The 225801-nt window shown below is 68.2% G+C and carries 213 protein-coding genes, 1 tRNA gene and 3 pseudogenes (1 of these 217 only partly in view); 119 read left to right on the top strand and 98 right to left on the bottom strand.

Annotated elements, in window-relative coordinates:
* From ACIA12_RS16910 to ACIA12_RS16885, 6 genes are all read left to right on the top strand, one after another.
* Window positions 1-997 carry the final stretch of an alpha-galactosidase gene (locus ACIA12_RS16910; protein WP_396367902.1) on the top strand. It extends 1130 nt beyond the left edge of the window, so the window shows 997 of its 2127 coding nt (coding positions 1131-2127); its start codon lies off the left edge, out of view; the stop codon is at window positions 995-997.
* A gap of 229 nt (window positions 998-1226) precedes the next feature.
* A complete protein-coding gene (locus tag ACIA12_RS16905) occupies window positions 1227-1745 on the top strand; it encodes a DUF1707 domain-containing protein (RefSeq protein WP_396367901.1) in 519 nt (172 codons plus the stop codon).
* On the top strand, window positions 1742-2152 hold the full coding sequence (locus ACIA12_RS16900) for a hypothetical protein (protein WP_396367900.1): 411 nt from the start codon (window positions 1742-1744) through the stop codon (window positions 2150-2152). Before ACIA12_RS16905 ends, ACIA12_RS16900 begins: the two co-directional genes overlap by 4 nt.
* Complete coding sequence (locus ACIA12_RS16895; protein ID WP_396367899.1) at window positions 2145-3572, top strand: multicopper oxidase family protein; 1428 nt, start codon at window positions 2145-2147, stop codon at window positions 3570-3572. Before ACIA12_RS16900 ends, ACIA12_RS16895 begins: the two co-directional genes overlap by 8 nt.
* Window positions 3573-3614: 42 nt before the next feature.
* The gene (locus ACIA12_RS16890; protein ID WP_396367898.1) at window positions 3615-4181 is read left to right on the top strand and encodes a GNAT family N-acetyltransferase; all 567 of its coding nucleotides are present in this window, start codon (window positions 3615-3617) and stop codon (window positions 4179-4181) included.
* Window positions 4182-4218: 37 nt separating this feature from the next.
* Window positions 4219-4989, top strand: coding sequence for a DUF3592 domain-containing protein (locus ACIA12_RS16885; RefSeq protein WP_396367897.1), 771 nt, complete (start codon window positions 4219-4221; stop codon window positions 4987-4989).
* A 5-nt stretch (window positions 4990-4994) separates the two neighbouring features.
* On the opposite strand, the gene ACIA12_RS16880 is transcribed toward ACIA12_RS16885, so the two are convergent.
* The 9 genes from ACIA12_RS16880 to ACIA12_RS16840 form a co-directional block, all read right to left on the bottom strand.
* Complete coding sequence (locus ACIA12_RS16880) at window positions 4995-5234, bottom strand: hypothetical protein (protein ID WP_396367896.1); 240 nt, start codon at window positions 5232-5234, stop codon at window positions 4995-4997.
* 104 nt (window positions 5235-5338) lie between these two features.
* Window positions 5339-6433, bottom strand: a complete 1095-nt coding sequence (locus ACIA12_RS16875; RefSeq protein WP_396367895.1) for a sulfite oxidase — start codon at window positions 6431-6433, stop codon at window positions 5339-5341.
* Window positions 6434-6470: 37 nt separating this feature from the next.
* Window positions 6471-7079: a response regulator transcription factor gene (locus ACIA12_RS16870; protein ID WP_396367894.1), complete on the bottom strand. Its 609-nt coding sequence runs from the start codon at window positions 7077-7079 to the stop codon at window positions 6471-6473.
* Window positions 7076-8230 carry a sensor histidine kinase gene (locus ACIA12_RS16865; protein WP_396367893.1) on the bottom strand — a complete coding sequence of 385 codons (1155 nt, stop codon included), beginning with the start codon at window positions 8228-8230 and terminating at the stop codon, window positions 7076-7078. The genes ACIA12_RS16870 and ACIA12_RS16865 overlap by 4 nt, the downstream gene beginning before the upstream one ends.
* Window positions 8231-8254: 24 nt before the next feature.
* Window positions 8255-8989 (bottom strand): ABC transporter permease, encoded by a 735-nt coding sequence (locus tag ACIA12_RS16860; RefSeq protein WP_396367892.1) that lies wholly within the window; start codon window positions 8987-8989, stop codon window positions 8255-8257.
* Window positions 8986-9885, bottom strand: coding sequence for an ABC transporter ATP-binding protein (locus tag ACIA12_RS16855; protein ID WP_396367891.1), 900 nt, complete (start codon window positions 9883-9885; stop codon window positions 8986-8988). The genes ACIA12_RS16860 and ACIA12_RS16855 overlap by 4 nt, the downstream gene beginning before the upstream one ends.
* 152 nt (window positions 9886-10037) lie before the next feature.
* A complete protein-coding gene (locus ACIA12_RS16850) occupies window positions 10038-11435 on the bottom strand; it encodes a glycosyl hydrolase family 18 protein (protein WP_396367890.1) in 1398 nt (465 codons plus the stop codon).
* Between the two features lie 268 nt (window positions 11436-11703).
* Window positions 11704-12558: an EamA family transporter gene (locus ACIA12_RS16845; protein ID WP_396367889.1), complete on the bottom strand. Its 855-nt coding sequence runs from the start codon at window positions 12556-12558 to the stop codon at window positions 11704-11706.
* Between the two features lie 185 nt (window positions 12559-12743).
* On the bottom strand, window positions 12744-13457 hold the full coding sequence (locus tag ACIA12_RS16840) for a TetR/AcrR family transcriptional regulator (protein ID WP_396367888.1): 714 nt from the start codon (window positions 13455-13457) through the stop codon (window positions 12744-12746).
* Window positions 13458-13530: 73 nt separating this feature from the next.
* Here ACIA12_RS16840 and ACIA12_RS16835 point away from each other — a divergent pair, with 73 nt between their 5' ends.
* Window positions 13531-14982 carry a flavin-containing monooxygenase gene (locus ACIA12_RS16835; RefSeq protein WP_396367887.1) on the top strand — a complete coding sequence of 484 codons (1452 nt, stop codon included), beginning with the start codon at window positions 13531-13533 and terminating at the stop codon, window positions 14980-14982.
* A 154-nt stretch (window positions 14983-15136) separates the two neighbouring features.
* Here ACIA12_RS16835 and ACIA12_RS16830 read toward each other — a convergent pair whose 3' ends face one another.
* Window positions 15137-15430 carry a hypothetical protein gene (locus ACIA12_RS16830; RefSeq protein WP_396367886.1) on the bottom strand — a complete coding sequence of 98 codons (294 nt, stop codon included), beginning with the start codon at window positions 15428-15430 and terminating at the stop codon, window positions 15137-15139.
* 450 nt (window positions 15431-15880) lie between these two features.
* Between ACIA12_RS16830 and ACIA12_RS16825 the strand changes: the two genes are divergently transcribed.
* Window positions 15881-16471, top strand: a complete 591-nt coding sequence (locus tag ACIA12_RS16825) for a hypothetical protein (protein ID WP_396367885.1) — start codon at window positions 15881-15883, stop codon at window positions 16469-16471.
* Window positions 16468-16707 (top strand): hypothetical protein, encoded by a 240-nt coding sequence (locus tag ACIA12_RS16820; RefSeq protein WP_396367884.1) that lies wholly within the window; start codon window positions 16468-16470, stop codon window positions 16705-16707. The genes ACIA12_RS16825 and ACIA12_RS16820 overlap by 4 nt, the downstream gene beginning before the upstream one ends.
* Here ACIA12_RS16820 and ACIA12_RS16815 read toward each other — a convergent pair.
* From ACIA12_RS16815 to ACIA12_RS16805, 3 genes are all read right to left on the bottom strand, one after another.
* On the bottom strand, window positions 16670-18199 hold the full coding sequence (locus ACIA12_RS16815; protein ID WP_396367883.1) for a fibronectin type III domain-containing protein: 1530 nt from the start codon (window positions 18197-18199) through the stop codon (window positions 16670-16672). The genes ACIA12_RS16820 and ACIA12_RS16815 overlap by 38 nt on opposite strands.
* Before the next feature lie 104 nt (window positions 18200-18303).
* Window positions 18304-18864, bottom strand: coding sequence for a GNAT family N-acetyltransferase (locus ACIA12_RS16810; RefSeq protein WP_396367882.1), 561 nt, complete (start codon window positions 18862-18864; stop codon window positions 18304-18306).
* A gap of 89 nt (window positions 18865-18953) precedes the next feature.
* Complete coding sequence (locus ACIA12_RS16805; protein ID WP_396367881.1) at window positions 18954-19712, bottom strand: MerR family transcriptional regulator; 759 nt, start codon at window positions 19710-19712, stop codon at window positions 18954-18956.
* Window positions 19713-19797: 85 nt separating this feature from the next.
* On the opposite strand from ACIA12_RS16805, the gene ACIA12_RS16800 reads away from it, so the two are divergent.
* Window positions 19798-21609, top strand: a complete 1812-nt coding sequence (locus ACIA12_RS16800) for a hypothetical protein (protein WP_396367880.1) — start codon at window positions 19798-19800, stop codon at window positions 21607-21609.
* An 82-nt stretch (window positions 21610-21691) separates the two neighbouring features.
* Complete coding sequence (locus tag ACIA12_RS16795; RefSeq protein WP_396367879.1) at window positions 21692-22639, top strand: alpha/beta fold hydrolase; 948 nt, start codon at window positions 21692-21694, stop codon at window positions 22637-22639.
* Window positions 22640-22661: 22 nt separating this feature from the next.
* Here ACIA12_RS16795 and ACIA12_RS16790 read toward each other — a convergent pair whose 3' ends face one another.
* Window positions 22662-23060: a DUF6855 family protein gene (locus tag ACIA12_RS16790; protein WP_363831401.1), complete on the bottom strand. Its 399-nt coding sequence runs from the start codon at window positions 23058-23060 to the stop codon at window positions 22662-22664.
* A gap of 44 nt (window positions 23061-23104) precedes the next feature.
* Between ACIA12_RS16790 and ACIA12_RS16785 the strand changes: the two genes are divergently transcribed.
* From ACIA12_RS16785 to ACIA12_RS16770, 4 genes are all read left to right on the top strand, one after another.
* Window positions 23105-24250, top strand: a complete 1146-nt coding sequence (locus ACIA12_RS16785; protein WP_396367878.1) for a CaiB/BaiF CoA transferase family protein — start codon at window positions 23105-23107, stop codon at window positions 24248-24250.
* A 219-nt stretch (window positions 24251-24469) separates the two neighbouring features.
* A complete protein-coding gene (locus ACIA12_RS16780; protein WP_396367877.1) occupies window positions 24470-26005 on the top strand; it encodes a sugar ABC transporter ATP-binding protein in 1536 nt (511 codons plus the stop codon).
* Window positions 26002-27036: an ABC transporter permease gene (locus ACIA12_RS16775; protein ID WP_396367876.1), complete on the top strand. Its 1035-nt coding sequence runs from the start codon at window positions 26002-26004 to the stop codon at window positions 27034-27036. Before ACIA12_RS16780 ends, ACIA12_RS16775 begins: the two co-directional genes overlap by 4 nt.
* Window positions 27037-27051: 15 nt before the next feature.
* On the top strand, window positions 27052-28059 hold the full coding sequence (locus ACIA12_RS16770; protein ID WP_396367875.1) for a substrate-binding domain-containing protein: 1008 nt from the start codon (window positions 27052-27054) through the stop codon (window positions 28057-28059).
* A gap of 18 nt (window positions 28060-28077) precedes the next feature.
* Here ACIA12_RS16770 and ACIA12_RS16765 read toward each other — a convergent pair whose 3' ends face one another.
* Window positions 28078-29073 carry a LacI family DNA-binding transcriptional regulator gene (locus tag ACIA12_RS16765; protein ID WP_396367874.1) on the bottom strand — a complete coding sequence of 332 codons (996 nt, stop codon included), beginning with the start codon at window positions 29071-29073 and terminating at the stop codon, window positions 28078-28080.
* 129 nt (window positions 29074-29202) lie between these two features.
* Between ACIA12_RS16765 and ACIA12_RS16760 the strand changes: the two genes are divergently transcribed.
* From ACIA12_RS16760 to ACIA12_RS16750, 3 genes are read left to right on the top strand one after another with little or no spacing between them, the layout of a single operon-like run.
* A complete protein-coding gene (locus ACIA12_RS16760) occupies window positions 29203-30639 on the top strand; it encodes an NAD-dependent malic enzyme (protein WP_396367872.1) in 1437 nt (478 codons plus the stop codon).
* A 10-nt stretch (window positions 30640-30649) separates the two neighbouring features.
* A complete protein-coding gene (locus tag ACIA12_RS16755; RefSeq protein WP_396367870.1) occupies window positions 30650-31048 on the top strand; it encodes a VanZ family protein in 399 nt (132 codons plus the stop codon).
* A gap of 7 nt (window positions 31049-31055) precedes the next feature.
* Entirely contained in the window at window positions 31056-31613 is a 558-nt protein-coding gene (locus ACIA12_RS16750; protein ID WP_396367869.1) for a YqgE/AlgH family protein, read from the top strand.
* A gap of 31 nt (window positions 31614-31644) precedes the next feature.
* Here the strand turns inward: ACIA12_RS16750 and ACIA12_RS16745 are convergent, their stop codons facing one another.
* Window positions 31645-31905, bottom strand: a complete 261-nt coding sequence (locus tag ACIA12_RS16745) for a DUF3039 domain-containing protein (protein WP_396367868.1) — start codon at window positions 31903-31905, stop codon at window positions 31645-31647.
* 155 nt (window positions 31906-32060) lie between these two features.
* Between ACIA12_RS16745 and ACIA12_RS16740 the strand changes: the two genes are divergently transcribed.
* Window positions 32061-33854 carry a DEAD/DEAH box helicase gene (locus ACIA12_RS16740; protein ID WP_396367866.1) on the top strand — a complete coding sequence of 598 codons (1794 nt, stop codon included), beginning with the start codon at window positions 32061-32063 and terminating at the stop codon, window positions 33852-33854.
* 66 nt (window positions 33855-33920) lie between these two features.
* On the top strand, window positions 33921-35156 hold the full coding sequence (locus tag ACIA12_RS16735) for an MFS transporter (RefSeq protein ID WP_396367864.1): 1236 nt from the start codon (window positions 33921-33923) through the stop codon (window positions 35154-35156).
* Between the two features lie 59 nt (window positions 35157-35215).
* Here ACIA12_RS16735 and ACIA12_RS16730 read toward each other — a convergent pair whose 3' ends face one another.
* On the bottom strand, window positions 35216-35944 hold the full coding sequence (locus ACIA12_RS16730) for a hypothetical protein (RefSeq protein ID WP_396367863.1): 729 nt from the start codon (window positions 35942-35944) through the stop codon (window positions 35216-35218).
* A 55-nt stretch (window positions 35945-35999) separates the two neighbouring features.
* On the opposite strand from ACIA12_RS16730, the gene ACIA12_RS16725 reads away from it, so the two are divergent.
* Complete coding sequence (locus ACIA12_RS16725; RefSeq protein WP_396367862.1) at window positions 36000-36644, top strand: IclR family transcriptional regulator; 645 nt, start codon at window positions 36000-36002, stop codon at window positions 36642-36644.
* A gap of 1129 nt (window positions 36645-37773) precedes the next feature.
* Here the strand turns inward: ACIA12_RS16725 and ACIA12_RS16720 are convergent.
* Window positions 37774-38247: an Lrp/AsnC family transcriptional regulator gene (locus tag ACIA12_RS16720; RefSeq protein WP_396367861.1), complete on the bottom strand. Its 474-nt coding sequence runs from the start codon at window positions 38245-38247 to the stop codon at window positions 37774-37776.
* A 165-nt stretch (window positions 38248-38412) separates the two neighbouring features.
* Between ACIA12_RS16720 and hppD the strand changes: the two genes are divergently transcribed.
* The 7 genes from hppD to ACIA12_RS16685 all read left to right on the top strand — a co-directional run bounded on the left by hppD (window position 38413) and on the right by ACIA12_RS16685 (window position 44865).
* A complete protein-coding gene (gene hppD, locus ACIA12_RS16715; RefSeq protein WP_396367860.1) occupies window positions 38413-39615 on the top strand; it encodes a 4-hydroxyphenylpyruvate dioxygenase in 1203 nt (400 codons plus the stop codon).
* Window positions 39616-39768: 153 nt separating this feature from the next.
* Window positions 39769-40239, top strand: coding sequence for a hypothetical protein (locus ACIA12_RS16710; RefSeq protein WP_396367859.1), 471 nt, complete (start codon window positions 39769-39771; stop codon window positions 40237-40239).
* 40 nt (window positions 40240-40279) lie between these two features.
* Window positions 40280-41653 (top strand): FAD-binding oxidoreductase, encoded by a 1374-nt coding sequence (locus ACIA12_RS16705; RefSeq protein WP_396367858.1) that lies wholly within the window; start codon window positions 40280-40282, stop codon window positions 41651-41653.
* Between the two features lie 150 nt (window positions 41654-41803).
* Window positions 41804-42412 carry a hypothetical protein gene (locus tag ACIA12_RS16700; protein WP_396367857.1) on the top strand — a complete coding sequence of 203 codons (609 nt, stop codon included), beginning with the start codon at window positions 41804-41806 and terminating at the stop codon, window positions 42410-42412.
* A 6-nt stretch (window positions 42413-42418) separates the two neighbouring features.
* Window positions 42419-43117, top strand: a complete 699-nt coding sequence (gene cseB, locus ACIA12_RS16695; RefSeq protein ID WP_396367856.1) for a two-component system response regulator CseB — start codon at window positions 42419-42421, stop codon at window positions 43115-43117.
* Window positions 43117-44361 (top strand): HAMP domain-containing sensor histidine kinase, encoded by a 1245-nt coding sequence (locus ACIA12_RS16690; RefSeq protein ID WP_343980354.1) that lies wholly within the window; start codon window positions 43117-43119, stop codon window positions 44359-44361. The genes cseB and ACIA12_RS16690 overlap by 1 nt, the downstream gene beginning before the upstream one ends.
* A gap of 81 nt (window positions 44362-44442) precedes the next feature.
* Entirely contained in the window at window positions 44443-44865 is a 423-nt protein-coding gene (locus tag ACIA12_RS16685; RefSeq protein ID WP_396367855.1) for a hypothetical protein, read from the top strand.
* Window positions 44866-44918: 53 nt separating this feature from the next.
* On the opposite strand, the gene ACIA12_RS16680 is transcribed toward ACIA12_RS16685, so the two are convergent.
* The 4 genes and pseudogenes from ACIA12_RS16680 to ACIA12_RS16665 form a co-directional block, all read right to left on the bottom strand.
* Window positions 44919-48278 carry an endo-alpha-N-acetylgalactosaminidase family protein gene (locus ACIA12_RS16680; protein WP_396367854.1) on the bottom strand — a complete coding sequence of 1120 codons (3360 nt, stop codon included), beginning with the start codon at window positions 48276-48278 and terminating at the stop codon, window positions 44919-44921.
* 118 nt (window positions 48279-48396) lie between these two features.
* Window positions 48397-48693 (bottom strand): annotated as a pseudogene (locus tag ACIA12_RS16675) (hypothetical protein); the annotation flags it as partial.
* Window positions 48694-48839: 146 nt separating this feature from the next.
* Complete coding sequence (gene fahA, locus ACIA12_RS16670) at window positions 48840-50042, bottom strand: fumarylacetoacetase (protein ID WP_396367853.1); 1203 nt, start codon at window positions 50040-50042, stop codon at window positions 48840-48842.
* Window positions 50039-50890 (bottom strand): hypothetical protein, encoded by an 852-nt coding sequence (locus tag ACIA12_RS16665; protein WP_396367852.1) that lies wholly within the window; start codon window positions 50888-50890, stop codon window positions 50039-50041. The genes fahA and ACIA12_RS16665 overlap by 4 nt, the downstream gene beginning before the upstream one ends.
* A 69-nt stretch (window positions 50891-50959) precedes the next feature.
* On the opposite strand from ACIA12_RS16665, the gene ACIA12_RS16660 reads away from it, so the two are divergent.
* Complete coding sequence (locus tag ACIA12_RS16660; protein WP_396367851.1) at window positions 50960-52150, top strand: homogentisate 1,2-dioxygenase; 1191 nt, start codon at window positions 50960-50962, stop codon at window positions 52148-52150.
* A gap of 29 nt (window positions 52151-52179) precedes the next feature.
* On the opposite strand, the gene ACIA12_RS16655 is transcribed toward ACIA12_RS16660, so the two are convergent.
* The 3 genes from ACIA12_RS16655 to ACIA12_RS16645 all read right to left on the bottom strand — a co-directional run bounded on the left by ACIA12_RS16655 (window position 52180) and on the right by ACIA12_RS16645 (window position 54775).
* Window positions 52180-53124: an LLM class F420-dependent oxidoreductase gene (locus ACIA12_RS16655; RefSeq protein WP_396367850.1), complete on the bottom strand. Its 945-nt coding sequence runs from the start codon at window positions 53122-53124 to the stop codon at window positions 52180-52182.
* 89 nt (window positions 53125-53213) lie between these two features.
* On the bottom strand, window positions 53214-54200 hold the full coding sequence (locus ACIA12_RS16650) for a sigma-70 family RNA polymerase sigma factor (RefSeq protein WP_396367849.1): 987 nt from the start codon (window positions 54198-54200) through the stop codon (window positions 53214-53216).
* Entirely contained in the window at window positions 54197-54775 is a 579-nt protein-coding gene (locus ACIA12_RS16645; RefSeq protein WP_396367848.1) for a dihydrofolate reductase family protein, read from the bottom strand. The genes ACIA12_RS16650 and ACIA12_RS16645 overlap by 4 nt, the downstream gene beginning before the upstream one ends.
* A gap of 144 nt (window positions 54776-54919) precedes the next feature.
* Here ACIA12_RS16645 and ACIA12_RS16640 point away from each other — a divergent pair.
* Window positions 54920-55126, top strand: a pseudogene (locus ACIA12_RS16640) (hypothetical protein); the annotation flags it as partial.
* Window positions 55127-55397: 271 nt separating this feature from the next.
* Window positions 55398-55964, top strand: a complete 567-nt coding sequence (locus tag ACIA12_RS16635) for a dihydrofolate reductase family protein (RefSeq protein WP_396367847.1) — start codon at window positions 55398-55400, stop codon at window positions 55962-55964.
* A 29-nt stretch (window positions 55965-55993) separates the two neighbouring features.
* Here the strand turns inward: ACIA12_RS16635 and ACIA12_RS16630 are convergent, their stop codons facing one another.
* Complete coding sequence (locus tag ACIA12_RS16630) at window positions 55994-56395, bottom strand: VOC family protein (protein WP_396367846.1); 402 nt, start codon at window positions 56393-56395, stop codon at window positions 55994-55996.
* 346 nt (window positions 56396-56741) lie between these two features.
* Here ACIA12_RS16630 and ACIA12_RS16625 point away from each other — a divergent pair, with 346 nt between their 5' ends.
* A complete protein-coding gene (locus ACIA12_RS16625) occupies window positions 56742-57368 on the top strand; it encodes a hypothetical protein (RefSeq protein WP_396367845.1) in 627 nt (208 codons plus the stop codon).
* On the opposite strand, the gene ACIA12_RS16620 is transcribed toward ACIA12_RS16625, so the two are convergent.
* The gene (locus ACIA12_RS16620; RefSeq protein WP_396367844.1) at window positions 57365-58153 is read right to left on the bottom strand and encodes a polysaccharide deacetylase family protein; all 789 of its coding nucleotides are present in this window, start codon (window positions 58151-58153) and stop codon (window positions 57365-57367) included. The two genes, ACIA12_RS16625 and ACIA12_RS16620, sit on opposite strands and share 4 nt — an antisense overlap.
* A 105-nt stretch (window positions 58154-58258) precedes the next feature.
* Here ACIA12_RS16620 and ACIA12_RS16615 point away from each other — a divergent pair, with 105 nt between their 5' ends.
* Complete coding sequence (locus ACIA12_RS16615; protein ID WP_396367843.1) at window positions 58259-60160, top strand: bifunctional metallophosphatase/5'-nucleotidase; 1902 nt, start codon at window positions 58259-58261, stop codon at window positions 60158-60160.
* A 6-nt stretch (window positions 60161-60166) separates the two neighbouring features.
* On the opposite strand, the gene ACIA12_RS16610 is transcribed toward ACIA12_RS16615, so the two are convergent.
* Together ACIA12_RS16610 and ACIA12_RS16605 are read right to left on the bottom strand one after the other, a co-directional pair.
* Window positions 60167-60445 carry a PLD nuclease N-terminal domain-containing protein gene (locus ACIA12_RS16610; RefSeq protein WP_396367842.1) on the bottom strand — a complete coding sequence of 93 codons (279 nt, stop codon included), beginning with the start codon at window positions 60443-60445 and terminating at the stop codon, window positions 60167-60169.
* Window positions 60445-61911, bottom strand: a complete 1467-nt coding sequence (locus tag ACIA12_RS16605) for a M1 family metallopeptidase (protein WP_396367841.1) — start codon at window positions 61909-61911, stop codon at window positions 60445-60447. The genes ACIA12_RS16610 and ACIA12_RS16605 overlap by 1 nt, the downstream gene beginning before the upstream one ends.
* Before the next feature lie 373 nt (window positions 61912-62284).
* Between ACIA12_RS16605 and ACIA12_RS16600 the strand changes: the two genes are divergently transcribed.
* The 6 genes from ACIA12_RS16600 (at window position 62285) to ACIA12_RS16575 (ending at window position 68200) form a co-directional block, all read left to right on the top strand.
* Window positions 62285-63415 (top strand): sensor histidine kinase, encoded by a 1131-nt coding sequence (locus ACIA12_RS16600; RefSeq protein ID WP_396367840.1) that lies wholly within the window; start codon window positions 62285-62287, stop codon window positions 63413-63415.
* Entirely contained in the window at window positions 63415-64080 is a 666-nt protein-coding gene (locus tag ACIA12_RS16595; RefSeq protein ID WP_396367839.1) for a response regulator, read from the top strand. The genes ACIA12_RS16600 and ACIA12_RS16595 overlap by 1 nt, the downstream gene beginning before the upstream one ends.
* A gap of 40 nt (window positions 64081-64120) precedes the next feature.
* A complete protein-coding gene (locus tag ACIA12_RS16590) occupies window positions 64121-64852 on the top strand; it encodes a FadR/GntR family transcriptional regulator (protein WP_396367838.1) in 732 nt (243 codons plus the stop codon).
* Entirely contained in the window at window positions 64849-65607 is a 759-nt protein-coding gene (locus ACIA12_RS16585) for a creatininase family protein (protein WP_396367837.1), read from the top strand. The genes ACIA12_RS16590 and ACIA12_RS16585 overlap by 4 nt, the downstream gene beginning before the upstream one ends.
* Window positions 65608-65733: 126 nt before the next feature.
* Window positions 65734-66660, top strand: a complete 927-nt coding sequence (locus tag ACIA12_RS16580; protein WP_396367836.1) for an alpha/beta hydrolase family esterase — start codon at window positions 65734-65736, stop codon at window positions 66658-66660.
* A 1-nt stretch (window position 66661) separates the two neighbouring features.
* Window positions 66662-68200, top strand: a complete 1539-nt coding sequence (locus ACIA12_RS16575) for an AbgT family transporter (RefSeq protein WP_396367834.1) — start codon at window positions 66662-66664, stop codon at window positions 68198-68200.
* On the opposite strand, the gene ACIA12_RS16570 is transcribed toward ACIA12_RS16575, so the two are convergent.
* Together ACIA12_RS16570 and ACIA12_RS16565 are read right to left on the bottom strand one after the other, a co-directional pair.
* Window positions 68193-68771 carry a nicotinamidase gene (locus tag ACIA12_RS16570; RefSeq protein ID WP_396367833.1) on the bottom strand — a complete coding sequence of 193 codons (579 nt, stop codon included), beginning with the start codon at window positions 68769-68771 and terminating at the stop codon, window positions 68193-68195. The two genes, ACIA12_RS16575 and ACIA12_RS16570, sit on opposite strands and share 8 nt — an antisense overlap.
* 105 nt (window positions 68772-68876) lie before the next feature.
* Complete coding sequence (locus ACIA12_RS16565; protein WP_396367832.1) at window positions 68877-70406, bottom strand: hypothetical protein; 1530 nt, start codon at window positions 70404-70406, stop codon at window positions 68877-68879.
* 135 nt (window positions 70407-70541) lie between these two features.
* Here ACIA12_RS16565 and ACIA12_RS16560 point away from each other — a divergent pair, with 135 nt between their 5' ends.
* Window positions 70542-71054: a hypothetical protein gene (locus ACIA12_RS16560; protein ID WP_396367831.1), complete on the top strand. Its 513-nt coding sequence runs from the start codon at window positions 70542-70544 to the stop codon at window positions 71052-71054.
* A gap of 76 nt (window positions 71055-71130) precedes the next feature.
* The gene (locus tag ACIA12_RS16555) at window positions 71131-71751 is read left to right on the top strand and encodes an AIM24 family protein (protein WP_396367830.1); all 621 of its coding nucleotides are present in this window, start codon (window positions 71131-71133) and stop codon (window positions 71749-71751) included.
* Window positions 71752-71806: 55 nt separating this feature from the next.
* Here the strand turns inward: ACIA12_RS16555 and ACIA12_RS16550 are convergent, their stop codons facing one another.
* Window positions 71807-72928, bottom strand: a complete 1122-nt coding sequence (locus ACIA12_RS16550) for a hypothetical protein (RefSeq protein WP_396367829.1) — start codon at window positions 72926-72928, stop codon at window positions 71807-71809.
* A gap of 370 nt (window positions 72929-73298) precedes the next feature.
* On the opposite strand from ACIA12_RS16550, the gene ACIA12_RS16545 reads away from it, so the two are divergent.
* The 5 genes from ACIA12_RS16545 (at window position 73299) to ACIA12_RS16525 (ending at window position 77376) form a co-directional block, all read left to right on the top strand.
* A complete protein-coding gene (locus tag ACIA12_RS16545; RefSeq protein ID WP_343980427.1) occupies window positions 73299-73430 on the top strand; it encodes a hypothetical protein in 132 nt (43 codons plus the stop codon).
* 196 nt (window positions 73431-73626) lie between these two features.
* The gene (locus ACIA12_RS16540) at window positions 73627-74724 is read left to right on the top strand and encodes a HesA/MoeB/ThiF family protein (RefSeq protein WP_396367828.1); all 1098 of its coding nucleotides are present in this window, start codon (window positions 73627-73629) and stop codon (window positions 74722-74724) included.
* The gene (locus ACIA12_RS16535) at window positions 74721-75986 is read left to right on the top strand and encodes a PqqD family protein (RefSeq protein WP_396367827.1); all 1266 of its coding nucleotides are present in this window, start codon (window positions 74721-74723) and stop codon (window positions 75984-75986) included. The genes ACIA12_RS16540 and ACIA12_RS16535 overlap by 4 nt, the downstream gene beginning before the upstream one ends.
* Entirely contained in the window at window positions 75983-76576 is a 594-nt protein-coding gene (locus ACIA12_RS16530) for a DUF3105 domain-containing protein (protein WP_396367826.1), read from the top strand. The genes ACIA12_RS16535 and ACIA12_RS16530 overlap by 4 nt, the downstream gene beginning before the upstream one ends.
* A gap of 56 nt (window positions 76577-76632) precedes the next feature.
* Entirely contained in the window at window positions 76633-77376 is a 744-nt protein-coding gene (locus ACIA12_RS16525; RefSeq protein WP_396367825.1) for a helix-turn-helix transcriptional regulator, read from the top strand.
* Window positions 77377-77664: 288 nt separating this feature from the next.
* On the opposite strand, the gene ACIA12_RS16520 is transcribed toward ACIA12_RS16525, so the two are convergent.
* Genes ACIA12_RS16520 through ACIA12_RS16510 form a run of 3 tightly spaced genes read right to left on the bottom strand, consistent with a single transcriptional unit; the run spans window position 77665 to window position 81532 of the window.
* The gene (locus ACIA12_RS16520; RefSeq protein ID WP_396367824.1) at window positions 77665-79068 is read right to left on the bottom strand and encodes a carboxyl transferase domain-containing protein; all 1404 of its coding nucleotides are present in this window, start codon (window positions 79066-79068) and stop codon (window positions 77665-77667) included.
* Window positions 79065-80207, bottom strand: a complete 1143-nt coding sequence (locus ACIA12_RS16515) for a CaiB/BaiF CoA transferase family protein (protein ID WP_396367823.1) — start codon at window positions 80205-80207, stop codon at window positions 79065-79067. The genes ACIA12_RS16520 and ACIA12_RS16515 overlap by 4 nt, the downstream gene beginning before the upstream one ends.
* Before the next feature lie 5 nt (window positions 80208-80212).
* A complete protein-coding gene (locus ACIA12_RS16510) occupies window positions 80213-81532 on the bottom strand; it encodes an SLC13 family permease (protein ID WP_396367821.1) in 1320 nt (439 codons plus the stop codon).
* A gap of 103 nt (window positions 81533-81635) precedes the next feature.
* Here ACIA12_RS16510 and ACIA12_RS16505 point away from each other — a divergent pair, with 103 nt between their 5' ends.
* Both ACIA12_RS16505 and ACIA12_RS16500 read left to right on the top strand, forming a co-directional pair.
* A complete protein-coding gene (locus ACIA12_RS16505) occupies window positions 81636-82460 on the top strand; it encodes a FadR/GntR family transcriptional regulator (protein ID WP_396367819.1) in 825 nt (274 codons plus the stop codon).
* A complete protein-coding gene (locus tag ACIA12_RS16500; RefSeq protein ID WP_396367818.1) occupies window positions 82457-83215 on the top strand; it encodes a sulfite exporter TauE/SafE family protein in 759 nt (252 codons plus the stop codon). The genes ACIA12_RS16505 and ACIA12_RS16500 overlap by 4 nt, the downstream gene beginning before the upstream one ends.
* 4 nt (window positions 83216-83219) lie before the next feature.
* Here ACIA12_RS16500 and ACIA12_RS16495 read toward each other — a convergent pair whose 3' ends face one another.
* From ACIA12_RS16495 to ACIA12_RS16485, 3 genes are all read right to left on the bottom strand, one after another.
* Window positions 83220-84221 (bottom strand): YdcF family protein, encoded by a 1002-nt coding sequence (locus tag ACIA12_RS16495; protein ID WP_396367817.1) that lies wholly within the window; start codon window positions 84219-84221, stop codon window positions 83220-83222.
* Window positions 84222-84312: 91 nt separating this feature from the next.
* Window positions 84313-85290, bottom strand: coding sequence for a hypothetical protein (locus ACIA12_RS16490; protein WP_396367816.1), 978 nt, complete (start codon window positions 85288-85290; stop codon window positions 84313-84315).
* Window positions 85291-85307: 17 nt separating this feature from the next.
* Window positions 85308-86114: an inositol monophosphatase family protein gene (locus ACIA12_RS16485; RefSeq protein ID WP_396367815.1), complete on the bottom strand. Its 807-nt coding sequence runs from the start codon at window positions 86112-86114 to the stop codon at window positions 85308-85310.
* Between the two features lie 65 nt (window positions 86115-86179).
* Here ACIA12_RS16485 and ACIA12_RS16480 point away from each other — a divergent pair, with 65 nt between their 5' ends.
* The 6 genes from ACIA12_RS16480 to yicI all read left to right on the top strand — a co-directional run bounded on the left by ACIA12_RS16480 (window position 86180) and on the right by yicI (window position 93918).
* Entirely contained in the window at window positions 86180-87409 is a 1230-nt protein-coding gene (locus ACIA12_RS16480; protein WP_396367813.1) for a D-arabinono-1,4-lactone oxidase, read from the top strand.
* A gap of 88 nt (window positions 87410-87497) precedes the next feature.
* Complete coding sequence (locus tag ACIA12_RS16475) at window positions 87498-88529, top strand: LacI family DNA-binding transcriptional regulator (protein ID WP_396367811.1); 1032 nt, start codon at window positions 87498-87500, stop codon at window positions 88527-88529.
* A 79-nt stretch (window positions 88530-88608) separates the two neighbouring features.
* Window positions 88609-89934, top strand: a complete 1326-nt coding sequence (locus tag ACIA12_RS16470) for an ABC transporter substrate-binding protein (protein WP_396367810.1) — start codon at window positions 88609-88611, stop codon at window positions 89932-89934.
* Window positions 89931-90806 (top strand): carbohydrate ABC transporter permease, encoded by an 876-nt coding sequence (locus tag ACIA12_RS16465; RefSeq protein ID WP_396367809.1) that lies wholly within the window; start codon window positions 89931-89933, stop codon window positions 90804-90806. Before ACIA12_RS16470 ends, ACIA12_RS16465 begins: the two co-directional genes overlap by 4 nt.
* Window positions 90803-91681 (top strand): carbohydrate ABC transporter permease, encoded by an 879-nt coding sequence (locus ACIA12_RS16460; RefSeq protein WP_396367808.1) that lies wholly within the window; start codon window positions 90803-90805, stop codon window positions 91679-91681. The genes ACIA12_RS16465 and ACIA12_RS16460 overlap by 4 nt, the downstream gene beginning before the upstream one ends.
* 11 nt (window positions 91682-91692) lie before the next feature.
* Entirely contained in the window at window positions 91693-93918 is a 2226-nt protein-coding gene (gene yicI, locus ACIA12_RS16455) for an alpha-xylosidase (RefSeq protein ID WP_396367807.1), read from the top strand.
* On the opposite strand, the gene ACIA12_RS16450 is transcribed toward yicI, so the two are convergent.
* Both ACIA12_RS16450 and ACIA12_RS16445 read right to left on the bottom strand, forming a co-directional pair.
* A complete protein-coding gene (locus ACIA12_RS16450) occupies window positions 93902-96736 on the bottom strand; it encodes a glycoside hydrolase family 3 C-terminal domain-containing protein (RefSeq protein ID WP_396367806.1) in 2835 nt (944 codons plus the stop codon). The two genes, yicI and ACIA12_RS16450, sit on opposite strands and share 17 nt — an antisense overlap.
* A gap of 250 nt (window positions 96737-96986) precedes the next feature.
* Window positions 96987-98192, bottom strand: coding sequence for an ROK family protein (locus tag ACIA12_RS16445; RefSeq protein WP_396367805.1), 1206 nt, complete (start codon window positions 98190-98192; stop codon window positions 96987-96989).
* Between the two features lie 153 nt (window positions 98193-98345).
* Here ACIA12_RS16445 and ACIA12_RS16440 point away from each other — a divergent pair, with 153 nt between their 5' ends.
* Genes ACIA12_RS16440 through ACIA12_RS16420 form a run of 5 tightly spaced genes read left to right on the top strand, consistent with a single transcriptional unit; the run spans window position 98346 to window position 106082 of the window.
* A complete protein-coding gene (locus ACIA12_RS16440; protein ID WP_396367804.1) occupies window positions 98346-100013 on the top strand; it encodes an ABC transporter substrate-binding protein in 1668 nt (555 codons plus the stop codon).
* Complete coding sequence (locus ACIA12_RS16435) at window positions 99997-100968, top strand: ABC transporter permease (RefSeq protein WP_396367803.1); 972 nt, start codon at window positions 99997-99999, stop codon at window positions 100966-100968. The genes ACIA12_RS16440 and ACIA12_RS16435 overlap by 17 nt, the downstream gene beginning before the upstream one ends.
* Complete coding sequence (locus ACIA12_RS16430; RefSeq protein ID WP_396367802.1) at window positions 100965-101927, top strand: carbohydrate ABC transporter permease; 963 nt, start codon at window positions 100965-100967, stop codon at window positions 101925-101927. The genes ACIA12_RS16435 and ACIA12_RS16430 overlap by 4 nt, the downstream gene beginning before the upstream one ends.
* Window positions 101928-101949: 22 nt before the next feature.
* The gene (locus ACIA12_RS16425) at window positions 101950-104139 is read left to right on the top strand and encodes a carbohydrate-binding protein (protein WP_396367801.1); all 2190 of its coding nucleotides are present in this window, start codon (window positions 101950-101952) and stop codon (window positions 104137-104139) included.
* Window positions 104136-106082, top strand: coding sequence for a beta-galactosidase (locus ACIA12_RS16420; RefSeq protein WP_396367800.1), 1947 nt, complete (start codon window positions 104136-104138; stop codon window positions 106080-106082). Before ACIA12_RS16425 ends, ACIA12_RS16420 begins: the two co-directional genes overlap by 4 nt.
* Here the strand turns inward: ACIA12_RS16420 and ACIA12_RS16415 are convergent.
* Entirely contained in the window at window positions 106061-107200 is a 1140-nt protein-coding gene (locus ACIA12_RS16415; RefSeq protein ID WP_396367799.1) for a LacI family DNA-binding transcriptional regulator, read from the bottom strand. The genes ACIA12_RS16420 and ACIA12_RS16415 overlap by 22 nt on opposite strands.
* Before the next feature lie 138 nt (window positions 107201-107338).
* Between ACIA12_RS16415 and ACIA12_RS16410 the strand changes: the two genes are divergently transcribed.
* Window positions 107339-108022 carry a hypothetical protein gene (locus ACIA12_RS16410; RefSeq protein ID WP_396367798.1) on the top strand — a complete coding sequence of 228 codons (684 nt, stop codon included), beginning with the start codon at window positions 107339-107341 and terminating at the stop codon, window positions 108020-108022.
* A 98-nt stretch (window positions 108023-108120) separates the two neighbouring features.
* On the opposite strand, the gene ACIA12_RS16405 is transcribed toward ACIA12_RS16410, so the two are convergent.
* A complete protein-coding gene (locus tag ACIA12_RS16405) occupies window positions 108121-109410 on the bottom strand; it encodes a nicotinate phosphoribosyltransferase (protein ID WP_396368297.1) in 1290 nt (429 codons plus the stop codon).
* 94 nt (window positions 109411-109504) lie between these two features.
* On the opposite strand from ACIA12_RS16405, the gene clpS reads away from it, so the two are divergent.
* The 4 genes from clpS to ACIA12_RS16385 all read left to right on the top strand — a co-directional run bounded on the left by clpS (window position 109505) and on the right by ACIA12_RS16385 (window position 114654).
* On the top strand, window positions 109505-109792 hold the full coding sequence (clpS, locus tag ACIA12_RS16400) for an ATP-dependent Clp protease adapter ClpS (RefSeq protein WP_396367797.1): 288 nt from the start codon (window positions 109505-109507) through the stop codon (window positions 109790-109792).
* Entirely contained in the window at window positions 109789-110340 is a 552-nt protein-coding gene (locus ACIA12_RS16395; protein ID WP_396367796.1) for a DUF2017 domain-containing protein, read from the top strand. The genes clpS and ACIA12_RS16395 overlap by 4 nt, the downstream gene beginning before the upstream one ends.
* Before the next feature lie 64 nt (window positions 110341-110404).
* A complete protein-coding gene (ileS, locus tag ACIA12_RS16390) occupies window positions 110405-113527 on the top strand; it encodes an isoleucine--tRNA ligase (protein ID WP_396367795.1) in 3123 nt (1040 codons plus the stop codon).
* A gap of 149 nt (window positions 113528-113676) precedes the next feature.
* Window positions 113677-114654 carry an aldo/keto reductase gene (locus ACIA12_RS16385; protein WP_396367794.1) on the top strand — a complete coding sequence of 326 codons (978 nt, stop codon included), beginning with the start codon at window positions 113677-113679 and terminating at the stop codon, window positions 114652-114654.
* A gap of 110 nt (window positions 114655-114764) precedes the next feature.
* Here the strand turns inward: ACIA12_RS16385 and ACIA12_RS16380 are convergent, their stop codons facing one another.
* Window positions 114765-115145 (bottom strand): hypothetical protein, encoded by a 381-nt coding sequence (locus ACIA12_RS16380; RefSeq protein WP_396367793.1) that lies wholly within the window; start codon window positions 115143-115145, stop codon window positions 114765-114767.
* 103 nt (window positions 115146-115248) lie between these two features.
* Between ACIA12_RS16380 and ACIA12_RS16375 the strand changes: the two genes are divergently transcribed.
* The 6 genes from ACIA12_RS16375 (at window position 115249) to ACIA12_RS16350 (ending at window position 120431) form a co-directional block, all read left to right on the top strand.
* Window positions 115249-115701 (top strand): Mov34/MPN/PAD-1 family protein, encoded by a 453-nt coding sequence (locus tag ACIA12_RS16375; protein ID WP_396367792.1) that lies wholly within the window; start codon window positions 115249-115251, stop codon window positions 115699-115701.
* A 1-nt stretch (window position 115702) separates the two neighbouring features.
* Window positions 115703-115981, top strand: a complete 279-nt coding sequence (locus ACIA12_RS16370; RefSeq protein WP_343980549.1) for a MoaD/ThiS family protein — start codon at window positions 115703-115705, stop codon at window positions 115979-115981.
* Window positions 115981-116931 (top strand): PLP-dependent cysteine synthase family protein, encoded by a 951-nt coding sequence (locus ACIA12_RS16365; RefSeq protein WP_396368296.1) that lies wholly within the window; start codon window positions 115981-115983, stop codon window positions 116929-116931. Before ACIA12_RS16370 ends, ACIA12_RS16365 begins: the two co-directional genes overlap by 1 nt.
* Window positions 116932-117034: 103 nt before the next feature.
* Window positions 117035-117739 carry a hypothetical protein gene (locus tag ACIA12_RS16360; protein WP_396367791.1) on the top strand — a complete coding sequence of 235 codons (705 nt, stop codon included), beginning with the start codon at window positions 117035-117037 and terminating at the stop codon, window positions 117737-117739.
* A 26-nt stretch (window positions 117740-117765) separates the two neighbouring features.
* Window positions 117766-119751 carry a histidine kinase gene (locus tag ACIA12_RS16355; RefSeq protein ID WP_396367790.1) on the top strand — a complete coding sequence of 662 codons (1986 nt, stop codon included), beginning with the start codon at window positions 117766-117768 and terminating at the stop codon, window positions 119749-119751.
* Entirely contained in the window at window positions 119748-120431 is a 684-nt protein-coding gene (locus ACIA12_RS16350) for a response regulator (RefSeq protein ID WP_396367789.1), read from the top strand. The genes ACIA12_RS16355 and ACIA12_RS16350 overlap by 4 nt, the downstream gene beginning before the upstream one ends.
* A gap of 73 nt (window positions 120432-120504) precedes the next feature.
* Here ACIA12_RS16350 and ACIA12_RS16345 read toward each other — a convergent pair whose 3' ends face one another.
* On the bottom strand, window positions 120505-120879 hold the full coding sequence (locus ACIA12_RS16345; protein ID WP_396367788.1) for a hypothetical protein: 375 nt from the start codon (window positions 120877-120879) through the stop codon (window positions 120505-120507).
* Window positions 120880-121059: 180 nt separating this feature from the next.
* Between ACIA12_RS16345 and murI the strand changes: the two genes are divergently transcribed.
* The 3 genes from murI to ACIA12_RS16330 all read left to right on the top strand — a co-directional run bounded on the left by murI (window position 121060) and on the right by ACIA12_RS16330 (window position 123518).
* Window positions 121060-121863, top strand: a complete 804-nt coding sequence (murI, locus tag ACIA12_RS16340; RefSeq protein ID WP_396367787.1) for a glutamate racemase — start codon at window positions 121060-121062, stop codon at window positions 121861-121863.
* Window positions 121864-121944: 81 nt separating this feature from the next.
* Window positions 121945-122691 (top strand): MBL fold metallo-hydrolase, encoded by a 747-nt coding sequence (locus ACIA12_RS16335; protein ID WP_396367786.1) that lies wholly within the window; start codon window positions 121945-121947, stop codon window positions 122689-122691.
* Between the two features lie 2 nt (window positions 122692-122693).
* Complete coding sequence (locus tag ACIA12_RS16330; protein WP_396367785.1) at window positions 122694-123518, top strand: alpha/beta fold hydrolase; 825 nt, start codon at window positions 122694-122696, stop codon at window positions 123516-123518.
* Here ACIA12_RS16330 and ACIA12_RS16325 read toward each other — a convergent pair.
* Window positions 123515-124693: a Gfo/Idh/MocA family protein gene (locus ACIA12_RS16325; protein WP_396367784.1), complete on the bottom strand. Its 1179-nt coding sequence runs from the start codon at window positions 124691-124693 to the stop codon at window positions 123515-123517. The genes ACIA12_RS16330 and ACIA12_RS16325 overlap by 4 nt on opposite strands.
* Before the next feature lie 145 nt (window positions 124694-124838).
* Between ACIA12_RS16325 and ACIA12_RS16320 the strand changes: the two genes are divergently transcribed.
* The 5 genes from ACIA12_RS16320 to ACIA12_RS16300 all read left to right on the top strand — a co-directional run bounded on the left by ACIA12_RS16320 (window position 124839) and on the right by ACIA12_RS16300 (window position 128190).
* On the top strand, window positions 124839-125681 hold the full coding sequence (locus ACIA12_RS16320) for an SGNH/GDSL hydrolase family protein (protein ID WP_396367783.1): 843 nt from the start codon (window positions 124839-124841) through the stop codon (window positions 125679-125681).
* Window positions 125653-126408, top strand: coding sequence for a ribonuclease PH (gene rph / locus ACIA12_RS16315; RefSeq protein ID WP_396367782.1), 756 nt, complete (start codon window positions 125653-125655; stop codon window positions 126406-126408). The genes ACIA12_RS16320 and rph overlap by 29 nt, the downstream gene beginning before the upstream one ends.
* Window positions 126405-127010 carry an RdgB/HAM1 family non-canonical purine NTP pyrophosphatase gene (rdgB, locus tag ACIA12_RS16310; protein ID WP_396367781.1) on the top strand — a complete coding sequence of 202 codons (606 nt, stop codon included), beginning with the start codon at window positions 126405-126407 and terminating at the stop codon, window positions 127008-127010. Before rph ends, rdgB begins: the two co-directional genes overlap by 4 nt.
* A gap of 1 nt (window position 127011) precedes the next feature.
* A complete protein-coding gene (locus tag ACIA12_RS16305; protein ID WP_396367780.1) occupies window positions 127012-127596 on the top strand; it encodes a hypothetical protein in 585 nt (194 codons plus the stop codon).
* Between the two features lie 72 nt (window positions 127597-127668).
* Window positions 127669-128190, top strand: a complete 522-nt coding sequence (locus ACIA12_RS16300; RefSeq protein WP_396367779.1) for a DUF2231 domain-containing protein — start codon at window positions 127669-127671, stop codon at window positions 128188-128190.
* Window positions 128191-128250: 60 nt separating this feature from the next.
* On the opposite strand, the gene ACIA12_RS16295 is transcribed toward ACIA12_RS16300, so the two are convergent.
* Entirely contained in the window at window positions 128251-129066 is an 816-nt protein-coding gene (locus ACIA12_RS16295) for a helix-turn-helix domain-containing protein (protein WP_396367778.1), read from the bottom strand.
* A gap of 70 nt (window positions 129067-129136) precedes the next feature.
* Window positions 129137-130027 carry an AraC family transcriptional regulator N-terminal domain-containing protein gene (locus ACIA12_RS16290; protein WP_396367777.1) on the bottom strand — a complete coding sequence of 297 codons (891 nt, stop codon included), beginning with the start codon at window positions 130025-130027 and terminating at the stop codon, window positions 129137-129139.
* A gap of 319 nt (window positions 130028-130346) precedes the next feature.
* On the opposite strand from ACIA12_RS16290, the gene ACIA12_RS16285 reads away from it, so the two are divergent.
* A complete protein-coding gene (locus tag ACIA12_RS16285; protein ID WP_396367776.1) occupies window positions 130347-132026 on the top strand; it encodes a CocE/NonD family hydrolase in 1680 nt (559 codons plus the stop codon).
* Here ACIA12_RS16285 and ACIA12_RS16280 read toward each other — a convergent pair.
* Window positions 132006-132584: a TetR/AcrR family transcriptional regulator gene (locus tag ACIA12_RS16280; RefSeq protein ID WP_396367775.1), complete on the bottom strand. Its 579-nt coding sequence runs from the start codon at window positions 132582-132584 to the stop codon at window positions 132006-132008. The two genes, ACIA12_RS16285 and ACIA12_RS16280, sit on opposite strands and share 21 nt — an antisense overlap.
* A gap of 35 nt (window positions 132585-132619) precedes the next feature.
* Window positions 132620-133324, bottom strand: coding sequence for an SDR family oxidoreductase (locus ACIA12_RS16275; protein WP_396367774.1), 705 nt, complete (start codon window positions 133322-133324; stop codon window positions 132620-132622).
* Between the two features lie 97 nt (window positions 133325-133421).
* On the opposite strand from ACIA12_RS16275, the gene ACIA12_RS16270 reads away from it, so the two are divergent.
* The gene (locus ACIA12_RS16270; RefSeq protein ID WP_396367773.1) at window positions 133422-134015 is read left to right on the top strand and encodes a CGNR zinc finger domain-containing protein; all 594 of its coding nucleotides are present in this window, start codon (window positions 133422-133424) and stop codon (window positions 134013-134015) included.
* A gap of 20 nt (window positions 134016-134035) precedes the next feature.
* Here the strand turns inward: ACIA12_RS16270 and ACIA12_RS16265 are convergent, their stop codons facing one another.
* The 4 genes from ACIA12_RS16265 to ACIA12_RS16250 form a co-directional block, all read right to left on the bottom strand.
* The gene (locus ACIA12_RS16265) at window positions 134036-134953 is read right to left on the bottom strand and encodes an alpha/beta hydrolase (protein ID WP_396367772.1); all 918 of its coding nucleotides are present in this window, start codon (window positions 134951-134953) and stop codon (window positions 134036-134038) included.
* Window positions 134954-134958: 5 nt separating this feature from the next.
* Entirely contained in the window at window positions 134959-135612 is a 654-nt protein-coding gene (locus tag ACIA12_RS16260) for an alpha/beta hydrolase (protein WP_396367771.1), read from the bottom strand.
* Window positions 135613-135710: 98 nt separating this feature from the next.
* Window positions 135711-137144, bottom strand: a complete 1434-nt coding sequence (locus tag ACIA12_RS16255; protein ID WP_396367770.1) for an amidase family protein — start codon at window positions 137142-137144, stop codon at window positions 135711-135713.
* Entirely contained in the window at window positions 137141-137680 is a 540-nt protein-coding gene (locus ACIA12_RS16250) for a DUF302 domain-containing protein (RefSeq protein WP_396367769.1), read from the bottom strand. Before ACIA12_RS16250 ends, ACIA12_RS16255 begins: the two co-directional genes overlap by 4 nt.
* An 88-nt stretch (window positions 137681-137768) precedes the next feature.
* On the opposite strand from ACIA12_RS16250, the gene ACIA12_RS16245 reads away from it, so the two are divergent.
* Window positions 137769-138374, top strand: coding sequence for a TetR/AcrR family transcriptional regulator (locus tag ACIA12_RS16245; protein WP_396367768.1), 606 nt, complete (start codon window positions 137769-137771; stop codon window positions 138372-138374).
* Window positions 138375-138379: 5 nt separating this feature from the next.
* Here the strand turns inward: ACIA12_RS16245 and ACIA12_RS16240 are convergent, their stop codons facing one another.
* From ACIA12_RS16240 to ACIA12_RS16230, 3 genes are all read right to left on the bottom strand, one after another.
* Entirely contained in the window at window positions 138380-138889 is a 510-nt protein-coding gene (locus ACIA12_RS16240; protein WP_396367767.1) for a MarR family winged helix-turn-helix transcriptional regulator, read from the bottom strand.
* A 62-nt stretch (window positions 138890-138951) separates the two neighbouring features.
* Complete coding sequence (locus ACIA12_RS16235; protein WP_396367766.1) at window positions 138952-139383, bottom strand: hypothetical protein; 432 nt, start codon at window positions 139381-139383, stop codon at window positions 138952-138954.
* Window positions 139380-140456, bottom strand: coding sequence for an MBL fold metallo-hydrolase (locus ACIA12_RS16230; RefSeq protein ID WP_396367765.1), 1077 nt, complete (start codon window positions 140454-140456; stop codon window positions 139380-139382). The genes ACIA12_RS16235 and ACIA12_RS16230 overlap by 4 nt, the downstream gene beginning before the upstream one ends.
* Window positions 140457-140541: 85 nt before the next feature.
* On the opposite strand from ACIA12_RS16230, the gene ACIA12_RS16225 reads away from it, so the two are divergent.
* Entirely contained in the window at window positions 140542-141339 is a 798-nt protein-coding gene (locus ACIA12_RS16225; RefSeq protein WP_396367764.1) for an alpha/beta hydrolase, read from the top strand.
* 64 nt (window positions 141340-141403) lie between these two features.
* On the top strand, window positions 141404-142240 hold the full coding sequence (locus ACIA12_RS16220; RefSeq protein WP_396367763.1) for an alpha/beta fold hydrolase: 837 nt from the start codon (window positions 141404-141406) through the stop codon (window positions 142238-142240).
* Window positions 142241-142324: 84 nt separating this feature from the next.
* Here ACIA12_RS16220 and ACIA12_RS16215 read toward each other — a convergent pair whose 3' ends face one another.
* Complete coding sequence (locus tag ACIA12_RS16215) at window positions 142325-143371, bottom strand: MBL fold metallo-hydrolase (RefSeq protein ID WP_396367762.1); 1047 nt, start codon at window positions 143369-143371, stop codon at window positions 142325-142327.
* A gap of 111 nt (window positions 143372-143482) precedes the next feature.
* Window positions 143483-143875: a cupin domain-containing protein gene (locus tag ACIA12_RS16210; RefSeq protein ID WP_396367761.1), complete on the bottom strand. Its 393-nt coding sequence runs from the start codon at window positions 143873-143875 to the stop codon at window positions 143483-143485.
* Between the two features lie 210 nt (window positions 143876-144085).
* Here ACIA12_RS16210 and ACIA12_RS16205 point away from each other — a divergent pair, with 210 nt between their 5' ends.
* Genes ACIA12_RS16205 through ACIA12_RS16195 form a run of 3 tightly spaced genes read left to right on the top strand, consistent with a single transcriptional unit; the run spans window position 144086 to window position 145674 of the window.
* Window positions 144086-144694, top strand: coding sequence for a sulfite oxidase-like oxidoreductase (locus ACIA12_RS16205; protein ID WP_396367760.1), 609 nt, complete (start codon window positions 144086-144088; stop codon window positions 144692-144694).
* The gene (locus tag ACIA12_RS16200) at window positions 144664-145413 is read left to right on the top strand and encodes a ferredoxin reductase (RefSeq protein WP_396367759.1); all 750 of its coding nucleotides are present in this window, start codon (window positions 144664-144666) and stop codon (window positions 145411-145413) included. Before ACIA12_RS16205 ends, ACIA12_RS16200 begins: the two co-directional genes overlap by 31 nt.
* A gap of 3 nt (window positions 145414-145416) precedes the next feature.
* A complete protein-coding gene (locus ACIA12_RS16195; RefSeq protein WP_396367758.1) occupies window positions 145417-145674 on the top strand; it encodes a DUF6510 family protein in 258 nt (85 codons plus the stop codon).
* On the opposite strand, the gene ACIA12_RS16190 is transcribed toward ACIA12_RS16195, so the two are convergent.
* On the bottom strand, window positions 145664-148453 hold the full coding sequence (locus ACIA12_RS16190; protein ID WP_396367757.1) for an AAA family ATPase: 2790 nt from the start codon (window positions 148451-148453) through the stop codon (window positions 145664-145666). The genes ACIA12_RS16195 and ACIA12_RS16190 overlap by 11 nt on opposite strands.
* 136 nt (window positions 148454-148589) lie before the next feature.
* Between ACIA12_RS16190 and ACIA12_RS16185 the strand changes: the two genes are divergently transcribed.
* The 7 genes from ACIA12_RS16185 to ACIA12_RS16155 all read left to right on the top strand — a co-directional run bounded on the left by ACIA12_RS16185 (window position 148590) and on the right by ACIA12_RS16155 (window position 157572).
* Window positions 148590-151331 carry an AAA family ATPase gene (locus ACIA12_RS16185; RefSeq protein WP_396367756.1) on the top strand — a complete coding sequence of 914 codons (2742 nt, stop codon included), beginning with the start codon at window positions 148590-148592 and terminating at the stop codon, window positions 151329-151331.
* A 146-nt stretch (window positions 151332-151477) separates the two neighbouring features.
* The gene (locus tag ACIA12_RS16180; RefSeq protein WP_396367755.1) at window positions 151478-152605 is read left to right on the top strand and encodes a lactonase family protein; all 1128 of its coding nucleotides are present in this window, start codon (window positions 151478-151480) and stop codon (window positions 152603-152605) included.
* A gap of 215 nt (window positions 152606-152820) precedes the next feature.
* Window positions 152821-154314 (top strand): CocE/NonD family hydrolase, encoded by a 1494-nt coding sequence (locus ACIA12_RS16175; RefSeq protein ID WP_396367754.1) that lies wholly within the window; start codon window positions 152821-152823, stop codon window positions 154312-154314.
* Between the two features lie 32 nt (window positions 154315-154346).
* Window positions 154347-155066, top strand: coding sequence for an SDR family NAD(P)-dependent oxidoreductase (locus ACIA12_RS16170; protein ID WP_396367753.1), 720 nt, complete (start codon window positions 154347-154349; stop codon window positions 155064-155066).
* Window positions 155067-155091: 25 nt separating this feature from the next.
* Window positions 155092-155892 (top strand): SDR family NAD(P)-dependent oxidoreductase, encoded by an 801-nt coding sequence (locus ACIA12_RS16165; protein ID WP_396367752.1) that lies wholly within the window; start codon window positions 155092-155094, stop codon window positions 155890-155892.
* A 17-nt stretch (window positions 155893-155909) separates the two neighbouring features.
* Window positions 155910-157250: an acyclic terpene utilization AtuA family protein gene (locus tag ACIA12_RS16160; protein WP_396367751.1), complete on the top strand. Its 1341-nt coding sequence runs from the start codon at window positions 155910-155912 to the stop codon at window positions 157248-157250.
* Window positions 157237-157572, top strand: coding sequence for a hypothetical protein (locus tag ACIA12_RS16155; protein ID WP_396367750.1), 336 nt, complete (start codon window positions 157237-157239; stop codon window positions 157570-157572). The genes ACIA12_RS16160 and ACIA12_RS16155 overlap by 14 nt, the downstream gene beginning before the upstream one ends.
* On the opposite strand, the gene ACIA12_RS16150 is transcribed toward ACIA12_RS16155, so the two are convergent.
* From ACIA12_RS16150 to ACIA12_RS16115, 8 genes are all read right to left on the bottom strand, one after another.
* Window positions 157547-159307, bottom strand: coding sequence for a CocE/NonD family hydrolase (locus ACIA12_RS16150; RefSeq protein WP_396367749.1), 1761 nt, complete (start codon window positions 159305-159307; stop codon window positions 157547-157549). The two genes, ACIA12_RS16155 and ACIA12_RS16150, sit on opposite strands and share 26 nt — an antisense overlap.
* Window positions 159307-160740, bottom strand: a complete 1434-nt coding sequence (locus tag ACIA12_RS16145) for an MFS transporter (protein WP_396367748.1) — start codon at window positions 160738-160740, stop codon at window positions 159307-159309. The genes ACIA12_RS16150 and ACIA12_RS16145 overlap by 1 nt, the downstream gene beginning before the upstream one ends.
* Before the next feature lie 158 nt (window positions 160741-160898).
* Entirely contained in the window at window positions 160899-161912 is a 1014-nt protein-coding gene (locus ACIA12_RS16140) for an Lrp/AsnC family transcriptional regulator (RefSeq protein WP_396367747.1), read from the bottom strand.
* 44 nt (window positions 161913-161956) lie between these two features.
* Window positions 161957-163399: an aldehyde dehydrogenase gene (locus tag ACIA12_RS16135; protein WP_396367746.1), complete on the bottom strand. Its 1443-nt coding sequence runs from the start codon at window positions 163397-163399 to the stop codon at window positions 161957-161959.
* A gap of 52 nt (window positions 163400-163451) precedes the next feature.
* Window positions 163452-164762, bottom strand: a complete 1311-nt coding sequence (locus ACIA12_RS16130) for an IclR family transcriptional regulator (protein ID WP_396367745.1) — start codon at window positions 164760-164762, stop codon at window positions 163452-163454.
* 46 nt (window positions 164763-164808) lie between these two features.
* Window positions 164809-165144 (bottom strand): indolepyruvate ferredoxin oxidoreductase subunit alpha, encoded by a 336-nt coding sequence (locus ACIA12_RS16125; RefSeq protein ID WP_396367744.1) that lies wholly within the window; start codon window positions 165142-165144, stop codon window positions 164809-164811.
* A 28-nt stretch (window positions 165145-165172) separates the two neighbouring features.
* Window positions 165173-166180 (bottom strand): NAD(P)/FAD-dependent oxidoreductase, encoded by a 1008-nt coding sequence (locus ACIA12_RS16120; RefSeq protein ID WP_396367743.1) that lies wholly within the window; start codon window positions 166178-166180, stop codon window positions 165173-165175.
* Window positions 166177-167253 carry an extradiol ring-cleavage dioxygenase gene (locus ACIA12_RS16115; RefSeq protein WP_396367742.1) on the bottom strand — a complete coding sequence of 359 codons (1077 nt, stop codon included), beginning with the start codon at window positions 167251-167253 and terminating at the stop codon, window positions 166177-166179. Before ACIA12_RS16115 ends, ACIA12_RS16120 begins: the two co-directional genes overlap by 4 nt.
* A 178-nt stretch (window positions 167254-167431) precedes the next feature.
* Between ACIA12_RS16115 and ACIA12_RS16110 the strand changes: the two genes are divergently transcribed.
* On the top strand, window positions 167432-168232 hold the full coding sequence (locus tag ACIA12_RS16110) for a 2-keto-4-pentenoate hydratase (RefSeq protein WP_396367741.1): 801 nt from the start codon (window positions 167432-167434) through the stop codon (window positions 168230-168232).
* A 19-nt stretch (window positions 168233-168251) separates the two neighbouring features.
* Here ACIA12_RS16110 and ACIA12_RS16105 read toward each other — a convergent pair whose 3' ends face one another.
* Genes ACIA12_RS16105 through ACIA12_RS16070 form a run of 8 tightly spaced genes read right to left on the bottom strand, consistent with a single transcriptional unit; the run spans window position 168252 to window position 174594 of the window.
* Entirely contained in the window at window positions 168252-169046 is a 795-nt protein-coding gene (locus ACIA12_RS16105; RefSeq protein WP_396367740.1) for an IclR family transcriptional regulator, read from the bottom strand.
* A gap of 9 nt (window positions 169047-169055) precedes the next feature.
* On the bottom strand, window positions 169056-170351 hold the full coding sequence (locus ACIA12_RS16100; RefSeq protein WP_396367739.1) for an aromatic ring-hydroxylating dioxygenase subunit alpha: 1296 nt from the start codon (window positions 170349-170351) through the stop codon (window positions 169056-169058).
* Window positions 170348-171394 carry an amidohydrolase family protein gene (locus ACIA12_RS16095; RefSeq protein WP_396367738.1) on the bottom strand — a complete coding sequence of 349 codons (1047 nt, stop codon included), beginning with the start codon at window positions 171392-171394 and terminating at the stop codon, window positions 170348-170350. Before ACIA12_RS16095 ends, ACIA12_RS16100 begins: the two co-directional genes overlap by 4 nt.
* A gap of 13 nt (window positions 171395-171407) precedes the next feature.
* The gene (locus ACIA12_RS16090) at window positions 171408-171953 is read right to left on the bottom strand and encodes an aromatic-ring-hydroxylating dioxygenase subunit beta (protein ID WP_396367737.1); all 546 of its coding nucleotides are present in this window, start codon (window positions 171951-171953) and stop codon (window positions 171408-171410) included.
* On the bottom strand, window positions 171950-172717 hold the full coding sequence (locus tag ACIA12_RS16085; RefSeq protein WP_396367736.1) for an alpha/beta fold hydrolase: 768 nt from the start codon (window positions 172715-172717) through the stop codon (window positions 171950-171952). The genes ACIA12_RS16090 and ACIA12_RS16085 overlap by 4 nt, the downstream gene beginning before the upstream one ends.
* Window positions 172714-172932 carry a 4-oxalocrotonate tautomerase family protein gene (locus ACIA12_RS16080; RefSeq protein WP_396367735.1) on the bottom strand — a complete coding sequence of 73 codons (219 nt, stop codon included), beginning with the start codon at window positions 172930-172932 and terminating at the stop codon, window positions 172714-172716. The genes ACIA12_RS16085 and ACIA12_RS16080 overlap by 4 nt, the downstream gene beginning before the upstream one ends.
* Window positions 172933-172957: 25 nt before the next feature.
* Entirely contained in the window at window positions 172958-173737 is a 780-nt protein-coding gene (locus ACIA12_RS16075; RefSeq protein ID WP_396367734.1) for a 2-keto-4-pentenoate hydratase, read from the bottom strand.
* Window positions 173734-174594: a 2-keto-4-pentenoate hydratase gene (locus ACIA12_RS16070; RefSeq protein ID WP_396367733.1), complete on the bottom strand. Its 861-nt coding sequence runs from the start codon at window positions 174592-174594 to the stop codon at window positions 173734-173736. Before ACIA12_RS16070 ends, ACIA12_RS16075 begins: the two co-directional genes overlap by 4 nt.
* On the opposite strand from ACIA12_RS16070, the gene ACIA12_RS16065 reads away from it, so the two are divergent.
* Window positions 174593-176110 carry an aldehyde dehydrogenase family protein gene (locus ACIA12_RS16065; protein WP_396367732.1) on the top strand — a complete coding sequence of 506 codons (1518 nt, stop codon included), beginning with the start codon at window positions 174593-174595 and terminating at the stop codon, window positions 176108-176110. The genes ACIA12_RS16070 and ACIA12_RS16065 overlap by 2 nt on opposite strands.
* A gap of 3 nt (window positions 176111-176113) precedes the next feature.
* Here the strand turns inward: ACIA12_RS16065 and ACIA12_RS16060 are convergent, their stop codons facing one another.
* The 6 genes from ACIA12_RS16060 to bcp form a co-directional block, all read right to left on the bottom strand.
* A complete protein-coding gene (locus ACIA12_RS16060) occupies window positions 176114-177628 on the bottom strand; it encodes a GMC family oxidoreductase (RefSeq protein WP_396367731.1) in 1515 nt (504 codons plus the stop codon).
* Window positions 177629-177857: 229 nt separating this feature from the next.
* Window positions 177858-179627 (bottom strand): hypothetical protein, encoded by a 1770-nt coding sequence (locus ACIA12_RS16055; RefSeq protein WP_396367730.1) that lies wholly within the window; start codon window positions 179625-179627, stop codon window positions 177858-177860.
* Between the two features lie 112 nt (window positions 179628-179739).
* Entirely contained in the window at window positions 179740-180744 is a 1005-nt protein-coding gene (locus tag ACIA12_RS16050; protein ID WP_396367729.1) for a LacI family DNA-binding transcriptional regulator, read from the bottom strand.
* Window positions 180745-180940: 196 nt separating this feature from the next.
* Window positions 180941-181021, bottom strand: a tRNA-Leu gene (locus tag ACIA12_RS16045).
* A gap of 47 nt (window positions 181022-181068) precedes the next feature.
* Entirely contained in the window at window positions 181069-182700 is a 1632-nt protein-coding gene (locus tag ACIA12_RS16040; RefSeq protein WP_396367728.1) for a substrate-binding domain-containing protein, read from the bottom strand.
* 326 nt (window positions 182701-183026) lie between these two features.
* Window positions 183027-183497: a thioredoxin-dependent thiol peroxidase gene (gene bcp, locus ACIA12_RS16035; protein WP_396367727.1), complete on the bottom strand. Its 471-nt coding sequence runs from the start codon at window positions 183495-183497 to the stop codon at window positions 183027-183029.
* Between the two features lie 273 nt (window positions 183498-183770).
* Between bcp and ACIA12_RS16030 the strand changes: the two genes are divergently transcribed.
* Genes ACIA12_RS16030 through ACIA12_RS16005 form a run of 6 tightly spaced genes read left to right on the top strand, consistent with a single transcriptional unit; the run spans window position 183771 to window position 188811 of the window.
* Window positions 183771-185276: a circularly permuted type 2 ATP-grasp protein gene (locus tag ACIA12_RS16030; protein ID WP_396368295.1), complete on the top strand. Its 1506-nt coding sequence runs from the start codon at window positions 183771-183773 to the stop codon at window positions 185274-185276.
* Window positions 185277-185292: 16 nt separating this feature from the next.
* Window positions 185293-186240, top strand: coding sequence for an alpha-E domain-containing protein (locus tag ACIA12_RS16025; protein ID WP_396367726.1), 948 nt, complete (start codon window positions 185293-185295; stop codon window positions 186238-186240).
* Window positions 186237-187079 carry a transglutaminase domain-containing protein gene (locus tag ACIA12_RS16020; protein ID WP_396367725.1) on the top strand — a complete coding sequence of 281 codons (843 nt, stop codon included), beginning with the start codon at window positions 186237-186239 and terminating at the stop codon, window positions 187077-187079. The genes ACIA12_RS16025 and ACIA12_RS16020 overlap by 4 nt, the downstream gene beginning before the upstream one ends.
* Before the next feature lie 36 nt (window positions 187080-187115).
* On the top strand, window positions 187116-188159 hold the full coding sequence (locus tag ACIA12_RS16015) for a glucose 1-dehydrogenase (RefSeq protein ID WP_396367724.1): 1044 nt from the start codon (window positions 187116-187118) through the stop codon (window positions 188157-188159).
* A 53-nt stretch (window positions 188160-188212) separates the two neighbouring features.
* Window positions 188213-188476, top strand: coding sequence for a DUF3618 domain-containing protein (locus ACIA12_RS16010; protein ID WP_343980600.1), 264 nt, complete (start codon window positions 188213-188215; stop codon window positions 188474-188476).
* Window positions 188477-188517: 41 nt separating this feature from the next.
* Window positions 188518-188811 (top strand): GroES family chaperonin, encoded by a 294-nt coding sequence (locus ACIA12_RS16005; protein ID WP_396368294.1) that lies wholly within the window; start codon window positions 188518-188520, stop codon window positions 188809-188811.
* A gap of 50 nt (window positions 188812-188861) precedes the next feature.
* Here the strand turns inward: ACIA12_RS16005 and ACIA12_RS16000 are convergent, their stop codons facing one another.
* Entirely contained in the window at window positions 188862-189239 is a 378-nt protein-coding gene (locus tag ACIA12_RS16000; RefSeq protein WP_396367723.1) for a DoxX family protein, read from the bottom strand.
* An 89-nt stretch (window positions 189240-189328) separates the two neighbouring features.
* Between ACIA12_RS16000 and ACIA12_RS15995 the strand changes: the two genes are divergently transcribed.
* The 9 genes from ACIA12_RS15995 to ACIA12_RS15955 all read left to right on the top strand — a co-directional run bounded on the left by ACIA12_RS15995 (window position 189329) and on the right by ACIA12_RS15955 (window position 198001).
* Complete coding sequence (locus ACIA12_RS15995) at window positions 189329-189805, top strand: MarR family winged helix-turn-helix transcriptional regulator (RefSeq protein WP_396367722.1); 477 nt, start codon at window positions 189329-189331, stop codon at window positions 189803-189805.
* A gap of 42 nt (window positions 189806-189847) precedes the next feature.
* Window positions 189848-190444: a TetR/AcrR family transcriptional regulator gene (locus ACIA12_RS15990; RefSeq protein WP_396367721.1), complete on the top strand. Its 597-nt coding sequence runs from the start codon at window positions 189848-189850 to the stop codon at window positions 190442-190444.
* A 22-nt stretch (window positions 190445-190466) separates the two neighbouring features.
* A complete protein-coding gene (locus ACIA12_RS15985; protein ID WP_396367720.1) occupies window positions 190467-191402 on the top strand; it encodes an alpha/beta fold hydrolase in 936 nt (311 codons plus the stop codon).
* Window positions 191399-192505: a succinyldiaminopimelate transaminase gene (dapC, locus tag ACIA12_RS15980; protein WP_396367719.1), complete on the top strand. Its 1107-nt coding sequence runs from the start codon at window positions 191399-191401 to the stop codon at window positions 192503-192505. The genes ACIA12_RS15985 and dapC overlap by 4 nt, the downstream gene beginning before the upstream one ends.
* Before the next feature lie 102 nt (window positions 192506-192607).
* Window positions 192608-193960 (top strand): M15 family metallopeptidase, encoded by a 1353-nt coding sequence (locus ACIA12_RS15975; RefSeq protein WP_396367718.1) that lies wholly within the window; start codon window positions 192608-192610, stop codon window positions 193958-193960.
* Between the two features lie 107 nt (window positions 193961-194067).
* The gene (locus tag ACIA12_RS15970; RefSeq protein WP_396367717.1) at window positions 194068-194718 is read left to right on the top strand and encodes a hypothetical protein; all 651 of its coding nucleotides are present in this window, start codon (window positions 194068-194070) and stop codon (window positions 194716-194718) included.
* A gap of 43 nt (window positions 194719-194761) precedes the next feature.
* On the top strand, window positions 194762-195916 hold the full coding sequence (locus ACIA12_RS15965; RefSeq protein ID WP_396367716.1) for an amino acid deaminase/aldolase: 1155 nt from the start codon (window positions 194762-194764) through the stop codon (window positions 195914-195916).
* Complete coding sequence (locus tag ACIA12_RS15960; RefSeq protein ID WP_396367715.1) at window positions 195913-197217, top strand: D-arabinono-1,4-lactone oxidase; 1305 nt, start codon at window positions 195913-195915, stop codon at window positions 197215-197217. The genes ACIA12_RS15965 and ACIA12_RS15960 overlap by 4 nt, the downstream gene beginning before the upstream one ends.
* A gap of 61 nt (window positions 197218-197278) precedes the next feature.
* On the top strand, window positions 197279-198001 hold the full coding sequence (locus tag ACIA12_RS15955) for a PIG-L deacetylase family protein (protein ID WP_396367714.1): 723 nt from the start codon (window positions 197279-197281) through the stop codon (window positions 197999-198001).
* A 357-nt stretch (window positions 198002-198358) separates the two neighbouring features.
* Here ACIA12_RS15955 and ACIA12_RS15950 read toward each other — a convergent pair whose 3' ends face one another.
* Complete coding sequence (locus ACIA12_RS15950; RefSeq protein WP_396367713.1) at window positions 198359-198772, bottom strand: hypothetical protein; 414 nt, start codon at window positions 198770-198772, stop codon at window positions 198359-198361.
* 93 nt (window positions 198773-198865) lie between these two features.
* Here ACIA12_RS15950 and ACIA12_RS15945 point away from each other — a divergent pair, with 93 nt between their 5' ends.
* A complete protein-coding gene (locus ACIA12_RS15945; protein WP_396367712.1) occupies window positions 198866-199516 on the top strand; it encodes a hypothetical protein in 651 nt (216 codons plus the stop codon).
* A 216-nt stretch (window positions 199517-199732) separates the two neighbouring features.
* Here ACIA12_RS15945 and ACIA12_RS15940 read toward each other — a convergent pair whose 3' ends face one another.
* The 3 genes from ACIA12_RS15940 to gndA all read right to left on the bottom strand — a co-directional run bounded on the left by ACIA12_RS15940 (window position 199733) and on the right by gndA (window position 202887).
* On the bottom strand, window positions 199733-200269 hold the full coding sequence (locus ACIA12_RS15940) for a DUF6817 domain-containing protein (RefSeq protein WP_396367711.1): 537 nt from the start codon (window positions 200267-200269) through the stop codon (window positions 199733-199735).
* A gap of 495 nt (window positions 200270-200764) precedes the next feature.
* Entirely contained in the window at window positions 200765-201274 is a 510-nt protein-coding gene (locus tag ACIA12_RS15935; RefSeq protein ID WP_396367710.1) for a DUF6319 family protein, read from the bottom strand.
* Between the two features lie 173 nt (window positions 201275-201447).
* Window positions 201448-202887, bottom strand: a complete 1440-nt coding sequence (gene gndA, locus ACIA12_RS15930; protein ID WP_396367709.1) for an NADP-dependent phosphogluconate dehydrogenase — start codon at window positions 202885-202887, stop codon at window positions 201448-201450.
* A 188-nt stretch (window positions 202888-203075) separates the two neighbouring features.
* On the opposite strand from gndA, the gene ACIA12_RS15925 reads away from it, so the two are divergent.
* Entirely contained in the window at window positions 203076-207878 is a 4803-nt protein-coding gene (locus ACIA12_RS15925) for a DUF2961 domain-containing protein (protein WP_396367708.1), read from the top strand.
* A gap of 11 nt (window positions 207879-207889) precedes the next feature.
* Entirely contained in the window at window positions 207890-208417 is a 528-nt protein-coding gene (locus tag ACIA12_RS15920) for an isochorismatase family protein (protein ID WP_396367707.1), read from the top strand.
* 43 nt (window positions 208418-208460) lie between these two features.
* Here the strand turns inward: ACIA12_RS15920 and ACIA12_RS15915 are convergent, their stop codons facing one another.
* Window positions 208461-209210: an SDR family NAD(P)-dependent oxidoreductase gene (locus tag ACIA12_RS15915; protein WP_396367706.1), complete on the bottom strand. Its 750-nt coding sequence runs from the start codon at window positions 209208-209210 to the stop codon at window positions 208461-208463.
* Between the two features lie 90 nt (window positions 209211-209300).
* On the opposite strand from ACIA12_RS15915, the gene ACIA12_RS15910 reads away from it, so the two are divergent.
* On the top strand, window positions 209301-209897 hold the full coding sequence (locus ACIA12_RS15910; protein ID WP_396367705.1) for a TetR/AcrR family transcriptional regulator: 597 nt from the start codon (window positions 209301-209303) through the stop codon (window positions 209895-209897).
* Window positions 209898-209900: 3 nt separating this feature from the next.
* On the opposite strand, the gene ACIA12_RS15905 is transcribed toward ACIA12_RS15910, so the two are convergent.
* From ACIA12_RS15905 to tyrS, 4 genes are all read right to left on the bottom strand, one after another.
* Window positions 209901-210728, bottom strand: a complete 828-nt coding sequence (locus ACIA12_RS15905; protein WP_396367704.1) for an NAD(P)H-binding protein — start codon at window positions 210726-210728, stop codon at window positions 209901-209903.
* Window positions 210725-211435 carry a 3-keto-5-aminohexanoate cleavage protein gene (locus ACIA12_RS15900; protein WP_396367703.1) on the bottom strand — a complete coding sequence of 237 codons (711 nt, stop codon included), beginning with the start codon at window positions 211433-211435 and terminating at the stop codon, window positions 210725-210727. Before ACIA12_RS15900 ends, ACIA12_RS15905 begins: the two co-directional genes overlap by 4 nt.
* A 564-nt stretch (window positions 211436-211999) precedes the next feature.
* Entirely contained in the window at window positions 212000-213277 is a 1278-nt protein-coding gene (locus tag ACIA12_RS15895) for an aminoglycoside phosphotransferase family protein (RefSeq protein WP_396367702.1), read from the bottom strand.
* A complete protein-coding gene (gene tyrS / locus ACIA12_RS15890; RefSeq protein WP_396367701.1) occupies window positions 213195-214400 on the bottom strand; it encodes a tyrosine--tRNA ligase in 1206 nt (401 codons plus the stop codon). Before tyrS ends, ACIA12_RS15895 begins: the two co-directional genes overlap by 83 nt.
* Before the next feature lie 235 nt (window positions 214401-214635).
* Here tyrS and idi point away from each other — a divergent pair, with 235 nt between their 5' ends.
* The gene (idi, locus tag ACIA12_RS15885) at window positions 214636-215196 is read left to right on the top strand and encodes an isopentenyl-diphosphate Delta-isomerase (protein ID WP_396368293.1); all 561 of its coding nucleotides are present in this window, start codon (window positions 214636-214638) and stop codon (window positions 215194-215196) included.
* A 1-nt stretch (window position 215197) separates the two neighbouring features.
* Here the strand turns inward: idi and ACIA12_RS15880 are convergent, their stop codons facing one another.
* Window positions 215198-216193, bottom strand: a complete 996-nt coding sequence (locus tag ACIA12_RS15880) for a 2-dehydropantoate 2-reductase (RefSeq protein ID WP_396367700.1) — start codon at window positions 216191-216193, stop codon at window positions 215198-215200.
* A gap of 37 nt (window positions 216194-216230) precedes the next feature.
* Window positions 216231-216890: a TetR/AcrR family transcriptional regulator gene (locus ACIA12_RS15875; RefSeq protein ID WP_396367698.1), complete on the bottom strand. Its 660-nt coding sequence runs from the start codon at window positions 216888-216890 to the stop codon at window positions 216231-216233.
* 81 nt (window positions 216891-216971) lie between these two features.
* Between ACIA12_RS15875 and ACIA12_RS15870 the strand changes: the two genes are divergently transcribed.
* Both ACIA12_RS15870 and ACIA12_RS15865 read left to right on the top strand, forming a co-directional pair.
* Window positions 216972-217412, top strand: a complete 441-nt coding sequence (locus ACIA12_RS15870) for a VOC family protein (protein WP_396367696.1) — start codon at window positions 216972-216974, stop codon at window positions 217410-217412.
* Between the two features lie 14 nt (window positions 217413-217426).
* A pseudogene (locus ACIA12_RS15865) lies at window positions 217427-217546 on the top strand (hypothetical protein); the annotation flags it as partial.
* Between the two features lie 98 nt (window positions 217547-217644).
* Here the strand turns inward: ACIA12_RS15865 and ACIA12_RS15860 are convergent.
* The 5 genes from ACIA12_RS15860 to ACIA12_RS15840 are packed head-to-tail and all read right to left on the bottom strand — an operon-like array spanning window position 217645 to window position 223366.
* A complete protein-coding gene (locus ACIA12_RS15860) occupies window positions 217645-218604 on the bottom strand; it encodes an ABC transporter permease (RefSeq protein ID WP_396367695.1) in 960 nt (319 codons plus the stop codon).
* A 12-nt stretch (window positions 218605-218616) separates the two neighbouring features.
* Window positions 218617-219540 carry an ABC transporter permease gene (locus ACIA12_RS15855; RefSeq protein WP_396367694.1) on the bottom strand — a complete coding sequence of 308 codons (924 nt, stop codon included), beginning with the start codon at window positions 219538-219540 and terminating at the stop codon, window positions 218617-218619.
* Window positions 219537-220574 (bottom strand): ABC transporter ATP-binding protein, encoded by a 1038-nt coding sequence (locus tag ACIA12_RS15850; RefSeq protein ID WP_396368292.1) that lies wholly within the window; start codon window positions 220572-220574, stop codon window positions 219537-219539. Before ACIA12_RS15850 ends, ACIA12_RS15855 begins: the two co-directional genes overlap by 4 nt.
* Window positions 220571-221560: an ABC transporter ATP-binding protein gene (locus ACIA12_RS15845; RefSeq protein WP_396367693.1), complete on the bottom strand. Its 990-nt coding sequence runs from the start codon at window positions 221558-221560 to the stop codon at window positions 220571-220573. The genes ACIA12_RS15850 and ACIA12_RS15845 overlap by 4 nt, the downstream gene beginning before the upstream one ends.
* 3 nt (window positions 221561-221563) lie before the next feature.
* Complete coding sequence (locus tag ACIA12_RS15840; RefSeq protein WP_396367692.1) at window positions 221564-223366, bottom strand: ABC transporter substrate-binding protein; 1803 nt, start codon at window positions 223364-223366, stop codon at window positions 221564-221566.
* A gap of 195 nt (window positions 223367-223561) precedes the next feature.
* Between ACIA12_RS15840 and ACIA12_RS15835 the strand changes: the two genes are divergently transcribed.
* Together ACIA12_RS15835 and ACIA12_RS15830 are read left to right on the top strand one after the other, a co-directional pair.
* Window positions 223562-224245, top strand: coding sequence for a response regulator (locus ACIA12_RS15835; RefSeq protein WP_396367691.1), 684 nt, complete (start codon window positions 223562-223564; stop codon window positions 224243-224245).
* 2 nt (window positions 224246-224247) lie between these two features.
* The gene (locus ACIA12_RS15830; RefSeq protein ID WP_396367690.1) at window positions 224248-225678 is read left to right on the top strand and encodes an ATP-binding protein; all 1431 of its coding nucleotides are present in this window, start codon (window positions 224248-224250) and stop codon (window positions 225676-225678) included.
* Window positions 225679-225801: the final 123 nt, after the last annotated feature.

Below are 225801 nucleotides of genomic sequence, written 5' to 3'. Positions count from 1 at the left end.
CTGGGTTGAGCCTGAGATGGTCAACCCGGACTCCGACCTGGCCCGCGAGCACCCGGACTGGATCCTTGCCACCGGCAACCGGATGCCACCGACCGCGCGGCACCAGCAAGGGCTCAACCTCGGCATCCCCGCGGCATACGAGTACCTGCTGGAGCGGCTCGACAGCATCCTGAACGAGTACGACATCAGCTACCTCAAGTGGGATCACAACCGCGACTTCGTCGACGCGGGCAACCAGCAGACCGGTACTGCGGGAATCCACGAGCAGACCCTTGGCGTGTACCGCCTGCTGGACGAGCTCAAGCGCCGTCACCCGGGACTGGAGATCGAATCCTGCTCGTCCGGTGGCGCCCGGGTCGACCTCGCCATCCTCGAGCGGACCGACCGCGTCTGGGGCAGCGACAGCAACGACGCCCTGGAGCGCCAGAAGATCCAGCGCTACACCCAACTGCTGCTGCCGCCGGAGCTGATCGGCTGCCACGTCGGCCCGCCGAAGGCGCACACCACCGGCCGCACCCAGAGCCTCGCGTTCCGGGCGTCGACGGCTCTCTTCGGCCACTTCGGCATCGAATGGGACATCAGCCTGGCGTCGCCGGAAGAGCGCGAAGAGCTGGCCGGCTGGGTCGCCCTGCACAAGGCGCTCCGCCCGCTGCTCCACACCGGCCGGGTAGTCCGCGCCGACCGCGGCTCGGACGACTTCCTCCTCCACGGAGTAGTCGCCCAGGACGGGTCACGCGGGGTCTTCTCCGCAGTACAGGTGGCGCAGTCGATCACCTCCGACCTCGGCCGCGTCCGCCTCCCGGGCCTCGACAAGGACCGCACTTACCGAGTCAGCAGGATCGCCACGCCCGGCCCAGAGCCCCGCCACTCGGCCCCCTGGTGGCGAGACGGCGGCACGGTCCAGCTGAACGGCGCAGCACTCGCCGCTGTCGGCGTACAGGTCCCCGCGCAGTGGCCCGAGACAGCAGTGCTGCTTGAGGTCCAGGCGGTCGACTGATCCGCATGACTTGAGCTGCCCCGGGGTGCGACCCCGGGGCAGCTTGTTTTTGCGGTGGGGGTTGTCCCTGGTCGGACGTACCTCAGGGGGAGTACGTCGTGGTGCGTCTGATGGGGTAGGTGCCTCCTGGGGAGTAGGTGAGGTGTCGCCGCGGAGGCGACGCGCGGACGGGTGGTTGGGCGACACGATCGGTGCAGTCGGGATTACTGCGAATACACCGAGGAGTGTCATGAACGAGGAGAAGCCGATTCGGATCGGCGATCGGGAGCGGGAGGAGGCTGTCTCTCGGCTGGCCGCGCACTACGAGGCCGGGCGGCTGAGTGCTGAGGAGCACCAGGAGCGGGTTGGGGAGGCGTTGCAGGTCAAGACGCAGGTGGAGCTGGCGGCGTTGTTCGCGGATCTGCCGGGGGAGTCGACGGCCGGACCGCAGCAGGCAAGTGAAGGTGAGCAGTGGGCTGGGCCGTGGGGATGGTCGCGACCGCCGTGGACGGCGCCGCAGGACCAGGGCGCTGGAGCTCGGCGGCAGGGGGTTTGGAGTGGGCGGCAGTACGGGCCGCCGTGGGCTTGGGGTGGGCGGGGACCGCTGGGGCGGGTTCCGTTGCCGTTGCTGATGGTGCTGGCGGTGGTCGGGGTGTTGGCGTCGATCGGGTGTGTGGTGTTCGGTGGGCATCCGCCGGTTCTGCCGTTGGTGTTGCTGGTGGTCGGAGTGGTGATCGCCAAGAAGCGTCGGCAGGAGCGGCGGGCATGAGAGCGGCGTACCGGGTGCTGGCGTCGTTGATCGCGCTGGCGGTGATGTTGCAGGTGGCGTCGATCGCGCTGGCCGGGTTCACGATCGCCAGTGACGCCGAGGACGGGGCGACGATCGGGGCCGACTACAGCAACTTCGGGCAGAGCTATCACAGCATCGCCGGTACTGCGATCGCCGTGCTCGCGCTCGTCTTCCTGATCGTGTCGTTCCTGACCGACGTACCGCGCGGTCGTGCCCTGGCCGGGATCGTGCTCGGGTTGGTGGTGCTGCAGTTCGTGCTGGCCGTCGTCTCCTTCGGACTCCCGGCGCTCGGCATCCTGCACGGCATCAACGGACTCGCGGTCGCCGCCGTCGCCGGGATGGCGTCGCGCCGGGCAGCGGTAGCAACCCAGCCGACCAGTGCGTAAGTGGAGGGGACGGCTGATCGCCCTGGGGGTGACGCTCGCGGTACTCGTGCCGCTGGCGTACCTCTGGGCGACCAGCCTCGTCCCGAACAATTACTCCGCCATGGACATGGGGTACGCCGACTACGGCGGCGGGCCCTCAATGGGCCACATGCATCACGGCGAGAAGAGCGTGGCCGACCTGACCGGACCGCGACAGGGCAAGGCCGATGTCGCCGTCACCCTGATCGCGCGCAAGCAGAAGTTCACCCTCGCGAGTGGTGAAGAGATCGACGGCTTCACCCTCAACGGTTCGTCGCCCGGCCCGCTGATCCAAGCCAGGCAAGGCGATCTCGTCGAGGTCACCCTGGTCAACGAGTCGGTCCGCGACGGTGCGACCCTGCACTGGCACGGGATCGACGTGCCGAACGCCGAGGACGGTGTCGCAGGTGTCACCCAGGACGCGGTACCGGTTGGTGGCAAGCACGTCTATCGCTTCAAGGCCGAGGATCGAGGGACGTACTGGTACCACTCGCATCAGGTATCGAGCGAGGAGGTCCGCGACGGCCTGTTCGGCACGATCGTCATCGGCGGCGCGCAGGACGACGTGGTCGCGGCGATCCACACGTACGACGGCAAACGCACGATCAACGGCCGGACCGGTGAGCAGCGGCTGGCCGTTGCTGCAGGCAAGAAAGTCAGAGTCCGGGTCGTCAACACCGACAACACGCTGGTACGCACCGGACTCACCGGTGCGGAGTACAAGGTGGTCGCCGTCGACGGCCGGGAGGTGCACGAGCCGACGCCGACGACAGCCGCATTTCCGTTGGCCGCCGGTGCAAGAGTCGACCTCGAAGCCGTCGTGCCGGCAGCAGGAGCGTTGAAGCTCGAGGCCGGAACGGTCTCGCTGATCCTCGGCGCGGGTGATGACCCCGGATCGTTGCCGAGTGCAACCGTCGATCTGCTGACCTACGGTACGCCGGCGCCGCTCGGTCTCGATCCGGCGAAGGCGGACCGGCGGTTCGAGTACAGAATCGGGCGCAGCGCAGGCTTTCTCGACGGGGTGCCCGGTCTGTGGTGGACGATCAACGGGCACAAGTTCGCCGACGTGCCGATGTTCATGGTCGCCGAGGGGGATGTCGTGGTGATGACGGTCAGCAACTCCAGCGGCCAGGCGCATCCGATGCACCTGCACGGCCACCACGCGGTCGTGCTGTCCAGGAACGGCGTCGCGGCGAGCGGATCACCGTGGTGGATCGACACTCTGGAGGTGGGCGACAAGGAGACGTACGAGATCGCCTTCGCCGCCGACAATCCAGGCATCTGGATGGACCACTGCCACAACCTGCCGCACGCCTCGGAAGGCCTGATGACCCATCTGGCCTACGAGGGCGTCAGCACGCCGTACCGGGTAGGCGGCCCCACCCACAACCAGCCTGAATGACCTGTTGATCGACGGAAATGGATCGTTCTATAGTCCCGGATCATGGCTGAGTTGACCAGCAAGCCGCTCGACCCGAGCACCTGGCCCGACTTCGCCCGGCTCGTCGAGGACCACCGGGGAGTCTGGGGCGGGTGCTGGTGCATGGGCTTCCATCCCGACGGACTCAAGGGCAAGACCGCCGAGCAGAACCGCGCGGACAAGCATGAGCGGGTGATGGCCGGGCAGACACATGCGGCGCTGGTCTTCGACGGGGACGACTGCGTGGGGTGGTGCCAGTACGGGCCGACCGCCGAGCTGACCCGGATCAAGCACCGCAAGGAGTACGAGAAGGAGCTGACCGTGCTGCCGGACTGGCGCATCACCTGCTTCTTCGTCGCCAACAAACGCCGGCGTCAGGGCATCGCCGCCGCAGCCCTGGCCGGCGCCCTCCGACAGATCGAGCAAGCCGGCGGCGGCACGGTCGAGAGCTACCCGGAAGACACCACCTACCGCAAGACCTCCGGCTCGTTCCTCCACAACGGCACCCTCACCATGTTCGAACGCGAGGGCTTCACCCGATCCCGCCAGATCGGCAAACACGCCTGGGTGGTCACCAGAACGCTGTCCTGAGGAACCCGCGACCAGCTGGTGCCGTCTAGTGGAGGAGATGAGCGACGACGACGGCACCGATGACCTGTACGGGAGGCAGCTCGTACTACTGCTGCTGTTCTTCGGAGGTGTCGCCGGACTGCTGTTGCTGATCGCCTGGGCCGCGCGACCGAACTGGATGTGGGACGGGCCGCTGGCGGCCTTCGCGATCGCCGGTGGCGCCTGCTACCCGGCACGGTTCCTGGTCGAGCGGTTCACTTGGTGGAAGCGGCTCGAACAGCCGACGCGGTGGACGGTCGCCCGGCGGGAGCGCGCCGCGGAGCGCGAACGCAAGTTGCAGCGGGAGTACCGGCAGCAGGAGCGCGACGGACAAGCGCGGGAGGGGCAGGGCCGGCACGCCGGTCGGCGGCGATTCCGGCTCGGCAATCTCCTGATGAGACTTCTCGGCCTGGTGCTGGTGCTGGGGTCGCTGGCGATCGCCCCGCTCGGCGTGCGGTCGGGTCGCACCGACGAGCACCTCGCGGAATCGGCGCCGTTGCAACAGGCCGTGGTGGTCTCGGTCGAGGAGGACAAGTGGTCGAAGAGCGGCGACCTCACGATCAAGATCGCCCGCCCTGCCGACGGTGGGACCGTCGAGATCTTCGGAGCCGACGAGGTCGATCCGCGTCCGGCAGTCGGCGACAAGATCGGTGTGTACGTCGACCCGGACGACCCGGAGAACGTGCTCGCGGCCGACGCGGACTGGGTCATGCACTGGTACTGGTATGCGGTCTGGATCGCCATCAGCCTCGTCGCCTTGTGGTTCAGCAGCATGCTGTTGCTGTGGTGATGCGGTCAGGCGGAGGTAGTTGCCCGTAACAACAATTGTTGGCTGAGGCGTTGGCAGCGGGCGCGGTTGAGGGCGGCGATGCGTTCGCAGGCCGCGTCGATCGCGGCTCGCTGGGAGGTGTAGTAGCCGTACCAGTAGGGATCGTCCGGCTGGGGGTCGGTGTGGTCGTCGATATCGGCGTACCAGTCACAGCCGGCGCGGAAGACACGCGCGTGCAGGTGGATCTCCGTACCAAGGTCGTTCATCGCTCGCATCCCGGTGAGGTCGAGAAACAGTCAACGAAACCTGTCTCCATCATGAAACGGGCGAGCCGGAATCCCGGCCCGACACGCGGGCCGGGGGCGAGGAGTCAGATGACCAGGACGGTGATCCGCTGGGCCGAGTTGTTGGCGAAGCCGCCGCGGTTCCAGGGCGCCTCGATCGGCTGGACCCGGCCGCTGGCGTCGTGGGCACGGACGGTGAGAACGTGCTCGCCGGGAACGGCGTCCCAGTCGAAGGAGAAGCCGCGCCACGACAGATCGTTGCTGGCAGCATCGAGTTTTGCGTCCTGCCAGCTGACACCGGCGTCGACGCTGACCTCGACCCGCTCGATCGGCGCCCAGCCGGACCAGGCGCGGCCCTGCAGGACGACCGGTCCGGCGGGGACGAAGCGGTGCCGGCTCATGAAGTCCGGATGACCCGGCGGGATCAGCAGGGCGCGCGGCTCGATCCGGGTGATCCCGACGCCGACCTCGTCCGGCTGCTGCCTGATCCGGTACGCGACCGCGTTCTGGTACCCGGTGAACTCATGGTCGATCAGCTCGATCGAGCGCAACCACTTCACGCTCGCCATCCCGTACCAGCCGGGCATGACCAGCCGCAGCGGGTACCCGTGCTGCGGCGGCAGCGGCGCGCCGTTCATCTCCCAGGCGACGATCGCGCCGGAGTCGAGTGCCTCGGTGACGGTCAGCCCGCGCTGGTAGTCCTGCTCGACACCGCGCTCGAACCCGTGGTCCGCGCCGGTGAACACCACGTCGATCGCATCCCGGCGGATCCCGGCTGCCCGGATCAGATCCGCCAGCGGTACGCCGGTCCACTCCGCGGTGCCGACCGCTTCGACCAGCCATGGCTGGCTGATCGGCCGCGGCTGCAACCCGGCCCTGCCGTTGCCCGCGCACTCCAGCGTCACCCGGACGGTCTGCCGCCCCATCGCCCGCAACTCGGTCATCCCGAACGACAGCGGTTGCTCGACGCAACCATCAACGGTCAGCCGCCAGTTCGCCGCGCTGGCCGCCGGAATGTCGTAGTGCACCAGCACGTAGTGCAGCCCGGCCGGCGTCAGCTCGTACCGCAACGCCTCCAACGGCATCCCGTGGTTACGAGCCGCCAACTGCAGCTCGTCCCCGGTGATCCCCTCCCCGGTATCAGCCAACCGCCCTTTGCCACTGAACTGCTCGATCGACATATCAGCCCCCTGATGCCACTTTAAATCAAAGGTGTGGTCAGAGCCATCCGTTGTCGATGGCGATCCGGGCGGCTTCGGCGCGGGTGCGGGCGCCGGTTTTGCCGATGGCGGCGGAGAGGTGGTTGCGGACGGTGCCTTCGGACAGGTGCAGGCCGCGGGCGATGTCGGCGACGGTGCCGCCTTCGCGGGCGGCGCGGAGTACGTCGGATTCGCGGGCGGTCAGTGGGCTGGTGCCGGCCACCAGGGTCTCGGCGGCCAGTGATGGGTCGACGACGCGGAGGCCTTGGTGGACCCGGCGTACGGCGTCGGCGAGCTGGGCGGCGGGGGTGTCCTTGACGACGAAACCGGCAGCCCCGGCCTCCATCGCGCGACGCAGGTACCCCGGCCGGCCGAACGTCGTCACCATCAGCACCCGGACCTCCGGTACCGCGCGGCGCAACGCCGCCGCGGCCTCGATCCCGTCCAGCCCGGGCATCTCGACGTCGAGCAGCGCCACGTCGGGCTTGGTCGACTGCACTGCCTCGACCACCTCGTCGCCGCGGCCGACCTCGGAGACCACCTCGAGATCGGGTTCGAGATCCAGCAGCGCGGCCAGCGCTCCCCGGACCAGCGCCTGGTCGTCAGCGATCAGCAGCCGTATCGTCACGGGCCAACTCTGACAGCCAGCCGGAAGCCGCCGCCCGGCGCGGTCCCGATCTCCAGGCTCGCCCCGGCTTCGTCGGCCCGTTCGCGCAGTCCGACCAGCCCGTGCCCGGAGGCACCGCCACCAGGCGACGGCCCCTTGCCGTCGTCCAGTACCTCGACCTGCTGCGCGGCCAGCTTGATCGTGCACTTCTTCGCCCCGGAGTGCCGGACCACGTTCGTCACACCTTCCCGGATCACCCACGCGAACAGCTCGCGATTCGCCTCCGGCACCTCGTCCACCACGGTCGGCAGCTCGGCCTTGATCTCCGCCGCCTGCAATGCCGATCGAGCCGACACCAACTCACCGGCCAAACTCAGCTCCCGGTACCCGGCAACGGCAGCCCGTACGTCGGCCAGCGCCGCCCGCGCCAGCCTCTCGACATCCGCGACCTCAGTGGCCGCACGGTCCGGATGCCCCTCGATCAGCCGGCCGGCCAGCTCGGCCTTCACCGTGATGACCGTCAGCGAGTGCCCGAGGATGTCGTGCAGATCCCGGGCGAACCGGCCGCGCTCCTCCTGCACCGCGAGCTCCGCGAACTCCCGACGCGCCGCGGCCAGCTCGACACTGCGCAGCATCGCCCGACGCATGGCGAAGACCGCGAGCCCACCCAGGACGATGGCCAGGCTGTAGCTGCCGTCGTCCTTCCACCCCGGAACCGTTCGCAGCACCAGCTCGGCGAGCGCCAGCAGACCCACCCCGAGCCCCACGCCGACCCGCAGTGGCAGCACCATCATGCCCATCGCCTCGACGAACACCAGCGTGGTCAGCGCGCTCTCGCCAGCCGCCGGCAGCATCAGGGCGCCGAGCCCGAGCAGGACCACGACAAAGCCGATCTGGAGCCCGATCGGCGCCTTCACCCGGGCCATGTTCCGGGCGCGGGCGTACCAGAAGAACCCCATGTAGGCGATGACGAACAAGATCACCGCCGCCAGCCCGAGGACCCGCTCAGCCATGTTGTCGTGCTTCAAGATGCTCTCGAACGGCTTGTTCAGGAAGAACAGCCAGACTCCCGCCAGCAGCCAGCCGAAGCCGGGCCGCCGGCGGATGCTCTCGATGCCGTCGCCGATGGCCTCGTAGGAGTCCACTGGTCGCGGTGGCTGGGGAGTGCTCACGGCTTCACGCTAACCGTTCGGTGCTCAGGCGCGGGCCGTGTCGGCACGGTACCGGCGCAATGCGATGAAACCGAGCACGACCGTCCAGGCCAGCACCACCAGCACCGCGTTCATGTCCAGCCCGTTCTGCGACAGGGCGCTGCGGGAGCTCTGCCCGGTCCAGTACGCCGGGGTGAGCTGGGCGATGTGCTTCATCAGCGACGGCATCGATTCGACCGGCAGCCACAGTCCGCCGAAGGCCGCGATCAGCATCGTGCTCAGACCGGTGATCGGCTGCACGCTGTCCGGCTTCGCGACGTACCCGATGACCAGGCCGATCGCCGCGAACGGCAGCGCGCCGAGCCAGGAGACCAGCGCCACGGAGATCCACTGCGAGGCGCTCAGGTGCACGTGGCCGACCGTCATCCCGAAGAGGAAGACGACCACCAGCGGCGGGATCGCCAGCAGCAGCGACAGGATCACCTTGGAGATGACATAGGCCTGCGGCTTCAGCGGGGTGAGCCGCAGGGTGCGGTTCCAGCCGCCGTCGCGTTCGGCGGCGATGATGCCGCCGCTGCTCATCGCGGCCGACATCGAACCGAAGATCGCCATGCTCACCATCACGTAGGCGATCGCCGAGATGCCGCTCTCGCTGGCGTCCTTGGGGATGGTCAGGCCGAAGATGGCGAACAGGATCACCGGCATCAGGATCGCGAAGATCACCACCCGGCGGTTGCGCAGCGTGCGCCTGATGTCGAACTTCAGATAGTCGAGGTTCATGCCACTGCCTCCTGGTCGGCGCTCAGCGCCAGTACGGCGTCCTCGAGATCGGCCGAGGTCACCTCGATGTCATGGGCGGGGGTGTTGTTGAGCAGATAGCGCAGCGTGCCGTCGGAGTCGCCACACTGCAGCAGCACGACGTCGCCGCGGGTCTCCACGTTCCGTACTCCGGGCAGCGACGCCAGCGTGGCGAGGTCGGCACCCGGTACGGTCGCGCGGATCGTCCGGCCGGACACACTCGCCTTGATCTGCGCGGCGGTGCCGTCGGCGACGACCCGGCCGCTGCGCATCAGCACCACGCGGTCGGCGTACGCGTCGGCCTCTTCCAGATAGTGGGTGGCGAACAGTACCGTCCGCCCGCGAGCCGTCTCGGCGTGCATCGAGGCCCAGAAGTCACGCCGGGACTCGACGTCCATCCCCGTGGTCGGTTCGTCGAGCACGATCAGGTCGGGCTGCGGGATGATCGCCATCGCGAACCGGACCCGCTGCTTCTGCCCACCGGACAGGCCTTTCAGCTTCCGGCCGTACAGGTCCGCGATGCCGGCCTGCTTGAGCGCCTTGGCGACGGGCATCGGGTCCTTGTGCAGCCCGGCGACCAGATTCAGCAGCTCGCCGACCTTCGCGTCCTCGATGATGCCGCCGCTCTGCAGCATCACCCCGATCCGGCCGGCGGCGATCGCCTCGGCCGGCGAGGTGCCGTAGACCTGGACGCTGCCCTGGTCGGGCCGGACCAGGCCGAGCAGCATCTCGATCGTGGTCGACTTGCCGGCGCCGTTCGGGCCCAGCATCGCCACCACCTCGCCGCTGCGGATGGTCAGATCCACCCCCGCGACAGCCTGTACGTTGCCGTACCTCTTGGTCACACCGCTCAGGGTGACCGCAGTCGTTGTCGTCATACCCAGAAGCCTGCCGCCCGGCGCGACTCCGGCCCTGGATCGGCCGTCATGAGGTATCCATGACATTCGTCAGCGCCCGCTCAGGGTCGGCAGTCAGGGTTGCCGGAACGAGAACAGCTCCCCGCTGGGAGCGGGGAGCTGTTCGAGGTGGATCAGGCGGGGAGGGTCCAGAGTTGGTTGGCGCTGGTTGCGCAGGTCCAGATCTGGAGGCGGGTGCCGTCGGCCGAGCTCTGGCCGGTGGCGTCCAGGCACTTACCTGACGACGGGTTGAGCAGGTTGCCGTTCGACTGGGCCTGCCAGCCCTGGGCACCGGTGCCGTTGCAGTCGTAGAGCTGGACGAGTGAGCCGTTCGCAGTACCGGCGGCATTGACGTCCAGGCACTTGCCCAGGGCCCGGATCGTGCCGTCGGTACCGACCGTCCAGGTCTGCGCGGTGCTGCTGTTGCAGGTCCAGAGCTGAACCGCCGTGCCGTTCGCGCTGCTGCCGCCGGCGACGTCGACGCACTTGCCGGCGATGCCCTTGATCGGGCCGGTCTTGCCGCCGGTCGGCGGAGTACCGGTACCACCCGCCGCGTCGAAGATCGCGCTGACCAGCGAGGTGCTGCCGGTGGTGTCCTGGGACAGCTCCCAGTTCATGATGCCGCCGGCGTTGGCCACCGCCCACTGGGTCTTGCGCTTGATCGTCGGGATGCCGTTGTAGCACTGCTGGGCGCCGTTGGCCTGGATGCAGTCGACGTTCGCGTTGTTCGGGTTCATCGCGACGATCTGCGAGTACGTCAGGTAGCCCGGCCGGCTGTAGAACGGCACGCCGAGCACGGTCTTGGCCTTCGGCAGACCGCGGTTCTTCCAGAAGTTGGCCGAGGCGATCGACCAGTCGTAGTTGGCGTGCGGGCTGCCGCCGTCGTACGCCATGATGTTCAGCCAGTCGACGTAGCCGAAGACGGCCGGCTGGACGCCGTTGGCGGTACCACCCTCGGAGACGACCGCGGCGGTGAGCAGCTTGCCCTGACCGTGCAGCGTGTTGCTCAACTGCTGCATCAGCAGGGTGTAGTGGTCGCCGGAGGCACCCGGGTCCGGGTACTCCCAGTCGATGTCGACGCCGTCCAGGTTGTACTGGTTGATCAGACCCATCACCGCGTTGGTGAAGGTGGTGCGGCCGCCGGAGCTGGCCGCGAACGATTCGAACGCGGAGTCGTTGCCGTCGTTCCAGCCGCCGATGGACAGCGAGACCTTGACCCCGTTGGCGTGCGCGGTGCTCACCAGCGAGGACAGCTTGCCGCTGTCGGGGACGCCTTGCAGGGAGCCGTTGGAGTTCGGCAGGACGAACGCGTAGTTGATGTGGGTGAGCTTGCTGTACTGGACGGCGCTGACGCTGCCGGCCCACGACGGCAGGTACCCGATGCTCTTGAACCCGGCGGGCAATGCCGTGGCGGCAGTGACCGCGGTGGAGGCGGCGTCGGCCTTCGGGGCGGGGGCGAAGGTGGCTATCAGACCGGCGGTGCCGGTGGCGAGGGCGAGGGCCGCGACGGCCACTCGACTTCGGAACTTCATCCTTGACGACTTCATGGGGGCGGTGTCCTTTCGGATGGGCCTTCGCGCCGCACCCGATCGGCTCACACAGATCGACGACAGCCGCTCGGTCGCGGGCAGCGGCGATCGAGCGGTGGCATCTTCTCAAGCACCTTCCGGGGGCGGCTGTTGCGAAGGTGAATATAGAAGAGATCTGACCGAAGTCATCGCTAGTTTGCTCGGATGTCTGACCGCCGTCAAGACGTCATAGCAGTTCAGAATGCGCATTCTCGCGGTTGAGATCCCATGTTTAGATGTCCGGCGCCTCGGAGCGGGAGGTACGGGTGATGCTGATCGAGGCGGCGACGACGCAGGCCATGCCGGCCAGTTGGATGACCGCCAGGCGCTGGCCGAGGATCAGGAAGCCGGCGGTGGCGCCGACGGCCGGCTCGATGCTCATCAGGATGCCGAAGACGACCGGCTTCATCCGGCGGAGCGCGAGCGTCTCGAGTGAGTAGGGGAGTACCGACGAGAGCACGGCGATCGCCAGGCCGATCGCGAGCGAGTGCCAGTGCAGGAGTTCGCCGCCTGCAGTGATCAGGCCGATGGGTGCGGTGATGAGGGTGCTGATGATCATCGACAGGGCCAGGCCGTCGAGCTGGGCGAAACGCCTTCCGGTCTCCGCGCTGAGCAGGATGTAGCCCGCCCAGAACGCGCCGGCCAGCCCCGCGAAGCCGACGCCGAGCCAGTCGACCTTGCCCAGCTCATGCCCGTTCACCAGTACTACGCCGAGCGCGGCGCCCGCGACGGCGAAGAGGTCCCGGCGCTTGCGCGACATCGCGGCGGCCAGGCCGAGCGGGCCGATGAACTCGATGGTGACGGCGACACCGAGGGGCAACCGCTCCAGTGACAGGTAGAACGACAGGTTCATCAGCCCGAGGACGATGCCGAAGGCAACAACTGCCAGGAGATCTCGCGTGGTGCGGTTGCGCAGGCTCGGCCGGGCGATCAGCAAGAGGATCGGCACTGCCAGCGCCAGCCGCAGCGAGACGGTGCCGGCGGCCCCCAGTTGCTGGATCAGCTTGGCGGCCAGCGCCCCACCGAACTGCACGGACACCACACCACCCAGCACCATCGCCGTCGGCGGCACCCTGAATGTACGCACAAACGAATGAGATCACGCGCGACCGCCAGGGCATCGGCTGGGGAGGTGGGGCGGGGGCGGACCGCCAGGCCATCAATCCGGACGAAGACGAAGCCCGCCAGGCGGCGGGCCGGGGCGGGCCGAGGCGAGGGGTGGGGGTTGATGGGGTGGCGGTCCGGGGCGATCGCTGGTGGGGGCGGCCGGGCCTAGCCGCGCAGGGAGTCGAGGCCTTGCCAGAGGAGGTGGTGGAGGGTGGTGGCGAGCTTTTCCGGGGTGGGGGTGCCGCCGTTGCGGGTGCGCCAGATGGCTAGGCGTTCGGTGGCGCCGGAGACGGACTGGGCGACGATCTGGATCTCTTCTTCGTCGTGCGGGTGGTCCGCGGGGAGGTTGAGCCGGACCATGGTGGCGATCAGGCCGACGAACTCGGCGCGGACCTCGTCGGCGGCCTGGGCGGCGGGACCGGCGGCCAGCATGCCTTCGTCGACCATCACCGACCAGGCCCGCGGGTGCTCGTCGAGGAACGTGAACCAGGCGACGAAGCCGGCGTACATGGCCTGTTCGGGGTCGGCGGCGGCGAGGACCGCGTCGGAGACGGTGTCCAGGAGTTGGGCGCGCAGGCGGGACAGGCAGGCGAGGAAGAGGCCGTCCTTCGAGCCGTAGTACTGGTAAACGAGCGGTTTGGAGACGCCGACCGCGGCGGCGATGTCGTCCATCGAAGTGCCCTGGTAGCCACGCTCGCCGAAGATCCGCTCGGCCGCGTCGAGGATTTCCCTCTCCCGAGCCGCCCGATCCCGCCGCCGCTTGAACGGTACCGAACCTCCACCAGTTGGTACCGCGCCGCCGGCAGCCGGTACCGCGCCGCCGGCAGCCGGTACCGCGCTGCTGCTCGCCGGTACTGGGCTGTCCGTGGTCGAGGTCACCTTGCACACTCTAACTGACTCGGAGTAACTTACTGCGAGTAAGTTCCAGTCAGTCGGCCTCCGGAGGGTTCTCATGACCGCTCAGCAGCACCGGATCGTGGTGATCGGCACCGGGTTCGCCGGGATCGGGATGGCCGTCAGGCTCAAGCAGGCCGGCTATCACGACTTCGTCGTACTGGAGCGGGCCGACGATGTCGGTGGGACCTGGCGGGACAACACCTATCCGGGCTGCCGCTGCGACGTCCCCTCGCACCTGTACTCCTTCTCGTTCGCGCCCAATCCGGACTGGTCGAGCACGTTCTCGCCGCAGCCCGAGATCGAGGCGTACCTGCGGAAGGTGACCGACGGCTTCCGGGTCCGCCCGCACATCCGCTTCGGCCACGCCGTCGAGTCGGCGCACTGGCAGGGCGACCACTGGCTGATCCACACGAATCAGGGCGATTTCACCGCCGACGTACTGCTGTCAGGGATGGGCCCACTGGCCGAGCCGTCGATCCCGAAGCTGCCGGGGATCGAGCAGTTCGAGGGTGAGGTCTTCCATTCGGCCCAGTGGAACCACGACCTCGACCTGAGCGGTCGCAAGGTGGCCGTGATCGGCACGGGCGCGTCGGCGATCCAGTTCGTACCGGCGATCCAGCCCGACGTCGAGGAGCTGCATCTCTTCCAGCGGACGCCGCCGTGGGTGATGCCGCGGCCGGACCGGAAGATCAGCGCCGCCGAGAAGCGGATCTACCGCGCGTTTCCCCTGGTGCAGAAGGCTGTTCGGGCCGGCATCTACTGGAGTCGTGAGTCGCTCGTGCTCGGCTTCGCCAAGCTTCCCGCCATGATGAAGCAAGGCCAGAAGATCGCCGAACGCCATCTCGCCCAGCAGATCCGCGACCCCGAGTTGCGCGCGAAGCTGACGCCCGACTTCACCCTCGGCTGCAAGCGCGTGCTGATCTCCGACGACTATTACCCGGCCGTCGCCCAGCCGAACGTCGACGTCGTCACCGACGCGATCACCGAGGTCACCCCGACCGGGATCGTCACCGACGACGGCGTGAAACACGAGGTCGACACGATCATCTACGGCACCGGGTTCCGGGTCACCGACCTGCCGGTGATGGACATGCTGCACGGCCGCGACGGCAAGACCTTGCGCGAAGCATGGGCCGACGGGATGGAAGCGCACCTCGGTACCGCGATCGCCGGCTTCCCCAACTTCTTCCTGCTGATCGGGCCCAACACCGGCCTCGGGCACAGCTCGATGGTGTTCATGATCGAGTCGCAGATCGCCTACATCCTGGACGCGCTGCGCACGATGGATGCCGCCGGGCTGCGCGAGGTCGAGGTCCGGCCGGAGATCCAGCGGGAGTTTGTCGACGGGGTCCGGTCGTCGATGCGCAACACGATCTGGACCCGCGGCGGCTGCACGAGTTGGTACCTGGACTCCGAGGGGCGCAACACCACCCTCTGGCCGTCCTTCACCTTCCGCTTCCGGCAACTGACCCGGCACTTCGACGCCTCGGAGTACAGCACCCGCTGATCGATCCGCTGCCGAGCTGTCGCTATGTGACATCGATCGTGTTACATTCGATCAGTCAGATAGCGAGTCGATCGGAGGGCGCCGTGACGCTGCTGCTCCCGCTGCACGGCATCGGCGGCCGGGGCGACCTGCCGGTACCGCTCTGGCTCGCCATCTACTCGGCCGCCGCCGCGGTAGCTGTCTCGTTCTTCGCACTGGCCGCCTTCTGGTCAAAACCCCACTTCGAACCCACCGCCGACAGGGGAGCGGTGGGTGTGCGTGCCGGTACGCCGGTGCGCGGGCCGGCCGGGGTCGTCGGTACGCCGGTGCGAGGGCCGGCCGGGATCGTCGACGCGCCGCTTGCCGGGTTGACCCGGGTGATCGACAGTCGGACGGCGCGTTGGTTGCTCAGGGCAATCGGTCTGGCTGCGCTCGGGCTGTTGCTCGGAGCGGCGTGGTTCGGGAGCAACTCGCCAAGTCTCAATCCGGCGCCGACTTGGCTCTATGTCTGGATCTGGGTCGGGATCATTCCGGTCTCGCTGCTCTTCGGGCCGGTATGGCGACTCGCGAATCCGCTGCGCACGATCGCCGGGCTGGTGCCGCGTACGGCGTACCGGGAACTGCCTGCGGGGATCGCGTACTGGCCGGCGGTCGCGGGGTTGTTCGGGTTTCTGTGGCTCGAACTCGTCTTCCCCGATGGCTCGGAGCCGCTCGTCGTCGCAGTCTTCGTGACCGGCTACGCGATGGTGAATGTTGCCGCAGGCATCGTTTATGGGCCGCGCTGGTTCGCGATCGGCGACAGCTTCGAGGTGTACGCCGAGGTACTGGCCAAGCTCAGCCCATTGGGCCGCGACTCCGGACGGCGGCTCGTGCTGCGCAATCGCTCGCCGGGCTTGCCACGCTTCCGCAGGAGCGGGGGATGGTCGGCCTGCTGTGCTTGCTGCTCGGGTCGACGGCGTTCGACGGCATCAGCCGATGGTCGGCTTGGACCAACCAGACCGGTGAGCTTGGCCGGGGCGGACATCTGCTCGTCTACACGCTGGGTCTGCTGGCCGCGGTCGCCGTCGTTTCGACGCTCTTCCTCCTTGCGGCGCGGGCGACGGGTGCCGCTCGGATCAGACCTGGTGGGCTGGGCATTGCGGGTCTGCCCGGGGCGTTCGTGCACTCGCTGGTGCCGATCGCGATCGGGTACGCCGTCGCGCACTACTTCTCTTTCGCGATGTTCCAGGGCCAGGAAGGGTTGCTGCTGGCAACGGATCCGTTCGGGCGCGGCTGGGATCTGCTCGGGGTCGGGAGCAGGCGGATCGACTACGCGTTCCTGGGGACCGGGCTGATCGCGGCGGTCCAGATCGGCGCGATCGTGCTCGGACACGTGCTCGGGGTGGTGTCCGCGCACGATCGCGCGACCCATTTGTTCCGGCGGCGGCAGTTGCGGCGGGCGCAGTACCCGATGCTGGCGGCGATGGTCGCCTTCACCGCGGGCGGGATCGCGCTGGTGACGGCCTCATGATCGCCGAGTTGATCGCCCAGCTGATCGCACTGCACATGGGCGGTGTGCCCGAGGCGGCGATGTTCCTCGGGCCGATCCTGCTGATCATCGCGTTCGTCCGGATCGCCCGCCGCAACGACGCGAACGCGGTCGACGACGAGGACGACTGGGACGCCGACCTCGGCGACCTGCGCGACGTGGCCGAGCCGGACGAGGAACCTAGCGGATCTTCACCGCGGCCGCCCGGCCGTTCCTGAGGTTGCGGCCGTCGCTGACCTGGACGTGGTAGCTGAAGGTCTTGCCGCTCTTCACCTTCGTGTCGGTGAAGGTCGTCACGACCGGCTTGGTCCAGGAGTACGAGTTGCGCTTCCAGCTCGCGACCTTGGTGGTGCCGCGGAACAGCGAGTAGATCAGCGAGATGTTGTCCGCGTCGACCACGGTCGGGAAGCTGACCGTCGCCTTGCCTTTGACCGTGCTGGACACCTTCGGCGCGGCCGGGAGTCCCGGCCGTGAGCCACCAGCGGCATTGGTGAAGCGCGCGAGCCCCTGCTGGATGGTCCCGTTCACCTTGGTGAAGTCGCCGCCGACCCACAGATCGTTGCCGCCGGAGGCGAAGGCGAGCGGGCCGACGTCCGTAGTGCCGCCCGCGTCGGTGTTCGGGTACCACGGGCCGAGTTTGCCGTTGATCGTGCTCTCGACCAGCAGGTGGTGGATGCCGGTACCGTCCTTGAAGCCGCCGTCACGGCTGCAGTCGTGCGCGTGGGAACCCTTGTAGAGCCAGTTCCCGATCGCCTTGATCGCCTCGGTGGCGCCCAGGCAGTTGCTCTGCCAGAGCAGCTTGCCGGTGGCGGCGTCGGCGGCCAGTACGCCGTCGTAGCAGCCCAGCCCGCTGCCGGCGTTGGAGACGAACACCTTGCTGCCGAGGGTGTCGATGTCCTTGACCCGGCTCTGGCAGTCCGGAGACGGCTCCGGGATCGCCGCCGCGGCGGGCATCCGCATGGGGGCGCCCGTCGTCGGACTCACCATCGCCAGCGCGTAGTGGTCCTCGCCCTGGATCTCGCTGAAGCCGCCGCCGATGAAGACCCGCCGGCCGCTGTCGGACAGGTCGATCGCGTAGACGTCGTCGTCGGCGTCCGGATCCCAGGGCAGCAGCGCGCCGGTCGACAGGGTGACCGCGGCGACGTTGTTGCGCTCGGTGTTGTTCACCCGCCCGAACGAGCCGCCGAAGTACACGCTGTTGCCGCCGATCGCGAGCGCGGAGACCCGGTAGGCGACGGCCGGATGCCAGCCGGCGACGAGCTTGCCGGTGGCGACGCTGAACATCGCGAGATGCTTGCGGGCCAGCCCGTTGACCATGGTGAAGTCGCCGCCGATCACGACCCAGCGCCCGTTCGGGCTGGTCGCGATCGACCACACGGCGCCGTTGAGCTTCGGCGCGAAGGCCAGCGGCTTGCCGGTGGTCCGGTTGAAGGCGGCCAGGTACGTCCGGATCGCCTCGCCCCTGCCGGCCGGCTGGCCTGGCTGCCGGATCCGGGTGAACAGCCCACCGGCGTACACGGTGTTGCCCGCGACGGCGAGCGTGTTGACGCTCGCGTTCGTCTGCCACGCCAACTGCTTCACCGCCGAGAGCGCCGAGCCGAAGCCGGGGCCGGGGGCGGACGTCGCGGCCACGACGGGCCGTCCCGAGGGAATCAGCGCCGCGGCGATCACGGCCACGGCGGTGACCAGAACCAGAACTGCCTTTTTCATCAACGTCCTCAGGACCGAGCCGGCAATCGTGACATAGTGCAACCAAACGATAACTATCGGCTCGCCCTGAGGTTACGCGGCTTGAGGAACTGGCCTCCTGGTTGTTACCGGTCGCGCCATTCCTGGGCGCGGATGGCCCAGAGCAGGTCGTCGCACCATTCGCCTTTGAAATAGAGGCTCTCGACCAGGTGGCCCTCCTGGCGCATGCCGAGGCGGGCGAGGAGTTTGGTGGAGGCGGTGTTGCCGTTGATGACGCTGGCCTGGATGCGGTGCAGGCCGAGGTCCTCGAAGCCAACGCGGAGCATCGCCCGGGCGGCTTCGGCGGCCAGGCCGCGGCCGTGGTAGCCGGTGTGCAGGGCGTAGCCGAGCTCGCCTTGGCGGTTGATCTCGCTGGCCCACTTGAGCAGGACCTCGCCGATGACTGTCTGCGTCTCGCGGAGCTCGATCGCCAGGACCAGCCATTGGCCGGGCTCGGTCAGGGCGTCCTGGGTGAGCTTGACCTCGAGGGCGGCGCGGACCTGTTCGCGGTCACGGACCGGCCAGGGGACGTACCGGACCACCTCCGGGTCGGAGTGGAAGGCGAGCAGGTCGTCGAGATCCTCCCGCCGATGCGGGCGCAGATCGAGGCGCTCGGTCTTGATCGGGTACGTCGGGCGGAAGGTCACCGTGGGCTCCTGAGGGCAGGCCGATCGACATGCAGGCCGGTCGACATGCAGGCCGGTCGAGTGGATCGGCTGGTCGGGGACTGCGTGGGTCAGCCGGTGGAGGGCAGGGCGTCGGGGGCGAGGCCCAGTTCTTCGTAGGCGACGGCCTCGATCTCGCGGCCCATCGCCTCGCGGAAGGAGGCGACCAGGGCCTGGCCGGCCAGCGGGATGATGTTCTCCAGCGTGCGCTGGATCTCGGGCCAGCCCTCGGCCGGCAGTCCGGCGTCGGCGAACTGGCGCCAGACGGTACCGCGGAACAGCTCGACGTAGACCTTCGCGACCGCGTCGGCGTGCTCGAACAGCTTCGGCAGCATCTCGAAGATCGCCTCCAGCGGTACGCCGAGCTTGATCACCTCGAGGCCGGTACGCAGGAGATCCGGGTTCGGGATCCGGAGCCGGCCGTCGTCCTGCCGCTCGGCGATGCCCAGCTCGACCAGCTTGGCGATGGTGTCCGGGTTGTGCGGGATGCCCGCGCGATCGGCCAGCTGCTGCTCAGTGATCACCTCGGGCTCGGTCGGCGTCCACGGGCTGACCAACGTCTCGAACACGCCCAGCGCCAGCGCGCCGTCGGGGAGCTCGCTCATCATCCGCTCGACCGCCGCCAGCGTGTAGCCCTTGTCGAGCAACTCGCGCACCAGGGTCAGCCGGGCGACGTGATCCGCGCCGTAGTACCCCGTGCGGCCGACCAGGCGAGGGGGCGGGATCAGGCCGCGGCCGGCGTACGCCCGCACGTTCCGGACCGTCATGCCCACTTTGGCCGCGAGCTGGTCGACCGTGAACTCTTCTCCGGGGCCTGACTCGGCCGGCATCTGTCCTCCCACCTTGACAGTCTTCCAGATTACACGTTACATAGCTGATGTAACATTGCCTCTGGCGCATGTCGAAGGAGCTCCCATGCCGGTCCCCTTGGCGGCCACCACCGGAACCGCGTCTTTCGGCCAGATCGCGATCGTCACCGGGCTGGTCTCGCTGATGTACCTCGCACTCGCCGTGCTGCTGTGGCGGGAACGCACTGGGCGGGTGACGCTGGTAGGGCGCCTCGCGGACACCATCGGGAGACTGGACGGAGTCCCCCGATGGGCTGCGCTCACCCCGTACCTGCATGCCGTCTCGCTGCTCGCCTGCGCCTTCGGCGTCTGGTGGGACATCGCGGTACACATCGATCGCGGCCGCGACACCGGCCCGTTCGGTACGCCGGCGCACTACCCGATCTTCTTCGGCATCCTCGGCGTGATCGTCTCCGGCGTCCTGCCGATCGCGCTCGCCCGCAAGCCGCTGCCGGCCCGGACGATCAAGCTGACCAAGGGCTGGCGGATCCCGTGCAGCGCGGCGCTGGTGACGGTGTGCGGCACGTTCGCCCTGGTCGGCTTCCCGCTCGACGATGTCTGGCACCGGCTGTTCGGTGAGGATGTCACGCTCTGGGGGCCGACCCACCTGCTGATGATCGGCGGCGTCGTCTTCTCGATCTTCGCCCGCCTGCTCGCATCCGCTGAGGTCGAGCAACTGGTGGGCCTCAACTGGCGTCGCCGGGCGCAGGAGATCATCGCGGTCGGCGCGTTGCTGATCGCGTGGGATCTGTTCAGCACCGAGTTCAACTACGGCGTACCGCAGTTCCCCCTGATCCTGCAGCCGATCCTGATCGTCTTCGGGTCGACGCTCGCCTTCACTTTGCTGCGGGCGCGACGCGGACCTTTCGCGACGTTCGGCGCGCTCGCGACGTACCTGGTGATCCGCGGCGGCATCGCCTGGGCGGTCGACCAGCCGCTCGGCGAGATCCTCGGTCACTTCCCGCTGCTGATCGCCGAGGCGGTACTGGTCGAGCTCGCGGCTCTTGCCCTGGGCAACCAGAATCGCTTCCGGCTGGGGCTCGTCTCGGGTGCGCTGATCGGCACGGTCGGCGTGGTCGCGGAGTACGGCTGGTCGCAGGTGTGGATGCCGATCCACTGGCCGGCTGCGATGCTTCCGGCGGCGCTCGGGTTCGGCGTTGTCACGGGTCTTGGCGCGGGTCTTCTCGGGGCATGGCTGGCTACTCGGTACGCCGAGGTGGCGGGCGAAGTGCGGATGAGTCCTCCGGTGCGCTTGACGCATCAGCTCGGCGCGGTCGGGCTGGTCGCAGTACTGGCTGCGCTCTTCTTCTGTGTACCTCGGTCGGCCGACCCTGGGGTGAGTGCGACGGTGTCGCTGGAGCCGGCGTCGACCGGGTCCGAGCCGACGGCGTACGTGACGGTGACGTTGCAGCCCGTCGATGCGGCTGATGGTGCCCGGTGGTTCGAGGCGCTGGCCTGGCAGGGTGGCGGTTCGATGACGCATGCGATGGAGAAGGTTGCTGATGGCACCTATCGGTCGACCGAGCCGCTGCCGATGTACGGCAAGTGGAAGTCGATGATCCGGCTGCATCGAGGGGCGCGGGACATGGTCGCGATGTGGGTCTACGCGCCGGAGGATCTGAAGATCGAGAAGCCGGCGGTGCAGGTGTCGAACGGGCAGACGGTCGAGTTCATCGGGGAGCAGCAGACGCTGCGGCGCGAGGAGCGGACGGATGTACCGCGCTGGATGTGGAACGGCGGATATGCATTGCTCGCCGTCGTCGGGTCGCTGGAGATCGCCGGGATCGCTTGGCTGGTCGGGCGTGGCGCTCGCGGCGGGCGGCTGCGGGCAGCTCACCTCGAGGCCCAGGGGTCGCGGCGCGAGCGGGAGTCGGCGTGACCGGCCCGCTGGGCGAGTGGACAGACAGACTGGGGAAGATATGACGATGCGGGCAGAGCGATCAGAAGAAGTCTCCACAGAGGTGGTTACTCCCGATGGGGTTCGGCTGCATGTTGAGGCGACGGGGTCGGCCGCGGCGCCGGTGACGGTGGTGCTGGCGCATGGGTGGACATGCTCGACGCGGAGTTGGCATCACCAGTTGGGTGGGCTGCCTCGGGTGCTGGGCGCTGACGGCGTACGGGTGGTTGCCTATGACCATCGCGGGCATGGAGCGTCGGACGTTGCTCCGGCCGGTACCACGCGGATCGAGCAGTTGGCGGATGACCTGGCGTTCGTGCTCGACGAGGTGGTCGGGGACGGGCCGGTGGTTTATGCCGGTCATTCGATGGGTGGGATGACGTTGATGGCGCTGGCCGAGAAGCGGCCGGAGTTGTTCGGCTCTCGCATTGCCGCGGCTGCGTTGATCGCGACCTCTTCGGGGCAGCTGACCTCGCGGGCGTTCGGGTTGCCGGCGCGCTTCGATGCTCCCGCCGCGGTGCTGGCGCCACGGGCGATGAACCTCGCGGGAAGGCGGATCGAGCGGCGCGCGGCGAGCGCAGTACAGGTGCAAGCGCCCCGGCCAGAAGGCGCGTCGCGGCGGAGCGCTTGGTGGCAGGGGGCATCGGCTGCCGCGCGTCGGCCGGCGCTGCGGCAGTTGGCGTTCGGGAAGAACGTGGATCGGGCCGAGGTGGACATCCTGCTGGCGGATGTGGCCCGGCTGCCCGGCCCGTCGCTGGGCGGGTTCTTCGAGGAGATCGTCCGGCACGATCGGGGCCATGCGCTGCAGGGGCTCAGCCAGATCCCGGTGGAACTCATGCATGGAACGCGCGACCGCCTGATCGCACCGCGGCACGCCAACCGGATGGCGCAGTTGCTGCCGTCCGCGCGGTTGTGGATGTACCCGGGCGCCGGCCACATGCTCATGCAGGAACGTCCCCGCGACGTGACTCAACGCCTGGCGTCCTTGGTGCGAAAGGTCCGCGTCGTCTAGCCTCCCCGGCGCGGGTCCGCCTTCAGAGCGCTCGCATGCGGTTGTTGCGGGCGTTGTGCTCGACCTCGGCAAGACCGAGCGCCTCCAGTACCGGCGGCACGTAGTTCGCGAATCGGCCACGGAAGCCCTTCTTCAACCCGTACCAGCCACCCACCGGGTTGTCCTCCGCACGCGCCCAGGCCTCCACGGTCCCCGGCGCCGCAGGCTTCTGCTCATCCGCGTTGCCCAACAACATCCAGTCCCCGTGCTTGGTCAGCATCGCGTGCAGGTCCTCGATGCACCGCGCCTGATAACTGAGCTTGGTGCTCCCCACCTGACACACCAGCACGTCGTCATCCCGGTACATCTCGTACTGCGATCCGCCGGGCGGCGTACTCAGCACCCACGGATCGTCCTTCGTCCCACTGCCGGTGAACGCCATCACAATCCCCTCCTACCTCGCGAGGCTACGCCTAGGGTGTGGAGGTGCAGAACCTTCTGTCTGACCTGGTGGTTGTTGATCTGACTCGGGCGTTGTCGGGGCCTCATGCGGCAATGATGCTGGGGGATCTGGGGGCCCGGGTGATCAAGGTCGAGACTCCCGCCGGTGGGGACGACAGCCGGGGGTGGGGGCCGCCGTTCGTCGAGGGGGAGTCGACGTACTTTCTGTCGGCCAACCGGAACAAGGAGTCGGTGACCGCGGACCTGAAGTCGGCGGAGGGCAAGGAGTTCCTCAGCCGGCTGGTGCGGAAGGCCGACGTGCTGCTGGAGAACTTCCGGCCGGGGGTGCTGGATCGGCTGGGGTTCCCGGTCGAGCGGTTGCAGGAGCTGAATCCGCGGCTGGTGATCTTGTCCATCACCGGGTTCGGGCATGACGGGCCGGAAGGCGGGCGGGCCGGGTACGACCAGATCGCTCAGGGGGAGGGCGGGCTGATGAGTATCACGGGTGAGGTGGAGCCGACCAAGACCGGCGTACCGATCGCGGATCTGCTGGCCGGGATGTACGGCGCCTATGGGGTGCTGGCCGCGCTGCACGAGCGGAACGTCACTGGCCGGGGGCGGGTCGTGCGTACTTCGCTGCTGGCGTCGGTGGTCGGGGTTCATGCGTTCCATGGCACCAAGTGGACCGTCGCGGGGGAGTTGCCGGAGCGGGTCGGCAATCACCATGCGCAGATCGCGCCGTACGGGATGTACCGGACTCGCGACGACATCGTGCAGGTGGCGGTCGGCAGCGAGTCGCAGTGGCGGACCTTCGCGCCGCTCGTCGGGCTGGACTTCGCCGATGAGCGCTTCGCGACGAACGCCTTGCGGGTCGCCCATCGTGATGAGCTGACGGCCGCGATCGAGAAGGCATTCAGTACTTCGCCCGCTGACGAGTGGTTGCGCGGTCTCGCCGAGGCGGGCATTCCGGCCGGCAAGGTGCGCGACTTCCAGCAGGTCTACGAATGGGAGCAGACGGTTTCGCAGGGCCTGCTGATCGACGTCGACCATCCGACCCTGGGCCGCATCCAGCTCCCCGGCCCACCCCTCCGCTTCGACGACAACCCGTACGCCGGCGCCCGCGAAACCAACCTCCCCCCGCCCCGCCTCGGCGAACACAACAACTCCGTCCAAGCCTGGCTCGACGAGTAACCCTGCCCCGTCCCGCCCACCACTTCCTGTCCAAGCCCACATCATGTGGGCTCGCCCCCAAGCGGTGCCAACGCCGCTACGTCGGGGTGGGGTTCGAGGGTGGTGGAAAGGGTGTTGGGGAGTGTCGGGGGCGGGCTAAGTTCGGTGAAGGGTTGACGGTGTGCGGGGCGCGGGTCTAGCGTCCGGGAAATCGATTACTCACCCGATCGCGGAGGCGCCATGTCACAGGCCGCGGCCCTGGTACGGATGACCCGGATCGGGAAGCGCTACGGCGGCGTACAGGCCTGTCGTGAGGTCGACTTCACCCTCGGCGCGGGTGAGGTGCACGCGCTGCTCGGCGAGAACGGCGCCGGCAAGAGCACGCTGATGAAGATCCTGTCCGGTGACGTCACCGGGTACGACGGGCAGATCGAGATCAACGGCGCCCCGGTCTCATTCAGCGGCCCGACCGACGCGCAGGCCGCCGGGATCGCGATGATCCACCAGGAACTCGACCTCGTGCCGGGCCTGTCCGTCGCGGACAACATCTTCCTCGGCCGCGAACTCCGTACTCCGCTCCGCACGGTCGACCGCCGGCGGATGGAACGCGAAGCCCGCACCCTGCTCGAACGCAGCGGAGTCGCCCTCGACCCCCGCCGCCCGGTCGGCGAACTCCGCGTCGGCGAGCAGCAACTCGTCACGATCGCGAAGGCGATCTCGCTGGACGCGCGGGTGCTGATCATGGACGAGCCGACCTCCGCGCTGACGACGTCCGAGGTCGAGCGGCTGTTCGTCGTGATCCGCGAACTCCGCCGCGGCGGCGTCGGCATCGTCTACATCTCGCACCGGATGGAGGAGATCGCCCAGGTCGCCGACCGCGCGACGGTCCTGCGCAACGGGCAGAACGTGGCGAGTTTCGACCCGCGATCGCTGACCACCGCGGAGGTGGTCGAGGCGATGGTCGGGCGGCCGGTGCAGACGATGTTCACCACGCCGGACGTCGCGACGGGAGACGAACTGCTGCGGGTCTCGGATCTCGCCCTGACCCCGCGCCGGCCGCGTCCGGGGCGGCGCGATCCGGCGGGCATCTCGCTCAGCGTCCGGGCCGGCGAGATCGTCGGGCTTGCCGGACTGCTCGGCTCCGGTCGTACCGAGTTGCTCGAGACCTTGTACGGCGTTGCGCCGGGTGGCACGCGATCGGGGCGGATCGTGATGCAGGGCAAGGAGATCCGGTCGCGCGGGCCTCGACAGTCGTTGCGGCAGGGGATCGGGTTCGTGCCGGAAGACCGGCGGGTTTCGGGGTTGGTGCTGTTCCATTCGATCCTGGCCAACACGGTGGTCTCGAGCCTTCCGGCGTACGGGCGGTTGGGGGTGATCGCGCGGCGGATGGAGCGGGCCGCATCGGTGCGGATGGCGGACCGGCTGCGGTTGAAGTACGGGCGGTTGCAGGACGAGGTGGGCACTCTCTCCGGCGGCAACCAGCAGAAGGTCGTCTTCGGCCGCATGCTCCTCACCAACCCGCGGCTCTTGTTGCTGGATGAGCCGACTCGAGGCGTCGACATCAACGCCAAGTCCGAGATCTACCGCCTCCTCGGCGAACTGGCAGCCCAGGGCATCGGCGTCCTCCTCGCTTCCTCGGAACTCCCCGAACTGGTAGGAGTCTGCGACCGAGTAGTAGTCCTCCGAGACGGACGCGACGTCGCCACCTTCACCACCACCAACTCCACCGAAGGTGATCTATTGGCCGCCGCCATGGGCGAAGGAGCCCTCCAATGACCGACGTACAGGACAACGCTGTGCCGGCCCCTACCGCGATCGCCGAGAAGTCCGGTGGGGTGGTTGCCACTCTGTTTCGGTTTCAGAGTGTGTTCGGGCTGTTGGCGGTGTTTGTGGCGGCGATCATCTTTTCGCCTCGGCGGGATGGGGAGGTTTTGTTTGTCAGTGCGGACAATCTGGCGAATGTGGTCAGGGCGGTTTCCGAGATCGGGATCATCGCGGTCGGGATGACGTTCGTGATCCTGATCGGGGGGATCGATCTGTCGGTGGGGGCCGTGCTCGGGCTGGCGGCGGTCGGGTCGGCGGTGTTGATGGTGGAGAGTGACTGGGGGTTTCTGCCGTCGGTGCTGGTGGTGCTGGCGATCGGGCTGGTGTTCGGCGCGTTGCAGGGAATAGCGACGGCGATGATCGGGATCCAGTCGTTCATCGTCACGCTGGCGGGGTTGCAGATAGCGCGCGGGCTGGCCCGGATCTGGTCCGACGGGCAGGGCGTGGCGATTGCCTATGGCAACGGTCCGCACGAGGCGCCGGACTCGTTCGCGATCCTGGGCGAGCGGACCTTCGGCGGCCTGGTACCGATCCCGGTGCTGATCTTCGCGGTGGTCGCGATCGCCGCCGTCGTCTTCCTGCGGGTCAGCGCCTTCTCCCGGCATCTGTACGCCGTCGGCGGCAACGAGAAGGCCGCCCGGCTGTCCGGCGTACCGGTGATCCGGGTGAAGATCGCCGTCTTCGCGATCTGCGGACTGCTCGCCTCGCTGGCCGGCATCGTGCACGCCGTCCAGCTCAACCAGGGCAGCCCGAACGACGGCATCGGCTACGAGCTCGACGCGATCGCCGCGGTGGTGATCGGCGGTACCAGTCTGGCCGGCGGCCGGGGCTCGGTCGCGGGCACTGTGGCCGGCGCGTTGCTGCTCGGAGTACTGAACAACATCCTCGCCCTGAACAACATCGACTCCAACATCCAGCTGCTGATCAAGGGACTCGTGATCGTCGCCGCGGCCGCGCTGCAACGACTCCGCCCCGCCTCTTAAAAGAAGGGCTCACCCATGCGCAACCTGAAAGCACCCCTCGCCGCCGCGGCCGTCGCCGCCCTGGTCCTGGCCGGCTGCGGCACCACCAACGACCGTACCTCCGACAAGCCGCAGGCAGCTGCCTCCAAGGATTGTAAAGGGGCCGACGGCAAGTATGTGATCGGGATGAGCCAGGCCAACGTGGCCGAGCCCTACCGGCAGCGGATGGACGACGACATCAAGGCCGCGGCCAAGGACGTGCCGCAGTTCGACGTGAAGTTCGCCGACGCGGCACAGGACAACGCCAAGCAGGTCGCGGACGTCGAGAACTACCTGACCCAGCAGATCGACCTGCTGATCATCAGCCCGAACGAGGCCAAGCCGCTGACCGCCGTGGTGAAGAAGGCCTACGACAAGGGCATCCCGGTACTCGTCCTGGACCGCAAGGTCGAGGGCGACGCGTACACCGGGTTCATCGGCGGCGACAACGTCGAGATCGGTACCGAGGCAGGCAAGTACGTCGCCGAGAAGCTCCTCCCGCAAGGTGGCAACGTGGTGGAGCTCAAGGGGCTGGCCGGCGCGACCCCGCAGGCCGAGCGGCACCAGGGCTTCGTCGAGGCGATCAAGGCGAACCCGAAGATCAAGATCGTCGCCGACGCGAGTGGCGACTGGTTGCGGGAGAAGGGCCAGGCGCAGATGGACGCGCTGCTGAAGGCCAATCCGAAGATCGACCTCGTCTACGCGCACAACGACCCGATGGCCGAGGGCGCCTACCTGGCGGCGAAGGCGGTACATCGCGAGAAGGAGATGAAGTTCATCGGCATCGACGCGCTGCCGATCCCGTCCGGCGGCATCAAGGCGGTCGAGGAGGGCCGGCTGTCGGCCACCTTCACCTACCCGACCAACGGCAAGGAAGCGATCGCCGCGGCCAAGAAGCTGCTGATCGACTGCGGCACGATCGAGAAGACCCAGACCCTGAAGACCCGCCTGATCGACAAGGCCAACGCCGCCCAGATCTACGCCGAGGAAAACCCGACCGGCTAGCCATTTCGGCGGGGTGGGTCAGCTGCGGTGGGAGCTGGCTCGTTCGATCAGCCGGGCGGCGAGGGTAGTCGTGGTGGTCGCCCGGGTGTTGTCGGTGATTCTGGCCAGCAGGAGGCGGGCAGCGACCGTACCGATCTCGTATGCCGGCTGGGCAACGACCGTCAGCGGGGGATCGAGTAGCTCGGCCCAGGGCGCGTCGTCGAAGGCGACGATGCCGACCTGCTTGCCGGGCCGGATGCGGTGCTCCTGCAGGGCTTGCAGCACGCCGACCGCCATCGCGCTGTTCGCGACCAGCAACGCGTCCGGCGGCTCCGGTTGGTCGAGCAACTCCTGCGCCGCCCGATGTGCGCCAGCTGCCTTGTACTCCGTACGCCGCACCAACTTCGCCGTACTGCGCAGCCGCCGAGCCTTCAGCGCATCCCGATACCCCGCGAGCCGGTCATCCGCGGTCCGGACTCCGGCCGGCCCGGTGATACACCCGATCCGTTGATAGCCCTGGTCTATCAAGTGAGCCGTCGCCTCCCGGGCAGCCAGCCGGGTGTCGACGAGGACGACGTCGCTGGACTGCCCGGGCAGCGGCCGATCGACCGCCACGAAGGCGGTTCCGCGCTTGCTGAGCTTCTCGACGCTGGTCGTCGTACCGGACGGGGACAGGATGACGCCGGCCACTCGTTCCTGCAGGGCGACGTCGATGTAGCGGTTCTCCTTCTCGGCGTTCTCGTCGGAGTTGCAGAGCACGACCGAGTAGCCGACCTCGTGCGCGACGTCCTCGACGCCACGGGCGATCGCGGTGAAGAAGGGGTTCTCGACGTCGGAGATGATCAGCGCGACGACGGCAGCCTCCTGACGGCGCAGGTTCCGGGCGGGGCCGTTGGGCTGGTATCCGAGTTCCTCGGCGGCCCGGCGTACCCGCGCTGCCAGGCCGGGATCGACGGTGGACTTGCCGTTCAGGGCGCGCGACACGGTCGCCGTGGAGACCCGGGCCCTGGCCGCGACCTCGCTGATCGTCGCCATCCACACCCTCCCGCCGACTGGGTCAGAGGGCTCAGCGTAGCGGGCGGGTAATGGATTACCCAGCCGTTCGGCGTGCACTTTAAGAACAGAACCTCCGGACCTGACCAGTGACATGAGAGGATCACCCGCGTGACTGCCTTGCCGAGCGTTTCCTACTCCATCACCGTCCGCCTCGAGGTCCCCGCCGGTGGCTCCACGGTGAGCAAACTGACCACCGCGGTCGAGCAGGCCGGCGGCCTCGTGACCGCCCTCGACGTGACCGCCTCCGGCCACGAGCGGCTGCGGATCGACGTGACGTGCGCGGCCGCCGACACCGAGCACGCCGGCCGGCTGGTCGAGGCGATGCGTGCCGTACCGGGCGTCGAGATCGGCCGGGTCTCCGACCGGACCTTCCTGATGCACCTCGGCGGCAAGATCTCGATGGAGGCCAAGCACCCGATCCGCAACCGGGACGACCTCTCGATGATCTACACCCCGGGAGTGGCCCGGGTCTGCCTGGCGATCGCCGCCAATCCCGACGACGCGCGCCGGCTGACCATCAAGCGCAACAGCGTCGCGGTCGTCACCGACGGCTCCGCGGTGCTCGGCCTGGGCAACATCGGCCCGGAGGCCGCGCTGCCGGTGATGGAGGGCAAGGCCGCGCTGTTCAAGCGCTTCGCCGGCATCGACGCCTGGCCGCTGTGCCTGGACACCCAGGACACCGAGGCGATCATCGCCGTGGTCAAGGCGATCGCGCCCGGGTTCGCCGGGATCAACCTGGAGGACATCTCCGCGCCGCGCTGCTTCGAGATCGAGGCCCGGCTGCGCGAGGAGCTCGACATCCCGGTCTTCCACGACGACCAGCACGGGACGGCGGTCGTCGTCCTGGCCGCGCTGTTCAACGCGCTGCGGGTGGTCAACAAGGACATCAGCGAGGTACGGATCGTGCTGTCCGGCGCGGGCGCGGCCGGTACCGCGATCCTCAAACTGCTGATCGAGGCCGGGGTCAAGGACACGATCGTGGCCGACATCGCCGGCGTCATCCACTCCGAGCGCGACGGGCTGTCGCCCGAGCTGCGCTGGATCGCGGAGAACACCAACGCCGCGAAGTACAGCGGCGACCTGAAGGGCGCGCTGGCCGGCGCCGACGTGTTCATCGGCGTCTCGGCGCCGAACATCCTGACCGGCGCCGACATCGCGACGATGAACAAGGACTCGATCGTCTTCGCGCTGGCCAACCCGGACCCCGAGGTCGACCCGGCGGCGGCGCACGAGCACGCGGCCGTCGTCGCGACCGGGCGCAGCGACTTCCCGAACCAGATCAACAACGTGCTGGTCTTCCCGGGCGTCTTCCGCGGCCTGCTCGACGCGCAGTCGTCGAAGGTGTCGATCCAGACCGAGCTGGCGGCCGCGAAGGCGCTGGCCGGGGTCGTCACCGACGACGAGCTGAACGCCGACTACATCGTGCCGAGCGTCTTCCACCCGGAGGTGCACACGCGGGTGGCGCACGCCGTCCGTGACGCGGCGGGCGGCAAGGCGCCGGCGGCGGAGCACTTCCCGGACGACTCCCCGGGCGCGCTGATTTGAGTCACTTGCTTTGATTGACTCCATCACTACTTCAACCGAGGTCCGTACGTCCCGTACCGCGTGGGTGTGGCGGGTCGCCTTCGTGGTGGCCTGTGGCATCCACCTGTACGGGGTGTACTCACCGCATCAGGATGCGTCGGGCGTCGACTTCCCGTACTCCGACAAGCTGGCGCATCTGTTCCTGTTCGGATCGGTCGCGTACTTCGGGTTGCGGGCGGGCGTACCGGCCCGGTATCTGTTGCCGGTGGTCGCCGCCAACGCGGTGGTCAGCGAGATCGTCCAGTACTACTGGCTGCCGTTCCGGTCGGGCGATCCGTTCGACTCGGTCGCGGATCTGTGCGGGCTGGCGCTGGGTGCCTGGCTCGGGTTTCGCGCGCTCCGTACGCAAAGGGCGCCGGGCACGACATGATGGGGGCATGACGGCCACGACCCTGACCGGCTCGCTGCTGGTGGCTACCCCGTTGCTGGACGAGCCGCCGTTTCGGCGGTCGGTGATCCTGCTGCTGGATCATGACGAGGACGGCGCGCTGGGTGTCGTGGTGAACCGGGCCGCGGATCTCGAGGTCGACCGGGTGCTGGCCGACTGGTCGGCGACGGTGAGCGAGCCCGGCGTGCTCTTCATGGGCGGGCCGGTGGGGACCGACAGCGCCCTCGCGGTCGCCGAGGTGATCGAGTCGGCCGATCCGCCGGGGTGGCGGGAATGCTTCGGCCGGATCGGGTTGATCGATCTCGACGTACCGCCGGCGCTGCTGGAGGGCGCGATCCAGCGGATGCGGATCTTCGCCGGGTACGCCGGCTGGTCGAGCGGACAGCTCGAGGGCGAGATCACCGAGGGTGCCTGGTACGTCGTACCGTCCGAGCCCGACGACGTGTTCAGCCTCCAGCCGGAAGGCCTGTGGCGCCGCGTCCTGCGGCGCCAGCACGACGAGATGGCCTACCTGGCCACCTACCCCGACGACCCGACCCAGAACTAGTACCTGTCCTGGGCCCATCGGCTCGGCGTGACTACTCCTTGTCGTCGTCGCCCGAGTTGAGCGACTCCCAGATCTCCTTGCACTCCGGGCAGACCGGGAACTTCTGCGGGTCGCGACTGGGCACCCACACCTTGCCGCACAGCGCGACCACCGGCGTCCCCATCACCATCGCCTCGGTGAGCTTGTCCTTCGGCACATAGTGCGAGAACCGCTCATGATCGCCCTCGTCCAGCGACGGCTTGGTCCGCTCATCGACGACCGTCTCGGCACCCGGGCTCAACTGAGTACTCATAGCCCCGAGTGTAGGTCGCCACGCCGGGTAACTCCCAGCCTTTCTCCACAGCCCCGTCGACACGCCCGTGTCTCGGCGGGGCACCCACCGATCTGACCTTGTCGGCGATCTCGGGTAACGTTCCTGTACGGCCGACAGTCGACTATCGGGGGAGTATGCCGTCCGTGGATTCGCACGTGCCTGCAGCACCAGCCGTGCTACCTCCGGCCTATCCGGACCGCGCCGCGTGGGGAACTGCGAGCAAGCTGCGGGCCTGGCAGGCGGAGGCGCTCCAGCTCTATCTGGACAAGCAGCCTAAGGATTTCCTGGCGGTCGCGACGCCGGGCGCCGGTAAGACGACGTTCGCGCTGACCGTCGCCGCCGAGCTCCTGCAGCGCAGGGTGATCGACCGGATCACGGTGGTGACGCCGACCGAGCACCTGAAGGTCCAGTGGGCCGAGGCGGCCGACCGGGCCGGGATCGCCATCGACCCGACGTTCGCCGGCGGCAAGGGCCGGACGAACAAGGACTTCCAGGGCGTCGCGGTCACATACGCCGGGGTCGCGGTGAACCCACTCGCCTTCCGGGTCCGGACCGAGAAGTTCCGCACCCTGGTGATCCTCGACGAGGTGCACCACGGCGGTGACGCGCTCAGCTGGGGTGAAGGCATCCGGGAGGCGTTCGACCCGGCCACCCGTCGCCTGGCCTTGACCGGTACGCCGTTCCGCAGCGACGACAACCCGATCCCGTTCGTCACGTACGAGCACGGCCACGACGGCGCCGCGCGGAGCCGGGCGGACTACGTCTACGGCTACGGGCACGCGCTGCGCGACCACGTCGTACGGCCGGTCATCTTCATGTCGTACTCCGGTGAGATGCGCTGGCGCACCAAGGCGGGTGACGAGGTCGCCGCCCGACTGGGTGAGCCGCTGACGAAGGATCTGACGGCGCAGGCGCTGCGGACCGCGCTCGACCCGACGGGCGAGTGGATGCCCGCAGTACTGGCTGCGGCTGACAAGAGGCTGACCGAAGTACGGCGGCACATGCCTGATGCGGGCGGGCTGGTCATCTCGGGTGACCAGAACACGGCCCGCGCCTATGCGAAGACCCTCCGCGAGCTGACCGGCGAGGCGCCGACCGTAGTGCTGTCCGACGAGAAGGCGGCGAGCAAGAAGATCCAGGCCTTCTCGGCCGGCGAGCAGCGCTGGATGGTCGCGGTCCGGATGGTGAGTGAGGGCGTCGACGTGCCGCGGCTGGCGGTCGGGGTCTACGCGACGCCGACCTCGACGCCGCTGTTCTTCGCGCAGGCCATCGGGCGGTTCGTGCGGGCCCGCAAGCGGGGTGAGACGGCGTCGGTGTTCGTGCCGTCGGTGACCCGGCTGCTGAGCTTCGCGGCCGAGATGGAGGTCGAGCGCGACCATGTGCTCGGCCGGAAGAACTCTGCCGAGGATGGAGACATCTTCGCGCTCGAGGACGACCTGCTGAAGAAGGCGAACGAGGCCGAGGGCGCGAGCGACGACCTGGACGCCAAGTTCGAGGCGCTCGGGTCCGATGCGAGCTTCGACCGGGTCGTCTTCGACGGTGGTGACTACGGGATGGGTGGCGATCTCGGCTCGGACGAGGAGATGGACTTCCTCGGCCTGCCCGGGCTGCTCGAGCCCGACCAGGTCCGCGAGCTGCTGAACAAGCGGCAGGCGAAGTCGCTGGCCCAGGAGAAGAAGCGCGGCAAGTCCACGCGCGAGGAGCCGACCCCGGTCGAGCTGGCCACGCACGAGCAGGTCGCTCTGTTACGGCGCGAGCTGAACGGTCTGGTCGCCGCCTGGCACCACCGCACCGGCCAGCCCCACGGCGTCATCCACAACGACCTCCGCCGCAAGCTAGGCGGCCCCGCCGCCGCCCACGCCTCCTCCACAGAACTAAAAGACCGCATAGAACTGATCCGAGACTGGGCCACCCAACGCCGAGCCTGAACGTAAGTACCGAAAGTGGTGTGCCCTGCTGTCGGGGCTGGAAAGTCGTGACATAAGTTCAGGCCTGTGGCCCGACTGCTGACCGATATCCGTCCGCTCAAGGAGTCGGCGGATTTCCGGCGGTTGTGGGTCGGGTCGACGGTCTCGCAGCTCGGGCAGCAGATGACGGCGGTGACCGTCTCGATCCAGGTCTACGCGCTGACCCACTCGACTTTCGCGGTCGGTCTGGTCGGGCTCTTCGCGCTGGTGCCGCTGGTCGTCTTCGGGTTGTACGGCGGCGCGATGGCGGACGCGATCGATCGACGGACACTCGCGCTCGTCTCGTCGGGCGGGCTCTGGCTGCTGTCGATGCTGCTGGTCGCGCAGTCCGAGCTGCACTGGAACCAGGTGTGGGTCCTGTACGCCGTGATCGCCGTCCAGTCGGCCTGTTTCGCGGTGAACGGCCCGGCGCGGTCCGCGATCATCCCGCGGCTCATCCGCCCCGAACTGCTTCCGGCGGCCAACACGCTCAGCCAGGCCGCGTTCAACCTCGGCTTCACCGCCGGACCGTTGCTCGGCGCCGTGGTGATCGCCTGGCAGGGGTTCGGCGCGGCATACCTGGTGGACGTCATCACCTTCACCGCCGCGCTCTACGCGCTGTTTCGGCTACCTCCGGTACCACCGACCGGCCTGGTACGCCGGGCCGGCCTGCGCTCGGTACTGGAGGGCTTCACCTTCCTCCGAGCCGCCCCCGCCCTGCTCGCGACCTTCCTCGCGGACATCCTCGCGATGGTGTTCGCGCAACCGCGGGCGCTGTTCCCAGCCGTCGCGGGCGCGTTCTTCGCGGGCGGCGTACGGACTGTCGGGCTGCTGCAGGCGGCACCGGCAATCGGCGCACTCGTCGGTGTGCTGTTCTCGGGCTGGGTGAGCCGCATCCGGCGGCAAGGGGTGGCGATCGTCGCGGCGATCACCGTCTATGCGGCGGCGGTCGGGCTGTTCGGGTTGTCGCGGACGATCTGGCTCGGCGTCGCGCTGCTCGCGCTATCGGGTGCGGCGGACATGGTCAGCTCGGCGTACCGGAACACGGTCCTGCAATCGGCCGCCCCGGACGCGATGCGCGGCCGGCTGCAGGGAGTCTTCATCGTGGTCGTCGCCGGTGGCCCGCGTCTTGGAGACTTCGTCGCCGGTACGACGGCGTCCCTCAGCACCCCGACGATCGCCCTGCTCGGCGGCGCCGCGGTCTGCATCACCGGCCTGCTCATCCTGCTCGCCACGAACCGCCCGTTCCGCCAGTACGACTCAGAGGTCCGCGCTCTCCGCTGACGCCACTCGCCACCCGCCACCCGCCACTCGCCAGCACCCTGGCGTCGACCACCGCGGACTCAGCCGCCGGTGGCGAGTTCTTTGAGGACCGTGCCCCAGGACGGCAGGTCGGGGTTGATCCGGGGGATCGGCTTGCCGCCGACCGTGACGATCGGGCGATCCCCGATCGGCTTGTCGAGCTTGATCGGCACCATCTCGATCTGGCTGTCCGGCGGGCAGGGCTCGGTCTCGTCGATCACCGCGGTGATCTTGTCAGCGGCCTCGATCACCTTCAGATCGCCGCAGTTGAACCCGACGCCGAACACCAGCGCGACCCCGTCCGGCTTCGGCGGGTTCTGGATCCACTTCAGGTACGCCGGCCGCTTGCCCTTGACCAACTGGTACGCGGTGACCGGCTGCTGGGAGTCCTCCAGCACCTCGCCTTTGCCGTCACCGAAGAAGGCGCCGAAGATCTTGTGCACACACGGGTCGGCGTCGTGCTTGCGATCGTCGGTCGCGCCCCAGGCCTTGGCGGCCAGGTAGCAGCCGTTCGCCTCCCGGTTGAGCGCGACGTTGAACCCGACCAGCGCGAGCGCGCCGATCACCAGAGCGCCGGCGAGCATCCGTCGGGACCGGATCTGCTGCGGGCCGAGCGGGGCCGCCTCGGTCTCCTCGCTGCCGGGGAGCTGCTTGAACAGGGCCAGAATGCTGTTCGTCCACTGCGGATTGACCAGCGTCGGCACGGCGTACAGGAGGATCAGGCCGACGCAGATGGCGATGGCGGGGAGCAGCGCCCAGTAATTTCGCACGGCAGCAAGATACGGGGACATCGGGCCGCGGGCCGAAAAAGGTTACGCTTCGGCTGTGCCCGCTGAGACGTCCCAGACACTCGACCGGGGACTCACCGTCCTCGAGTTGCTGGCGGACGCCCCGGACGGCCTGTCGATCACCGAGCTGGCCGCCTCGCTGAACGTCTCGCGGACGGTCGTCTACCGCCTGGTCAACACGCTCGAACTGCACCGGCTCGTCCGTCGCGACAGCGAAGGCCGCGCGCGTCTCGGGCTGGCGGTCCTGCACTACTCGCGGCGCGTCCAGCCGACCTTGCGAGACGCTGCACTGCCGGTACTGCGCTCGCTCGCCGAAGACACCGGCGCGACGGCCCACCTGACCGTCGCGGACGGCGACGAGGCGCTCGCGATCGCGGTGATCGAGCCGAGCTGGACCGACTTCCACGTCTCGTACCGGATGGGCTCCCGGCACCCGCTCGACCAGGGCGCCGCCGGCAAGGCGATCCTCGCCGGCCGCCGCAAGCCCGATCCGGCCGGCCGCCCCTTCGTCATCACCGCCGGCGAACTCCAGGCCGGCGCCCAAGGCGTCTCCTCCCCCGTCCTCGGCGTACCAGGCGTAGAAGCCTCCATCGGCGTAGTAGTCCTCGGCAAACTCGACCGCGACTTCGTAGGCCCCCGAGTAGCCCGAGCCGCAGTAGAAGTAGCCAAACGCCTCGCCTGACCACCCCACCCAGCATCAGCACCACCACCCGGCTCGTGGCGCTTCGCGCCACCTCGCAAGTTGAAGCCGCGTGGGCGAGCGGACAGGCGCCCGGCGAGGGTGTGTGGCAGCCAGCCTCGTGACGCTTCGCGTCACCTCGGCGACAACAGTTGCGGTCCGGGCTCCGCGCGCTGCCGGCGGTGGAGCGGCCGCCCGACTCGTGACGCTGCGCGTCACCTCGCGAAGTGAAACTGCGGGCGGGGGCCGGAGCCGCGCGGTCCGGTGGTGGGCGGCTCAGGGCTCGTGACGCTTCGCGTCACCTCGCGCCAACCGCAGAACGCAGGCTCCGGCGGTCGCCGTCGGGCGGGTGCTGCCAGACCAACCGGGCGGAGGTGCTTCAGCAGGCTCGTGACGCTTCGCGTCACCTCGCGAGCTGGAACCGCGTGGGCGGGTCGGAGGCGCGCGGCGCGGGTGGTAAGCCGGGGTCGGCGACTCCGGGGCTCGTGACGCTTCGCGTCACCTCGCAAGCTGGAAAATGCGTGGTGGGAGCCGCAGACGCTCAGCTGTGGTGAGGCTGCAGGCTCGTGACGCTGGGCGTCACCTCGCGAATTGGAACCGCGTGGGGAGGGCTGGAGGTCCGCGGGTTGGAACGGGCGTGGGAGGGCTGGAGGTGCGCAGGTTGGAACGGGCGTGGGAGGGCCTGGACATGGGAGGGCTGGAGGTGGGCGGGTTGGAACGGCGTGGGCAGGGCCGGAGGTGCGCGGGGTTGGAACGGGCGTGGGAGGGCCGGAGGTGCGCGGCGGGGCGGTGAGGCGGGGTCGGCGACTCTGGGGCTCGTGACGCTTCGCGTTACCTCGCGAGGTTGAACTGCGCGGGGTGGGAGCCGGAGGTGCGCGGCAGAGGTGGACGGTGGGGACGAGTGGTGGGGACGAGTGGGTCAGGTTCGTGGCGCTTCGCGATACCTCGCGTTGGGGGAGTGCGCGGGTGGGGATTGGAGGTGCGTAGCGGGGTGGTTGGTTGGGGATGTGTGCCGATCGACAGGACATAGTCGGTGTGGGGTGGGCGTTGGGCCGGCGGCTGAGCGTGGCGAGGGTTTGGGGTGGTGGCTATGTCCTGTCGTTCGGGACACATCCGGGGGCGGCAGGCCGAGTTAGGGGCGGGTGGCGGCGTGGAGTAGGGGGAGTACTCGGTGGGGGACTTGTTCGGCCAGGGCTATGACGGTGGAGGCTCGTTGGATGCCTTGGACTATTACTACCTGGTCGATTACTCGTTGGAGGTCGGCGTTGGAGCGGGCGACTATTCGGCACCAGAGGTCTTCGGCGCCGGTGATGGTGTAGACCTCCAGGACTTCGGGGATGGCGGCGAGGGCGGCGGCGACTGTGGTGTGGCCGGAGCCCTGTTCGATCTGGAGGGTGGCGAAGGCGGTGACCGGGTAGCCGATTTCTGTGGTGTCCACGTCGGGGCCCCAGCCTCGGACGACCCCGTCGCGGGTCAGGCGGTCCAGGCGGGCTTGGACTGTGCCTCGGGCTACGCCCAGGCGGCGGGAGGCTTCCAGGACGCCTACTCGGGGTTCGGCGGCGAAGAGGTCGAGGATGCGGGCGTCCAGGGCGTCGACTCCGGCCATGCGATCCTCCAGCTGAGGTCAGGGTGTGGTCAGGGTGACCAAATAGTCCAATAGAAGGCTGAGAATACTAGGCAGAGTGCGCAGTGAAAAACCGTTCTGTTGCGCAACCTGTCGAGCCCCGGCGAAGCTCAGCCGGGAAAGCCGACCCCGACCGGGAGGACCCCGATGACCAGCACCGACCTCACGCCGGCAGAGCTCGACGCCGATCTCGACCTCGACCAGTTGAAGCAGCTCGTCGGCCTGGTGCCGTACGACGAGAGCACCGACCCGTTCCCCGTCACGGCGATGGACGCCGTGGTGTTCGTGGTCGGCAACGCCACCCAGACCGCGAAGTACTACCAGCTCGCGTTCGGGATGGACCTGGTCGCGTATTCCGGTCCGGAGAACGGCAACAAGGACCACAAGGCGTTCGTACTCAAGGCAGGCTCGGCGCGTTTCGTCATCACCGGCGGCGTCACGCCGGCCAGCCCGCTGAACGAGCACCACCGCAAGCACGGCGACGGCGTCGCGGACATCTCGCTCGAGGTACCGGACGTCGACAAGTGCATCAAGCACGCCCGCGCCCAGGGTGCGACCGTGCTCGAGGAGCCGCACGACGTCACCGACGAGCACGGTACGGTCCGCCGGGCCGCCATCGCGGCGTACGGGGACACGCGGCACTCGCTGATCGACCGGAGCAAGTACAACGGCCCGTACCTGCCCGGCTTCGTCGAGGCGAAGACCGCTGTCACCCGGCCCGAAGGACACCCGAAGCGGCTGTTCCAGGCGGTCGACCACGTCGTCGGCAACGTCGAGCTCGGGCTGATGGACGAGTGGGTCACCTTCTACAACAAGGTGATGGGCTTCGTGAACATGGCGGAGTTCATCGGCGACGACATCGCCACCGACTACTCCGCGCTGATGAGCAAGGTGGTGGCCAACGGCAACCACCGGGTCAAGTTCCCGCTGAACGAGCCGGCCATCGCGAAGAAGAAGTCGCAGATCGACGAGTTCCTGGAGTTCTATGACGGCGCCGGCGCGCAGCACATCGCGCTGGCCACCAACGACATCCTGCGCACCGTTGACATCATGCGGGCCAACGGCGTCGAGTTCCTGAACACGCCGGACTCGTACTACGAGGACCCGGAGCTGCGGGAGCGGATCGGCAACGTCCGGGCGCCGATCGAGGAGCTGCAGAAGCGCAAGATCCTGGTCGACCGGGACGAGGACGGCTACCTGCTGCAGATCTTCACCAAGCCGATCGGCGACCGCCCGACCGTCTTCTACGAGTTGATCGAACGCCACGGCTCCCTGGGCTTCGGCAAAGGCAACTTCAAGGCGTTGTTCGAGGCGATCGAGCGCGAGCAGGAGCGGCGCGGCAATCTTTGATCGGTTTGATCTACCTACCGTGACACGCCCGCGACACTCCGTTGCAGGCGTGTCACGGTGTCCGATTACCGGATTGACTGTCAGGTCAGGGGAGGTTGGACTACTCTGCCCAATGAGTGCACGTCGGGGCGTGCGCTCAGGAAGGGTTTTCCGATGAAGACACTGGGCATTGTGCTCAGCACCGTGGGACTGGCCGGAACGGGCGTGTTCGCCCTGGCCACCTCAGCTCAGGCGGCGCCTGCCGCGAGCTGCAGCGGTGCGACATCCATCTCGTCCGCAAGCATCTTGCGCGACCACCGACCACCCACCTGGGGCACTGTCCGGCTCGTCCGGGACAGCTGCTCGCAGTACTGGGCCGAGATCACCATGAATCCGCGACTCACCGCGAACCAGCGGGCCAACGCCTACCTGGTCCAGTACGGCGGCAACAATGCCGGCCGCACGCTGTCATGTGACAGCAGCGGCGGCAACGGCGCCGTGACGGCCGGGCAGCGGACCTGCCGGACGCCGAAGGTGAAGTCCACCAACGGCGGCGTCACGTTCCTTGCGATCGCGCGCGAGTTCCACAACTACGGCAGCGGCTACGAGGAGATCTCGGAGAACGCCACCAGCAGGACCCGCTGAGCACCTGCCACACAACAAAAAACCGCCTAGGCTCCTGGATATGAACGATCTAGTCGAGCGCCTTCGGCAAGCATTGCCGCCGGAGGCGCTGGTGACCGACCAGGACCGGATCCAGAGCTACCGGTACGACCGGGCGATGTTCTGCCCGGCCGGTGAGCCGATCGCGGTGGTGCTCGCGCGGGAGACGGCCCACGTCGTGGCGGCGGTGAAGCTCGCCGCCGACGCGGGCGTCCCGGTCGTGCCCCAAGGTGCCCGCTCCGGGCTGTCCGGCGCGGCCAACGCGATCGACGGCTGCCTGGTCATCTCGCTCGAGAAGATGGACAAGATCCTCCAGATCGAGACCGTCGACCGGTACGTCGTGACGCAGCCGGGCGTGTTCAACGCCGTGCTGTCCCGAGCGGTCGCCGAGCAGGGCATGTTCTACCCGCCCGACCCGTCGAGCTGGGAGTTCTGCTCGATCGGCGGCAATCTGTCGACCAATTCGGGCGGCCTGTGCTGCGTCAAGTACGGGGTGACGACCGACTACGTGCTCGGCCTGGAGGTCGTACTGGCCGACGGCCAGGTCCTGCGCACCGGCCGGCGCACCGTCAAGGGCGTCGCGGGCTACGACCTGACCAAGCTGATTGTCGGCAGTGAAGGCACTCTCGGCATCATCACCGAGGCGACCCTGGCGCTGCGCCCGGAGGCGGCCCGGCCACGGACGATGGCGGCCCTGTTCGACTCTGGCAGGACGGCCGGCGAGGCGATCGTCGAGATCATCCGCAGCGGTGTCTCGCTGTCGCTGCTGGAGATCATGGACCGGACCACGATCATGGCGGTCAACGCCTACAAGCGGATGGACCTGCCGACCGAGGCCGCCGCGATGCTGATCGCCCAGTCGGACGCGGGCGGTGAGGCCGGCGCCGCCGATGTGGCGACGGTGGCGAAGCTCTGCCGTGAGTACGGCGCGATCGAGTGCATCGAGGCGGACGACCCGGCCGAGGGCGAGCTCCTGCTGGAGGCCCGGCGGGCGGCTCTGGTCGCGCTGGACCAGCTCGGTACGACGATGATCGACGATGTCTGCGTACCGCGCTCGCGGCTGGCCGACTTCATCGCCGCGGTCGAGCAGATCTCGCTCGACCTGGACATCACCATCGGGGTGCTCGGGCACGCGGGCGACGGCAACATGCATCCGACCGTGGTGTTCGACGCGGAGGATCCGGACCAGGCCGCCCGGGCCCAGGCAGCGTTCGACAAGGTGATGGAGGTCGGCCTGGAGCTCGGCGGCACGATCACCGGCGAGCACGGCATCGGGATGCTCAAGCGCGACTGGCTGGTCGAGGAGATCGGCCCGGTGGCGGTCTCCGTGCACCGCGCGATCAAAGCCGCGCTGGACCCGAAAAACCTGCTGAATCCGGGCAAGGTGGTTTCGTGAGGGTTCTTTCATCTTCTGTGACTCAACCGCAACGCAACTGCCGGGGCCACTGGACGTTCATGGCCGTCGAATGTGACGTGCCGGCCGCACTATGGAAGGCAGTTGTCTGAAACCGGGGGGAACACCGTGAGGCGAGGCAGGAGGTCACCCATGCGAGCACGGCAGTTGCTGCCCGCCGCACTGGCGCTGGCCGTTCTCGTCGTCGGCTCCGGCTGCGCGAACGGCTCCGGTCTGCGGGTCGAGGGCGCCGAGCCGGCCACCAGTCCGGCGACGCCGTCGATGTCGGCCAAGCAGGGCTTCGCGCCGACGCCGGCCCCGAGCGCGGGCAAGGTCGCCACCTCGGACATCACCCTGCCGGAGGTACGGGACAGTCTGCGGGCCGACCCGGGCCTCGACCCGTACTTCAAGAAGATCATCGGCAGGTGCACGATCGTCCTGCGTTGTCTGACCCGGGGCGTGGCCGTCGACGTGATGAAGACCGGTACGCCGCAACTTGTGGTGCTGGTCCACACGGTCGACAACTTCGTCTTCGGGGCCGTTCTGATGGCCGACTCGCCGACCGGGCCGCGCCGGGTTTGGAGTTTGAAGGCCGATCAGTTGAAGATCAGTCCCAGCCAGCAGGGCGACCTGGTGGTCGAGACACAGATATTCGCGCTGACCGACAGGCCCTGTTGCCCGTCCGGAAGTCGCGTCGAGGTCTACCGTTGGGCCGATGGTCGGATGACCAAGGTGAGCTCGACGGATCAAAAGGGAGACTGAACTTCGGTGGTACCGGAAGAACCGGCAGCGCGCATCCTGATGGTCGAGGACGACGCGGTGATCCGTGAGGCGACCCAGTTGACCCTCGAACGCCATGGGTACGACGTCACGACGGCCGAGGACGGCCTGGAGGCGATCGAGAGTTTCGAGAAGATCCATCCGGACGCGGTGATGCTGGACATCATGCTGCCCGGTCTGGACGGCATCTCCGTCTGCCGCCGGATCCGGGAGAGCAGCACGGTCCCGATCGTGATGGTGTCCGCTCGCGGTGACGCGCTGGACGTCGTCCTCGGGCTGGAGGCCGGCGCGGACGACTACGTCACCAAGCCGTTCGACACCCAGGTACTGGTGGCCCGGCTGCGTGCCGTGATGCGGCGGGCGGTGGCCGATCCTGAGCGGCCGACTCCGGCCACCGGCTCGACCGTGGAGTCGTTCGGCGACCTGGAACTGGATCGAGAGGCTCTGGAGGTGCGGCGGGCCGGTGCGACGGTTCAGCTCACGCCGACCGAGCTGAAGCTGCTGATCGAGTTCGCCAACAACCCCGGTGTCGTGCTGAGCAGGTCCACCCTGCTGCAGCGCGTCTGGGACTACGAGTGGGGCGGCGACGGCCGCCTGGTCGACGTCCACCTGCAACGGCTGCGGACGAAGATCGGCGCGGACCGAATCGAGACCGTGCGCGGATTCGGGTACAAGCTCCGCGCCTGATGGGCCTCCGGAGCAAGCTGGGCCTGATCTTCGTACTGGTTTCGTCGCTGGCGATTCTGGTGTTGTGCGTGGCGGTCTACACCCAGGCCCAGTCGGCCCGGCTGGACCGCACGCGCAGCTTCGCCGACGAGCGGATCCAGGCTGCCGCGGAGAGCTACGACCGCAGCGAGGTACCGGTGTTCGGGGCGCGGCTGGACGACCCGGATCTGCCGCCGCCACTGCGCGACGCGGTGATGAACGGCAAGCGCGCCACCTTCAAGACCGCCGCGCCGAACGCGAAGATGTGGGCGGCGGTCGGCGTCAAGAACGGCCGCATCCTGTCGATCGTGCAGGACTACGACGTCAACGACCCGTCGATGAACGCCCTGCGCCGGGCCCTGATCCTGGGCGGCATCGGCACGGTCGCGCTGGTCGCCCTGGGCAGCGTCATCGCCGCGGGCAGCCTGTCCCGCCGGATCGTGGCAGTAGCCGGTACTGCGCGCCGCATCGCCGCGGGAGACCTCGACGCGTCGGCGGCGGGCGCGGCGGGCAAGGGCAAGGATGAAGTACAGGCGCTGGCGACAGCTCTGGACACGATGGCCAGCTCACTGCGCGGCCAACTGGAAGCCGAGCGGCGCTTCACCGCGGACGTCGCCCACGACCTCCGCACGCCGGTCACCGGCTTGCTGACCGCCGCCGAGCTGCTACCACCAGGCAGGCCCAGCGAGCTCGTACGTGACCGCGCCAAGGTCCTGCGGCGACTGGTCGAGGACCTGCTGGAGATCGCCCGGTTCGACTCGGGCGTCGAGCAGGCCGACCTGGAGCACGTCGGGCTCGGCGCCTTCGTCGGGTCGGCCGTCGGCCGGCTGCGGATGCAGCAGTCGCTCGCGCCGGACAGTGTCGTCGTGCACCGGCTCGGCCGGGAGGAGACGATCTCCACCGACTCGCGCCGGATCGAGCGGATCCTGGCGAACCTGATCGTCAACGGCCTGCGCCACGGCCGTCCGCCGGTCGAGGTGACCGTCCAGGGCCGGACCATCGAGGTCGTGGACCACGGCAACGGGTATCCGGAGGAATTGATTGCCGAGGGCCCCCGTCGGTTCCGGTCCGGGGTGGCCGAGCGAGGAGTCGGGCACGGCCTCGGGCTCACCATCGCGGCCGGCCACGCGAAGGTGCTCGGCGCCGAGCTGACCTTCGGGATCGCACCCGGTGGCGGCGCCTGTGCCCGGCTGGTTCTGCCCGACAGTCCTGAGACGGAGTCGTAACACAACCTTTCGCGAGGTGGCGGCGTCTCCACTGTGTCGGGTTCACCAGAACCCCATACACACGAGGGGAAACCACCAATCATGCGCACTCGCTCTCTGGTCGTTCGTCGTTCCGCCGCTGTTGTCGCCGGTATCGCTCTGGCCGCCGGTGGGGTCGGCATCGCCGGCGCCCTGCAGGCCAACGCCGCGCCGAACCAGACCACCACCGTCTCCGCCACCGTCGCGGCCAAGCCGGCCATCACGATCAAGTCGGACAAGGCCACCGCGAAGGCGTGGGCGAAGGTCTCCTTCACCGGCAAGACCACCGCGATGGCCAAGGGCTCGGTCGTCCAGGTCCAGCGCCTGCAGGCCGGCAAGTGGGTCAACTTCCCGGCCACCACCAAGGTGACCAGCAAGTCGACCTACTCCGTCTGGGTGCAGAGCGGCCGGGTCGGCGTCAACAAGTTCCGCGTCGTCACCGCCAAGGCGACCTCCGCCGCGGTGTCGGTCAGCATCACCAAGTGAGGCAAGGAAAAGCGGCGCCAAGCTCGGGGGAGTTGGCGCCGCTTTTCTCTTGTTTACTTGGTGCCGTAGACGTTCAGTTCAGCAGCAGAGCCGAACACTGCTCCGTTCAGTGAGCTGGTGCCGACGAACTTCACGTAGCGGCCGGTCTTCGGAGTGAAGTCGAGCCGCTGGACGGCGGTCGAGTTGGGGAACTGGCCGGTCTTCACCGGCGTGCCCCAGTTCTGCCCGTCCGTACTGACGTAGAGCTCGTAGCCCTTGAACATCCCGTTCGTCCCACTCTGCCGCGGCAGGTAGCTGAACCCGTTCACCTGGTACGCCGTACCGAGGTCCAGCGTGATGTGATGCGGATAAGTGGCCGGCGTGGACACCTGCGACCAGGCCGAATGCCAAATGGTGGAAGGGTTTCCGTCCAGTGCGGCCGTCGCGGGGCCATCCGTCGCGACGTCCTCGCTGCTGACGTCGGCCACCGTGATTCGCGACTGCGGCACGATCCCCGGCGGCAGCACCGTTGCCTCCGCTGAAGTGGTCGCCTGGCCACCCGTTGCCGTGAGCACGTACTTGCCCTCGGGTGTCCCGGCAGGCGGAGTCACGGCCCACGAGGTGGTGACCTTGGTGCCCGCAGCAACCGTTGCGTGAGTTGCCGGAGTAGTAGCAGTGACCGTCCAGCCTGCCGGCGCGGTGAGCGCCAGTGTGATGTTGTCGACGGCAACCACATCGTTGTTGGTGAAGGTGCTGACGACGGTGTTCTCCTCGCCGGAGACCATGCCGTTCAGGCCGGCGCCGGCCAGGCTCAGCGAAGTACAGTCTGCGGCTTCGCTCGAAGCGCCGAGGTCGGTGACCGCGAAGTCGTCGATCACGAAGTCGGCCTGGTCGCCACCGGAGGAGAGCTTGCGCAGACCGACCCAGTAGTCGCCGCCGCAACCGGCCACGAACTCCTGGCTGAACGTCGCCTTCGTCCGCTGCGCCCCGATCGGAGTCGCCTTCACCTCGACGGAGTCAGGGCGATCCACACCTTGCACCCAGGTGTACTGACCGGCGACGCCGTTCTCGTAGTCGAAGCTGACCTTGTACTTGTGTCCCGGCGTGAACGGAACGGTCGCGGGGGTCGTCCGGTAGACGAGCCCCTCGTTCTCCTCATGGGACTTCAGCGACCAGTCACCGTCCAGCACGTCGTCGACGAGCTTCCCGTTCCAGCCGGCTTGCGTGTACGGCGCGTGCTTCTTGGCCAGTACGGTCCGCGGGTCGGTCGTGCCACCCGCATCGCCCTTGACGAACGGCCCCCAGCCCTGGTCGACGTTCTCGAAGTCGTCGACAAGTCCAGCGGCCGGGCGCTTGGTCTCCACCACCCGTACGTCGTCCAGCCGGACCTTGGCCGCGCCGGCGACGACTCCGATCTTCAGCTCCGCTGTCGTGCCCGTGGCCTCGAAGACGACGCGGGCGCGTTGGTAGTACAGGTCCTGCTTGTCGTCGGAGGCGACTCGGTTCATCGCGGTCGAGCGATCGACGACGACCGAGGTGCCGTTGACGTCGAGCGTCGTCGAGCGGGTCTTGCCCGGCTCGATCTCGATCCAGGCGGAGGCGCTGTAGGTGCGGCCCGGGGTGAGGTCGCGGATGCGCTGGTTGAGCGTGGTCTGTCCGGCGCCGAGTTCGGCGACGTGCTGACCGTTCTCGAGAGTGGCGATCGAGGCGTTGCCGGTCGGCTTCCAGGCGCGCAGGTCACCGGCGTTGAAGCCGGGGTCCTCCAGGTGGCTGCCCTGCCCCCACTGCGGGTCGGCCAGACGCGGGGCCTGCGTCGGGTACAGGACGTATGGCTGACCAGCTTGCGCAGTCAGGGTGATGGAGCCGTTGCGGACCGGCGCGGTGCCGATCCGGATGCGGCCGGTGTCGGTGAGCTTGTAGACGGTGAAGCGGTCGGTGGTGAAGGCCGACGGGACCTGCCAGGTGGTCGTGCCGCCGGCCGGGTTGTAGTGGTAGAGCTTCTTGTTGCCGTCCCAGGGCAGCAGGTACTTGTCGCCGTCGAGCACCTTCGCGTCACCGACGCTGATGCTGCGCTTGCCGTTGGCGACGGCTCCGCTGACACCGCCGGTGAAGGTGATCTGGCCGGCGTTCCAGTCGACGATCTTCTGCTGCTGGAGGAACTTGGCCGGCAGGTTCTTCTGCCAGATGTTGGCGTAGAAGGTGTTCCAGTCGGTCTCGCCGGTCCAGCCCTCGAACTCGACGATCGACGACTGGCCGAGGATCGGGTCGGCGTTCCAGACGTCCTTCTCGTGGTTGCGGACGAACCGGATGATCTGGGAGTTGAGGCCCTTGTTGGTGGGACCGCCGTAGTCGAGGTCGTTGGCCCAGTGCGACCACAGCGAGGTGCGCTCGTGCCGGTCGGCCCACTCGGTGGCGATCTGCCAGCCCTGGTCGGCGAGCTGCCGGGTGAGGCCGTCGGCCAGCCAGCCGGACTGGTAGTACACGTCGATGTACAGCTCCTGCAGGTTCTTGTCCGTCTCGTCGCGCAGTTGCTGGAACCGCTTGACGATGTTGCCAGAGGCAAGGTCAGGGCGCTGCTTGATGTAGTAGCTCTGGTTCAGCCAGTTCCAGCCCTTGCTGGTCTTGTCGACCAGGTCCTCGCTGAACGCGTTGGCCTCGGGGTAGGACTCGGTCGCGTTGACGTGCACGCCGAACGCCGCGTTGTAGTCCTTGCCCTGCTTCAGCAGGGTGTTGAGGTCGGTGAGTCCACCGGCCCGGAGGTTGTAATTGCCGCCGTAGTCCGGGTGGGCAGAGTCATGTCCTTCCGAACCGTATCCCTTGAGGACGGCCAGCTGGCCAAGGCCGTCGGTCGAGAGGGAGATCCGCTTGACGTCGTCCAGCGTGCGCAGGAACGGATGCGTCGCCTGGCTGGCGAAGTTGAACGGGATGTGGGTGATCACCCGGTCCTTGACCTGGTCGCCACCCTTCGGCTCGACCATGATCTCGCGGAAGGCGATGGCGCCGTCCTGCCAGTCGACGGTCTTGTCGTTGTTGGCGTCCGGCGTCACCACCACCTTCGCCCACGGCAGCGGTTCGGTGTACGGCGAGGTGTCGGCGCGGTAGGTCCATTGCCCACTCCACACGCCGACCCGGCTGGTCCCGTCGGCCGCCTTGCGGGCCTGGTGCCAGAACCGCGCGCCGTCGTCGACGGACTGCCCGGACGGCTTGTCGTAGGTGGAGTTCGACTCGATCCCGGCGGCCAGACCGCTTGTGTTCACGAACGCGTACGCCGCTCCGGTGGCGGTCGGCTCTGCTGCCGTCGCCGTGGTGACCGGGGTGATCTTGTCCGCGGTCCGGGTGGAGTCGGGGTCGAGCGTGGTGAAGGCGGTGGTCGCGCCTGGGTCGGTGCTCGCGACGGAGACCAGGTCCTGGTTCGGGATGTCGAGCGTGTTCACGCGGCTCGTCGCGGTGTCGCGGACGGCGTCGATGCTGAAGGTGGTCACCCCGGCCGGTCAGCGCGAGGCTGGCGTCCAGCTCGACACCGGGGAGCGCGTCGAAGGCCAGCTTGTACTGCGCTTTGCCGGCCGTCGTGGTTGGCGGCTCGGTCAGGTGGGCTGCTCGGGCGACCCCGTTGACGGTGACGGTGGAGATCACGTCGGGCTGGCCGCCCAGTTGCCGGCCGGTGGCGTTGTCGGCGTACCGGATGACGCGGGGGAAATCGGTGGCGACGGTGACGGTGAGCTCGGGTGAGGTGAGCGTGAGGTCGGTCGCTGCCGCTGGGGTTGCGGTGGCGGCTGACGGCGGTATGGCGACTAGCAGGCCGGCGGCCAGCGCGGCTGCTGCCAAGGACGGAAGTACAGGTCGAGACACGGTGGGACTCCTGACGGGCGGGTCACTGTGTCACGGATTCTGCGTACATAACCGCTAACTAGTCAATAGAAACGAACACTAATGAACAACATTGGTGAACGATTAAGTCGACCCTCAGACCGGACCAGCCGGTCTGAGGGCCGGTTTCAGACGGCGGGGAGGATGCGGCCGGTGACTGCGCCGAGGGGGAGCTTGGTGCCGTCGGTGGTCGTGGCGGTGGCGGTGATGGTGACCTCGTCGCCGTCCTGGAGGAAGGTGCGGTCCTCGCCCTTGACGGTGACCGGTTCGCGGCCGCCCCAGCTGAGCTCGAGGAAGGAGCCACGCTGGTTCTTGTCAGCGCCCGAGACGGTGCCGGAGGCGTACAGATCGCCGGTGCGGACCGACGCGCCGTTGACCGAGAGGTGGGCGAGCATCTGCGCCGGGGACCAGTACATCTCGCGGTAGGGCGGGCTGCTGACGAGCTCGCCGTTCCAGTAGACCTCGAAGGTGATGTCCAGGTTGGTGAGGCGGTCACTTGCCAGGTACGGAAGTACCGGCGGGTCTTGTCGGCCCAGGGCGACCTCGGCCGCCTCGAGCGCCTCCAGCGGGATGACCCACGGGGAGATCGAGGTGGCGAACGACTTGCCCAGGAACGGGCCGAGCGGGACGTACTCCCACGCCTGGATGTCGCGCGCCGACCAGTCGTTGAGCAACACCACGCCGTACACGTGATCCTTGAAGTCCTCGACCCCGACGCGGCTGCCGAGTTGGGACGGCTTGCCGACGACGTACCCGAGCTCCACCTCGATGTCGAGCCGTTGCGACGGTCCGTACGCCGGACGGTCGTCGCCCGGCGCCTTGCGCTGACCGCTCGGCCGGACGATGTCGGTGCCGCTGGCAACGACTGTGCCGGCCCGGCCGTGGTACCCGACCGGGAGGTGCTTCCAGTTCGGCAGCAGCGGCTCGGCATCGGGGCGGAACAGCCTTCCGACGTTGCTCGCGTGGTGCTCCGAGGCGTAGAAGTCGACGTAGTCGGCCACCTCGAACGGCAGCTGCATCGTCACCTGAGCGAGGGGGATCAGGTGAGGCTCGACGGCGTCGCGGTTGTTCTCGTTGCGGACCAGGTCCAGCAGCCATTCCCGGGTCGCGTGCCAGGCCGGTCGCCCCTGCTCGAGGAACGCGTTCAGTGTCGGCTCGGTGAAGACCTGCGCGCCGTCGAGCATCTGCGCCGAGGCGAGCGGGGCGAGATCGATGACCTGGTCGCCGATCGCCGCGCCCACCCTCGGCTCCTCGTCGCCGGTCCGGAAGATGCCGAGCGGCAGCGTCTCGGGGCCGAACGTTGCGTTCGCGGGGATGTCGATCCAGGTCACGAGTTCTCCAAGAGCTTCAGTGCGGTCAAGTCGTGGCGGGGTTCGTCGATGCTGCAGGAGCCGAAGCTCGTGAACCAGCGCCTGGTCCCGTTGGCCTGTTCCTCGGTGAGTTGCGCCGCCGTCGCTGCCAGGCCTTCGCCGTCGCGGTTCTCGAGTACGGCGGCTACCTCGTCCTGGCCGGCGCCGTCGAGAGAGGCGCGGGTGGCGAGCAGGACGTTGAGGAAGCCGTGGTGCTCGAAGCCGGTGTCTTCGGCGGTGTGGCGGACGGCGTTGTGCAGCCCTGCCGTGCACTTGAAGGCCACCTCGCGGTCGAGGCAGGCGGTGATGAAGGCGGCGACCTGGTCGGCTGACGGGAAGAGGGAGGCGTCGAGGCCGCCGGTGCGCAGCTTGGCGTGGTACCCGGCGTCGGCGACGACGTCGAGCGCCCGCTCCCAGGCGCCGTCCAGGCCGATCTCGACGAAGGCGCTCTCCTCGTCCACGCAGTCGTCGCAGGCGCGGACCACGCGGAGCGCGTTGCGGGACAGGTCGTCCTCGTCACGCAGCCGCACCTCGATCGACTTCACGACCAGGTCGGCCGAGCGGTCGCCGTACCGGATGGCCGGTTCGATCCCGCCGGCGCCGCCGGTGATCACGACGGAGACCTCGAGTGGGCTGCCGGCCTTCGCGGCTTCGGCGGCGACCTTCATCAGGTTGTCGTCGGTGCAGATCAGCGGGCCGACGAGTTCGGCGTACGGCGCCTGGCGGTGGGCCCGGTGGGCGGCCACGGCCTCGACCAGGGGAAGGTCGCCGGGCGGGAACATCGCCGCGTCGTCGACCAGGTGCCGGAACAGGGCAGGGATGGTTGACATGACTCCGAGCCTAACGGATGCTTTCGGTAAGCGGACACTTGTGTTCGGATATCGGATAGGTTGGGTGTTATGGCGTACTACCGGCAGGCAGGTCAGATTCCGCCGAAGCGGCACACGCAGTTCCGCACCCCGGACGGCGGGCTGTACTACGAGGAGCTGATGGGGGAGGAGGGGTTCTCGTCGGACTCGTCGCTGCTGTACCACGCGGGGGTGCCGTCGGCGATCGTCGATTCCCAGGTCTGGGAGTTGCCGGATCTGGCGACGGTCCCGAACCATCCGCTGACACCGCGGCACCTCAAGCTGCACGACCTCTTCCCGACCGGCGCGGGCAACAACGTCGTCGAGCATCGCCGGCTGGTGCTGGGCAACGGCGACGTCCGGATCTCGTACGTCATGGCGCAGGAGGTCTCGCCGTACTACCGCAACGCGATCGGTGACGAGTGCGTCTACATCGAGCGCGGGTCGGCTGTGGTGGAGACGGTGTTCGGCGTTCTGGAGGCCGCCGAGGGCGACTACGTGATCATCCCCCGGGCCACCACGCATCGCTGGCTGCCGGGCGCGGACGGCGTACAGGCGTACTGCATCGAGGCGAACAGCCACATCGCACCGCCGAAGCGGTATCTGAGCCGGTTCGGCCAGTTCCTCGAGCACGCTCCGTACTGCGAGCGCGACCTGCACGCGCCGGGCTCGGTGTTCGTTGTCGAAGGCAATGATGTCGAGGTGCTCGTCAAGCATCGCGGCAACGGCGCCGGCGGCATCGTGGGCAGCCGGATGACGTACGCGACGCATCCTTTCGACGTGGTCGGCTGGGACGGTTGCCTCTACCCGTACACCTTCAACGTGAGCGACTTCGAGCCGATCACGGGCCGCATCCACCAGCCGCCACCAGTGCACCAGGTCTTCGAAGCCAACAACTTCGTCATCTGCAACTTCGTCCCCCGCAAGGTCGACTACCACCCGCTGTCCGTGCCGGTGCCGTACTACCACTCGAACGTCGACTCGGACGAGGTCATGTTCTACTGCGGCGGCGACTACGAGGCCCGCAAGGGTTCCGGGATAGCCCTGGGTTCCATCTCCCTGCACCCCGGCGGCTACGCCCACGGCCCGCAACCCGCCGCCATCGAAGCCTCCCTCGGCGCCGAATCCTTCGAGGAACTGGCAGTCATGGTCGACACCTTCCGCCCCCTCGAACTAGGCGAAGGCGGCGCAGCAGTAGACGACGGCGTCTACGCCTGGACGTGGGCAGGCCGCCGCCTGTAAACCCGCCCACGCCAGGGAGGATCTCGTCGTCAGGAGGTGATGAACTCCTTGGCGAAGCGGCGGATTGTTTCGGGGTTGAGGGCGTCTTGGAAGCCGATGATCAGTTCGTCGACGCCGGTGGACTCGTAGACGGCGAGGCGTTGGCGGATGGTGTCGATCGTGCCGATCAGGCCGTAGGCGCCGAGGTCGCCGGGGAAGACCATCGGGGCCCAGGGTGGGACGGCGGCGCGGGCCTCTTCGTCGGTGTCGGCGATGATGCAGTACGACGTCGACGTCTTGGTGATCGAGCCGAAGTCCCGGCCCACGGTCTCGCAGTGCTTCGCGAGTACGTCGTACTTGCGGGCCACCTCGTCCGGCGGCTCCTGGACGTTGCACAGGTCGCCGTACTTCGCGACCAGCTTGAGGGTGACCTTCTCGCCGCCGCCGGCGATCATCACCGGGACGTGCGGGGTCTGCACCCCCGCCGGCTGATTGACGACGCCCGAGGTCCGGAAGTACTCGCCGTTGAAGGTCGTCGACGGCTCGGTCCACATCGAGTGCGCGATCTGCAGCGACTCCTCCAGCCGCTTCAGCCGTTCCGGTGCCGTGGGAAAGTCATAGCCGAAGGCAACGTATTCGTCCTCGTACCACCCCGCGCCGATGCCGAACGTGAACCGCCCGCGCGCGATCACGTCCAGCGTCGAGGCCATCTTGGCCAGCAGGGCGGGATTGCGGTAGCCGTTGCCGGTGACGAGCTGGCCGAGGCGGATCCGGGTCGTCTCCCGGGCCAGCGCCGACAGCGTCGTCCAGGCCTCGAAGACGTACGCGCCGGGCGGCCCGAACGGCATGAAGTGGTCCGGTGCCCAGATCGTCTCGAAGCCGCTCTCGTCCGCGGCGACGGTCAGCTCCCTGATCTTGTCGAAGGCGGCCATCGGGTCGGTGTAGCCGTGGAACTCACTTGTGGTGCCGGTCGGGATGTACAGGCTGAGTTTCACCTGAGGTCCTCTCGAGGGAGTACGGATCGCGATCCCCACGGGGAAGTCGCTCGAAGAGACAGACCTCCCGACCGGCCGAAATGCATCGGCTAAGCAGGTTGGGTGCGGGGAAAACCGAACCTGGTAACGAGTTCCGGCTCGGCGAAGACGGTGAGCGCGCGGATGTGCTGCCGGTCGACCGTCAGTACGGCGATCGCGAACGCGGCGAAGTCGTCGTCGGTCGTCGGGCGGTAGTACGCGGCGGCCGCGGGCTGCCCGTTCGCGATCGTCGGCAGCATCCGGTACAGCCCTGGCTCGGTCATCACGCGTCCCCGCAGATGGCCGACGCAGGTGACCTTGCCCTGGAACCAGACCTCCGACGGCACGAACTCCAGCTTCGCGTCGGACCGGAGCAGTTCGTTCATCGCCTCGACATCGGCGCGCTCGAAGGCGTCCATGTACCGGTTCAGGATCGCTCGCGCCTCGGGAGAGTCCGGCTCGACCACCTCGTCGGTCGCGGGGGCGATGTCGCCGATCCTCGCCCGCGCCCGTTGCAGCGCGCTGCGGACCGCAGGTACCGACATCTCGAGCATCTCGGCGACCTCGGACGCCGGATACCCCAGGCTCTCGCGCAGGATGAGGACCGCACGCTGCCGCGGCGCCAGGTGTTGCAGGCTGGCCACGAGCGCAAGCCGCAGGCTCGAACGGGCCGCCACGACATCGGCCGGATCCTCGCCGCCGGCTGGAACCAGTACCGACTCGGGCAGGGGATCCAGCCAGAGTCTGTCCTCACTCGTGGGAGCCATCGGTACGTCGGGATCCTGCCCAGGCCCGAGCAGCCCCGATGGCAGCACGCGGCGCTGGCGCGACCCGAGGACGGTCAGGCACTGGTTGGTCGCGATCCGGTAGAGCCAGGTGCGCATAGAGGATCGCCCTTCGAACGACTCCTGTTTGCGCCAGGCCCGCAGCAGCGTCTCCTGCACGATGTCCTCGGCCTCGTGCAGTGAGCCGACCATCTTGTAGCAATGCGCGATCAGCTCCCGGCGGTACTGGTCGGTGTCCTCGAGGAACTGATCGCGGTCGTCGCTGGAGATCATGCAGCAGGGTCCTGAACGGTGTCGGAGGAAGCGGGCCGGTACGTGAGGCTGACCAGACCGGGGTCGTGGCCGGGGCCGGCCTGGACGAGTTCCCAGCGTCTGCTCTCGCCTCCGTCGCGGAAGAGCGGCGTGCCGCCTGGTACGAAGACCGGTACCAGCGTGAGCGTCAGTTCGTCGACCAGCCCCGCGTCGACGAGGGTCTGCCCGAACTGCCCATGCCCGTAGAACAGCAGGTCGTTGCTCTGCTTCAGGGTACGCACTGCCTCGACGACATCGCCGGAGATGACCGTCGTGTTGTTCCACTCCGCTTCCCGCAAGGTCGACGAGAACACGTACTTCTTCGCCCGGTTGAGGGCGTCGGCGTACGGGCCGGTCGCGGCCGGCCATTGCCGGGCGAAGATCTCGTACGTACGCCGTCCCATCAGGAAGCCGTCGCTGCGTTGCAGCGCGGCCAGTGAGTGGGTCGCGCTCCCTTCGCCGAAGTAGGGCCCGGCCCACGCCAACGGCTCGCCGATGACGCCATTGAGTGACACAAGAACCGACTGCACCAGCCGGTGACTGCTGTTTTCCGTCATGACAGGTAGACCCGGCCCGCCCCCGAAATGAATCGGTCTAGACCGGTTCCGTCGGCTTGGGAGCCGGCAGATTGTGGCGCAGCTTGTTCGGACATTGGAGACTGAGCGGGGTGTGCTCGACTTGTTCGAGCCGGAGAGCTAGGGATGGCTGCGATGTCGCTTGAGTCCGTACCGCCGAACGCCGCCGTCCGGACCGACCCGGTGACGGTGCTGATCTCGCGAGTCGTCGCCCCGGGCCGTGAAGCCGACTACCGCCAGTGGCTGATCCGGATGATCACCGCCGCCGAAGCCGCACCGAACAATCTCGGGGTGGTCGTTCTGAGCCCGGAAGGGTCCGGATCGAACATCTTCAGCTTCGTCCACCGCTTCGCCGACGCGGCGTCGCTGGACGCCTGGGAGAACTCCGGCACCCTCCGCTCACTCCTGACCGAGGCCGAAGCTTTCTCAACCCTCCCACCACCACCTAGCTCCTCCACCCCTGGCTCTACCGCCAACCCGCGCACCCTCACTCAACCTGAGCCGCAGGTTTGTTGGCGCTGGGATGTCGAGAGTTGCGTGATGGCTCCGTCCATGGGTGAGAAGCGGCCGGTGTGGTCGTGCGTCGTTCGTACGGAGGAATGGCATGCGCAAGCTTGTAGTGCAGCAGTGGGTGACTGTCGACGGCATCGCGGCGGAGGAGGATGGCGGGCTGAGTTTTGTGTCGGGGGAGCCGTTTTCGGAGAAGACCGATCCGGCGTTCAAGGCGAGCATGATGGGGTTCGGTGACTCGATCGACACGATGATTCTCGGCGCGAACACCTATCACCAGGCCAAGGGCTACTGGCCGTATGCGGAGGAGCAGGGTGAGTGGGGCGAGAAGGTCAACAACCTCACCAAGTACGTCGCTTCGTCGAGGCTGGATGACGCTCCGTGGGGTGACTTCTCCGCCGCGACCGTGACGCGCGACCCGGTCGCCACCGTCCGGGAGCTCAAGGAGCGGGAGGGCAAGGATCTCTGGCTGTGGGGGAGTCTGAAACTTATGCACTCGCTGCTGAGCGCCGGCGTCGTCGACGAAGTACGGATGCTGGTCTGCCCGGCCTCGCGCGGCAAGGGGACCCGGATCTTCGAGGACACCCGGAACCTGAAGGTGCTCGAAGCCACTTCCTTCGGCAACGGCCTGGTACTTCTTCACTACGAGATCAAGAACTAGGAGGCCAGCCGCCCTCGCGCGGCGGCCGGTCAGGCGAAGTCGGCCTTGGTGATGCCGTCTGGGTGGCCGGCCGGCCATTGGACGAGTTCGATGCGGTAGCCGTCCGGGTCGGTGATCCAGCAGGTTCGTGGGCCGGGGGTCTCGACCGGCCCGGCCTCGATCCCCTTGGCGGCCAGATCGGCCCGGGTCTCGTCCAGGGACTCGACCTGGATCACCAGATGGTTGATACCGACCCCGGGACCGGTCGGGCCGGTCGCCGGGTCGTAGACCAGCTCGATGGTCACGAAGTCGTCGCCGGGCAGCTGAAGCATGGTCAGAGTCCCGTACGCCGTGCCTTCAACGGTCCCGACGACCTCGTAGCCGACCGCGGTATAGAACGCGAGCGACCGCTCCAACTCACTGACCCGCAACCCGACGTGCAAGGTACGCATACCCGCCACCGTAGTGCCCCACCGGCCCACGGCGACGCGACCGACCTCATCCACCTCCCTGCAGGGATCGGGTACTCGGCTGCGAGTCAACGGTCCCGGCAGGCGTGGCGAGTACACCTGGCCAGGAGACCGGCCACCAGGTGCAGTCACTTGCACTCGGCGACACGGCCAGCCTGCTCGGTGGTCGCACCAAGCGGGCGACGAAGTAGCCCGCGCCCGGGGTGGGTGGGAGCTAGCCGCAGAGGGAGCGACGAAGGAGCGGACGTTGCGGCAGGCGTGGGGAGTACCTGGTGCGTGGGGGCCGTGTCGGTGGGCGGGGGGACCTGGGGGCTGAGAGGGTTGGGGGATGAGCGATCAAGTTCCGGTGCAGACGTTTGTGGTCGGCATCGATCGGGGTGCGGTGGTGCAGCGGCGGGCTGTGGTGAGCAAGGTGCAGCGGCGGGGGGCCTGGGTGACGTTGGTGATCGGTGCTGTGGGCATCGTGCTGGCGTTGTATGCGCTGATCGCGTTCCAGGGGGCCGGGATGTGGCCGTTCTCGTTGTTGCTGATCGCGGCGATGGCTCCGCTGGTGGTCAGTACGCTGCTGGCGCTCAAGTTGGACAACGAGCGGCAGCGGTGGTTCGCGGCCAACGAGTTGCCGCCGGTGGCGATGCGGATGTCGCCCAAGGCGCTGGAGCTGGCGTGCGAGGGCGCGGCGTACCCGGTGATCCTGCCGTGGAGCGCGGTCAAGGGGTTCAAGCAGGTCAAGATCTTCGGGCAGTTCGTCCTCGAGCTACAGCTGGCCCCCGGGATCGGGGCGACCACCGCCGGCGTACGGGGTCTGGATCAGCCTGCGGTGCGTACGGTCGTGAAGCCGAGCCCGTTGCTCAAACCGACCGGCCTGTACCTGGTCAAGGCCCTGGACCAGCCGGTCCACGTCATCGACCAGGCCCTGAAGCACTTCTCAGGCGGCAAGGCCTCGGTGACGAGTTAGCAGGGGAGGGCCCGGAAGGTGTAGCCGCGGGCGGTCAGCTTGGTGAGCGCCCGGTCGAGGGCCGCGACGGTCTGGGTGCGGGTGCCGCCGCCGTCGTGCATCAGGATGATCGCGCCGGGGCGGGCGCCGCGCAGGATCTCGTGCTCGATCGCCGCCGCGCCGGGCTTCTCCCAGTCGTTGGTGTCGACGTCCCAGAGGATCTGCCGCTGGTGGTTCGCCGCCGCGACCGCTGCCACCGTCGCGTTCGTGTCGCGGTACGGCGGCCGGAAGCACTTCGACTTCACCCCGCTGAAGATCTCCTCGCGGATCCGCTTCAGCGGCAGATGCGTGAGCATCGGGTGGTCCCAGGTGTGGTTGCCGATGTGGTGACCCTGGCGGCGGGTCAGCGCGACCAGTTCCGGGTGGGCGGCCGCCTCGCGCCCGAGTACGAAGAACGTCGCCTTCGCGTGATGGCGGGCGAGCACGGCCAGCACCTGGGGCGTGTACGTGACCTGCGGCCCGTCGTCGAAGGTCAGGTAGAGCACCTTGCCGTCGTTCGCCAGCGTCCAGTCGTCAGCGACCGCCGTCGAGCCCGTCCGCTGGCTCTTCCGCCCGGTCCTGTGTACCGGCTTGGCCGAGGTCTTCGACACCGTCGAGATCTTCAGCGACGGCGGCGGCCCGGCCGGCCCGGACGCGACCAGATGGTCGGCGGAGGCCGGCAAAGAGGACGGACCGGCGGTCTGAGCGAGGGCGGCGACGAACAGAATGGCGGCAACGAGAAAGAGTTTGCCGGGCGGCAAGGTCATTGCGGCATCCTCTCCTGCCGACAGGACCATCCGCGCACCACCCCCCGGCGTTTCGCACGTATCGTGCAACTCAGCCAGAAACCGACGACGCGTGAGGCGACAGTGATGACGGACAGCGACCAGACGATTGCCGGTACCGGGGCCGGTGACCCGGCGAACCAGGCAGACGGAGCAGTGGACCGCAACATGGGCAGGCGAACGGTGATCGGTGGCGCCGCCGCGGTGCTGGCCGCTGCCGGATTCCAGGCGGCTCCGGCGTACGCCGGCAAGCCCAAGGACCCGGAGGTGGTCCGGCTCACGATCATGGGCACCACCGACCTGCACGGCAACGTCTTCAACTGGGACTACTTCAAGAACGCCGAGTACGACGACTCGGCCCACAACGACATCGGCCTGGCCAAGATCGCGACCCTGGTGAAGGCCGTCCGGGCCCGGGTCAAGGCCACCCGGCACGCGCCCGACCCGCTGATGATCGACGCCGGCGACACCATCCAGGGCACCCCGCTGGCGTACTACTTCGCCAAGATCCAGCCCATCACCGGTGGTCACCGGCACCCGATGGCCGCCGCGATGAACGAGATCGAGTACGACGCCGCCGCGCTCGGCAACCACGAGTTCAACTACGGCCTCGACATCCTGCGCAAGTTCCAGAGCCAGCTGCACTTCCCGCTGCTCGGCGCCAACGCCCAGGACTGGACGACGGGCCTGCCGGTCTTCCCGCCGTACGTGCTGAAGAAGGTCCAGGTGCACGGCCAGGGCACGGTCACGGTCGGCATCCTCGGCCTGACCAACCCCGGCATCGCGATCTGGGACAAGGCGAACGTCGAGAACAAGATCAAGTTCGGCGGCATCGTCGAGCTGGCCAAGGAGTGGGTGCCGAAGGTCCGCGCGGCCGGCGCCGACGTCGTGATCGTCGCCGCGCACTCCGGGATGGACCTGTCCTCCTCGTACGGCGATGCGCTGCCGGTACCCGAGAACGCCTCCGTCCTGATGGCCGAGACCGTCCCCGGCATCGACGCGGTCCTGGTCGGCCACGCCCATCTCGAAATCCCGCAGCGGCTCGTGACGAACAAGGTCAGCGGTGAGCAGGTCGTCCTGACCGAGCCGCTCAAGTGGGGCATGCGGCTGTCCCTGATCGACCTCGACCTGCAGAAGGTCCGCGGCGAGTGGAAGGTCCTCGCCCGGGCCAGCCAGGTGCTGAACGCGAACACGGTCGCCGCGGACGCGAAGGTCGTCGAGATCCTTCAGGAGGATCACGACAAGGTCGTCGGCTACGTCAACTCCAAGATCGGCACCTGCACCGAGGCGATGTCCGCAGCGACCGCGCCCTGGGAGGACACGGCCGCGCTCGACTTCGTCAACTTCATCCAGGCCGACGCCGTCAGCAAGGCTCTCGCCGGTACGCCGCAAGCCGCGTTGCCCGTACTTGCGATCGCAGCCCCGTTCAACCGCGCGGCCGCGATCCCGGCGGGCGACGTCTCGATCCGCGACGTCGCCGGGCTTTACATCTTCGACAACACACTGCTCGCGGTCACGATGACCGGCGCTCAGGTGAAGGACTACCTGGAGTTCTCCGCCCAGTACTTCAAGCAGGTCAGCGGCCCCGGCCCGTTCCCGGCCGACCAGGTGACCAACGCGGTCACGCCGACGGCTCCGGGCGGTACGCCGGACTACAACTACGACATCATGGGCGGCCTGACCAAGCCACTGGCGTACAAGATCGACATCGCCAAGGCTCCTGGCGCCCGGATCACCGACCTCAGCTACGACGGCGCGCCGGTGGCCGCGGACCAGCAGTTCGTCGTTGCCGTCAACAACTATCGCCAGTCCGGCGGCGGCAACTTCCCGCACGTCAAGACCGCGCCGGTGGTCTACAACCGCCAGGTCGAGATCCGCCAGCTGATGATCGACTACGTCACCGCCACCGGCGAGGTGAACCCTGACGCCTTCCACACCACCGACTGGTCGCTGATCGCCAACGGTGCTCCGGTCGTCGTCACCGCCTGAGGGCCGTTACCGCCTGAGGTAAGGCGACGCGTAGGCGTTGCGTTTGCCGGCCAGGAACCAGCAGATGCTGCCGATGAAGGGAGCGATGAAGACGAAGATGATCCAGACCAGCTTCATCCCTCCCGTCAGCGGCGATCCGAGGGCGCTGATCAGCGCGCCCAGGACGAGCAGGGCGTAGGCGAGCAGGAGGCCCACCAGCAGCGCGGCTCCGACCACCCCGAGGGTGCCGTCGGTCGTGCTGCTGGTGGCGTGGGCTGTAGCGAGAGTGGCGAGGGTGGTGTTCATCAGGCTGCCTTTGCGGGGGTGCTGTGCCAGGCCGGGTGGCCCGGCATCGGTGGGGTGGTCGTGCCGTAGATCCAGGCACGGAAGTACTGGGTGAGATCGCGTCCGCTGACCTCGTTGGCGGTGTCGATGTAGTCCTGCGTACTGGCGTTGCCGTCGCGGTACCGGTCGTAGAAGGTCTGCTCGATCCGCCGGAACGTCTGCTCGCCGACGATCGTGCTGAGGCCGGTGAGCATCAGCTGACCTGGTACGTCGGTGTCGAAGAGCACTCCGAGTTGGCTGTTCAGGTGGCCCATCGGGCCGGAGTCGCGGCGGGACTGTTGATCGGCCTCGTAAAGCCTCTTGAGCTCCGCGTTGAGGTCGATGAATCCGCGGGAGGCGTCGTATTTGCGTTCGTAGTACCGGGCATGGCCTTCGCTGATCCACATGTCGTCCCAGGTGCGGGGTGAGACCGCGTCCCCGAAGTACTGGTGGGTCATCTCGTGGACCAGGGTGCCTGCTTCGTCCTTGGCCGGCAGGGAGAGCGGGAGCCCGAACGTCGACAGGCCGGCCGTCTCGAGCGCGACGCCGTCGTAGAGCGTGGTCAGTCCCAGGACGCCGTACTGCTCGTAGGGGAACGGCCTGCCGATCTGCTTCTCGAGCCAGGCGAGTTGTTGTGGGGTCTCGGCCGCGTTCGCCTGCATCGCGTCGGTGTACGACTTGCCGCGGAACTCGGCCAGGCCGAGGTAGCTGCGGATGGGCAGTCCGTGCGGGCCGGTCTGCCTGAGCCGGCGAAACTTGCCGACGGCGATCGCCACCACGTCGGTCTTGATCGGGTGCTGCGTTCGGTAGACCCAGGTTGTGGTTGCCCGATGCTTGTACTCCGCCACGAGACGCCCGCTGGCGACGCCGGTGCGGTCGTCGGGGGTGGTGAGGCGGATCGTGTACTGCGCTTTGTCGCTCGGATGGTCGTTGGACGGGAAGACGACGTGCGCTCTGTTCGGCTGCCCCATCACACCGAACCCATCCGGCGTCTCGTTCCAGACGGTGAATGGGTTGGCCACCCCTGGCGGGAGGTCGAGCCCCGGTGATACCGGATTCTGCGCCCGGTCGGCGGTGTAGACGACGCGGACGGTGAACGGCAGATGGTTGTAAAGCACATGCGCCGGGGTGATGGTCAGCTTCTCCCCGACGAGCCTGTACCTCGCCGCCCGCCCGTTGACCGACACAGCCTGTATCTGCTGCCCAGCCGAGTCGACACTGAACCTGCTCAACGACTGGGTCGCCACCGCCCGCATCGTCACCGCACCGGGCATCTTGGTGGTACCGACTCGGTAGCCAAGACTCACGTCATAGCTCAACGCGTCGTACCCACCGTTCCCCAGCCCCGGAAACAACCGATCCCCAAGACCACCCGCCCCCGGCGCCGCCGCCTGAGCGCCACCGACACCCAACGGAACCAGCAAAACAGTTGCCACCAGCAAGCTCACACAACGTCTCATCGTCTTCGTCGCCATAAGCCCAGACTGCCGCGCGGTGGCTCCTCTCCACATCCGCCGAAAACCGCAACCTCCGTACTACCAAAGTCCTAGACGATTGCGCCGGAAGTCCCCCACGCACCCTCCAACGCCTGCTCCTGCGTCGCATGATCGTTCGAGCGCTCCCGCCCACCCGGTGTTCTGCGCTCCTGCGCCGCGCGGTGCGACCACCTGGGTGGCTGGCCAGGCTGGGCCAGCGCAGGTGGTGGCCAATCCACCAAGCCGGCCGGGCGAATCGTGGTCGTATCCGCGCGACGCAGGAGCAGGCGTCGGAGAGCGCGTGGGGGATTCCTGCTGGATCGCGGCGAGGCTCTACCGTGGGGGGATGCGGCTTTCTTGGTGGGACGGGAAGCGGTGGGTGGTTGCCTTTGACATCTTGGTGGCTGCTGGGCTGACTGTTCTGCCGTTTCTGGAGGACAAGGGGCCGACGCTGAAGTGGACCAGTGTGCTGGTCAGTGTTGTGGTGTTCGGTGGGTTTTTGGTCCGGCGGCGGTTTCCGTTGGTTGCGGTGGCGGTGACGCCGGTTGCGATGGCTTTTCCGAGTCTGCAGATCATGGTTGCGGCTTACACGGTGGCCAGTCGTAAGGGGCTTCGGTGGCAGGCGTGGGTTTCTGCGGTGTACTGCTCGGTGATCGTGGTGGTTTGGCCGGTGCCGCGGGCTTCCTACTCCTGGCCTGAGGCGGTCGGTGCCTGTGTGCTGTTCGTCGGTGCGCCTCTGTTGCTCGGGCTGTGGGTCTACCAGCGCCGCGCACTGCTGCAAGCGTTGCGCGACAGGGCCGATCAGGCTGAGCGGGAGCGGGATCTGCGGGCCGAGCGGGTTGTCGTCGCTGAGCGGCGGAGGATTGCGCGGGAGATGCATGATGTGGTCGCGCATCGGGTCAGCGCGATCGCCTTGCAGTCGGGCGCGTTGACGATGACCGCGCCCGATGAACACACCGAGCAGGTGGCCGAGGTGATCCGCAGGACCAGTACGACCGCGTTGACCGAGTTGCGGGAGATTCTCCAGGTACTCCGTGACGAGCAGCCGGGCGAGCCGGGTCATGTCGCGCCGGCGCTGAGCGCAGTACCGGTACTGGTCGACGACGCCCGGGCAACCGGCCTGGAGGTGAAGCTGACAATGCCCGACCCGGTACCTGAGCCCGCACCCGCCGTTGGCCGGGCGGCGTATCGGGTGGTGCAAGAGGCGCTCACCAACGCGGCAAAGCATGCGCCGGGCCAGGCGGTCAACGTCGCGATCACCGCCGACGCAGACGAGCTGACGGTCGAGATCACCAACCCACGAGCCGGCACCGAACAGACGCACCCACGGAGTGACCGCGAGGGGGTTCCTGGGGCGGGGTTTGGGTTGGTGGGGATGCGGGAGCGGGTTTTGCTGGCGGGTGGGGTGTTGGAGGTTGGGTGGGTCGGCGATCGGTTCCGGGTTCGGGTGGTGCTTCCGGTGAAGGTGGCGGAGTGATGATCAAGGTGGTGCTGCTCGATGACGAGGAGCTGGTGCGGAACGGGATCCGGCTGATTCTGCAGGCGGGTGGTGGTGCCGAGGTGGTTGCCGAGGACACCAACGGCGCGAACGTGGTCGAGTTGGTGACGAAGTACGAGCCGGATCTGGTGCTGACCGACATCCAGATGCCGCACGTCAACGGGATCGAGGTGACCCGGCTGGTGAACGCGCTGCCTGATCCGCCGCCGGTGGTGGTGCTGACGACGTTCGATCTGGATGAGTACGTTTACGAGGCGTTGCAGGCGGGGGCGAGTGGGTTCTTGCTGAAGGACATCGCGCCCCGGGCGCTGGTCGAGGCGGTGCAGACGGTTGTTGCGGGAGACGCGATGCTCTCGCCGCGGATCACTCGGCGGCTGATCAACGCGTACACGGCACGCCCGGCACCCGGTACCGGACCAGGCGGCGTGGCGACGGGGGCAGGCGAGGCGCTGAAGGCGTTGACGCCACGCGAGCGGGAAGTCGCCATCACCGTCGCCGAGGGGCTGAGCAACGCGGAGATCGCCGAGCGGCTGTCGGTGAGCGAGTCGACGGTCAAGGTGCACATCGGGCATGTGATGGCGAAGCTCGCCGTACCGAACCGGACCAGAATCGCCCTGCTGATCCACGACGCCGGCCTCGCCTGAGGTCTTGACCAGGGAAGTGAGCAAGTGATTTAGTCACTTTGTGACTAACTCAACGGTGGGTGTAGCGCCCAGTTTGTCGGACCGGTTGACCGAGGCGATCCTCGGCATCATCCGGGACGCTGATCTGGGTCCGGGCGATGCGATCCCGTCGGCCCGGGAGCTGGCCAAGCGGTTCGAGCTCACCACGCCGACGATCCGCGAGGCGCTGCGCAAGCTGGAGGCCACCGGAGCCGTCGAGTTCCGGCACGGCTCGGGCACGTACGTCGGCCCGACCATCAACAACGTCGTCCTCGCCAACCCGCACCGCCCACCGATCACCAAGAACTCGGTGCTGCAGTTGATAGGCGCCCGCCTGCTGATCGAACCAGCGGTGGCCGCCCAGGCAGCAACCGCTCAGGCAACCGCCGCGGCGGGAGATGGTGCAGAAGCCGAAGGCGGACAGTCGTTGGAGAAGTTGGAGGCGGCGGTGACCAATGCGTTGACGCCTCCGGGTGGGCCGGCGTTTGCGCTGAACTTCCACGTCGAGTTGGCTGCTGCGAGTGGCAACCCGGTGGTCGAGGAGTTGATCGGGAGTCTGCTGAAGGTGCGGCTCAGGGAGCAGCAGCAGATTCGGCAGTTGTACGACAACCGCAAGCGCGACTACGAGGAGCACCGGGCGATCTTCGAGGCCGTACGGACCGGCGACGCCGCGGCAGCCGAGCAGCTCACCCGCGAGCACCTCGACCACATCCGCCAGGCCATCGAGGCCGCCACCTTCCCGGAGTTGCCGTGAGCAACAAGCTTGCGGAGATGACGACCGATCAGGCGCGCGACGCCGTCCGGCAGGCGCCGCTGGTGATCATTCCGGTCGGCGCCCAGGAGCAGCACGGCGGTGGGATGGCGATGTCGACGGACACGGTCCGCGCGGAAGGCCTCGCCGATCTCGTAGCCGGACGCCTCGACGGTCGCGCGGTGATCGCGCCGCCGGTCAACTACGGCGTCTCCCCACACCACATGGCCTTCGCCGGCACCGTGACGTTGTCCCCGGCAACCTTCCAGTCCGTACTCCGTGACCTCGTCGCCAGCCTGCACCAACACGGCTGGCGCCAGTTCCTCGTCATCACCGGCCACGGCGGCAACAACGCCGCGCTGTCCGTACTGGCCCAGGAATACCTCCTGCAACCCGACCTCACCTTCGCGTGGACACCCATCACGCCGCTGGTATCCGACCTGATCGCAGGTATGGAGGTCAGCCAGGTGCACGGCCACGCAGGCGAGGCCGAGACCGCCCAGATGTTGTACCTCGCGCCCGAACTCGTCCAGACCGAACTCCTGGAGCCCGGCGCGACCCAGCTCGACGAACTCCCCCCGAAAGCCCGGCTGTCCCGGCAGGCCCAAGGTCCACGCCTGTCCGTCGGGTTCGACGCGTACCACAAGCGTGGCGTCCTGGGTGATCCCCGACGTGCCACTGCCGAGGACGGCCGGCTCCTGGTCGAGACCGCCGCAGACCGTATCGCCGCCTTCGCCGACGAGTTGCTCTCGGCCTGACCCCGTCGGCCGCCGAGCACCAAAACGGCCGGCACGACGTAGTACCGACAAATCACTGGATCGCCCGATGCGTTCCAGGCGCGAGCCTGCCCGCCTGCAGGCCGCCGGCCCGAGGAGGCACCCCTGATGAACTTCGCACGCCCGAAAACCCTCGCCGCCCTGCTGATGACGGCCGGCCTGGTGACCGCCGCCACCACGTTGCCCACAGCAACAGCTGCTCAACCGTCCAGCCACAGCGCCGGATGCGGCAAGCAGGCCGCGCCGACGGGCGACTACACCGTCGAGAGCGGTGGTCTCACCCGGACCTACCGCCTGCACATCCCGGACGGCTACCAGCCGTCCAAGCAGTACCCGCTCATCCTGGTCTTCCACGGCCGGGGCAAGACCGGCGCGCAGACCGAGGCGTTCTCCGACCTCTCCAAGCTCGACGCGGTCGTTGCCTACCCCAACGGTGTGATCGGCGACGAGAACAAGCAGGCCTGGCAGGGCGCGCCGTACTCGGCGAAGGGCGTCGACGACGTGAAGTTCACCGCCGACCTGCTGGATCAGTTGGAGGGCAAGTACTGCGTCGACACCCGCACGGTCTACGCGACCGGCAAGTCCAACGGCGCCGGCTTCACCGGCATCCTGGCCTGCCGGATGGCCGACCGGTTCGCCGCGATCGCCCCGGTCTCCGGCGCGTTCTACATCGAGGGCACCCGATGCGCCCCGAGCCGGCCGATCCCGGTGCTCGACATCCACGGCACCGGCGACACGACGATCCCGTACGGCGGCGACGGCGAACGCGACCTTCCGAGCGTGCAGACGTGGGTCCGCGACTGGTCGGTCCGTGACCACTGTGACCAGGACGCCAAGACGAGCCAGTTGGGCGACGACGTGCTGATCACGAAGTACAAGGGCTGCAAGGCAGACGTAGTACATGTCGCTGTCACCGACGGCGGGCACTCGTGGCCCGGCTCGGATGCGTCGTCGGGTCCCGGCTATGTCACTCAGACCTTCGAAGCGCATCAGATGATTGGTGACTTCTTCAAAGCTCACCAGTTGAGGAGCTGAGATGACTACCACCGCAACCGAGCCGAAGAAGGACCTGCCCCGCCTGGTCCGCGGGATGGCTGTGATCGAGCGGGCCGGCAACGCGCTGCCGCATCCGTTCTGGCTGTTCTGGATCCTGTCCGCGATCCTCGCCGTGGTGAGCGCGATCCTGGCCGCGCTGGACGTCTCCGTCCTGTCGCCGAAGGACGGCAAGGTCGTCGCGGTGCAGAACCTGCTGTCCGGCGACGGCCTGCAGATGGCCGTCTCGACGGCGGTCTCGAACTTCGCCGAGTTCCCGCCGATGGCCACCATCGTGGTGGTGATCATGGGCGTCGCGCTGGCCGAGCGGACCGGGTTCCTGCAGTCGCTGATGAAGGTCAGTGTGTCCCGGGTGCCGACCTCGATGGTGGTCTTCGCGGTCGCCTTCGCCGGTACGATGGCGCACGTCGCGTCGGCCGCGGCGTACATCATCCTGGTCCCGCTCGGCGGGCTCGCCTTCCGCGCGGTCGGCCGGTCGCCGATCCTGGGCGTCGTGGTCGCGTACACGGCGATCGCCTCCGGGTACGACGCCAGCCCGATCCCGACCCCGAACGATGCGATCTTCGCCGGTATCACCGAGGCCGCGGCCAAGACGATCGACCCACAGGCAAGCATCTCGCCGTTGTCGAACTGGTTCTTCAACATCGCCTCGTCGATCCTGCTGGCGCTCGTCATCACCCTCGTCACCCGGCTGGTGCTGAGCAAGCGCGACGACCTCGACGCGGACCCGGACGCGCCCGGCGAGGACCCGGACGCGCTGACCCTGTCCGATCGCGAGCGGACCGGGTTGCTCAGGGCAACGGTCGTCTTCGCGATCGCCGCGGTCGCGATCATCGCCGTACTGATCCCGCACGGCTCCCCGCTGCGGGGCGAGAACGGCAGCATCGTCGAGTCGCCGTTCCTGGACGGGATCGCGATGGTCGTCGCGGTGCTCTTCGGGCTGGTCGGCATCACCTACGGCGTCACGGTCGGTGTGATCAAGAAGGGTGGCGACGTTCCCAAGCTGATGGCCGAGGGCATCAAGCAGATGGCGCCGGTCCTGGTGCTGTTCTTCGCCATCGCCCAGTTCCTCGCGTACTTCAGCTGGAGCCGGATCGGCGACCTGCTGTCGGCCGAGTCGGCCCGCTGGCTGGGCGAGCTGGGCGCCCCGAAGATCGTCATCTTCCTCGGCATCCTGATCCTGCTGACGCTGATCAACATCCTCGTCACCAGCGGCTCGGCGATGTGGTCGCTGACCGCGCCGATCCTGGTCCCGATGATGCTGCTGCTCAGCGTCCCCGCCGAAACCACGCAGGCGCTGTTCCGGATCGCCGACTCCGGCTCGACGGCGATCACCCCGATGAGCCCGTACTTCGTGATGGCGCTCGGCTTCCTGCAGCGCTACCGCAAGGACGCGGGCGTCGGCACACTGGCGTCGTACACGGTCCCGCTGGCGATCGCGATGACCGTCGCCTGGACCCTGCTCTTCCTGGCCTGGTGGGCGCTCGGCATCCCGCTCGGCCCCGGCGCGCCGGTCAGGTAAGGGCGACGCCCGCGGTACGGAGGTCGGCGAGAGTCTGTTCGGTGCTGGCCGGTGCCACCCCTGCGGTGAGGCCGGTCAGCACCGTCGTCCGGAAGCCTTCGCGGTTGGCGTCCAGGGCGGTCGCGCGGACGCAGTAGTCGGTGGCGATGCCGCAGACGTCGACCTGGGTGATCTCCTTCTCCCGGAGCCAGTCGGCCAGCGGCTTGCCGTTTTCGTGGCACTTGCCTTCGAAGCCGGAGTACGCGGCCGCGTACTCGCCCTTGTCGAAGATCGCGTCGAAGGGTTGCGGGTCGAGGTTGGGATGGAAGCCCACGCCGTCGGTACCGGCGACGCAGTGCACCGGCCAGGAGCTGACGAAGTCGGGCGTCTCGGAGAAGTGATCGCCCGGGTCGATGTGATGGTCCCGGGTGGCCACCACGTAGTCGTAGTCCCGGTCGGCCGGCTCGGCGTCGTGCCAGCGGTGCAGCAGCTCGCCGATCCGGAAGGCGACGTCCGCGCCGCCGCTGACCGCCAGACTCCCACCTTCGCAGAAGTCGTTCTGCACGTCGACCACGATCAGCGCCCGGGCCATCACAACACTCCTTCAGAAAGTGTCTTGGACTCCCACCGTACAAGCCCCGCCCGGGTTCAGCGCTGAGGTTTGCCGCTTTCCCGATGGGTGTCCAGTGCCGCTGAGCTACGCCAGGCGCTTCCTGACCTCTTCCAGGTCGCCGGCGGCCGTGGCCAGCCGGGCGGTCTCGCCTGCCTTGTACGACGTCAGCTCGGCGGCCGCCGTCTTGGTCTGCTCGCGCAGCCGCTCGATCCGCCGGACGGTGTCAGCCTGCTCGTCGGAGCGCTTCTTCCGGGCTGTCCAGTAGCCGTAGCCGGCGATGCCCAGCAGGACCACGCCTACCGCGATCCAGAACGGGTGCACCAGGAACCCGAGCCCGACCAGCACCGCGACCCCGGCCACGCCGAACCCGATCGGCCCGCGCAGATCCCCAGCGGACAGCGGCTGCACTGTGGCGGTGATGTCGGCCTCGGCCTTCGCGAGAGAGAGCCGATCCGCGCCGTCCGGCGTCAGGGTCACCTGCCGCCACTCGATCTCCTTGCTGACCTGCGCCGGGGTCGGCAGGCTCGCGGTCCTCAGCAACTCCTCGGCGTCGGCCAGTACGGCGTCCGCGACCACCCGCAACGCCGTCGCGGCCAGATGCGGCTCGTCGGTCTTGGCGAGGTCCGCCTCGAGCAGCTTGCCGAGCTCACCGGCCGAATCGCCGAGCGAGCCGTTGCTGGGCGCGGCTCCGTTGGTGACCTTGGCGCGGAGCTGGCCGACGCGGGCGAGCATCTCGCGCTCGGGCTCGCTGCCTTCGGCGATGAGCAGCCGCAGCAGGGCGGAAGTACTGTCGCGGTCAGGGCTGTCGGGGTCCGGCTTCTGGCCGGCGGCGTAGGCGAGGGCGCCGTCCGGCTCGAGCACGCTGGTGTCACCGGTGATCGCCTCGATCCCGGCGCGCAGCCGGGCGAGGTCGGCGCCGGCCTTGAACTGGGTGGTGAACTCCTTGAAGGGCGGCGCCGCGCTGACGGCCAGCCCGGTCGCGCGCTCCTTGACCACTCCGGCCCAGGGTCCAGTCCCGGTGATACCGGCCTTGAGCTGAGCGACGATCCACTGCTGGCCTTCGGCCCCGAATCCACCACGAGCCGCCGCCGTCCAGAGCGCCCGCTGCGTCCGGGTGACGTTGCCGGCCGTCAGCTCGCCGAAGGCCGTACCCAGCCACTCCGCGCGGACCTCGTTGCGCCGGCCCAGCGCAGCCAGTGCGAGGCAGAGGAACGTACTGGTCCTGACCTCGTCCCGCTTCATCGCCTCAGCCAGCTGAGCCTCGTCGAGCCCACCGCGAATCGCTTCCACGGCAGGTGCGAGCCAGTACGCCGGTACGTCGCGACCCACCCGGGTCGGCGTCTCACCAGAGGCCAGCGTCGCCAGCACCTGACCCGCGTGCCGGCGTACCTCCGCCGCATCCGCGAACCCGATCAGGCTCTCGCGAATGTCGGACAGCTCCACGAACGCGTCGAACGCGGTCGTCAGCCGCTGCAACCGGGACTCCATCGTCCCCTGCACCTGGGATAACCGGGACCGCAGACTCGACGCCTCGGACGAAGCTGCCGCCATCTGATCCCGGAGCTCTTCGAGCTCGCGGTTCTGGCGGTTGTCGGTGTACCAGTTGTTGGACATTGATGCTCCCGTTCGATGGTTCCGGCGCGCAACAGCATCCCGTGCCGGTGGGGTCAGTGGTCTACCGGGTGCGTCTGAAGGATCTCTGAAGGTGACGCAGCACGCTGGAGACTCGTTCCAGTCCTGGGGGTTCTGATGGCGAACAGGTACTACCAGCCGCCGGTCAAGCACCGGCCCAACGTGCTCTTCAACCTGATCGGCCTGCTGCTGATCATCGCCGGGATCGGCACCACGATCGTCGGCGTGCTGTCCATCTTCGCGGTGATGAGCGACTTCGACCCGTTCCGCGGCGACGGCCCCCCGGTCAAGGTCGCCGACGGCGCGGCGCTCGCGTTCTGGGGCCTGATCGTGTTCACCATCGGCCGGTACTTCTGGCGGGGCGCTCGCACCCGTGGCGCCCGCGATCGGTTCGGCCGGTTCCTGATCATCTGCGCCTATCTGCTGCTTGGCATCGCCCTCAACCAGGCCGTGCACGCAGCGACCGGGTTGTGGACGGCGAGCTCGAGCGACGGGCTGACCGAGGCGGGCGTCAAGGTTCTGGTCGCCATGCTCGTCTGGTCGATCCCAGCCGCCGTGCTCGGCACGATCGGCTTCAAGCTGGCGAACGAGAAGGCGCTGTTGGAGGTCGAGATGAAGGCCGACCTGTAGCGCTGCGGTGGCCCCCGTGAAGGTCCGGATCGGAAGGGCACGAAGTGGGGATTTCGGGGCAGGATGGGGTGGCACCGTGAGGGGACTTGGTGCGTCCGAGCCTACGCTCGGGGTCTTCGCCCGGCAGGGGGCGATGGTCGCGTACCAGGGCAACGTGCAGTTCGAGGCGCAGGGCGCGGGCGGGATCGGCAAGTTCCTCAAGCAGAAGCTGACCGGTGAGGGCATCCCGCTGATGAAGATGCGCGGGCAGGGTGACGTGTTCCTCGCAGACCGCGCGGCCGACATCTACCTGATCGACCTGGAGGGCCCGCACGACGGGCTCAGTATCAACGGCGCGAACGTGCTTGCCTTCGAACCGACGCTGAGCTGGGACATCAAGATGGTGCAGGGCGCCGGGATGATGTCCAACTCGGGCCTGTTCAACTGCAACTTCGCCGGCCAGGGCCGGATCGCGATCACCTGCAAGGGCACCCCCGTCGTACTGAACGTGGACCAGCTCACGTATGCCGACCCACAGGCGGCCGTCTGCTGGTCGACCAGCCTGCAGACCGGGTACCAGCGCGCCGACTCGCTCGGCCTCGGCACCCTGCTCGGCCGGACCACCGGCGAGGCGTTCACGATGGCCTTCACCGGCCAGGGCTTCGTCGTCGTCCAGCCCTCCGAAGAGCCGCCCGGCGGCCTCCTCGGCGGCCGCTGACCCCAAGCACCCGGCGCAGGCCCCCCAACGCCTGCGCCGGGTCCGGGTTCAGAGGCTAAGGTTTCGGCGGCTTCGGCTGAGGGCCGCGAAGATCTGGCGTGACCATGTTGAGGACGGCCCAGTAGCCGGCCCCGAAATTATGGTCCGGTGCGCTGCCGTCGGACTCCACATGAGTTGAGGTCTCGACCCCGACCCAGCCTTGGAACTCGCGGTCGTCGTCGATGATCTGCAGCAGCGACTGAACATGGTTGTTGGCCTTGTAGCAAGGCGTCCCCTGAGCTAGACACTCGCACCAGTAGGTGTAGATGTTGTTCCGGGCCGGTGGCGCATCGGCCAGGTAGCGGATCCGATCCTTGAAGTTCGGGAACTTCTCGCAGACGCAGCCGTTCGTCTTCTCCCGGAAGCCTACGCACTTCCCGCTCGGACAAGACCGCCAGTAGGCGAAGCTGGTTGCTGAGTTGAGTTCGTTCACCTTGAGTCCGGCAGGCTCGCGGTGGACGGCGCCCTTGTAGGCCGCGACGTAGGTGCCCAGGTGCTCGTCCTGTCCGTAGGCTGTCCTGATGTCGGTGATGCTCGCTTTGTTGCCGGCCGAGAGTGGCGCGTTGCTGCCGTATCCGATCCCGAAGGTCGCCGAGTAGTCGGAGAAGGTGGTCGGCACCACCACCGGGCCGGCGAGCGCGTTGTGATAGCCGTCACTGACGATCCGGGCGACCTTGCCGCCGGGGATCGGCTCGAGCAACCAGTGCTCGACGAGCGGATCCGCGAGTGCCTGGCCTGCGCCGTTCTTGGTCCAGGTGACGTCGACCTTGCCGGCCGAGGTCTGGTAAGTGCCCTGGAAGGCGCCGGTCGGACCGGTCAGGAAGGTGCCCATCGTCTGGACGTCGCAGCTTGGGATGTCGCCGCCGCAGCTGGCCTTCATGGCGTCGACCCGCATCGGCTCGTCGCGCTGGTTCCAGGTCCAGTAGTTGGTCCGGACGGTGCCGTCGGCGGCGAAGATGTACCAGCCGAGCCGGGTCCAGTTCGCGTAGTTGTTGACGCTCGAGTCGTTCAGGCCGCCGACCGAGACCACCCAGTTGGCTTTGCCGCCTGGTAGCTCCGCGGGGAGCGGTACCGCCGGGGCGGTCACGCCCAGCGTGGCGACCAGGCCGAGCACGATCCATCCGATCAATCGTTTCATGGACCAGAGCATGCGGTACCCGACTACCGGGTGCAACCAATTGGTCACCGATCGATGTGTCCGAAACTGCCGCAAACGGTGGCTTCAAATGTCCGCCCGACTATTGTCCGGGCTTTTTCCGGCCGCCACGAGTGTTTCATGGGGGCCGGGTGCAAGGAATCTGGGTAGAGATTACCCATTGACGGATTTCCCCCGTGTGGGCAGGCTTCCTGGGCGGTACGGAGCGGGCTCGCGGTACTTCGGATAATGCCCAAAAAATACACTGAAATACCTTTATCGGGCGCATTGGAATAAATAGCCCGAGATGCTCTAATGATCGCGTTGCGGCGCCGCAATGCGATGACAACCCACGACCCAGTTGGAGGAAGTCATGGAGCAGAAGGCCGAGGTGCGCGAGCCGCGGAAACTCGTGGTTCGCAAGCTGGAGAACCTGGACACGACCCTGATCATCACCGATCCGGGCGGTGGCGGCGGCGGGTGCCGCGACGCCACATGCGGCTAGCCGGTCAGTAGGGCCGGGGCGCGGGCGACCGCGCTCCGGCCCCCCGGAAGCACGCAACCGGAAGCCACAGCCGGAAGCACGCAGCCGGAAGCCACAGCCGGAAGCACGCAGCCGGTGGCACACAGCCCGAAGCGCACGAGCCGAAGCACACGAGCCGAAGCACCTGAGCGGCACTCTGGGGACACGGGAGGTAGCGATGTTGCGGCCACGGATCAAGGGCATCCACAAACCCGTCCGGCTGACGCCGACGCTGATCAACATCGGCGGCCGGCAGCTGGGCATCGGCGCCGAGATCGACGACGAGGACGGCGACCGCTGGCTGCTGCTGGGCTTGATGGACGGCACCCGGACCCGGGACGAGATCGTCCACGCGCTGCTCGCCGAGCGCCCCGACCTCTGCCCGGTCGAGATCCGTGACTCGATCCAGGGCCTGATCGACGCCGGCTACGTCGAGGACGCCGCCGGACCCACCCCGGCCAACCTCAGCCCCGCCGAGATCGACCGCTACGACCGGGCGACCACCTATTACTCCTGGGTCGACCTGACCCCACGCCCCAGCCGGTACGACGTCCAGTCGCGCCTCAAGGCCAGCAGCGTCGTGGTGCTCGGCTTGGGTGGTACCGGCTCGGCAGTCGCCTCGTCACTCGTGGCGGCCGGCGTCGGCACCGTGCACTGCGTCGACTTCGACACCGTCGAGGAGGGCAACCTCACCCGCCAGCTTCTCTACACCGAGGACGACCTCGGCAAGCCCAAGGTCCCGGTAGCAGTCGAGCGACTCAGCCGGATGAACCGGCATGCCGTCGTCACCGGTGAGGAGAAGCAGGTCTTCAACACCGAGGACGTGGCCGCCCTGATGCACGACCGCGACCTCCTGGTGCTCTGCGCCGACCAGCCGCAGAAGCTGATCCGCCAGTGGACCAACGAGGCCGCCCTGCGCACCGGCACCCCGTGGATGCTCGCCCAGTACGCCGGTCCGATGGCGGTCATCGGACTCTTCATCCCCGGCCAGACCTGCTGCCAGGAGTGCCTGGTCAGCATGACCGACTTCATCCGGCAGCAGTACGGCCAGGAGCCCGAGGATCTGTTCCCCTTCGACGGCCACGCCGTGATCGCGCCGACCGCGAACCTCACCGGGCACATGGCGGCGATGGACGCGGTCTACCACCTCGGTGGGATCCCCACCAGCACGGCCGGCCGGATGTTCCACCTGAGCCTCACCGACCTGACCTACCACTACGTCGTCACGCCGACGACCGGGGAGAAGTGCGAGACCTGCGGCTGGATCGGTCGATGACGATCGCCGCCCTGGACGCGACCAGCCGTCCGAGCGTGGCGCATCTGCTGGTGCGCCAGGAGGACGAGGACGAGTTCGTCCTCGGCAATCCGGCCACCGGGCGGTTCGTCGTCGTACCCGAGGCAGGCGCGCGCTTGATCGAGTTGCTCGTCGCCGGGCACACCGTCGCCGAGGTGGCCGACCTGCTGGAACAGGAGCTCGGCGAGCCGGTCGACGTACTGGACTTCGTCGAGATGCTCGTCGAGGCCGGCCTGCTCGACGAACGCGAGGCGGCGGGCGAGGCTGCGGCCACGCGCGTCGAGGAGGAGGCCGAGCCGGGCAAGAAGGTCAAGTACTGGGTGGTCTCGAAGATCCCGCCGTGGGTGGTCAAACCGCTGTTCGGCAAGGCCGCCTGGACGTTCTACGTCGGCTGCCTGGTCGCGACGCTGGCGATGTTCGCCGCCGACCACTCGCTGCTGCCGAGCTACGAGGACGCCTTCGTCGTCACCGACATCATGCTCAGCCTGGTGATCACCAACGTGGTCGTGATCGGTCTGGCCGTCGTGCACGAGATCTGGCACGCCTTCGCCGGTGCGGCCGCTGGGGTCAAGGCGCAACTCAGGCTCGAACGCCGTGGCATCTTCACCGTGCTGGAGACCGACCTGACCGGCCTGTGGGCGTTGCCGCCGGCCAAGCGGTACAGCCCGTTCCTGGCCGGGATGGCGTTCGACTCGTTCGTCCTGTTCGCCGCCGTCGCGCCGCGGTTCGCCTATTCGCGCGGCTGGCTCGACCTGAACCCGCATGTGGTCCGCTTCCTCGCGATGCTCGTGCTCAGCCAGGTCGGCAAGCTCGCCTTCCAGACGATGGCGTACCTGCGTACCGACATGTATCTCGTGATGGCGACCGCGACCGGCTGCAAGAACCTGCACCAGGTCACCCGGCTCAGCCTCAAGCGGCTGATCCGCAAGCTCACTCCGGTCGAGCAGACGATCCTGCGCGACGCGGACGCCAAGGATCTGCGGGTCGCCCGGTGGTACCGGCTGCTCTACCTGGCCGGCATCGTCTGGATGGGCTGGTTCGCCTGGAACTTCATCCTGCCGGCCGCCAAGGTGACCATCGGCTGGGCCGCCGGGGTGATGGTCGGCGCGCCGATCTTCAGCTTCTACTGGTGGGAAGGGATCGGCCTGGTCTCGTTCGCGTTCGTGAACCTGACCGCGCCGCTGTTCGTTGCCCTCCGCAACCGTATCCGCGCGCGCCGGGCTGCTGCGGCGGTGGCGGTATGACGAAGGCGCGCAAGTGGGGACTGCTGGTCAGCGTGATCGTGACCGGTCTGAGCGTGCTGACCATGTCGGGTCTCGCCTTCGGGGTCCTGCTCGGCTCGTTCACCGACAAGCCCGCGCTGGCGTGCGACCAGGTCCCGGGCACACCGCAGCCGTTCGAGGGCAAACGCCACATCCCGTACGACGGTGCGCCACACGACCCGTACCGATCGATGCCGCCGACTTCCGGGCCGCACTCGCCTCGCGTCGTACCGCCGGGCATCTACCGCAAACCGGTCGCGGAGGAGTTGCAGGTGCACGTCCTCGAGCACGGGCACGTGATGCTGCAGTACGCGCCCGACGTACCGGCTGAGGTGGTGGACGATCTCGAACGGATCGGGCGGCAGTATCCGCGGGACGTGGTCGTGGCGCCGTACCCGAAGCTCGGTCACGGCATCGCGCTCAGCGGCTGGCAGCGTTCGCAACGTCTGGACTCGCTCGACGAGGGCGCTGTCGTGGCGTTCGTGACTAAGGTGCCTGGCCGGTACAACCACCAGTGGCGTGATGGCGCGACGGACTGCTTGCCGCCGCATCCGCCCGATGGTGAGAACTGACTGTCGTATTTCGCGTTCAGAGTTAGTCACGGGGGACGAGGATGGGCCGCGAGGAGTTGGATTTACCTGGCCGGCAGGGCGTACTGGACGCCTCGCTGCGCCTGCAGGTGGTGCGCGCCGCGCGCTGCGACGAGTGGGCAGCGGGGCGGTCGGCGCAGGCTGAGGTGTACCTGTTCGGCCGGGACCTGCTGAGTCTGCGCGACTGGTTGCGGGCGGAGTGCGGTGGCGCGGAGGAGCTGATCGCGGTCACCTCGATCCGCGACCAGACGGTGGAGACGTTCGCGCCGAGCCATCGGGCGAACCGTGAACTGGTCCGGCGCGGGGTGCGGATGACGAGTTTCTTCGACAACAGCGGTGGGTCGTCGGCGGTCACCGACTTCATCATCGCGGCCGGCGAGGACATGCCGTACCACGTCGCGTGTGGGCCGATCCAGATGAAGCTGTTCGACGGCGAGCGGGTGCTGGTCGAGGGGCCGGTCACCGGCGAAGGCGAGCGCAGCCTGATGGTGATGACCGGCACGGAGGCGGTCAACGCGGCCCGCCAGTACCTGAAGGCTGTCCGGCAGACCGCCGTCCGCGCCCGCGAACTCCGCGACCGCACCGTCGAACTGACCCCACGCCAGCACCTGATCGCCGCGCAACTGAGCGCCGGCTGCACCGACGACGAGATCGCCGACCTGCTCACGATCAGCGTCCGCACCGTCCGCTACGAGGTGTCCCGCCTGCTCGACGAACTACAGGTCAGAACCAGATTCGCCGCCGGCGTCCGCTACGCCCGCACAAGAACCGCCGGCACCTGACCGGGACACAGCGTGGCTGCTACCGGCGACCCTGTTTCGTCGGGGGGACGATCGAGCTGTCCGAGGTGGCCGACTTCGGGGTCTTGGGTTGCTTGGGTTTGCGGACTTCGCGTCCGCCCTTGTTCTTCGCCATGAGGTGCTCCCGGGGTGAGGATGTCGCGTGGGCTGCCTGAGGCTCTGCCGAGCCCGATGCGCCGCGGAACTCCTGGTCCCCGGGGGTTAACCCGACCGTACACCGAGAACAGCCGCCAAGCCGCTACAGCCAGCGCCGCCCGACGGCTGCGCGAATCATCGGTCGGTGGTGAGGTGGGCGGCGCATTCGGCGGCGAGGGCCTTGGCGAGGGACTCGGGGGCGTCGTCGGCTGGTTCGGGGACGATGTGGTGGACGGTGCCAGTCGCTTGCAGGTCGGTGGCGGTGATGCGTTGGGTTGTGGCCATTGTGGGGGCGTGGGTGGTGTCGCCGTGCATGATCGCGCTGGCGCCTTCGGGTGGGAGAGGCGCGAGCCAGGCGTGCTCGGCGGCGATCACGGTGGTTGCCGGGAGCAACGCGAGGGCGCCGCCGCCGGTTCCCTGGCCCAGGAGTACCGAGATCGTTGGGACCTTGAGGGTGGCGAGCGTGGCGATGCACTGCGCGATCTCGGCGGCCACTCCGCCTTCCTCTGCCTCGCGGGAGAGTTCGGCGCCGGGGGTGTCGATGACGGTGACGAGGGGGAGGCCGAGGTCTTCGGCGAGGCGCATGCCGCGACGGGCTTGGCGGAGAGCGGTCGGGCCCATCGCCTTGTTTTGCGAGCGATCCTGGCCGACCAGTACGCAGGGCTGGCCGTCGAGCCGGGTGAGTGCGACGAGGATGCTCGCGTCGGGCTCGGTCAGCCGGACCGTACTGGTGGCGCCGTGGCGAAGGAGCTCGCGTACGCCGATCCGGTCGGGCCGGCGGGTTCGGAGTACGGAATCCCAGCCGTCGGCGGGCCCGGCTTCTCCGGTACGCCGAGTCAGCGCCGGCGCCGTTGGTGGGTCGACCAGCACGGCCAGCGCCCGATCGAGCAGGACCGGGAGGTCGGCCGACTCGACAACACCATCGATCACCCCATGAGCGGCGAGGTTCTCGGCCGTCTGCACCCCGGCCGGGAAAGCCTCGCCGTACAGGGCTTCATAGACCTTCGGACCGAGAAACCCGATCAACGCACCAGGCTCGGCGACGGTGATGTGCCCCAACGACCCCCACGACGCGAACACCCCGCCGGTCGTCGGATGCCGCAGATGTACGAGATAAGGCAACCCCGCCGCCTTGTGCGCCATCAACGCCCGCGAGATCCGCACCATCTCGACAAACGCCGGCGCCCCCTCCTGCATCCGCGTCCCACCAGACGCGGTCGACGCAAGCACAGGCAACCCCTCACCCGTTGCCCGCACCACCGCTTCGGTGATCCTGGCGGCGGCAGCCCGCCCGATCGACCCACCCAGAAACGCGAACTCACTCACCACCACCGCAACCGCCCGGCCCCGCATCAGCCCGCGCCCGGTAACAACCGCCTCATCAGTCCCAGCTCGCTCCGCCGCCCTCCGCAGCTGCTCCCGGTACGACGCCCCAGCGCCCGACGGCTGGCCAGTGGCTGGCTCGTCTTCGATCGGGCGGTCCCAGGACTCGAACGAGCCTCGGTCGAGCACTACCTCGATGAGTTCGCGGGCGCTCACTCCAACCACTCCCGGATCGCCGCGCCATGCTGGTCCAGCGTCGGGGGAGCGGCATGCTCTCGGGGAGTCGTCTCCTCGGCGCCCTGGAAGAACCGCAACGGCGGACCAGGCAAGCGCAGCGCACCGAGCGTCGCGTGCTCGACGTCGATCAGCAGCCCCTGGCTCGCCGTCTGGTCCCACTCGTAGACCTCGTCCAGCCGCCGTACCTTCCCGGCCGGAATCCCCGCCTCGCGCAGCCGCGCCAGCAACTCCTCCGCCGGATACTCCGCGAAGACGCCCTCCACCACCTCGATCACCCGCTCGCGCTGCGCCACCCGCTCCGCATTCGTCGCCAACCCCTCAGCGACGATCCCGAACGAAGTACAGAACCGCTGCCACAACCCCTCACTCCCGACCGCGATCTGCACCGCCCCATCCGCACACCGGAACAACCCGTACGGCGCGATCGACGGATGATGGTTGCCCTGAGCAACGCCAACCTCACCCGCCACGGTGAATCGCGTGCCCTGGAACGCATGCACCCCGACCACGGCCGCCAACAGCGAAGTACGGACAACACTGCCGACGCCCGTCCGATCGCGTTCATGCAGCGCCGCGACAACGCCGTACGCCCCGTACATCCCGGCCAGCAGATCCGCGATCGGCGTACCGACCCGCTGGGGATCGTCCGGCCCCGACCCCGTCAACGACATCAACCCGGCCTCACCCTGCGCGATCTGGTCATACCCAGCACGCCCACCCTCCGGCCCGTCATGCCCGAACCCGGTGATGGACAGCACGACCAGCCGCGGATTCCGCGCACGCAACGCCTCGATACCCAGCCCGAGCCGCTCGAGCACCCCGGTCCGGAAGTTCTCCACCAGCACATCGGCGCGATCCACCAACCGCAGCAGCAGGTCCCGATCGCCCGCAGCCTTGAGATCGAGCGCGATGGACTCCTTGTTGCGATTGGCCGACAGGAAGTACGTCGACTCCCCATCGACGAACGGCGGGCCCCAGCCCCGCGTGTCATCGCCGGTACCAGGTACCTCGACCTTGATCACCCGCGCGCCGAGATCGCCGAGCATCATCGTCGCGTGCGGACCCGCCAGCGCGCGGGACAGGTCCACCACCAGTACTCCGTCGAGCGGCCCGGGCATCCGTGTCACCAGCCCGGGAGCACGAGGGCGGCCCAGACGAGCAGCGGTCCGACCACCACGACGATCGTGCTGTAGAGGAGAATCTGCTTGTAGTACACGGGTTCCGAGATCGAGTCCGGCTTGTTCGCGAGCATCAGCGCGCCATTGGTCGAGAACGGGCTGACGTCGACAATGGTCGACGCGATCGCCAGCGCCGCCACGAAGAAGCCGGCGTGGATGCCGCCGTTCGCGATCAACGGCACGGCGATCGGGATGATCACCGGCAGCAACGCGGTCGACGAAGCGAACGCCGAGACCACCCCGCCGACGTAACAGAGGATCAGCGCACCGATCGCCGCGGCGCCGAGCCCGGCCGCCCACTTGCCGACGAACTCGGGCGAGCCAGCCTTGGTCAGGATCGCGGCGTAGGTGCTGACACCGGCGACGAGCAGCACGGTCGGCCAGGCGATCTGGCGAACCGCGTCCTTGTGCTCCTTGGGCGCGAGCATCGCCAGGATGACCGCGGCCGTGATCGAGACGAAGCCGATGTTCTTGTCGAAGGCCAGCGCGACGACGGCGACCCCGACGAACGCGACCAGCGTCAGCACCTGATCCCGGCGTACGCCGAGAGCCTGCGTCCCAGTCGGGGCGGAGGTACCGGTTCCTCGCGCGGGTACTGTGGCGCCGCCGCGGTGCAGGTCGTCGGCGAGCGTGTCGGGTTCGTTCGGGTCGACGCGCTGGGCCATCAGTTTGCGGCCGCCGAACAGGACGAAGAGGATCGCGGCCATCACCAGGTTGACCGCGAGGCTGGCCAGGAAGACGGTCAGCTCACTGGACGGCAGGTTGTTCTGCTCCATCACCGAGTTGGTGATGGTGCCGTAGATGCTGATCGGCGAGAACCCACCGCCCTGCGCGCCGTGCACGACGAACATGCCCATCATCAACGGATTGATCTTGTACTTCCCGGCGAACCCGAGCGCGATCGGCCCGATGATCGCGCAGGCGGCCGGGCTGGCCGCGCCGATCGCGGTCAGCAACGCGGTGACGGCGAACATCACCCACGGGATCAGCGCGACCCGGCCCCCGACGGCCTTCACCGCGCTACTGACTATCAGGTCGACGGTTCCGTTGTTCTTGGCGATCGCGAACAGGTACGTGACGCCGATCAGGGTCAGGACGAGATCGCCGCTGACGCCGGCCAGGATCTCCTTCTCGCTCAGGTGCAGCGAGTACATCCCGACCAGCCACGCCGCGACGTACGCGAGCGCGCCCATGTTGATCGGCAGCAACGTGCCCAGCACGAACAACGCGACGAGCGCGAGGATCGCTACCCACTCTGGTCCCATGGTGGTGGTCCTTGTCTCCGGGGCGGAAGTAGAGCTAACGCTTGAGGTGGATCACTGGCCTAGCCAATAGCTCAATGACCCAATTGTCAATAAGCTCTCTGTCATGGCAGACGATTTCCCCCGCCCGGTACTACGAACGCGGCTGTACGAGCAGGTCGCGGAGCAGATCACCGCGTGGATCGCGTCGAACGGTCTGCGCGCGGGTGATCGGTTGCCGCCGGAGCGGGAGCTTGCCGTCCGGCTGGGGGTGAGCCGGGCGACGCTGAGCCAGGCGCTGGTCGCGCTGGAGGTGATCGGCGTGGTGGTCGTCCGGCACGGCGACGGGACCGTGCTGACTGATCGGGCGCGGACGGGTGCGGTGATCGACGCCATCCGCGCGCATGCGGACCGGCTGCCGGAGATCATCGAGGCGCGGGATGCGCTGGAGTCGAAGCTTGCGGCGCTGGCAGCGGTACGGCGTACCGACGCTGACCTTGCGGCCATCCGCGCCGCCCTGGAGGAGATGGAACGCGACATCACAGCCGGTGGACGTGGAGTCGAAGGCGACGAACTCTTCCACGGAGCCGTCACGCGAGCGGCCCGATCCGAGTTGCTCGCCCAGATGATGGGCGCCCTCGAGGACCTGATCAAGGAGACCCGGCTGGAGTCGCTGTCTCAACCTGGTCGCCCCCGCGAGTCCCTGGCCGGCCACCAACGAATAGCCGACGCGATCCTCGCGAGCGATCCCCAAGCAGCAGCCGCGGCCATGCACGAACACGTCCTACTGGTCAGCGACGTAGCCCTACTCCGCGAAGACGTCCCGCGGCCACATCGTGAGTCGCGCGATCTCCGCGAGGATGCACCGCCGCCGCATCGCGGGTCGGGCGATGTCCGTGAGGACGTGCTCCGGCCACATCGTGGGTCGGGCGAGTTGCGTGAGGAGTTGTGACGGGGGCGGAGCATCTTGGGATCATCGCCACTGGGTTCGGCGCCGGCGTGCTGACCTCGACGGTCGGTGTCGCGTCGCTGCTGAGCTTTCCGGTGCTGATCGCGCTCGGGATCCCGCCAGTGGTCGCCAACGTGTCGAACACCGTGGGCCTGATCCCTGCCGCGCTCGGCGGCTCGCTCGGCTATCGACGGGAGTTGCGCGAGCAACCGCGGGTGAGCAGGCTTGTCATGGTGGCCTGCGCGATCGGCGCCGTCGGCGGTGCCGTACTGCTGCTGGCCCTGCCGCCTGGTGTCTTCGAGTCGATCGTGCCGTGGTTGATCCTCTTCACCTGCTTGCTCGTCGGCGCCCAGCCCTGGATCTCCCGCTGGCTGCGCGCCCGCAACATCTCCGAGCACGTGCCGCGGACCGCCATGTCACCCGCGACGATCGTCTTCGCGACGCTGACCGGCGTCTACGGCGGGTACTTCGGCGCCGGCGCCGGGGTGATGATGATGGCCGTCCTCAGCCTCGGCCTCGACCTGGATCTCCGCGTCGTCAACGCCCTGAAAACCCTGGCCCTGCTGGCCGCGAACGTGGTCGCCGGCCTGATCTTCGTCTTCGTCGCCGACATCGACTACACCGTCGCCGGACTGCTGGCGATCGGCTCCATCGTGGGCGGCTACACCGGCTCGCACCTCGGCCGGGTGCTCCCGCCGACCCTGCTCAGAATCCTCGTCGTACTGGCCGGCATCATCGCGGCCGTCATCATGCTGTGAGTGGTCAAAAGATCAGCTTGGCCAGGCCACTGAGGAAGATCGGGCCGAGGATGATGCCGTTGATCCATTTGTGGTCGAGCAGGACGGCGGCGAATTCGCGGATGGTCGCACTGGGCCAGAAGTAGGCGGCGGTGGGGGAGCCGAGGACCTGGCCGTTGACCTTCGCCTTGCGGGCGGTGAAGGCGGCGCGCAGCGCGTGGTAGTTGTTGGTGACGATCAGGCACCGGTACTTCGGGTTGAGGTCGTACATGATCTCGCGGCTGAACGTCAGGTTCTCGAACGTCGAGGTCGACCGGTCCTCGAGCAGGATCTGGTCAGCTGGTACGCCCTTGTCGACCAGGTACTTCGCCATCGCGTGCGACTCGGGCATGTCCTCACCCGGGCCCTGGCCGCCCGACGTGATCAGCATCGGCGAGCGGCCCTTGGCGCGGGCTCGTTCCCAGGTGAGCTGCGCGCGGTCGAGCCGGCTCGCCAGCAGCGGTGGGACCCGGCTGCCGCGCAGGCCCGAGCCGAGGACGACGATGAAGTCGACCTTGCGGGAGCCGCGGATCCGGGCGTACACGAACGAGTACGCGAGAAAGCAGACGAACAGGAACGAGATGTAGGTCAGCGCGAGCAGCAGCGTCGACTGGACCACATCCACCTTGGGCGACGACCACTGCGTCACGATCAGGTTGAAGACGACATACCCGATGATGCCCAGCCCGGCCGCGAGCGAGAGCAGGTTGGCCGGCCGATGGCCCTCCCGCTTCCACATCGTCACCCCGTTGACGGTGAGGAAGATCGCGAGCACGAAGATGATCACCGGAATCGCCACCAGCACGGCGACGACGAGCAGCCGCGCGGCCGTGCCCGACACCGCGTCGAGCGCGAAGACCGTCCCGATCCCGGCAAACATGATCGTCAGTACCAGGTACACGCCGTTGCGCAGCACCCTCCGGTCGCGGATCCAGGTGAACAGGAACAGGGCGAACCAGAGGCCCGCGATCCCGAACGAGACGATCATGACGCGCTGGTACTCCTTGATCACCGGGAGGTCGGGCGCTGGTCATCAAACCATGCGCCCGACCGCCGGCCGGGGATTTGACCAGGTGTCGTCAGGCGAGCTTGGTGAGCGAGCTGATCGTTGCCTTGTGCAAGTTCTTGATCACGTTCAGGGTCTTCGGGTCACCGGCGTACAGGTGCGAGCCGGACTCGAAGACGAGGTAGGCGCGGCCGCCGTACTCGGTGATGCCCTCGGACATGCTGGGTGCCCGGAAGCACTTCAGCTTGGCCTTGTCCAGGTCGGGCTGGCCGCGGCGGACGACGTACAGGTTGCTGCGGTTGGTCCGGCCGTACGAGGTGCTGAAGACGAAGTGGGTGCCGGTGACGAGCAGGCCTTGCGTCTTGGTCGGCACCTCCCACGCCTTGTTGATCGTGGTCAGCGAGCCGTTGCTGTTGATCTTGTACTGGTACATCTTGTCGCGGCCCTTGTCGTTGAACTTGCCGGACCAGACGTAGCCGCCGTAGCTGGTCAGGAACGACGCGCCGTACACCTTGCGCTCCGCGCCGACCGCCTTGACGTACGGCGTGCCGGCCGCCTTCATCGCGGTCTTCAGCGTGGACAGCTTGTACTTGCGGATGCCGTTGGTGCTGCCCTGCACGAAGGCCCAGCCGTTGCTGGTGGTGATCCCGCCGCCATGGGTGGCGGCGATCGCGACGACGCCGACCGTCTTGTTGGTGGCCGGGTCGATCCCGATGATCTGCGAGTTCGCGCCCGAGCGGTAGGCCGTGACGAGCAGCAGGTCCTTCGAGCCGTCCCAGTTCCACCAGGTGCCGATGCCCTGCGGCGTGTACTTGCTCAGGTTCGGCACGGCGGCGCTGACGCTGAAGCGGTCGTTGTACATCTTCGACGCGGACGGGCCGTCGTAGAAGTCCCTGCCGCCGAGCGTGGTGCTGCAGCTGATCGCGGTTGTGGCAGCCGTGGCCTGGGTGGCGGCCTGGGAGCTGTCGGCTCCCTTGAGCGCGACCGTGACGGCGGTTCCGCCGGCCAGTACCGCGGCCAGTCCGAGGGCGGTGAACTTGGTGAAACGCAAGATGGTTCCTTTCGATATTACTTCTGGGAAGCTGCCAGGAAGTGTTTCAGGCCGGCCGGGTCAAGGTCCGGGGTGTAGGCCGCGTAGTGCGGCTGGTTCCATCCAGACGCGCCGAACGGGAGATAGGTTCCACCGGCCTGCTGGACGAGGAGCTGGCCCGCGCAGATGTCCCAGGCGCTGACCGAGAAGCCGACCGTCGCATCGACCCAGCCGGCCGCGACGTGGGCAAGGCTGAGGGCTGCGCTGCCCGGCCGCCGCAGGGTGCCGTACGCCGACACGAGCTCACCGAAGGCGGCCAGGCCTTCCGCGCCGTCCTCTGCCACGTCCCGCGCGCTGGGATAGCTGGTGAGAATGGTCGCCTCGGCCTCGTCGCGGGGGCCGGACGAGCGGAGGATGTTGCCGTTCAGCCAGGCCCCGGACAGGTCGGCGGTGAAGAGGTTGCCCGCCATCGGGTCGAGAATCGCGCCGGCCACGATCCGGCCGTCGAGGACCGCGCCGATCGACGTACAGAAGAAGGCGAGTCCGCGCGCGAAGTTCGCCGTACCGTCGATCGGGTCGACGTACCAGGTGACCTCGCCGGAGCCCTCGTGGGCGCCGTCCTCCTCACCGACGACGGTGCTGCCCGGGAAGCGCTTGGTGAGCAGCTCCGAGATCGCCGCCTCGGCCCGGCGGTCGTGCACGGTCACCGGGTCGTGCTTGTCGCGCTTGAACTCGACGTCCATGCCACCGCGGAAAGCGGTGCGCAGATCGTCGGCCACCAGCCGGGCAGCCTCGGCGGCGGTGGCGGACAGCTCCTGGGACAAGGCAATGGCTTCAGAGGGCATGCGGATCAACCTATCCGAGGCGGTATGGAAGGCTCTCAGGCAGACGAGCGAAGGGCGTGAGGCGCATGACGAAGAACTGGGCAGGCAACATCACCTTCTCGGCGGAGGTCCGGTCGCCGCGCACGGTGGCGGAGATGCAGGAGCTGGTGCGGTTGTCGGAGCGCGTCCGGGTGCTCGGCAGCGGGCACTCGTTCAACCGGATCGCGGACACCGACGGCACACTGGTCTCGGTGGCCGCGCTGCCGAGGATCGCGGCTCTCGAGGCGGACGACACCGTCACGATCGCGGCCGGCCTGCGGTACGGGGAGGTGACGGCGTACCTGCAGGACGAGGGCCGGGCGCTGCACAATCTCGGCTCACTGCCGCACATCTCCGTCGCGGGCGCCTGCGCGACCGGTACGCACGGTTCGGGCGACGCCAACCGCACCCTCGCGGCCGCTGTCACCAGCACCACCTTCATCGCCGCCGACGGCGAACTCGTCACGCTCACCCGCGACGACCCGGACTTCCCCGGCGCGATCGTCTCGCTCGGCGCTCTCGGGGTGACCGTCGAGCTGGAGCTCGAGACGCAACCGTCGTACGAGATCAGCCAGGTCGTGTACGACGGCCTGCCGGTCGCGCGCCTCGGTACGGACTTCGAGGAGATCTTCTCGAGCGCCTACAGCGTGAGCGCCTTCACCGACTGGGTCGACCCGGACGTGATGGTGTGGCGCAAGATGCTCGCCGGTACGCCGTACGAACCGTCCTGGCTGGGAGCCCGGATCGCCGACGGCGCCCGCCATCCGATCAAAGCGATGCCCGCCGACTTCGCCACCCAGCAAGGCGGCGTGGCCGGCCCCTGGAACGAGCGCCTCCCGCACTTCCGCCTGGAGTTCACCCCCAGCAACGGCGAAGAACTCCAGTCCGAGTTCTTCGTCCCGCGAGCAGCCGCCCCCCAGGCCTTCGAGGAACTGAAGGCCCTGGGCCAACGCCTGGCCCCCGTCATCCAAATCTCCGAAATCCGTACCATCGCCGCCGACGACCTCTGGCTCAGCCCCAGCCAGGGCCGCGACACCGTAGCCCTCCACTTCACCTGGATCCAGGACGAACCAGCCGTCCGCCCCGTAGTAGCCGCCCTCGAAGAAGCCCTGCTCCCCTTGGGCGCCCGCCCCCACTGGGGCAAGGTCTTCACCGTCGACGCCACCACCCTCCGCGACTGCTACCCCAAAATCTCCGACTTCACCGCCCTCGCCGCCAAGTACGACCCCAACGGCAAATTCCGCAACGACTACCTGAACACCTACCTGCCCGCCTGAACCCGAACTGTTGACGGCTGGAAAGTCCTGACCTACCTTTTGTCGAAACGCTTCGTCGAAGCGTTTCGACGAGGCCGAAGGGGTGGCGATGGCGACGATGACGGATGTCGCCCGGCTTGCCGGGGTTTCGGTGAGCACTGTGTCTTATGTGCTGACCGGGACGCGGCCGATTTCCGAGGCGACTCGGGAGCGGGTGCTGGCGGCGATGGCTGAGTTGGGGTATCAGCCGAACGCTATGGCGCGTGGGCTGGCCAGTCGGCGGAGCAACATCATCGGGCTGTTGCTGCCGCTCACCGGGCGTGGGCTGGGGGCGACCGAGACGGCGTTCGTCACGGGGGCTACCGAGGCGGCGCGGGAGGCCGGGTACCACCTGATGTTGTGTCCGGTCGGCACCGGTGACGCGGATGAGCTGCAGACGCTGGCGACTCAGCGGCTGCTGGACGGCTTCCTGGTGATGGAGGTCCAGCTGGAGGACCGGCGGGTCGATCTGCTTCGCAAGCTGGAGGCGTCGTTCGTGCTGATTGGCCGGACGCGGGACACCACCGGGCTCGCCAGTGTGGACATCGACTTCGAGCAGACCGTCGACGACGCGGTCGCGCACCTGGTCGAACTGGGTCACCACACGATTGCCTACGTCAACCATTCGGAAGCCAGCCTGGCCGGCGGTTACGGGCCGGCGAAGAGAACCGCCGCCGCATTCGAGGCGGCGCTGGCCCGGCACGGGATCACTGGCGTGATGGTGCCGAGTGAGGACACCGCCACCGGGGGCAGGCGGGCGATCGGTACCGCCCGTGAGCTGTGCCCGCGGCTGACCGGTGTCCTGGTGATGAACGAGAACGCGGCCCTCGGGATCCTGGCCGAACTGCGCGAGGCGGCACTCGACGTGCCCTGGGACGTGTCGGTCGTGTCGATGGTGACGTCGGCGGCCGTCGCCGATCTGGCCAGCCCGGCCCTGACCGCGATGACGTCTCCGGGCGCGGCGGTCGGCGCGGCCGCGACCCGGGTCCTGCTTCGGCGCCTCGCCGACGGCGACACGTCGTCGACCTACCAAGAGCTGTTGCCCTGTGTGCTGGAGGTCCGCGGAACCACCGGCGAATCCAGAAGAAACAAGAACAAGTAGTGAGTGTCCGTCGCCGCGCTGCAACGCGACGACGGACTGAGGAACCACCGGACAGACACCCGTTCAAAGGAGTACACCCATGCGGTCTCCCCGCACCATGATCTCAGTGGGGGCGGCGATCGTCTCGCTAGCCCTCGTCCTGGCCGGCTGCGGCAGCGGCGACGACGACAGCGCGAGCGGCAGCGCCACCGGCACCGGCACCGGCACCCTCAAGCTGTGGCACTACGAAAGCGCGAACGGCGCGATGGGCAAGGCCTGGGACAAGGCCATCGAGGTGTTCAAGACCGAGCACCCCGGCGTCAGCGTGCAGTTCGAGCGCAAGGGCTTCGAGCAGATCCAGCAGAACGCGTCGATGATCCTCGGCTCCGACCAGGCGCCGGATCTGATGGAGTACAACAAGGGCAACGCCACCGCCGGCCTGCTCAGCTCCAAGGGGCTGCTCACCGACCTGAGCGACGAGGCCGCGAGCCGCGGCTGGGACAAGGCGCTCAGCCCCAGCCTGCAGACCACCGCCCGGTACGACGAGAAGGGCGTGATGGGCTCGGGCAAGTGGTACGGCATCCCGAACTACGGCGAGTACGTGATGGTCTACTACAACAAGGCCCTCTTCAAGCAGTACGGCGTTGCCGTGCCGAAGACGCTCGACGAGCTGACCGCCGCGATGGACACCTTCGTCGCGAAGAAGGTCACGCCGCTGGGCATGGCCGGCGCGGAGTACCCGGCCGGTCAGCTGTACTACGAGCTCGCGCTGTCCAAGGCCGACCGCTCGTTCGTCGACAACTACCAGCTGTACAAGGGCAGCGTCGACTTCAAGTCCGACCCGCTCAAGTACGGCGCCGACACGTTCCGCGACTGGGTCCAGAAGGGCTACATCTCGAAGCAATCGGCCAGCCTCAAGGCCGAGGACATGGGCACCGCGTTCATCGCGGGCAAGACGCCGATGATCGTCAGCGGCTCGTGGTGGTACGGCCGGTTCGCGAGCGAGATCAAGAAGTTCGACTGGGGCACCTTCCTGTTCCCCGGCAACAAGCTGAACGCGGGCTCGTCCGGCAACCTGTGGGTCGTCCCCGAGCAGTCGAAGAACAAGAAGCTCGCCTACGACTTCATCGACATCACCATGCGGCCGGAGATCCAGACCATCATGGCCAACAACGGCGGCGTCCCGGTCAAGGCCGACCTGTCGAAGGTGACGGACCCGAAGAACAAGGAGCTGATCGCGAACTTCGACGCGATCACCAAGGACGACGGCCTGGCCTTCTACCCCGACTGGCCGGTCCCCGGGTACTACGACGTGCTGGTGGCCGGCGGCCAGTCGCTGATCAACGGCTCCAAGAACCCTGACCAGGTGCTCGCCGACCTCGGCAAGGCCTACGACCAGGGTGTCCAAGAAATCAAGAACGGATGACCCGGGGCAGGGCAGGTTACTGGTGGTACCTGCTGCCCGGCGCCGTCGCCTTCACCGCCGTCGTCGCCGTCCCGTTCGGCGCCAACCTGTACCTGTCGCTGACGAAGTGGTCGGGGATCGGCGATCCGCGCTGGGTCGGGCTGGACAACTACGACCGGCTGCTGCACGACGACGTCTTCTGGACGTCGTTCCGCAACACGGCGGCGATGGTGATCGCGATGGTGGTGGTCCCGACGCTGATCGGGCTGGTGCTGTCGGCCACGTTGTTCGACGTGATCGGCCGCCGGTTCGGGCAGAAGACGGCCTCCTTCCTGCGAGCCACCTTCTACCTGCCGCAGGTACTGCCGGTCGTCGTGGCCGGCATCCTGTGGGGCTGGCTGTTGCGTCCCGACGGCGCCGTCAACGCCGTCGGGAAGGTGATCGGCCTGGGTGAGCACGACTGGCTGGGCGATCCGAAGACCGCGTTGCCGATGGTGATGCTGGTGATGATCTGGGTGCAGATCGGCTACCCGGTGGTGATCTTCATGGCCGCGCTGCAGCGGGTCGACCCCGACCTGTACGAGGCGGCTGAGATCGACGGCGCCGGCTGGTTCCGCCGGTTCCAGGCAATCACCCTGCCGCAGATCCGGCCGGAGACCTTCGTCGTCACCCTCACCTGCACGATCGCGGCGCTGAAGGTGTTCGGCCCGATCTGGGCACTGACCCGGGGCGGTCCGAACAACGCGACCACGGTGCCGTCGTACTTCGCCTACAACGCCTTCTTCAACAAGCTCCAGGTCGGGTACGGCGCTGCCGTGGCGACCGCGCTGACTCTGGTGATCGTTGCCGTCAGCATCGGATTCCTGAAGGTCCAGGGGAGGGCCGAGTCATGACGACACTGACGCTGACCCGAAGCCGGGTGACCCGGAAGGATCCCGACCGGTACAAGCAGGGCGCGGCGCGTTGGGTAGTACTGGCGCTGGTCGTGCTCACCGCTGCGCTGGTGCTCGTGCCGTTCGCGGTGATGGTGATGAACGCCTTCAAGTCGCCCGCCGACTACTCGGGCAACGGGCCGCTGGCGTGGCCGGAGTCGTTCCAGCTGCACGGCCTGAAGACGTACTGGCAGCAGGTGCACTTCGGGGGCAAGCTGCTCAACTCGATCATCATCTCCGGCTCGGTCGCGGTGCTCGGCGTCGTACTGTCGCTGCTGAACGCCTACGCGCTCGGCGTCGGCCGGGTCCGCGGCCGGATGTGGATCGTCGCGCTCTTCCTGCTGGCCAACATGATCCCGCAGGAGGCGCTGGTCTACCCGCTGTACTCGATGGCGAAGACGCTCGGCCTCTACAACAGCCGGCTCAGCGTGATCATCATCTTCACCGTGATCCAGAGCGCCTTCGGGACGTACCTGCTGGCGTCCGTGCTCGGCACCTTCCCGAAGGCGTTGCTGGAGGCCGCCGCGCTGGACGGCGCCGGCCGCTGGACCACCTTGTGGCGAGTGGTCGTACCGACCGTGCGGCCGACGTTGTCGGTGCTGCTGATCTTCTTCTTCATCTGGACCTGGAACGAGTTCTTCATCCCGCTGGTGATGCTGATCGACAACAGCACCCAGACCGTTCCGCTCGCCCTCGCCTCCTTGCAGGGCGACCGGCTGATGGACGCCACCACCACGAACGCCGGGGCACTGATCAGCCTGCTCCCGACGGTCGTGTTCTTCCTGATCTTCCAGCGCACCCTGACCCGCGGCGTGACCGCCGGCGCGGTCAAGTAGAGAGGCAGTAGATGAAGTTCACAGACGGCTACTGGCAGCTTCGCCCCGGCCTGACCCGGCTGCGCCCGGCCGCGGTCGAGAGCGTCGAGACGACGGAGCGGTCGCTGGTCGCCTATGCGCCCGCGAAGCAGATCATCGGCCGCGGGGACACCCTCAACCAGCCCCTCTTCACCGTCACCATCAGCTCGCCCGCGGCCGGCGTGATCGGCGTCCGGATCCAGCATCACAGCGGGGGACTGCCACCACGGCCCGCCTTCGAGCTGACCGCCGACGACGATCATCCGGTCAAGATCGAGGTGGACGACGAGGTCGCCCGGCTGACCAGTGCCGACCTCACCGCGGTACTCAGGCTCGACGGGCCCTGGGATCTGCGCTTCGAACGCGACGGCAAGACCCTGACCGATTCCTCGGCCCGCAGCATCGGCCTGATCACCGACTCCGACGGCCGGCAGTACCTGCACGAGCAGCTCGCGCTCGGCGTCGGTGAGACCGTCTACGGACTCGGGGAACGGTTCGGCCCGCTGGTGAAGAACGGCCAGGTCGTCGACATCTGGAACGCCGATGGCGGTACGTCGAGCGAACAGGCGTACAAGAACGTGCCGTTCTACCTGACCAGTGCCGGGTACGGCGTACTGGTGGACACCCCGGCGAAGGTCTCGTTCGAGGTCGGCTCGGAGGTGGTGGCCCGCAATCAGTTCAGCGTCGAGGGACAGGAGCTGAGCTACTACGTCATCAGCGGTCCAGAACCCAAGGACGTACTGCGCCGCTACACCGCCCTCACCGGACGTCCCGCCCGGGTGCCCGCGTGGTCGATGGGACTGTGGCTGTCGACCTCCTTCACGACCGACTACACCGAGGAGACGACGAGCAGTTTCGTCGCCGGGATGGAGTCGCGGGACCTGCCGCTGAGCGTCTTCCACTTCGACTGCTTCTGGATGCGGCAGTTCCACTGGTGCGACTTCGTCTGGGACCCGGAGGCCTTCCCGGATCCGGCCGGCATGCTGGCCCGGCTGAAGGAACGCGGCCTGCGGATCAGCCTGTGGATCAACCCGTACATCGCGCAGCGGTCGATCCTGTTCGAAGAGGGCCGGCGGCTCGGCTATCTGCTCAAGCGGCCCGACGGATCGGTCTGGCAGTGGGACAAATGGCAGGCCGGGATGGCGATCGTCGACTTCACCAACCCGGCGGCGACGGCTTGGTTCCGGGCCAAGCTGCAGGTCCTGATCGACCTCGGGGTGGACTGTTTCAAGACCGACTTCGGCGAACGGATCCCGGTCGAGGACGTGGCCTGGTTCGACGGCTCCGATCCGGAGCGGATGCACAACTACTACCCGTACCTCTACAACAAAGCGGTGTTCGGGCTGCTGGAGGACAACCGGGGCGTTGGCGATGCCGTCCTGTTCGCACGGTCCGCGACCGTCGGCGGGCAGCAGTTCCCGGTGCACTGGGGCGGCGACTGTGAGTCGACCTTCGAGGCGATGGCGGAGTCGCTGCGTGGCGGCCTGTCGCTGGCGTCGTCAGGCTTCGGCTACTGGAGTCACGACATCGGCGGCTTCGAGGGAACGCCGGATGCGGCGGTCTTCAAGCGCTGGGTGCCGTTCGGGCTGTTGTCGTCACACTCGAGGCTGCACGGCTCGGGGTCGTACCGGGTGCCGTGGGCGTTCGACGAGGAGGCTGTCGACGTACTGCGTCGTTTCACCAAGCTGAAGATGTCGCTGATGCCCTACCTCGCGAGGGTCGCCGAGGAGGCCCACACCGACGGTACGCCGGTGATGCGGCCGATGGTGCTCGAGTTCCCGGCGGACCCCGGCGTCGCCTACCTCGAGCGCCAGTACATGCTCGGGCCCGACCTGCTGGTCGCACCGGTGATGAGCAAGGACGGCGAGGTCCGGTTCTACCTCCCCGAAGGCACGTGGACCCACCTGCTGACCGGCGAGCAGTTGGCCGGCAGCCGTTGGGTCACCCAGACGCACGGCTTCGACAGCTTGCCGGTACTGGTCCGTGAAGGCGCCGTGATCGCGATCGGCGCCGTCGACGACCGCCCGGACTACGACTGGGCCGACGGTGTCGAGCTGTGCTGGTACGTCCCCACCGAGGGACAGTCGACGCGCGTCCGTCTCCCCGGGCCGAACGGGGGGACGGCCGCGGTCGTCGAGCTGACCCTGGTCGACGGCGAGGCGACCGCCCGCGTCGTCGAAGGGACTTGCGAGCGGTTCACCGTCACCGTTCGAAGGTGAGGCTCTCCAGTCCGATGGATGCGGTGGAGAACACCGCATAGAGGGTGTGCACCCCGCTCGCCGCAGCGAGCGGGGTGTCGCTGTCTACCCAGGTATGGCGATGGCCGGTCGACGGAACCTGCACAGTGCCGAGCAGCAGACCGTGCAGTGGGTCGTCCAGCCGCAGCTCGATCGTGCCGGCCGTCAGTTCGGAGGCGACCTGGGCGATGCAGCGGGCGGCGCCGTCGGCCAGGTCCACGTCCTCGAAGGCGAGCCAGGCGCCGGCCTCCAGCGAACGAACGGCCTCGCCGTACTCCGGTGTGGTGTCCGTCATCGTCATCGAGCAGTACTCGTCGAAGGCCGTCGCCGCGACCGGAGCGGTGAAGATCGCCCGCGGCGGGATCGACTCCCCGGCGACGTCGAAGGATCCGGTGAGCCGGGTGTCCGTGGCGGACCTCCCGATCAGCACGCTGTGCCGGGCCGTCTCCACGCACCGCCGGTTCCGGGTGACGTCCCAGAAACCGAGGTCGGCGGCCTGGAGCCGGAACTGCACCTCGACGCTCTCCCCGGGGGCCAGCGCGACCTGCTGGAAATCCCGGAGCTGACGCAGGGGCTGCTTGGCCCGGGATCGCTGCTGGTGGGTGTAGAGCTGGACGACCTCGCGGCCGGAGCGGGTTCCGGAGTTCGTGACGGTGAGGCTCACCAGAAGTTCACCGTCGGACGGTACGGAGGGCGAGTCCAGGCGCAGCCCGGAGTACGTGAAGGTCGTGTAGCTCAGGCCGTGCCCGAACGGATAGAGCGGGCGGCCACGGAAGTACAGGTACGTCGAGTCGGTGGCGACGATGTCGTAGTCGAGGAGATCCGGCAGGTCGGCAGCCGATCGGTACCACGTCTGCGGCAGCCGGCCGGCCGGGTCCGAGTCGCCGAACAGTACGTCCGCAAGCGCCCGGCCGTACTCCTGACCGCCGTGGGCCGACCAGAGCAGCGCGGGCAGGTGCTGATCGGCCCACTCGACCGCAAACGGGTAGCTGCTCGACATCACCAGCACGGTTCGCGAGTTGGCCGCGTGCACGGCGCGGACCAGCCGGTCCTGGGCGGCCGGCAGTTCCAGTTCGGCCCGGTCCTCGGTCTCCCGGCCGTTCACCAGCGGGTGGTTGCCCACGACAACGATTGCGACGTCCGCGGCGGCCGCCAGCTCAGCGGCCCGGGCGGCGCCGTCGATCAGGGTGACGATCTCGAAGACGGTCGCCGACGTCGCCTCTTCGGCAGTCGCCATCGCCTCGCCGTCCGTCAGCTCGACGAAACGGCCGCTGTTGCGATGCCGGAGTACGGACGTGCTCTCGCCGATCGCGACCAGCTCGAACGTCTCCTTGACCTCCCACGTGCTGGGACCAGGGTGATCGGCGACGAGCGAGCCGGCATCGGTCACCGTGACGTAGGAGCCGGTCTCGACCGATCGCAGCGTCCACGCCCCACCGCCCCAGTCGAAGAGATCGAACGCACCGGTATCACCGATCCTGACCGACTTGTCCTGACCGGCGCCGAGACAGCCGGCGCTGGTCCGCAGCTCGATCCGGTCGACGCCCTCGCAGTAGTCGACGGCATCAGCGCCGAGCCGTTCGATCAGTCCGGCCCGAGCCGTCACTTGGTAGGGGAGCGTGCCCGAGTACCAGTCCTCGAACAGCGTGTCCGCGAGCGGCCCGACGACCGCGACCCGCTTTGTCGTCTCGGCGCTCAACGGCAGTACCTGGCACTCGTGCTTGAGCAGCACGATGGACTGCCTCGCGGCGTCCTGGGCCAGTTGGCGGTGCGCGGGGCAGCCGACCACGTCCGCCGCGGGGGAGGAGTACGGATTCAGCTCGGCCGGATCGAACTCGCCCAGCCGGAACCTGATCGCCAGTGCGTGCCTGACCGCGTGGTCGATGTCCGCTTCGCTCAGCTTGCCCTGGGTCAGTGCCTCGGTCAGCAGCTGGATCGACGGACCCGCGTCGTTGTCGTCCTGGGTGATGCTGTCGACGCCTGCCTTGAGCATCGCGGCGTACGCGGTCGGCTTGTCACCGAAGTACCGCTGCAGTTCGACCAGGTTCGCGGGGGCGCCCGCGTCGCTGACGACCAGCAGGTCGTCCTCGGTCCAGGTCCGGACCAGCTCGTTGATCAGCGGGCTCAGGTGTGCCGGACGTCCGTTCACCAGGTTGTACGACGGCATCATCGCGACCGCCGCGCCGGCCTCGATCGGCGCGCGGAAGGCCGGCAGCTCGTAGTCGTGCAGCACCCGCGGCGGCAGGTTGCTGGAGGTCGTACAGCGGTCCGTCTCGTTGTTGTAGGCAAGGAAGTGCTTGAGCGTCGGCGCGGTCTTCAGCGTCCCCTCGACGTCGCCGGTCAAGCCCCGCCCGTAGGCGACAGCCAGTACGCCGGTGAGCCACGGATCCTCCGAATAGCCCTCCTCGTTGCGTCCCCAGCGCGGATCGCGCAGCGGATTCACGACCGGGGCCCAGACGTTCAGGCCGACGCCGGCCGGATCCTCGTGATGGAAGCGGCGGACCTCGTCGCCGACCGCGGAGCCGACGGCGCGGACCAGTTCGGGATTCCAGCTGGCGGCCAGACCGACGGCCTGCGGGAAGACCGTCGCCGGGCCGAGCCAGGCAACCCCGTGCAGGGCCTCCGTGCCGGTCCGGAAGGAGGCGAGGCCCAGCCGCGGGACGGCCGCCTGATGCTGGTGCAGCAGGCCGAGCTTCTCGGCCGGAGTCAGCTGGTCGAGCAGATCGCCGATCCGCTCCGGCAGCTTCCTGGCCGGATCGCGGAACGGCGGAAGGGGTGAGCGTGGCGGCGGATTGCTCATCGGGATCGGACTCCGGGATGCGTTCGGCCGTCTGCCGACGGGGGCGTTGTCGAAGCGCTTCGACAATGTGTCGAACGCCTGGGCGGCTCCGATTGGAGATCGAAGCGCTTCGATGGATTGACACAGAGGGTCGCACCCTCCACGCGGACGGTCAAGATCTCAGCCCGGATGGACCGCGCCGGGAGCCGGCCGGAGTCGAGCTGGTCGAGGGAGCGGGCGACGGCGCCGCCCGGGCGGAAGCCGGCGGACCTCAGCCGGTGCCGACGCTGGGCAGCCGGCCGGAGTCGAGCTGGTCGAGGGAGCGCGCGACGGCGCCGATCGACGTCGCCTCGTGCCCGAACGTCGAGGCGACCACCTGGCAGCCGCCCGCCTCGGGGGCCAGGGTGCCGTCGATCAGCTCCTTCTCGACCGCCGGTACCAGCCAGCGGCCGAGTGCGGCGTAGGAGCCGCCGAGAATGACGAGCTCCGGATTGAGGATGTTCGCCAGCCCGCAGACGCTCTGGCCGAGCAGCGTTCCCACCTCGGCCAGGGTGTCGATCGTGGCCGCATCGCCGGCCTCGGCCCGTCTGACCAGTTCCTCAGTCCGGGCCTGCGGGTCGGCGTCGGGCAGCTCGCCCGGCTCGAGCCGGGCGAGGATTGCCGGGATGCCGGCGACGGCCTCGAGACAGCCGTGCCGGCCACAGCCGCACAGCGGTCCGTCCGGGCTGATCCGCAGGTGCCCGATCTCGCCGACGTAGCCGAGATTGCCGCGCAACGGTCGCCCGTCGCAGATCACTCCGGCGCCCACCCCGGTCTCACCGGACAGCAGGATGAGGTTGGCGCTTCCGGCGTACGGCCCGTAGCGGTGCTCGGCCAGGGCGGCGAGGTTGGCGTCGTTCTCGACCAGCACGGGGAAGGCCGGCCGGCCGAGCGCCGCCACCAGATCCTTGCGCAGCTCGAGGTCACGCCAGCCCAGACCGGCGGCCAGCACGACGACGCCGTCCCGGTTGACCAGGCCGGGCACTCCGACCGTGAGGCCGAGAACGTCACGGCCGGACGCGTGCACGGCCGCGATCGCTCGCCGGGCCAGCGTGGCCAGCGCGGCGACGGCCTTGGCCGGGCCCGCGTCCGCTCCCGGGCCGGTTCGGTGCCAGCGAAGCAACTGCCCGCCGGCCGAGTCGTAGGCGATCGCGGTCAGGCCGCGGGCGCTGATCTCCATCCCGATCGCGGCGTACGCCGAACCGTCGAGGACGAGCAGGGTGGCCGGCCGGCCGACGTGGTTCTGGGTCTGCTGGGTCTCCCGGGCCAGCCGGCGGTCGATCAGGTCGCCGACGATGCTGGTCACGGTCGCCTTGTTCAGGCCGGTCCCGGCCGCGATGGCGGCGCGCGAACAGGGGGAGTTGGCGCGCAGGAATCCGAGCACCACGGCCAGGTTGGCGGCCCGGACGTCGGTGTGGTCCGCGGTCTGATTCGTCAAGGTCTGTCCTGTTCGGCTCGGCGGGGCGGTATCGCCCTGGCTCAGTTCTACACCTTGTGGCGATATCCGTCGTGAGCTAATTTGTTTGGCTACCAGCCCAACTAACTCTACTCCGGGACGGCCTCCCGTTCCCAGTCGCAAGGAGAATTCATCGTGATCGGATCCGGGAGCGGCTCGACCAACCGCCGTACTTTCCTGTCCCTGCTCGGCGCCGGCACCGCGGTCGCGGCCGGCGGGGTGACGCTGTCGGGCTGCTCGTCCGGCGGCTCCGGCAGTTCGGCGAACGGCCGGGCCGAGACCGAGGACAAGCTCGGCGGCCTGCTGCCGAAGTACATCGCCTACGACTCGGTCAAGCCCGACCTGCCCGGCGAGAACGGCGCCTCGCCCGGCTTCACCAAGTACCCCACCGAGCTGGTGCGGGCGGTACCGGACAAGGCGGTGAAGAGCGGCAAGGAGGTGTCGGCGATGACCCCGCTGTGGGCGCCGTTGCCGCCCGGGCTCGGCAGCAACTCGTACTTCGACGCGAACAACGAGCGGATCGGGGCGCCGGTCCGGTTCAACATCCTGAGCGGCAACGACTACGGCGACAAGCTCGGCCCGCTGCTTGCCTCCGGCAACGTCCCGGAACTGCTCTGCGTACCGGGCTGGAACATCGCCGGCCTGACCCGGTTCGGGCAGGCGGTGGACAAGTTGTTCGAGGATCTGACGCCCTACCTTGCTGGTGACAAGGCCGCGGCGTACCCGATGCTCGCGAACCTGCCGACCAGGGCCTGGGCGTACGGCGTCTGGAACTCCCAGCTGAAGGCGGTCCCGTTCCCCTCCGACGGCTTCCCGTGGGCGCTGTTCTACCGCAAGGACATCTTCGACCAGGTCGGCGCCGCACCGCCGAAGACCACCGACGATCTGCTGGCCCTGGGCAAGCAGTTGACGGACGCGAAGGCCAACCGGTGGGCGTTCGGCTCGATCACCGACGAGGTCCAGCGTGCCTTCGGGGTGCCGGGCAGCTGGCGCAAGGACTCGTCCGGCAAGCTCGTGAACAAGGTGGAGACGCCGGAGTTCGAGGAGGCGGTGGCCTTCGTCCGCAAGGTCTTCCAGTCGGGGTACGTGCACCCGACCGTCGTCGGCAACGCGGCCACCGACCAGAAGCCGCTGTTCGAGGGCGGTCAGCTGGTCATCCGCCAGGACGGCCTGGGCGCCTGGAGCGAGTCGCTGCAGCGGCAGTCGGCGATCAACCCGAAGTTCGACATGCAGGCGGTCGAGCCGTTCGCCCACGACGGCGGGACGCCGATCGTCTGGAGCGGCGATCCGGCCGGCATCTTCACCTTCGTGAAGAAGGGCCTGGGCAAGGACCGGATCGCCGAGTTGCTCGGGGTCCTGAACTACACGGCCGCGCCGTTCGGCACCGAGGAGAACCAGCTCTACAACTACGGGGTCGAGGGCAAGCACTACACCCGGCAGAGCTCCGGGGCGCCCAAGCTGACTGCGCTCGGCCAGAAGGAGGTGGCCAGCACGTACATCTTCCTCGGCGGCCGGCCGAACGCGATCACCCAGAGCGAGTATCCCGGTTACGTCCAGGCGCTCAGCGCCTGGGAGAACAACGCGGCCAAGCACCGCGAGAAGAACCTGTTCGAGGGCATCCGGGTCGAGCAGCCGACCAAGATGGCGGCGCTGAACCAGCCGTTCGACGACAAGCTGCAGGACATCTACCGCGGCCGCCGGCCGGTCAGCGAGCTCAAGGTCGCCGTCAAGGAGTGGCAGACCAACGGCGGCAACGAGGGCCGCGACTTCTACGCCAAGGTTCTCAGTGACAACGGTCGGTAGCGCGTCGCGCCTGGCAGCCCGCCGGAAGGGAAAGGCCGCCGGCGGAGCGAGCTGGCGGCACCGGTTGCGGCGGGACTGGCCGCTGCTGCTGATGGTCGCGCCGGTGATCGTGCTGCTCGGGGTCTTCCACTACTTCCCGACGCTCGGCAACGTGATCGCCTTCCAGGACTACTCGCCGTACGCCGGAATCCGGGGCAGCGAATTCGTCGGGTTCGCCAACTTCAGCCGGATGTTCTCCGAGCCCGCGTTCTGGTCGGCGCTGCTGAACACGCTCTCCATCACGGCCTTCCAGCTGGTGTTCTACTTCCCGATTCCGATCTTCTTGGCATTGCTGCTCAACAGTGTGCTGTCGGTCCGGCTCCGCACCATCGTCCAGGGCATCGTCTACCTGCCGCACTTCTTCTCCTGGGTGCTGGTGGTCTCGCTGTTCCAGCAGATGATCGGTGGCGCCGGACTGCTCGCGCAGACCCTGCGGTCGCACGGCTACAACGCCGTCGACCTGATGACGAAGCCGGACAGCTTCATCGTCCTGGTGACCGCGCAGTCGATCTGGAAGGACGCCGGCTGGGGAATGATCGTGTTCCTCGCCGCGCTGAGCACGATCAATCCGGCGCTGTACGAAGCTGCCGCCGCTGACGGCGCCAACCGCTGGCGCAGGCTCTGGCACATCACGTTGCCCGGGCTGCGGCCGGTGATCGTGCTGCTGCTCATCCTCCGGCTCGGCGACGCGCTGACGGTCGGCTTCGAGCAGTTCATCCTGCAACGCAGTGCGGTCGGCGGCGGCGCTGCCGAAGTACTGGACACCTACGTGTACTACCAGGGCTTGCTCGTCGGCGACTTCGGCTATGGCGCCGCGGCCGGCCTCTTCAAGGGACTGGTCGGACTCGTCCTGGTCCTGCTGGCCAACCGATTCGCTCACCTGGTGGGCGAGCAGGGGGTGTATTCCCGATCATGACCACACAACCTGTCGCCCTGCCGCGCCGCCTCACCCGGCGCCGCCCGGAGGAGGAAACCGGCCGCCCGGTCTGGGAGGAGGAGCCCACCTTCTTCGGACGGCTGAGCAAGCCGGTCGTGCTGGGGATCGTGGTCCTGCTGGTCGCCTTCCCCCTGTACGTCGTCGTGGTGACGAGCCTGTCCACTACCGAAGCAGTCACCCGGGCCGGTGGCCTGGTCGTGGTGCCGCGGGAGCTCACGATCGCCGCCTACGTGCAGTTGCTGTCCGGGGGCGTGGTCACCCGGGCTCTGTTGATCAGTACCGGGATCACGGCGATCGGTACGTTCTTCAGCCTGGCGATCACCGTGCTCGCGGCGTACGGGCTCTCGCGGCCCGGATCGCTGCTGCACCGGCCGTTGCTGTTCGTCGTGCTGCTGACTTTCCTGTTCGGGCCGGGCATCATCCCCAGCTACCTGGTGGTCAACTCGCTGGGGCTGATCGACAGCTACGGCTCGCTGATCCTGCCGACGGCGGTGTCGGCGTTCAACCTGATCGTCATGCGGTCCTTCTTCATGGGCATCCCGAGCGAGCTGATCGACAGCGCCCGGATCGACGGCGCCGGTGAGTTCGCCGTGCTGACCCGGATCGTGCTGCCGCTGTCGCGGGCGGTGGTCGCGGTGGTCGGGCTGTTCTATGCGGTCGGTTACTGGAACGCCTTCTTCAACGCGATGCTCTATCTCAACGACAACAACAAGTGGCCGCTGCAGATGGTGCTCCGGACCTACATCGTGCAGGCACAGGTGCTGCCGACCGGCGCCGGCGGGGTCACCTCGTCGACCGGGCTGGGCCTGTCGCCGGCGCCGAGCCTGGCGATCAAGATGGCGATCGTCGTGATCGCGATCGTGCCGGTCCTCGTCATCTACCCGTTCATCCAGAAGCACTTCACCAAGGGCGTCATCATCGGCGCGGTCAAGGGCTGACATCACCACGAGAAGGAGTCAGATGACGCTTCAGCGCAGGCACTTCCTGGGGCTGGGCGCCGGTGCGGCCGTCGCCGTCGCGGCGTTGCCACAGTCGGCTGCGGCAGTACCTGGTTCGTCCAAGCGGTACCGGTGGCGCAACGTCGAGATCGTCGGGGGTGGGTTCGTCACCGGCATCATCCATCATCCCGGCCGGCGTGGACTGGTCTACGCCCGGACCGACATCGGCGGCGCCGCCCGGCTGGACCAGCGGAGCCGCCGCTGGGTTCAGTTGCTCGAGTGGGTTGGGTTGGAGGACTGGAGCCTCACCGGCGTCGAGAGCCTGGCCCTCGATCCGCGGGACCCGTCGCGGCTCTACCTTGCCGTCGGCACCTATACCAACGAGTGGTCGCCGATCAACGGCGCCATCCTTCGCTCGACGGACCAGGGCCGCACGTTCCGGCGTATCGATCTGCCGTTCAAGCTGGGCGGCAACGAGCCGGGTCGTTCGATGGGGGAGCGGCTCGCGGTCGACCCATGCGATGGACGGGTCCTGTACTTCGGTACGCGCAACCAGGGCCTGTGGCGGAGTACCGATCGGGGTGAGACGTGGGCCCGGGTCGACAGCTTCCCGACGACCGGTCTGGCGGGCATCGGACTCGGTTTCGTCTTCTTCGATCCGCGGACATCCCGGCGGGGCCGTCCGACGCGGACCATCTACGTCGGCTCGACCGATCGGGCGAATCCCTTGTGGCGCAGTACGGACGGTGGCGCGAGCTGGTCGCCGGTACCGGGGCAACCGACCGGATTGCTGCCCCACCACGGCGAGCTGGCGCCCGACGGAAACCTGTACCTGACCTATGGCGATCTGCCCGGGCCGTACGAGATGTATGACGGAGCGGTCCACAAGGTCGACACGGCTACGGGCGTCTGGACCGACATCACGCCGCTGCGGCCCAACACCGGTGGTGAAGCAGGCTTCGGCTATGCCGGGTTGGCGATCGACCCGCGAAACCCAGGCACGGTGATGGTGTCCACGATGAGCCGCTGGGGTCCGGTGGACGATATCTTCCGGTCCGTCGACGGGGGAGCGACCTGGCACTCGATCGGCGCGAAGATCGTCCTCGACACGTCCGGTGCGCCGTTCCTGAACTTCCACGGGACGCCGAAGCTGGGCTGGATGATCGGGGACATCTCGATCGACCCCTTCGACTCCGGCAAGGTCATGTACGTCACCGGCGCCACCATCTTCGGCACCGACGACGTGACGAACGCCGAGGCCGGTCGCAGTACGCACTGGTCGGTCCGGGCGCAGGGGCTGGAGGAGACGGCCGTGCTCGACCTGATCAGCCCGCCGTGGGGTCCTCCGCTGATCAGCGCGCTCGGCGACATCGGCGTCTACCGGCATGACCGGCTGGACGTGGTACCGCCGGATGGGCAGGCCGCCAATCCGGTCAGCGGTTCCTCGCCGAGCGTTGACTACGCGGCGAAGGCCGAGGGGTTCGTCGTCAGGGTCGCGTACGGCGGCAGCCTGCAACGCGGGGCCTACTCGACCGATGCGGGGATCAGCTGGCAGCCGTTCGCGGGGGAGCCCAGTGGTTCGACCCAGCCTGGCAAGATCGTCGTCGGTACGGACGCACGCACGATCGTCTGGGTGCCTGGTGACGTGCCGCCGCACTACTCGCGTGACCGTGGCGCGACCTGGACCGCGGTGACCGGATTGCCCAACCAGGTGGCGATGGTCGCGGACCGGGTGAGTCCGAGTCTGTTCTACGCCTTCGACGGCGCGACCGGTACGGCGTACCGGAGTCTCGACGGCGGCGCGACCTTCTTGCCATCGGCAACGGGTTTGCCGACCGGAGGCGGCAAGCTCGAGACTGTGCTGGACCGGAGTGGGCACTGCTGGCTCGCGGCCGGCGCGAGCGGACTGTATCGGTCGGTGGACCAGGGGCTCAGCTATCAACGGCTGGCAACGATCGAGGAGGCCCTGACGGTGGGATTCGGGAAGGCGGCGCGGGGCCGGACGGAGATGACTGTCTTCACCTCTGGCAAGGTCAACGGGGTGCATGGCATCTTCCGGTCCGACGACGGCGGCGGCAAATGGGTGCGGGTGAACGACGACCGGCATCAGTACGCGTCCACCAACGACGCCATCGCCGGCGACCCGCGAGTGTTCGGCCGGGTCTACGTGTCCACCAACGGCCTCGGCATCCCCTATGGAGAACCTGTATGACGGCGCTCTACTTCGGTGGGGACTACAACCCCGAGCAATGGCCGCCAGAGGTCTGGAAGGAAGACATCGCCCTGATGCGCCGCGCCGGCGTGAACCTGGTGACGGTCGGTGTCTTCGCTTGGTCCAGCCTCGAACCCGAGCCGGGCCGGTACGAGTTCGGCTGGCTCGACCAGGTGCTGGATCTGCTGCACGACGGCGGGATTCAGGTCGACCTGGCCACTCCGACGGCTTCTCCGCCACCGTGGTTCAGTCTGCGCCATCCAGACGCCCTACCGGTGAACGCCGATGGCATCAGGCTGACCCACGGGAGCAGGGACACGTACTGCGCGTGTGCGCCGGCGTACCGGGAGGCGGCGGCCGGGATCGCTCGAGCGCTGGCGGAGCGGTACTCGGAGCATCCCGCGCTGGCGATGTGGCATGTGCACAACGAGTACGGGACCACTTGCTATTGCGATCACGCTGCCGCAGCGTTTCGTCTGTGGCTCCAGGAGCGGTACGGCGACCTGGACCGGCTGAACGCTGCTTGGACTACCGCCTTCTGGAGTCAGGGGTATTCCACGTGGGACGAGATCCAGCCGCCGCGCGCCACGCAGTACCTGGTGAACCCGACTCAGGCGCTGGACTTCAAGCGGTTCTGGTCGGACGAGCTCCTCAACGCCTTCCGGGAGCAGAAGGCGATCTTGCGGTCTGTGTCTCCGGTGACGCCGATCACCACCAACTTCGTCTTCGGCGGCTGGGTGCCGGTCAACCATGCGCGCTGGGCGGCCGAGGTGGATCTGGTGGCGATCGACAACTATCCCGGCAGCGCCGGCCGTGGCGCCGAGGAACAGACCGCGTTCGCCGCGGACCTGGCCCGCTCGTGGGCGGGCGGGGGTTCGTGGCTGTTGATGGAGCAAGCAGCCGGAACTCTGAACGACGGCCATCGGTTGCACACGAAGGAGCCCGGCCGGATGGCGCGTCACTCGTTGTCCCATCTGGCTCGCGGGTCGCGGGGCGCCTTGTTCTTTCAGTGGCGCGCTTCGCGCGGTGGGGCGGAGATGTTCCACTCCGCGATGGTTCCGCATGCGGGCGCCGAATCACGGAGGTTCCGGGAGGTCGCCGAGTTCGGCGCTTTGTTGCCACGACTGGCTGAGCTCGACGGCAGCGCGGTCGAGGCCGACGTCGCGATCCTGTGGGACGCCGCGGCGTGGTGGGCCATGCAGTCGACGCATCTGCCGTCGACCGAGTTGGACTACCTGGCGGCCGTGCAGGCGGCGCATCGGCAATTCTGGGCTGCTGGGATCGGCGTCGACCTGGCCGATCCGGGCGCTGACCTTTCGGCGTACCGGTTGGTGGTCGTACCCAGTCTCTATGTCGTCTCGGATCAGGCCGCGGCGTCGATCGCCCGCTATGTCGAGGGCGGTGGGCGGCTGCTCGTGACCTACTTCAGCGGCATCGTGGATGAGGACGCGCAGGTACGGCTCGGTGGCTATCCCGGGGCGTTCAGCGAGGTTCTCGGCGTCAGGGTCGAGGAGTTCTCCCCAGTCGACGAGGTACGGCTTCGTTCCGGTGGTCGGGGGCGGGTGTGGAGCGAGCAGGTCGACCTGGCCGGCGCCGAGGCAGTAGATCGGTACTCCGGCGGTGTGCTCGACGGTTCGCCGGCGATCACCAGGAACGAGTACGGCTCGGGCGTGGCCTGGTACGTGTCGACCCAGCTCGAGGACGAGGCCTATGAATCCCTTGTGGAGCAGGTGGTCCGGGACGCTGGGATCGAACGACCAGAGCTGCCCGCGGGGGTGGAGCGGGTCCGCCGCCGGGCCGGCGAGAGCACCTGGACGATTCTGATCAACCACTCGGACGTAGCGGTCGAGCTGCCGATCGAGGGCTACGAATTGCTGTCCGGCACCCAGGTCGTGAGCCCGTTGACGCTCGCTGCCGGGGGTCAGGCAGTGGTACGGGCATGAACATCGGGGGCGGCGCTGGTGCTCGCGCGGGCGACGAGTTGCGCGGGCACCAGGGTCACCGCCTCGGTCTGGCTGCCTTCGAGCTTGGCGATCAGCATCTCGACCGCGCGCTGGCCGATGTCGTCGGCGGGCAGCGTGACAGACGACAGGTTGGGCACGTGCCGCTCGGCCACGTCGTCGGCGCAGATCGCCATCAGGGACATGTCTTCTGGGACCCGGCGGCCGAGCAGGCGCAGTACGTCGAGCAGCGGTCCGATGATCGGCTCGTTCTGGACGACCAGGCCAGTGATGCCCGGGTGCTCCTGAAGCAGGTCCTCGACGGTGTCGAGCACGGCGTCGAAGGCAGGCTCACAAGGCGTCTCGATCCCGACGACGCCCCGACGCTCGGTCGCGGCCTGGAAGCCGGCCAGGGTCCGTGCGGCGAAGCCGGTCTGCCGCTCGTACACGGCCGACGGCGTACCCAGCAAGGCGATGCTGCGATGGCCGAGATCGGTCAGATGGTCCACGCACTGCTCGGCAGCGGCGAAGAAGTCGAGGTCGATACAGGTGAGGCCGTCGGTGTCGGCCGGGATCCCGATCAGCACGGACGGCATCGGCAACTCCCGCAGCAGCGGGACGCGTTCGTCGTGCAACTCCACGTCCATCACCACCAGGGCGTCGACGAGCGCGCTCTGCGAGACCCGCTCGAGCCCCGAGCGGCCTTCGTCGGCGGTCAGCAGCAAGACGTCGTGGTCGTATCGCCGGGCGGTGGTGACCACGGCGGTGGCGAACTGCATCAGCACCGGCACGTGCATACCGGCCCTGAGTGGGATCACCAGGGCGAGTACGTTCGACCGGTTCGAGGCGAGCGCGCGGGCACTGGCGTTCGGCCGGTAGCCCAGCGCCCGGACGCTGTCCTGGACGCGATCGCGGGTCTCGCTGGAGATCGACCGCTTGCCACTGAGAACATAGGACACCGTGCTGGCCGCGACGCCTGCGTGCCGCGCGACGTCGGCGATCGTGACGATGGCTGCCTCCGGGGTCCGGGCTTCGAGGTCGAAGCGCTTCGATTTCTCAGGTACAGGGTCGAGTGGCGGGCTCGCTTTGTCAAGAGCGAAATGACCGTTGACCTGTGGCATAAGCGCTGGGATAGTTCTGGCATTCGCCGCTGCAATAGCAATTGCCTGCATTTGTCGAATTCGATTCGAATTCGACGGACGGCGACTCCGAAATTCCGTTCCCCTGCCTTTTGGAAAGGGATGATGATGAGTAGATCCATGAGGTCGGCGGTGGTGGCGCTGGTGACGCTGCTCGCGGTCACGGCACTGTCGGCGCTGCCGGCGAACGCGGCCAGCTGGACGTCCAGCGACAAGTTCGGCAGCTGGTCGAACGGCGGCTACACGGTGCGCAACGACGTCTGGGGCGGTGGTGCCGGAGCGCAGTCGATCTGGGCCAACTCCTACTCCAACTGGGGTGTCTGGGCCAACCACCCGAACACCGGCGGGGTGAAGGCCTACCCGCACTCGGCCCGCAACGTCGGCAAGAAGATCAGCGCGCTCGGCAGCCTGACCAGCAGCTTCAACGTCAGCCGGCCGGGCAGTGGGGCCTACACCTCGGCGTACGACATCTGGGCCGGCGGGAACGCCTACGAGATCATGCTCTGGATGAACAAGCAGGGCTCGGTCGGCCCGATCGGCAGCTACCAGACCAGCGTCAGCGTCGGCGGCCACAGCTGGGACGTCTACAAGGGCAGCAACGGGTCGAACCAGGTCTTCTCGTTCCTCCGGTCCGGCAACACCAATTCCGGCAGTGTGGATATCAAAGCGGTGATGAACTGGATCAAGAATCGCGGCTGGATCGGTGACGCGACGATGAACGAGGTGCAATTCGGCTTCGAGATCACGTCGTCCAGCGGTGGGCTGAATTTCACCACCAACTCGTACTCGGTCAGCTTTTCCTGAGAACGACCCGGCCCCGGGCGTTGACGTTCGCCATCGTGCGACGCCTCGCCCGGAGCCGGGGCAGGCTTGCGTAGTACCGGTGTCTGGTTCGATGGTGCTCAGATGGCGCTGCGGGGAGCGAACGGGTTGCGGGTCTGGAGGTCGCCGATGTAGTCCGTCGGGATGGCGGGCTCGCCGCGGCTGAGCTGGCTGGCGCTGCGGGGGAGTTCGTCGCGGACCTTGAGATGGTGCGCCTGCGACTCGGCCGGCGTGGTGCCGCCGACGATCTTGCCGGCCTCGACCAGCGGCTTGAGCAGCTCGCGGTCGTCGCCGTCGTCCACCGGCGGCTCGCCGACGCCGATCAGCTCGGCCTCGGCCACGCCGGCGGCTGACCGGCGGCGCAGCGCGTACTTGCGGCCGCCGATCGAGATCTTGTCCGGGCTCTTCTTCGCCACCGGCAGCATCGTGCCGTCGGCGTCCTCGCGGGCGACCAGCTTGTAGACGAAACCGCAGGTCGGGTAGCCGCTGCCGGTGACGAGCGAGGTGCCGACGCCGTACCCGTCGACGGCGGCGGGCGCGAGGGCGGCGATCTGGAACTCGTCCAGGTCGCTGGTCACGATGATCCGGGTCTTGGTCGCGCCGAGCGCGTCGAGCTGCTCCCGCACCTGCCCGGCCAGCGAGGGCAGGTCGCCGGAGTCGAGCCGGACCGCGCCGAGTTCGGGGCCGGTGACGTCGATCGCGGTCTTCACGGCCTCGGTCAGGTCGTAGGTGTCGATCAGCAGCGTCGTTCCCTTGCCGAGGGCATCGACCTGGGAGACGAACGCGTCCCGCTCGGTGTCGTGCAGCAGGGTGAACGAGTGGGCGGCGGTGCCGGCGCTCGGGATGCCGAAGCGGCGGGCGGCCTCCAGGTTCGAGGTGGTCGCGAAGCCCGCGATGTACGCCGCGAGCGCGGACGCGACCGCCGCCTCCTCGTGGGTCCGGCGCGAGCCCATCTCGATACAGGGCCGGCCGCCGGCCCACCAGGTCATCCTCGACGCCGCCGAGGCGACCGCCGAGTCGTGGTTGAGGATCGACAGGAAGACGGTTTCCAGCAGCACCGCCTCGGCGAAACTCGACTCCACCACCAGCACCGGCGAGCCCGGGAAGAAGATTTCGCCGTCGGCGTACCCGGCGATGTCGCCGCTGAACCGGTAGCCGGCCAGCCAGTCCCGGGTAGCCTGGTCGACGATGCCGCGGTCGGCCAGGAAGGCGATCGTCTGCTCGTCGAAGCGGAACCGCTCCAGCGCGTCCAGGAGCCGGTTCACGCCCGCGACCACGCCGTACCGGCGCCCGTCGGGCAGGCGGCGGGCGAACAGTTCGAAGACCGACCGGCGATGCGCCGTGCCGTCGGCCAGGCTGGCCTGCAGCATGGTCAGCTCGTAGTGGTCCGTCAGCAGCGCTGTCGTAGCGTTCACAAGGGCAGCCTATTGCGCGTCTGGAACCGATGATGGAGAGAATGGTTCAGTGACCACCGCACCGAGTGAACTCGCGAGCCCCGAGATCGACGAGGCGATCGAGTTGAGTCCACCGTGGGTGACCATCGTCTGGAACGATCCGGTCAACCTGATGGACTACGTCACGTTCGTCTTCCAGACCCATTTCGGCTACTCCAAGGCCAAGGCGGAGAAGCTGATGATGCAGGTCCACGAAGAGGGCAAGTCGGTCGTCTCGAACGGCAGCCGCGAGGCGATGGAACGCGACGTCGAGGCCATGCACCAGTACGGCCTGTGGGCCACCTGTGAGAAGTCGTGACGAGATTCCGCAAGCGCAAGAAGACCGTGATCGTCAGCTTCGCCGACCACGAGGCGGACATCCTGGCGAACCTGCTCCGCAACCTGGTCGAGCTGCTGTACGACGGGATGCCACCGCGCGCCGCCGAGTCGAGCGACCCGCTGGCCGCGCTGCTCGACAATGACGGGCCGACCTCGCCGCCGGAGGACGTGGTACTGCAACGGCTGCTGCCGGACGCGTACAAGTCCGACGACCAGGCGTCGGCGGAGTTCCGTCGCTTCACCGAGCGCGGTCTGCGCGACAGCAAGGCCTCGGACGCCAAACTGGTGCTCACCGCGCTGGAGAACTCCCCCGAGGACGGCATCACCCTCGAGGGCGACACCCAGCTCGCCTGGCTCCGAGCCCTGAATGACCTCCGGCTCGCCATCGGCACCCGCCTCGACATCAAGGAAGAAGACGACTACGGCGTCTGGGAGAAACTCCCCGACGACGACCCCCGCCGTCTCACCTACGACCTCTACGACTGGCTCGGCTACCTCCAGTCCGCCCTCCTGCACAACATCCGCTGAGGGTTGTCCACAGCCTGCCCTAATCGCCGAGCGCGGTCCGCGTCGGGCCGCATACGATCGGGCGATGAGCTACCCCAAGGCCGGCAAGACCCGACTGACCGCGAGCCCGGAGTTTCCGCAGATCGAGCGTGACGTGCTCGAGTACTGGGAGACGGACGGGACGTTCATTGCGTCGGTGGAGCAACGGGCGGCCGGGATCGACGGGGAGAACGAGTTCGTCTTCTACGACGGGCCGCCCTTCGCCAACGGGCTGCCGCATTACGGGCACCTGCTGACCGGGTACGTGAAGGATCTGGTGCCGCGGTACCAGACGATGCGCGGGCACCGGGTCGAGCGGCGGTTCGGGTGGGACACGCACGGGTTGCCGGCCGAGCTCGAGGCCCAGCGGGTGCTCGGGTTGAAGACGAAGGCGGAGATCCTCGAGCTGGGGATCGAGAAGTTCAACGAGGCGTGCCGGGCATCGGTGCTGAAGTACACCGACGAGTGGCAGGCCTATGTCACCCGGCAGGCGCGCTGGGTGGACTTCGGGAACGACTACAAGACGCTCAATCGCGACTACATGGAGTCGGTGATCTGGGCCTTCAAGACGCTGTACGACAAGGGCTTGGTGTACGAGGGGCTGCGGGTCCTGCCGTACTGCTGGAACGACGAGACGCCGCTGTCGAATCACGAGCTGCGGATGGACGACGACGTCTACCAGCCGCGGCAGGATCCGTCGGTGACGGTCGCGGTGGTGCTGGAGACGGGTGAGCGGTTGCTGGCCTGGACGACGACGCCGTGGACGTTGCCGAGCAACCTGGCGATGGCTGTTGCTCCGGACATCGACTACGTGGTGGTTCAGGACGCCTCAGGCCGGCCGACGATCTTGGCCGAGGCGCGACTTTCGGCGTACGAGGCTCAGCTGTCCGGTGAACCCCTGCGCCGGCTCAAAGGCTCCGAGCTCATCGGCCTGCGCTACACCCCGCTGTTCGACTTCTTCGCCGACACCGCGCGCTGGGGCACCGAGAACGCCTTCCAGGTGATCGCGGCCGACCACGTGACGACGGAGAACGGCACTGGCGTGGTGCACATGGCACCGGCGTACGGCGAGGAGGACCAGCTCGCCTGCGATGCGGTGGGGATCCCGACGCTGCTGACCGTCGACGACGGGGCGCATTTCACGACCGTTGTGCCGCCGTACGTGGGTCAGCATGTCTTCGACGCGAACCGGCCGATCATCCGTGATCTCGCCGCGGCCGGTGCGCTGGTGCGGGAGGACAGCTATGTGCACAGCTACCCGCATTGCTGGCGGTGCCGCAATCCGCTGATCTACAAGGCGGTGTCGAGCTGGTTCGTCGAGGTGACCCGGATCCGGGACCGGATGGTCGAGCTGAACGAGCAGATCACCTGGGTGCCGGAGCACGTCAAGCACGGGCAGTTCGGCAAGTGGCTGGAGAACGCCCGGGACTGGTCGATCAGCCGGAACCGCTTCTGGGGTTCGCCGATCCCGGTGTGGCGCTCGGACGATCCGGCGTACCCGCGGATCGACGTCTACGGATCGGTCGAGGAGCTGGAGCGGGACTTCGGTGTCGCAGTACCGGACCTGCACCGCCCGTACGTCGATGAGCTCACGCGGCCGAATCCGGATGACCCGACCGGCCGGTCGACGATGCGACGGGTGGCCGACGTACTGGACGTGTGGTTCGACTCGGGCTCGATGAGCTTCGCGCAGGTGCACTACCCGTTCGAGAACACGGACTGGTTCGAGCACCACTTCCCGGGCGACTTCATCGTCGAGTACATCGGGCAGACGCGGGGCTGGTTCTACACGATGCACATCCTGGCGACTGCTTTGTTCGACCGGCCGGCGTTCTCGTCGTGCCTGTCGCACGGGATCGTGCTGGGCAGCGACGGGCAGAAGATGAGCAAGTCGCTGCGGAACTATCCCGACGTGCGCGAGGTGTTCGATCGCGACGGCGCGGACGCGATGCGCTGGTTCCTGATGTCGTCGCCGATCCTGCGCGGCGGCAACCTGGTCGTCACCGAGGCCGGCATCCGCGACGGCGTCCGGCAGGTGATGATCCCGCTCTGGAACGCCTGGTACTTCTTCGCCCTCTACGCCAACGCGGCGTCGGCGACGGCAACCTGGTCGGTGTCGTCGGAGGTGGAGCTCGACCGCTACCTGCTGGCCCGTCTGCGGGTCTTCGTGGGTGAGGTGACCGAGCAACTGGACCGCTACGACATCGCCTCGGCCTGCGAGTCGGTCGTCAGCTATCTCGAGGTGCTGACGAACTGGTACATCCGCCGCTCCCGCGACCGTTTCTGGGACGACCAGGGCGAGACCTTCCAGGCTGCCCTGAACACCCTCTACACCGCCCTCGAAGTGGTCACTCGGGTGGTTGCGCCCTTGCTGCCACTGACCGCCGAGGAGATCTGGCGCGGCCTGACCGGCGAGCGCTCCGTCCACCTGACCGACTGGCCGTCCGTCGACTCGTTGCCCGCCGATCCTGACCTGGTCACCCGGATGGAACGAGTCCGCGAGATCTGCTCCGTCGCGTCGGCCATCCGGAAATCCGAAGGCATCCGCGGCCGCCAGCCACTGCGCACCCTCACGGTCGCCACCGCCGACGCGAAGGCGCTCGAGCAGCTGGTCCCGATCCTCCGAGCCGAGGTCAATGTCCAGTCGGTCGTCCTGACCGAGGTGGACGAGACCGACGCCCCCGTCTCCCAAAGGCTGACAGTCAACGCCCGAGCCGCGGGCCCCCGCCTCGGCCGCGAGGTCCAAAACGCCATCAAAGCCTCGAAGTCCGGCGACTGGTCCGTCTCGCCCGATGGCGAGGTGGTTGCCGGTGGCATCGCCCTGCAGGACGGCGAGTACACCCTCGAAACCACCCTCGCCGAAACCGCCGACGCCGGCCGCCAAGCCCCCGGCCTCCTCACCAACGGCGGCTTCGTCCTCCTCGACCTCGAGATCACCCCCGAGCTCCAGCGCGAAGGCGTGGTCCGAGACGTCATCCGGGCGGTCCAGCAGACCCGCCGCGACGCGGAGCTGAACGTCACCGACCGGATCGCACTGACCGTGACAGCCGATGCCCCCACCCTCGCAGCGCTCGAGGAACACCGCGAGACCCTGATGTCAGAAACCCTCGCCCTGACCCTCAACGTCGCCGAAGGCGCTGAGCTCGCGATTGCCCTGGCCAAAGCCTGACCCCACCTCCGCCGGGCGAAGCCCGGCGGCCACCGGCTGCGCGGGCTGGCGCTTCCTCCACTCCGCTTTTCCTAGACCTCCGCCTACCAGCGGTGCCTACCATCTCCTGCTCCGCCGGGCGCAGCCCGGCGGAGCATAGGGTGGGTTGTATGGAGAAGCGGACTTTGGGGCGTACTGGTCGTCAGGTTGGTGTGGTTGGGCTGGGGGCCTGGCAGTTGGGGGCTGACTGGGGTGAGGTGGACGAGAGCGACGCGCTCGCCGTGCTGAACTCGGCGATCGAGGGTGGCGTCACCTTCATCGACACGGCTGACGTGTATGGAGACGGGCGGAGCGAGCGGCTCGTCGGGCAGGTGCTGAAGGAGCACCCGGAGCTCACCGTCGCCAGCAAGATGGGTCGCCGGGTCGAGCAGACGCCGGAGAACTACACCCTCGACAACTTCCGCGCCTGGAACGACCGGTCGCGGGAGAACCTCGGCGTCGACACGATCGACCTGGTCCAGCTGCACTGCCCGCCGACCCCCGTCTACTCGACCGACGCGGTGTTCGACGCCCTCGACACGCTGGTGGAGGAGGGCCGCATCTCGGCGTACGGCGTGAGCGTGGAGACCTGCGCCGAGGCGCTGACCGCGATCGCCCGGCCGAACGTCGCGTCCGTGCAGATCATCCTCAACGCGTTCCGGCTCAAGCCGCTCGACGAGGTGCTCCCGGCCGCTGAGCGGGCCGGCGTCGGGATCATCGCCCGGGTGCCGCTCGCCAGCGGGCTGCTCTCCGGGAAGTACGACGAGAACACCACCTTCGGCGCGGACGACCACCGCAACTACAACCGCAAGGGCGAGGCGTTCGACGTCGGCGAGACCTTCTCCGGCGTCGACTTCGCCACCGGTCTCGAGGCCGTCAAGCGCCTCATCCCGCTAGTCCCCGAGGGCGCCACGATGGCCCAGTTCGCCCTCCGCTGGATCCTCGACCAGCCCGGCGTCTCGGTCGTCATCCCCGGCGCCCGCAACCCCCAGCAAGTAGCCGGCAACATCGGCGCCGCCACCCTCACCCCCCTCACCGAAGGCGAACTCAAGGTCGTCCAAACCGTCTACGACGAACTCATCCGCCCCCAGGTCCACGACCGCTGGTAGCCCCCAGCCCGCATCCCCTCCGCCGACGGGACCGGGGAGGAAAATGGCTCGGATCGGGGGTGATTTCCTCCCGAGGTCCGGACAGGATCCTCCCCGCTGACCGATGGCGGTCAGGCGGCTGCGACGGAGAGGATCGTGCTGACGATTCCGGAGATGATGCCGACGATCGTGGTGATGGTGGCGAGCGCTTTGGTGCCGTTCACCCAGAGACCCTTGTTGAGTTCACGCCACCGCTTCGGCACCACGGCGAGCTTGAGTTTCTGCCACTTGTGCTGACGCAGCTTGCATCCCATCAAGATGCCCGAGGCGTTGTTGCGGCACGGTCCTTGGCGGCCGTCGGCGGCGCACCAGACCGGTGTCTGGAACAGGAAGTAGCCGGTGACCACCAGCCACCCGGCGATCAGCACCCCGGGACCCAGCCGCCAGGTCCAAGCGGTTGTGATCAGAGCGAAGAAAAGCAGCCATCCCCAGTACTTACGTAGTCCCCTCATGGTCACTCATTATTCTCACTTGACTACGCTCCGAAACCATCCAGTATGTGGACGGAGGACAGAGTTGTCAGGGCGGCCTTCGTGCGCTCCGTATCGTGGAGCCGTGCTCACCATCGACCAGGCCACGTACGACGCGATCGTGGCGCACGCGCGCCGGGACCACCCGGACGAGGCGTGCGGAGTGGTCGCCGGGCCCATCGGATCGGATCGGCCGGCGCGGTTCATTCCGATGCTGAACGCGGCGATGTCGCCGACGTTCTACGAGTTCGACTCGGGCGATCTGTTCCGGCTCTACAAGGAGATGGACGAGCGCGACGAGGAGCCGGTGGTGATCTACCACTCGCACACGGCCACCGAGGCCTACCCGTCCCGGACCGACATCAACCTGGCCCAGGAGCCGGGTGCGCACTACGTGCTCGTCTCCACCCGGGACGGCGCGGACCAGGCCTCGTACGACGGGCCGGTGGAGTTCCGGTCGTACCGGATCATCGACGGCGCGGTGACCGAAGAAGAAGTCAGGGTCGTCGCGGCCTACAGCAACCAAGGAGACAACTGAGATGGCGATCGAGCTTCGCGTCCCGACCATTCTGCGCACCTACACCGGGGGCGAGAAGGCGGTGAACGGGGACGGCAGCACGCTGGCCGAGTTCATCGACAACGTGAACGGCACCCACCCGGGCCTGAAGGAGCGGATCGTGGAGGGTGAGCCGGAGGAGCTGCGCCGGTTCGTCAACGTCTACGTGAACGACGAGGACGTGCGCTTCACCGGCGGTCTGTCCACCGGGGTCAAGGACGGCGACGTCGTCGTCGTGCTGCCCGCGGTCGCCGGCGGCTGATCGTGCGTTTCGACAGCCTGCTCGACTCGGTCGGCGGTACGCCGCTGGTCGGCCTGCCGAAGCTGTCGCCCTCGGGCGACGTGCGGCTGTGGGCGAAGCTGGAGGACCACAACCCGACCGGCTCGATCAAGGACCGGGCGGCGCTGCGGATGCTGCTCGACGCGGAGAAGGACGGCCGGCTCCGCCCGGGCAACACGATCCTCGAGCCGACGTCGGGCAACACCGGCATCTCACTGGCGATGGCGGCCAAGCTGCGCGGGTACCGGATGGTCTGCGTGATGCCGGAGAACACCTCCGAGGAGCGCCGGCAGATCCTGCGGATGTGGGGCGTGGAGATCATCTCCTCGCCGGCCGCGGGCGGGTCGAACGAGGCGGTCCGGGTCGCCAAGCAGGTGGCCGAGGAGCACCCGGACTGGGTGATGCTCTACCAGTACGGCAACCCGTCGAACGCGGCCGCGCACTACGACGGCACCGCGCGCGAGATCCTCGCCGACCTGCCGTCGGTGACGCATTTCGTCGCCGGACTCGGCACCACCGGCACGCTGATGGGGGCCGGCCGGTTCTTCCGTGAGCACAAGCCCGAGGTGCGGATCGTCGCCGCCGAACCCCGGTACGGCGAACTGGTCTACGGCCTGCGCAACCTCGACGAGGGCTTCGTCCCCGAGCTGTACGACGCGTCGCTGATCGACGCCCGCTTCTCGGTCGGCCCGCGCGACGCCGTCCGCCGGGTCCGCGAACTGCTCGACAACGAAGGCATCTTCGCCGGTATCTCCACCGGCGCCATCCTGCACGCCGCGCTCGGCCAGGCCGCCAAATGCGTCCAGGCGGGCGAGCAGGCGGACATCGCCTTCGTCGTCGCCGACGGCGGCTGGAAATACCTCTCCACCGGCGCCTACGAAGGCACCATCGACGAAGCCGAGGACCGCCTGGAAGGCCAGCTCTGGGCCTGATCCACCGGGCCGATTTCCCAGTCGGCCGGGACGCTGTGTCCCTGGTGAGCGGGACGCCGGGGCAGCCAGGGTCGAGACAACCGTTTCGACCCTGGGAGGGATCATGGCCAGTACGACGACCAGCTCGGCCGTACCGCATTCACTCAGCACCGACGACAAGCAGCGGCTCCGCCGATCCGGCTGGCTGCTGATCGCATCGTTCGCCGGCTTCGTCCTCTTCGTCGCCACCTTGATCGTCACTGGCAACGGGTACGACGACGCGCTCAGCGAGGTCGCGAAACAACGCGGCGTCGGCCTGAACGACCTGCCGGCGGAAGCGATCGCGCCGGTCAATCACGAGTACAACGAGATCTGGAGCGGGATCCTGCCGTTGTGCGTGATCATGGTCGCGCTCGGCGTCTATGTCGCCGGCGTCCGGCTGGCGACCACCCTGCGGGAAGCGGGTGCGCTCGGGCGGGTAGCGGTGGCCGCGGCTGCGGTGATGCCGGTCTGCTGGATCGTCGTCTTCGCGCTCGAGTACTCGATCGGTATCGATCACCCGGGCCGCTGGCTGAAGGTCTACGACACCCTGTACGACCCGGCGATCGCGCTCAGCACGGTCGCCGGATCGCTGGCCCTGATCGGCGTCATCGTCGTACTGCGCCGGGCCGCCGTGGCTCGCCGTACCGGCGTGGTCGTCGCCGTGCTCACCGTCCCGGTACTGGTCGCGGCCGTCGCGTTCGGCGCGCCGCCGGTCGTGCCGTTGCTGCTGGCGGCGATTGTCGGCATCGTGATGGTACGGACCGCACGGTCCGCCGTGACCGCCTGATCGGGCCGCCGGAGGGGGAGCTCGTCTTGGATCGCATCCGGTCGGCCCAGGTCGTCGCCGTGACAGTCACGTTGGTGGCGCTCACGACGGCGGCCATCGGCACGCCCGGGCTGTGGCGCGGCATCACGGTCCCGTGCGAAGCCGGGATCTGCCTGCCGTTCGAGCGTCCGACCAGGCCGACGCAGGACCTGCTGGCCACGGTCAGGTTGTCGGTAGGCGCCTACGCCACGGTCGTCCTGGTGATCAGCTGGGCGCTCCTCCTGCTCGCGCTGGGGGTCAGTCTCGTCCTGGTGTGGCGGCGTCCGTCGCTGCTCACGGCGGTCACCGGTATCCAGCTCGGCGGTGTGTTCGTCGGCCCGTTCGCCGATGAACTGGCCGAGCGAGGCGGCACGGCGGCCGTGCTGCGGGGCGTGCTGATCGCAGCCATCCAGCTGACGATGCCGCTCCTGGTCGGGCTGTTTCCCGACGGCCGCTGGCATCCGCGCTGGTTTCGCTGGGGCTGGCTGGTGGTGGGTGTTCTCGGCGCCGGAATCGCCGTCGCCGTCCAGGCCGGAGTCCTCGGCCAGGACTCAGCGCCGAAAGGCCTGTTCGATCTGCTGTCGACGATTCTGCTGGCCGGTGTGCAGATCCACCGCTACGTCCGGGTGTCCGACTGGACAGCACGGCAGCAGGCGAAATGGTTCATCCTCTCCTTCGTCCTCCTGGGCGGGAACGTCGTGGTCGCCGGCATCCTGTCCGCGGCGGGCGTCGTCGAGTACTGGCACCTCGGCCTGGTGATCACGGCGTACCTGGCCTTCGTGGTCTTGATCCTCGGCTTCGCCTTCGCCTTGCTGCGCTACCGCCTGTACGACGTGACCTTCGTCCTGCGGAGGGCCGTGGTCTACGGCGGCGCAGTCGTCGCTCTGCTGGTGACCTACGTCGGCCTGGTCGCGCTCGCCAGTCTGTCGATGGCACGAGCTTCCGCCTCCGCGGTCGGTGCGGCAGTTGTCGCGGCGCTTGCGCTAGCTGGAGGTCTGGTCCTGGTTCGGGCCGGTGGCTGGTTCCGGGAGCGGCTTCTGGGACCCGGCAGTCGGCCCGGGGGAGTGGCCGCGGTTCTGGCCCACGGGATGGCAGACGGCGACGGCAACCCGGCCAACCTGGCCGAGACGATCGCGGCCGTCCTCGTCCTGCCGGCCGTCACCGTGCTGGACTCGAACGACCAACCGCTGTGGACCCATGGCGAGCTGGGCAGTGATGCTCACCGCGAGTCTGTCGTGGATGGCTCGGGTACCGCGCTCGGCGCCCTGCTCGTCGCGCCGGCAGACGGCAAGCAGCTGTCGCGGCGGGAACGCAGAGGGCTGCAGGAGGTACTGCCGTTCGTTGTCCTGGTACTGCGCGCGCAGCGCGAGGCCAACGAACTGCTGGCCGCCCGGACCGTCTCGGCCACCGCCCGCGAGGACGAGCGGCGACGACTGCGGCGCGATCTGCACGACGTGGTCGGTCCGCTGCTCGCCGGACAGCTGCTGACGGTCGACTCGCTCCGGCTCGCGACCGAGCGCGGGATCCGGCCGGAGGACCTCCTCACCCACTTGGAAGACCAGGCCCGCGCAGCGATCACCGAGGTACGTCGGGTCAGCCGGGATCTCCGGCCCGCCGGGCTGGACACCGGGTTGGCGACCGCACTTGAGGTAGAGGTCCAGCGCTTCCGCGTTGCCGGGCTCGACGTACAGCTGCACCATGAGCTCCCAGCGTCGCTGCCCGCCGCCGTCGAGGTCGCCGTACTGCGGATCGTGGCCGAGGCGCTGACCAACGTCGTACGCCATGCCGGTGTGCAGTCGGCGACGGCCGAGGTGACCGCGGATGCCGAGGTCATCGAGGTGTCGGTCGTCGATGCCGGCCGGGGGTTCGGTGAGGCGATCACCGAGGGGGTCGGGCTGGTGTCGATGCGGGAGCGCGCTGAGGCACTCGGCGGACGGCTGGAGATCAGCTCGGCCGGCACCGGGACCCGGGTCTACGGCAGGATCCCGCTATGACCGCGGACCACGCCGTACCGACGGCCGAGCCGATCGACGTCGTCCTCGTCGAGGACCACCCGATGTTCCGGCTCGGGCTGCGGACCCGGATCGAACTGGAACCGGACCTGGCCGTCGTCGGCGAGGCCGGTACGGCGGCCGAGGCGCTCGAGCGGATCGAGCGACTCGCGCCGGACGTGGTGGTGGTCGATCTCGGGCTGCCGGATCTGAGCGGGATCGAGCTGATCCGCACGCTGGGCGTCCGGGCGCCACGGGTCGCGCCGCTGGTACTGACGATGCTGGACGACGAGTCGGTGTTCGAGGCGGTCCGGGCCGGCGCGCGCGGGTACCTGCTGAAGGACGCCGAACCGGGGCGGATCGTCGCGGCGATCCGGGCGGTCGCGGCCGGCGAGGTGGTGTTCTCCGGTGCGGTGGCGGCCCGGCTGATCGCGGTCGCGGCCCGACCGAGCCGGGAGCCGGTCTTCGCGGAGCTGACCGAGCGCGAGCACGAGATCCTGACGCTGATGGCCGGCGGCCTCGGCAACGTGGCGATCGCGCACCGGCTCGGGCTGCGGCCGAAGACGGTCCGCAACTACGTGTCGAATGTGCTGACCAAGATCCAGGCGGTCGACCGGGCCGAGGCGATCCTGCGGGCCCGCTCGGCAGGGCTCGGCGAAGGCGGCCGCGGTCAGCCGCGCTGAGCCGTCCCGCGGGCGGGCGGGCGGTCGGCGACGGCTGGTGCCGGAACTACGGCTGGCTCTTGAAGAGCCGGTACTACGTCTGGGTCTTGAAGAGGACTTTGCGGCCTAGTCGGGGGTGGACGCCCCGGCCCTTGCAGCTGTTGCAGGGGCGTTGGGCGTAGCTGAACAAGTAGCCCTTGTGCCGGCCGGCGCCCTTGCAGCGGTTGCATTTCGCGTTCGGGTGCAGGGACAGCGAGACGACGTACAGGGCGAAGGCGGCGAGCGCGATCAGCAGCAGGAAGCCCGTCGGGCCGATCGCCGACGCCACATCGGCGCCCGCGCTGGTGCTGGACGTGCTCGTCTCCACGGCCGGACCGGCGGCAGAGCCTGCCACCGCGGCGTTGCTGGGGTGCGGATTCGGTGCACCGGTGGTGGTGTAAGCCACCGCGATCTGGACCACCAGGTTCATGGCATCGCTGGGGGCGGTTGGAAACACATCCGCTAAGAGTGGCCTGGGTCACGTCACTTTGCAATTCCTGAGAGTAAAGATGTGGATAACTCCGGCGTGTCGTTGAACGAAGCCAGGTAAGGCTTACTTCAGCTCTGCCCGGTAACGGCATTCCGGCCTGCGAGAGTTAGGCTTCGAAACGTGGCAGACGCACCGATCGGCATCTTCGACTCAGGCTTCGGCGGGCTCACGGTGACCAGGTCGGTGCTCGATCAGTTGCCGCACGAACCGATCCTGTACCTGGGTGACACCGCGCGCCAGCCGTACGGCCCGAAGCCGATCGCCGAGGTCCGCGAGTACGCGCTGGAATGCCTGGACCACCTGGTCGAGGCCGGCGTGAAGATGCTCGTGATCGCCTGCAACTCGGCCAGCGCCGCGATGCTCAGGGACGCCCGTGAGCGGTACGACGTACCGGTCGTCGAGGTGATCCTGCCCGCGGCCCGCCGGGCCGTGGCGGCGACCAGAAGCCAGCGCGTCGGCGTGATCTGCACGCAGGCAACGGCAACCTCACTGGCGTACGAGGATGCCTTCGCGGCCGCCCCGCAGGTGCAACTGATGACGCAGGCCTGCCCGAGCTTCGTGGAGTTCGTCGAGGCCGGGATCACGTCCGGGCCGGAGCTGCTCGCGGCAGCGCATGAATACCTCGACCCGCTGGTCGACGCAGGCGTCGACACGCTGATCCTCGGCTGCACCCACTATCCCTTGCTCACCGGCGTCATCTCGTACGTGATGGGTGACAACGTGTCCCTCGTCAGCAGTGCGGAGGAGTGCGCCAAGGACGTCTACGGCGTACTGACCAAGCAGGGTCTGCTGCGGGCCGACGACCTGCCCGCGCCCAGGCACCGCTTCGTGACCACGGGCAGCCCGGACGAGTTCGCCGCGATCGGCTCCCGCTTCCTCGGCCCGGTGATCTCCGGCGTGGACCAGTTCGCCTGGGTCCGCTGACGATGCCGGCCGCATTTGGTTGCCCTCGGCGACGCTCTGGTCGCTCTGCGAAGTCGGCAACCCGCCGGTAATGTTCAAGATATGAAGCTCACTGTGCTCGGCTGCTCCGGGTCCGTCCCCGGGCCGGACTCGCCTGCTTCGAGCTATCTGGTCACCGCCGACGGGTTCAACCTCATTCTCGATCTCGGCAGCGGCGCGCTCGGCGCGCTGCAACGCCATCTGTCCGTGCCGCGGATCGGCGCGATCGCCTTGTCCCACCTGCATCCCGACCACTGCATGGATCTGTGCGGCCTGTACGTCGCGGCGAAGTACTCGCCGTCGTCGCCGCTGCCCAGGATCCCCGTCTACGGCCCGCCCGGCACGTCCGCCCGGATGGCGCTTGCCTACGACCTGCCGCTCGATCCGGGGATGGAGGAGGAGCTGGAGTTCCACACCTGGCAGGAGATCCAGCAGATCGGGCCGTTCACCGTCTCCACCGTGGCGATGGTGCACCCGGTACCGGCGTACGCGATCCGCGTTGAGCACGGCAACAAGTCCCTGGTCTACACCGGCGACACCGGCCCGAACGAGGCGCTGATCGAGCTGGCCCGTGGCGCCGACCTCTTGCTGGCCGAGGCCGCGCTGCGCGACGACGACCCGAACAACCCGCCCGATCTCCACCTGACGCCCGCCGACGCGGGTGAACACGCCAAGAAAGCCGGGGTCAAACGCCTCGTCATCACCCACGTCCCGCCCTGGTTCGACCGGGAAACCCAGGGGATAGGGGCCCGCCGCACCTACCCGGGAGAGGTCCTGGTCGCCACCCCGAACGCCGTCTTCGACATCTGACGATGGAGTTCGTCACGCTGTCCGACGGCACCCGTCTGCGCACCTGGACCACCGGCACGACGACCGCCTCACCGCCCGTCGTGCTGCTGCATGGCGGCCCCGGCCTGTGGGACTACCTCGAGCCGGTGGCTGCGATGCTTGACGACCTGACCGTCGTGCACCGCTTCGACCAACGTGGGTGCGGCGGCTCCGGCCCGTCCGAAAACCAAACCATGCAACGGCTTCAGGAAGACGTCGACGAGCTCCGGCGGTACTGGGGACACGAGCAGATCGTTGTGCTCGGCCACTCGTTCGGCGCGAAGCTGGCCTTGACCTATGCGGCGGCCTACCCGGCGTACGTGGCCAAGGTCGGCCATTTCAGCGGGGTCGGCATCGGCGACTGGCACACCCCGTACTACGAGGAGCGCGACCGCCGCATGACGCCGGAGCAGGTGAAGCGGCTGACCGCCTTGCAGACAAGCCGATCGCCCGAGGAAGAGACCGAGTTCCGGGCGCTGTCCTGGTTCACCGACAACGTCGATCGCGAGCATGCCTGGCAATGGGCGCTGGAGGACGCGGCCGCGCCGTACCCGATCAACTTCGCCGCCAACCGGGCGCTGGCCAACGCGGTACCCGACGATGAGCTGGCTGCTCAGGTCGGAGAGCTGCCCATGCCGGTGTGGTTCATCCATGGCGATGGCGACCCGCGTCCGGTCGGCGCAGTACGGGAGCTTGCGAAGTACTCGCCGGGGCACGAGTTCCGGGTGATCGAAGGAGCCGGCCACTCGCCGTGGCGCGAGCGGCCGGATGCCCTTCGTCAGGTACTGCGGGAGTTCCTGGAAAGCTAGCGGGTCTGGCCGCGGTCGAAGTACTCGATCAAGGTCTGGTCCAGCGGCGGGACGTCGATCGGCGTGCCGTTGTCGCGCAGAGAAGTGGTCGCCGCGTAGCCGGCCGCGACGGCCGCGCGGGCCGCGACGGGGGAGGTCAGCGTCGCGCCGCCCTCGCGGACGAAGCGGACGAACTCCGCCACCAGGCGCGGATCGGCGCCCGCGTGACCGCCGTCCGCGTCGGGGATCTCGACCACGATGTCGGCGTCCGCGCGATAGCCGGAACGCCTGCTGTTCCACACCTTGACGAGATCGCCGGGTCCGTCGCCGAAGTTCTCCAGCCGGCCCGCCGTGCCGATCACGGTGTAGTTGCGCCAGTAGTCCGGGGTGTAGTGGCACTGCTCATAGGACATCAGAACGCCGTTGTCCAGTTGGAGATTCGCCATCGAGAGGTCCTCGACGTCCATCACCGGCGCCATCCCCTTTTGGCTCAGCGGCGGCCAGTTGTCCTCGGACACGAACTCCGAGAACCGTTGGCCGGAACGGTCCTGGCGATCCGTGATCCCGCCGTACAGGGTGAGGCCGCCGAGCGCGTTCGCCCGGACGGTGTAGCCACCGGCCAGCCAGTGCATCACGTCGATGTCGTGGGCACCCTTCTGCAGCAGCAGGCTGGTACTGCGCCGGCGGTCGGCGTGCCAGTCCTTGAAGTAGAAGTCGCCGCCGTGGCCGACGAAGTGCCGGCACCAGATCGCCTTCACCTCACCGATCGCGCCCTGCTGGATCAGCTCGCGCATGGTCAGGACGACGGGCATGTGGCGCATGTTGTGCCCGACGTACAGGCGGGTGCCGGTCTCGTACGCCGCCTGCAGCACCCGGTCGCAGCCGGAGGTGGTGATGGCCAGCGGCTTCTCGACGAAGACGGCGACGCCGGCCCGGAGGAAGTCGATCGCCGGATCCTCGTGCAGGTCGTCGGGCGTGGTCAGGAACACCCCGTCCAGCTTCAGGTCGAGCAGGTCGGTGTGGTCGGCGTAGGCCTGGGCGTCCGGGTACTCCGCGAGCGCGGCCTGCTGCTGCGCCTCGACGGGGTCGCAGACGGCGACGATCCGGGATCCCTCGCCGGGCGAATGGGCATGCTTGGCCAGGCGGCTCCGGGCGCCGAGCCCCACCACGCCGAACCGGAGGTCTTCTGTAGTCATACGAGCGACTCCTGCACATAGATGATTGTTAAACCCTATGTCCGAACAGTTCCGATCTTCAACACCCTTGAGATTCCGAGGTGTCAACCGAGCGGTCATCTCAGGTCCGCCCAGGCATCGGACAGCCCCGTCACCATGACGGAATGTGACCCTCCACTATGTGGCACTCGGCGACTCGACCACCGTTGGTGTCGGGGACCCGATGAACGGCAGTACGACCGACCTGGCCGGTGCCGGTTCTCGTCCTGGGGAGGGGTGGCGGGGCTGGGCCTCGCTGCTCGCCGACTCCCTGGGCAGCTCCCACCGTGTGACGTTCTCCAACTTCGCGACCAGCGGCGCCACCGCGCCGATGGTGGCGACCGACCAGCTTCCGTCGACCGGCTCGGGCCCGATCGACCTCGCCTCCCTGATCGTCGGCGTGAACGACACGCTGCGGTCGACCTTCGACGCCGGCCAGATCCGCGACTGCCTGCAGCACTGCGCGGAGCAGCTGACCGGGCGCGGCGCGACGCTGCTGACCGTGCGTTTCCACGACCACGGCCAGGTTTTCGGCCTGCCGGCCTGGTTGCGCCGGCCACTGTGGCACCGGATCGAGCAGGTCAACTCCGTGTACGACGAGCTGTACCTGCGTTTCGGTGGGATCCGGATCGACATGGCCGACTACCCCGAGGTCTACCAGCGCGACTTCTGGAGCGTCGACCGTCTCCACCCCGGCGAACGCGGCCACCGCCGCCTGGCCCGGGCCTTCGCCGACGAACTCCACCGCCAAGGCCTGCCGATCGCCGAACCCCCATCCCTGGACTGCGCCGGCGCCACCCCTTCCAAATGGGCAGACGCCCTCTGGCTACTCCGAGAAGGCACCCCCTGGCTAGCCCGCCGTGCGGGAGACCTGACGCCTTGGGCCGCCCGCATGGCCCTCACCCAATTCCGCCCGTTGTCCACAGGCCACCCAACCGCCGATGCGGAGGTGGGGCGGGTTCAGGCATAGGGTTTCCGGCATGGCTCGTATCGATGGACGTACTCCTGATCAGCTCCGGCCGGTGACCCTGACGCGGAAGTGGCTCGACCATGCCGAGGGGTCGGTGCTGGTGGAGTTCGGCAGGACCCGGGTGCTCTGCGCGGCCAGCGTGACCGAGGGCGTGCCGCGCTGGCGCAAGGGGTCCGGCCTCGGCTGGGTGAGCGCGGAGTACGCGATGCTCCCGCGCTCGACGAACACGCGCTCCGACCGCGAGTCCGTGAAGGGCCGGATCGGCGGCCGTACGCACGAGATCTCCCGGCTGATCGGCCGCTCGCTGCGCGCCGTGATCGACTACAAGGCCCTCGGCGAGAACACCATCCTGCTCGACTGCGACGTCCTCCAGGCCGACGGCGGCACCCGTACCGCCGCGATCACCGGCGCGTACGTCGCCCTGGCCGACGCGGTCTCCTTCCTGCGCGACCGCAAGGCGCTCAAGGGCGAGCCGCTGACCGGCTCGGTCTCCGCGGTCTCGGTCGGCATCATCGACGGCGCCCCGATGCTCGACCTCTGCTACGAGGAGGACGTCCGGGCCGAGACCGACATGAACCTGGTGCTCACCGGCGACGGCAAGTTCATCGAAGTACAGGGCACCGCCGAGGGCGCCCCGTTCGACCGCGACGAGCTGAACAGCCTGCTCGACCTCGGTACGACGGGCTGCGCCGAGCTCACCAAGCTGCAGTTGGAGGCGCTCGCGTGACCAAGGTGCTGCTTGCCTCGAACAACAAGAAGAAGCTCGAGGAGCTCCGCCGCATCCTCGCGCCGATCGTGCCCGGCATCGAGGTGCTCGGGCTGGGCGACGTACCGGCGTACGAGGAGCCGGCCGAGACCGAGCCGACCTTCGAGGGCAACGCGTTGCTGAAGGCCCATGCCGCGCTGGCCGCGACCGGGTTGCCGTCGATCGCGGACGACAGCGGCATCTGCGTCGACGCGCTGAACGGCATGCCCGGCGTACTGTCCGCGCGCTGGTCCGGACCGGCCAAGGACAACCACGCCAACAACGTGCTGCTGCTCGGCCAGCTCGAGGACGTGCCGGACGAGCGCCGGGGAGCCTCCTTCGTCGCGGCCGTCGCGTTCGTGCGTGAGGGTGCCGAGGATGTGGTCGTCCGCGGCGAGATGCCCGGCTCGGTCATCCGCGAACTGCGTGGCACCGGCGGCTTCGGGTACGACGTGCTGTTCGCCGCCGAGGGGTACGACCGGACGACGGCCGAGCTGTCGATCGAGGAGAAGGACGCGATCAGCCATCGTGGCAAGGCGTTGCGCGAGCTCGCCCCGATCGTGGCGAAAGCACTGGAGGCCTGACATGTTGTTCGCTGGATCAGACCGTGACGGCGTCGAGGCCGGCAAGATCACCGCGGCGTACCGGCGCTGGGCCGAGCCGCGCGTGGTCGAGGGCCGGATCTACCGGACCAACGCCGGCCGGATCGAGATCGACAGCGTCCGCCAGGTCAACCCGGACCTGATCTCCGACTACGACGACGACATCTTCGCCGCCGACCGGCAGAACGCCCGAGACGTCCGCCGCCGCCTCCGCGGCAACGACGACTGGCCCACCTTCCTGATCAAGTTCCATCTGGTCGAGGGCCCGGATCCCCGCGAGGAACTGGCCGCCACCGCGGAGCTGACTCCCGAAGACCTGGAAGACCTCCGTACCCGGCTGGCCCAACTGGACTCCTTGAGCCGCCACGGCGCGTGGACCACGGCCACCCTGCGGAAGATCGAGGAAAAGCCGACTGTCCGCGCCGCCGACCTGGCCGCGGACCTCGGCCGCGACACCCCCACCTTCAAACTGGACGTCCGCAAACTGAAGAACCTGGGCCTCACCTACAGCCTCGAAACCGGCTACGAACTGTCTCCGCGCGGCGCGGCCTACCTCAAGTCACTCTGAGCCTTTTCGAATGCACAGAGTGAGGGTGGGTACCGGGCGGTAAAGCTCCCGCATCCACTCTCGGAGGTCACCATGACCGTCGACTCCAACGGCAAGCAGCCGAAGACGGCGCTGGCGGGCCCGTACGGGCATCCCTTCCATCCGGTGATGGTCACGGTGCCGATCGGAGCCTGGGTGGCCAGCCTGATCTTCGACATCGTGGCACTGACCGGTGACGACGACGCCACCTTCGCCAGAGGCGCGTACTGGCTGATCTGCATCGGCATCATCGGAGCCTTGGTGGCGGCGATCTTCGGCGTCTTGGACCTGCTGATCATTCCCCGCGGCACCCCGGCCTTCCGCACCGGCCTGACCCACATGGCCCTCAACCTGACCGTGGTCGTCCTCTTCGTCGTCAACCTGGGGATCCGTGCCTCCGGAGACATCGACGAGGCCAGCGCCGGCGCCTTCATCCTGAGCCTCGTCGCCCTGGCCCTGCTGAGCTTCTCAGGCTGGCTCGGCGGCAAACTCGCCTACCGCTACGGCGTCCGCGTCGCCTCCGAACAAACCCAGCAAGAAGGCTTCACCTCGAACCAAACCCACACAACGGGCTGACCCCCTACAACAACGTTCGCCACTTGGGCCAGTAGGAGCTCGGCTCCCAGCTCGGACTGGTCAGTCGGCGATGGACGCGAGCTGACGGAGTGCTTTCTCCGCGGCGCTTCGGGGCTCGGCCTGGTAGACGTTGAGCAACTGCCAGGGTGCTGCGTTCACCGTCAGCGTCTGGCAGGCCAGATCGAGCCGGCCGACGTCGGGGTGCCGAAGCCGTACCACGTCGTACTTCGGCAGGCGGACGTCGTGTTTGACCCAGATCCGTGCGAAGTCGGCGCTCTCCTCGCGGAGCCTGGCCACGAGCGCTTGCCGTCGCGCCGACGCTTCGCACGGAGTGGAGGAGATCGCGTGCAGGCCGGCGACGGCGCTGGTGGCGACGATTTCCCAGTCGACGAAGAACTCCCGGGCCAGGGGGTTCAGAAAGATGAACAGCAGCAGGTTCGGTCGTGGCCCGGCCGGTGAGTAGAGGGCGGCCGCGAGCGGGCTGGCGGTCAGAACATCCAGCCCGGAGCCGACGACCATGGCCGGGGTGTCCGGCCAGGCTGCCAGCATCCGGCTGAGGTCCGGATTGACTTCCTCGGACACGGATCGGTCGATGGCCGGCTGCGGGTGGGCCAGGCGGTGCAGGTGCCCGGTCGCCTCCGCGTCCAGGTGCAGGACTTCGGCCAGGGCATGGATGACTCGGTGCGAGGGGTTGCGCTCCCGGCCCTGTTCGAGTCGTGAAAGGTAGTCGGCGCTGATACCGGTGAGCGTCGCCAGGTCCTCGCGGCGGAGCCCGGTGGTGCGCAGACTCGGCGGTCCCGCGAGTCCGACATCGGCCGGCCGCAGCAGAGCGCGCCGGGCCTTGATGAACTCCCCGAGGCGGTTGTGTGCGTTCATACCTGCTGAGACAGCACGCCATCGCGATCTGTGACGCCGCGAAGGCCCTTCAGCGCGGGAATGACCCGCGCTATTCGCGGACGATGACGGCTGACTGGAGGCGGATCGCGTCCTGGCCCGGTGCGGCGCCGAACATGCGCCGGTACTCGCGGCTGAACTGGGACGGGCTGTCGTAGCCGACCGAGTGGCCGATCGCCGCCACGTCGTGCGGTGCCGCGATGAGTTCCATCCTGGCCTTCTGCAGGCGGATCTGCTTCTGGTACTGCAGCGGGCTCATCGCGGTGACCGCGCGGAAGTGCCGGTTGAGGGAGGAGACACTGGTACCGATGTCCGAGGCGAGCTCGTCGATGCGGATCACGTGGTCGTAGCGCGCACGAACCCAATCGATGGCGCGGGCCACGAGCGCGAGACGGCTGTCGGCCATGCCTGCCTGTCTCATCAGGGCGGCGTGTGGTCCGTTCAGGAGCCGCCAGTGGATTTCGCGCCGTACTCCGGCGCCCAGCACCTTGAGATCGCGCGGGTCGTCGTACAGCCGTAGGAGGCGTACCAGAGCGTCGAGCAGGGCGCCGTCCGCGTCGCTGATCGCCATTCCCGAACCATCGTGCGATCCGGCTGGGGCGGGCCCTGCGTCGAGCAGCAGTTGCGCGATGGTCGCCGGCCGAAGGCGCAGGCCGAGGGTCAGGAACGGCTTGCGTGGACTTGCGTCGATGATCTGGGAGGTCAACGGCAGGTCGACGGTGAAGACCACAGCCTGACCGGAATGGTGCTCGAAAACGCGATCGCCGAGGGTGGACCGCTTCGCTCCCTGCACGACCAGCACGAGCATGGGCTCGGTTACCGCGCTCATCGGCTCCGTGACGTGTGCCGCGGTGAACACCAGAACGTCGCCCAACCAGGCTGGGCGCAAGTCGTCGCCGGCCAGCCGGATGATGCGGCGCCCGAGTTCCTCGAGATGGCTCACTGCCTGAGTGAAGCACAGCCCCGGCCTGACGGTCCATCGTCACTATCGGAGCGAAGTTGAGCGGATCGTGCAGCCGATCGCGTGCATTGATCTAGGTGATCAGGCCGGTCCGGTATTCACTGAACTGGTGCTGGCAGACGGCGGTAGGCCCAGTCGTAGGGCGATCGTGCAACTGCTCGAGGTCGCCGCTCTCGGCGTTCGGGTCAACGCGCTGTGTCCAGGGCTGGGTTCATCACCGGTGTCGCGCTGCCGATCGACGGCGGCTACACCGTTCCGTGAGCTGCGTCCGTACAAGCTCCGACCACGACCGAGGAGAACCATGCACAGCGGCACCCCGACGCCGGGCAGTCCGAAGCCACTCGGAACTGTCCAGCGCCTGATCGGCGCGGCTGCCGGACGGCAGTGGCAGCTGCCGGCGAGGCGCAACCGGGTGCGGGTCGAGCGGAAGATCGAGGTACGGATGCGAGACGGCGTGACCTTGCTCGCCGATCACTACATCCCGGTGACTGCTGACGCCGTACCCACCATCCTGGTCCGATGCCCGTACGGCCGCGGCTTCCCGTACGCGCTGCTGTCGGCCCAGCTCTACGCCGAACGCGGCTACCACGTCCTGCTGCAGAGCACTCGAGGAACGTACGGCTCCGAAGGCACCTTCATGCCAGGTGTCAGCGAGCCCGACGACGGTCAGGACACCGTTGCGTGGCTCCGTTCTCAGCACTGGTTCGACGGACGGCTTGCCACCGCCGGCGGTAGCTACCTCGGCTTCACGCAGTGGGCGTTGGCGATGGATCCGCCGCCGGAGCTGAAGGCGATGGTCGTCATGATCGGCGTGCACGATCTCGCTGACGCCGCCTATCAGCAGGGTCCGCTCGACCTGTTCAACATGCTCAGTTGGAGCGACCTTCTCTCGCACCAGGAAAGCGTCGGCTCGGTCGCCGGTCTGATCAGGATGATGCGGGCCGAGCGCAGGCTGCGCGGCGCGCTGGAACGGCTTCCACTGCGGGGCACGATGAACGAACTGGGCGGCAAGGGCGCCCCTTGGTACGACGAGTGGATCGACCACCCAGACGTCCACAATCCCTACTGGGACAGGTTCCGCGCGACCGAGGCGCTGTCTCGGTCCACGGTGCCCACCCTGCTGATCGGCGGCTGGCACGACTACTTCCTGAACCAGACGCTGGAGCAGTACCGGACCTTGCGATCGCGCGACGTCGAGGTCGCGATGACCATCGGCCCGTGGACGCACCTCACCGTCGACAACAAGATTTCGATGCCGCAGGCAATCTCTTGGCTCGACACCCACGTTGCGGGCCGTGCTCCGGCGACGCACGAGGCGCCGGTCCAGGTGTTTGTCGGTGGCGAATGGCAGAAACATCAGACCTGGCCGCCAGAAGACACGGCAACGACCACCTGGTACCTGCAGACGGCGCGGCAGCTGACGCTGGCTGACCCCGCCGACAAGGCCGGGACCACGCAGTTCCGCTACGACCCGGCAGCTCCGACGCCGTCGGTCGGCGGCCGGGTGATGGCCCTCAGCGGCGGAGCTCAGGACAACCGGAAGCTGGAAGCGCGTGCCGACGTACTGACCTTCACCACGGCGCCGCTCGCCGAATCGGTCGAGGTGCACGGCCGGCCGGTGGTGGAGTTGCACCTGGCCTCCGACAACGCCAACGCCGACCTTTTCGCCCGTATCTGCGATGTCGACCCCACTGGTCGCTCGATCAACGTCACCGACCGGATCATCCGATTCGCTGAGCCGGGCGCGACGCCTGGAGAAGTCCGCAGGGTGAGGATCACGCTCGACCCCACGGCACACCGGTTCGGTGTCGGGCACCGCATCCGGTTGCAGATCTCGGGCGGCGCGTTCCCGCGGTTCGCCCGCAACCCTGGTACCGGACAGGCTCCCGGAGCGGCAACCGTGCTCAAACCGGTGACGCACACCGTTCACCACAACGTGGGCCGACCGTCCAGCATCGCTCTACCTCTCGTGAAGCACTGACGCGCTGAGCACGGCCGACGCCATCGCGACGCCGGCACCCCCGAGCGGCTGCGCGCGGACGACAGCCATGGCACTCGCGCCATCGAAGACCATGGTCAGCTGGGTCGCGAGCACGGCCGGGTCGGCGATCCCCGCAGCGATCGCCTCCGTGCGGAAGAAGTCGGTCATCTGCTGTTTGAAGGCGCGGGCGACGACACTGCCTGGATGGTCAGCTTGCTTCAGTTCGGTCGCGGTGTTGACGAACGGGCAACCCCGGAAGGCCTTCAACTCCGACATCTGGTCCTGACGCTCGAACAGGTGCAGGATCCGCTCCCGGGGCGATCGCTCGTCCCTGCCACTCGGCACCAGCGCCGCCAGGAACTCCACACCTACGCGGGTCAGACTCTCCGCGATCAGCGCATCCTTGGATCGGAACACCTGGTACATCGACTTCTTCGACACCCCAGCCGCTTTGCACACCGCATCCACACCGACGTGCACGCCCTCGAGGTAGAAGAGTTCCCCAGCCGCATCGAGCAGCCGGTCGCGAGGTGTCGCAGAACTTGAGTCGGACGGCAAGGGAGGTCCTTCGCGATCGTGGTGTGGGCGGGCTGTCAGCGGGAAACGTCGAGTGCTTCGACCGGACCGGCAAGAGCGCCCTTGAAGTGCCGACTGTGGTCGTCCGCGAGGAGTTCGAGGTCTCCCTTCTCCAATGCCGCGACGATGTCCGCGGCCACGGTGGCTGGGTCGTTCTTCGGTCCGTCCAGCCCACTGACCAGGTCGGTGTCGGTCAGGCCCAGCTGGACGCCGAGCACGTGCGTGCCCTGCGCGGACAGCTCCGAGCGCAGAGTGTTGGTGAACGAGATCAGAGCCGCCTTCGCGGCGCCATAGGTTCCGGACCCGGGGAATCCGGCAATCCACGCGGTGAGTGAGTGGATGTTGATCAGCGCCCCTCCGCCGTTGGCTGCCAGTACGGGCGCGAAGGCCTTCGCGACGCGCAGCGGCCCGAAGGCGATGATCCCGAAGACGCGGTCGACCTCGGCCTGATCGTCGTCCAGCAGGGGACCGACCGTCATGATTCCGGCGTTGTTCACGACGATGTCGACGTCACCGGCGACGCGGGCAAGCTCGGCTGCGGCGTGCGGATCCGCCAACTCGAAGCTGACCGGGACGATCCTCGGGTCATTCTGGGCCACCGGGTTTCGCGAGGTGACGTAGACCTTCGCGGCTCCTGCCTGGAGCAGTTCGCGCACGATCTCCTTGCCGAGCCCTTGCTGCCCGCCGGTCACCAGAACGGTCGCGCCACTGACAGTGGTCATCACAGATCTCCTTGATTCTTGACATACTCTAAATGGCAATTGTCTCTGTCGTGGACACTAGTCGCCACCGTTGACCGAAGTCAAGTAGGCTTTACCTATGTCATGGGTAGCGACTGAGAGATTCGGAGCACGTACCGCACCGGCCGGTCTGGGCCTGGTGCAGGAACTCGTCAACACGCATGCGGTCGAACGCGACGGCGAGGAACTACTGCTCGACCACCCCTCAGCGCAGCGTTGGCTGCAGAACGCCGCCCGGCAATGGGCCGAGGTCCGCGGCCTCACCGCGCCCGACCTCGTCCTGGACGAAGCGGGCCTGCGGGAGCTGCTGGAACTGCGATCAACAGTGGCCGGTCTGCTCGCCGTACCGGCAGATCAGCGTCCTGAGGGTGTACCTGTGGACATCCAGGTACGTGCCCGGGCGACCCTCGTTGCGGACGCGGAAGGTCGAGTGGGTATCGAACCCGAGGGCACGGACAGCGGTTGGCTGACGTCAGCTGTCTGGTCGGAGATCCTGCTTGCACAGCTGACCGGTACCTGGGCCCGCCTCAAGCTGTGCCGCGAACCGGGCTGCCGATCGGCCTTCTACGACACCTCCCGAAACCACAGCGGCCTGTGGCACGACGTCCACAGCTGCGGAAACATCAACAACCTCCGCGCCTCCCGCAGCCGCAAGAAGAGCTCGGCACAGTAGGGCAGCAACCTTCCCGTCCGTCACGGCCGGCCGATTGAAAGATGCTCTGCGAACCAGTCGCGGGAGGTTTGGGAAGCGACCGTGAATCCGCCGCCGGAGTAGGCGTCGAAATGCCCGCCCGGCAGGAAGACGAGCTTCTTCGGCTCCGCGGCGCTCTGGAAGGCGGAGGCAGCCAAGTTGCCGCCGGTCAAGCCGTCTTCGCGGCCGACGATCATGAGCAGCGGCGTGGGGGTGATGTCCGGCAGATAACGCGCCGGTTCGTAGCCGTAGAAGTTGTCCAGGCTGCGCAAGGTGACTGTGTTCGGCCAGCTTGGATCGAGTTCGGCTCGCGCCGCGGTGAACCACTCGAAGGAGTCCGGGGTGGGTAACCCGACCAGTTCACCGGGATCGGTACCTATGACCGGCACGGTAGCGGCCGGTTCGCCTAATGCCCTGGCTCGCCGGTCCGCCGTGAACCGGTCCGGGCCGACCACGAGATTGCTCACCCTGGCAAGGTTCGCATAGGTCGCCCGGCCGCTGATGAAGGGTGCCTGTCCGCTCACCGCCTTGACCCGGCGGTCGATCGCGGCGACCACGAACGCGTGTGCCGCGGAGAAGCTCGTGCCCCACACGCCGATCCTGTCCGGGTCCACTTCCGCCCGGTTCTGCGCGTACGTGATCGCGTGCTGATAGTCCCGGATCTGTTCCCAGGGGTCGATCTCGTACCGCGGCTTGCCGATCGCCGTCCCGGAATCGCCCCAGCCACGGTTGTCGAAGACCAGTACCGCCAGACCGGCAGCCGCGAACACCTCGGCGAACCGGTCGAGATACATCCGCCGCGTGGAGGTCCAGCCATGAGCCATCACCACGCACGGCGCAGGAGCCGACGTGCCGTCGGCCTCGTAGAACCACCCGCGCAGTGCAGCGCCTTCCGCGTCGAACTCGATGTCGTGACGCATGAATCTCACCCTTGTCCGATCTGCTTGGTGACGAACTCGATCAGGTCGGCGATCTCCGGGCCGGCGACGTCGTGGCCCAGGCCGCGGTAGACACGGGTCTCAGCGGTGGCATGGGTTTTCAGCCAGTGCTCGGTGCGCTGGACGGCTGCGGTGGGAATGACCCAGTCGGTTTCGCCGCGGCCCCAGTAAACCGGCGGTCGGGACGCGGCCAGGGTGACGTCACCGGGTTGGTCGTCGCGTACGACGAAACCCGCGAGGCTCACGCCGTACGCGAACCGGTCCGGAGCGAGCCGCATCAGCTGGTGCACCATCGCGCCACCCTGGGAGAAGCCGAGCAGGCCGATCGACGGCGCTTCGATGCCGAGGGTCCACTGCAGCACATCCTCGGCTGCCGCGTTCGCGACTGCCGGCTGTGGATCGCCGATCGGATTGCCCCGGCTAGGAAACCAGGCGTACCCGCCCGCTTCCGGGATCCGCGCCCGGATCGACGCGACCACCAGCTCCGGCGGCAGCTCGGGGACAAGCAGCCGAAACAGGTGGGTCTCGTCGTAGCTCCAGCCGTGCAGCATCACCAGCACCGGCCGGTCGGCGCGGCTGTGATCGGATGCCGACCACAACACCGCGTCCCGATCCATTCCAGGCTTGACCGTTGCACTCATCTCGCTCCCTTCATTCGCTGACGACGATGCCGCAGCCGGGGAGACGACGTCCAAGACCTGTTCCGCGCTCTGTGATACCCAACGGGTACCAGGGCCTTTCATTCGGGAGCGGGCAGCTTGTCGAGTACACCTTCGACCTGGCGCGCCAGGTGCAGGAGGTTCCTGTCGTCGCCATGGGCGCTGTCGATCTCGAGTCCGATGGGAAGGCCGCGCGTCGTGATGCCCATCGGGACGCTGATGCTCGGCAGGCCGGCTCCGCTGGCGGGGACGGTGTTTTTGGCCAGCAGCAGGTGGCTGACCTCTTCGCCCTCGATGGTGAACGTCGCCTGCTGCTCGATCAGCGGCGCTGGGCTCGGCGTGGTCGGCGAGAGCAGTGCGTCGAAGCCGCCGCGAGTGAACACTTCGTCGAACCGGCGCTGAAGTTCAGGGCGGTCGACCGAGAGGGTCGCTTCGTAGGCTTGCTGGGAGATGAAGCCTGGTGCACCCGGAACGACGTATTCGTTCCACAGACCCTTGAGTTGCGGCTTCAGCGCGTCGTGGAGGCCGTGGAACGAGACCGGGACGTCGTGACGGTGCAGGTACTCGGTGACGGCTTGCATCGTCTCGCGGAAGAAGAGGTTCCAGGTCAATCGGTCGGCGAGTTCGGAGAAGTCCTCGCCGAGGTCGATCTCGACCACCTCGGCGCCGGCGTCGCGCAAACGCTGGAGGGTGTCGCGGAACTGTGCTTCGGTCTCGGACTCGATCGGCTCCAGGTACTGCTTGGGCGCGTAGGCGAATCTCGTCCCCTCCAGACTGGAACGGGCGGCCGCTTCGGCGGCGGTCTGCCTGGTCACGACGTGGTCGATCAGCGCGCAGTCTTCGACGGTGCGCGCGAAGATGCCTGGGGTGTCGAGCGTGTGGGAGATTGGCGCCACTCCGCCGGCCGGCCACCGACCGGTCGTCGGTTTGAAGCCCACGACACCGACCAGTGCTGCTGGTACCCGGATGGAACCCACCGTGTCCCCGCCGAAGGCCGCCGGCACGATCCGGGCTGCAACGGCGGCGCCGGAGCCACTCGAGGACCCGCCGGTCATGTGCCTGGTGCCGTAGGGGTTCTTCGCCTGACCGTAGCGGCTGTTGTCCCCGGTCAGCCCGTACGACATCTCGACCAGGTTGTTCTTGCCGAACACGATGGCACCGGCGTCCTTGACCGCCTCGACCACGTCGGCGTCCTCGGTCGGTGTGAAGCCTTCGAGGATCTCCACCCCGAGCGTGGTGCGCAGGCCGCGCGTGAGGTAGCTGTCCTTCACGCCCAGCGGGACGCCGAGCAGGGGAGCGGTCGAGCCCGCGGCGCGCGCCCGGTCGGCGGCCTCGGCCGCGGCCAGTACGGCGGGCTCGTCGATGGTGATGAAGGAGTTCAGATCCGCGTGCTTGCGGGCTTGCTGCAAAAGGGCGTCGGCGTACGACGTGGCCGTGATGTCACCGTCGCGGATCGCGGCGGCCGCCGCCGCGACGCTCAGCGAGGCGAAGCGGCCGGAGTCCGGGCCGTTCACTGGTCGCTCGCCGCGGTGAAGGCCGAGGGCACGGAGACGTCCAGGACGCGCAGCAGGTTGGCGACCTTGCGGTCCAGTTCCAGTCCGACGGTCGCGATGTCCGGGCTCCCGAAGCTGCCGAACCGGCTGCTGGGCTGGTCGATGGAGAATCGCGTCACGCCGTCCTGGTCCTGGTGGATCGTCGTCCGCAGCGGTGCGTAAAGCATCACCGCCGGGTCGTGCCGGTACATCCGCTCGGCGATCGTGTGGTTCCCCATCAGGTAGCTGCTGCAGGAGCCTTGATCGCCGGCGAGCTGCATGAGCTCGCCGACATCGGTGCTCCAGAACCGCAGGAACCCGTGTGGTGCGTTCTGCGCGGCAGCGGCCAGCACGGTCTCCCAGCTCGCCCGCTCGGCGCGGAGCGCCGTCATCCGCTCGAGGTCCAGGACCGGTACGGCGGCTTCGTAGCGAGCACGGAAGTCCTCGAAGGACGTGCCGGTGTCGATCGACCACCGGACGGTCTGGTGGGGGACCGCGACGAAGTTCTGGGTGGGCATCAGTTGTTCCTCTCAAAGTAAAGTGATCGCTGTACTTGGAACCTAGCAGGCCTGATCACGGAAGTAAACCGATCGCTATACTTTGGGCATGGCAACGACTGAAGCGGCGGCCGGCGCGGCCAAGGGCGGACGCGGAGCGCGGGAGCGCATTCTCCGCGCCGCGGTGGAGCTGTTCGCACGCGACGGGATCCACCCCACCGGCATCGCGAAGCTGACCGACGCGGCGCACGTGTCGACGCGGACCTTCTACCAGCACTTCCCGAGCAAGGAGGCGCTGGTCACCGCGTACCTGGAACGCCTCGAGTCCGACGGCGCGCTACTGGCCGAAGCAGTCCTGGGACGCAGGGATCTCAGCGCGCGCGAGCGGATCCTGGAGCTGTTCGCCGAGCTCCCGGCCGGCTCGTCGCCGACGACCGTGCGAGGGTGCCCGTTGCACAACGTCGCCGTCGAAGCGGCCGGAACGATGCCTGAGGCAACAGCTCTGGTCCGGCGTCACAAGCGCGAGCTCGCCGAAAGCCTGATCGCCACCTCCGCCGAGGCCGGCGCACGCGAACCGGAGATCCTTGGGCGCCAACTCGCCGTCCTGTTCGAGGGCGCCCGCGCCCTGGCGACCTCGCTCAACGACACCCGGCCGCTGAGCGACGCCCAAGCCCTCGCCGAAACGCTACTCGACCGCGCGGCCCAACCAAGCTGACCGCCTCAGTCGGTCCTCGTGTCCAGCTTGGACAGGATCTGCGGCAGTGCGATCAGCTCGGTGGCGGTGAGCTTGTCGGTGAACAGCTGAGCGACGAGAGCAAGGTGTGAATCGGTGGCCTCCAGGAGGGTTGCGGCGCCTTTCTCGGTCAGGGCCACGGCCACTCCACGGCGATCGTCGTCAGCCGGGGTGCGTTCCAGCAAGCCGGCCTTCGCCATTCGCGCCAGCCGTCTGGATACACCGCTTTCGCTCAGCAGCAGGCGATCGCTGAGCTCTCGCTGACGCAGCTGGTGGCCTGGTACATCAGCGAGATTCATCAGTACGTCGTACCACTCCAGCGGCAACTGGTGGTCGTTCAGCATCTGCTCGGCCAGCCTGTCGACGATCTGCCGATGGACCGAGAGGTAGGTCTGCCACAAAGGAGTCTCCTGGTGGACGCGGGCGACCACGTCCTCGAGCTTCGTCTCAGGGCCACCCGCGCGCTCCCCGCCGGCCCGCCTCTGACTCTTCGACATCCACCGCTCCTCGATGCGAGGCTCTGCCTGCTTGCACGGCGAGCTCCTTGGCATAGGAGCTCTCACCTTAGATGAGCCTGGTCACCAACCTCAGTTCGCACGCCTTCGGCTGAACCGCGTCGCACCATGACGAGCGCCGCAGTCGAGAACATCCAGGCGACACCCCAAAGCACCGGCCCCTCCAGACCCGGCCACGGCTTCGCGTAGCCGGGGACCAGGACGAACGCGATGAAGCCGATGTCGCTGACGCCGGCCACACCGAGGTTGAGCCAGTAACCCAGCTCCGAGGTTCGCCTGAGCATGAGCAAGGAAACCACCCCGACGATGACGGCCGCGCACAGGAGCATCCAGCTGTCCTGGTTCAGCCTGCCCTGGATCATCGACGGCTGGACCGAGTCGGCCAGTTGCCTGACCTTGTAGGCGGCTTGGATGTGCAGGGCGGCCCACAGCAGATAGACGACGGAACCGATGATCGACAACCTTCTGGCCGTCATGACGGCCGCACACCGAACGGGCCCAGGATGCCACTGTCGATGCGCAACGACTGGAGCATCGTGAAGGCGCTGTCGGCGGTGAACACGTCAGCTGCCGCGAGTACACCGGTGTACTTGGCGATCACCGGTTCGGCGGTACGCCGGGTGGCTTCGTCGAGGTAGGCGTCGAAGATGGCCCACGCGTTCCCCGTCGATGAATACTTCTCGAAGTACGGAGTCGGATCCACGCCGGCGAGGGCTGCCTTGGCCGCGGTGGCCAGGTCGTCGACGTACTGCTTCTGCAGGTCGGCGTCGGCGCGGGTGCCGAGCCTGCCGAGGTGTCCGCCGACGAAGGTCTTCCATGGGTAGCGCATGATCTCTTGGTGCGCTTGGACCCAGCCGCCGATCGCGTGTGAGTCGCCCAGGCCTTTGAACGGCACCCAGCCAGGGAACAGCACGTCCACGACCATGAGCGTCTCGTGCTCGGGCGCGTAGACGAAGATGTTGTCCGATGTGTGGTTGGGGCCGTGGTAGGACAACTCCAGACGTTCACCGCCGACCCGCAGTGTGTAGTGATCGTCGAAGGTCTTCGTGGGCAGCGGTCGATTCGAATCGCGTGCGACCCGCAGGTTGCGCGCGGTTTCCTCGTGCGCGACGCGGACGACGTTGTGACCGAAGATTCCCGCCGCGCCGATGTGATCCGCGTGCGAGTGCGTGTACACGAGGTGGGTGACCTTGCTCGGGCGGCCGTTCGCACGGGTCACCTCGTCGATCGCGTGCAAGAGATTGTGCCCGATGGTCGGTGGTGCGTCGACGAGCACCACGCCGGTACGGGTGGTGAGGAACATCGACTGGTAGAAGGCGTCGGTGACCCAGTAGAGGTTGCCGTTGACGCGACCGACGTAGTAGCCGCGATCGTTCAGTTTTGGACCGAACGCCGATGGCGGGACAGGCGCGAAGTCGGGCAGTGCCGTCGCGGGTTGCACAGCACCCGACGCCGATTGCATCGCCCCGGCGCCGAGCAGGGCGGCCCCTGGAATCGTGATGGCGGCGGCAGCCAGGAAGCGCCGGCGGGAGGAGTTCTCAGCTCTCATGGGCTGAGAGTACATTGCTTGCGCTCGCAAGCAACTTGATGGACTATTAAAAATGATTTCACCCTGAGCGCGAAGGAAGCCAGACATGTCCAGTGCAACCCCGGTCGTCTTCATCCATGGGCTTTGGATCCATTCGGATGCGTGGCAGAACTGGTTTCCCGTCTTCGAGGGAGCCGGTTACCGGCCGTCGGCCCCTGGCTGGCCGGGTGATTCCGAGACGGTGGACGCAACGCGCAAGAACCCGCTTGCGCTGGCCGGCCAGGGCATCGACGACATCACCGCGAGCTACCAGCGCTTCATCAACGGCCTGGCCGCCAAGCCGATCGTCATCGGCCACTCCTTCGGCGGTCTGATCGCCCAGAAGTTGCTGGCGAACGGAGGCGCGGTGGCCGCTGTGGGGATCGACCCCGGCCAGATCAAGGGCGTCAAGCCGGTACCGCTCGCCCAGATTCGATCGGGCCTGCCCGTGCTTGCGAGGCCGGGCAACAAGAAGAAGGCGGTCTCGCTGACCAGCAAGCAGTTCCGCTACGGGTTCGGTAACGCGATCCCGGAGTCCGAGTCGAACGAACTGTTCGAGCGCTGGGCCATCCCTGGCCCCGGAAAGCCCCTGTTCGAGGCGAGCAGTGCCAACTTCAAGAAGAACTCGCCCGCCGCCGTGGACACCAGGAAGAGCAACCGTGGACCGCTGCTGATCATTGGCGGGGGCAAGGATCACACCGTGCCCGAGGTGGTCGCCAAGGCCGCGTACAAGCTCTATGCGGGCTCGGGCGCTGTCACCGACTACAAGTCGTTCCCCGACCGCGGCCACTCCCTCGTCATCGACCACGGCTGGCGCGAAGTCGCCGACTTCACGCTTGGCTGGCTCGAACGCCAGGGCCTCTGACCGTTCGATTTCGACACGCCGCTGCCGCGACGCGTTTCCCCTGCACGCCATGGAAGGAAAGACCATGCAGTTTTCATCGAGGTCCCGCAAGCGCGGCCTCCGAGCCGCCCTGCTGGGCGCCGCGTTGTTGCTTGCGGCCACCATCGTCCCGCCCGCGTCGGCATCCACGACGACGGATGGCAGCTACGGCCAGCCGGCGGCCAAGCCGACGGTTGTGCTGGTACACGGCGCCTGGGCGGACGGCTCGAGCTGGAGCGGCGTCGTCCGCGGCCTGCAGCGCGACGGGTACACCGTCGCCGTGCCGCCGAATCCGCTGCGCGGCGTCGTCGATGACACCGCCTCGCTGACCAGCTATCTCAAGACCGTCCAGGGCCCCATCATCCTGGTCGGACACTCGTACGGCGGGTTCGTCATCACCAACGCCGCCACCGGCAACACCAACGTCAAGGCGCTCGTGTACGTCGACGCCTACATCCCGGAAGAGGGGGAGACCCTGGGTGGGCTGACCGCCCAGTTCCCCGGCAGTCAGATCGGTCCGGACGCGCTGAACTTCGTCCCGGTGGCGGACGGTGTCGTCGACGCCTACATCAAGCCCGCGCTGTTCCGGTCCGTTCTGGCCAACGATCTTTCGGCCGGCAAGGCCGCTGAACTTGCCGCCATCCAGCGCCCGATCGCGGCCGCCACGCTCGGCGAGATGTCGGGGGCGCCGGCCTGGAAGAGCATCCCCAGCTGGGGTGTGGTCGGCACCGCGGACCACGCGTTGCCCGCCGCCGCGCAGATGTTCATGGCCAAGCGAGCCGGCACCGACGTGACGACGGTGAACGCCTCCCATCTGTCGCTGATCTCCCACCCGGGCCTGGTCCGCGACGTCATCGAGAACGCGGCGCGCCACACCTCCTGAACTGCCGACGGCCGCGCGGGGACGATCCCTCGCGCGGCCGTCACGCATGATGCCCATCGGCGCCGTGCTGATCCGATCCGCGTGTTATGAGTGGATCGGGCCGAGGATTCCGGTGTCGATGCGCAGCGACTCCAGCATCGCGAACGCGTTGTCGAAGGTGTAGACGTCCACCGCGGCAAGCGTGCCGGCGTACTTGGCGATCACCGGGTCCGCGACCTGGCGGGTGATTTCGTCCAGGTACTCCTTGAAGATCGCCCATGCGTTGCCCGTCGGGCCGTACTTGGCGTAGTAGGGGGTCGGGTCGAGGCTCGCCATCGTGGCCTCGGCGCCGGTCCGCAGATCGTTGACGTAGCTCTGTTGCAGGGCCACGTCGGCGCGCGTGCCCAGCCTGCCGAGGTGGCCGCCGACCAGGGTCTGCCACGGATAGCGCAGCGCCACGTCGTGCATCCGCACCCAGTTCGGGATCTCCTGGGACACGGCCAGGCCTTTGAACGGCACCCAGCCGGGGAACAGGACGTCCACCAGCATGAGGGTTTTCTGGTTGGGTGCGTAGATGAAGATGTTGTCCGGCGTGTGGTTCGGGCCGTGGTGGTCCAGTTGCAGCGTCTCGCCACCCACGCGCAGGGTGTAGTGGCTGTCGAAGGTGATCGTCGGCATCGGCCGGTTCGGGTCGCGAGTCTCACGCAGCAGGCGCGCGGTCTCCCGGTGCGCCACCCGGACGACGTCCTTGCCGAAGATCACCGAAGCGCCGATGTGGTCGGCGTGGAAGTGCGAGTAGACCAGGTGGGTGACCTTGTTCGGCCTGCCGTTGCGCTGCGTGACCTCGTCGATGGCGCGCTGCAGGTTGTGGCCGATCGTCGGCGGGGCATCGACCAGTACGACGCCGGTGCGGGTGGTCAGGAACATCGACTGGTAGAACGAATCGGTGACCCAGTAGAGGTTTCCTTCGATCCGCCCGACGTGATAGCCGTCGGGGTTGAGGGCAGGGCCCATCGAACTCGCCGGGATCTCCAGATAGTCAGGCAGCTCACCGGACGCGCCGGCAGCCCTCCGGGAGAGGGGAAACAGTCCTGTCGCGGCTGAGGCGGAGAGTGCGGCGAACGTGAGGACGTTGCGTCTGGACGGAGTCATCGTGGTGCCCTTCGTGAGTGGCAAGCAGCCGTGGGTGGTGGCGGCAGCGGGCGATGCAGCTGCGAGTATTGCTTGCGCACGCAAGTATGTCCAGAAGTCAACCACTTTGCCTCAGGCGTCGTACTCCGCGTCCGTGACGGGTTCGCCCGGGTGAAGGATGCCGCCATCGCGGTCGGCGCCCTGGATGGCGATCATCGTCATCGCCGAGTCCGCGGCCGCGCCGTGCCAGTGCCATTCACCGGGGGGCGTCGTCACGGTGTCGCCCGCTCGGATGGTGTGGACCGGGCCATTGCGTTCCTGGATCCGCCCGACGCCCGCGATCACGTTGATGACCTGCCCCTCAGGGTGTTCATGCCACGGTGTCCGGGCGCCTGGGGTGAAGTACACCTGCTGCACGCTCAGCGAGGTGTCCTCACCCGGGCGGGCCAGGTGGTCGATCCATACCTCACCAGTGAAGAGCGCGTCGCCCATCACGGTTCCGCGGTGACCCGGGTTGATTTTCATACTCTGTCCCTGGTCGCAGTCATGGTCTCTGTCGGTCGCAACCGGGACCCTGCCATCGGGTCGCCTGTCACCGCATCCGGCTCGTGCCCGGGAAGTGCCCGGTCCTTCGTCTGAGGCCGGCCACGCCGCTGCAGCCACTGGGCAGTTCCCGGGTGCGAGCGGTGCTGGTCGGTGAGACGGTGGACACCCGATAGGCAGACAGGAGCGCCGATGGTGATCTCGCGCGGCTTCCATGGGCGACGCGCCAAGGCCGATGACGTACTCACGGCACGGTTACCGCCCGGGCAGCACCCGACGGCCGATTTCCCGGTGTTGTCGGCCGGCGCGACGCCGCGGATGCCACTCGATCAGTGGACGTTCACGATCCGCGGTGCCGTCGACCGTCCCGTGACCTGGACCTGGGCCGAGCTGCGGGCACTCCCGCAGGAGACGGTGTCGGCCGACATCCACTGTGTGACCAAGTGGACCAAACTCGGCACCGTCTGGACCGGCGTCAGCCTCGACACCCTGCTGGCGGAAGTGGTGACGAGCGCCCGCTACGTGACGGCCTACTGCGACGGTGGCTACACGACCAACCTGCCCGTCGCCGACCTGCGTGGCGGCAAGGCCTGGATCGTCAACGGGTACGACGGTGCGCCGCTGGCACCTGAGCACGGCGGACCGGCCAGGTTGCTGGTACCGCATCTCTACTTCTGGAAGAGCGCCAAATGGATCCAGGGCCTCGAACTGCGAACGCGAGACGAGCCGGGCTTCTGGGAAATGTACGGCTACCACAACTACGGAGACCCGTGGAAAGAACAGCGGTACAGCGGCGACTGAGCTGGCAGCCGGGGACGGTCGTCGACGTCGTCGCGGAGACGGCGCAGACCACGACGATCACTGTCGAGGTGCCGGCCTGGCCCGGTCACCGGGCCGGTCAGCACATCGACGTACGGCTGACGGCGGACGACGGCTACCAGGCTCAACGCAGCTACTCGATCGCATCGGGTCCGGAGGACGAGCACCTGGCGCTGACTGTCGAACGTCTCCCTGACGGCGAAGTCTCGCCGTACCTGGCCGACGAACTCCGGGCTGGTGACGAGATCGAGCTCCGCGGCCCGATCGGCGGCTACTTCGTCTGGGACGACTCGATGGGAGGCCCACTGCTGCTGATCGCCGGCGGCTCGGGCCTGGTGCCCTTCCGGTCGATGCTTCACCACCATCGCGCGACCCACAGCACCGTGCCGGTCCGACTGCTGTGCTCGGCGCGGTCGCTCCCGTTGCTGATCTACCGCGACGAACTGCTCCAGTTCGCGGCCTACGACTTCGTCGACGTCTCGGTGACGCTGACCCGCGACCAACCGCCAGGCTGGCAGGGGTACCGGCGTCGCATCGACCAGGACCTGATCTCCGACGTCGCCTGGTCGCCGGCCGATCGGCCTCTGGTCTATGTCTGCGGACCGACCGACTTCGTCGAGACTGCCACCAGCGCGCTGGTCCTGCTGGGCCACGACAGCGCGAGTATCCGTGCCGAACGCTTCGGCGGAACAGGGAGGTGAGCGGTGACGCACCTTGACGGCAACGCGATCGGCGGGACGTTGTACGACGTCTTCGGCGCGGAGATGACCGCGACACCGTGTACCTGCGGCCGGTGCGGACACGAGCAAGCCATCGCCGAGATGCTGGTGTACACCGGGGGACCTGGCACTGTCGCGCGGTGCGTCGGCTGTTCCAACGTGCTCATCGTCGTGGTCGACCGTCGAGGGATCGCCTGTGTCGACCTGACGGGTGTCGCGTCGATGGGGGAGATCAGCCGGTAGCGCCGCTGTCCGTCGACGAACCACGGGAGGTGCGGATCGCGGCATGGTCCAGAGCGAGATGCAGCTTCGACCGGGAGGCGATGCCCAGCTTGTCGAACACCTTGTGGAGGTGGTACTCGACGGTGCGTGGGCTGATGAAGAGCCGGGTGCCGATCTCTGGATTGGTCAGCCCTTCTCGCGCCATCATCGCCACCCGCAACTCCTGTGGCGTGAGCTGCACGAGCGCGTCCACTGACCGGCTCCGTGCCTTCTCGCCGGTGGCCAGTTGCTCGCGGTGTGCCCGCTCGGCAAAAGCCACCGCCCCGATCTCGGTGAACGTTCGGTGCGCGGCACGCAGGTGCGGCCGGGCATCGATCCGTCGGCCCTGGCGGCGCAACCACTCCCCGTACAGCAGTTGCGTGCGGGCGTACTCAGTCCGGCCGCGACAGCGCCTGAGTCGCTCGATGGCCTCCAGGTAAAGGGATTCGCCGAGGTTTCCCGGGGCGAGCAACGCACGTGACCGCGCTTCGACTCCGAGCGCCCAGTCGGTCCCGGCGGCTCTCGTCTGCTCGGAGAGAACGTCCAGCGCCTCCGCCGCCTCCTTGAGTTGTCCGCTGCGCACGGCGGCTTCGATCAGTTCGGCCAGACCGGGCCCAACCAGTCCGAGCGGCTTGTCCCGTACTACGTCGAACGCCGCGACGAATGCCACGTCGTAGCGTCCGAGAGCGTTGTTGAGAACGGCTTCGGCCAGCCCAGCCGCCGCGAGTACCAGCCCCTCGCCGCGGTGTCCGGCGTCACGCCGGGCCGAGTCGAGCATGCTGCCCAGAAGCGGCTCGTCGCCCAGCCAGGCGGTCACCAGTAGCGAACCGGCGGACAACGGTGGACTGCCGATGGCGCCGGACAACCACTCTGATCGCCGAGCGAGCGCCCGGGCCGTTCGCAAGTCGCCTTGATGGATCTCGGTCAGGGCCTGCTGAAACAGCGCGTGTGGCAGCCGGGCCAGGTCGCCGTTGTCCTGACCGCGTCGAACGGAGCGGGCAGAGAACTCGGCGGAGGCGTCGTCGTCCCACAGGTCGCGGGCGACCCACGCGACCAGCCACAACCACTCAGGCGTCTCGAGTTCGGAGTCGGCCCGCTGGACGGCGTCCACACCGGCGCGCAGCAACCGATATGTCTCTGCGCCGGCGCCCGAATGCCGAGCCGAAAGCCCTGCCAGGAAGAGGCCGTCCGGTGTCGACGTGGCTACGGCGGTGGACTCGTACCGGCTGGCTGGGCGGTACTGGTCGCGGCGTCGGTTGCCGGCCGTGAGTGCTGCGGCGACGGCGGCCTCGAACCGGACGTTGTCTGCAGCAGGTGTGTCGAGTTGGTTCGGCGTCTCTGCCGCGCGCAGCAGGCAGTCGACTGCGGCCTGGCCCCGGCTGGTCGCGAACATCAGCCGTGCGCGCTCGTACTCGAGGCGCCACTGCAGCAGGGGATCGGACAGGCTTGTATCGACGACCGTCAGCAGTTGAGCGGCGGCGTCCGGATCCCCGGCCTCCCGCTTCGCGGCCGCCGCGGTCAGCGCGCGACTGCTGCGCAGCGCGACGTCCGTCGTCAATGAGGCCGCGAGTTCCAAGAACGCGGCCGCAGCAGCCGGGCCACCACGTTGCTGGGCGGTGGTCGCGGTGCGCTCCAGCTCCGTGGCCAACTCTTCGTCGCTGCCTTCGGCGGCCTGCGCGAGATGCCACGCGCGCCGATCCGCTGTCGAATGTCCGTCGGTGGCGGTCGCGAGCGCCCGATGTACCTCCCGGCGCTGCTCCTCGGTGGCGCGTTGGTAGCACCACATTCGCAGCGCGGGGGAGCCGAACAGCACTTGGACGCCAAGCCTCATCATGCCGGCCGATTCCAGCGCGGCGACGGCGTCTAAGGACAGTCCTAGTGTCCTGGCCGCGCGGCGCAGCAGGCTGGCGTCGCCGGTCGGATCAGCACTTGCCAACAGCAACAGGCGGCGGCCTTCCTCGGGCAGGTCCATGAGCCCGGTCGGCGGCTCGGCAGATGAGTTGGCGCGCGTCGTACCCGGTACGGCGTAGCCTCCGGCGAAAGCCGCAGGCGACACGCCCTGCAAAGACTCCAGGAGAAGCCGCGGATTGCCGCGGGCTTCCCGGATCACCCGGCCGGCCACCACTTCATCCACACCGCCCGGCACGACGGCGCTCACCAGCATCCGAAGGTCAGCGTAGGACAGCCGACCGAGCGCGAGGGAGGGCAGGTCCGCCAGCCTTGACGTGTACTCTTCACGCTCCGCGAGCAGAAAGACACAGCCACCGGCCAGCCGTCTGAGGGCATAGACCAGCACCTGCGCGGACGCTTCGTCGAACCAATGAGCGTCGTCCAGGACACAGAGCAGCGGCCGGCGCGCGGAGCCCTCGTCGAGCAGGCGACGGACACGCTCCCCGAGTTCTCGTCTCTGTTGGGACCCATCGGCCGGGAACAGCCCGAGCGTGGGAGTCAGCGACGGCACATCTCGCGTGCCGTCCGCCAGACTGTCGCCGAGCAACTGCAGGCCGGTACCCGGAAAGTTCGCCTCGGTCGCAACGGCTCGCAGCCGGACCACCCGGAAGCCGTCCGCCTCCGCCACCACGCTGTCGAAAAGAGCGGTCTTGCCGATGCCGGTGGGTCCTCGCACCACCAGGGCAGCGCTGCCGCCCGCGCGGGCGTCGCGGACCAGCCGGCGCAACAGCGACGCTTCGAGCGAACGCCCGACGAACTCCGGCGCCGCGATCGATTCCTGACACCACGAGCGGGGGCCGACCAATGTCACCCGCCGACGATCGCCGCAACGGGCGCCGCCAGGCCCCGGTAAAGCCCCGGGCGCCACCACGGGGATTTTCGCCGGGGACTACCCGGGGGTGGCGATCGTGACCTCCCGCCAGTCCCGCGGCTACTCTTTCGACCACTTGACCGGACTGAGAAACGGCGGTACTTCGATGCTGCGGGACCGACGCGAGGAACGCGCGGTGCTCCACGAACTGCTGCAAGCGGTCCGGGCCGGCATGAGCCGAGCGCTGGTCGTCCGTGGCGAGGTCGGCATCGGCAAGACCGCCCTGCTCGACCACCTCGCCGCGGAGGCCACCGACTGCCGGGTCCTGCGGATCGCAGGGGTCGAGCCAGAAACGGACGTCACCTTCGCTGGGTTGCACCAACTGGTTGCCCCACTCCTCGGTCGCCTCGACCGGCTGCCGGAACCACAGCGGGACACGCTGCGCATCACGTTCGGACTCGCCGCTGGTCCGACGCCGGACGAGTTGCTGATCGGTCTGTCGCTGCTCGGACTGCTCGCCGATGCGGCGGCCGAACGACCGCTCGTCTGTCTGGTCGATGACGCACAGTGGCTCGACACCGCCACCCTCCGTGCCGTGACCTTCGTCGCCCGGCGGATCCAGGCGGAGTCGGTCGGGTTGGTCCTGGCGGTCCGGGATTCGTACGAGGGCACCGGGTTCGACAAGCTGCCGGAACTGGTGGTCAGCGGCCTGCCCGAGCAGGATGCCCGCGAGTTGCTGGCGGCAACGTTCCGGGGTGCGGCCGACCAGCGGGTGATCGAACGGATCCTGGCCGAGAGCCAAGGCAACCCCCTCGCCCTGCTCGAGCTGCCCAAGGACTTGACCTTGCCCGAGGCAGCCGGTGGCTTCGGGCTTCCCAGCGCGGCGGCAGTGTCGGCCCGGCTCGACCGGGTGTACCAAGGACGCCTGGCGATGTTGCCGCTGAACACCCGGCTTCTGCTGCTCGTCGCGGCAGCCGATCCGACCGGCGACGCCGAGCTGGTGTGGCGCGCGGCGACGCGCCTGGGGCTGGGATCGCAGGCGCTGGCTCCCGCGACCAAGTCCGGATTGATCGAGATCGGCACGCGCGTGGGTTTCCGGCACCCTCTGGTGCGCTCGACCGTGTACCGGGCTGCCAGTCCTGAGGACCTGCGGCTGGCGCATCGCGCCCTGGCCGAGGTCACCGCGGATTCGGACCCGGAGTGCCGCTCCTGGCACTTCGCCCAGGCCGCGGCCGGCCCCGATGAGGCGCTTGCCGCGGACCTGGAGCTCTCAGCCGGCCTGGCGCGCGCTCGCGGTGGTGCGGCGGCCGCGGCGGCCTTCCTCAACAAGAGCGTCGAACTCACCCCAGACCCGGCCCGCCGGGCCGCGCGAGCGGTGTCAGCTGCCGAAACGAAGTACGCCGCGGGCGCCTATCCGGCAGCGCTGAACCTGGTCGGACTCGCCCAGTCCGGACCGTTGGACCCGTTGCACCGGGCCCGCGCCGACATCGTTCGGGCCCGGGCGGCCTGGGCGTTGGGCGACAGCAGGGACACGCTCGCAGTGCTGCTGCAGGCCGCCGGACAACTCGGTTCGGTAGATGTCGAGCGGAGCCGCGACACCTACATCGAGGCGGTCGCGACCGCGACCTTCGCCGGCGCGCTCGGCTCCGAGGTCGATGTCTTGCAACTGGCCGGAGCCTTGCGCAGCGCCGCTCCCGCGCCTGCCCCAGCCCGCGCGGCCGATCTGCTTCTCGACGGCCTGACCGTCCGCTTCGCCGACGGCTACCCTGCCGGCGTACCGCTGCTCCGGGTGGCGGTGCAAGCTTTCCGGGCGCCCGATCTGACCGACGCTGACATCGAGTGGCTTCCGCTGGCCTGCGCTGCCGCGGCCCATCTGTGGGACATCGACAGCTGGTCCGAACTCGCGACCCGCAAGGTCAGGCTGACCAGGCGCGCCGGCGCGCTGAGCACGCTTCCGCTGGCGCTCGATTCCAGTGCCAGCCTCCATGTGCTGACCGGCGAGCTCACCGAGACCCGATCCCTGCTGGACGAGCTGCGGACCGTCCGCGACGTCACCGGAACATCGGCGGTGCCCATGAGCGCGGTGCTCTGCGCCGCCTGGCAAGGTGACGACACCTCGCTGTCCACGCTGGCCGAGCAGAGCGCCGACGAGTTGAAGGCTCGGGGTACCAGCCTGAGTCTCAGCGTCATGAGCTGGAGCCAGGCCGTCCTCGCCAACGGGACCGGGCGGTACGCGGTAGCGCTCACCGCCGCGACCGAAGCCACTCAGCAGTACTTCGCGACCAACATGCCGCCCGGTGGCGCTTTCGCCGAACTGGTCGAGGCGGCAACGCGGTCGGGGCAACTCGATCAGGCCCGGGCCGGCATCGAGCAGCTCAGCGCCATCACTACAGTCGCCGGAACCGCTTGGGCCGTGGGTGTCGAGACCCGGTGCCGTGCCCTGGTCGCCGACGATGCATCGGCCGACGGGCTGTACCGATCTGCCATCGAGCAGTTGAGCAGCACCCGCGTGCGGGGCGAGCTTGCCCGCACCCACCTGCTGTACGGCGAGTGGCTGCGCCGGGGTGGTCGGCCCACGCAAGCGCGGGAACAGTTGCGTACCGCTCACACCATGTTCACCGACATGGGCATGATGGCCTTCGCCGATCGCGCCGGCGCCGAACTGCGCGCAGCAGGCGGCAGCATCCGCAGCCGCGATGGAGGCAGCGCGGACAAGCTCACCGCCCAGGAGGCCCAGATCGTGCTGCTGGTGCGCGAAGGCCTGTCCAACGTCGAGATCGCCGCACGCATGTTCATCAGTCCGCGAACGGTGGAGTGGCACCTGAGCAACGTCTTCGCGAAACTGCAGATCACCTCGCGTCGCCAGCTCCGCGGCTGATCGCCGAATTCCCGACTGGGGTTCTGACGGATGCGATGCCGAGGACCGCTCGACGACAGTGGACGGCGGCTGCGACGCAGCCCGGCCGGTGCGTTGAGCCCCGGCGACTACCGGCCGGTCCGCCACTGACTCTGCGAGGATCCTTGATGAAACGCGTCTTCACCGCCGCGGCCTTGGCCGTCGGCGCGACACTTGCCGCGGTCGTGCTGACCGTCCCGGCAAGCGCCGCCACGCTGTCCACGTCCGGCCAGGGCCGGGCAGTCTTTGTCCAGAGCAACGATTCGGCCGGCAACACCGTGGTCGCCTACCACCGGCGCGCCGACGGCAGCCTGGTCCAGGCCGGCAGCTACGCCACCGGGGGGAAGGGCGGCATCCTCGATGGAGCGGTCGTCGACGCCACAGCGTCGCAGGGCTCACTCGCCTACGATCGGCGCTCCGGTCTGCTGTACGCCGCGAACGCGGGCAGCGACTCGATCACGACCTTCTCCGTTCGCGGTGATCAGCTCGTCCGCCGCCAGGTCGTCGGCTCCGGCGGTGACTTCCCGGTCAGCATCGCGGTGCACGACAATCTGGTCTACGTGCTCAACGCGCGTGACGGCGGCTCGATCCAGGGGTACCTGCAGGTCGCCGGCCGGTTGGTCCCGATCGGACCGTGGCACCGCGGTCTGGGCCTCGATCCGTTCCAGACGCCCGAGTTCACCAGCACACCCGGTCAGATCGCCTTCACTCCCGACGGCAGCCGGCTCGTCGTCACCACCAAGAACGGTGCCAACAGCATCGATATCTTCCGGGTCGGACTGCTCGGGCCGTCCTGGCCCACCGTCACCACCCTGCCCGGCGCCGTACCGTTCGCGGTCTCCTTCGACGCGGCCGGTCACCTTGCCGTCGCCGAGGCCGGGCCCAACGCTGTCGCGACGTTCAGAATCAACGCCAACGACACTCTGACCGCGTTGGACTCCGCTGCGACGGGTCAAGCGGCCACCTGCTGGATCGCCACCGTCGGCGGCAGGCTCTATCTCTCCAACGCTGGAAGCGATTCCGTGTCCGGCTACACCGTTGACAGCCAGGGCGCCCTGGCCACGACCGGAACCACCAGCACCGACGCCGGTACGGTCGATCTGACCGCATCCTCCGACGGCGTGAACCTGTACGTCCGTACCGGCCAGGCCGGCAACATCAACGCCTACCGCATCAATACCAACGGCTCCCTCACCCGGGTCGGCTCGGTCACCGTTCCGCACGGTGCTGCCGGCGAAGGCATCGTCGCGCTGTAACCGGTATCGGCCCGATCGGTCCCCAGCTGCAGCCACCGGCCGTGGCTGGGGGCTGGACGAGCGCAAGCTGCAGCGGACTGGATCCAGATTGCACGTTTCTCGTCCTGCCGAGCCGATGAATGAGCGATTATTTGGTGCGGCGGTGCCAGATAGCGCCTCCAACTAGCATCGGCAGGGCGGCAGCCTCCTACCGGACCACAGCAGATTGGACGACCATGTCCGACCCATTGACACCGGCCCAGCTCATGGCGCAGTTCATCGAGCAGATCGGCACGGACCTGCCTGCCCCGACCGTCTCGGCGACGGACCCCTTCTTCACCTACGACCGCCCGCCGACGTTCGGCGTGCATGCCGAGCAGATCGAGATACCGATGAACGACGGCGGTTTCCTCACCGGCGAGCTACATCGGCCGGCGACGCCGGACGGAGATCCCGCGCCCGGCCCGTTCCCGGGGATCGTGTTCGAGTTCAACGGGTACGACGCCGTGCAGTTCTTCGCCGCCGGCGCAGGGCATTTCGTCACCCGTGGCTACATCGTTGTCGTCTGCAACGTTCGTGGTACCGGCGGCTCTCCAGGCACTGTCGACCCCTTCGGTCCACAGGAGCAGAAAGACAACGCCGAGCTGATCGAGTGGCTGGCCGCGCTTCCGTTCTGTACCGGCAAGGTCGGGCAGATGGGGGTGAGCTACGGCGGTCACAACTCACTGCTGGCGGCTGTCAACGCGCCGGAACACCTCACCACGGTCATCGCCGTTCAGGCGTTCAGCGATTGGTACGAGAACACGATCTACCGTGGCGGAATCGCCAACGCTCAGATCCGTGACTGGCAGCGGGACACCGCACCGGAGACGCTCCAGACGTACCCGCAACATCCGTTGTACGACGAGTACTGGAAAGATCGCAGTGTCAAAGCCCGCTGGGATCGTCTCCGGATTCCGGTGCTGGACGTCGGTGGATGGCTGGATCCGTACCGGCTCGGCATGGTCGAGAACTTCCGTGCTCGGCCGGAGCAGACGTGGATGGTCGCCGGGCCCTGGTCCCACGGCATGGTGCCGGGTCAGTTCGAGGACATCGGCGCCGCGGCCTACCTTGCCTGGTTGGACTATTGGCTCTCTGATCTTCCTGGAGCGCTCCCGCAGGCCAGGGTCACTTCGTATGAGATGCCCCGGGAAGGCTGGCGTCAGTACGCGGATTGGCCGCCTCCCGAGTCCCGGCCGGTCACTTTTGTGCTGGCCTCGGGCGGCAGACTGTTGCCGGGTGAATCAGCCACCGGGGAATCGACGGTGTCGACCTTCGACGTGTCGACCGGCAGCCTGGTCTTCGAGACCGAACCTGGACAGGCCGACCTGGTGATCGCGGGTGAGCTCAAGGCCGATGTGCGGCTGGCTTTCAGCGCCTCCGACGGCAATGTAGCGGTTGTCCTGGAGGAGGTCGACAAGGACGGCGCCTCCACTCGCATCACCAACGGATGGCTCCGCGCGAGCCACCGCGATGGAAGCGCCGGCCTGGCCGCCGTGGAACCAGGTGACGAATACGTTCTGTCAGTGACGTTGTGGCCGGCACACCATCGGCTTCTGGCCGGACATCGGCTGCGGGTCACGCTCTCCAGCCGGGACTTCCCGCTGATCGACGACAACGCACCGGATGGCACCGTGTCGGTCCGGCTCGGCGACAACGGCTCGAGCCTCAGCCTTCAGGCACTCCGATGACGCCAGGTCCCCTCGCGGGAAGGTCAGCGTTGGTGACCGGTGCCGGCCAAGGCATCGGCCGCGGCATCGCCACGGCGTTGGCCGGTGCCGGCGCATCCGTTGCGGTGGTCGATGCCGATGGCGATCGTGCGGAAGCGGTGGCTGCCGAGATAGCTGGCCTGCCATTGACCTGCGACGTTCGCGAACCGGATCAGGTCCAAGCGGCGGTCTCCACTGTCGTCGATCGGTTCGGCACCGTCGACATCCTCGTCAACAACGCGATGGCGCAGACACCCGGCATACCGTTGTCCGAAGTCTCCCTTGCTGAGTTCGAGTTACCGTTCAGAGTCGGGCCCTGGGGCACGTTCCTGTTCATGAAGGAGTGCTTTCCGTATCTTCGGGAAAGCCAGGCCGGCGGTCGGGTCGTGAACCTCCGTTCAGGATCCGAGCTGGAAGGGCGCGCCGGATACGGCCCTTATGTTGCAGCCAAGGGAGCAATCGCAGGTCTGACCAGGGTTGCCGCGCGCGAGTGGGGCCGCCATGGCATCACCGTCAACGCACTCTCACCATTTGTGCTCGGCGAAGCGGCCGAGCAGTACTTCAGCGACCGGCCTGAAGAACTGCGGGAACTGCTGGCGAAGACCTCGATCCCCCGTTCCGGCCGGGCCGTGGAGGACGTCGGCCGGGTCGTGGTGTTCCTGGCCGGTCCGGATGCGAGCTATCTCACCGGCTGCACCATCCCCGTCGACGGCGGCGGAATCTTCTTCAGTTGAACCCAGTGACCCTGGAAGGACACACATGCAGGGAAAAGTGGCAGTTGTCACCGGCGCCGGTGGTGGTATCGGCGCCGCCTGTGCCGCCGAGTTCGCGAGCCGGGGCGTAGCCGTCCTGCTCGCTGACATCGACGGTGAGGCAGCGCAGAAACGTGCGGCGGAGATCGCCAGTACCGGGGCTGCCGCTTACGGCCTCCAGGTCGACGTGCAGGTCGAGAAGGACGTCGAAGCGATGATCGCAGAGGCGATCACCCGGTTCGGTCGCCTCGACATCCTGCAGAACAACGCCGCGGCCACCGTCGCCTCTCAGCAGGACGACGATCTGACTGTCATGGACACCGACCTGTGGGACCTCACGATGGCGGTGAACCTGCGTGGCCCGATGCTGGGATGCAAGTACGCCATCCCCATCATGATCGACACCGGGGGCGGGGTCATCGTGAACATCTCCTCTGGTTCCGCAGTGATCGGTGAGCCCACCCGCTTCGCCTACGGCGCCTCCAAGGCCGGACTCAACTCGATGACGCGTTCTGTCGCCGCTCGCTACGGCAAGCAGAACATCCGCTGTGTGGCGGTCATGCCGGGCATAACCTTGACCGATCGAGCACGCGAGGCACTCCACGGGTCCCCGTGGCTGGAAACGATGGAGCGGCACCACGCGACTCCGCGCCTCGGCCGGCTGGACGACATCGCCAAGTTCGTCGCGTTCGTTGCCTCGGACGACGCCGGCTTCATCACGGGCAGCGTGCACGCGGTCGACGGTGGCGTGCTCAGTGCGGCTCCCTACGCCGCCTACATGCGCGAGCACGGCACCCAGCCCTTCTGAGGAGTCAGGAGAGCAGCATGATTTCCAAGAAGGCCAGGATCGGTGGCGGGGCGGGGTTCTCGGGAGACCGGATCGAGCCCGCCGTCGCCCTCGTCGAATCGGCCGGCCTCGACGACCTCGTACTGGAGTGCCTCGCCGAACGCACGATCGCACTGGGGCACAAACGGCGAAGGCACGACCCCGCGCAGGGGTACGACCCGCTGCTCGTCCGAAGGCTTCAGGCACTGATCCCGGTGGCCCACCGGCAGGGGGTTCGGCTGATCACGAACATGGGTGCGGCCAACCCGCTGGGAGCCGGAGACGTGGCTGTGCAGATCGCCCGTGGCGAGGGGCTGGACCTGAAGGTGGGCGTCCTGACGGGCGACGACGTGCTGGCTCTCATCGACTTGGACTCGCCGGCGCTCGAGGATGGCCGTCCACTCGGAGATCACGGCGAGGTGATCTCCGCCAACGCCTACCTCGGGGCGGTCGCTCTCTTCCCGGCCCTCGAGCGGGGCGCCGAGGTGATCATCACGGGGCGCGTCGCCGATCCCTCGCTCTTTCTCGCGCCGCTCGCCCACCGACTTGGGTGGGACCTCACAGATTGGACCCAGATGGCGTCCGGAACCCTGGTCGGCCATCTGCTCGAGTGCGCGGGGCAGTTGACCGGAGGATACTTCGCAGACCCTGGCCACAAGGACGTGCATCGGCTGGCAGACCTCGGATTTCCCTTCGCGGAGGTGGCATCGGACACCTCGACCGAGCTGGGCAAGCTCCCTGGAACCGGAGGGTCGCTCACCCGGCGCACTGTCGTTGAGCAATTGCTCTACGAGGTCACCGACCCAGGGTCCTACCTGACCCCGGACGTGGAGCTGGATCTTCGCAGCGTCACAGTCCGCGAAAGTGCCGAAGATCGAGTGGTTGTCCAAGGAGCTGTCGGTCGGCCGCGGCCCGACCAGTTGAAGGTGAGTGTGGGTTATCAGGCCGGCTACCGCGCTGAGGCGGAGATCTCCTACGTAGGTCCCAACGCGGAAGCACGCGCTCGGCTGGCCGGCGAGGTCGTGGCAGACCGGCTTCGCGGTACCGGGATCGAGCTTCGATTCGACTTGATCGGCTCGATGCCACCAGGCGGCCGGGATGAGCACCATGACCGTGATCGTCACTGCCGGCTGCGCGTCGCAGCACTCGGCGACGCGGAGCGCGCGGGCGACGTATGCCACGAGGTGGAGGCGCTGTACACGAACGGACCAGCCGGAGGTGGCGGCGTACGCACCAGCACCACCGAGGTGATAGGCATCGTCTCGACCTTCGTGCACCGAGATGCCGTCCGGCCCGAGACGACCATCTTGGAGACCGGAGCAGTAGATGCGACTGCATGACATCGCCCATGCCCGCGCCGGTGACAAGGGCGACACCTCCACGATCACGGTGATTCCGTACGACGACGCGGACTACGCATGGCTGGCCCGGTGGCTCACTGCTGACCGGGTCCACGATCACTTTGCTGATCTCGTCAACGGCGGCGTGACACGGTTCGAGCTGCCACTGCTGCCTGCTCTGCAGTTCGTCTGCCGGAACTCCCTGGACGGTGGCGTGACCACTTCCGTGGCGATCGACACACATGGCAAAGGGATGAGTTTCCGTCTGCTCGCACTCCACATACCGCGTCTCGTGGTCAGCGAGGAATCATCGGGAGGATGATTCGGCTGGGATGCCGGTGATCGCGGTGGATGGCCTGCTGGGCAACGCGAAGGTCGGCCTCGGTGTCGGTGCCCAGGGGGTTGCCGGTGTTCGGGTTCGGTTCCCATTCGGGGAAGCAGCTGGAGGAGATGTAGAGGCCGATCCGGTGACCCGGTGCCAGTACCACGCTGGTCGCGGCCAGATCGATGTGGAAGAGGTAGACGGCGCCCGGACGCAGTGGGGTGCTCGGCACAGCGTGCCGAGCACGGATCGCGCCTTCGCACAGGTTGAACGCTCGCCCGTCGGGATGGACATCGACGAGGATTGCGGTGAAGTCGGTATCCGGGGCATCGGTGGAGGCCCAGAGATCGACCGTCACCGGGCCGGTGAGTTCGGTTGCTGCGGGCAACGGGTCGGAGAGGTACGTCAGGACGTCGGCCCGATCGCCGTTCTCGCGCTGGTCGACCGGCCCGGGCAGCTCTCCGCCGCTGCCGAGCAGGCGACCGCCTCTGGTGGGTACGGGGTTGCGTGGGTCATAGGTGAAGTAATCGGTGCCGTCATCCGAGGGCGGGCGCCGGTCGCTGAGAAGCCCGTCCTGATGGAGGTACCAGGAGGTGTACTGGACCCGGGCCGGGGGCCATTCCTGCTCGTCGCGCCATCTGTTCTCGCCCATCACGAAGATCCGTACCGGTGCCTGCTCTGTAACGGGTTCGTCGTGTAGCCAGCGCCGGAACCAATCCGCGCGTTGCTGGGTGATGTCGATTGATGCAGCGGGGCCGAAGTCCAGTTCGCCGACTGCGCTGGCTGCGGGGTGCCAGTGGTCCCAGGGGCCGATGACGAGGCGCTGGGCTTGGCGTGCTCGTTCGGACGGCGCCTGCCTGCGCATGCCGGTGTAGTGCCGCAGGGTGGCACCCAGATGGATGTCGTACCAACTGCCCACGTGCAGCGCGGGCAGGTCGATTGCGCTGTAGTGGCTGGTCGGATTGGTTCGCAACCAGGTCGAGTCGTAGCGGGACTCGTGGTCGAAGGCCTCGTCGAGCCAGCTTGCGCGGCCGTGCCAGAGCGGGTTGTCGCGCAGCGGCCGGGTGCGGAAGACTGCCTCCATAGCGGCCTTTGCCTGAGCCCGTGCTGTGTCGAGGACTGCGGGGTCGTCCTGCCGGCCGGCCCTCTGTACCTCGTGGGTCACCCGGCTGAGCTCTCGGAGCTGGGGATCCTGGATGCCCCATTCCTCGGCCATCTCCGCGATTACGTGGGCGGTCCAGCCGATCCGGAGTGCGAGGCGGAAGGTGCCGCCCGAGTCGAAGGTGCCCTCCCAATAGTCGGCAGCGCATGCTTCAGGCGCGATCACTTCAAGGTGCGGTGGGGTGGCCTGCGCTGCCAGCCATTGCGCGTTGCCGCCATAGGACTGACCAAACATGCCGACCCGTCCGTTGGACCATGTCTGGAGCGCGGCCCATTCGACGGTGTCGTAGCCGTCCTCTACTTCGGAGTGGATGTAGGACCAGGATCCTTCGGAACCGAAGCGGCCACGGCAGCTCTGTACGAGTACGGCGAACCCTTCGGCCGCGAGCCGGTCCGGCTGGAGAGCGGCATGCGCGATGATCGGGTCGTAGGGCGTACGGGAGACCAGCACCGGCACCGGTCTGCTGACATCCGGTCGCCACAGATCCGCCCGCAGCGAGGTGCCATCACGCATGGGGACGCAGATGTCCTCTTCGGTGATCACAGCGGCGGTATGCGGGATGGTGCTTGTCATCAGTTGGCTTCTCCGACTCGGGTTGTGCGTCCGAGGAGGACGACAAAGAGGGCGGCGGCGGTGCCGCAGGCCGCGCAGATGAACCACGACGTGATGTAGGCGCCCTCGGTGGGCAGCGTGCTCCCGGGCTGCCTGAGGGTTGACAGCACGAAGGCGAACACCGCCGCGCCGAGACTGCCGCCCAGTGCTCTGAGCGTGTTGTACATCCCAGTCGCCATGGCGACCTTGGTGCCGTCGCTACGTTCGGTGATCAGCGCCAGGATCGACGAGAACGCGAGTGAACTGCCGAACGCGGCGATCGGTGTCACGATCATGAACAGGGCCAGAGAATCGTGGTGGACAACGAAAACGAGGTTCACGACCACTTCCAGACAGATGCTCACGACGACCGTTCGAGCGGTGCCGAAGGTGCGGCAGATCACCCCCATCAGCGCGGCGCCGAGCACACCGCAGACACCGGCGCCGACGAGCACCGGGATCGCTCGCTCCGGTGTGAGATCGAGGCCGTAGCCGGCGATGGTGCGATCGGCGGCGAGGAAGGTGAGGCCGATGGTCTGGGATCCGATCAAGCCGACGCCGAGCAGCAGGCTGGCCAGGTAGAACCGCAGCAGTTGCGGCTGCACGAGCGTGCGGACGTCGACCATCGGATGCTCGACACGCAACTCGATCCGGGCCCATGCAGTCAGCAGGGCTGCCGCTCCGCCGAGCAGAAGGACGGTGACCAGCGGTGAACGCTCCCTTGCTCCACTGACCGTCCACAGCAGAAGGAGCAGTCCACCGCTGAGCGTGGCAGCGCCCGCCCAGTCGATCGCCCGGACCGCGCGAACGCTGCTGTCCGGCACGAACAGGACGGACAGCAGCACCGCAATGGCCAACAGCACCACCGGAATCACCAGCGCCGAGCGGGCGCTTCCGAGGGACGAGTGAGCAACGCCGGCTACGACGAATCCGGCGACACCGCCGAGCATCACGGTTGCGAAGAGGAAACCGACCGCGCTTCGGGCCCTCGGTCCTTGGATCCGGCTGCGTACGATCCCGAGTTCGAGCGGGAGTACGCCGGCCAGCGCGCCGAGAAATGCCTGCCCGACGAGCATGACACCGAAGTTGGGCCCGAACGCGAACAGCGCGGCGCCGGTGAGTGCGAGCAGGAGCGCGATCCGCATCATCCGGCGATGCCCGTACATGTCACCGAGCCGGCCGATGATCGGCACACTGATCGCGGCCGAGAGGAGATTGACCGACGCGATCAAGCTGAGGTCAGCCGGCGAGATGCCGAGCTCCTTGCCCAGCTGGGGCACGAGCGCTGGAGTAGTGCCCTGGACGAGGCCGCTGAGTAGTTCGACGAGGACGAGGACAGTCACCGTGGCCTGGTACCGGCCGGTGGTGTCCTGGTCTGGTGAGCGCGAAGGTTCTGTGGTGGATTGGCCGGTCATGAACGACTCCGATCAGGCGACCCCGCTGGTCGAATGAATCTAAGATCGCCATCCAGCGGGGTGGGCCAAGTCGTTCGATTCGCTCAGAATTCCAGATTCAGTGATGGAAGCGACCGAGTCGGCAAGGATCCTCGGCAGGATCGATCGAGGATGCGCGGTCAGTCATCGCGCTGGTCGAGCCTGCCGTCGGCGGACAGCAGCCAGCCGGCTCGTTTCCTGGTCCGGAGCGTGACCGACGTGTCGATCACTCCGCCTGCCGGCAGCAGATCTTCCAGAGTTCCCTGCAGCTTCATGAGGTCGGTCAGGTCGGAGGTCCAGGCGAACACGACGAAGTTGGCCGGGCCGGTGAGTGACATGCACATCCGGACCCGCGGCTCGGCGCGCATCTTGTCCGCGATGGATGGCAGAAGGGCGGTGGGGACGCGGCACCACCAGCTGACGCTGACCGGCCAGCGGGTGTGCAGTTGCGACACCTCGCAGCGCATGGCCAGTGCTCCGGCCTTGAACAGGCGGGTCAGCTGCCGTCGGACGGTGGAGGCCGGGCGGCCGATGCGGTCGGCGATCTCGGTGGCGGTGGCGCGGCCGTCCTTGCCGAGGGCCATCACGAGCGGAGCGTAGGTCGACGACTCGATATCCACCGGAGGGCCGCCCCGGTGGTGGTGCTGGGTGAGCCGGGCAGCTGCCTGGATCGCTGCCCGCTGGCCGGGATCCAGCGAGTCGAGACGCCATTGCCTGCCCTCGACGTGCATCTGAGTCCCCAAGTGCGACCGGATCGATGCGACGCCGGGAGTGCGGGCCAGTTCGTCGATGATGAGTTCGGACATCCGGGTGAACGACGGTGCACTGATGATCAGCATCAGATGCCGGCCGCGGGCGGCGTACTCCAGTCCGCGAACGTAGGGCAAGTTCTCCAGGCGCTCGGCCACCTCATCGACGGCGGCCGGCGTGCAGTCCAGTTCGATGATCGCGAGTTGGCTGCTTCCCGGGGCGACTCCGCCCAGGGGGTACGCGTACACCCAGGCCAATCGACTCTGCCGCAGCCGCGTCCATCGATTGGCCAGCGCGGACGCGGAGCTGTCCAAGATGGTTGCCAGCGCACTCCAGCCGGCCCGGGGCCAGATTTGAAGCGCGTGGATGAGCGCCAGATCGGCCTCTTCGAGCTGTTCGTGCACGTTTCGATTCCCATCGCGTGAAGAAGTGGTTGAATTCTTCAACTTTAGAACTGGTAGATCGACTTCGTCAGTTGGTATCCACTCAACCCCTCGGGCCCGAGCTCCCGACCGATGCCGCTCGACTTGAAGCCCCCGAACGGCGCGGCCAGGTCGGGGAGGTATCCGTTGATGCCGACCGAACCGGTCCTGAGCTCCCGGGCTACCGCATTCGCGTGCTCCCGGTCGGCCGACCACACCGTCCCAGCCAGCCCGTACGGGGAGTCGTTGGCCAGCCGGACCGCCTCGGCTTCGTCGTCGTAGACGGTGACGGTCAGCACCGGTCCGAAGATCTCCTCCCGCGCGATCCGCCACCCGTTGTCGACCTCGTCGAACACGGTCGGCTGGACGAACCATCCGCCGCCGACTCCTTCGGGCCGGCCGCCGCCCGCAGTGAGCTTCGCGCCCTCGGACCGACCGAGCCGGATGCACTCCTCGACCCGCGTCCGGTGCTCAGCGGTCGCCAGCGGACCGATCTGGGTCGCCGGCTCGAGCGCGTCACCGACCACCAGCGAACCCGCCAGCGCCGAGAGCGCCTCCACCACCTCACGATGGCGCGACCGTGGCGCGAGGATCCGGGTGGACAGGAAGCAGGTCTGGCCGTTGTTGAGCAGCGTCGCCCCGAACAGCGCCTCACCGACCCGGCTCAGGTCCAGATCGGCGTCGTCGAGGAAGATCGCCGCCGACCGGCCGCCCAGTTCGAGCGTCGCCGGGCGGATCAGCCGGCCGCAGGCGGCACCGATCTCCCGTCCCGCCCGGGTTGAGCCGGTGAACGCGACCTTGTCGACGTCCGGATGCTCCACCAGATGCATCCCGACGTTCCGGTCGCCGGGCACGATGTTGAGCACGCCCGGCGGCAGTCCCGCGGCGTCGGCCGCCTCGGCGAGCAACTGGCTGTCGAGCGCCGTCTCGGTGGACGGCTTGATCACGACGGTGCAGCCGGCCGCTAGTGCCGGGGCGTACTTCTGTGCCCCCAGCGCTTGTGGGAAGTTCCACGGCACGATGGCGACGACCACGCCGATCGGCTCCACCCGGACCCGAGTCTTGCCGCCGGTCAGCGCGTCTCGCTCGACCTCGACCGGCGTGCGGCGCGCCAGGCCGGCGTAGTACTCCAGCATCAGCGCCGGGAACTCCGCCTCCACCTGCTGCGAGATGGCGATCGGCATGCCGTTCTGGATGCTGACGAGGCGCGCGATGTCCTTGCCGCGGGCACGCAATTCGCCCGCCATCCGCTCCATCACCTCGGCGCGAGCCTCCGGAGCCCACGTGCGCCACCCGTAGGGGCGGTCGAACGCGGCCCTGGCGGCGGCGACGGCCCGGTCCGCGTCCTGCACTGTCGCGGCCGGGTACGTGCCAACGGCTTCGCCAGTACTCGCGGACGTGACGGTGACGACCTCCGTAGTACTCGGCCTGACCCAGTGACCGCCGATGTAGAACTGTTGCAGCTCCATCTGTGACTCCTGTCTGGACGACTGAGTCAGAGGATCGGACGCCGCACCCCCATCACTCCAGAGCCGGGTCCACTGGGTCGACCGGCCACGGATCCCAGCTCCGCGGTACGACGGGAACGGGCCACTCCTCCGCCGGGTGGGAGGGCAGCACACTGAGCCGGCGCGACAGCGCCAGGCCGGCGTCGCGGACCAGCGGCGCGGCTCGTTCGACGTGTGCGGTGGTGGCCGGGCCGATGACGCCGATCACGGCGCAGGCCGGGAAGTCGTCCGTTCCGAGGTACGCCATCGCGACGACCGGAGCGGCGGCCACGGCCCACCGCGGGTCGTACCGCCCGGTCTCGCGGACCAGCCGGTGCCTGCGTACGTCGGCCAGTTCGGCGTCCAGCGTCGCCGGATCGAGGGGAGGAGTCGTGGTCGGCAGGCTTTCGCGTGCGTGGTCGAGCATCGTCGGCGAGCTGAAGGCCAGGATCGCCAGTCCGAGCGCCGTGTGCAGTGCCGGGCGCCGGTCGGGCAGCATCGAGGTGTCGGACACCGAGCCGGGGATCCGCTCGACGATCACCACGTCTGTTCCGGAGCAGACCGCCAGCTCGACGGTGAGACCGGTCCGGGTGGACAGCTCGGCCATCGTCGGCATCGCGGCGGTGCGCAAGATCCTGCTGACCGGGACATTGCGGGCCCACTCGAAGAACCGCAGGCCCAGCTGGTACCCGTGCAGGGTCCGCTGGAGCAGCTGGTGCGTGATGAGGCGCTCCGCGATCCGGTGGACGGTCGCCTTCTTCATCCCGGTCGCGGCAGTGAGCTCGGTCAGCCCGATCCCGAGGGGGTGCTGGGAGACCGCCTCGAGCAGCAGCGCGGTGCGGCCGACCGTGTCACGACCAGCGGCTGTCTCGCTCGCACTGATCCGCATCGTGTACCCCATCCTCCGGCGAGCTGACTCGCGCTGACCTCCATCGTGCACCAAATGACGCGCGTCGCTCCATTGCCGAGACAGGAGCCGCAACCCCATCAGGACGTAGGCCAGCCCGGCCGCTGTGGCTGCCAGAGCGGCCGGAGCCGCACCGCTACCCGCCAGAACGAGCGGCAGTCCCGCGGTGGGCGGGTGGACGCGACCACTCCGTGATACCAGCACCACACCCGCCGCGACCGTCGCCGGCACCCAGGCGTCCGTGCCGAGTGCAGCGCCAACGGCCACGGCGAGCAGTGCGACGACCGCTGCGACGGCGTACGCCCGGACGACTGCCGCCCACGTGCGGCGAAAGCGACGCGGCTGGTGCACAGCGATGGCCGCCGTCGAGAGCAGCGAGGCCGACAGCACCGGGTGCGCGACGAACAGGGCCAGCGGTACGAGCGGTGTCAGCAGCACCAGCACGGAGGCTGCGCGACCGGCTCCGCCCGGTGCCATGGATCCGTCAGCCGGCCTGTGTGACGAGCGGCGTGTCGGTGCCGATCCGGCCGAGCCGGGACGCGCCTCCCGGCGTACCGAGTGGTGCGTCGCGGCCGGGGAGCACGGTCTCGAAGAAGGCCGCGTTGTCGACGATGTGCACCTCGTCCTCGGTCCCGGCCACTTTCACCTGGTTGATGGCCGCCCCGACCGGGCACACCTGCTCGCAGGCGCCGCAGTCGATGCACTCGATCGGGTTGATGTACATCTTGCGATCGCCCTCGTAGATGCAGTCGACCGGGCACTCCTCGAGACACGACCGGTCCTGGAGGTCGGTACAGGCGCCGGTGATGACGAAAGCCATGGGATCTCCTCCTCGTGGTGCATGCGGTTCAGGCGGGCTCGAGCGAGTGGACCTGGTCCAGGCCGGCCTCGTCGGTCGAGTGGCCCGGGAAGACCGCCGCGTGCGGGTCCATGTAGGCCGCGGCGTGGTTGACCGCGGTGGCCGCCTCGCCGAAACCGACCGCGATCAGCGGCACTCGTCCTGGGTAGGTGCAGATGTCACCGGCCGCGAAGACACCGGGGCGGCTGGTGCGCATGCTGGCATCGACCCGGATCCGGCGGTCCTCCAGGGTGAGTCCCCAGCCCTCGATCGGTCCGAGGTTGGCGACGAACCCGAGCGCCGCGACTACGTGGTCGCACGGTACGGTCCGGGCCGAACCGTCGGCGGTGACGATGGTGACCGCTTCGAGCGGCTGCCCGGCGAGCTTCACCAGCCGGCTGTTGGTGTGGACGTCGACCCGGTCGTCGGCCAGGACGCGCCCGACGGTGTCCGGATGCGCCCGGAACCGGTCGCGCCGATGCACGAGCCGGACCGACGCGGCCACCTCGGCCAACGTGTCGGCCCAGTCGAACGCCGAGTCGCCGCCGCCGACAATCACCAGATGCCGGCCCGCGAGCGCTGCGGGGTCCTTGACGAAGTAGGTGACCCCGCGGCCGACGTACTCGTCGCCGATGCCGAGGGTCCGCGGCGTGAAGGTCCCGACGCCGCCGGTGACCACCACTGCGCGGGCGAGAATCTCGGATCCGTCGGCGGTGGCGAGCCGGAAGCCCGCATCGTTGTCCGCCAGCACGGTCGCCGGACTGCCGAGCCGCCAGACCGGGTCGTACGGCTCCAGTTGGGCAAGCAGTTGGGCGATGAGTTCCCGGCCTTTGATCGCGGGGAAACCGGCGACGTCGCGGATCAGCTTCTCCGGGTAGAGCGCGCTGACCTGCCCGCCGGGTTCGTCGAGGGAGTCGACGAAGGCGGTCCGCATTCCGCGGAGACCGGCGTAGAAGCCGGCGAACAGGCCGGCCGGGCCGGCCCCGACGACCGCGACGTCGACGTGCTCGGCGGTCACTTGCCCGCTCCCGGCTCGTACACCGCGAACACCTTGTTGGAGACGAAGATGTTGGACGGCGCGAAGTCGCTCCAGGTCGGGGTCCGGCCGAGTTCGTCCATCGCGCCCAGCAGCGCCCACCAGTTGAGCAGTTCCTGCTGACCGGACTTCTCGGCGTCGGCCAGCGACGTCTCGCGCCAGACCTTGTAGTCGCCCTGGGTCAGCGCGTCGTACATCCGCTCGTCCGCGGCCGAGTCGGGGAAGAGCCGGAACGTCGAGTCGACCAGGAAGCTGTGCGACCAACTGGAGCTGCCGACCAGGGCGACGCGGTACGGGCTGGCCAGGCAGGCCCGCGCGACGGCCGCGCCGAGCGCCATGATGCGCGCCGGCGACGGGCTCGGTGGGTCCAGTTCGCGCTCGACGCCGAGTGGGGTGATGTCGCCTTTGTAACTGATCACCTTGCGGCCGTAGCAGTTGATCGGGAACGCGACGACCGGGTATTCGAAGCCGGTGCGCTCGTAGTCCAGGTAGAGCACGGTGTTGAGGAACGCGTGTGCGAACGACGGGTGGTGCAGCGGCTGGTAGGCGTAGGTGGTGTCGAAGCCGTCGTCGAGGAGGTTCTCGACCAGCTGCTTCGCGAAGGGGCGGTGCCCGCGGACCAGTCGCTCGGTGTCGGGACCCTCGCCCCACACGTTCGGCTTGCCCTTCATGTTGCTGGAGTCGTGGGCGTGCTTCCAGGGATGCACGACCATGTCGTCATAGGCCAGTACGCCGTACGGCGGGACGACGTCCTCGCGGAAGTTCTCGTACTGGTCGTCACCCCAGATCAGGACCACGTCGGGCTGGAAGGCGTCCAGGGCCTCGCGGGTACGGCGGAAGCCCTTGCGGAGTTGCTCACGGTGCGAGCGACCGGCCGCGCGGCCCTCGTCGTCGCTCCACTCGGCGCGGGCGCGCTCAGGCCAATTCGCCGGGTCCTTGAGCTCGGCCGGCAACAGTGGGTCGGCCAGCGCACCCCGGAACACCGCTGTCAGGTTGTCGTCGACACCGCTCAGTGGCGGGTAGTGGGTGACGCCGAGGCCGAGGATCTCGCCCATGGTCTTCGCTCCTTGTCGGTGGGACTGCCGGTGTCGTCGAGTCTGTGGAGGTGGCGCGGCTGCCTCAATCGACTGGTCCGTGCAATGGACTCGCCCCGCTCGCCGAGGCTGCCGGGCGGCTCACGATGGGCGGCAAGGTCATCGAACGAGGCGAAGGGACAGACAGTTGAGTGCTCCGATGAGCGCGGTACAGGGTGAGGCCGGCCCGGTCACGATCCAGGAGCTGGCGGCGCGGCTGCACACTGCGCATACCGGCGGAGCCCTGCTCGACGCCGCATCGATGTCCGCGCCGGCGGCATGGGACATGGAGGTCGCGTACGCCGTGCAGGACGAGCTGACGGCGCTGCGCCTGGCCCAGGGCCGGACGGTCTGCGGCTACAAGCTGGGCTACACCTCCAAGGCGATGCGCGAGCAGATGGGCGTCACAGCGCCGAACTACGGGCCGCTGTACGACGACATGTTCCTGCCCGACGGGGCCGCGAGCGACACGTTCGTGCAGCCGCGGGTGGAACCGGAAGTCGCCGTAGTGCTCGGGCGCGACCTGGCCGGCCACGATCTGCAGCTGCACGAGATCGCCGCCGCCGTCGGTTCGGTACACGCGAGTCTGGAGGTCGTCGACTCCGTCTGGGACGGCTACCGCTTCACGGCGGAGCTCAACACCGCCGACGGTTCTTCGGCCGCGGGCGTCGTACTCGGCCCCGAGCTCGGAGTGTCAGCGCTGGACTGCCATCGCCTGTCGGTTGCCGTCGGCATCGGCGGGGAGATCGCGGCGACCGCGAGCGCTGCCGCCGCCAGCGGGCATCCGTTGCTGAGCGTCCGTTGGCTGTGCGCGGCCCTAGCTGCTCGCGGTCTGCCTGGCCTGCTGGCCGGGCAGACCGTCATCACCGGCGGGCTGACCGCTGCGCTCCCACTGGCGCGCGGCTCTCGAATCAGTGCGAACTTCTCGACCGGAGCCAGCGTGTCTGTCGCACGACCCTGAACCCGGTCCCGCCCGGCACCTACTTCGATGGTGCCGGGCGGGTGGGCAGGGCCGGGAACGACAGCGTCCTGCTGATGCTCAGCGCAGCGGTCCGGACGGCCATGGCGACCTGCTGGATGCGCAGCCGTTGGGGTGGACCGGTGATCGAGATCGCAGCGATCGCGACGCCTTGCTGATCGAGGATCGGCGCCCCGACACAGACGATGCCGGGATGGGTTTCACCGCGGTCATAGGCCAGGCTGTGTACCCGGACGGCGTCGAGCTCGCGCAGGAGCCGGTCCGGGCTCGTGATGGTGGCCGACGTCACGGCCGGCATCGGCGCGCGCAGTACCGCCTCGACGCGCTCTTCGTTGCTAAAGGCAAGGATCGCTTTGCCGAGCGCGCTGCGGTAGGCGGGCAGCCGCGAGCCGACGGCGGAAGGAGCGCGGATGCTGTGCGGACCGGTCAGCTTCTCGACGTACACGACGTCGGTGCCGTCGAGCACGCCGAGCTGGACGATCTCCTGGGTGGCCTGCAGCAGGTCGGACATCAGCGGCAGCGCGACGTCGCGGAGCCGGCGCGACGCCGGAACCTGCTGGCCCAGCTCGAACAGGTGAAGTCCCAGGCGGTAGCTGCCATCGGCGTCCTGGGCCAGCAGCCCGTGGCGGGTCAGTTCGCCGGCCAGCCGATGCACGGTGGGCTTGGAGATCCCGGTCAGGGCGGCGAGCCGGGTGAGGCCCACCCCGCCGCCCCGCCCGGCGACGGTGTCGAGGATCAGCATCAGCCGGTCGGAGACCGAGCGGCCCTCGAGTCGTTCGGCGGCACTGATCCTCATCGCCGGTCCTCAGCGCGACATCAGGTCGCGCCAGTGACGCCAGAACGCGCGCTGCTGGATCTCGTCGGAAGCAACGAACGGCTCACCGGTACGTTCCTTGGCGATACCGCGGGAGATGTCCGACCACGGCACCTCTTTCGCGCTGCGGAAGCCGAGTTGGCAGGACTCGCACGCCTCCATGTCATCGGGCGTCGCCAGGCCGCCCGGTCCCTGGAACGTGATGTACGAGTCGAGCCGGCGGGCCCGGACGTCGGCCGGCTCTCCGCGGCCGGCCAGACTCCATTGGGCGATTCGGGTCCGGCCCGCCGAGGTGGGGGTGATGGTCCGGACGACGATGCCCATGATGTCGTTGATGACGAGGTTCGGAAAGATCAGCAGGTTCCGGTCGGTCTCGGCGATCCGCCGGGCCCGGTCGGGGTCGAACTTCTGCTCGAGCAGCTGCCGCTGCTCCTCGATCCAGGCCCGGTTCTCCTCGCCCATCGCCGGTGTCCAGCGGGCCACGGGTCGCGCCCATGGTCCCTCGACGGTGATGACGGCGTGGCCACCGCCGAGGTCCTCCGCGCGGGTCTGCTTGCGCGGGTCCAGGAACGAGCCCTCGGCCTCCTTGAGGTAGTCGAAGTACGTGCGGTGCAAGGGCAGCAGGTGGTAGCCGTCGAGGCTGTTCTCGACGAACAGCTTCCAGTTGGCGTCCATCGAGTACTCGTGCATGCCGTCGACCACCTCCATCTCGGGCGACTGATCCGCCACCAGATCGAGGTAGTCGCAGGCCTCGCCGAGGTAGGTCGGCAGATCGACGGCGTCAGGGTCGAAGCAGCAGAAGACGAAACCCCGGTAGCTGCCGATCTTCGGCGGCCGCAGCAGCGAGAAGCGGTCGCGGTCGAAGTTCTCGCCGTACCCGGCCTCGTCCGGCAGCGCGCTCAGTTCGCCGGTACTGGCGTAGGTCCAGGCGTGGTAGAAGCAGGACAGCCCCTTGGCGTTGCCGCTCGGCACGCGGCACAGCAGGGCGCCACGATGCCGGCAGGTGTTCAGGTAGACCTGCACCTGGCCGGTGGTGTCTCGCCAGAAGATGAGCGGCCGCCCGGCGACCTCACGCGCGAGGTAGTCGCCGTTGGCCGGCAGTTCCGACTCGTGGCCGACGTACAGCCAGCAGGTGTCGAAGATGTGGTCACGTTCGGCGGCGAAGATCTCTTCGTCGATCAGCGTTTGCCGGTTGACCCGGAAACAGCCGTCGTCAGGGCGGTCGTCGACGAGCGCATGGGGGTCGATCGGTCCGGTCTCGCGAACGTCCGGGAGGAGCTGGGTCATGACGGTGTCCCTTCCTTGACAGGGGTGCCGGCGGAGTGCGGAGTCGGGAGGCTGCCGAACAGCCGCTGGGGGTTGTCGAGCCTGACCGCGCGGTCGAGGTGCTCGGGCAGTACTGGATGGCGCAAGACGCTCTCGACGTCGCCCGCGAGGAACGGGTAGTCGCTGCCGAAGACGATGCGGTCGGTACCGACCAACGCGGCCAGGCCGCGGAGCAGCTCGGCGTCGAACGCCAGGTGGTCGAACCACAGCCGCGCCGCGTACGTCGCGCCGGGCAGCGGGGCGATCTCGTCGATCGCCGGGCTCATGCCGCGCACGAACTCCAGCCGGGCGAGCGAGGCCGGCAGCCCGCCGCCGGCGTGGCTGACCAGCAGCGAGAGCCGCGGATGGCGCTCAAGCACGCCGTTCGCGATCAGGCCGGCCACGGCTTCGCCGATCCGCGCGGGGAAGACGGCGGCGCTACCGGCGAGCTGGTTGCTGAAGGCAACGAGATTGCCGACGGAGTGCAGGAAGACGAGCATGCCGAGCGCTTCGGCCTGTGCGAAGAACTCCTCGTACCGGCTGTCGTGCAGCGGCGCGTCGGGCCCGGTGCACGGAATCTCCACACCGGACAGGCCGAGCTCCTTCGCCTCGGTGAGCAGCGAGGCCATCAGCTCGGGGGCCTGGACGGGGACCAGACCGAGGCCCCGGAAAGCGTCGGCGCCGGCCGCCACCTCGGCGGCCAGCCACACGTTGAACGCCCGGGCGTGGTCCCGGGCCGCGCCGGCGGGAGCCCAGGTGGCGAACAGTTCCGGCATCGGCGAGAGCAACTGCCCGCGTACCTGGTCGCGCTCCATCTCCGCCCGGCGCGCAGTGAAGTCGTAGGCGACGTCGCGGATCGTGCGGAACACCCGGCCGGCGACGATCACGTCGGCGGTGGTGGGACGCGCGCGGTCGTGGCGGAGCCCTGCCCAGCGGTTGTCGGCCGCGGCGGTCCGGGCGGCGACCAGCGGCAGTTCGGGCGGTACGACATGGGTGTGGACGTCGTACCGGTCGGTGTCGGTCATCGGAGTCCGCCCGTCACAGGATGATCGAGACGGTGCCGCCGGCGTCGACGACCGGGTGACCGAGCCGGGCGACCCGCTCGACGATCCGCAGCTCGGAGTACGGGTCTTCGGGCGTCAGCAGGCGGAGCTGGTGGGTGTAGGTGCCGACGAAGTGGTCGAGCTGACCCAGCCGGAACCGCACCGTGGCGAAGGTGCTGCGGACGCGGATCCGGTCGCCGTCGCGCTCGACGAGGTGGACGTTCGAGATCTGCCGGGTGGTGTGCGACTTGGGACTCTCGGCGTGCGCGTGCTTGCTCCGCAGCCGCTTGGCGCGGCCCTGGAGCAGCTTCCAGTCGTCGTTGACGACGTGCATCGTGGTGCGCGGGTCGCCGTCCTCGAACTCCCAGGCCGGGACGCGGTAGCTGATCTCCGGATCCATCAGCGCGAGCCAGTCGTCGAGCCGCCAGTCGTCGAGCAACGCGGCCTCGCGATGCAGGAAGTCCGCGACGGTGCGCGTCAGTACGGCCAGGTGCTCGGCGTCGAGCCCCGGGATGGTTTGGGTCGGTGAGGTGGTCGTCATTGGCGTACTCCGTGTTCGATCGCTCGGGCCGAGGCCGCGATGCCGGTGAGCACGTCGGCGAGCTCGGCGGGGCGGGCCAGGAATGGGCTGTGCCCGCCGTCGATCCAGGTCGGCGCGATCCCGAGCCGTTCCGGGACGGTCGCGCGGACCCACTCCGGGGAGACCGCGCGGTCCTCGCGCCCCATGATGTAAGCCGTCGGCAGGTCCGGAAATCTGCTGACGGGTGTGGTTTCTTCAACAGGCGTTGGCGCCTGCGGCCGCAGCCGGCCGGCAGCCGCCGCGGCAAGCTGCGGGTCGCAGTCGTGGAAGAACAACTCAGCCGCGGCGTCCGTCGGCCAGTACGTCCGTCCTTCGTCGTCGCGCCGCTGCCGAGGGAGGCCCTGGGCGTAGAACCAGGGCGCCATCGGTCTCCCATCCGCAAGCTGCTCCCGCCAGCTCCGTCCTGGCTCGGGCAGCAATGCGGCCAGAAAGACCAGAGCAGTGACCACACCAGGCGGCGACGCCGGGACGGACGCGGGGTTGCTGCTGAGAATGGGGACGAGCGGCAGCGCCAGACCCGCCAGGGAGTGGCCGACCACGATGCTGCCCGACGGTTCGAGGCCGGTGGCGATCGCGGCGGCGTACGCCTCCGCGCCCTGGCCTGTCTCGTCGCTCGGGAGGTGGACGGCGGTGGCACGGTGACCGCGCGCTTCGAGGGCGCGGACCAGAGGGTCCCAGCACCAGGTGTCGTGCCAGCCGCCGTGGGCCAGGACGAAGTGGCTCATCTGACCTCTCCGGACGGCTTTGGGGCACGGTTGCGTTCGGAGAGGATCTCGCCGCCGGCGGCGACCTCGTCGGGCGACAGTTCGACGATCCAGACGCGGACGGAGTACTCGGCCACCCCGAGGGCGTCGGCGGCGGCCCGGGACAGTCCGAGCACCAGTTCGCGCTTCTGCTCGGCGGTGCGTCCGCGGGCGAGATTGACCTGGATGAAAGGCATGGCGATTTCCCTTCTGAAGCGGCCGTCAGGCCGTGACGCCGGTGAGAGTGACGCTGCCGAGACCGGCGACGCTCGCGGTCACCGTGGTGCCGGGGCGTATCGGAACGGGCGCGGTGAGGCCGCCGGAGAGCACGACCCAGCCGGCCTCGAGGCGCTCGCCCCGCTCGGCCAGCGCGCGGGCCATGAACGCGACCGAGGCCGCCGGGTGACCCATCACCGCCGCGCCGGCGGCGGAGTCGACGACCACGCCGTCGACCTCGAGGGCGCAACCGGCCAGCGACAGGTCCCGGGTCGGCCGGACCAGATCCGTGCCGAGCGCGAAACCGGCGGACGAGGCGTTGTCGGCGATCGCGTCCAGGTGAGTGAACGAGAAACCGTCGTACCGGCTGTCGATCACGTCGAGGGCGACGCACACGTACGCCGTGGCCGCGAGCACGTCCGCCGCCGTGACGCCGGGACCGTCCAGCGCGTCGGCGAGTACGAACGCGATCTCGGGCTCGACGCGCGGGTGGATCAGCCGGTCCAGGTCGAGCGCGGCGCCGTCGGCCAGCATGTCGCTGGTGACGAAGCCGTACAGCGGCTCGTGCACGCCCATCGCGATCTGCTTGGCCCGGCTGGTCAGCCCGAGCTTGCCGCCCAGTATTCGTGCACCGCGCTTGACTCGCGCGCGCACGAGTCGCTGCTGGATCTGGTACGCGGTGTCCTGGGTCAGCTCGTTGTCCTTGGTCAACGGCGCGATCGTGGTCCGCGCCGTCGCGGCCTCGTCCAGGCGGCCGGACAGCCGGGTGAGGTCGAGAAGGCTCATCGGTTCGCTCCTGCCGTCGCCGGGGTGGTGGAGACCGGGTCGGCGACGAAGCCGACGGTCACGTCGCCGAGGCCGTCGAACTGGGCGCGTACGGTGTCGCCGGGGGTCACGTCGATGGCTCGCGTGCACGTGCCGGGCATCACGAACGAACCGGCTTCGAGGTGCTCACCGAACGGCGCCAGCGTGTTCGCCAGCCACGCGACCGCCGTCGCCGGGTTGCCCAGCACCGCGGCCGACGCGCCGGTCTCGACGATCGCGCCGTTGCGGCGCAGTACGACTCCGATCGAGCGGATGTCGACCTCGGTCAGCGGCGTCGGCGTACCCCCGATGACCACCCGGGCCGACGACGCGTTGTCGGCGATCGTGTCGACGATGGAGATCTGCCAGTCGGTGATCCGGGAGTCGATGATCTCCAGCGACGGCACCACGAACGCGGTTGCCGCGAGTACGTCGGCGACCGTCACCCCCGGTCCGCGCAGCGGCCGGTCCAGGACGAAGGAGATCTCCGGCTCGACCCGGGGAGCGATCAGCGCGGAGCTGCTCAGCGGCGTGTTCTCCGGATGGAACATCGACGCCATCAGGACGCCGAAGTCCGGGCTGTCGACGCCGAACTGGGCCTGCATGACCTTGGCGGTCAGACCGACCTTCCGGCCGCGCACCAGCTCACCGGCCTGCTGACGCAGGGCGGTCCCGGCCGCCTGGATGGCGTAGGCGTCCGCGATCGTGGCCTCCGGGTGACGCCGGCTGATCGGGACGATCGGGGTGCTCGAGGTCTCCGCGTCGTACAGCTCGCGAGCGAGGTCGGCGGCCTGTGCGTCATCGAGGCGGCGGCCGGCCGCGATAGTGGGATTCGTCATGTCCGCCACTGTCGTGACCGCCACACCGGCCAACAACGCGGCGGACCGTCCAATGGACCGGTCACGCGCCGCAGCGGCGTACCGGGCGCCACGATCGACGGGAACCCCCAGCCCAGCCGTCGACGGAAGCGAGACGATGTCCCCCACGTCCCAGATCACCAGCACCAACCCCTTCGACCGCTCCGACCGGATCGGGGAGTTCCCGGTCGCGTCACCGCAGCAGGTCGCCGGCCTCCTGGCGGGTGCCCGGCAGGCCCGGCACGAATGGCTCGCTCAGCCGGCCACCGCACGCGCCGACGCCCTGTACGCCGCTGCCGCCGCGCTGGCGGCCGACCACGAACGGGTCTCCGGCCTGGTGGTCCGGGAGGTCGGCAAACCGATCGCCGAGGCCCGCGCGGAGGTCAAGCGCGGCGTCGACATCCTGCGGTACCACGCCGGTTCGATCCTGATGCCGTCCGGTGACGTCCTGCCGGGCTCGACCGCGGGCGGCGTGCAGTTCACCACCCGGCGCCCGCTCGGGACGGTCGCGATCGTCACCCCGTGGAACTTCCCGGTCGCGATCCCGCTGTGGAAGCTCGTCCCGGCGCTTGCCTGGGGCAACGCCGTCGTCCTCAAGCCATCCTCCGAGGCGGTCGGCGTCGCCACCGCGCTGGTGGAGATCCTCTCGGCTCACCTCCCGGCCGGCCTGCTGAGCCTGGCCGCCGGCGGGAGGACGGTCGTCGACCAGCTCCTCGACACCGGCGGTGCCGACGGGCTGAGCTTCACCGGCAGTACGCCGGTCGGCCTGTCGCTGGTCAAGCGGGCCGCGGAACGGGCCCTGCCCTGCCAGACCGAGATGGGCGGCAGCAATCCCACGGTGGTGCTGGCCGATGCGGACATTCCCCGGGCGGTTGCCACGATCGCCGGCTCCGCGATGGCCTTCGCCGGCCAGAAGTGCACCGCCACCAGCCGCGTCGTCGTCGAGGCACCGGTCTACGACGCGGTCCGCGACGGGCTGGTCGACGCCGTCGAGCGGCTCAGCGTGGGCGACCCGGCCCGCGAGACGACGGTCTCCGGGCCGGTGATCGGCGAAGCCGCGTTGGGGGAGGCCCTCGACGCCCTCGGACAAACCGGGGGCCGGGTGCTGTCGGGTGGTTCGGCCGACCGGAGTACGAACGTACTGTCGCCGGCATTGGTCGAGGTCGATGCCGGACGGCCCGACGTACTGCTCAGCCAGGAGGTGTTCGCGCCGGTCGCCGCGCTGGTTCGCGCCGACGACCCGATGGACGCGATGGCGATCGCTGCCGACACGCCGTACGGGCTGTCGGCCGGACTGTTCACCACGAACGTCCGGGCCGTGCTCGACTTCCTGCGTGACAGTGAGGTCGGCATGGTCCGCGTCAACGCTCCCACCACCGGCGTCGACTTCTGGGCGCCGTTCGGCGGGATGAAGGCGTCCTCGTTCGGTTCCCGGGAGCAGGGGCCGGCCGCCAAGGACTTCTTCACCCACGGCGTGACCGTCTTCATCGACGGCTGACCCTCACCCCTTCGACACCCATTCCGCCGCCCGTTCGGCGATCGCGACCACTGTGGCGTTGGTGTTGGCCGAGACGATCGTGGGCAGCACCGAGGCGTCTACCACGCGCAGACCGTCGACACCGTTGACCCGGAGTTCGGTGTCGACGACGGCGCCCGCGTCCGAACCGAGCCGGCAGGTGCCCACTGGATGGAAGTAGGTTCCGGTCGCGCGCCGCACGAACGCGTGCATGTCCGCCGGGTTTTGTACGGACGGTCCTGGCAGGACTTCCTCTGCTCGCCAGGAAGACAAGGCGTCCGTCGCCCCTACCGTTCGGGCCAGCGCCAGCGCGTCCGCCATGGTCGACAGATCGCGTTCGTCGGCGTAGAACCCCGGATCGACGAGCGGCGGCGTGAACGGATCGGCCGAAGCCAACCGGACCTGCCCTTTGCTGTGCGGGCGCAGGAGTGCGAAACCGATGGTGTACCCCGTCTCAGGACCGGTCATGGCCGGCGGGTGGAAGGGGATGTCCATGAACAACAGCTGGACGTCCGGTCGGGTCAGGTCCGGCCGGGACTGCAGCATCGCGACGGCGTCGGCGTGGTTGTTGACCCCGACCGGGAAGCCAGGGCGGGCTGAATAGACCAGCCCTGCCAGCGGGTGGTCCTGCAAATTCCGGCCGACTTCCGGCGCGTCGAGCACAACGGGGATGCCGATGCTGCGCAACTCCGCCGCCGGCCCGATTCCGGAGAGCATGAGCAACTGCGGCGAGCCGATCGCTCCCGCCGCCAGGACCACCTGGCTACCGGTGACGCGTTCCGCCACACCATCCCGCACGTACTCGACGCCGACACACCGGCCGCCGCGCATGGTGAGCGCACGCACGTGCGCGTCGGTCACCACGTGGAGGTTGCCGCGGTGGGCGGCCGGCGCCAGATACGCCTCGAAAGCGGAGTGCCGAACACCGTCGATCGCGGTCATCTCCAGCCGGCCGCCACCGGCCTGAGATGCTCCGTTGAGGTCCGCCGACAGCGGATACCCGAGTTCGGCGACGGCCGCGAGGCCTGCCTGTGCGATCGGATGCGGGACGGCCGCGGGCGCGACCCGCAAAGGCCCGCCGGATCCCCGGTATCGCGCGTCGCCGTCCCGGACGTCCTCGCTGCGCCGAAAGTAGGGAAGCAGATCGTCGTACGCCCAACCCGTCGCGCCGGTCGCAGCCCAGTCGTCATAGTCGGCACGATGTCCGCGCAGATGGGCCATGGCGTTGATCCGGCCCGACCCGCCGAGCACCTTGCCCTGCGGATAGTGCACGACGCCACCGCCCAGCCCCGGTTGCGTGGTCGTCGCGTAGTTCCAGTCCACTGGACCGCCCATCAAGGACGGCCAGGCGGGCACCATCGACATTTCCGCAGGGCCTGTTGCAGAGCCTGCCTCGATCAGCAGTATTCGCGCGTCAGGCTGCTCCGACAGCCTGGCCGCGAGCACGCATCCCGCGCTGCCTCCACCAACGATCACCACGTCGTAACCGTGCAATGCCATCGCCTGCTCCTGTCACCGCTCAATGGGCCAACGCGAGCTCGCCACCCAGCCCTCTGCGGACGATCGCTGACCTCGCGAGTCGCAACGTATCCGCGTTGGATGACCCAATTCGCAGCCCGATCCACTGGACGGTCCGCACTGCACTGAGCAGTGAGTGCCACAGGAAAGCAATCGTCGCGGAGCTGCCGCGGTTTCGACAGCCTGCGGCACGATTGAGAAGGGAGGTTCCTCAGGGGCTCACGTCGACGTAGTCGAGGGCGATGTTGTTGCCGGTGCTGGCGGGGTTTCTGTCTGGGGCGACGGTGATGGTGACGGTGTGCTGGCCCGGGGTTGTGGTGGGGCTGGTCCAGACGATGCCTGAGGCGTTTCTGGTGGCTGCGTAGTTGTCGAGGGTCACGGGTGCGGCGTTGTCGAGTTGGACGAGCATCCGGCCCTGGTCCTGGTCGCGAACCGCATGCAGGGTGAGGCGGGTGCCGGTGAAGTGGATGCGGGCGGTTGAGCCGGGGGTGAAGCTCCAGTTCGCGGTTCCGGCGTACATGTCGGGGACACCGTCGGTACGGCCCCAGTTCGCGCCGTACTCGAAGTAGTTTGCTCCGGCCGCCGTCGCCGTCGCATCGACCGTGCTGACGGCACCAGACCCAGCCGGGGTCAACGTGACGAAGTACGCGTCCTGCGCTCCGGTCCACGGAATCGTCACCTGCACGGACGACGTGTTCGCTGCGACAACCTGGGTGCTGACCACTGCGGGCTGATCCAACGGCCCTTGGTCCGGGATGCGTTGCAGCGTCACCTGCACCCCGCCGGCACCGGCGAGCCACGGCAACCCACTGACGCCGTTGAGCGTCACGCGCGTGGTGCCGGTGTTGCCGGTCCGGTCGCCGAGCAGTACTGCGACCCGTCGCGCGCCCTCGTCCTTCGCGGCAACAGCATCCGTGCTCGCGCCGTTGTTGCTGACAGCAACCAGTTGGCCGCTCACATCGGCGTACGACTTGTAGACCCACCACTGTCCGGTCGGCCGCAGTGTGCCGCTGCTGTCGCGGACCAGAGTCGAGTCAAGCGTTCCGCCGACGCAACAGTCGGACCAGATGGCGTGGCTGGCGCGGGAGATGCCTGACTTGGCGAGCTGGGTCAGGTACCAGGCCTGGTACCCGGCGTGCTGCTCATCGGAGTGCAGATACTCGTTCATCGACAGGTCGATCCCGCTGATGCCGCGCTGGGACAGCAACGAGCGGGCAGTCTGCACGTCCTGGTAGGGAAGACCGCTGAAGTGCCAGTCCAGCGTGGTCGGCAGAGTCCCGGCGGCTTTGGCGTGGTCCAGAAAGGTGCCCAGGTAGTTCGGGTTCCAGTTGGAGACCCCAGGACCGGTGATCTGGGCGGACGGGACCAGCCGCCGGATCTCCCGGACCGCCGAGTCCCACATCTGGAAGTACTGCGTGGTGTTCACACCCGGTGGGAAGAAGCCGGTGCCGTCCGGCTCGTTGTAGACGTCGTACCGCACTCGCAGACCGCTGGCCTGCACGTCGGCGACTACCTTGCCGATGAACGACACCCAATTCGAGCAGTCGCCGTTGGTGCAGGGATAGACGGTGTTGGAAGGTTGCTCGGTGTCCGCACCCCACAAGTCGCTGACGAGCAGGTCGTAGCTCGCGTTGTACTGGCCTGTGGTCAGTCGCCGTACCTGAGCCAGGGCGGACGTGATCCGGGTCTGGTACCCGGTACCGGCGCCGCCGATCCAGCCGTGGCCGGGCAGCCGGGCGCCGCCGCCACGAGCCGAGGTGACCTTGAGTGGGCTCAGCAGGTTGTCGGGTGGCTGGGTGCCGTCCTGGTTGAGGCCGTAGAGGAATCCGGCGCCAGCGCGGGTGGCTGGTCCGGTGGTCGTCGCCAGGTCGACCGTAACGGACTGGTCAGCTGCGGCGGCTGGACCGGCGGGAACTGCCAGAGCTGTGATCAGCAGACTGGCGGACAGTACCGCGCGGACAGTACGGGCTAGCTGGTGCATGGGTCTTCACCTTTCCTTCAAGGGGGCGGTGGGGCGGCCGGAGCGGGGAGCGGTCCGCGCCGGACTCGGTGAAAACAGGGATGTGCGTCAACCGGGTAGCTGGGCTGATGAGCTAGGCGGGAGCGCCGACGCTGCCGCGGTCGACGAAGGGTGGACTGAAGAGGCGGTTGGGCAGCGCATCCTCAGGCGCCGCGATCCGCTGAAGCAAGGCGGCAACCGCCTCGGTGCCCATTTCGAAGGTGGGAACGTCGGCGGCACTGAGCATCGGGCTCACCGACGTCGCGTTGCGTTCCGACGCGATCGCCAGCACGCTGATGTCGCTGGGGATCCGCAGCCCGCGGGCCTGGAGATCGCTGACCACGCCGGTCAGCGACCGTTCGTTGATGGTGAGCAGAGCGGTCACGTCCGGCATGACCGCGAAGATGCGGTCCAGACAGGCGTCGGCGCCGGAGTTGTCGTCATCGCAGCACTCCGCATGCCCGTCGAGATCCAGCTCGACAACGGCTTTGCCGAACGCGTCGGCAGCGCGGTAGGCAGGCCCGTACTCGTGATCCAGCAGATCTTGCTGGCGGTTGATCAGGGCAACCTTGCGGTGACCCGCCGCGGCCAGTTGCTCGATGCCGTGGGCAACGAGACCGCTGTAGTCGAGATCGACCCAGCCGTGGGTGTCGTCGCCGGTCCGTCCGATGGTGACGAACGGGAAGCCCTCGGCGGCGAGCTTGGCCACCCGCGAATCGTGCAGCACGGTCTCCATCAAGATGATCCCGTCGACCCGCCGCTGCTCGATGATGCGATCGAACGCCGGCCGCCGCTGCTCACCGCTGGGCGAGAGCAGTACGTCGTACCCGGCGTCCGCGGCGGCCTCACTGACCGCGCCGACGAAATGCAGCTGATCGACACTGAGATGACCGCCGAGCGGCGGAATCGCAAGACCGATGGTGCGCGTGGTCCCCTCGGCAAGCGCGCGGGCGGTGGCGCTCGGCCGATAGCCCGACGCCTCGATCACCTCGGTGACCCGACGATGCAGGTCAGGACTCACCTGCCGCTTGCCCGACAGCACGTACGAGACCGTACTGCGGGACACCCCGGCCAGCCGGGCAATCTCCCCGATGTTCATCGCTACCTCCAGACTCAGCGAACCGGTTCGCGAACCGGTTCGCTGAACAGTAGGATCGCCTGCTGTCCCCGGTCAATGCCTTGGTCAGCCCAAGGTCCGCTGTGGGTGAACGCAGAAGAGCTCGGCGACGCACTGGAGCGCTTCGCCGAGCTCGTCTACTTGAACCGATTTGGGTGGCAGGTATGCCGCAGTCGGGTGCCAGAGGCGGGACTTGAACCCGCACGCCCGGGGGCACCGGCACCTAAAGCCGGCGTGTCTGCCATTCCACCACTCTGGCTGGAGGATCGGCGTCCCCCTGGTGACATCTTAGGGGGACGCCGATCGTCAGCGGCTCTGCAGGGCGTTGATGAAGACGGTCTGCAGGTCCTGCGGGTTCTTCGCTACGAACGCCTGGCCGCCGGTCGCGCCGGCCAGGGCCTGGAGCTCGGTCAGGTCGACGTCCGGGCCCATGCCCAAGGCGATGATCCGGACCGGTCGGGCCGGGTCCCTGGTGCCCTTCAGGGTTGCCACGGTCTGGGCCAGCGAGAGGCTGCCCGGATCGTCGTTCTTGCCGTCCGTGAAGAGCAGGACGGCGTTCACGGCGCTCGAGTCGTAACCGCTGCGGACTGCCTGGACAGCCGCGATCGCGGTGTCGTACAGACCGGTGCTGCCGCCCTTGATCGCCTGCTGGCCGGCCAGTGCGGTGGTGATCCTCTGCCGCTGGGCATCCGACAGTTTGCCGATCGGGACTAGTTCCCTGAAGTCGGCGTTGTCCTTCCCGATCTTCGTCGAGAACGTCCACAGGCCGAGCGCCGCGTTGTTCGGGAACAGCTTCAGGCCGCCGACCGCGGCCTCGACCGTGAGCTGCATCCGGGTCTTGTTGCCGACCTTCTCGGCCATCGAGCCGGAGATGTCGACCACCGCGAGCGAGTGCGCCGACAGCGAAAGCCGGGTCCAGTCGCGCAGTGCCTTGTTGATCGCCGCCGTCGACGGTACGGGCAGCCGGCTGACCGCACCGACACCCCGGCCGCCACCCAGGTCGCTGACCAGCGCGTCGCGGAAACCGAGGTCGTCCCGGGCCTGGGCGACCTTGTTGTTGATCAGCTCCTCGCCGAGTGCCTTGCCCGCGTCGGAGTACACCTCGTTGTCCGACGACGTGGTGACCGCAATCGGGTAGTCGAGCAGCAGCGTGCCGGTCCGCGGCACGATCGCCTTCAACTCCGAGTCGGGGTGTTCGTCCTGGTACTTGACGAAACTCTGTTCCGAGGCCGGTACGACGAGCTCGCTGTCGGGCTGTCCGGCCCGGCCGAGCAACCCGTTGACGTCGGTGTACGGCTTGGCCATCGACCCGAGCTGCTGGGCCAGTGGCACGATCACCTGGCCCACCTGGGTCTCGGCGGCCGTCGTCTTTGCCCGCTCCGCCTGGATGGCGAGCAGGGCCAGCGCGCCCGGCGACTGGCTCAGCGGGTCGAGCAGGGCTGGTTTGGCCTTGGCGAACGTGCCGAGCCAGGACGAGATGTCGGCGAAGTTGTCCGAGCGGCCGACCAGTACCAGCGGTGAGCTCGCGACCGACGGGACGGCGATCGTCGGTACCGACTGGCCGTCGTCGGCTTGGGACACCCACAGCGAGGAGTCCGGCACCCACAGATCGGGCCGGCCCTCCGCGTTGTTGGCGATGTCCCTGGCCACCTTGGACGACGGCGCCGCGCTGATGTTGAACTGCATGCACGCGGTGCTGCTGTCGTCCTTGCGGTCCGCCACGGCCTTGGCCGCCGCCTCCAGCAGGGGCTGGATCTCGGGCGTGGTGGTGAGCCGGATCTGGGTCTTGTCGTTGCACGACTTACCACCCAGGAACCCGTCGGCACCGGATTCCGACCCGAAGGAGCGGACCACAAAGACGGCGCCCAACGACAGCACCAGTAGCCCGGCGGCCGTCAGATACAGCGGACGCCGGTTGTTGTTGTTACTTTTCGTCACCGCAGAGGAGTGTTTTCCCATCGCGGCAGGTCCCTCCCTCCCAGAGGCAGACTGCGCGCGCAGATTACCCGGTTTGCACTGGTCAGGGCGAAGAGCGCGGCCGATGTCCACGCAGCCGATGCGGGGTTGCAACTGCACCCGGAGCAGGCCCGCAGTACTGCTCGTCCCTGAGAGGTCGGTAAATATGACGGAACGTAGTGTTTCCGCTGCGAACAGGTGAGAACCTGGTGTGATCCAAATCACACCGACGGGCCGCCCAACCGGACGTTCCCTGGACCACCGTTATGAAACGGTTGCGGGTTTACCTTCGGGAAATGTCCTGACAATCAGTCGAGGCCGAGATCGCGGCGCAACTTCGCCACGTGGCCGGTGGCCTTGACGTTGTACTGCGCGACGGCGATCTTGCCGTCCGGGTCGACGACGAAGGTCGAGCGGATCACCCCGGTCACCAACTTGCCGTACATCGTCTTCTCGCCGAACGCGCCGTAGGCCGTCAGCACCTCTTTGTCCGGGTCGCTGAGCAGCGGGAAGGTGACGCCGTCGCGCTCGCGGAACTTCGCCAGCTTGGCCGGTTTGTCCGGGGAGATGCCGAGTACGGCGTACCCGTGGGCCTGCAGCGAGTCGAGCGAGTCGCGGAAGTCGCAGGCCTGTTTGGTGCAGCCCGGCGTCATCGCGGCCGGGTAGAAGTACACGATCACGCTCTTGCCGCGCAGCGAGGCCAGCGAGACGTCGTTGCCGTCCGCGTCGGGGAGGGTGAAATCAGGTGCGGCGTCGCCGGCGGCCAGACGATCGGACATGAAGTGCCCCTCCCAGGATCAGGTGATTGTCCGACATTCTGCCGTACGCCGCCGACCGGCGTTCAAGCGGCTCCGGCCCGGAGCAAGCGCTTGTGTTACACGGATGCGGTTCGCTTGTTACGTGCAGGAAAACTGACGCCGGATCCGGGTGCCAGGTGGGCGTCCGTGGGTGAAGATTCGCAGATGAGCCGCGCACCGATCCGCCCCGCTGGCCCACGGTTGTTCGACGGCTACCTCGATCCGGGGCGGCCGCATGCCGACGCGTACGACGAGATGTTCGACGGCGGCGAGGAGGTACGGCCGGCGTACCGGCGGTTGCACGAGTCGTTGACGCCCCTGCGGCCCGCGGACCTGACCGCGAGGTCCGAGGCGCTGGACCGGGCCTTGGTCGACCAGGGCATCACCTTCTCGCTGTCGGGGGAGGAGCGGCCGTTCCCGCTCGACCTGGTCCCACGGGTCATCACCGCGTCCGAGTGGGCCCGGCTGGAGCGAGGCATCGTCCAGCGGGTCCGGGCGCTGGAGGCGTTCCTGGCGGACATCTACGGCACCCAGGAGATCGTGGCGGACGGCGTACTGCCCCGCCGCCTCATCACCTCCTGCGAGCACTTCCACCGCCAGGCAGCCGGTATCGCCCCGCCCAACGGAGTACGGATCCATGTGGCCGGCATTGACGTAGTACGGGACGAGCAAGGCGACTTCCGGGTGCTGGAGGACAACCTGCGCAGCCCGTCCGGGGTGTCCTACGTGATGGAGAACCGCCGGACCATGGCCCGGGTGTTCCCGGACCTCTTCGCCAAGCACCGGGTACGCGCAGTAGGCGACTATGCCGTCCACCTACTCCGCTCGCTCCGGGCAGCCGCTCCAACCGGTACTACGGACCCGAACGTGGTCGTGCTGACTCCCGGCGTCTACAACTCGGCGTACTTCGAGCACTCGCTCCTGGCCCGGCAGATGGGGGTCGAACTGGTCGAGGGCCGGGACCTGTTCGCCCGCAACAACGTCATCTACCTGCGGACGACCGAGGGCGAGCAGCGGGTGGACGTGATCTACCGGCGGATCGACGACGAGTTCCTGGACCCGGTGCACTTCGTACCTGACTCAGTGCTCGGCGTCGCGGGCATGGTGAACGCCGCGCGGGCCGGCAACGTGGTGATCGCCAACGCGATCGGCAACGGCGTCGGCGACGACAAGCTGGTCTACACCTACCTGCCCGAGATCCTGAAGTACTACCTGGGCGAGACCCCGCTGCTGCCGAACGTGGACACCTTCCGCTGCTGGCTGCCCGCGGAGCACGACGAGGTGCTCGACCGGCTGGACGAGCTGGTCACCAAGCCGGTGGAGGGCTCAGGTGGCTACGGGATCGTGTTCGGCCCGGATGCGTCGGCCAAGGAGCTCGCCGCCCAGCGCCGCCGGATCCGGAGCAACCCACGCGGGTGGATCGCGCAACCCGTAGTACAGCTGTCCACTGTGCCGACCAAGGTCGGTGAGCGGCTGCAGCCGAGACATGTGGATCTACGGCCCTTCGCTGTGAACGACGGCGAGTCCGTGTTCGTCCTGCCCGGCGGTCTGACCCGGGTGGCGATCCCGGAGGGCAGCCTGATCGTGAACTCGTCCCAGGGCGGCGGCTCCAAGGACACCTGGGTGCTGGCTCCCCGGGCGTCCGACGAGGACGCCGAGCTGCGCGGCCGTGGCCTGGCCGCGGCCGGTCTGCGCTCGGACGAGGCCAGTACTCCGGAGCAGGGCCCGGAGCTCAACGTCGCCCAACAGCAGCAACAGTGATGGGGAGGTGCTGACGATGCTCGCACGCAATGCCGAGTCGCTGTACTGGATCGGCCGGTACGTCGAACGCGCGGACGACACGGCCCGGATCCTCGACGTGTCGGTGCACCAGTTGCTCGAGGACGCGACTGTGGACGCCGACACCGCCAGTCGCCGGCTGCTGGCCGTCCTGGGCATCGAACCGCCGAAGGGGACCACCCTGGACGTGTGGACGCTGACCGAGCTGGTCGCGATGTCCCCGGACCGCTCCGGCTCGATCGTCTCGTCCATCTCCAGTGCCCGCGAGAACACCCGGGTGGCGCGTGAAGTGGTCTCCAGCGAACTGTGGCACTGCATCAACTCGATGTGGAACGCAGTGCCCGAGCGGCAGCGCGCTGCTCGCCGGGTGGGCCCGCATGAGTTCTTCACCTTCGTAGAGGACCGCGCGGCGATGTTCGCCGGTCTCGCGGACTCCACGATGAGCCGGGACGACGGCTGGCGCTTCCTGGTGCTCGGGCGGTCGGTGGAGCGCGTCGACATGATCGTGCGGCTGCTGATGTCGCGGGTGGGCGACAAGCCGACCTCGCCGGGGTGGGTGACAGTACTGCGCTCAGCAGGCGCCCACGACACCTATTTGCGTACCTACCGGGGCGCCCTGGATGCATCCCGGGTAGTCCAGTTCCTGCTGATGGACCGGCTCTTCCCGCGCTCTGTCTTCCATGCGCTGACCAAAGCCGAGTCCTGCCTGGAGGAGCTCGAGCATGGCGAGTCCGCTCGCATCGGCGCGAGCGCGGAGGCCAGCAGGTTGCTCGGCAAGGCCCGGAGCGACCTGGAGTTCCTGCGACCGGCTGAGCTGCTCGACGACCTCACTGGACGGCTGCAGGCTCTGCAGGCCACCGTGCGCGAGGTCGGCGAGGCCGTGTCGCAGCAGTACTTCCATGCGGTGCCCTGGGTGGAGTGGAACAACGCGGAGGTGAACCTGTGAAGTGGCGTCTCCGGGTGGTCCACACGACTGGCTACCGCTATGCAACGGCCGTGACCCAGTCCTACAACGAGGCACGGCTCACCCCGCGCAGCGACGACCGGCAGAACCTCATGGTCGCCAGGCTGGAGACAGTCCCAGCCGCCCGCTCCTACCGCTACACGGACTACTGGGGCACTGAGGTCAACTCCTTCGACCTGCACGCTCCGCACACCGAACTGAAGGTCGTCGCGGCCTCCGTCGTCGAGACCACCGAACAGCCCACCCCGGACGAGGAGGCGACCTGGGCCGACGTCCGCTCACCCCAGAGCCTCGACCGGTACGGCGAGTACCTGGAGTTCGCGGAGTACGTCCCCAAGCACAGGGAGTTGGCCGCGATCGCCAGAGGCCTACGCAAAGGACTCAGCCCGGCAGAGACCGTCCTGGCCATCTCCAAGTGGGTGCACGGCACTCTCACCTACCAGCGCGGTACCACTGGCGTGCACTCGTCGGCAGTGGACGCGTGGCAGGCCGGTGAAGGGGTCTGCCAGGACTACGCGCACCTGACGCTGGCGATGCTCCGCGCTGTCGGAGTACCGGCGCGGTATGTCTCCGGCTACCTGCACACCAAGGCTGATGCGGCCGTGGGGGAGACGGCGGTCGGTGAGAGCCATGCGTGGATCGAGGCGTGGACGGGTGGCTGGTGGGGGTACGACCCGACCAACGACATCCCGATCGCTCACCGGCACGTGTGGGTCGCCACTGGTCGCGACTACGGGGACGTGTCGCCGCTGAAGGGCATCTACTCGGGAGGAGCCGCCACGGCAATCGATGTCACCGTGGACATCACCCGCCTGGCCTGACGGCTTCAACCGGGGTGAATGGGGCAGAGTGGTCTCATGCGGGCGATGACGGTGGTGCCGGGCAAGGCTGACTCTGCGTCGGTCGGCGAGGTACCGGAGCCTCCCAAGTCCGACGGCTCGGTACTGGTCGAGGGACTGCTCGCCGGGATCTGCGGCACGGACATCGAGCTGTGCAGCGGCCTGTTCGGTACTGGCCGTCCTGGCGCCGACAGGCTGGTCATCGGGCATGAGTCGCTAGGCCGGGTCCTGGAGGCGCCAGCCAATTCAGGCTTCGCTACCGGGGATCTAGTGGCCGGCATAGTCCGCCGCCCCGACCCGGAGCCCTGCCCAGCCTGCGCACGCGGCGAGTGGGACTTCTGCCGCAACGGCCGCTACACCGAGCGCGGCATCAAGGAGATGGACGGCTACGGCGCCGAGCGCTGGCGGGTCGACCCGTACTACGCCGTCCCGGTGCCAGAGCAACTCGGGCACCTCGGCGTACTGGTCGAGCCGGCCAGCATCCTCACCAAGGCGTGGGACCAGATCGCCAGGGTCGGCGCCCGATCCTGGTACGGCCCGGAGCACGTGCTGGTCACAGGGGCCGGCCCGATCGGGCTACTGGCCGCACTGATCGCCAGCCAGCGCGGGTACACCGTGCATGTGCTCGACCTCGCCACCGACGGCCCCAAGCCGCAACTGGTGCGGGACCTCGGCGCGGAGTACCTCAATGACCTGTCGGACCTGACAGTGGCGCCCGACGTGGTGGTCGAGGCGACCGGTGCCGGGCAGCTCGTGTTCGACTGCGCGAAGCTGCTGCCACCGGCCGGCGTCATGTGTCTGACCGGGATCTCGCCCGGCCCGGCGTCCATCGACGTACAACTCGACGCGCTGACGCGGCAGCTCGTAGTACGGAACGCTGTGCTGGTCGGGACCGTGAACGCGGCCAAGCGCCACTACGCGGACGCCGTGGACGTCCTGCTCGCCGCAGACCCGGCCTGGCTGGAGCGGCTCATCACGCGATCGGTGCCGCTGTCGGAGTGGCCGCGGGCACTGGTCAAGGAGCCCGGCGACATCAAGGTGGTCGTGGAGCTCCAGCGTTGACCTGCAAGACGGGTCTGAAAGGATGGGATCAAACACTGTGAAGGGAGCCCCAGGTGCCGGAGACGAAGGCTCGGACAACCGAGCAGATCGAGGCGGACATCGCCGCCACCCGCGCCCGACTGGCCTCGACCGTCGATGAGCTGGTCGACCGGGCGCACCCGAAGAACGTCGCCAAGCGGCAGGTCGAACAGGCCAGGGCCCAGGTCTTCGACGAGCGCGGGCAGTTGCGCACCCAGAAGCTGGTCGCCGTCGGCGCAGCGGCGGTGGGCGTCCTCGGCATGCTGGTCATGATCCGCAAGCTGGTGGGTCGCCGGTGACGGCTCGCAAGCGGCTGGCCGACGACAAGCTGCCGATCCGGATGCTGCACGACCGGGTGCTGGTCTCGACCGAGGTCGAAGGCGAACGCAAGTCCTCGGCCGGCATCCTGATCCCCGCGACCGCGCAGATGGGCCGCCGGCTGGCCTGGGCGAAGGTGGTCGCGATCGGCGCCAACGTCCGCACCGTCGAGGTGGACGACCGGGTGCTGTTCGACCCGGAGGACCGAGCCGAGGTCGAGGTCCGCGGCGAAGACTACGTCCTGCTCCGCGAACGCGACCTGCACGCGGTGGCCGCCGGCCGCCTCGCAGACGGCCAGACCGGCCTCTACCTCTAACCCCGCCCCTCTTCCACCATTTCGGCGGTCAACCGCCGAAATGGTGGAGGTCAGAAGCTGTTCGGGCCGAAGCGGAAGATGGCGACGACCAGGGCCAGAATCAGGATCGCCGTGTTGATGCCGATCTGGGGGTACTCCTTGCGCCGGGCGTGGGTGATGATCGCGCCGATCATGATGATCGCCAGGCCGGACGCGGCCAGCGGGACGAGCACCGGGGCGATGTCGAAGGCGCCCGGCAGGATCAGGCCGAGCGCGCCGAGCAGCTCGGCGCCACCGATCAGCTTGATCGTGCCCGCGGAGAAGTCCTTGGTCCAGGCCATCTGCGGGTTCTCGCCGAGCTTCGCCTTCGACTGGCTCAGCTTGGTCAGGCCCGCGGCGAGGAAGAAGGCTGCCAGCACGCCGGCGACGATCCAGAGAAACACATTCATCAGTGACGTTCCGCTCTCGTTGTGTTAGTTGATGTGTCAACCCTAGCCGTGATGACTTGAAGCGTCAACTAAGTCGCTACACTGTCGGTATGACCGGGGAGGACGAGGTGCGCTGGCTCGCGCCGGATGAGCTGGCGGCCTGGATGTCACTGGCCGCGCTGATGTTCAAGCTGCCGGGAGTGCTCGACTATCAGTTGCAGCGCGACTCGGGGCTGACCCATTTCGAGTACCTGGTGATGGCGGGGCTGTCCGAGTCGGCCGATCGCTCGCGCCGGATGAGCGAGCTGGCCGGCTTCGCCAACGGATCGCTGTCGAGGCTGTCCCACGTGGTGAAGCGACTCGAGAAGCGCGGCTTCGTCGTACGCCGGCCCGATGTCGAGGATGGCCGGATCACCGTCGCGGAGCTCACCGATGCCGGGTGGGAGCAGGTCGTCGCGGCGGCGCCCGGGCATGTCGCGGCCGTCCGGGAGTACGTGATCGATGCGTTGACTCCCGAGCAGCTGGCGCAGCTCAAGGAGATCGGCGACGCCATCCACCGGAAGGTCGACCCGAGCCGGCCGTGCTGAACCGGCTTGCTCTGGTGCGAACGATCGTGCTTTTATGATTCCGTGAGCAAGGGTGAGGAGACGCGCGCCGCGGTGCTGGACGAGGCGGCCCGCCAGGTCAGCCTGGTCGGGCTCGGCGCGCTCACCATCGGGCTGCTCGCGGACCGGACCGGGCTGTCGAAGAGCGGGCTGTTCGGGCACTTCCGGTCCAAGGAGCAGTTGCAGGTCGCGGTGATCGACTGGGCCGGCGAGCTGTTCGCCGAGCGCGTGCTGCGGCCGGCGCTGAAGATGCCGCGCGGCGAGCCGCGGTTGCGGGAGCTGTTCGATCGCAAACTGCGCTGGGACAACGGCGATCTCGCCTTGCCTGGTGGCTGTTTCTTCGCCAGCGTTTCGGCCGAGCTGGACGATGCCCCGCCTGGTCCCGTGCGTGACCGGGTGGTGCAGATCGAGCGCGACTACGTCGACACGATCGCCACCGTCTTCCGGACCGGGATCAGCGAGGGGCAGTTCCGCGCGGACGCGGATCCGGAGCAGTACGCCTTCGACATCCGCGGTGTGCTGATGTCGTACCACCTGGCCAGCCGGTTGCTGGCCGACCCCCAGGCCGAGGATCGGGCCCGCGCCGCTTTCGAGGCGCTGCTCCGGGCGGCCAGGATCTAGATCCTTCCCCTGAGGAGCAGTCATGGCGGCAAAGAAAAGCACGAACGGTCGGACTCTTAACAGACAGCGCAGGATCTTCCAGGTGCTCGAGTTGGTCGCGCCCGCGGTGGGTGCGAAGCTGCTCGACTCGATCTGGTTCCGGCTGCCGCAGGTCTCCGAGCAGGCCAAGCGGCTTCGGGTGGAGCTACCGGAATCGGTGGCGCTGGAGTTGCCGTTCGAGAACGGCCTGGTGCGTGGGCTCAGCTGGGGCGACGGGCCGACGGTCTACCTCGTTCACGGGTGGGGTGGTTGGGGGCTTCAGCTGGCCGCCTTCGTACCGCCGCTGGTCGAAGCGGGATTCCGGGTTGTCGCCTTTGATGCGCCGAGTCATGGGGAGTCGGGGGCCGGGCGGGACGGTGCTGAGCGGTCTTCGTTGCCCGAGCTGTCCGATGCGTTCGAGGCTGTTGTCGCCGCCTACGGGCCGGCGTACGGGGTGGTCGCGCACTCGATCGGAGCGGCCGGTGTGATGCTGGCGCTGCGGAACGGGTTCACCGCGCGAAGGCTGGTGTTCCTCGCGACCGCCACCGATTTCCGCGATGTGCTGGATCAGTACGAGACGTACTTCGGCTTCGGCCGGCGGACGCGCAAGCAGTTCATCCGTCGCTTCAGCCGCCGATTCGGTCCGATGGAGAGCTATGCGGCGATCCCGATCATCGACACCCTGGCCGAAGAACGAGAACTGCCCGCCCTGCTGGCCATCCACGACCGCACCGACCGGGAAACCCCCGCCGACGGCAGCATCGCCCTGGTCAACAGCTGGCCCGACGCCAAACTCCACCTCACCGACGGCCTGGGCCACAACCGGGTTCTCCGCGACCCCGCCGTAGTAGCCGCCGCCACCGGCTTCCTCACCGAAGGTTCCACGGAGCGGGCGGTCGCTGACCGGCCGGACGGAGCGCAGGAGACAATGCAGGGGTGACCTTCGCACCCACCTCCAGTCGTTTGCCGGACTTCCCCTGGGACAAGCTCGCTCCCTTCAAGCAGAAGGCGGCAGCCCATCCGGACGGGATCGTCGACCTGTCGATCGGTAGCCCGGTCGACCCGGTGCCTGAGCTGGTGAAGAAGGCGCTGGCGGACGCGGCCGACGCACCGGCGTACCCGACGACCATCGGGACCGGTACTGCGCGCCAGGCGGCCGTCGACTGGCTGGCCCGCCGGCTGGACGTCCCCAACGTCGACCCGCAGCACGGCATCCTCCCGGTGATCGGCACCAAGGAGCTGATCATGCTGCTGCCGACCCTGCTCGGTATCGGCGCCGGCGACACGGTACTGATCCCAGACCTCGCCTACCCGACGTACGAGGCCGGGGCAGCGCTCGCCCGGGCCACCAGCATCCCGGTTGCCGACCCCACGCAGTACGAGGGCCCGGTACGGGTCGCCTACCTCAACTCCCCGCGCAACCCGTCCGGCCAGATCACCTCTGCCGACGACCTGCGCGCAGCTGTCGAGTGGGCCCGGGCCAACGACGTACTGCTGGTCAGCGACGAGTGCTACCTGGAGTTCGGCTGGGATGCGACCCCTGTGTCGGTACTGCACCCTGACGTCTGCGGCGGCAGCTTCGACAACCTGCTCGCCGTGCACTCGCTGTCCAAGCGCTCCAACCTGGCCGGCTACCGCGCCGGCTTCGTAGCGGGCGACGAGGCAGTAGTCGCGGAGCTGCTGGCTGTGCGCAAGCATGCTGGCCTGATGGTCCCGTCGCCGATCCAGGCCGCGATGGCCGCTGCCTTCGCCGACGACGTGCATGTAGACGAGCAGCGCGCCCGGTACATCCGCCGCCGGACAGTACTGCGTGACGCGCTGACCGTTGCCGGCTGGGAGATCACCTTGTCGCAGGGCGGCCTGTACTTGTGGGCCAGCAACCCGGCGTACGACGCCTATGGCTCTGTCGAGGCCCTGTCCGAGCGCGGCATCCTTGTCGCGCCGGGAGCCTTCTACGGTACGGCGGGTGAGCGGCATGTGCGGGTCGCGCTGACCGGTACCGATGAGCGGATCGACGCCGCCGTGAAGAGATTGCACGAATAGTCGAACTTTTCGGGCAGAGTGTGACGTCTTCCTGGGTAGAAGCCTCTTAGTAGGTGAGAGGAGAGCTGGGGTGGCTCTCCCGCAACTGGGGAGGACTGGCCCATGAAGGCTCGTGCCTTGGGTTCGGCCGTCTTCGCGGCGGTGTTGTGTCTTGCGCTGGTTCCAGCGGTCGCGGCAGCCGCGGAGGGTCCGACGCCACCGACGACCGCGGCGCCACCACCGGCGGCGGCTGAGGTCACCACGCCGACGCCGGCTCCGGCCGACCCGCCGACGACGACACCGGTACCACCGCCAACCACGACACCACCGCCGACCCCGGCGGTGGCGACGCCGATCACGTTGACTCAGCCGGCCAACGCGTGGGAGGACCGCCCGATCACGCTCGCGGGCCGGATGGAGAGCGGCCTCGCGAACTGGTACCTGACCCTGTGGCAACAGCAGGGCACGACCTGGGTACTGCGCGGCTCGACCCGCACGATCGCCAACGGCGCCTACAAGTTCCTGTACACCTTGCCGACCCCCGGCGCCGCGACCTTCCGCGTGGTGATCGGGAACAAGAACCCGGGCACCCTCGGCGCGACACTCGATCGCACGGTCACCGTGCTCAACCGCACGCTGGTGATGAACCAGCCGGCCGCGTCCTACACCGTGCTGACCGGCGTGAAGCTGACCGGCAAGCTGACTCCACCCGAGCCGGGCAAGAAGCTCGTCGGCCTGCAGGACCGGTACGGCGGCAAGTGGCGGACCCTGACGAGTGCCTGGATCGCGGCCAACGGGACGTTCGCAGTACCGGTGCCGGACAACCTGCCTGCCACCAAGACCGTCCGGGTCATCACGCTCGGCGTCCCGGCAGCCTCCGTCGAAGCGTCCGGCTATGCCGTGATCACCATCAAGGCACTGGTGAACGCGAAGGTCGCCCTCGTCGGAGCGGGCTACGTCAACAAGACCTACCGGGCAGGCTGCCCGGTCAAACCGTCGCAGTTGCGCCTGCTGACCTTGAATTACTGGGGCTTCGACGGTCTGGTGCATCGCGGTGAGCTGATCGTCCGGGACGCGGCCGTGGCCAAGATGATCACCGTCTGGACCGCGAGCTTCAACGCGAAGTTCCCCATCCGGCGGATGCAGCGCGTCGACCTGTACGGCGGCAGCGACATCCGGTCGATGGCGGCGGACAACACCTCGGTCTTCAACTGCCGCCAGGTCACCGGCAACCCGTACGCGCTCTCGCCGCACTCCTACGGCTGGGCGATCGACATCAACACCGTGGAGAACCCGTACCTCGCGGCGAACAACGTCTGGTACCCGTCGAACGGCCTGGCCTACCGCAACCGGTCGCTCGTCCGGGCCGGGATGCTGTTCAGCACCAGCGCTCCGACGAAGGCACTGCGCAGCGCAGGCTACTTCTGGGGAGCCGGCTGGCGTCAGCCCGACTACCAGCACTTCGAGCCCCAGTGAAAGCCGCACTAGCTCTGGCCCTCGGCGCTGCAGTTCTCTTGTGCGGCTGCAGCGCTGAGCCAGCAGCCTCTCCCGCCCCGACTCAGGTGCCGCAAGCAGGTGGCACTGTGCCGGTCCCCACCAACACACTGAACACAACCCCGCCCACCAACGCCGCGGAGCCTCCCGCGCTCCCGGAGCAAGCAACAGCCCCTCCGCCCGCAGCAGCCGGACCAGTCTCGGCCAAGAACCTCCCCGCCCCTGCCAAGCTAGGCAAAGGATGGAAGACCTACACCGACCCCGGCGGCGCAGAGGCCGGCTTCCTGGGCAACGACACCTGGACCCGCAGCCGTGCACCCCAGCAAGCTGCCTACGAAGCACTCCCCGTCGGCTGCGGCAACCCGCTCCCTACCGACTCACTACCGGTCCCGGCGCACGTACTGCAGGGCACCTACCGCACACCAGCCGGCAAGTCGGCCACGGCTCTAGTACTTCGCTTCGCCGACTCCGCCCGCGCCAAGGCGTACTACACCGGCTACCAAGCTCGCATGTCCGCCTGCGGCACCAAGGGTGGCCTCCAGGTCAAACAGCTCTGGTCCTCCCCAGATGCGGTCGCCGCAGTCCGTTCCTACGAAGCTGCCGAGGCGTTTGTCGAGGTTTCGACGCTCAAGGGCTCTACCGTGGCCTTGTTGGCCCAGGCCTCGACCAGTCCCGCTGCTCAGACCTCTTGGGCGCGCGCCGTGGTACCGGCGCTGCAGGCTGTGATCGATTTGCCGTAAAGATGTACTACCTTTCAGTATTTATTCGCTCTAAACTCCTGACATGGCTGACTTCGACAGGTACACGCGGCTGACGGCTGAGCTGGAGCCGCCGTACGCGGTGGTCGATCTGGCCGCGTTCCGCCGGAACGCGGACGATCTGGTCCGCCGGGCCGCCGGTACGCCGATCCGCGTGGCGTCCAAGTCCGTGCGCTCCCGGGCGCTCATCAAAGCAGCGCTCGACCGGCCCGGGTTCCACGGCGTGATGAGCTACGCGCTGCCGGAGGCGATCTGGCTGGCGCGCAACGGCGTCGACGACATCCTGATGGGTTACCCGAGCGTGCATCGGGCCGCGCTGCGAGAATTGGCCGGCGATGCCGAGTTGGCGTCGCGGATCACGCTGATGATCGACGACTTCGAGCAGCTCGCCTACATCAAGGCGGCGACCGGTGGCGGCGAACGGATCCGGGTCTGCCTCGACGTGGACGCGTCGCTGCGGATCTTCGGCCAGCACCTCGGTGTCCGCCGGTCGCCGCTGCGCACGCCGGAGCAGGCGCTCGAACTCGCCCGCCGAGTGGTTACGGACGACGCCTTCGAGCTGGTCGGCGTGATGTTCTACGAAGCGCAGATCGCCGGCCTGCCGGACACGTCCCCGGCGGTCCGGCTGGTCAAGAAGCTCTCGGCCCGCGAACTGTCCGACCGCCGTGGCCTGATCGTCGACGCGCTCAAGCAGGTCGCGCCGCTGCGACTGGTCAACTCGGGCGGTACAGGAAGCATCGAGGTCAGCAGCGCCGATCCTTCCGTCACCGAGGTCACCGCGGGCTCCGGCCTCTACGGGCCCACGCTCTTCGACAAGTACGACGTCTTCCAGCCGGAGCATGCGGTCGCCTACGCGCTCGGGGTGGTCCGCCGGCCGACGTCGCGAATCGCGACCCTGTTCGGTGGCGGGTACGTCGCATCCGGCCCGGCCAAGAAGTCGCGGCTGCCTTCGCCGAGCTGGCCGCTCGGGCTGAGCCTGCTCGGGACCGAAGGCGCCGGCGAGGTCCAGACGCCGGTGGTGGGCGAGAACGCGCGCGGGCTGCGGATCGGCGACCGGGTCTGGATGCGCTACGCCAAGGCGGGCGAGATGCTGGAACGATTCGACGTACTGCACGCGATCGACGGCAACGAGCTGACCGAGCTCGTCACCTACCGGGGTGAGGGGAAGAACTTCGGATGAGCACCACCTGGCGGAACTGGGCCGGTACCGAGTCGGCGACCGGTGTGGAGACCCTGCGGCCGTCGTCGGTCGACGAGGTCGCGGCGATGGTCAAGACGGCGGCCGAGCAGGGCAAGCAGCTCAAGGCGGTCGGCTCCGGCCACTCCTTCACCGGCTGCTCGGTACCTGAGCAGGCGATGGTCCGGCTCGACGGGCTCTCCTCGATCACGAGCGCCGACCAGGCGTCCGGTCGCGTGACGCTGGGTGCGGGGACCGGGCTGGCGAAGCTGAATGCGGGCCTCGCGTCGTTCGACCTGGCGATGGCGAACCTCGGTGACATCGACAAGCAGACCATCTCCGGCGCCATCTCGACCGGCACTCACGGTACCGGCGCGAAGCTCGGCGGGATCGCAACGCAGATCGTCGGGCTCGAGCTCGTCACGGCCGACGGCTCGGTGCTGCATTGCTCGGCCGACGAGAACCCGGATGTGTTCAACGCTGCCCGGGTCTCGGTCGGCTCGCTCGGCGTGATCACGGCGCTCACTGTCCAGACAGTGCCGGCCTTCCTGCTGCGCGCTCAGGAGATGCCGCTGCCGCTGGGCGAAGTACTGGACGGGTTCGATGAGCTTGCCGATGGCAACGATCACTTCGAGTTCTACTGGTTCCCGCACACCGACGTCGCGCTGACCAAGCGCAACAACCGGGTCGGTCCCGGCGTCGGCGCGTCCCCGGTCGGCAAGCTGCGGGGCTGGGTCGATGACGAGTTCCTGTCCAACCGCGTCTTCGAGTGGACCAACCGCCTGTCGGTACGCCGTCCTGGGCTGGTGCCGCGGATCAACCAGCTCGCCTCCCGGGCGCTGTCGGCACGGGAGTACATCGACTCGTCGTACAAGGTGTTCTGTTCGGAGCGCAACGTGGTGTTTCGCGAGTCGGAGTACGCCGTACCGCGCGAGCACGTGGTCGAGGTCGTGCGGCAGTTGCGCTCCTGGATCGATCGGTCGGGGGAGCGGCTGCCGTTCCCGATCGAGGTCCGGGTCGCGGCCGCCGACGACATCTGGCTGTCGACGGCGTACGGGCGCGACACGGGGTACGTCGCCATTCATCAGTACCACCGGCTCGCGCACGACAAGTACTTCGACGCTTTCGAGCAGATCGTCGGGGCCTTCGGCGGCCGGCCGCACTGGGGCAAGCTGCACACGCTCCAGGCGTCCGACTTCCGCGAGCGGTACCCGCGGTTCGACGACTTCCTCGCGGTCCGTGACCGGCTCGATCCGCGGCGTACCTTCGCGAATCCGTACACCCGGCAGGTCTTCGGGGCGTAATCGCCGGTGTTGCGGGGCAAACCCGTACCCGGACGAACCGCCCCGGCCGTAGCCTTCCGCTATGACTGCACCGGAACCGCTCGAAGCGTTGCCCGAGGACTGGACCAAGGCTCTCGCGGTCGTCGCCCACCCAGATGACCTCGAGTTCGGCGCCGCCGCCGCGATCGCGCGCTGGACCGGCCAGGGCAAGGAGATCGTCTACGCCCTGCTCACCTCCGGCGAGGCGGGCATCGACGGCATCGCGCCGGCCGAGAGCGGCCCACTGCGGGAGGCCGAGCAGATCGAGTCGGCCCGGATCGTCGGCGTCCCCGTGGTCGAGTTTCTCGGCCAGCCCGACGGGACGATCGAGTACGGCGTCGCGCTGCGCCGGCTGATCGCGGGCGTGATCCGCCGCTACCAGCCCGAGATCGTCATCACGAACAACTTCTGGGACACCTGGGACGGCGAAGCGCTGCTGAACCAGGCCGACCACATCAACACCGGTCGGGCTACTCTCGACGCGGTCCGGGATGCCGCCAACCGGTGGATCTTCCCCGAGGAGGGCGAGCGCTGGGGTGGTGTACGGCAGGTGTGGGCGGCCGGCTCGCCGAGGAGCAAGCACGCGATCGACACGACGGAGACCTTCGCTGTCGGGGTCGACTCGCTGAAGGCGCACAAGGCCTACATCGAGGGGCTCAACTGGCCGCACTTCGACGCGGAGGAGTTCCTCGAGGGCATCAGCCGCGCCCACGGCACCAGACTCGGTACGACGTACGCGGCCGCCTTCGAGGTATTCACACCCTGACCGGCTGCCCCCGTGGCGGCCGCTCTGACTGGCTGACCCCCCCCGTGGCCGCCCGCTCTGACTGGCTGACCCCCGTGGCGGCCCGCCCCGTCCGGCGGCCGCCGCGGAGTAACGGAGAACGAGCCGGCCGCCGCGCCTTGCCGGCTGCATCCGCCGGAGTCGGCGACGCCCGCTCAGGCGCCGCACCGGACCCCATCCGGTCGGCTGTCCGGAGTACCGGAGAACCAGCCGGCCGTCCCGGCTTGCCGCGCCCGCTCAGGCGCCGCACCGGACCCCGTTCGGTCGGCTGTCCGGAGTACCGGGTGAACCGCCGGGCCACCCCGTCCGTGTCACGGGGTGAGGCGGGCGCGTCCTGTGTCAGTCGTTGGGGAGATCTAGTGAGGCTTTCAAGTGCGGCGGAGTGGGCAGTGGTTTGCGGGGCTCGCGGTCCCCGCTGAGGTCGGGACCGGGCGGGTTGCCGGGGCCGGTCCAGGAGCGGACCAGGGTCGGGCCCTTGCGGGACAGCCGGAGCAGGTCGACCTGCAGGACCTGGCTGGCCGGGATGCCGAGCTGGGCGAGCGTACGGTTGGCCATCAGCGCCGCCTCGTCGGTCTTCCGCGGGCTGAACTTGTGCTGCAGGACGAGCGCGACCTTGCCGTCGGGCAGGTCCTCGATGCGTCGCAGGTGCATGCCCTTGTCGAGGCGACCGGACAGCATGGCCAGGGTGAAGTAGGCGGACGTGGACTGGCGTCGATCGATGGTGGCGCGGGCGATCACTTCGTAGCGGGCCATGTTCCGATCATGCGTCGGCAACGGGCCGTTTTCCAGCAATCCGTTCAGCTGGTGCCAGACTCGAACTGTTGGGCCCAGCCGACAGAGGGGGCGATGGGCGTGACACCAGAAGACCCCGCCCACAACCCGGCGGACCCATACTCCGACGACCCGCATCCCGACGACTCGTACACCCACGACCCGCACTCCGACGACTCGTACACCGACGACTCGTACACCGACGACTCGCATTCCGACGGCTCGCACACCGACGAGCCGCACACCGGCGACTCGTACACCGACGGCCCGCACTCCGACGACTCGTACACCGACGGCCCGCACTCCGACGACTCGTACACCCATGACCCGCACACCTACGACCCGCACTTCGACGACCCGCACCTCGACGACTCGCACTCCGACAGCTCATACACGCCGGATGCTTGGCAGCCGCCGTGGTGGCTGCTGGCCTTCGCTCCGTTCGGCTGGCTGCTGGTCGGCGCACTGGTACTCAACGCCCGAGGCTGGCAGGTCGCCCTGATCGCAGCCCTTCTCCTGGCGCCCATCGGCATGCCGATCCCCGCAGTACTCCGCTGGATCAGGAACCACCCACGCCTAGCCGGCTTCTACGTAGCCCCGCTGACCTTCGCCGCCACCGTCCTACTGACCAGCCTCCCACTCTGGCTCTGCGTGGCAACAACCATCATCACCACCCTGCTGGCCCTCGTCACCACCACAATCCACGCCTTCTCCCAAGCCGACTAGCCGCCCGCCCCACCGGGACACCAACCACTTTGAGCACCCACCAGCCACGCAATTGCCCCGCAGACGACTGCTCCGTGCCCAAAGTCGGCACTGTCGCCCTGGCGAGCTCCACTTTGAGCACCGAGTAGTCGCGGGATCGGCGAAGGCGCGACTGGTGGGTGCTCAAGGTCGCTTGGGTGCAGCGGTGGGTGGAGTGGGGTGACGTGGGGTGGGTGGTTAGAGGGCTAGGGCGCGCTGGGCGTCGGCGAGTACTGCGGGGGAGGCGAGGGACTGCCAGCGGGGGATCTGTTCGGTGAGGAACGCGTGGAGTTTGGGCTTGAGGTCCGGGGCGTGGTCGAGGACGTCCAGCTCGTTGACGATGGTGAGGTCGACGAAGTCGCGGAGCTCGGCTGACGTCAGCTCCTCCGACGTACCGGTGAAGCGATCCGTCACCGTGCTGTGCTCGGCGAGGTCGCGCCAGGTGGTCTCGCGCTCGCAGGCGCCGTACCGGTAGACGAGCAACTCCGCCTCCGGCCCGATGACGGCCTCGAGTACCGGCCGTTCCTCCTGCCAGTCGAACAGATGCGTCGGGAACCCATCCGTCCCGTACGCCGCATGCGCCAGCCCGGCCAGTACCAGCGTCTCGGAACCTCCGAGCGAGCGGAGCCGCTTGGCGACCCGATGCAGGTGCACGTACAACGTGCCACCCGCGTGCTCCAGCTCATCGGCACCACGGACGAGCAACAACGATCCCAGGTCATGGAAGGTGCTCATCTGACCCCTTCTGTTCGGAGCGGTCAGGGCCCGACGGGACCGGCCCAGGCAAACAACCTACGACGCCCGAACCACCTTCGCCCACCACTGCGGCGTGCCGGATCGGTCACACTGCGTTCAGCCACAGTTCAACCGATCCGGCACCACCTCATCACCTTCCCCAGCCAACCGCCCCGGACGCCTCTGGAGCAGCTCTCTGGAGAAACCACCAGCCACCGACAAAGGGAAGTTGCCAGCCACCGGGGGAGCCTTCAATCAATCAACGGTCAACCCCTCAAGGGGGGCGTGACCAATCAACGGTCAACGCCTCAAGGGGGATCAATCGGTCAACGCCTCAACGGGCGCCACCAATCACCCCAGGGGAGCATCGAGGGCTCGCCGGGGGTGGGAGTGGGTCGTTTGGGGTGGTTGCTGGGGTGTGCCCGTCACCCGGCCGGGGCGAGCCGGTGGCTGACGGGTGGGCCTGCCGGTGATGAGCCGGCAGGAAAATGCGGGTCAGTCGTCCAGTTCGGCGAGGGCCTTGCGGGCGGCTTCGAGCTCGGCCTCGAGGGCGGCGACCTTCGCGGCCTGTTGCTCGCGGGCGGCGTCGATGACCTCGTCGATCGGGCCGGAGAGGTCCTCGTGCAGCTCTTTGGCCGCGCGGGAGACGGCGGCGGCCGCGACCAGGAGGTTCTTGGCGATGTAGCTGTTGCCCTGCTTGAGCTCGGCCTTCCACTCGCCGTCGGCGGTGCCGGTGACGGTCAGCGTGAGCTCGAGGGTCTTGGTCTTCTTCGGGGCCGCCTTCTTGGCCGGCGCCTTCTTCGGCTTCTCGGCGACGGGCGCGGCGGTCTCGGCCGAGCCGGTGTCGTCGGAGGAGGCCGTGCTGTCGACCGAAGCGTCGGCGGCCAGTGCCTCGGCGGTCGAGGCCGAGTCAGTCGTGTCGGTGGCAGCCGAAGAGTCGAGCGCCGCTTCGGGAGTGTCGACGGCGTCGGTCTGAGCTTCTGCTGCGAAGGTGTCTACAGTCATCGTTGCGGCGATCTCCCTGGGTGACATGTCCCCGCCGAAGCGGGCTGGCGCTGAGAGCACATTAGAACATACGTTCGACCCCCCGCGCCAATCGCCACGCCGCTCAAAGCCTGGCTCAACCAATCAAGGCCGAGCCAGGCCGAGTCAGGCCAACAAAGGCCAGGCTCAAAGCATCAGGCCGAGTGCTCCTTGCGATCCCCCGACCAGTCGAGGTGGAAAGCGCCCTCACGGTCCACCCGGTGGTACGTGTGAGCGCCGAACAGATCCCGCAGCCCCTGGATCAGTGACGCAGGCAGCCGCTCGGCCCGCAGCCCGTCGTAGTACGACAGCGCCGCCGAGAAGCCCGGAGCGGGCACGCCCGCAGTGGCTGCGGTCGCGACGACCCGACGCCAAGCGTCCTGCCCGCTCACCACAGCTTCCTTGAAGTAGTCATCGACCAGCAGCGACGGCAGCGCCGCGTCCCGGTCGTACGCCTCCTTGATCCGGTCCAGGAAGCGCGCCCGGATGATGCACCCACCCCGCCAGATCTTCGCCATCGCCCCGAGGTCGATGTCCCACCCGTACTGGTCCGAAGCCGCCCGGATCGCGTCGAACCCCTGTGCGTAGGCAACCAGCTTCGACGAGTACAGCGCATGCCGCACATCATCGATGAACGCGTCCCGATCAACCGAGACCCCAGCATCCGAAGGCCCAGCCAGTACGCCGGCAGCCGCCGACCGCCGCACGGTGTCGCCGGACAGCGACCGCGCGAACACGGCCTCCGCCATCCCGCTCACCGGAATCCCCAGGTCCAGCGCGACCTGGACAGTCCAGCGCCCGGTCCCCTTCTGCTCCGCCTGGTCCAGTACGACGTCCACGAACGGCCCACCCGTCGACTCGTCGACCTGGCTCAGCACCTCCGCGGTGATCTCGATCAGGAACGACTCCAGGTCGCCCGTGTTCCACTCCCGGAACACGTCGGCGATCTCCGGAGCGCTCAGTCCCAGCACGCTGCGCAGCAGGTCGTACGCCTCCGCGATCAGCTGCATGTCGGCGTACTCGATGCCGTTGTGCAGCATCTTCACGAAGTGCCCGGCGCCGTCCGGCCCGACGTGCACGCAGCACGGCTCGCCGTTCACCTGCGCCGCGATCTTGGTCAGGATCGGCCCGAGCGACTCGTACGACTGCACCGAACCGCCCGGCATGATGCTCGGCCCGTTCAGCGCGCCCTCCTCGCCACCGGAGACGCCGGCGCCGACGAAGTGCAGCCCCTTCGCCTTGAGTGCGTCCTCGCGCCGCCGGGTGTCGGCGAAGTGCGCGTTGCCCGCGTCGATGACGATGTCGCCCTCGTCGAGCAGTGGCACCAGCTCGTCGATCACCGCGTCGGTCGGCTCGCCGGCCTTGACCATGATGATGATCTTGCGCGGCTGCTCCAGCGAGGCGACCAGCTCGGGCAGGTCGGCGGCCGGGGTGAACTCGCCCTCGTGGCCGAACTCCTTGATCAGCGCGTCCGTCCGGCCCTGCGACCGGTTGTGGACGGCGACGCGGAAGCCGTTGCGAGCCAGGTTCCGGGCCAGGTTGCGGCCCATCACCGCGAGTCCGGTGACGGCGATCTGGGCTGGAGCAGTACTCATGGATGTCTCCTGCGAGTGAGTGCTGGAAGTCTGAGTGCGAGACCAGTCTGCTGCCACCGGCAACAGGGTCGTCCATCGGGTGGCCAACTGGTGGAACACGCTTCCCATTCCCGCCGAGCCCTTCTCAACCGCTCCGATTCGGTGGTAGACATCTGAGAAATCGATTTCCCAGATCGTGAGGTCCGCCCATGACCAGCTCACTCGGACGCGCCGTGGCCGCCCTTCTCGGCGTGGTTCTGGTGGTCCCGGCCACCCTTCAAACAGCAGCCGGTACTACGTACGCCCCCGCGCCAAGCATCAGCACGGAAAGCAGCGCGGCCAATGGCAACAACCCCGGCGGCACCGCCGACGGCAACGGCCCCATCGGCTGGGACGTCTACCGCCGGCTCGACCGCCTCCCCGAGCTGCAGACCGGCGTCCGCACCAAGCAGTTCTCCAGCTTCGGCCGCGACGGCACCAACAATGACGGCTTCGACGGCACGTACTCCTGCCTGAAGACGACCGCGGCAGGCTGCGTGATCGCCGAGGACGACGGCCCCGGCGAGGTCGCCTCGATCTGGTTCACCCGCGACGAGGGCGACGTCCGCAAGACCGGCACCATTACCGTCGAGCTGGACGGCAAGACAGTGCTCGACGCCAACCTCCAGGACGTCGTCGACGGCAAACTGGGCGCGCCCTTCGTCTACCCACTCGTCGCCAACGCGCTCCAGAGCAGCGGCGGCGTCTACCTCCGAGTACCCATGCCGTACCAGACGTCGATGCGGGTGACCGTCCAGAACAACCCGCTCTTCTACCACGTCGACTACCGCGAGTTCCCCGACGCGAGCGGCGTACAGACCTTCGATCCGGCCGACAAAGCAGAAGACGTAGTCGCGCTGCTCAAGGCGTCAGGCACCAAGGACCCCAAGCCCGCCCAGCCGCAGGCCCGGACCACGAAGACAACGGTGAACCTTGCCCCCGGCAAGCAACTCACGCTCGCCGACGCCCACGGCCCCGGCGAGATCAGTGCGCTGAACCTGAAGCTCCCACAGCTCGTCGGCCTGGACCTGAAGACCTTCGCCGACGACGGCCGCGCCTTTCTCGGCGGCAGCAAGTTCACCCTCAAGGTCGACCCGGCCAACACCGGCGTCAAGCTGATCCGCCGGATGGATCTGAGGATCGGCAATCAGCGAGCCAAGGTCTTCGTCGACGGCGTGCAGGCCGGCGAGTGGACGCCGCTGCCGGCCAAGGGCGCGCAATGGGCCGACCAGGTCGTCAACCTCCCCGCAAGCCTCACGGCGGGCAAAGCCAAGATCGAGATCCGCAACGAGTTCGTCTCCTCCGATCTCGACTTCAACGAGTTCACCTACTGGGCAGACTCGGAGGTCGGCACCACAACGAAGCGCACCGACACCCTCGACGTCGGCCCGCAGCACGTCGCCGACGAGCAGGCCCACGCCTACCAGATCACCAAGCAGAACTGGGAAGGCTCCCACTCGATGCCGTACGCCGCAACGCCCGCCGACGCCGAACGCGTGAAACCGTCCGACGCCCTCCTGTCCGGCGTAAGGCTGCAGGTCACCGTAGACGGCCGGCAGCGCGTCGACGCCCCGCTCGGCGAATTCTTCGGCTCCGGCCTGGGTGAGAACGACGTCCGCTCCCTCTTCTTCGCGATGGACCCCGACGGCTGGTACCAGTCCTGGTGGCCGATGCCGTACCTCGCCCGCGCCACCGTCAAACTTGTCAACACCACGCAGTACCAGCTGACTGCAGGTCAAGCGGAAGTCACCTCAGCGCGCAACGTCAAGGCAGCGGCCGGCCTCCTCACCGGCAAGACCGGCTACTTCACCGCGATCTCCAAGAGAGCGCAGCCGGCCATGGGCAGCGACTGGCTGATCGCGGACACCACCGGCCGCGGCAAGTTCGTCGGCGTCTCGCACACGATGGACGGGCTGCAGCCGGACGGCAACACCCGCGGCTACCTCGAGGGCGACGAGCGCGTCTACGTCGACGGCGAGCGCACGCCCGCCATCCACGGCACCGGCACCGAGGACTACTACGAGTCCGGCTGGTACTTCAACCAAGGCACCTACTCCACGCCCTTCCACGGCAACTCCGGCCACGAGGTCCAAGCGGGCGAGTGCAAGAACGAATGCGACAGCGCGTTCCGCCTGCACGTCACGGACTCGATCGGCTTCCAGAACCAGCTGACCTTCGGCATCGAACACGGCCAGCAGGACGACGTACCCGCCATCTACAGCTCAACAGCCTTCCTGTACTCCGCTCCGAACTACGGCGCCCGTGAAACCGACCGCATCGATGCCGGCGACCCGCAGAGCCGCCGGCAACACCAGTACGCGGACGGCCCGACAGCAACCCAGGCCGACCTGACGAGTGTCTACGAAGGCGACCACGACGACATCGCCATCACCGACCAGGTCAGGACGAGCCCTGCGCCGATCCGCTTCACCGCGAAGGTCGACCCGGCCAACCGCGGCGTCGCACTCCGTCGTACCAGCGACCAGAACTCACCCGGCCAGTCGGCCAAAGTGTTCGTCGACGGCAGGGAAGCCGGCACCTGGTCGCAACCCCTCGGCAACACCAAGCAACGCTGGCTAGACGACAACTACCAGTTGCCCGCAGCAATCACCTCCGGACGCACCAAGCTGACCATCGAACTCAGGCCCACGACCGCCTGGACCGCGGCGACCTACGTCGTGCAGTCCCTGGTGAGACCGTACTCAGACCGCCGCGCCCCCGACCAAGTCCAGAACCTGACCGCCACCAGCCGCGCCGACAACGCGATCGCGCTCAACTGGTCCGAACCGGCCGACGAGAGTGGCATCGGGAAGTACACCATCTACGCCGCGAAGAAGAACGAAGCCGAGAAGCTGGTCGGCACGAGCCGGGTGCCCGGCTTTGTGCACAAGGGAATCGGCCTGCAGGAGACCTGGACCTACCGCGTCGCGGCGGTCGACCTGGCCGGCAACACCGGACCGAAATCCGCGACGGCGCAGGCCACCTCGGGCAGCACGATCCGGATCGAAGGCGAGTCCATGCTCCCGGCCGACGAGGCAACTGTGCCGGTCGATCCGCAGGGCAACTGCTGCGGCGTCAACTGGTCAGCAGGCGCGCAGCTCTGGATCCACGGAACGAAGGCAGGCGACCGGGTGGTCCTGCCCTTCTCCGTCCCAACCACGGGCAGCTACACTTTGTCGACCGTACTGACCAAGGCTGCCGACTACGGCATCGTCGACCTCAGCATCGACGGCGCCAAGCTGGCCACCTTCGACGGGTACGCCGCCACCGGCGTCACGACCCAGAAGGTCGACCTCGGCGCCAAACAACTTGCCCAGGGCAAGCACCAACTACGTCTGACGCTGACCGGCAAGAATCCAGCCGCGACCGGATACCTGGCAGGCCTCGACCTTCTCGATCTGGAGCTGTCCGTGATCAAGCACGAGTCCTTCAGCAGGACCGAGAAAGTCGTGGCCGCGGGCAAGTTCGTGAAGGTCTACGACCCGAGCGTCGGTGAGTCCAGTCCTTGGTACTACAACGACCACACGATGATCCAGGACCGCAAGACCGGGACCTGGCACGTCTACGCGATCACCCACGCCGAGCCGGCCAACCCGCTCGACGAGAAGAGCTTCGGCCATGCCACCGCGCCGTCGCCGACCGGTCCGTGGACCAAGCAGCCACCCGCGCTGGTCGCTGATCCGACCGCAGGGGAGACCCATATCTGGGCGCCGTACGTGATGTACGACCGCGGCACCTACTACATGTTCTATGCGGGTGGGACGGCCGACCATACGGCGTACCGGTTGTCGTTGGCGACCTCGACCGATCTCGTGCACTGGACGAAGAACCCGGCGAACCCGTTGTTCACCGACGGCTTCGACGGGCGCGATCCGATGGTGCGCAAGGTCGGCGACCGGTGGGTGATGTACTACACCGCCAACTCGACGCCGAGCGGCGGCAACCACATCGTTGCCTACCGCACCAGTACTGACCTCAAGCACTGGGGCGAGCGCCACATCGCGTTCCAGCACCCGCAGGCCGGTACGTTCGGTGGGCCGACCGAGTCGCCGTTCGTCGTCCAGCGCGGCAAGGACTGGTACCTGTTCGTCTGCTGCGATGGTGGCTATGAATCGACAAAGGTCTACAAGAGCAAGGACCCGCTGCACTTCACGATCGACCAGCTGGTCGGGACGATCCAGTCGCATGCGGCGGAGGTGGTCCAGGATGGGGACGACTGGTACGTGACGGGCGCCGGCTGGGGCAAGGGCGGGCTGTTCGTCGCGCCGCTCGACTTCAGCAAGACGCAGGTCACTGAGGGCATGGTGGTCAGCACGAAGTACTACCGAGCTACGGTGCAGACGACTCCGCGGGCGGTGCTGAGCGCGTTGGATGTCGATCCGGCCGGACAAGGGCAGTACAAGCCCGCCTTGGATTCGTCGTCGCGGGCGACCGCGCCCTATCTCGGGGTCGGCAACTTCGGTGCGACCGACCTCACCGGCGCGGCGGCGCAGGTACAGGTGCAGGGTGACGCGCTTACTCTGAAGGGCATTCCGCTCGGCGATGAGCTGATCACGGTCGACTGGTCGTTCGTCTTCGGAGCGAAGACCTTCGACACCAGCCTGCGCTGGAAGGTCACCCAACCGTCCGCCCCGCTGTGGGAGGTCTCCTTCAACGTGGACTCCGCGCTGACCGACCAGGGCGATCCCGCCGGCTTCGGCCGCACCGGCGACTATCCGGGGCTCCCGAAGTGGTCGATGGCGACGAGTCCTGGGCTGAGCGTGGTCTCGGCCTACAAGCAGGGCTCGGCGTGGGCGGCCGACAACCATTGGTACGACCCGGCCAACGCGGCCATCGCCTGGCAACCCCTTTGGCAGCCCGGCGGGCGTGCCTGGGAGCCCGGCTCGTACGACGGCGGCACCTGGCGCTTCGGCTTCTCCGCTACCGAGAAGGACACCATATTCGCCGACAGCCTGGCCGCCACCATGTCATAGAGTCCGAAAGCGTGAGCACTCTTGAACTGGAGCCCCGTACTACGGCACTGGTGCTGATCGACCTGATGCCCCGGATCATCGCGCTGGACACCGCGCCGCTGACCGGGCCGGCGGTACTCGAACGCAGCGCGGCACTGGCCAAGGCCACGAGGGCTGCCGGTGGGCTGGTCGTCAACGTCCGGGTCGAGCGCCCGGACGTTGACGTCCAGCCTGAAGGCAGCGGGTTCGCACTTGACCCGGAGCCGGGCGACGTCGAGATCGTCAAGCGCACGGTCGGCGCCTTCCACCGGACCGGCCTCGATGACGTACTGCGGGAGCGCGGCATCAAGACCGTCGTACTGGCCGGCATCGCCACCAACTTCGGCGTCGAGTCGACCGGCCGCGCCGCCGACGAACACGGCTACGACACCGTCTACGTCACCGACGCGATGACCGGCCTGGACGCCACCGCCCACGACTTCGCCATCTCCTACGTCTTCCCCAAGTTCGGCACGGTCTGCACCGGCACGGAGTACGTAGCAGCCCTCAGCCCCGCCTAAGCCCAAACCACCCAGCCGACCGAACGCCCGGCTGGCCGAACGCCTAGACGGCCAGCCGGCCGCCGTCGATGGGGAGGCTGGTGCCGTGGATCATCGCGGCCGCGTCCGACGCGAGGAAGACGACACCGGCCGCCACCTCCGCCACGGTCCCGACCCGATTGAGCGGCCCCTGGGTCGCCAGCTCGCCGAGGGAGTCACCCATCGCCTCGGTCCCCTCCGTCCGGGTCGGACCCGGGCTGACAGCGTTCACCCGTACGCCGGAAGGCCCGTACTCCGCCGCCCACGACTTGGTCAGCAGCCCCAAAGCGGCCTTCGTCGAACCGTAGAGCGCCATCCCCGCCATCCCGAAGGTCGCCACCATCGTCGTCACGTTGACGATCGATCCGTGCCCGCGCTCCGCCATCGCCGGCGCCAACTCAGCGACCAGGTAGAACGGCGCCCGCACATTGACGGCGAAGGTCGAGTCGAACACGCCATCGGCAACCTCGGCCGTCGCCCCGAACGGGAACACCCCGGCGTTGTTGACCAGCACGTCCACGTGCCCGCCGCCGACCGCGATCGCCTCCTTGGCCAGCGACCGGACGCTGGCGAGGTCATCGAGTTCGGCCCGGACGAAGTCCGCGGTACCGCCGGCCGCCCGGATCTCCTCGACCGCGGCCGCACCCCGCACGGCGTCCCGCCCGCTGATCACCACGTGCGCTCCCCGCGCAGCGAGCTGCCGGGCAACCTCCCGGCCGATCCCACTGGTACCGCCGGTGACGAGTGCCGTCCGCCCGGCGAAGTCCTGAGTCATCTGAAGTCTCTTCCCACTAGTTGGAGTAGATGCTCCAATAATGTGGAGTCGAAAATGGAGTATCAACTCCAAAATCTGTATGCTCGAGCCATGACACTCACGCGCAAGGGCCAGGCGACCCGGGAGCGGATCGTCGCGGCCGCGTCCCAACTGATGCTCGAGCAGGGGGTCGCGCGGACGACGATCGAGGACATCCAGCAGGCGGCCGGGGTCAATCCGTCACAGCTCTACCACTACTTCCCGGGCAAGAGCGCGCTGGTACTCGCGGTGATCGACCATCAGACCGGCCAGGTGCTGGACGTTCAGCATCAAGGCCTCGACCAACTCGACAGCTTTCCGGCACTAGACGGCTGGCGAGATCTGATGGTCGGCATTCTGACGAAGGTGCAATGCGCCGGCGGTTGCCCGCTCGGTTCATTGGCGAGCGATCTTTCCGAGACCGATCCGGTCGCCCGGGTGCAACTCGCGAACGCCTTCGCGATGTGGGAAGACCTGATCCACCAGGGCTTGCGCAGAATGCAGGAGCGCGGCGAACTACGCGCGGACGCGGACCCGGAGCAACTCGCGCTGGCGATGCTGGCCGCGGTCCAAGGTGGCCTGCTGCTCAGTCAGGTACGACGGGACCCCAAGCCCCTGGAGATGGCCGTGAACACGATGATCTCGCACCTGCGCAGCCTGGCCAGTTGATGCCTAGCTGAAAAGCCGCGCGTTCTCACGAGCCCACTCCTGCAAGGTCCGCGGCGCGTGCCCGGTGACCTGCTCTACGGTGTCCGTTACCGTCGTCTCGTCGATGATGCCGTCGCGATAGAACGACTCGATCGCCTCCGCGTACTTCGCCGGCATCGACCCGAACAGCTCATCATGCGTCTCGGCGGCGCTCAATTCGTAAGCCTGCAAGGGCCGTCCGATCGCCTCGGCCACGATCGCCAACTGCTCGGCCGGCCTCAACGCAACCGGACCACTCAGCCGGTACGCCGCTCCCGCATGCCCGTCCGTCGTCAGCGCGGCCACCGCGACGTCGGCGATGTCGTCCGGGTGGATCGTCGAGATCGGTACGCCGGGGAACTGCAGCCGGACCACGTCGCCCGCTTGGATCTGCGGTAGCCACCGCAGCGTGTTCGACATGAACGCGTTCGGGCGCAGGAAGGTCCACTCCAGCCCCGACTGCTCGACGGCAGCCTCGGCCTCGGCGTGGTACTCCGCGATCGCGTTGTCCGTTCTCGTCCCGACGATCGAACTGCTCGACAGCAGCGCGGCCCGGCGTACACCGGCCTGTACTGCGTTCGCCAGCAACTCCTTCATCCGGTCGTACCCACTGAGCAGGAACAACCCGCTGACCCCATGGAGCGCGTCGGCGAAGGTGTCCGGCTGGTTGAGATCGCCGACCACCGCCTCGACTCCGGCCGGCAACTCGACCGACCTGCGCACGAGTGCCTTCGCGGGAATGCCCTGCGCAGCGAGCGCACGTACGACCGCGCCACCCGCATTGCCGGTCGCGCCGGTCACCAGAATCGTCATCTGTTGCTCCTCATGTAGCCGACCAGCTGGCCGTTGTCGGTGACGCTCTCTCCACCCGGCCCAGCCAGCATGTCCTCGAACCCGGCCCGCAGTCCGTAGCCCTGCCGGCGAGCCCACTCCAGTACCGGCCAAGCCCACTCGCCTTCGCCATGGATGACCAGCTCTACGCCGGCGGGGAGAATGTCGAGCACTGCTTGCGCCGCGGCGATGCCGTCCGTACCAGGTGAGATGCCTGGTATCGCCTCCACGAGCACGCGCACGACCGGACCCCGCCACGTCAGAAACTTCCGGGCCGCGTCCGGAGTGAAGAGCCCCGCCTCAACCCCGATCCCTCGCTCGAGCAGCAGTCTGGCGACGCGCTCGGCGCCTTCCTCATGCCAGTTGACACTCGCGAAGTCCGGCCCCGCGTCCCACTCACCGATCAGGGCCAAGCGAGTGTCCAAATCGGGCTCGATCTCCTCCCGGGTCGACACCCCGACCGGCAACCCAGGACACCGCTCCCGTACCGCGCCCACGGCCGCCCCGACATCGGCCCATCGCAAGCTCTCCCGCCCGTCGGCCCCACGCGGATGGAGATGCACCGCATCCGCACCTGCCACGGCAGCGTCGTACGCCGCCTGCGCAAGCTCCGCCGGACTCACCGGCACACCAGGATGATCGGCCCGCGACCGATCCCCATTGAGACAGCACTTCAAAATCCCATCCATCCCCAACCACCCTGCCAGACAAAAGGTCGACCCTTCAGCCGATTTCCGCCACCCAGCCCACCGATCGAAGGAATCACCACCACTACCCAACCGGCGCCCCAACGAGCCCGCCGCGAGCTCGGCCCGCCTCCTGGCGACCTGACGTCCGGCGAACTGGCGTCCGGAGAGGCCGGTCGGCTTCTGGCGAGGTGATGTCCGGCGAGGTCGGTGGGTTTGCGGGTGGGCCTGGCCTGGTGGCCGGCTCTTGGGCGACTTTGTGCTCGACGTGAGTGGATCCGTGGCCGGGGAATGCTCAGGTGGAGCACAAGGTGCCTTGGGCAACTGGTTCGGAGCTCCAGTACATCAATCGGCCTCGGCGCACCGGTTGCCGAGGCTGCCGGGGGCGGGTGGGTGGGGGCGATTGATGGGTTGGCGGTCCGGTTCCGGTTCGCTGCCGCACGCCAACCCGGTGGCGCCCGGCTACGCGATCCGCAGTCATTTGCGTTGAGTGGTTGGTGGGGTGTTCGGTGGCGTGACTTGGAGGTTCTTGCCGATGGCAACTACCCGCGCGGCCGCGCGGTGGTGTCAGTAGCCTGCGGTGCGGGCTGTTTGGATGGCTGCTCGGATCTCGTTCGTGGGGTCGTCTTCGTGGTAGATGCGTTCGTTGGGTTCGATGTTGTCGAGGAAGCGCTGGTACGTGGCGGCGCCAAGCAGGTGGATGAGGACAGACATCGGCTTCAGGGCGCGCAAGGGATCGCTGGTCGGTAGGGCGGTTCGCCAGGCCGCGACCCAGGTCTCGATCGCAAGAGGACGCTTCTCCCGAGGGAGCCAGTTGACCAACCGCTGGAGGTCGGTGGCGGGGTGGCCGACGTAGCTGTCGGCCCAGTCGACGATTACTCGGTTGGTGCCGTCGGAGCGCCAGTTGCCGGGGTGGAAGTCGCCGTGGACCAAGGTGTTGGGGAGGCCGGCGGAGTCCAGTTCGGAGATGATTGCAGGGAGGCGAGCGCGGAGGGTGCGGGCTTGACCCAGCTCCTCCGAGGACAGGCGATCGCCTACTTCGCCGGCCAGTAGGCGATCCAGCTCGGCCGGTAGGTCGGAGGGAAGGAGCTGAGGGACGCGGAGGTCGTCGCCGGCGATCGCCGCCTGTACCGCGACCCAGCGGCTGACGATGTCCTGGACGGTGGCCGGGTCGGGTTCCCAGCAGTCGGTGCCGGGGGCGTGGGCGAGGAGGGACCATCGCTGCGAGAGGTCGACTCCCAGGACGGCCGGCGCGAGCGCTTCGTCGTACTGGTGGACGTGGTTGATCACGTCGGCGTCGACGCTACAGAAGCGGCTGGTCGCCTTCGCCCACGCGCCGGCTTCCGGCAGTTGGATCAAGCAGGACAGATTCCAGGTCTTGTACTGGACCGGTTTGCCCAAAGCCCCGACGATCCCAGTCGCCCAGTCCACCAGCCGCTGCGGGCCGTCAACCTCAGCCCAAGTCGCTCGCAACGGATGCGGCGCGATGATCCCCGGCCAGTCCGGGCGCGGCGTCGGATCGAGTACGCCGGCTCGCGGCTCGCCAGCGGCCTGGACATGGAAGACGACCCGGCCGCCATGCCCGAGTTCCGCGTTGTCGGCGTGCACGAGACGCAGGACGAATGTCGGTACGCCGAGCAGTTCGTCGAGGTGGCGAGTCGTCGCCGCGACCTCGGACCACCACGGCCGGTCCGCCTCGAAGGCCGGTACCTGACCCAGGTACCGGCTGCCGAGGCTGACCAGCGCCTCCACGGTCTTCGTCTCAGAGGTCGGCGACGATGCGGTGGAAGGTCCGGGAACCGGAGCGGAGGGTGATGGGGCCGGTGAGGAGGACATGTCGGTCATGGCTGAGCACCTTCTGGTCGTCGATCGAGACTGCTCCCTGGCGGATCAGCCGGCGCAGTTCGGAGTTGCTCAGCTCAGGACGCGCCGCCTGCAGCAACTCCAGGATGGTCGGCCGGGAGGTCTTCACCGCGACCTCCGGCAGCTCGGCCGGGATGGTGCGATGACTGAACTGCTCGGTGAATGCCGCCCGCTCGGCCTTCGCGACGTTCGCACCGTGGTAGCGGGTCACGACCGCAGCGGCCAGCTTGAGTTTGGCATCGCGCGCCGCCGGACCGCCATGTGCCGCGGCCTCGCCAAGCGCCGCGACGATCTCCAGCGGAAGCTCGCTGTAGACGTGCGCGTACGTCTGGACGAGCGTGTCCGGCAGGCTCATCAGCTTGCCGAACTTGTCCTTCGGTGAATCCGTCAGCCCGATGTAGTTGTTCAGCGACTTCGACTGCTTCGGCCCGCCGTCGATCCCCGGCGTGATCGTGGTGATCACGACCGCCTGCGGAGGCGCCCCGAGCCGCTGCTGGAAATGCCGTCCGAGCTGCTCGTTGAAGAGCTGGTCGGACCCCACGATGGTGAGATCGCTGTCCATCGCGAAGCTGTCGTAGCCCTGCAGCACCGGGTAGATCAGCTCATGCAACGCGATCTCCCGCCCAGCGGCCACCCGGTCACGGAACATGTCCCGCGCCATCAACTGCGCCTGCGTCACCTGGCTGAACAACCCGAGCAGCGTCGCGACCTCCATCGATCCGTACCACTCGGAGTTCCGCCGTACTTCGAAAACGTCCGGCTCCGTCCGCAGCACCAGGGACACCTGCTCGAGGAACGACGCCGCGTTCACCTCGATCTGCTCCGGCGTCAGCGTAGGCCGCGTCTCGGACCGCCCGGTCGGGTCGCCGATCCGGGTGGTCAGGTCGCCGAGCAGGAAGACCACCTGGTGGCCGAGATCCTGCAACTGGCGCATCATCCACAGGTTGACCGCATGGCCGATATGCAGGTCGGGCGCGGTGCAATCGACGCCGTACTTGACCCGCAGCCGGCGGCCGGACGCGAGCCGGTCGATCAGGTCCTGCTCGCCGACGATGGTGTCGGTGGTCCGCCGCAGCCGTTCGAGCACGGCCGGTACGTCGGTCATTCGGGGATCCTCTCGGGGAACAGAGGCACCCGGTTCAGCGCCTCCGGCAACGGAAAGAGGCAGGAACCACGACGGTTCCTGCCTCGGAGGCTCTGGGGTGGAGCGGACTACAGCAGCAGGCCGGCTCGTCCCAGAGCCGGTCGATACTGCACGAGTCGCTTGATCACCCGAGCAGGTTAACAGCCGGGGCCCCGGCCAGGTAGCGAGTTGTTAGGCTCAGTGGGTGGAGACGGAGATGGTGGTTCTGGTCGACGGCGACGGTCGTGCGATCGGGACCGAGGCCAAGGCGACGGTGCATCACGCCGCGACGCCACTGCATCTCGCGTTCTCCAGCTACGTCTTCGACGATCGCGGGCGGGTGCTGCTGACCCAGCGCGCGTTCGGCAAGCGCACCTGGCCGGGCGTCTGGACCAACAGCTGCTGCGGCCATCCGCTGCCCGGCGAGTCGATGGAATCCGCCGTACGGCGTCGGCTGGCCGACGAGCTAGGTCTGGTGGCTGAGTCGGTCGAGCTGGTACTCCCTGAGTTCCGGTATCGCGCTGTCATGCCGGACGGCCTGGTCGAGAACGAGTTGTGCCCGGTGTTCCGGGTCACGTGCGCTGGCGAACCGGTGGCCGACGAGGCCGAGGTGGCGGCATACGAGTGGGTGGAGTGGGACGACCTGACCGCACGAGCCGACTTGTCGCCGTGGTGCGAACTGCAGTTGACCGAGCTGACCGCCCTCGGCCCAAAACCGCAGAACTGGCCGATCGCCGACGCATCCCGGCTGCCCGCGGCAGCAGCTCTTTCGGCCTAGCTCAGCACCCCAGCATCTTCAGCAGGGCCGGACCGGGGATGGCGGTCGTTTGGCCGGTCTCGGCGGTGCGGATCAGCTCGACGAGCTTGGCGTTGACCGGCGCCCCGCGGTCCAGGGATTCGGCGAGCCGGACGACCTCGCCGTTGAGGTAGTCGATCTCGGTCGGCCGACCGGCTTGCAGGTCTTCCCACATCGAGGTCCGGGCCAGCGGGTCGATCGCGAGCATCTTGCCCGCCAGGCGCTTGAAGACGAAGTCCGGCAGTCGCAGCAATGACGGCATCCGGTGCGCCGGCACCGCAGTGAGCCGGGCCGGCGTGATACCGGCCGCTTTCAGCAACGCCAGTGTCTCGTCCTGAGCAGCGGCCAGGCAGCGACGGTACGAGCGCTGGGCCAATTCGTCCCGCAGCGGCAGATCGGACAGCGCATTGACCGGATTGTTGAGGTTGAGCAGCAGCTTCGCCCACTGGACCGGCAAAATCTCGTCGTGCTGCTTCAACGGCAAACCCGCCCGCTCGAAGGCTGCTACGTAGGGCTGGAGCGCAGCATGCTTCTGCACGTCAAGCGCTCCCTCGGTGCCTTGGTGAAAGACGCCGCCGCCACGATTCAGCACGTTGAACGGGACCATCCCGGTCAGCACGGTGTGCCCAGGAAGCCGCTCCTGCAGTACTTCACCGTTGCGGATGCCGTTCTGGAAGCTGATCACGACCGCGTCGGGCTTGAGCACCGACGCGAGCTCGTCCGCGGCAGCCGCAGTACCGGCGGACTTCACCGTGACGAGGACGAGCTCGGCATCCGCAGCGGCAGTAGGCGTCGTCTCGTAACGCACAGCCGGTACTACGAGGTCGGCGCCGAGGTAGTCGGTCAGCCGCAGCCCGTGCTCGGCCACCTCATCGGCCAGCCGCTGCCGCCCGATGAAGACGACGTCCGCACCACCAGCAGCCAACCGCCCACCGACATAACAACCGATCCCACCCGCACCGTAAACCGCGATCGTCACCGAGCCTGCTCCCGTCGTCCGGCCTCTGCTTCAGCCCTCATTCAAGCCGACCGGCGTCCTGGCCGACGAGGAGGTCGGCGAGGGTGGCGGCCATCCACTGCTCGTAGCGGTCCCAACCCCAGCCGCGTTCGTTCACCAGGCGGTGCGCGAGGTCTGAGCCGTTGAGCGACCAGAGGATGTCGGCTGCGGTACCGGTGTCGAGGCCTTCGCGCAGACCGTACTTCCCGGCCAGGTGCCCGGCCATGTACCGGGCGCCGAAGTCGAGCTCGCCGTCGAGGGTCTCGAGGTACTCCGCCAGGTCCCGGTCGCCGGTGGCCGCCTGGGCGCGGGCCATCCGGATCAGCGGGGTGGTTCGCTCAGCGATCCCGCGGGCGAGGCTCGCGTAGAGGGCGAGGCACTGGCGGGCGTCGGGCGCCTTCGCGATCGCTTGGTAGATCGGGCGGTCGACCATCGGGATCGGCTCGTCGTCGCCGGCCAGCTGGACGTCGTACACGGCCTTCAGCACGGCCGGTTTGCCACCGATCACGTTGTAGACCGTCTGCACGCTGACGCCGGCCTCGGTGGCGATCGCCGCGAGCGTCGTACCGAGGTAGCCCCGGTCGAGGAACAAGGCGCCGGCCGCGGTCAGGATCCGGCGGCGCGCGAGCTCGGTCTGCTCACTGCGCAGGGCACTGGAGTAGCGGCGCTTCTCGGCCACGGCGGCAACCCCTTGACACTTCGTTGGAATCAGCTTCAAACTAATTGCATGTAGTTCAAATCTATGAGGTGGGGGGCCGTGATGAAAGCGCCATTGGACGGGATCTTCGGGGTGAAGCTTCCGGTGCGGGATCTGGCGGTGAGCCGGGAGTGGTACGAGAAGGTGTTCGAGCTGACTCTTCAGTTCGAGTTCCCGGACGAGGAAGGGGTGGTCCGGGGAGTCGCCTACGAAGCGGCCGGCCTGGGCAACAGCGGCCTCGCCCTGCGCGAACGCCCTGACATCGCCGGCCTGTCCGGCTTCGACCCGGTGCTTTTCGGAGTCAAGGACAAAGCGGCCGTCGACGCCTGGCAGGAGCATCTGACGGCGCTGGGCATCGAGCACCGGTTGATCATGGCCACCATCGGCTGGCTCGTCGTCTTCCACGACCCCGACGGCCTGGAGATCCACCTCTACAGCCGCGAGTCCCACGGCCAGGACCTGGCGGGTACGCCCGGCCGCGGCCGAGCCGTCGCCAACGCCTGACCTGCGGCGCGCTGTTGCTGGACCAGCTACCCGCCTCGGTCCGGATCCCTGCCGCCAGCAGGCCCGCTGCTGCTTTCCGCCCACTCCTTGAGCTTCTCGGCGAGAAGTTCGCGGACGCCGAACCCGCCGCTGCCATCGTGCGCGACCACCTCACCAAGGTCCTCTTCGTCCAGGTCCTCCGCAACGCCTTCGAACGCGTGACCGGACAGGCCCCAGCCAAATACCGCGCTCATCAGTGCAACCTCACCCTCGGGTCGAGGACGGCATACGCGATGTCGACCAGGATGTTCGAGACCACGACGGCCGCGGAGGCGAACAGGACGATCCCGATGATCACCGGCAGATCCTGCTGGTTGATCGCGGTGATCGCCGTCTGGCCGAGACCCGGCAGGCTGAACACCGTCTCGATCACCACGACGCCACCGATCAGCTGACCGAGGTCGATGCCGAACTGGGTGACGACCGGCGTCAGCGCACTGCGCAGTCCGTGGCGGACGATCACGCGGCGTTCGCGGATGCCTTTCGACCGCGCAGTACGGATGTAGTCCTCACCGAGTACGTCGAGCATCGCCCCGCGGGTCAATCGCGTGTACGTCGCCGCCAGCAGCAACGCGAGCGCGACCCACGGCAGCAACATGTGCTGGAACCAGGGCCCGATGCCCTGGCTGATGCTGCTATAGCCGCCGGCCGGGAACCACTTGTACCCAGCCAGGGTCAACTGGAAGTACAGGAAGTACAGGAGCAGCAGGCCGAGCAGGAACGACGGGAACGAGTAAAAGAACAACGAGAACAAGGTCAGGCCGCGATCGGCGAGCGACCGCGGATGCACCGCGGAGATCACCCCGTTGAACACCCCGAGCAGCAGCCACAGCACGGCCGCGCCGAGGGCGAGGGACACCGTGATCGGCAATGCCTGCCCGATGATCGAGGTCACCGCGACCTGGTGGTAGTAGTCGTAGCCCAGGTTGCCCTGCACCGCGTTCTCGACGAAGTGCAGGTACTGCTTCCAGACCGGCAGGTCGAGACCCAGCCGGTGCTTGATCAACTCGATCGTCTCCGGCGTCGCCTGCCGGCCGGCCAGCGTCTGCGCGACGTTGCTGGGGGCAACGAAGAACAGACCGAAGACGGCCAGTGAGATCAGCCAGAGCACCAGGATGCCGTGGCCGATCCGGCGGATCAGGAACAGCGCCATCACGGACTCCCTTCAGCGCAACCGGTCGGCCCGTGGATCGAACGCGTCCCGCACGCCGTCGCCGAACAGGTTGAAGGCGAGCGTCGTGACGAGCAGCGCGATCCCGGGGAAGAAGATGAACCACCAGGCGGTCGTGTAGTAGTTCTGCGAGGCGCTGATCATTCCGCCCCAGTCGGCCGTTGGCGGCGGCAGGCCGAGACCGAGGAACGACAACGTCGCCTGGGTGACGATCACGACCGGGATCAGCAGGGTCGTGTAGACGATCACCGGCGCGAGCACGTTCGGCAGCACGTCGACGAACATGATCCGGGTGTCGCCGGCACCGAGCGAGCGGGCCGCCTCGACGAACTCACGCTCGCGCAGCGACAACACCTGCCCACGGACGATCCGCGCCACCGAGGCCCAGCTGAAGAACCCGATCACGCACACCGTCACCGTCAGGCTCGGGCCCGTCACCGACACCAGCGCGATCGCCACCAGCAGGAACGGCACCGACAGCACCACGTCGATCAGCCGGGCCAGGATGGTGTCGACGATCCCGCCGAGGAACCCGGCCGCCAGGCCGAGTACCACGCCGATCGCGACCGTGATCGCGGTCGCCAGTACGCCGACCAGCAACGAAACCCTGGCCCCGTAGGCGATCCGGACCAAGATGTCCCGGCCCAGATCATCCGTGCCGAGCCAGAACGTCCCGTTCGGCCCCTTGGGCAGACCGTCCGGCGTCAACCCGATGTCCCGGTACTGCTCGTTCGGCGGATGCCCGGTGATCGAGGCGAACACCGGCGCGAAGATCGCCATCAGCACGATCAGCACGATCACCGCCAGCGAGATCATCGCCACCCGGTCCTTGCGCAGCCGCGCGACAGCGAGCACCAGCGGACTGCGCCCCTCGATCGCAGCCGCCGGCGCCTCGATCACCTCCAGCGCGGCAGTCATGATGCTTTCAACTCCGGTACTGCGGCCGACAGGTCCTCGCCGACCGTCAACGGGAAGAAGCACGCGGTCCGATGCGCCGGATCGTCGTTGAAAACCGGCTCCAGCGGCGGCTCCGCCTCGGCACATTGCACCCGGGCCTTCGGGCACCGGGTATGGAACCGGCATCCCACCGGCGGATTCGTCGCCGACGGGATGTCACCCATCAGGATGATCTGCTCCCGGCTGTCGGCCGTGTCCGGATCCGCGACCGGCAGCGCCGACAGCAGTGCTCTCGTGTATGGATGCCGGGTCTGCTCGAACAACTCGCTGGTCGGCGCGACCTCGATGATCTTGCCCAGATACATCACCGCGATCCGGTCGCTCACATGCCGCACCACCGACAGGTCGTGCGAGATGAACACGTACGTGAGGTCGAACTCCTGCTGCAGATCCGCCAGCAGGTTGATGATCTGCGCCTGGATCGACACGTCCAGCGCTGACACCGGCTCGTCGCAGATCACCAGCTTCGGCCGCAGCGCGAGCGCCCTAGCCACTCCGATTCGTTGCCGTTGGCCACCGGAGAAGTCGGCCGGGAACCTGTTGTAGTGCTCGGGATTCAGCCCCACCAGCGCCATCAGATCCTGAACCTTGCGCTTGCGCTCGACCCCCGACGAGATTCCGTGGATGGCGAATGGATCGCCGATGATCGAGCCCACCCGGCGGCGCGGGTTCAGGGAACCGTACGGGTCCTGGAAGATCATCTGGACCTCCCGCCGCAACGGCCGCATCTGGCGACGGGTCAGGTTGGTGATGTCCCGCCCGTCGAACCAGACTGCGCCCGACGTCACGTCGTACAGGTGAGCGATGCAGCGTGCGAGTGTCGACTTGCCGCAGCCGGTCTCGCCGACCAGCCCGAGCGTCTCGCCCTTGCGCACCTCCAGCGAGACGCCGTCGACCGCTCTGACCACCTCCTTGCTCTGGGTCGGGAACTCCTTGCGGACGTCCTGCACCTTCAGCAGGGTTTCCGCTTGCTGGACAAGGGTTTCGGTCATCAGGCCACCGCCTTGGTGATGTCATGGTCGAGCCAGCAGGCCGACTGGTGCCGTGGATCACCCTGTACGTCGGCCAGCGGCGGCGTCTCGACCCGGCAACGGTCGAAGGCATGCGGGCACCGGGTCGCGAACGGGCAGCCCACCGGCAGGTTGATCAGGCTCGGCGGCGTGCCCTGGATCGGGGTCAGCCGCTTCCCGCTCTGCGCCGGCAGTGAAGCCAGCAGCCCTTGCGTATAAGGATGATGGTTGCGATAGAAGATGTCGCGGCGCGGCGCCCGTTCCATCACCGCGCCGGCGTACATCACGATCACCTCGTCGGACATCTCCGCGACCACGCCCAGGTCGTGCGTGATCAGGATGATCGCGGTGCCGAACTCCTCCTGCAGCTTGCGCATCACGCTCAGCACCTGCGCCTGGACGGTCACGTCGAGCGCCGTCGTCGGCTCGTCCGCGATCAGCAGCGCCGGGTCGAGAGCCATCGCCATCGCGATCATCACCCGCTGCCGCATCCCGCCGGAGAACTGGTGCGGGTAGTCGTCGATCCGCTCGGCCGCCCGGGGAATGCCGACCAGGGTGAGCAGCTCGGCGGCCCGGCGACGGGCCGCCTGCTTGGAGATCTGCCGGTCGTGCGCCTGGATCATCTCGACGATCTGCCAGCCGATCCGGTACTGCGGATGCAGGCTCGACAGCGGGTCCTGGAAGATCATCCCGATCTTGGCGCCGCGCAAGCGCCGGAGGGTGCCGGCGTCGGCGGTGATCAGGTCGGTGCCGTCGAAGTACGCAGTACCGGAGACCTGGGCGCCCCGGGTCAGACCGGTGATGGTCTGGGTCGAGACGCTCTTGCCCGAACCGGACTCGCCGACGACCGCGAGAGTCCGGCCGCGCTCGACGTCGAAGGACAGCCCCCGGACGGCGCGGACGGTGCCGTCCGGGGTGTCGAACGAGACTCTGAGGTCTCGAACTTGGAGCAGTGCTTCAGTGTTGGGCACTGGTCAGCCCTGCTTGTCCTTGGCCAGCCACACGTTCGTCGGGTCGTAGTTCTGCAGCGACGGGACGTAGACGGCGTTGTGCACCTGCTCGGCGTGGTAGTTCGCCTGCTTGTTGTTGGTCAGCGGGTAGAAGGCCGCCTGCTCCATCACGCGGGCGTCCGCCTTGGCCCACAGGTCCGCTGCCGCATCCTCGGTCGGCGCGGCGATGGCCTGCTGGATCAGGGTGTTCGTGGTCGCATCGTCGTACAGGCCGAAGTTGCTGCCGACCGGCGGGAAGGACGGCTTGCCCGAGAACAGCGGGTTGAAGAAGGAGAGCGCCGCGTTGCCGTACCAGTCGGCTCCCCAGCCGGCCAGCGACAGGTCCCAGACGCCGCGCTGGGCAACGGTCGGTACCTGCAGGTACTTCACGTAGAAGTCCGCGTTCGGCGACGGTACGCCGGTGACGGTGATGCCGGCCTTGGACAGGTCCTGCTGGACGGTCTGGAACGTCTTGCTGCTGCCCTCGGTCGCGTTGCGGTAGAGGAACTTCAGCGTCAGATGCGGGAAGCCTGCCTCAGCCAGCAACTGCTTGGCCTTGTCCGGGTCGTACGGGTACGGATCGATCTGCTTGGAGCCGACGATGACGTCCGGCAGCACGTGGGTCAGCGGCGGGTTGAGCGTCTTGCCGCCGAGTACCTGCAGGATGTGGTCGCGGTTGATCGCGTAGCTGAGTGCCTGCCGCACCTTCGGGTTGGCCAGGGCCTTGTTGTTGTTCGGCGAGACGGTGTTGTAGATGACGTACGGGTTGCTGCCCGCGGTGTCGCCGATGGTCAGGTTCTGATCCTTCTTGGCCTGCAACGCGGGCAGCTGCGACGGCGGCGGCGCGACGTCCCATTCCATGTCGGCGGACGGCGTACCGGTCTGCAGTTGCTGCTGGACCGAGTCCTGGCTGACCGTCTCGTTCACGACGATCTTGTCCACGTACGCCTTGCGGACCGGGTCACTGGCCGGGTCCCAGGCGGGGTTGCGGGAGTAGTTGACCGACTTGGTCGGCACCCACGAGTCGACCTTGTACGGGCCGTCGGAGGGGAAGTTGTTGCCGAGCTCGGTACTGGCCGGCAGGTACTTGAGCGATTCGACCGGGGCGGGGGAGAAGGCGGACAGCGTCAGCATGCCGACGAAGTACGAGGCGGGGCGGGTCAGCTTGAACACGACGGTGGTCTCGTCCTTGGCGACCACGCCGGGCAGCGGCGTCTTGTCGATGTACGCCTGGATCGCGGCCGGGGTCTTGGCGACCTTGGCGAACCCGTCGGCGAACTTGGAGTAGCCATCGATCAGGCCGTAGAAGTCCGGGATGCCGCCGAACGGCTGGACCGGGTTCGCGGTCCGTTTGACGCCGCGGACCATGTCGGCCGCGGTCACCTGGCGGGCCGGGCTGGTGTTCCACTTGGCGCCGGGCCGGATCTTGATCGTGTACGTCTTGCCGTCCGCGCTGATCCCGCCGTTCGCGACGGTCGGCAGATCGGTGGCCAGGTCGGCGACCGGCGTGGTGTTCTTGCCGCCGGGCTCGGCCGGGTAGGTGAACAGCTGGCGGCTCCACATCCGCAGGTTGGTGTAGCCGACCGAGTAGTAGCTGACGTTCGGGTCCATGTAGTCGACATCGCCCTTGCCCAGCATGTTCAGGGTGCCGCCGGTGACCGGCGTACCGCCTGAATTGGTGCCGCCGCCCGCGGTTGTGGTTCCCTGGTCGGCGTTGCACGCTGCCAGCGTGAGACTCGTGACGGCGACGATCGCCACCACCGCGAGCCGTCTTCCGGAACTGGCCATTACTTCCTCCTCGCGAGACTTGCCCTCTATAGGGCCGAAGCTAGAACTGCCGCCCGGCCCCGGCGCCTCGGTCACTGAAGCGTCAACGTCTTGTCATCTGACCCGAGGCTGTTTGATGAAGAACTCATGACAGACGACATGTGCACCCAGGGCAGCCCATTGGGAGACAGCCCCATGTCGAGCGACACTTGTCCCGTGGCACACAGCTTGTTACTGGTTGACGACGAACCGCGGATCCGGCGGGTACTGCGGCTCGCCCTCGAGGACGAGGGCTACGAGGTGTCCGAGGCGGCCAACGGACTGGACGCGCTGACGGCGCTGCGGCACGCGCCGCCGGACGTGGTCCTGCTCGACCTGATGCTGCCGGACCGGGACGGCTTCACGGTCTGCCGGGAGATTCGGCGTACCAGCGACGTACCGGTGATCATGGTGACGGCACGGACCGACAGCCACGACATCGTTGCCGGGCTGGAGGCGGGCGCGGACGACTACGTTACGAAGCCGCTCGTAGCCAAGGAGTTGTCGGCGCGGATCAGGGCCCTGCTCCGCCGGGTCGAGCCGAACGGCACGCCGGTACTGGAGCAGTTCGTCATCGGCGACCTGGAGATCGACGTACCGGCGGCCGAGGTGGTGCGGGACGGGTGCGTGCTGCCGCTGACCCGGACCGAGTTCAAGCTGCTGGTCGAGCTGGCCAGCCTGCAGGGCAAGGTGTGCAGCCGCGAGCATCTGCTGTCGAAGGTCTGGGGCTACGGGTACTTCGGGGACAGCCGGATCGTCGACGTGCACATCCGCCGACTGCGGCTGAAGATCGAACGCGACCCGGCCACCCCCAAGCACCTCGTCACCGCCCGGGGGCTCGGCTATCGACTGGTGAGCTGACGTTGCGGCGGCGGTTCGGCCTGCGCGACCGGGTGATGCTGGCCTACGGGTTGCTTGCCCTCGGGCTGTCCGGCGTACTGGCGCTGGTCACCTGGAGCGTGGTCTCCAACTATCTGACCAACCAGCGGATCTCGTCGGCCATCGTCGAGACGACCGACAACGCGAACACGTTGCACTACGGGCTCTACGGCCTGACGTCGTCCTGCGGTCCGGTACGCCGGCTCGACCAGGAGCCCAACTGCGGGACGGTCGTACCGCAGTCGCCGGCCATGGTGATGGACCTGGTGGAGGCGCTGCCGTCGACGGACTCGGCCGCGATGCTCATGCACTACGACGGCGCCTGGTACACGATGTCGGCGAAGGCGAGCGACATACCGGCCGACATGGCGGAGAGCGCTCAGGGCGGCGTCAAGGTGGACCGGCGGATCGTGGTCGGCGGGGACGAGGTGCTCGCCGTCGGCGTACCGGTGGGGCGTCCGGGGGAGGCGTTCTTCGAGCTGCATCCGCTGAACCGCCTCGACAACACACTGCGGACGCTGAAGCTCACCCTGATCCTGGCCGCGATCGTGACCGCGCTGCTCGGGTTGGCGGTCGGACGGCTCGCCAGCACGGTGGCACTGCGGCCGCTGGCCAAGCTGACCCAGGTCGCGGCGGCCGTCGCGCGCGGACGGCTCGATGCCCGGCTCGAGGCGGAGAACGATCCGGACCTCGGCGGACTGGCCCGATCCTTCAACCAGACGGCCGCCGCGCTGGAGAAACGCGTGATCGCCGACGCGCGCTTCGCCGGCGACGTCAGCCACGAGCTGCGCACGCCGCTGATGACGATGATGAACTCGATGCAACTGATCCAGAACCACCGCCTGGAACTGCCGACCTCGGTACGCGAGCCGGTCGAACTCCTCGGCGACGACCTCGACCGCTTCCGCCAACTGGTCGTCGACCTGCTGGAGATCTCCCGCGACGACGGCGGCGACCAGGGCAGCCGCGAACTGGTCCGGATCGGCGACCTGGTCCGCGCCGCCGCCGACGCCACCGCCGGCCGCGAGATCACCGAGGTGGCACCCGACGCCGCGGACCTGACGATGGACGCCGACAAGCGCCGCCTGGAACGCGTCATCGCCAACCTGGTCGACAACGCCGAACAACACGCCGGCGGCTGCAAGGGCGTCCTGGTCCAGGCCGGCGGCAAAGGCGTGGTCATCCACGTGGACGACGCCGGCCCCGGCATCCCCGAAGCAGACCGAGACCGAATCTTCGAACGCTTCGGCCGCGGCACCCCCGGCACACCCCCCAACCCCCACCGCACCGGCACCGGCCTCGGCCTGGCCATCGTCGCCCGCCACGTCGAATGGCACCACGGCACAATCCAAGCCACCTCCCGCCCCGAAGGCGGCGCCCGCTTCATCATCGACCTCCCCGCCAAGAACCCCTAAACCGCCAGCAACAGAAGTGCAAGAGCGAAGTGCAAGAGCGAAGTGCAAGAGCGAAGTGCAAGAGCGAAGTGCAAGAGCGAAGTGCAAGAGCGAAGTGCAAGAGCGAAGTGCAAGAGCGAAGTG

The sequence above is a fragment of the Kribbella sp. NPDC051620 genome (assembly GCF_044453825.1).
Classification (GTDB): domain Bacteria; phylum Actinomycetota; class Actinomycetes; order Propionibacteriales; family Kribbellaceae; genus Kribbella.
This window is presented reverse-complemented; position numbering and strand designations above follow the sequence as displayed.

Coding starts and splice junctions, on each gene's coding strand:
- ACIA12_RS16720 (WP_396367861.1), bottom strand. CDS start 38,247: ATGGCCGGAGTCGACGCCCTGGACGCCCGCATCCTCGACCTCTTCGCC.
- ACIA12_RS16240 (WP_396367767.1), bottom strand. CDS start 138,889: ATGTCGAAGAGTCAGAGGCGGGCCGGCGGGGAGCGCGCGGGTGGCCCT.
- ACIA12_RS16110 (WP_396367741.1), top strand. CDS start 167,432: ATGAGCGCGGTACAGGGTGAGGCCGGCCCGGTCACGATCCAGGAGCTG.
- ACIA12_RS16535 (WP_396367827.1), top strand. CDS start 74,721: ATGACGATCGCCGCCCTGGACGCGACCAGCCGTCCGAGCGTGGCGCAT.
- ACIA12_RS16330 (WP_396367785.1), top strand. CDS start 122,694: ATGGAGTTCGTCACGCTGTCCGACGGCACCCGTCTGCGCACCTGGACC.
- ACIA12_RS15860 (WP_396367695.1), bottom strand. CDS start 218,604: ATGGCGCTGTTCCTGATCCGCCGGATCGGCCACGGCATCCTGGTGCTC.
- ACIA12_RS16420 (WP_396367800.1), top strand. CDS start 104,136: ATGACGGCGCTCTACTTCGGTGGGGACTACAACCCCGAGCAATGGCCG.
- ACIA12_RS16230 (WP_396367765.1), bottom strand. CDS start 140,456: ATGAGAGCTGAGAACTCCTCCCGCCGGCGCTTCCTGGCTGCCGCCGCC.
- ACIA12_RS15960 (WP_396367715.1), top strand. CDS start 195,913: ATGAGCACCACCTGGCGGAACTGGGCCGGTACCGAGTCGGCGACCGGT.
- ACIA12_RS16460 (WP_396367808.1), top strand. CDS start 90,803: ATGACGACACTGACGCTGACCCGAAGCCGGGTGACCCGGAAGGATCCC.
- ACIA12_RS16850 (WP_396367890.1), bottom strand. CDS start 11,435: ATGAAGTTCCGAAGTCGAGTGGCCGTCGCGGCCCTCGCCCTCGCCACC.
- ACIA12_RS16780 (WP_396367877.1), top strand. CDS start 24,470: ATGTCACAGGCCGCGGCCCTGGTACGGATGACCCGGATCGGGAAGCGC.
- ACIA12_RS16540 (WP_396367828.1), top strand. CDS start 73,627: ATGTTGCGGCCACGGATCAAGGGCATCCACAAACCCGTCCGGCTGACG.
- ACIA12_RS16150 (WP_396367749.1), bottom strand. CDS start 159,307: ATGACAAGCACCATCCCGCATACCGCCGCTGTGATCACCGAAGAGGAC.
- ACIA12_RS16630 (WP_396367846.1), bottom strand. CDS start 56,395: ATGCGTACCTTGCACGTCGGGTTGCGGGTCAGTGAGTTGGAGCGGTCG.
- ACIA12_RS16270 (WP_396367773.1), top strand. CDS start 133,422: ATGTCATGGGTAGCGACTGAGAGATTCGGAGCACGTACCGCACCGGCC.
- ACIA12_RS16620 (WP_396367844.1), bottom strand. CDS start 58,153: ATGACCTTGCCGCCCGGCAAACTCTTTCTCGTTGCCGCCATTCTGTTC.
- ACIA12_RS16095 (WP_396367738.1), bottom strand. CDS start 171,394: ATGACCGACACCGACCGGTACGACGTCCACACCCATGTCGTACCGCCC.
- ACIA12_RS16335 (WP_396367786.1), top strand. CDS start 121,945: ATGAAGCTCACTGTGCTCGGCTGCTCCGGGTCCGTCCCCGGGCCGGAC.
- ACIA12_RS16600 (WP_396367840.1), top strand. CDS start 62,285: ATGCGGCTTTCTTGGTGGGACGGGAAGCGGTGGGTGGTTGCCTTTGAC.
- ACIA12_RS16835 (WP_396367887.1), top strand. CDS start 13,531: ATGACCGCTCAGCAGCACCGGATCGTGGTGATCGGCACCGGGTTCGCC.
- ACIA12_RS16295 (WP_396367778.1), bottom strand. CDS start 129,066: ATGAACGCACACAACCGCCTCGGGGAGTTCATCAAGGCCCGGCGCGCT.
- ACIA12_RS16820 (WP_396367884.1), top strand. CDS start 16,468: ATGATCGCCGAGTTGATCGCCCAGCTGATCGCACTGCACATGGGCGGT.
- ACIA12_RS16285 (WP_396367776.1), top strand. CDS start 130,347: ATGCACAGCGGCACCCCGACGCCGGGCAGTCCGAAGCCACTCGGAACT.
- ACIA12_RS16055 (WP_396367730.1), bottom strand. CDS start 179,627: ATGCACCAGCTAGCCCGTACTGTCCGCGCGGTACTGTCCGCCAGTCTG.
- ACIA12_RS16350 (WP_396367789.1), top strand. CDS start 119,748: ATGACCGCGGACCACGCCGTACCGACGGCCGAGCCGATCGACGTCGTC.
- ACIA12_RS16025 (WP_396367726.1), top strand. CDS start 185,293: ATGCTCGCACGCAATGCCGAGTCGCTGTACTGGATCGGCCGGTACGTC.
- ACIA12_RS16510 (WP_396367821.1), bottom strand. CDS start 81,532: ATGGGACCAGAGTGGGTAGCGATCCTCGCGCTCGTCGCGTTGTTCGTG.
- ACIA12_RS16450 (WP_396367806.1), bottom strand. CDS start 96,736: ATGAGCAATCCGCCGCCACGCTCACCCCTTCCGCCGTTCCGCGATCCG.
- ACIA12_RS16145 (WP_396367748.1), bottom strand. CDS start 160,740: ATGACCGGCCAATCCACCACAGAACCTTCGCGCTCACCAGACCAGGAC.
- ACIA12_RS16300 (WP_396367779.1), top strand. CDS start 127,669: ATGACCGTCGACTCCAACGGCAAGCAGCCGAAGACGGCGCTGGCGGGC.
- ACIA12_RS15870 (WP_396367696.1), top strand. CDS start 216,972: ATGAAAGCGCCATTGGACGGGATCTTCGGGGTGAAGCTTCCGGTGCGG.
- rph (WP_396367782.1), top strand. CDS start 125,653: ATGCGGAGGTGGGGCGGGTTCAGGCATAGGGTTTCCGGCATGGCTCGT.
- ACIA12_RS15915 (WP_396367706.1), bottom strand. CDS start 209,210: ATGACTCAGGACTTCGCCGGGCGGACGGCACTCGTCACCGGCGGTACC.
- ACIA12_RS16635 (WP_396367847.1), top strand. CDS start 55,398: ATGCGCAAGCTTGTAGTGCAGCAGTGGGTGACTGTCGACGGCATCGCG.
- ACIA12_RS16380 (WP_396367793.1), bottom strand. CDS start 115,145: ATGAGGGGACTACGTAAGTACTGGGGATGGCTGCTTTTCTTCGCTCTG.
- hppD (WP_396367860.1), top strand. CDS start 38,413: ATGACCAGCACCGACCTCACGCCGGCAGAGCTCGACGCCGATCTCGAC.
- ACIA12_RS16370 (WP_343980549.1), top strand. CDS start 115,703: ATGGCGATCGAGCTTCGCGTCCCGACCATTCTGCGCACCTACACCGGG.
- ACIA12_RS16405 (WP_396368297.1), bottom strand. CDS start 109,410: ATGCTGCAGGCCAGCCTGGCCGACGGCACGGCGCATCGCCGGTCGGTC.
- ACIA12_RS16775 (WP_396367876.1), top strand. CDS start 26,002: ATGACCGACGTACAGGACAACGCTGTGCCGGCCCCTACCGCGATCGCC.
- ACIA12_RS16070 (WP_396367733.1), bottom strand. CDS start 174,594: ATGACGAATCCCACTATCGCGGCCGGCCGCCGCCTCGATGACGCACAG.
- ACIA12_RS16415 (WP_396367799.1), bottom strand. CDS start 107,200: ATGCCACAGGTCAACGGTCATTTCGCTCTTGACAAAGCGAGCCCGCCA.
- ACIA12_RS16225 (WP_396367764.1), top strand. CDS start 140,542: ATGTCCAGTGCAACCCCGGTCGTCTTCATCCATGGGCTTTGGATCCAT.
- ACIA12_RS16625 (WP_396367845.1), top strand. CDS start 56,742: ATGAGCGATCAAGTTCCGGTGCAGACGTTTGTGGTCGGCATCGATCGG.
- ACIA12_RS16075 (WP_396367734.1), bottom strand. CDS start 173,737: ATGAGCCTTCTCGACCTCACCCGGCTGTCCGGCCGCCTGGACGAGGCC.
- ACIA12_RS16765 (WP_396367874.1), bottom strand. CDS start 29,073: ATGGCGACGATCAGCGAGGTCGCGGCCAGGGCCCGGGTCTCCACGGCG.
- ACIA12_RS15840 (WP_396367692.1), bottom strand. CDS start 223,366: ATGGCCAGTTCCGGAAGACGGCTCGCGGTGGTGGCGATCGTCGCCGTC.
- ACIA12_RS15940 (WP_396367711.1), bottom strand. CDS start 200,269: ATGAGCACCTTCCATGACCTGGGATCGTTGTTGCTCGTCCGTGGTGCC.
- ACIA12_RS16175 (WP_396367754.1), top strand. CDS start 152,821: ATGTCCGACCCATTGACACCGGCCCAGCTCATGGCGCAGTTCATCGAG.
- yicI (WP_396367807.1), top strand. CDS start 91,693: ATGAAGTTCACAGACGGCTACTGGCAGCTTCGCCCCGGCCTGACCCGG.
- ACIA12_RS16100 (WP_396367739.1), bottom strand. CDS start 170,351: ATGACCCAGCTCCTCCCGGACGTTCGCGAGACCGGACCGATCGACCCC.
- ACIA12_RS16165 (WP_396367752.1), top strand. CDS start 155,092: ATGCAGGGAAAAGTGGCAGTTGTCACCGGCGCCGGTGGTGGTATCGGC.
- ACIA12_RS16740 (WP_396367866.1), top strand. CDS start 32,061: ATGCCGTCCGTGGATTCGCACGTGCCTGCAGCACCAGCCGTGCTACCT.
- ACIA12_RS15905 (WP_396367704.1), bottom strand. CDS start 210,728: ATGACGATTCTGGTGACCGGCGCGACCGGCAATGCGGGTGGCGCGGTC.
- ACIA12_RS16485 (WP_396367815.1), bottom strand. CDS start 86,114: ATGCCCTCTGAAGCCATTGCCTTGTCCCAGGAGCTGTCCGCCACCGCC.
- ACIA12_RS16900 (WP_396367900.1), top strand. CDS start 1,742: ATGAGAGCGGCGTACCGGGTGCTGGCGTCGTTGATCGCGCTGGCGGTG.
- ACIA12_RS16705 (WP_396367858.1), top strand. CDS start 40,280: ATGAACGATCTAGTCGAGCGCCTTCGGCAAGCATTGCCGCCGGAGGCG.
- ACIA12_RS16205 (WP_396367760.1), top strand. CDS start 144,086: ATGGTGATCTCGCGCGGCTTCCATGGGCGACGCGCCAAGGCCGATGAC.
- ACIA12_RS16180 (WP_396367755.1), top strand. CDS start 151,478: ATGAAACGCGTCTTCACCGCCGCGGCCTTGGCCGTCGGCGCGACACTT.
- ACIA12_RS16260 (WP_396367771.1), bottom strand. CDS start 135,612: ATGAGTGCAACGGTCAAGCCTGGAATGGATCGGGACGCGGTGTTGTGG.
- ACIA12_RS16360 (WP_396367791.1), top strand. CDS start 117,035: ATGGCCAGTACGACGACCAGCTCGGCCGTACCGCATTCACTCAGCACC.
- ACIA12_RS16480 (WP_396367813.1), top strand. CDS start 86,180: ATGACGAAGAACTGGGCAGGCAACATCACCTTCTCGGCGGAGGTCCGG.
- ACIA12_RS15900 (WP_396367703.1), bottom strand. CDS start 211,435: ATGGATGGGATTTTGAAGTGCTGTCTCAATGGGGATCGGTCGCGGGCC.
- ACIA12_RS16750 (WP_396367869.1), top strand. CDS start 31,056: ATGACGGCCACGACCCTGACCGGCTCGCTGCTGGTGGCTACCCCGTTG.
- ACIA12_RS15925 (WP_396367708.1), top strand. CDS start 203,076: ATGACCAGCTCACTCGGACGCGCCGTGGCCGCCCTTCTCGGCGTGGTT.
- ACIA12_RS16690 (WP_343980354.1), top strand. CDS start 43,117: ATGGGCCTCCGGAGCAAGCTGGGCCTGATCTTCGTACTGGTTTCGTCG.
- ACIA12_RS16545 (WP_343980427.1), top strand. CDS start 73,299: ATGGAGCAGAAGGCCGAGGTGCGCGAGCCGCGGAAACTCGTGGTTCGC.
- ACIA12_RS16685 (WP_396367855.1), top strand. CDS start 44,443: ATGCGCACTCGCTCTCTGGTCGTTCGTCGTTCCGCCGCTGTTGTCGCC.
- ACIA12_RS15950 (WP_396367713.1), bottom strand. CDS start 198,772: ATGGCCCGCTACGAAGTGATCGCCCGCGCCACCATCGATCGACGCCAG.
- ACIA12_RS16000 (WP_396367723.1), bottom strand. CDS start 189,239: ATGAATGTGTTTCTCTGGATCGTCGCCGGCGTGCTGGCAGCCTTCTTC.
- ACIA12_RS15975 (WP_396367718.1), top strand. CDS start 192,608: ATGAAGGCTCGTGCCTTGGGTTCGGCCGTCTTCGCGGCGGTGTTGTGT.
- ACIA12_RS16615 (WP_396367843.1), top strand. CDS start 58,259: ATGACGGACAGCGACCAGACGATTGCCGGTACCGGGGCCGGTGACCCG.
- ACIA12_RS16570 (WP_396367833.1), bottom strand. CDS start 68,771: ATGGCCCGGGCGCTGATCGTGGTCGACGTGCAGAACGACTTCTGCGAA.
- ACIA12_RS16875 (WP_396367895.1), bottom strand. CDS start 6,433: ATGTCGATCGAGCAGTTCAGTGGCAAAGGGCGGTTGGCTGATACCGGG.
- ACIA12_RS16885 (WP_396367897.1), top strand. CDS start 4,219: ATGAGCGACGACGACGGCACCGATGACCTGTACGGGAGGCAGCTCGTA.
- ACIA12_RS16660 (WP_396367851.1), top strand. CDS start 50,960: ATGGCGTACTACCGGCAGGCAGGTCAGATTCCGCCGAAGCGGCACACG.
- ACIA12_RS16160 (WP_396367751.1), top strand. CDS start 155,910: ATGATTTCCAAGAAGGCCAGGATCGGTGGCGGGGCGGGGTTCTCGGGA.
- ACIA12_RS16790 (WP_363831401.1), bottom strand. CDS start 23,060: ATGGCGTTCACCGGCAGTGGGACGAAGGACGATCCGTGGGTGCTGAGT.
- ACIA12_RS16210 (WP_396367761.1), bottom strand. CDS start 143,875: ATGAAAATCAACCCGGGTCACCGCGGAACCGTGATGGGCGACGCGCTC.
- ACIA12_RS16115 (WP_396367742.1), bottom strand. CDS start 167,253: ATGGGCGAGATCCTCGGCCTCGGCGTCACCCACTACCCGCCACTGAGC.
- ACIA12_RS15855 (WP_396367694.1), bottom strand. CDS start 219,540: ATGACTGCCGCGCTGGAGGTGATCGAGGCGCCGGCGGCTGCGATCGAG.
- ACIA12_RS16090 (WP_396367737.1), bottom strand. CDS start 171,953: ATGACGACCACCTCACCGACCCAAACCATCCCGGGGCTCGACGCCGAG.
- ACIA12_RS16800 (WP_396367880.1), top strand. CDS start 19,798: ATGCCGGTCCCCTTGGCGGCCACCACCGGAACCGCGTCTTTCGGCCAG.
- ACIA12_RS16325 (WP_396367784.1), bottom strand. CDS start 124,693: ATGACTACAGAAGACCTCCGGTTCGGCGTGGTGGGGCTCGGCGCCCGG.
- ACIA12_RS16610 (WP_396367842.1), bottom strand. CDS start 60,445: ATGAACACCACCCTCGCCACTCTCGCTACAGCCCACGCCACCAGCAGC.
- ACIA12_RS15935 (WP_396367710.1), bottom strand. CDS start 201,274: ATGACTGTAGACACCTTCGCAGCAGAAGCTCAGACCGACGCCGTCGAC.
- ACIA12_RS15955 (WP_396367714.1), top strand. CDS start 197,279: ATGACTGCACCGGAACCGCTCGAAGCGTTGCCCGAGGACTGGACCAAG.
- idi (WP_396368293.1), top strand. CDS start 214,636: ATGGTGGTTCTGGTCGACGGCGACGGTCGTGCGATCGGGACCGAGGCC.
- ACIA12_RS16215 (WP_396367762.1), bottom strand. CDS start 143,371: ATGACTCCGTCCAGACGCAACGTCCTCACGTTCGCCGCACTCTCCGCC.
- ACIA12_RS16855 (WP_396367891.1), bottom strand. CDS start 9,885: ATGACGACAACGACTGCGGTCACCCTGAGCGGTGTGACCAAGAGGTAC.
- ACIA12_RS16505 (WP_396367819.1), top strand. CDS start 81,636: ATGGCAGACGATTTCCCCCGCCCGGTACTACGAACGCGGCTGTACGAG.
- ACIA12_RS16470 (WP_396367810.1), top strand. CDS start 88,609: ATGCGGTCTCCCCGCACCATGATCTCAGTGGGGGCGGCGATCGTCTCG.
- ACIA12_RS16030 (WP_396368295.1), top strand. CDS start 183,771: ATGTTCGACGGCGGCGAGGAGGTACGGCCGGCGTACCGGCGGTTGCAC.
- ACIA12_RS16550 (WP_396367829.1), bottom strand. CDS start 72,928: ATGAAACGATTGATCGGATGGATCGTGCTCGGCCTGGTCGCCACGCTG.
- ACIA12_RS16595 (WP_396367839.1), top strand. CDS start 63,415: ATGATCAAGGTGGTGCTGCTCGATGACGAGGAGCTGGTGCGGAACGGG.
- ACIA12_RS15895 (WP_396367702.1), bottom strand. CDS start 213,277: ATGACCGACATGTCCTCCTCACCGGCCCCATCACCCTCCGCTCCGGTT.
- ACIA12_RS16345 (WP_396367788.1), bottom strand. CDS start 120,879: ATGAACCTGGTGGTCCAGATCGCGGTGGCTTACACCACCACCGGTGCA.
- ACIA12_RS16155 (WP_396367750.1), top strand. CDS start 157,237: ATGCGACTGCATGACATCGCCCATGCCCGCGCCGGTGACAAGGGCGAC.
- ACIA12_RS16060 (WP_396367731.1), bottom strand. CDS start 177,628: ATGGCATTGCACGGTTACGACGTGGTGATCGTTGGTGGAGGCAGCGCG.
- ACIA12_RS16565 (WP_396367832.1), bottom strand. CDS start 70,406: ATGTCCAACAACTGGTACACCGACAACCGCCAGAACCGCGAGCTCGAA.
- ileS (WP_396367795.1), top strand. CDS start 110,405: ATGAGCTACCCCAAGGCCGGCAAGACCCGACTGACCGCGAGCCCGGAG.
- ACIA12_RS16905 (WP_396367901.1), top strand. CDS start 1,227: ATGAACGAGGAGAAGCCGATTCGGATCGGCGATCGGGAGCGGGAGGAG.
- bcp (WP_396367727.1), bottom strand. CDS start 183,497: ATGTCCGATCGTCTGGCCGCCGGCGACGCCGCACCTGATTTCACCCTC.
- ACIA12_RS16700 (WP_396367857.1), top strand. CDS start 41,804: ATGCGAGCACGGCAGTTGCTGCCCGCCGCACTGGCGCTGGCCGTTCTC.
- ACIA12_RS16265 (WP_396367772.1), bottom strand. CDS start 134,953: ATGCGTCACGACATCGAGTTCGACGCGGAAGGCGCTGCACTGCGCGGG.
- ACIA12_RS16530 (WP_396367826.1), top strand. CDS start 75,983: ATGACGAAGGCGCGCAAGTGGGGACTGCTGGTCAGCGTGATCGTGACC.
- ACIA12_RS16580 (WP_396367836.1), top strand. CDS start 65,734: ATGAACTTCGCACGCCCGAAAACCCTCGCCGCCCTGCTGATGACGGCC.
- ACIA12_RS15910 (WP_396367705.1), top strand. CDS start 209,301: ATGACACTCACGCGCAAGGGCCAGGCGACCCGGGAGCGGATCGTCGCG.
- ACIA12_RS16015 (WP_396367724.1), top strand. CDS start 187,116: ATGCGGGCGATGACGGTGGTGCCGGGCAAGGCTGACTCTGCGTCGGTC.
- ACIA12_RS16410 (WP_396367798.1), top strand. CDS start 107,339: ATGAGGTCGGCGGTGGTGGCGCTGGTGACGCTGCTCGCGGTCACGGCA.
- ACIA12_RS16220 (WP_396367763.1), top strand. CDS start 141,404: ATGCAGTTTTCATCGAGGTCCCGCAAGCGCGGCCTCCGAGCCGCCCTG.
- ACIA12_RS16080 (WP_396367735.1), bottom strand. CDS start 172,932: ATGCCTTTCATCCAGGTCAATCTCGCCCGCGGACGCACCGCCGAGCAG.
- ACIA12_RS16065 (WP_396367732.1), top strand. CDS start 174,593: ATGTCCGCCACTGTCGTGACCGCCACACCGGCCAACAACGCGGCGGAC.
- ACIA12_RS16710 (WP_396367859.1), top strand. CDS start 39,769: ATGAAGACACTGGGCATTGTGCTCAGCACCGTGGGACTGGCCGGAACG.
- ACIA12_RS16560 (WP_396367831.1), top strand. CDS start 70,542: ATGGCGAACAGGTACTACCAGCCGCCGGTCAAGCACCGGCCCAACGTG.
- ACIA12_RS16645 (WP_396367848.1), bottom strand. CDS start 54,775: ATGACGGAAAACAGCAGTCACCGGCTGGTGCAGTCGGTTCTTGTGTCA.
- tyrS (WP_396367701.1), bottom strand. CDS start 214,400: ATGACCGACGTACCGGCCGTGCTCGAACGGCTGCGGCGGACCACCGAC.
- ACIA12_RS16880 (WP_396367896.1), bottom strand. CDS start 5,234: ATGAACGACCTTGGTACGGAGATCCACCTGCACGCGCGTGTCTTCCGC.
- ACIA12_RS16665 (WP_396367852.1), bottom strand. CDS start 50,890: ATGTCAACCATCCCTGCCCTGTTCCGGCACCTGGTCGACGACGCGGCG.
- ACIA12_RS16005 (WP_396368294.1), top strand. CDS start 188,518: ATGCTGCACGACCGGGTGCTGGTCTCGACCGAGGTCGAAGGCGAACGC.
- ACIA12_RS16135 (WP_396367746.1), bottom strand. CDS start 163,399: ATGGAGCTGCAACAGTTCTACATCGGCGGTCACTGGGTCAGGCCGAGT.
- ACIA12_RS16495 (WP_396367817.1), bottom strand. CDS start 84,221: ATGATCGTCTCGTTCGGGATCGCGGGCCTCTGGTTCGCCCTGTTCCTG.
- ACIA12_RS16105 (WP_396367740.1), bottom strand. CDS start 169,046: ATGAGGATCAGTGCCGCCGAACGACTCGAGGGCCGCTCGGTCTCCGAC.
- ACIA12_RS16385 (WP_396367794.1), top strand. CDS start 113,677: ATGGAGAAGCGGACTTTGGGGCGTACTGGTCGTCAGGTTGGTGTGGTT.
- ACIA12_RS15985 (WP_396367720.1), top strand. CDS start 190,467: ATGGCGGCAAAGAAAAGCACGAACGGTCGGACTCTTAACAGACAGCGC.
- ACIA12_RS16425 (WP_396367801.1), top strand. CDS start 101,950: ATGACGCTTCAGCGCAGGCACTTCCTGGGGCTGGGCGCCGGTGCGGCC.
- ACIA12_RS16745 (WP_396367868.1), bottom strand. CDS start 31,905: ATGAGTACTCAGTTGAGCCCGGGTGCCGAGACGGTCGTCGATGAGCGG.
- ACIA12_RS16860 (WP_396367892.1), bottom strand. CDS start 8,989: ATGAACCTCGACTATCTGAAGTTCGACATCAGGCGCACGCTGCGCAAC.
- ACIA12_RS16575 (WP_396367834.1), top strand. CDS start 66,662: ATGACTACCACCGCAACCGAGCCGAAGAAGGACCTGCCCCGCCTGGTC.
- ACIA12_RS16815 (WP_396367883.1), bottom strand. CDS start 18,199: ATGAAAAAGGCAGTTCTGGTTCTGGTCACCGCCGTGGCCGTGATCGCC.
- ACIA12_RS16050 (WP_396367729.1), bottom strand. CDS start 180,744: ATGAACATCGGGGAGATTGCCCGGCTGGCCGGGGTGTCCCGCAGTACG.
- ACIA12_RS15945 (WP_396367712.1), top strand. CDS start 198,866: ATGGGCGTGACACCAGAAGACCCCGCCCACAACCCGGCGGACCCATAC.
- ACIA12_RS16650 (WP_396367849.1), bottom strand. CDS start 54,200: ATGATCTCCAGCGACGACCGCGATCAGTTCCTCGAGGACACCGACCAG.
- ACIA12_RS16125 (WP_396367744.1), bottom strand. CDS start 165,144: ATGGCTTTCGTCATCACCGGCGCCTGTACCGACCTCCAGGACCGGTCG.
- gndA (WP_396367709.1), bottom strand. CDS start 202,887: ATGAGTACTGCTCCAGCCCAGATCGCCGTCACCGGACTCGCGGTGATG.
- ACIA12_RS16430 (WP_396367802.1), top strand. CDS start 100,965: ATGACCACACAACCTGTCGCCCTGCCGCGCCGCCTCACCCGGCGCCGC.
- ACIA12_RS16825 (WP_396367885.1), top strand. CDS start 15,881: ATGGTCGGCCTGCTGTGCTTGCTGCTCGGGTCGACGGCGTTCGACGGC.
- ACIA12_RS16770 (WP_396367875.1), top strand. CDS start 27,052: ATGCGCAACCTGAAAGCACCCCTCGCCGCCGCGGCCGTCGCCGCCCTG.
- ACIA12_RS16275 (WP_396367774.1), bottom strand. CDS start 133,324: ATGACCACTGTCAGTGGCGCGACCGTTCTGGTGACCGGCGGGCAGCAA.
- ACIA12_RS16250 (WP_396367769.1), bottom strand. CDS start 137,680: ATGCCCACCCAGAACTTCGTCGCGGTCCCCCACCAGACCGTCCGGTGG.
- ACIA12_RS16245 (WP_396367768.1), top strand. CDS start 137,769: ATGGCAACGACTGAAGCGGCGGCCGGCGCGGCCAAGGGCGGACGCGGA.
- ACIA12_RS16085 (WP_396367736.1), bottom strand. CDS start 172,717: ATGAGCCACTTCGTCCTGGCCCACGGCGGCTGGCACGACACCTGGTGC.
- ACIA12_RS16515 (WP_396367823.1), bottom strand. CDS start 80,207: ATGCCCGGGCCGCTCGACGGAGTACTGGTGGTGGACCTGTCCCGCGCG.
- ACIA12_RS16305 (WP_396367780.1), top strand. CDS start 127,012: ATGTTGTTCGCTGGATCAGACCGTGACGGCGTCGAGGCCGGCAAGATC.
- ACIA12_RS16465 (WP_396367809.1), top strand. CDS start 89,931: ATGACCCGGGGCAGGGCAGGTTACTGGTGGTACCTGCTGCCCGGCGCC.
- ACIA12_RS16890 (WP_396367898.1), top strand. CDS start 3,615: ATGGCTGAGTTGACCAGCAAGCCGCTCGACCCGAGCACCTGGCCCGAC.
- ACIA12_RS16475 (WP_396367811.1), top strand. CDS start 87,498: ATGGCGACGATGACGGATGTCGCCCGGCTTGCCGGGGTTTCGGTGAGC.
- ACIA12_RS16805 (WP_396367881.1), bottom strand. CDS start 19,712: ATGCCGGCCGAGTCAGGCCCCGGAGAAGAGTTCACGGTCGACCAGCTC.
- ACIA12_RS15965 (WP_396367716.1), top strand. CDS start 194,762: ATGGCTGACTTCGACAGGTACACGCGGCTGACGGCTGAGCTGGAGCCG.
- ACIA12_RS16235 (WP_396367766.1), bottom strand. CDS start 139,383: ATGACGGCCAGAAGGTTGTCGATCATCGGTTCCGTCGTCTATCTGCTG.
- ACIA12_RS15995 (WP_396367722.1), top strand. CDS start 189,329: ATGACCGGGGAGGACGAGGTGCGCTGGCTCGCGCCGGATGAGCTGGCG.